The organism is Mesorhizobium sp. M5C.F.Ca.ET.164.01.1.1, from assembly GCF_004792125.1.
In the GTDB taxonomy this organism is placed as follows: Bacteria; Pseudomonadota; Alphaproteobacteria; order Rhizobiales; family Rhizobiaceae; genus Mesorhizobium; species Mesorhizobium wenxiniae.
Genome location: NZ_SRTG01000001.1, coordinates 1,941,927 through 2,172,612 on the forward strand (window position 1 = coordinate 1,941,927; position 230,686 = coordinate 2,172,612).

Consider the following 230,686-nt stretch of genomic DNA (forward strand, 5'->3'; position numbering starts at 1 on the left):
ACTTGTACCTAAGTAAAGCGCTGACTTGCTTGAAAAGTTGACGCGGGGTGGAGCAGCCCGGTAGCTCGTCAGGCTCATAACCTGAAGGTCACAGGTTCAAATCCTGTCCCCGCAACCAAATCCACAAACGGCCCGCCTCAGTGCGGGCCGTTTGCGTTCGGACCTGGCGCAGTCGAGTTTGGCATCTACGGCATCGACGGCGCCCGCTACCGCAGGCTTTCCAGCTCGCGGATGCGTTTGGCGCCGTCGGCCTCGAGCTGCCGGGTGACGGCACCGATCAGCGTTTCGGCAACGACGAAAAGGGCCGCCGAAGAGTCCCAGGCCGAGGGCACGGCGGTGCGCCCGGCGATGACATGGCGGGCGAAGCGAGCGATCGGCGACAGCCACTGGTCGGTGAACAGCACGATCTGCACGCCGCGCTGATGCGCCGTCTCGGCGAAACGGACCAAGCTATCCTGGTAGCGCCTGATATCGAAGATCACCAGCACGTCCCGCTTTCCCATGTCGATCAGCCGGTCGCGCCAGACGCTTTCCTGTCCGGCGAGGTGAAAGACATTGGGCTGGATGATGGCGAGGTGGGCGGCCATGTAGCGCGCCAGTGGATCGGTGAAGCGGCCACCGATCAGGAAGGTCTTGCCGCGCCGGTCGGCAAGCTTTGCGACGATGTCGGCAAGCTGTTTGTCGGACAGGTGCCTGAACGTCTCGCGCATGTTGTCGAGCGTCGCCTCCAGCATCGGCGACACTGCGCCGCCGTTCGGCGATGGCGGGTTGAGCGTCCGTGACGCCGGCGACTGCAGTTGCGCCGCCAGCTCGTCCTGCAGCGCCGACTGAAATTCCGGGTAGTTCTGGAAGCCGAGCCGGGCGACGAAACGCAGGATGGTCGGCGAGGAAACGCCGGCGGCAGCTGAGAACTCGGCGACCGTCTTCAGGCCGATCAGCGGGTAATTGGCGATCAGCGTTTGCGCCGCGCGGCGCTCGCCCGCCGGCATCGTGCCGATGCGGTCCGAGATCAGTTCGGCAATGCTCGAAATCATCTTTTCCCCACCCATGGCCGTTTTGCCGAAATCGCATTTGATCCGAAATCGCGTTTGACAAAGCCGGATAAACTGTATGAAATCATCCACAGGGACGCAATGAGACAAAATACGTAATATACGATACAGCGCTCCCCGGGGACTGAAAACAATGGAGACAGCACGGCCCGCCAGCCTTGCATCGCCTGAAACCGTGAGGGTGACGAACCCCGGCGGTTCGAGCCCTTTCGTGTTGACCTGCGATCACGCCTCCAACTTCCTGCCGCCGGAATTCGGAACGCTCGGCCTTGCTGCCGGAGAGCTTTCCCGCCACATCGCCTGGGACCCCGGCGCGCTCCCGGTCGCCCGCCGCATGGCCGAGGCGCTTGGCGCCACGCTGGTCGAGACCCGCATTTCGCGCCTTGTCATCGACTGCAACCGGCCACTGGACGCGCCCGACCTGGTGCCGCCGGTGAGCGAGACCACGGCCATTCCGGGCAATAACGGCCTGTCGGAAAAGCAGCGCGCCGCGCGCATCGCTCTGTCCTGGCAACCCTTCCATGATGCGGTCGCGAGTATCATCGACAAAAGGCTGGCGCGCGGGTTCGAGACGCGGCTGGTTTCAATCCATTCCTTCACCCCGGTCTACAAAGGTATGAGCCGGCCCTGGCACATCGGCATCATCCATGACGAGGATCGCCGGCTGGCGGCGCCGCTTGTCGCCGCGCTGCAGCGGCTCGCCGGCGTCACGGTCGGCATCAACGAACCCTATTCGCCGGCCGACCGCGTCTATTTCACGCTGGAACGGCACGCGCGTCCGCGGGGGCTACCCTGCGCGATGATCGAAATCCGCAACGACGAACTATCCGACGAAGCCGGGCAGCGAAAATGGGCGGATCTGCTCACGGGGATTTTTTCCGATCTCGAGCCGTCATCTGGATCCCAGGGATCTGGCCGGCACGGGCTCGGCCATCCGGTGGAACCAGTCAACTGACAAGAAGAAGGGGACTTTCAAATGGCAGGCGGTAACACGAAGCAAGTCGGCAGCGTCGCATACGCGAAGCGCGACAAATCTTATTTCGAGGACCGGCAACTGGTGCGTCACGCCAATGTCTGGCATCTGTGGGCGCTCGGCGTCGGTGCCGTCATATCGGGACATTTTTCGGGCTGGAATTTCGGATTCGGGACGGGCGGCTGGGGCGGCATGCTGGTGGCCGGCATCATTATCGCCATCATGTATATCGGCCTCGTCTTCTCGATCGCCGAGATGAGCCCGGCTTTGCCGCACACCGGCGCTGCATACTCCTTTGCCCGGACGGCGATGGGGCCATGGGGCGGCTTCATCACCGGACTTTGCGAAAACGTCGAGTATGTTGTGACGCCCGCCGTCATCGCCTTCTTCATTGGCTCCTATATGGGAGGCATCTGGTCGGTCGCCTTTCCCGACTCCAGCGTCTGGCCACCACTTTGGTGGCTGGTGACTTATACCGTGTTCCTGGCGCTGAATATTTTCGGCGTCGCGCTGTCCTTCCGCGTCACCCTGGTCGTGACGCTGCTGTCGCTCGCCGTGCTGATCGTATTCTGGATCAGCGCCATTCCAAGCATGGACTTTTCGCGCTGGGCGCTGAACATCGGCGTCGGTCCGGACGGAGCCGCGATGGAGCTTCCCGAAGGCAATGGCTCGATGTTCCCGTTCGGCTTCTCGGGCGTGCTGGCGACGCTGCCCTTCGCGGTGTGGCTGTTCCTGGCGATCGAGCAACTTCCGCTGGCGGCGGAAGAATCGGTCGACCCCAAGCGCGATATGCCGCGCGGCATTATCGCCGGCATGCTGACGCTGATCGTCTCGGCCTTCATGATCGTGCTGCTCAACCCGTCGGTCGTCGGAGTCGGTTCCTTCAAGCTCGCCACTTCCGGCGAGCCTTTGCTTGACGGGTTCCGGGCGATTTATGGCGACTCGGGCGCAGTGCTGCTTGGCCTCATCGCGCTGATTGGATTGATCGCAAGCTTCCACACCATCATCTTCGCCATGGGCCGCCAGGTCTATTCGCTGAGCCGCGCGGGCTATTTCCCGTCGGCGCTGTCGGTCACCCACAAATCCTACAAGACTCCCTATGTCGCGATGTTTGCGGGCGCCATCGTCGGCTTTGGCATCATGCTGATCATGTGGTTCGCGCTTGGCGGCGATACTGCCGGTTCGCTCATCGGCTCGGTGTTGCTGAACATGGCGGTGTTCGGCGCCATGTTCTCTTACATCCTGCAGGCGGTGTCCTTCATCTTGCTGCGTCAGAACCAGCCGAACATGGAGCGTCCTTATCGCAGCCCGCTCGGCGTCCCGGGCGCCGTGCTGACGATCGTCATCGGCGTGGTCACCCTGATCTACCAGATTCAGGACGCGAACTTCACCAAGGGCGTGGTGTGGGTTGCGCTGTGGTTCGCCATCGCGATCGTCTATTTCGGGCTGGTCGGCCGTCACAAGCTCATCCTGTCGCCGGAAGAAGAGTTCGCGCTGGAGCACGCGCAGAAAGCCTGACCTGTCTCGAACACGAAAACACCCGGCCGCTTCTCGCGGCCGGGTCCAGATTTGAACTCTCGAAGCGCCATAAAGGCGGCGGAGCTTGCAAGAATGGCCGGAAATTTCTCGTTCGATCAGTTGAAGAAGGTAGTCTCCAGCGGGGAGGTCGACACGGTGCTCGCCTGCATCGTCGACATGCAGGGCCGGCTGGCGGGAAAGCGGTTCCTGGCCCAGTATTTCGTCGATTCCGCCCATGATGAGACGCATGGCTGCAACTATCTCTTGGCCGCCGACATCGATATGGAGCCGGTGCCCGGCTACAAGGCGGCGAGCTGGTCGAAGGGTTACGGCGACTTCGTCATGAAGCCGGATCTGTCGACGCTGCGGCGCATTCCATGGCTGGAAAAGACGGCGCTGGTGATCTGCGACGTGCTCGACCATCACACCCATGATGACCTGCCGCATTCGCCGCGCGCCATCCTGAAGAAGCAGGTCAAACGGCTGAGCGAGCGCGGCTATATCGGCTATTTCGCCTCCGAGCTCGAATTCTATCTGTTCAGCGAAACCTACGATTCCGCTCGCAAGAAGCACTGGCAAGGCCTCGACACAGCCTCGCCCTATATCGGCGACTACCAGATCGGCATCACCACCAAGGAAGAAGGCGTCATGCGCCGGCTGCGCAATGAGATGGAAGCGGCCGGCATACCGATCGAGAATTCCAAGGGCGAGTGGGGTCCGGGCCAGGAAGAAATCAACGTCCGCTATGCCGAGGCGCTCGACATGGCCGACCGCCACGTCATCCTGAAGAACGGCGCCAAGGAGATCGCCGAGTCTGAAGGCAAGGCGATTTCGTTCATGGCCAAGTACAATTACGGGCTGGCCGGCAATTCCAGCCACATCCACAATTCGCTGTGGAGCGCCGACGGCAAGACGCCGCTTTTTTATGACAAGAATGCCGAATGGACGCTGTCTACGCTCGGCCAGCAATGGGCGGCGGGCCAGCTCAAATACGCCAAGGAATTCACCTGGTTCCTGGCGCCCTACATCAACTCCTACAAGCGCTTCCAGGCCGGCACTTTCGCGCCGACCAAGATCATGTGGAGCGAGGACAACCGCACCGCCGGTTTCCGCCTGTGCGGCGAGGGCACCAAGGGCATCCGCATGGAATGCCGCATCGGCGGCGCCGATCTGAACCCCTATCTCGCCTTCGCCGCGCTGATCGCGGCCGGCCTTGCCGGCATCGACGAAAAGCTTGAACTGCAAAAACCCTTCGTCGGCGATGCCTATCAAGCCTCGCAGCTGCCGGAAATTCCGAAGACCCTGCGTGATGCCACCGAGACGCTGGCGAAATCGGAGATGCTGAAGCAGGCGCTCGGCGACGGCGTGCTCGAGCATTATGTCCATACGGCCCACTGGGAGCAGTTCGAATACGACCGCCGCATTACCGATTGGGAACTGCACAGGGGGTTCGAGCGGTACTAAACTACGCCAGTGCTGCCCTTCGGCCTTTGGTGCCGGACGGACGGGCGGCCCAAACCGAGATTGTCATTAACTGTGAGGGCTCAAAGGAATGACCGAAGCGGTCAAGATAAAATCTCCCGTCGATGGTTCGATCTATGCCGAGCGGCCTGTGGCCACCGACCAGGCGATCAATGCGGCAGTCGAGCGTGCCAAGGCGGCGCAGGAGAAATGGGCTCAGACGCCGGTCGTCGAGCGCGGCAAGTACATGCTGGCGATGCTGGAAGCGCTGGTCGCCATGACCGAAGAGATCGTGCCGGAGATCGCCTGGCAGATGGGTCGTCCGGTGCGCTATGGCGGCGAGTTCGGCGGCGTCAGGGAACGTACCAGCTACATGGTCGAGATCGCGGAAGCGGCACTCAAGCCGGTCCTCGCCTCCAATCCGAAGGACGGGTTTCGCCGCTATGTGAAGAAGGTGCCGCTCGGCGTGGTCTTGGTGATTGCGCCCTGGAACTATCCCTATCTTACCGCCGTCAACACTATCGTGCCGGCCCTGATGGCCGGCAGTGCCGTCATCCTTAAGCATGCGGCGCAGACGCTGCTGGTCGGCGAACGTTTTCAACAGGCGTTCGACAAAGCAGGCCTGCCCAAGGGTCTGTTCCAGAACCTCGTCATGAACCATGTGCAGACCGAAAAACTGCTCGGATCGGGCAAGATCGACCATGTCAATTTCACCGGCTCGGTTGCCGGTGGCCGCGCCATCGAAAAGGCCGCGGCAGGCACCTTCATGACCCTCGGCCTCGAACTTGGCGGCAAGGACCCGGCCTATGTCCTGGCCGACGCCAAGATGGATCATGCCGTCGCCAACCTGGTCGACGGGGCCTTCTACAATTCCGGCCAGTGCTGCTGCGGCATCGAGCGCGTCTATGTCCATGAGAAGGTCTATGACGAATTCATCGAAGGCTTTATCGCCGAAACCAAGAACTACGTCGTCGGCAACCCGCTCGACCAGGCGACGACGATGGGGCCGATGGCACAGGCGCGCTTCGCCGACCTGATCCGCGAGCAGAAGGCCGAGGCGCTGCGCAAGGGCGCCAAGGCCCACATCAACATGAAGGTTGCCAATGACGAGCAAGGCTCGCCCTATCTGGCGCCAGAGGTGCTGACCGAGGTCGATCATCAGATGAGTGTCATGCGCGAGGAAAGTTTTGGGCCTATCGTCGGCATCATGAAGGTGCGCAACGACGAAGAGGTGATCGCGCTGATGAACGACAGCCCCTATGGGCTGACAGCCTCGATCTGGACGCGCGATATTGAGCATGCAGTGGCGATCGGCGACCGTGTCGAGACCGGCACCGTGTTCATGAACCGCTGCGACTATCTCGATCCGGCGCTGGTCTGGACCGGTGTCAAGGACACCGGCAGGGGCGCCGCCCTGTCGGCCATAGGCTACGACAATCTGACCAGGCCGAAATCATACCATCTGCGCGAAGCCATCTGATCGTTCTGAAAGATAAAAATGTCAAAACTCATTTCCAAATGGAATTACCCGACAACCGTTCGGTTCGGTGCTGGGCGCATCAAGGAATTGCCTGATGTGCTTGATGCCACGGGCATCAAGCGGCCGCTCTTCGTTACCGATCCGGGGCTAGCCAAGCTGCCGGTGGTCGCCTCGACGCTGAAGGTCCTCGACGACGCCAAGGTACCCTATGGCGTGTTTTCCGAGGTCAAGCCGAACCCGGTCGACTCCAACCTGACCGCCGGCATTGCCGTGTTCCAGAAGGGCAAGCATGACGGCGTCATCGCCTTCGGCGGCGGTTCGGCGCTCGACCTCGGCAAGCTGATCGCCTTCCAGGCCGGCCAGGCGCGGCCGGTCTGGGATTTCGAAGATATCGGCGACTGGTGGACGCGCGCCAACTCCGATGCGATCGCACCGATCATCGCCGTGCCGACCACCGCCGGCACCGGCTCGGAGGTCGGCCGCGCCGGAGTCATCACCAATGAAGCGACCCACACCAAGAAGGTCATCTTCCATCCGAAACTTTTGCCGGCCATCGTCATCGCCGATCCGGAACTGTCGGTCGGCATGCCGGGCTTTATCACAGCCGGCACAGGCATGGACGCGCTTGCTCACTGCCTCGAGGCCTATTGCGCGCCGGGCTATCATCCGATGGCCGACGGCATCGCTGTCGAAGGCGTGCGGCTCGTCTTGGAGAACCTGCCGAAGGCCTATGCCAACGGTAAGGATCTTGTCGCCCGCGCCCACATGATGAGTGCGGCCGCCATGGGCGCCGCCGCTTTCCAGAAGGGGTTGGGCGCGATCCACTCGCTGTCGCATCCGATCGGCGCGCTCTACGACACCCATCACGGCATGACCAACGCCGTGTTCATGCCTTATGTGCTGGCCTTCAACCGCGACGCCATCGAGGTGCGCATCGCCCGGCTCGCGGCTTATTGCGGCATCAAGGGCGGCTTCGACGGCTTCGCCAAGGCCGTCATCAAGCTTCGCAAGGAATTGAAGGTGCCGCACGCGCTGCCGGGCCTGATCAAGGGGCTTGACATGGACAAGAAGCGCAAGGGCCTGATCGCCGACATGGCGGTGGTCGATCCGACCGCCGGCGGCAACCCGGTCAAGCTGACCAGGAAGGCGGCGCTGACGCTGCTCGACAATGCCATTGCCGGCACCGTCTGAGACGGTTTTTCGCGCCGAAAGTTGATCTGGGAAATTGAGGGCAAAGAAAGGGGAAAAGATGGAAGTTAAGACAGAAGTTCGTTAGCCGGAAAAATAATCGCAGAGCGATTGCTACAGCCGGTTAAAAAGAGTTTACTTTTTCGTACTGCAGGGCATCGCTTTCACAAAGCTTTCATCGGGCTGTCACACGAAAACGATACCGCATCGCAGGCGTCCAACGGCGTCAGTTCAACGGAGAGAACACATGTTCAAATTCACGGGAAAAGTGCTTTCCCTTACGGCCGTCGCCCTGATGGCGACCTCTGCCATCTCGTCGGCGCAGTCCATGGATGAACTGGTCGCCGCCGCCAAGGCGGAAGGCCAGCTCACCACCATCGCGCTGCCGCACAGCTGGTGCGGCTATGGCGACGTCATCGCCGGCTTCAAGGCGAAGTATCCGGAAATCACCATCAACGAGCTCAATCCCGATGCCGGCTCCGGCGATGAGATCGAGGCGATCAAGGCCAACAAGGACAATAAGGGCCCGCAGGCGCCTGATGTCATCGACGTCGGCCTGTCTTTTGGCCCGTCCGCCAAGGCAGACGGCCTGATCCAGCCCTACAAGGTGTCGACCTGGGATACGATCCCTGACAGCGCCAAGGATGCCGATGGCTACTGGTACGGCGACTACTACGGCGTGCTCGCCTTCGGCGTGAACAAGGCCGTCGTGCAGAACGCACCACAGGACTGGGCTGACCTGCAGAAGCCGGAATACGCCAACTCGGTGGCGCTCGCCGGTGACCCGCGCACCTCGAACAACGCCGTCATGTCGGTCTACGCCTCGGGCCTCGCGGCTGGCGGTACCGGCGGCCAGGACGCCGCCGCCAAGGGTCTGCAGTTCTTCAAGCAGCTCAACGATGCCGGCAACTTCGTGCCGGTCGACGGTGAAGCGGCAGCTGTCGCCCAGGGCACGACGCCGATCGTGATGAACTGGGACTACAACCTGCTCGCCATGCGCGACAAGATGGCCGGCAATCCGGAAATCGAAATCGTCGTGCCAAAGGGAGCAGTGGTCGCAGGCGTCTACGTACAGGCGATCAGCGCCTATGCGCCGCATCCGAACGCCGCCAAGCTGTGGATGGAGTATCTCTACTCGGACGAAGGCCAGCTCGGCTGGCTGAAGGGCTACTGCCACCCGATCCGCTTCAATGACCTCGCCAAGAAGGGCGTGATCCCGAAGGAGATGCTGGACAAGCTGCCGGCTGCCGAGAACTACGAAAAAGCGATATTCCCAACCTTGGAGGAACAGAACGCCGCCAAGAAGGAAATCAGCACGAACTGGGATGCCGTCGTTGGCGCCGTCGTGAAGTAATTCATAGGGCGCCGGCCGGTTCGCCGGCCGGCGCCCTATGCCAGACTTCGGGAATTCCATGGCAGAGTCCACAATCTCCCAGACAGCCCGCGTCAGTCCTGGCGCGCCGGAGATCAGCCGCCTTCGGCTGCCACTGCATTGGTTAGGCGTAACGCCGTTCTTCGTTTTCGCGCTGGTCTTTCTGATCCTGCCCACTGTAGGGCTGATCGCGGGCGCGTTCAAAAATGCAGCCGGCGACTATACGTTCGACAACATCATAGCGTTGTCGCAACCCAAGCTCGCAGCGGCCTATTGGGTATCCATTCAGATCAGCTTTGTTTCTGCGGTCCTTGGCGCGTTGATCGGCCTGGCCATGGCGGTGGCAGTGGTTCGCGGAGGCTTGCCGCCGTGGTTACGCTCGGCGACCTTGACCTTCTCGGGCGTCGCCTCGAATTTCGCGGGCGTACCGCTGGCATTCTCGTTCATTGCAACGCTAGGTCGGCTCGGAGTGGCGACGATCCTGTTGCGTGACGTTTTCGGCATCAACATCTATTCGCTCGGCTTCAGTATCTTTTCGTTTTGGGGCCTGATTCTCACCTATCTCTATTTCCAGATCCCATTGATGATCGTCATCATCACGCCGGCGGTCGATGGGTTGAAGAAGGAATGGGGCGAAGCTGCCGCGACGCTCGGGGCAACCAATTGGCAATATTGGCGCATGGTGGTCATCCCGGTGTTATGGCCTAGCTTTCTCGGTACGACGGTCCTCCTCTTTGCCAATGCCTTCGGGGCGGTCGCAACGGCCTATGCACTGACGGGGCCGTCACTCAACATCGTGCCCATCCAGCTGTTCGCGCAGATTCGCGGCGACGTGCTGTACAATCCGAATCTAGGCTATGCGCTTGCATTCGGCATGATCGTCATCACCGGCCTGGCCAACCTCTTCTATATCTTGTTTCAACGGAGAGCCGAACGGTGGCTGAAATGAAGCAAGGCAGCCGCTTTTGGGCTTGGCTCGTTTTTGGCGTGGGAACCACTTATTTTGTCCTGCCGCTTTTGGCGACCTTTGAATTCTCGTTGCGTAAGCGGCGAGGGGAATATTCCTTTGACGCCTACCGCTCAGTCTTCGGAGATCCGAATTTCCAGACGACATTTACCTATTCCGTCGTTGTGGCGGTCTTCACCATCCTTCTGGGGGTGCTGCTCGTTGTCCCGACGGCTTACTGGATACGGCTGCGGCTACCGAATCTGCGGCCGGTCGTAGAGTTCATAACCCTGCTGCCGCTGGTTATCCCCGCTATCGTCATCGTCTTCGGCTACATCAGAATGTTCGGTTCGAATTCAACGCTGCCTTTTCTGGCGACAGCGCGCGGCACCGATGCTCTGCTGGTCATCGGCTATGCAGTGCTGGCGCTGCCTTATATGTACCGGGCGGTCGATACCGGTCTCAGGACCATCGACGTCAGAACGCTCACCGAAGCCGCACAAATCCTCGGCGCCGGCTGGACCACCATCATCGCCCGCATCATCCTGCCGAACGTACTGATCGCCGTCTTATCCGGCGCGTTCCTGAGTTTTGCCATCGTCATCGGCGAGTTCACCATGGCCTCGCTGTTGAACCGCCCGGCCTTCGGCCCTTACCTGCAGAATATCGGCGCCAACAGTGCCTATGAGCCGTCGGCACTGGCGCTCATTTCGTTCGCCATCACCTGGGGCTGCATGTCGCTGATCCAGATCCTGTCGCGTTTTGCGCCGCGATCGGCGAACCGGCCAAACTGATCGAAAAGTACTGACCGAAAGAAAAGCCATGGCCGAGCCATTCCTCTCCATCCAGCAGGTGCGAAAAGCCTTCGGCGCCACCACCGTCGTCCAGGACTTCAATCTCGACGTCGAGCCGGGCGAATTCGTCTCCTTCCTCGGGCCATCGGGCTGCGGCAAGACGACGGTGCTGCGCATGGTCGCCGGCTTCGAGGAGCCGAGCGCCGGCAGGATCGTGGTGGCCGGCAAGGACATCACCCGGCTCAAGCCCAACCAGCGCAACGTCGGCATGGTGTTCCAGGCCTATGCGCTGTTTCCGAACCTGACCGTGGCGCAGAACATCGGCTTCGGGCTGAAGGTCGCGGGCATGCCAAAGGCCGATGCCGACAGGCGCGTTGCCGAGATGCTCGACCTCATCAAGCTGCCGCAGATGGGCGACCGCTATCCCTATCAGCTCTCCGGCGGCCAGCAGCAGCGCATCGCGCTGGCGCGGGCCATTGCGCCGAAGCCGAAGCTCCTGCTGCTCGACGAGCCGCTGTCGGCGCTCGACGCCAAGGTCCGCGTGTCGCTGCGCGAGGAAATCCGCTCGATCCAGAAGAAGCTCGGCATCACCACCGTCTTCGTCACCCACGACCAGGAAGAGGCGCTGTCGATCTCCGACCGCATCGCCGTCATGTATGGCGGCAAGGCCGAGCAGGTCGGCACGCCGTTCGAGATCTACAACCGGCCGGCGACCAAATTCGTCGCCAATTTCGTCGGCACGCTGAACGTGCTCGAAGGCACCGTCACCGACGCGGCGTCGGGCAAGGTGCGCGTCAACGCGCAAGAGATCTCGCTGCAGGGAAAGCTCAACGGCTCCAAGTCCGGCGACACGCTGTCGCTGGCGCTGCGGCCCGAGGCGATTTCGCTCGGTCGCCATCCCGGCCGTGACGCCAGTCTTTCGGGCGAGATTACCGAAGTGCATTTCCTCGGCTCGGTCATCCGGGTTCGGGTCGGCATCGGCGGCAGCACGGTGTCGCTCGACACGTTCAACAGCCCGGCCACCCCGCCGCCCGCCGTCGGCGAAAAGGCCGAGATTTCCTTCTCGTCGGGCGACATGCTGGTGCTGCATTAGGGGAAGAGTGAATGGTGAATGGTGAATAGTGAATAGCAAGAAGGCACTTTACGCGCCGAAACTTCTCTGCATGCCATTCACCATTCACATCAGCCAAAGCCGGTCGCCTTTTTTTTGCGGTGCCAATCGCCCGGCTTCACCGGTACGGTAGGGGATGGCGCTTTTCGAGCTGACCCTTGTTCTTCTGCTGATCGCCGTCGCGCTGACGGCGCTGTCGCGGCGTCTCCAGGTTCCCTATCCTTCGTTGCTGGCATTGGCGGGCGCCGGTATCGCCTTCCTGCCGTTTGCGCCGACTATCGAGATCGATCCCGAACTGGCGCTCGCCTTGTTCATCGCGCCGGTGCTTCTCGATGCTGCCTACGACACGTCGCTGCGCGATCTCAATCGCTACAGACTGCCACTTGCCTTGCTGGCGCTTGGCGCCGTCGTTTTCACCACTGCTGCCGTGGCGCTTGTCGGATGGACAATGGCAGGCTTGCCGATCGCCGCGGCAATCGCCTTCGGCGCGATCGTGGCGCCGCCCGATGCCGTCGCAGCGTCGGCCGTGCTTGGACAGTTCAAGGTGCCGCATCGCGTCACCGCGATCCTGCAAGGAGAAAGCCTGCTCAACGACGCCACGGCACTCCTGATCTACCGCATGGCGGTTTCCGCTGCTGCCGGCTCCATCCTGCCGAGCAGCGCGGTTCCGATGATCTTGCTGTCGACGGTCGGCAGCCTTGCCGCTGGTTATGTGCTCGGCCGGCTGTCTCTCGTCACCCTCAGTCGCATCAGCGATCCGGCAAGTGGCACGGTGGTGCAATTTGCCGGGACTTTCGGCGTCTGGATCCTGGCCGACAAGATCGGGCTCTCCGCCATCATTACGATCGTCGTCTATGCCATGACCATCGCGCGCACCGCGCCGCGCCGCATGCCGGCCAGAAATCGCGTCAGCTCCTACTCGGTCTGGGAGACGGCGGTCTTCGTGCTGAACGTTCTGGCCTTCGTCCTGATGGGACTTCAGGCACGATTGATCGTCGGCCGGCTGGCCGAGCAGGGGCAGGTCGAAGCGTTCGTCTTCGCCGCAGCCGTGCTGGCTGTCGTCATCGTCTCGCGCCTTGTCTGGGTTCTGGGATGCGGCGCGATCATCAGGTGGCTTGCCGCCTTCGGTGACGCGGAACGGCAAGCTGAAGCCCCGTCGTTCCGCGGCGGCGTGCTGATCGGCTGGTGTGGCATGCGTGGTCTGGTCACCCTTGCGGCAGCGTTTGCCTTGCCGGCCGACTTTCCGGGGCGCGACCCGATCGTGCTCGCCGCCTTCTCGGTCGTTCTCGGCACATTGGTGCTGCAAGGCATGAGCCTAAAGCCGCTGCTGCGCTTGCTGCGTCTCGATCCGGACGGAACTGTCGACCACGAGGTCGCGCAGGCACGCGTCGCCATCATGCAGGCAGCGCTGGACGTGTTGAGCGGCAAGACATCGAATGCCGCGGCCGTGGTCCGCGAGCAATTTACCGCGCAGCGTACGATCGCTGAAAACCCGGAGGACGCCCAGGCAGCGACCGAGTACGACAGATTGCGTCTCTATGCGATAAAGAGCCAGCGTGACGCGCTGGAACAGCTGCGTATCGACGGCACGATCGGCGATGAAGCGTATCACCGCCTGGAGGAGGAAATCGACTGGTCGGAATTGGCCGCCTCTCCGCCGGGGCGATTCCAGCCGCTGACGACTTAGCCGCGCGCTGTCTGGCCCAAGCTCTCTCCATCCAGCTGCACATTGCAACCAATCCGCCAAACCGCTACTGCCATCACGAAATTGAGCCGGTTAAGCAATGAAGCTGGTCAGCTACAACATCCAGTACGGTTTCGGCAGCGACGGCCGCTACGATCTCGCGCGCTCCGCCGAGGTTGTCGCTGGCGCAGACATCATCGCGTTGCAGGAAGTGGAACGGCACTGGCTGCGAAGCAACGAAGATGACCAGCCGGAAATCCTTTCCCGGCTACTGCCGGAATACCATTGCGTTTATGGCCCGGCCTTCGACATGGACGCCAGCGAGCGACATGACGGTCGCATCGTCAACCGGCGGCGGCAATTCGGCACCATGATCCTGTCCAAGCTGCCGATCGTCTGGTCGCGCCTGCACACGTTGCCACTGCGCCGCACGGTGCGTCCCCTCAACACCCGCAACGCGGCGCTTGAATGCATGATCCGCGCCCCTGCCGGACCAATGCGGGTGCTGTCGCTGCATCTCGCGCATATCGCGGCCGAGGAGCGGCTGGAGCAGATCGATTACCTGCTCGCCGAGCATCGCCGTGCACCGTCCGACGGCGGCCCGTGGAGCGGCGCTGATGACGAAGCCGAGCGCAATTGGAGCAATGGCGAGCCGGAGCCGGAAAACCCGCTGGCGGCGATCTGGATGGGCGATTTCAACATGGAGCCGGGCAGCGCCGAGTACCGGCGCATCGTCGGCAGCATGCCCTATCATCGCGGTGCTGCCTATCTCGACGGTTTTGTCGATGCCGCCGCTGTCGCCAGCGAACCGACGGCGGATTTCCATACCCATGTGAAGACCATCGACGGCAGGCTGGCAAAGCGCCGGCTCGACCATTGCTTCGTCGGCGGGATGTTGGCGGGCCGCGTGCGCTCGGTCAGTGCCGATATCGACGAAATCGCCTCGGACCATTTTCCGCTGCGCGTTGACATCGACCTGGAAACGCCATTCACAACGGGGGCCGGCGGCGGGATGACCCGCCGATGAGCTTGTTCGTCTTCTTCGCGGTGCTTGCCGCCGCCGCCATGCACGCGATCTGGAACGCGCTGGTCAAGGTCCATCTCGACCGCTTCCTGTCGATCACGCTGATGACGCTCGGCATGGGCGCCGTTGCGCTTCTGGCTCTGCCATTTGTCGAGGTGCCGAAGTCGGAAGTGTGGCCCTATATCATCGCCTCGGTGGTCTTCCACATGGGTTACAGGACGTTTCTGATCGGCGCCTATAAGGCCGGTGATTTCGCGCAGACCTATCCGCTGGCGCGCGGCACCGCACCGCTGCTTGCAGCACTTGGCGGCATGGTGGTTGTCGCTGAAGTTCCGACACCGCTGGCCATCGTCGGGATCGTGCTTTTGTCGGCCGGGACGCTGGTGCTGTCGTTTCGCGGCGGCGCGCATCTGGAAAGGCTGAACCCGCGTGCCGTCGGCTTTGCGCTGGGTACATCGATCTTCATCGCCAGCTATACGCTTTCAGACGGCAGCGGCGCGCGGCTGGCCGCAACTGCATCGAGCTATGCGGCATGGCTGTTCGTCTGTGATGCGGCATGGGCGCTGGTGCTGTGCCTGATCTTTCGCGGACCAAAGGCGCTGCCGGTGCTGGGGCGCGACTGGAAGGCGGGCGTGTACACCGGCGTGCTCAGCGGCGCCGCCTACTGGATCGTGATGTGGGCGATGACCAAGGCGCCGATCGCCTCGGTCGCCGCGCTGCGCGAAACCTCGATCCTGTTCGCCATGATGATTTCGGTGTTTGCGCTCGGCGAGAAGATGACGGGATGGCGCGGTGCCGCCGTGCTCAGCATTGTTGCCGGGGTGGTCGCGCTGAGGCTCGGGTAAGCTAAGCGCTTATATCCAGATCGAACACCATCAGCCCATCCATGCCGCCTTCAAGCGCCGCGACCAGCCGGGCGCCGGCTCGGCTGTGAGCCTCATGCATCAGATAGGCGTCGCGTGCTGCGGCATCGCGGAAGTCGATGGTGAAGCCGTGCGTGAAGCCGCGCGCGAACGGTTCTGGGCTGGTGTTGGCGTTGAATTCGACCTTGCCCATGCGTCGATGAGCCGTCGCAATGCTTCGAGAGCGGCATGGATTGCCGCTCGCTCGTCGTCGGTGACGTCATTGCGGAATCGAGCGAAGACACGGTGCCGGATCATTCTTGGGATCTTATGCCGCTTGGTTGGTGGAAAACACAGCCGGCGGCAGCGGCTCGCGGCCAAGTATAAGATCGGCGCCCTTTTCGCCGACCATGATGGTCGGCGCATTGGTGTTGGATGAGGGGATGCGCGGCATCACCGAGGCGTCGCAGACGCGCAGACCCTCGATGCCGCGCAGCCTGAGGTCGGGCGTTACCACGCTCATCGCGTCATGGCCCATGCGGCAGGTGCCGACAGGGTGGTGGTCGGTCTTGGAACTGCGGCAGGCATAGTCGAACAGCTCGTTGTCGCTGGTGAGTGTCGATCCCGGCAGCACCTCGCGCAGCACGTAAGGGGCAAGCGCCTTCTGCCGCATGATCTCGCGCGCCAGCCTGAGCCCCTTGATCGACATGTCGCGATCGTGGGGATCAGCCCAGTAATTTGGATCGATCAGCGGGCTGTCGGCCGGGTTGGCACTGTTCAGCCGTATCGTGCCGCGTGAACGCGGGCGCAGGAAGGCCGAGTTCAGCGTCACGCCCGGATTTTTCAGTTTCTCGACGCCGGCCTCGATGCCGGAGCCGAGGCCGAGATGGAGCTGGATATCGGGCGAGGCGGCGGTCGGATCGGCGTACCAGAAGCCGCCGGTCTCGAACAGGCTGGAGGCAACCGGGCCCTTCTTGAGCAACAGATATTGCAGGCCGGCCCACACCGTCCGGTGCAGCTTGGCGTAGTTGTCGTAGGTGTGCTCGCCGGTGCATTCGGCAATGACGAACAGGTCGAGATGGTCCTGCAGGTTGGAGCCGACGCCGGGCAGGTCATGCACCGGCGTCACGCCGACCGACTTCAGATGGTCGGCCGGGCCGATGCCCGACTGCATCAGCAGCTTCGGCGAGCCGATGGCGCCGGACGAGACGATCACTTCGCGCTCGGCGCGCAGGATCGTCGGTTGGCCGCCCGGCCTGTCGACGATCTCGACACCGACGGCGCGGCCTTTCTCGACGACGATGCGCGTCACCAGCACGCCGGTCCTGACGGTCAGGTTCTTGCGCTCGCGGATCGGCCTGAGATAGGCGACCGAGGCAGAGGACCGTCTTGCGTCCTTCTGCGTCAATTGATAGTAGCCGACGCCTTCTTGGGCTACGCCGTTGAAGTCCGGATTGAAGGGAATGCCCATCTCCTGCCCGGCGCGGAAATAGGCTTCGCAGATCGGCAGCGGCGCAATCGGGTTCGAGACGCCGAGCGGGCCCTGATCGCCGTGATAATCATTGGCGTAGCGCTGGTTGTTCTCGGCCCGCTTGAAATAGGGCAGCACGTCGCGATAGCCCCAGCCGGCAAGGCCCTCTTCCTTTTCCCAGGCGTCGTAATCGCGGGCATTGCCGCGTGTATAGATCTGGGCGTTGATGGAGGAGCCGCCGCCGATCACCTTGGCCTGCGTGTACCGGAAGACGCGGTCCTTCATGTGCTTTTGCGGCACGGTCGACCAGCCCCAGGCGGCGATGCCCTTGGTCATCTTGGCGAAACCGGCCGGCATGTGGATCAGCGGGTGCCAGTCCTTGCCGCCGGCCTCGAGCAGCAGCACCTGATGCGACGGATCTTCGCTCAGACGGTTGGCGAGGACGCAACCGGCCGGGCCGGCGCCGACGATGATGTAGTCGGTCATGGCGTCACCTGTTCACAGCCTCGGCACCGACAGTGCGCCGTCGACATTGATGATCGAGCCGGTCGAAAAACCGAGCTTGCCGCCGGCGAGTGCCGCGACCGCGGCGCCGACATCGGCGGCTTCGCCCCAGCGCTTCGCCGGCACCAGCCCGCCGTCGATCAGCGCGTCGTATTTGGCGGTGACGCCTGATGTCATGTCGGTGCGGATGATGCCCGGCCGCACCTCGAACACGCCGATATTTTCGGGAGCAAGCCGCAGCGCCAGGGTCTTCACCCACATCGAAAGCCCGGCCTTGGAGATGCAATAGTCGGCACGTTCGGGCGAGGCCATTTCGGCGCTGACCGAGGTGATGGTGATGATCGATCGGGGGTAATCACCCGGCGTTGCAAGCATCGCCCTGGCAACGGCCTGGCTGAGGAAGACGGTGCCGCGCAGATTGATGCCCAGGATCCGGTCGAAGTTCTCCGGGTTCAATTCCAGCAGGTCGCCGCGTATGACGGCGCCGATGCCGGCATTGTTGATCAGGCAGTCGATGCGGCCGAAGGCGCTTGTCGCGGCATCGATCAGCGCTGCATGGCTGTCGAGATCGGCGATGTCGCCGCGATGATAGGCGAATTTCGCGCCGCGGGCGGCAATGTCAGCGGCAAGCCCGTCACAGGCTTTTTCGGCAAGGTCCACGACAAGGATGTCGAAGCCCGCATCGGCCAGCGCCTCGGCGCAAGCAAGGCCGATGCCGCGCGCGCCGCCGGTGACGATGGCTGCCGGGCGGGTCATGCGACAAGCTCCGTCTTGCGGATGTGGTCGGCGACGCGCAGTGCTTGTGCTGCGATCGACAGCGCCGGATTGACCGCCGCCGAGTTCGGCAGGAAGCTAGCGTCGACGACAAACAGGTTCCGGTGGTCGAACGAGCGGCAGAACGGGTCGAGCGGCGAGGTCGCCGGATCGTCGCCCATCTTGACCGTTCCGCACTGATGCGACGGCGTGCGCTTGTCGAAAGGCCGCGACAGGACGATCGGATAGCCGCAGGCACGGAAATTCTCGCGCATCACCTTGGTCAGCCCGTCGAGCGACTGCATGTTGGAACGCCGCCACTGCATGACGATATCCTTGCCGTCGACCATGATGCGGCTTTCGGGATCGGGCAGGTCCTCGCACATCAGGTACCAGTCGACGGCGTGGCCGGCCATGAAGTCCAGCGCGAATTTGGGTGCAAGCTTGACGTTGGCGCTCAGGATATAGCCGTCGATCTTGCCGAGAAGCTGGACGTTGCCGAGCGGCTTGCCGCCCTTGCCGTCGGACAGATAGTAGTCGTTGAGCATCAGCGTCTTCTGGTAGACGGACGTGTTCCTGCGGCGCGGATCGATCGCCAGCATGGCGCTCGAATTGTGGTTCATGAAGTTGCGGCCGACCTGGTCGGAACGGTTGGCGAGGCCGTTGCCCCCACCCTTGCTGCTGGGAGAGGGCGAGCGCAGCAGGATGACCGCCGAATTGACCGCGCCGGCCGAGAGGATGACCAGCTTCGGCGTCACTTTCTTGAGCGTGCCATTCTGGCGATAGTGAACGGCGGCAATCGTCCTGGCATCCGACGACGCTTCGAGATATTCGACATGGGCGCCGGTCTCGAGCCTGATGTTCCGGTCGGTAAGTGCCTCCGTCAGCGGCCCTGTTTGGGCATCGACCTTGCCGGTCCCGGTGTTGGGAAACGCGTCCCAGCCTGTCTGGCCGTCCTTTAGCCAGGCATCGATATCGACGCCGAGCGGCAGCGATGCCGGATGCAGGCCGAGGCCCTTGAGTTCGGCGCGGGCGCGGGCGATGGGCGGCTCATCCGGCACCGGCCCGAACGCATAGGGGATGGAGTGGAACGGCTCGGTCGGGTCTTCGCCGAGTGCGCCGCGCACGCGAAAAAGCTGCTCGGCCCTGGAATACCACGGCTCGAAGTGCTCATAGGAGAACGGCCAGGCCGGCGAGATGCCGCCATAGTGCTCCATGGCGGAAAAATCTTGCCTGCGGTAGCGGATCAGCACCGCGCCATAGAATTTCGAATTGCCGCCGACATAGTAGTAGTTGCCGGGGTTGAACGCAGCACCCCCGGCCTCGCGCCACATTTCCTTCGGCCGGTAGTGGCCGTCGACGAAGATGGCGCGTGTGTTGCGCGTGTGCGGGGTCGTCTGCAGCTTCTCGCCGCGCTCCAGCATCAGGATCGAGGCGCCGCTGCCGGCAAGGCCGGAAGCGGTCGTGGCGCCGCCGATGCCGGAGCCGATGATGACGATGTCCGGGTTTGTCATGGCTGTCAGAGGATACGGTTCTCGGTCGCCGGATCGAAGAACACCGCCTTGGTCAGGTTGAAGGCGAGCGGCGTGCTGGTGCCCGGCTGGATGTTGGCGTCGGCGCGCAGACGCGCCACCACAGCCTTGCCTCCCAGGTTGGTGACGGCGAAAGTGTCGGAGCCGGCCGGTTCCACGACCTCGATGTGACAGTCGGCGGTGGCGATGTTCGATGCGTTGCGTTCGGCCCCTTCGGGATCGGTCAGCGCCTCGGGGCGAACGCCGAAGATGATCGGCCTGTCGTGGAATGCCGACAGACCCGTCGGCGCATCGGCCAGCGGCAGCGAGATCGGCTCGCGCGCCTCGCGCTGCAGCACCACGGACAACGCATTGCCATTGCCGCCGATCGTCGCCGGGATCAGGTTCATGGCCGGTGAGCCCATGAAGTCGGCAACGAACAGATTGGTCGGGTTGTTGTAGATTTCGGCAGGCGTGCCGAACTGCTGCACCTCGCCGTCGCGCATCACCGCGATCTTGGTGGCCAGCGTCATCGCCTCGATCTGGTCGTGAGTGACGTAGACGATCGTGGTGCCGGTGGTTGCATGCAGGCGCTTGATTTCGATGCGCATATCGACGCGCAGCTTGGCGTCGAGGTTGGAGAGCGGCTCGTCGAAGAGAAAGAGCTTGGGGTCGCGCACCAGCGCCCGGCCCATGGCTACGCGCTGGCGCTGGCCGCCGGAAAGCTGGCTCGGCTTGCGCTGCAAGAGGTGGCCGATCTGCAGCACTTTCGCCACCTTGTCGATCGCCTTCTGGCGCTCCTGAGCCGGCACGCCGCGCATCTCCATGCCGAAGGCAATGTTTCCCGCGACCGTCATGTTTGGATAGAGCGCGTAGCTCTGGAACACCATGGCGATGTCGCGCTTCGAGGGGTGGAGATCGTTGATCGCCCGTCCGTCGACACGGATTTCGCCTTCGGTGATGGTTTCCAGGCCGGCGATGGTGTTGAGCAGGGTCGACTTGCCGCAGCCGGACGGGCCGACCAGCACGAGGAAGCCGCCCTTTTCGAGATCGAGGTCGATGCCCTTCAGGATCTCGACCGATCCGAACCGCTTCCTCAGCCCATCAATTTCGAGAAATGCCATTCGATTATCCTTTAACGGCGCCGGCCATCAGGCCGCGCACGAAATAGCGGCCAGCGACCACATAGACGAGCAGGGTCGGCAGTGCGGCGATCATCGCCGCCGCCATGTTGACGTTGTATTCGACGACGCCGGTCGAGGTGTTGACGACGTTGTTCAGCGCCACAGTCATCGGCATCGCGTCGCCTGTGCCGGCATAGGCCGAGGCGAACAGGAAGTCGTTCCAGATATTGGTGAATTGATAGATGACGGTGACGACGAAGATCGGCATCGAATTCGGCAGCATGATGCGCCGGAAAATCTGGAAGAAGCTGGCGCCGTCGACCTGTGCCGCCTTGACCAGTTCGGTCGGGAAGGCCTCGTAATAATTGCGGAAAAACAAAGTGGTGAAGCCAAGCCCGTAGACGACGTGGACAAAGACCAGGTTGACCGTCGGATTGCCCAAGCCGAATGAAAATCCCGTGGCGTTTCGCAGCGTCACGCCGAAACGGCCGAGGCTGCCGAGGATCGTCGCCATCGGCAACAGCACCGACTGGAACGGAATGAAGCAGGCAAACAACATCAGCCCGAAGACCAGTGTGTGGCCGCGGAAGCGCCATTTGGTCAGGACATAGCCGTTGAGCGCGCCGAGCAGCGTCGAGATCAGCACCGCCGGAACCACCATCTTGATGGAATTCCAGAAATAGCCCTTGATACCGGCGCAGGTCAGGCCGACGCAGGTTTCGCCCCACGCCTTCAGCCATGGCTCGAAGGTCGGCGCCTGCGGCAGCGCCAGCATGTTGCCGTTCTGGATCTCGTCCATGGTCTTGAACGAGGTCACCAGCATGACGAACAGCGGCATCAGGTAAAACAGCGCGAACAGCGCCAGGAGCCCGTAGATGACGATGCGGTTAATGGTCCTGGCGCTGATGCCGCCAGTGCTCTGGCGAGCGGGAGTGGCAATGACGCTCATCGCGGCCGCTCCCTGAGTTCGGAATAAAGATAAGGCACGATGATCGCGGTGATGGTCATCAGCATGATCACGGCGCTGGCCGAGCCGACCGCCATTTCGTTGCGCTTGAACGTGTACTCGTACATGAAGTTCGAGGGCAGCCAGGCCGAGCCGCCGGGTCCGCCGCTGGTCAGCGCGACCACCAGATCGTAGGACTTGATGGCGAGGTGGGCGAGCACGATGAAGGCCGAAAGGAACACCGGCCGCAGCAGCGGGATGACGATGCGGCGATGGAGCTGGAAGGTCGTGGCGCCGTCGATCTGCGCCGCCTTCATGATCTCGCCGTCGATGCCGCGCAGGCCGGCCAGGAACATCGCCATAACGAAGCCCGAGGCCTGCCAGACGCCGGCGATCACCACGGTGTAGATGACGAAATCCTTGTTCTTGATCCAGTCGAAATGGAAGCTCGTCCAGCCCCATTGATGCAGCGTCTGCTCAAGCCCGAGGCCGGGATCGAGGAACCATTTCCAGGCGACGCCGGTGACGATGAAGGACAGCGCCATCGGGTAGAGATAGATCGGTCGCAACACGCCTTCGCCGCGGATCTTCTGGTCGAGCAGGATCGCCAGGAACAGGCCGAGCGCCAGGCAGATGAAGATGTAGAGAAAGCCGAAAATGCCCATATTGATGATCGACGTGTACCAACTCGACGGCGGGTCGCTCTCGAAGGTCCAGCGCCACAGCCTCTGATAGGCCCGCGGCCCTGATATGGCATAGGACGGGAAGGTCTTGGAGTTGGTGAAGGACAGATAGACCGTCCACAGGATGAAGCCGTAGACGAAGACGATGGTGATCGCAAAGCTTGGCGCCAGTACGATCTTCGGCAGCGCGTCCTGCAGGCGCGAACGCATGGAGGCACCCGGACGCGCATTGTGCTCCGGCGTCAGCTTGATCTGGGTCGCGACCGTAGTCATGGGCTCCTCCCTCTCGGGTCCCTTCACCGCCAGGCGGGGAAGGATAGCCCCGTCCAGGCGGGGCGTGTTGGTTGATCGCCGGCGCCAGGTGATAAGCATTCCGACGCGAGGCCGATCATCCTGGCTTGGTTGAACCTTCCCCACCGGGAGCGGGGAAGGTTCTTCCACGCCTGGTTCCTACTTGGCGTCTTCGATCGCACTGACCAGTTGGGTCACGGCCTCGTCCGAGGTCTTGATCTGGCCGTGGACGAACTTCGAGACGACGTCCTTGTAGGCATTGGCGACCGCCGGCGGCGCGCCGTAGCCTTGCGCCAGCGAACCGAACAGCGTGCCGCCTTCGTTGGCGGCCTTCAGGTCGGCCATGCCCTTCTTACCGCAAGCGTCGAAGTCGGTGTCAGGCACGTCGGTGCGGGCCGGGACCGAGCCTTTGACGACGTTGAAGGCCGACTGGAAGCTCTTCGACAAAGTGGCGGTGGCCAAGGCGGCCTGGGCGGCCTTACGGTCCTCCGGAACGTCGAACATGCCGAACATGTCGGAGTTGTAGACCACGCTGCCGTCGGTGCCCGGGAAGCGGTAGCACAGGAAGTCGGTGCCCGGGGTCTTCTTGGCGGCGTTGAATTCGCCCTTGGCCCAGTCGCCCATGACCTGCACCAACGCATCGCCCTTGATGACCATGGCGGTGGCGAGATTCCAGTCGCGGCCGGAGAAGTTCGGGTCTACATAGGTGACGAGCTTGGCGAGGTTGTCGAACGATTTCTTCATCGTGTCGGACTTCAGCTGCTCCTCGTCGAGGTCGTTGAAGGCCTTCTTGTAGAACTCAGGTCCGCCGGTCGACAACACCACCGAGTCGAACATGGTGGCTTCCTGCCAGTTCTGGCCGCCGAGCGCGAGCGGAATGACGCCCGCCGCCTTGGCCTTGTCGAGCAGCGCGATGAAGTCGTCGAAGGTCTTGGGCTCGGTGCCGCCGATCTTGTCCATCACCGCCTTGTTGATCCACAGCCAGTTGACCGAGTGGACGTTGACCGGAGCCGCGACCCATTTGCCGTCATAGACCGAGAATTTCTGCAGGGCGGCCGGAACGGACTTGTCCCAGCCTTCCTTTACCGCCGTCTCGGTCAGGTCGCCCATCACGCCGGCCGCGGCATAATCGAGCACGGTATAGCCGAGCATCTGGGAGGCGGTCGGGTAGTTGCCGGCTGCGACCATCGCCTTCAGCGCGGTCATGGCGGCGTCGCCGCCGCCGCCGGCCACGGGCACGTCCTTCCAGGCAAAACCTTGCTTGGCCAGATCCTCCTTGAGCACGTTCAAAGCAGCCGCTTCGCCGCCAGACGTCCACCAATGCAGCATCTCGACTTCCTTGACGTCCTGAGCATGAGCCGCGAACGCAAGACCCGACCCGAGAGCCGTTCCGATAAGCAATTTGCGCAACATGTACTTCCTCCCTTGTTGCAGCTACACGACCGGCGATTGTCCGCCGGGTTCTTCCCAACTCAGCCGACCCACCATCCGGTGCGCTGACCGCGATGAAACTGGATCGTCTTTTCCTCGGTATAATCCTCGACGGCGCGCTTGCCGAGTTCGCGTCCGAGACCGGACTGCTTATAGCCTCCGAAAGGCAGCTCGGGATAACCTTCCATGAAAGTGTTCACCCAAACGGTTCCCGAACGCACATTCCGCGCCACCGACATGCAGGTGTCGATGCTGGCGCTCCACACGCCCGCCGATAGACCATAGGGCGTGTTGTTGGCGATGCGCAACGCCTCTTCAATCGATTCAAACGTCAGCACCGACAGCACCGGTCCGAACACTTCTTCACGCGCAATGGCCATGTCTTCGGTGACGCCGCGGATGATGGTCGGGTCGAGATACTGACCTGCACTGGAGGCGATCTGCTTGCCGCCGCTATAGACGCTGCTGCCGTCGTTTGTCGCCGCCGCCACGTAGCCGGTGACCTTGGAAAGGTGCTCGGAAGAGATCATCGCGCCGACCCTGGTGCTGTCGTCGAGCGGATCGCCGACGATGACCCGTGCCGTGAGCGCCTTGACCGAGCCGAGGAAGTCGTCGGCGATCGCCACATGGACGATCAGCCGGCTGCCGGCGTTGCAGCATTCGCCGGCGTTGAAAAATCCGCCGAACACCGCCGCGTCGGCCGCCGCTTCGAGGTCGGCATCTGGAAAGACGATCTGGCCGTTCTTGCCGCCGAGCTCCATCGAGACCTTCTTCAGCGAGTTCGCAGCCGACGCCATGGTCATCTTGCCGACCCGGGTGGAGCCGGTGAACGACACCATCTCGACCAGCGGATGGCTGACCATCGGCGCGCCGACAGCGGCGCCCAGCCCAGCGAGGATGTTGACAACGCCATCCGGCAAGCCGGCCTGCATCAGGATCTCGCCGAGCACGAATGTGGAGGCCGAGGTCATCTCGCTCGGCTTGACCACCGCCGTGCAGCCGGCGGCGAGCGCGAACGGCAGTTTCTGGCTGACGATGAGGAAGGGAAAATTCCACGGCGTGATGATCGAGACGACGCCGATCGGTTCGCGCAGCACGACGCCCAGCATGGCGTCGCCGAGATTGGCGTAGGTTTCGCCATGGAGCGTGCGGGCAAGCGCCGCGGCATAGCGCCAGATGTCGACGGCGCCGCCGATCTCGCCGCGCGCCTGGGCGATCGGCTTGCCGGATTCCAGCGCGTCGAGCCGGGCGATGTCCTCGAGCCGCGCCTCGATCAGGTCCGCTGCCTTGAGCAGGATCGCGGCGCGTTCGCCGGCCTTCATGCGCGGCCAGGGGCCGGTCTCGAAAGCCTTGTGCGCGGCCTGTACCGCCGCCTCGACTTCCGCTTCGCCGGCCTGCGCATAGCGCGAAACGGTGAAGCCGTGGCCGGGGCTATTGCGCTCCAGCGTCCGGCCGTCGCGGGCATCGACAAACTTGCCGTCGATCAGCAGCCGGTAGGTCTTGGGCGCCGCGGACGCCTCGGCGGGCATGGCAATGGTGAGGGGCAATTTCATATGAGTTCCAGGTTCCGCATGCATTTAGGATCTTGAAAACGCTGGATTCTGTTTGGTCTTGAAAGCGTCGACACCAGCCTTGAGATCGCTGGTCAGCGCGATGAAGCCGCTGGCCAGCGCCTCTGTCGCGGCAGCACTTTCCTCGCCCTCGGCGACCGCGATCATCAGCTTGGCGGCCTCGGTTGCCAACGGGCCGCGCTCGGCGATCTTGCCGGCCCAGGCCCTGGCCTCGGTGAATGCGTTGCCTGATTCGGCCACCCGGTCGACGATTCCCAGAGCGAGTGCTTCGGCCGCCACGAACAACTCGCCGCCGATTGCCATGCGCCGCACCGTCTGCGCACCGAAACGGCGCACCGCGCGCTGCGTGCCGGACCAGCCGGGCACCACGCCGATCGAGGTTTCCGGGAAGCCTAATTTGATGTGCGCCTCGGCGACGCGGAAGTCGCAGGCGACCGCCAATTCCAGCCCGCCACCAAGCGCATGGCCGGACAGAACGGCCATCGTCGGTTGCCGCAGCCGCGCCAGCCGGTCAAAGACGCGGTGGCCGTAGCGCACCCATTGCACCTGGAAATCGGCGGCACTCATTTGCGACCACGCTTCGACATCGCCACCCGAACAAAAGCCCTTGCCTTCGCCGCACAGCAGCACGACGCGGACACCGTCCGCGGCCTCGGCCGCGTCGAGCGCGGCATCCAGCGCGCGCAGCATCGGGATGTCGAGCGCATTGAATTTCGCCGGCCGGCGCAGTGTGACGATGCCGATGGCGCCGTCTGTTTCAAAGGTGACGAGACGCTCAGCCATGCGTGCCTCCAAGCGAGGCTCCGCCACTGAGCGACAGTCCGATCGGCCGGTCACGATAGAGCGCGACCGGCGTCACTTTCAGGTCATTGGCGACACCGAGCGGGATCTCGGCCTGCGCCAGCACGTCGCGCTGAAGGTCGATGCCGGGTGCCAGCTCGGTCACCATCAGCCCATCCGGCGTCAGCTTCATGACGCAGCGTTCGGTGACATAGGTGATGTCCTGCCCTTGCGCGACGGCGCGCTTGCCCGAGAAGGAGATATGCTCAACCTCGCCGACCACCTTCTTGACCTTGCCTTCCCCGTCGATGCGGATGCCGCCATCGGCCAGCGACAGCTTGGCCCCGGCATTGAAGAAGCCGGAAAACACGATCTTCTTCGCCCGAGCGGTGATGTCGACGAAGCCGCCGGCGCCGGCGGTGACGTGCGGCCTCGCTGAAAGCTTCGACACGTTAACCGAGCCGTGGCGGTCGATCTGCAGGAAGGACAGCAGCGACGCGTCGAAACCGCCGGCCTGGAAGTAGATGAACTGGTGTGGCGAAGGCATGAAGGCGTCGGCGTTCGACGAGCAGCCGAACTTGAAGTCGAGCAGCGGCACGCCACCGACCGCGCCCTGTTCAATCACCCAGGTGACCTTGCCGTGCTGGCCTTCCTCGAGAAGGATGCGCGGCACATTGGCCGAGATGCCGAAGCCGATGTTGACCGCCATGCCGTCGGCAAGCTCCATGGCGACGCGGCGGGCAATGACCTTCTGAACATTCATTTCGGCGTTGCGGAAGCTTGACAGCGGTCGGAAGATCTCGCCCGAGATGGCCGGGTCGTAGGGTGTCAATGTCGTCTGCAACTGATCGGCCGCGACCACGATGTGGTCGACCAGCACACCGGGAACCCGCACGTCATGCGGCTTCAGCGTGCCGTTCTCGACGACACGCTTGACCTGCGCGATGACGATGCCGCCATTGTTGCGGGCGGCGAGCGCCTGTTCCAGCCCGCCGAGATAGGCGCCCTCATGCTCATAGGTGAGGTTGCCGCGCTCATCGGCCGTCGTCGCCCGGATGATTGAGACGTCAGGCACGATCGAACGGAAATAGAGCCATTCCTCGCCGTCGAACTGCTGCACCGAAACGATCGGCTCGCTGGCGGCCGCATTCATGGCGCAGCCCTGGTGACGCGGGTCAGCGAACGTGTCGAGGCCGACCTTGGTCAGCACGCCGGGGCGCTTGGCGGCGGCCTCGCGATGCATGTCGAACAATATGCCGGATGGCACGTTATAGGCGGCGACCGAATTGTCGCCGATCATCTTCCAGATCTGCGGCGGCTCCGAAGATGACGGGCCGGACGGATAGGAGCCGCACAGCGTGCGCTTCAACAGGCCGGGCTTGGCCAGATGGTCGATACCCCTAATGCCGTACATGTCGCCGGCCGCGATCGGATGCAGTGTCGTGATGTTCTTCGGATGGCCTTCCGCGTCGAAGCGCTCGCCGATTGCGGCGAGGACCGCATCCGGGCAGCCGAGACCGCTCGACGACGACACGGAAACGACCATGCTGTCCCTGATCAGGCTGGCGGCTTGCGCTGCGGAAACGAGCTTGCTCACCCTGCTCCCCCGAGTTTCGGATCGATCGCGACTGCTTTGCCGGACTTGGCGGATTGCAACGCCGCTTCGGCTGATGTCAGCGACCAGACGCCGTCCTCGCCAGTGGCCGACGGCTGGCCTTCGCCACGGAACGCCGCATGGAACTGGCGCAAAGACCTGACATAGAGATCTTCGCGGTCGAAGCTCAATTCTTCCTCGCCCTGTGAAGTGCGCAGCAGCACAGAGCCGATCGGCTTCTGCGTCATCACATTTTTCGCGATCAGGGAGCCTTCGCTGCCATGAACCTCGAAGCCGGTGCCGGCGAATTTGGTAGTGAAACCCTCATGCGACTGGGCGATGACGCCCGACCTGAGGCGCCAGATGCACATGGCGCCATCTTCCAGGCCGCCGCCGGCCATGCCCGCGGCCTGCGTGAACGCCGAAACCTCGAGCGGATCGTCGCCGAGCACGAAGCGCAGCGTATCGGCATCGTGCACGGTGATGTCGAGCACCACACCGCCGCCGGCTTCCGGCCTGGCGATACGCCAGCCCTGCAGATTCTCGGGCAGATAGACGGAGTGAAAGACACGCGCGGCAATCGGTCTGCCGATGCGGCCCGCGGCGATGGCTTCGCGCATCGCCCGGTGCGAGCCGGCATTGCGCAGATGATGGTTGGTGCCGAGCACGATGCCGGCCGCCTTGGCGGCGGCGACCATTGTGCGCGCATCGGCGCTGGTCAGCGCCAGCGGCTTCTCGCACAACACATGTTTTCCCGCCCTGATGGCGGCTAGGGCCTGTTCGAGATGCAATTCGTTGGTGGTCGAGATGTAGACGGCGTCGATGTCGGAGCCGAGCAATTCATCGAGCGTCGAGACGGCGAGCGGAATGCCGTTCTCCTTGGCATAGGCCGTAGCTCGCTCCGGGCTGGAACTCATCACCGCCGCGATCTCGCTGTTCTGTTGCGCGCGGATGGCGTTGATAACGAATTGCCGAGCGATCGTGCTCGCGCCGATCAGTCCCCATTTGACCGTCATGCCGCGTCTCCCATTCCGGTACGACGATCGGGACCGCAACTGTCCCTGACGACGAGGTTGACGGCGCCGATATGATCCTCGGCGCGCGTGGTGCGCGACTGGATCATCTTCAGCATGACATGGGCGGCGCGCTCGCCGAGGCCTGCCGAATCCACCGCGACGCTGGTCAGCGCCGGCATGTAATGCTGAGCTTCGATGACGTCGTCGAAGCCGACGACGGCGAAATCCGCGCCGGGCTCGAGGCCGCGCTTGCGCAGCGCCAGCATGACGCCGAAGGCGACCGCATCGTTGAAGCACAGCGCCGCGGTCGGCGGATCGGCCATGGCGAGGGCTGTTTCCAGGCAGGCAATGCCGCCCTTGCGGCTGGTTTCGCCTTCAACGACCAGTGTATCGCGCTTGGCGATGCCGAGCGCCTCGCAGGCCTCGCGAAATCCGCCCAGCCGCTCATGATAGACCACCAGGTCCGATGAGCCGCCAAAGAACGCCAGCCGGCGATGCCCTTTGCCGATCAGATGGGCGGTGGCGAGCCAGGCGCCGCGATGATTGTCGGGCGCGATCACCGGGATGCGGCTTTCGGGAAGGCGGCGCATGGTGAAGACGATCGGAAGGCCCGCCATTTCGATGCGACGGAACGCACCGGGCGCCGTGCCGCGCGCCGGCGACACGATCAGCCCGGCGACACCTTGCTCCATCAGCGATTTCAGCACTTCTTCCTGGCGCACCGGGTTCTCCGCCGTGTTGGCGATGAACGGCACGATGCCCGCCGACTGGAAGACGCGCTCCATGCCGACCGCCATTTCAGCGAAAAACGGGTTGGTGAGATCGTTGATGACCATGCCGATGACATTGGAATGGGCCTTGCGCAGATTGGCGGCACCGCGGTTGTAGACATAGCCGACATCTTCGATCGCCTTACGGACCCTCAGCGCGGTTTCAGGCCGGATAAGATCGCTGCCCTGCAGCACCAGCGACACCGTCGATTTGGACACGCCCGCCTCACGGGCAATGTCGAGTATCGTCGCCTTGGGCCTGCTGGCCATCCAGATCCGTCCTCCCGGTAATTCTGGTCAGATTATTGGAACGTTCTAATTCTTGGTTGGATTTGAGTCAATCAGGATTTTTCCCCAATCTAGAAAACGGGTACTGAGCGGCTGAACGTGGTGCGCTTAAAGGAGTTTGTCGCGGCGATGCAGCATTTCGGCGGCATGGGCTGAGAAATCACAAAGGTTCTTGATTTATTGGAACGTTCCATTTATAGCGCGACCAAGGGAGAGATCGATGGACATCACCTTGCCCGGGGAGGGCGGTCGCAGCACTCGCTACCGCCTTGTCGGCCAGCCGGCACAGCCGGTGATCGGCGCGCGGTTTTCGCGCATCGCCTATGCCGCCGCCCATGTCGTCGCCGACCCCCTCGCAATGACCGATCCGTGGTCTCATCCAGCGGTCGACTGGGAGCGCACGATGGCGTTCCGCCGTCATCTCTGGCGGCTCGGCTTTCGTATCGCCGAGGCGATGGATACTTCGCAGCGCGGCATGGGTTTCGACTGGACAAACGCCAGGGAATTGATCCGCCGCTCGATCGCCGAGGCGCGAACCATCGAGGGCGCCGATCTCGCCTCAGGTGCCGGAACAGACCATCTGGCGGCAGGCGCCGCCAGGACGCTCGACGATGTCATCGCGGCCTATCAAGAGCAGTTCGGTTTCATCGAAGGCCTGGGCGGCAAGGCGATCATGATGGCCAGCCGCGCGCTGGCGGCTGTCGCCAAGGGTCCCGACGATTATATCAGCGTCTATGACCGCATCCTGTCTCAGGCATCCGGCAAGGTCATCCTGCACTGGCTGGGCGACATGTTCGATCCGGCGCTGAAGGGTTATTGGGGCAGCCCTGATTTCGACACCGCGCTCGACACGGTGATCGCCGTCATCGAAAGCCACGCCGGCAGGGTCGAGGGGATCAAGATATCGCTGCTCGATGCCGGCAAAGAGGTTGCCCTGCGCAACCGGCTGCCTGAAGGGGTCGTCATGTTCACCGGCGACGATTTGAACTACCCCGAACTGATCGCCGGCGATGGCGAAAGACATTCGCACGCGCTGCTCGGGATTTTCGACGCCATCGCGCCGGTCGCCAATGCCGCGCTGGCGAGGCTGGCCGACGGCGACCGCGCCGGCTATGACGCGCTGATGGCGCCGACGGTATCTTTGTCGCGGAAAATCTTCGAGGCGCCGACCGAGTACTACAAGGCCGGTATCGTCTTTATGGCGTGGCTGAACGGCCACCAGGACCATTTTTCGATGGTCGGCGGCATGCAATCGGCGCGCGGCATTTGCCATTACGCCGATGTGTTCCGCCTTGCCGACCAGGCCGGGTTGCTGGCCGACCCGGAGCTTGCCGTCGCAAGAATGGAGAGCCTGTGCGCCGTGGCGGGTGTCTGACCGCCATACCACAAGAAGAGTTCGTCCAACTCTCCGATTTGCCTTGTCCGGGCAAATCTGTATGCGGTATGCGTCCGAGGGCAGGACCATCCGGCGCGCCGACGCCGTTGGTCACAGCAGCCGTTCTGCATAGGGATACGCCAATGGATTTCGACCTTCAGGGCAAGCGCATTTTCGTGGCCGGGCATCGCGGCATGGTCGGCTCGGCCATCCTGCGCAGGCTGGCGGACGAGGACTGCGAGGTCCTGATCGCATCCCGCGATGAACTCGATCTCATGGACCAGGTCGGCGTGCGGCGCTGGATGGCTGGCCACAGGCCGGATGCGGTGGTGATGGCAGCGGCCAAGGTCGGCGGTATCCTGGCAAACAACAGGTTGCCGGTCGATTTTCTGCAGGACAATCTCATCATGCAGACCAATGTCATCGAGAGCGCCTTTCGCAACGAGGTGCAGAAATTACTGTTCCTCGGTTCGTCCTGCATCTATCCGAAATTTGCGGCGCAGCCGATCTCCGAGGACGCCTTGCTGACCGGTCCGCTGGAACCCACCAACGAATGGTATGCGATCGCCAAAATCGCCGGGCTGAAGCTGTGCCAGGCCTATCGGCGCCAATATGGTGTCGAGTACATCTCGGCGATGCCAACCAACCTCTATGGCCCCGGCGACAATTTCGATCTGTCCACCAGCCATGTCGTACCAGCCCTGATGCGCAAGGCGCACAAGGCCAAGCGCGCCGGCGACAAAACCCTGGAGGTCTGGGGATCGGGCACGCCGATGCGCGAGTTCCTGCATGTCGACGACGCCGCCGACGCTCTGGTCTGGCTGCTGAAAAACTATTCCGGCGACAGCCACGTCAATGTCGGCTCGGGCGAAGACATCACCATCGCCGAGCTGGCCCGCACCATGCTGTCCGTCGTCGGCGCCGAGGCGGTGCTCACATTCGATGCGACGAAGCCGGACGGCACACCGCGCAAGCTGATGGACGTGTCGCGCCTGTTTGCCACGGGCTGGCGCCCGCGATACTCGCTTCAGAGCGGATTGGAGCAGACCTATGCCTGGTTTCTCCGGCATATTGAGACGGGCGATCTCCGCCTCGGCGCGGCCTGATCTCAATCGACGCTGGTTGCTGCTACCAGACATGACGGTTTGGGCGGCCGTCTCTTGGCCATGGCCAATGCAAAATCGCTCGCCGAAGCATTGGCTGGGCTACAAAATCAAGGCGTCCGATTTTGGCATCCTCGAAAATGCGGCATTCACGCCGCCCAGCCTGAAAGCGCCCGCAAGACGAGGAAATCTACGGGGCACGAGAGACGGTGGATTGTCTGGATGGTGGGCGTGACAGGGATTGAACCTGTGACCCCTGCAATGTCAATGCAGTGCTCTCCCGCTGAGCTACACGCCCATCCGAAGCCGCGCATACACCATTTTTGCCACGGCGCGTCAATAGGAGGAAAAGGGAAAGAACGGTTCGCCTTGCCGCGCCGCTGGAGACGCGCCGAAAGCCGGCAGCCGAAAGTGCGTCAGGCCGCCTGCAGCATCTTTTCGACCTCGTTGACGAGGTCGCGCAGATGGAATGGCTTCGACAGCACCTTGGCGTCTTTCGGCGCCTTGGAATCAGGATTGAGCGCAACGGCGGCGAAGCCGGTGATAAACATGACCTTGAGGTCGGGATCGATCTCGGTGGCGCGGCGGGCGAGTTCTATGCCGTCCATCTCCGGCATGACGATATCGGTCAAGAGCAGCGAAAAAGGCTCTTCGCGCAACCGCTCATAGGCGCTGGCGCCATTGTCGAAATCGCTGACCTGATAGCCGGCACGCTCCAGCGCCTTGACGAGGAACCGGCGCATGTCATCATCGTCTTCCGCCAGTAGAATGCGTGCCATCTTATCCCGTCCGAATCACCCGTCCGAGACTGCCGTGGGGCAGCCCGTTAACCATCCTGTATATGAGGAGGTGACGGTAAACATCAAGTGAACGTTAAAGGGCCCGATCCGCATTTAACAAAGCGGTCCGGACGCCGAAACGCTGGACATGCGCGCGGCGAGGTGGCACCTTCCAACCATGATGCATTGGTGTTTCCGGGTTCGTTCAAATTGAAAACGGCAGCCGAGGATTTTTCGGTCGTTCCCCCTTTCGAAATCCGGTCGGGCGCCGAACAGCGCGTCCCCTTCCTCTTCAACTCGCCGCATAGCGGCCGTCACTATCCGGACCGGTTCCTGGCCATGGCAAGGCTGGACCGAAACGCCATCCGCCGCTCCGAAGATTGCTATGTCGACGAATTGTTCGGTGGCGCCGTCGCGCTCGGCGCGCCGATGCTGGCGGCAAACTTCCCGCGCGCCTATCTTGACGTCAACCGGGAACCCTGGGAACTCGATCCGCGCATGTTCGCCGAACCCGTGCCGTCCTTCTGCAACATCCGCTCGGCGCGCGTGGCCGGCGGGCTTGGCACTGTGCCCAAGCTGGTGGGAGAAGGGCTCGACATCTATGCCGGCCGCTTGCCGCTGGCGGAAGCCGTCGCGCGTATCGAGGCCGTCTACAAGCCTTATCACGAGACGCTGAAACGGCTTTTGACCAGGACCCATGCGCGGTTCGGCTTTGCCGTGCTGATCGATTGCCACTCGATGCCGGCGAGCATCAGGGTCGGCGACAGCGGTGTCAGGCCCGACTTCATCGTCGGCGACCGTTTCGGCATGTCCGCCTCGGCAGCGTTGACCGAGACGGCGATCGGCCTGCTGATCGGCATGGGCTACACCGTCGCCCATAACAAGCCCTACGCCGGAGGCTTCATCACCGAGCACTATGGCCGCCCCGTCCGCCATCTCCATGCACTGCAGATCGAGGTCAATCGCGGGCTTTACATGAACGAGCGGACGTTCCAGAAATCCGCCGGCTTCGATGCACTCGCCGACGATCTGGCACAATTCTCGGCCGACCTGATGGCGATGCCCGATCACGATTTTATCGATCTGCCGCTTGCCGCCGAATGATGCCAAAAAAATGAATCGATTTTTACATGGGAATTCTGGGCCAAAGAACAGGTCCTGCGCCATATAAAGGCGTCGGCGTGCGGGTCGGAATGGCGCGCGATCCGCTGGATGCCGCGCCGAAAAAAAGACCGCGTCGTTCGCACGACACGGTCGAAGTCTAGGGAGGAAACGCCCAAGGAGGGCATGGACAGGAAAGCCTGTCCGAGAACAAATCTATTGTGCGATGCACAAATGTCAAGCCGTCGACCGGTTTTTTTAATTCACTGTGATGTGGAAACTGGATTTCGAGGGCGCCAGCGTTGCATTCGAGCAACAGTTGACGATGCGCAAAAGTTCCGCACGCCCTTGTTTTGGCGGAAAACCACAGGCAAACGACGGTTCCAGCACGCTATAACGCGGGAGAATCAGTTGGACATCAGCATCGATTTCATGCGGCGCATTGCGCATGCCGCCGCAGCCGAAACCTTGCCGCGCTTCCGCAGCCAAGGCGCGGTCGCCAACAAGGAGCAAAGCAGCTTCGACCCGGTCACCGAGGCCGACCGCGAGGCCGAGCGGGTCATCCGGGCTCTTATATCAGGGGAATATCCCGATCACGGCATCCTCGGCGAGGAGCATGGCAGCGAGAACATTTCCAGCAGGCATGTCTGGGTGATCGATCCGATCGACGGCACGCGCGCCTTCATTTCCGGCCTGCCGGTGTGGGGAACATTGGTTGGGCTGACGGTCGACGGCGATGCCGTCGCCGGCATGATGTCGCAGCCCTTCACCGGCGAGCTTTTCTACGCCAACGCTTCCGGTGCCCATTATGAAGGCCCGGGCGGGCCACGAAGGCTGACGACGCGCAAGACGACAAGCCTTGCCGACGCGACGCTGTTCACCACCACGCCGGCACTGTTCAAGGGAGACGCGCGTCTGCGCTACGACCTGTTCGAGCGGCAGGTCCAGCTCGCCCGCTACGGCACCGACTGCTATGCCTTCGCCATGGTCGCGGCAGGAAGCGTCGACATCGTCGCCGACCCCGGCTTGAAACCCTATGATATCGTCGCGCTGATCCCGATCATCGAGAAGGCCGGTGGCGTCGTCACCACCTTCGAAGGCGGACCGGCGGAAAGGGGCGGCGACATCCTGGCTGCGGCAACGCCGGAGCTTCATGCCGCCGCGATGGCGGCACTGCGTGGCTGAGCGTGGAAAAGCGTTCGGGCGGTGATTCCCCGACCCTCCTGACAGGAGGATGTCAGCAGCTCTCTGCTATGGAAGTGATGTCACGGAGGGATTCACATGCCGACACTGTCAACAGCCAGCCGCTCCGAAGCTGCGTCGGCAGAAAATGCTCCAGCAGACGGGCGGGCCGATTTCGATTTCTTCTTCGGCCGCTGGAACGTCAGCCATCGAAGGTTGCAGAAGCGCCTGCAAGACGACACGAACTGGGACGTGTTTGGCGGGACATGCGAAGTGCGCGCGATCCTTGGCGGCCTCGGCAATGTCGATGACAATGTGATTGAATTGCCCGTCGAGGCCTATCGCGCCGCCACGTTGCGGACGTTCGATCCGGCGACGAGACAATGGTCGATCTGGTGGATCGACGGCCGCAACCCGGCGACCATCGATATTCCGATGCGCGGCACCTTCGAAGCAGGCGTCGGCACGTTCCTGTGCGAAGACGTCTTCGACGGACGCGATATCCACGTTCGCTTCCTGTGGTCGCGGATCACTGAAAAATCGGCGCGCTGGGAGCAGGCTTTTTCACCGGATGGCGGCAAGACCTGGGAGACCAACTGGATCATGGATTTCGCCCGGCAAGTGTAGGCGGCCGATCGACCTGGAAGGCATTTTTTCAAGCCGAGGCAAGGATTTCAATGATTTGAAGCGCTCTTTGCGCGTCCGGAGGAGTGCGGTACTCATCAGCCCGTGTCGTCGCTTCCCGGGATGAAGGCATCGAAGGCGGCAAAGAACTGCTCGCGATAGAAGTCGGCTTCCTGCAATATTTCATGGCGTGCACCATCGATCACCAGCAGCGAACCGAGGCGCAGACGTCTGGTGTAGGTTTCCACCGCCTTGGTCGAGACGACCTGGTCGGCGCCGGCGGCGATCACCAGCAAGGGTACCTGGATCCTGGCCATGAAGTCGGGGTCGCTGATGGTCTCGGAAGCCTGCGCCGCCGCTTTCAGCCAGCGTATCGTCGGACCGCCGAGCGCCAGTTGCGGGTAGGTTTCGTAGATCAGCGTGTTGCGCCGATACCGCTCCGGATCCGATGTCACCATGTTGGCGGCAAAGGGTATGGTTCTTCTGGGCCGGGGACCCCAGGCGGCATAAAGCTTGCCAAGACCCAGCAGACAGAACAGCGAGCAGAGGCGGCGAACGGTGGTTGTCGAGACCGGCAGGTCAGGCACGGCCAGGAATGGCGCGATCAGCACCATGCGCCGTACGCGGTTCACCATCGACGGCGCAGCAAGCAGCGTAATCACCGCCCCAGCCGAATGGGCCAATATGTAATATGGCCCCCGGCAGTCGGGCAGCACGATCTCCTCGAAGAACTGTTCCAGGTCGGCGGTATAGTCGAAGAAGCTCCGGACATAGCCGCGCTCGCGGTCGCTGATCAGCCGATCGGAACCGCCCTGGCCGCGCCAGTCGAGGGTCGCAACGCCAAAGCCGCGGTCGGCAAGGTTGCGGATGGTCTCGAAATACTTTTCGATGCACTCGTTGCGGCCGGTCAGCACGACCACGGTGCCCTTCATCGGGCGGGCAACGGCGGGAAAGAGGCCATAACGGATCTTCTTGCCGTCGCGCGTGGTGAAGAAACCACCGGCCGCAGTTTCCGGTAGCGGATTGCCGGGAATTTCGCGGAAGAGGGGAATTTCGTTAAGAAGGTCCGTCATTCGGCGCTGCGTTTGTGTGTCGCTGCCTGCATGGCGCAAGCTTTGGTAGGCATAGACGCCCATGCAGCAAAAGCAAAGGAATTCCGGACGCGTTGGAGAGGCTGAACGAGGCAGCCAGCAAGTGAGGCCGAAAGCAGCTTGCGGCATGCTTCCGGCCCCCGTCGATCCGGGAGGAAGGGACGTTACACCCGGTCGGCCTCGTTGCGGTATCTCGCGCATAACCCGGAAAATCGCACCCGATTTTCGCTGTGAATCATGCGCAATCAAAGTGTTACAGCGTCGTTTGCGTGTCCGAGAGGACGCGCGACGCCGTAACCGCCGCCTGTTCCTTGATCCTGGAACCAGTCTAGCGCGACTTAGCTGAACGCCCGCCGAAGCCGCGGTTCATCTGCCGTTCATCGAGAAATCTTGAAATGCTTTCACGTGTTCCCCAAATGTCTGTTGCGGCCGCCAATGTCGGGGCCGCTGGCCTATCCGGAACGCCGTCACGGGTTTCGCACCGGCCATACGCAAACCTTGTTGCTCAACAGGAGAACACACTATGCGTCACGTTGATTTTTCCCCGCTCTATCGTTCGACCGTCGGTTTCGACCGGCTGTTCACCATGCTCGATTCGCTTGCGCAGCCTGAAAGTGCGCAGACCTATCCGCCCTACAACATCGAGCGCACCGGCGAGGATTCCTATCGCATCTCGATGGCGGTCGCCGGCTTCTCGGACGACGAGCTCTCGATCGAGGCTCACCGCAACGTCCTGACTGTCAAGGGTGAGCGCAAGGAAGAGGGCAATGGCGAAGGCTCCGAACTGCTCTATCGCGGTATCGCCGGCAGGGCCTTTGAGCGCCGCTTCCAGCTTGCCGACCACGTTGACGTCGTCGGCGCCTCGCTGAAGAACGGCCTGCTCTTCGTCGACCTCAAGCGCAATATTCCCGAGGAGCTGAAGCCCCGCAAGATCGCCATCACCGCGTCTTCGGCAAAGGCCAAGCAGATCGAGGCTAACACCGCCGCATAAGCCGCGTCGCAAGACGACCTCAGGGACGAAGGGCGGCGCCTGGCGCCGCCCTTTTTGGTGTATAAGTGCCGCTATCCAGCAATTAGCTGGCCAAAGCGGTCGACCTCTTCGGCCGTGGTCGCAAAGCTGGTGACGAAACGGTAGAGCGCCTCGTCCTCGCCGATATGGCCGTCGAAGCCATGCGGCCTGTGCCAGTCGTAGAAGGCGGCACCGGCTAATTGCACCCGTTCAGCCTCGGCCTTTTTCATCACCGCGAACACTTCGTTCGCTTGCGGCAGCCAGGCCAGGCGTGCCGACGGGAAATCCTCGATCAGTGCTGCAAGGCGCGCTGCCATGGCGTTGGCGTGCCGGGCCGTGTCGAGCCACAGGTCGTCCTTGAGATAGGCTTCGAACTGCGCGGCGACGAAGCGCGATTTCGAGAACAATTGCGCCGCGCGCTTGCGCAGGAAGGCTAGTTCCCTGGCGCGGTCGAGATCGAATAGCACGATAGCCTCGGCGCACCAGCAGCCGTTCTTGGTGCCGCCGAAAGAAAGGATGTCGACGCCGCGCTTCCAGGTCATCTCCGCCGGCGTCGTGTCGAGCGCGACCAGCGCATTGGCGAAGCGGGCGCCATCCATGTGCAGCGGCAGTTTGTGATGCTTGGCGATCGCCGAAATCCGGGCAATTTCGTTCAGTGTGTAGATGGTGCCGACTTCGGTCGACTGGGTGATCGACACAGCCATCGGGCGCCCGGAATGGACGATTTCAGGCGCGAACCGGCCCACCGCCCTGTCCAGGTTGTTCGGATCGATCTTGCCCAGCGCACCGTCGACGGGATAGAGCCGGGAGCCGCCGGTAAAGTATTCCGGCGCCCCGCATTCATCCTCGATGACATGCGACTCTCGATGGCAGAAGGAAATGCCGCCTGATTTGTTATAGGTGGTCAGCGACAGCGAATTGGCGGCGGTGCCGGTCGCCACGAAAAACACCGCGACCTCGCGCTCGAAAATTTCGTTGAAGCGCTGATAGACAGCCTGGTCGAGGGCGCCGTCGCCATAGGCGGTGGAGAAGCCGCCGGCGTGGGCGGACAGGCCCGCGGCGATGCTGGGATGGGCGCCTGCCCAATTGTCGGAAGCGAAATTCATGCGTTTGCCTGCGCTGGAAAAATCGATGCAACCTTGGCCGCTTTCGCATGCCGCTCGCAAGTGCCAAGCCCCGGATAAGCAGTAAAGCCAGCGAGAGCGGAAAACAGGACATACGGTGGAAGGTTGCGTTTTGGCGTGGCCGCGCGTAATTTTCTGTCGCGAACAGCCCGAGATTGTTGTGAATCGGTCTTGTGCGCATCCGCGATTTCTGTCATAAAAATTTAGGACAGTAGTGCTGTCTTATTTTGTCGCGCAAAACAGGCTGGATTGGCGTATCTTTAGGTCACTCCTGCCGTTGCCGCGAGCGACAGGTAGACAGTCTGGCTCTGGCCTGTACGATTCCCGGATGCGAACCAGGCCTGCCTGGTTCGGCAAGGATTTCGCAAGACGTGCCGCAAGGATGAGAGGGAAGCTCATGCGCTTCCCGACGGAAACCAGCGCCCTAAGGGCGCGGAATGGAGGACAGGACGATGACGGAAGTGACGCCATCTGCGATGAACGGCCCGGCCGCGCAGACGAAAGCGCCAGCCGTCAAAAATCCGTCCCTGACCAAGATTGGGCGAACCCATACCGGCTTCGCCGCCCACGGCCTTTACGATCCGCGCAACGAGCACGATGCCTGCGGCGTCGGCTTCATCGCCAACATGAAGGGCGTGAAGTCGCATCAGATCGTCAAGGACGGCCTTGCGGTGCTCGAAAATCTGACGCATCGCGGCGCCGTCGGCGCTGATCCGCTGATGGGCGACGGCGCCGGCGTGCTGGTGCAGCTTCCCGACCGCTTCTTCCGCGAGGAAATGGCCAGCCAGGGCGTCGAATTGCCCAAGCCCGGCCACTATGCCGTCGGCCATGTGTTCATGCCGCGCGATCCGGAGCTTCAGGCGCATATCGAAGGCATCATCGCCGAGGTGGCGCACCTCGAAGGCCAGCCGCTGCTCGGCTTTCGCGATGTGCCGGTCGACAATTCATCGCTGTCAAAGGCGCCTGATATCGCTGCTTCCGAACCGGTCCAGCGGCAGGTGTTCCTGGGTCGTGGCGCCGAGATAGAGAGCGACGACGATTACGAGCGGCGGCTCTACATCCTGCGCAAGGTCATTTCCGGTCGTATCCACGAGGAGACCAAGGGCGTCGACAATGGCTTCTACGTCGTGTCGATGTCATCGCGGACCATCGTTTACAAGGGCATGTTCCTGGCCTATCAGGTCGGCGCCTATTACAAGGATCTGACCGATCCGCGTTTCGAGACGGCGCTGATCCTGGTCCACCAGCGTTTCTCGACCAACACCTTCCCGTCTTGGAAGCTAGCGCATCCCTATCGCATGGTCGCCCACAATGGCGAAATCAACACGCTGCGCGGCAACGTCAACTGGATGGCGGCGCGGCAGGCTTCGGTCGATTCCGAACTGTTCGGCAACGACATCTCCAAGCTGTGGCCGATCTCCTATGAGGGGCAGTCGGACACCGCATGTTTCGACAATGCGCTCGAGTTCCTGACGCAGGGCGGCTACTCGCTAGCTCACGCGATGATGATGCTGATCCCGGAGGCCTGGGCCGGCAACAAGTTGATGGATCAGGATCGCAAGGCCTTTTACGAATATCACGCGGCCCTGATGGAGCCGTGGGATGGGCCGGCGGCGGTGGCCTTCACCGACGGCCGCCAGATCGGCGCCACGCTCGACCGCAATGGGCTGCGCCCGGCGCGCTACATCGTCACCGACGACGATCGCGTCATCATGGCCTCGGAAGCCGGCGTGCTGCCGGTGCCGGAGGAAAGGATCGTCAAGAAGTGGCGGCTGCAGCCCGGCCGCATGCTTTTGATCGACCTGGAGAAGGGCCGCATCGTTTCCGACGAGGAGATCAAGTCGGAGATCGCGACCAGGCATCCCTACAAGAGCTGGCTCGCCAACACCCAGCTCATCCTGGAAGACCTGAAGCCGGTCGAGCCGCGCGCATTGCGCAGGGACGTCAGCCTGCTCGATCGCCAGCAGGCGTTCGGCTACAGCCAGGAAGACACCAAGCTGTTGATGTCGCCGATGGCGACCACCGGCCAGGAAGCGGTCGGCTCAATGGGCACCGACACGCCGATTTCGGCGATGTCGGACAGATCGAAGCTGCTCTACACCTATTTCAAGCAGAACTTCGCCCAAGTCACCAACCCGCCGATCGACCCGATCCGCGAGGAACTGGTGATGAGCCTGGTGTCCTTCATCGGGCCGAGGCCGAACATCTTCGACCTCGTCGGCAATTCGCGTCGCAAGCGGCTCGAAGTGCGCCAGCCGATCCTGACCAATGGGGATCTCGAAAAGATCCGCTCCATCGGTCATACCGAAGACCGTTTCGACACCAAGACGATCGACATCACCTATGCTTCGAACGAAGGCGCAGCCGGCATGCAGGGCGCCATCGACCGGCTGTGCGAGCGCGCCGAGGCGGCGGTCGCCGGCGGCTACAACATCATCATCCTGTCCGACCGTCAGCTCGGGCCGGACCGCATCGCCATCCCGGCATTGCTGGCGACGGCGGCGGTTCACCATCATCTGATCCGCAAGGGCTTGCGCACCTCGGTGGGGCTCGTTGTCGAGTCCGGCGAACCACGCGAGGTGCATCATTTCTGCTGCCTTGCCGGCTATGGCGCCGAGGCGATCAATCCCTATCTCGCCTTCGACACGCTGCTCGACATGCATAAGCGCGGCGAGCTCCCGGCCGAGGTCGACGCCTATGAGGTTGTGTCCCGCTACATCAAGTCGATCGGCAAGGGCATTCTCAAGGTGATGTCGAAGATGGGCATCTCGACCTACCAGTCCTATTGCGGCGCGCAGATCTTCGACGCCATCGGGCTGAAGGCCGATTTCGTGCAGAAGTATTTCACCGGCACCGCGACGCTGATCGAAGGCGTCGGGCTGGAAGAGATCGCGGCCGAGACGGTCAGCCGCCACGCCGACGGCTTCGGGAACGACCCGGTGCTGCGCAACAGCCTGGAGGTCGGCGGCGAATACATGTTCCGCATGCGCGGCGAAGCGCATATCTGGTCGCCCGATGCGGTGGCCACCCTGCAGCACGCTGTGCGCCAGGGGTCGTGGGAGACCTTCAAGGACTATTCCGCTCAAATCGACAGCGAGACGGCGCGGGCGCAGAGCATTCGCGGCCTGTTCAAGATCAGGCTCGCCGAAGAAACCGGGCGCAAGAAGGTCGCGCTCGACGAGGTCATGTCGGCGGCCGATATCGTCAAGCGGTTCTCGACCGGAGCGATGTCCTTCGGCTCGATCTCCAGGGAAGCGCACACCACGCTGGCGCGCGCCATGAACACCATCGGCGGCAAGTCGAACACCGGCGAGGGCGGCGAAGAGGCCGACCGCTACCTGCCGCTGCCGGGCGGCGGCAAGAACCCCGAGCGTTCGGCGATCAAGCAGGTCGCCTCCGGGCGGTTCGGCGTGACGGCGGAATATCTGGTGAATTCCGATGTGATGCAGATCAAAGTCGCGCAAGGCGCAAAGCCGGGCGAGGGCGGTCAGCTGCCCGGCCACAAGGTCGATGCCACCATTGCCAAGGTCAGGCATTCGACGCCCGGCGTCGGCCTGATCTCGCCGCCGCCGCATCACGACATCTACTCGATCGAGGATCTGGCGCAGCTCATCTACGATCTCAAGAACGTCAATCCGGCGGCTGATGTCTCGGTCAAGCTGGTGTCCGAAGTCGGTGTCGGCACGGTTGCGGCCGGCGTCGCCAAGGCGCGCGCCGATCACATCACCATTTCCGGCTATGACGGCGGCACCGGTGCATCGCCGCTGACCTCGCTCAAGCACGCCGGCAGCCCGTGGGAAATGGGCCTTGCCGAGACGCACCAGACGCTGGTACTCAACGGCCTCAGGTCGCGCGTCGCGCTGCAGGTCGATGGCGGCCTGCGCACCGGCCGCGACGTCGTCATTGGCGCGCTGCTTGGCGCCGACGAATTCGGCTTCTCGACCGCGCCGCTGATCGCGGCCGGCTGCATCATGATGCGCAAGTGCCATCTCAACACCTGCCCGGTCGGCGTCGCGACGCAGGATCCGGTCTTGCGCAAGCGCTTCAAGGGTACGCCGGAACATGTCATCAACTTCTTCTTCTATGTGGCTGAAGAGGTCCGGGCGTTGCTCGCCGAGATGGGTTACACCCATCTCGACCAGATCATCGGCGACACCGATCTCTTGGAAAAGCGGGCGCTGATCCAGCACTGGAAGGCGCGCGGGCTCGATTTCAGCAAGATGTTCTTCAAGCCGGATGCCCCGCATGAGGCGGTGCACTGGACTGAGCGGCAGAAGCATCCGATCGACGACGTGCTCGACCGCAAGCTGATCGAGTTGGCCAAGCCGGCGCTGGAAGCCAGGCAGCCGGTCAGCATCGAGCTGCCGATCCGCAATGTCGACCGTTCGACCGGCGCCATGCTGTCTGGTGAAGTGGCAAAGCGCTTCAAGCACAAGGGCCTGCGCGAGGATACGATCTCGGTGAAACTCACCGGTACCGCCGGCCAGTCGTTCGGCGCCTTCCTGGCGCGTGGGGTTTCGTTCGAGCTGGTCGGTGCGGCCAATGACTATGTCGGCAAAGGCCTGTCGGGCGGCCGCATCGTCATCCGCCCGCCGGAGAACACGAACATCGTCGCAGCGGAGTCGATCATCGTCGGCAACACGGTGCTCTACGGCGCGACCGAGGGCGAGGCCTATTTCTCCGGCGTCGCCGGCGAGCGTTTTGCGGTTCGCAATTCGGGCGTGGCCGCCGTCGTCGAAGGCGTTGGCGACCATGGCTGCGAGTACATGACCGGCGGCATTGTCGTCGTCATCGGCCAGACCGGCCGCAACTTCGCCGCCGGTATGTCGGGCGGCGTCGCCTATGTGCTCGACGAGGAGGGTGATTTCGCCGAGCGCTGCAACATGGCGATGGTCGAACTGGAACCCGTTCCCGAAGAAGACGACCTGATGGAGAAACTGCTCCATCATGGCGGCGACCTCGACCACAAAGGCCGCGTCGACGTGTCCGGCGACATGACCAGCCATGACGAGGAGCGGCTCTATCAGCTGATCTCGAACCACGTCCATTATACGGGTTCGGTGCGCGGCCGCGAGATCCTCGACAACTGGGCGACTTTCCGGCCGAAATTCCGGAAGATCATGCCGGTCGAATACCGCCGCGCGCTGATCGAAATGGAACGCATGCGCATGGGCGTGGCGGCGGAATAGGCTTTGGGAGTTGCCGGGAAGCCAGGCTTCCCTGTCGACGCCTTCATCAACAATCCTGGCCTCGGACTGAAGGTTGCCATGGCTGCCTTATGAGGTTAACGGGTGCGTCGTCGAGCGCGCCATCTGGACAGCAGGGACTGGACTATGGGCAAGGTAACAGGATTTCTCGAGATCGACCGGCAGGTGCACAAGTACCAGCCGGCTTCCGACCGCATCCGGCATTTTCGCGAGTTCACGCTGCCGATGTCGGACAAGGAGGTCGAGAAACAGGCCGCGCGCTGTATGGATTGCGGCATCCCGTACTGCCACGGGCCGACCGGCTGCCCGGTCCACAACCAGATCCCGGATTGGAACGACCTCGTCTACAATGGCGACTGGGACAATGCGATCCGCAACCTGCACTCGACCAACAATTTCCCGGAATTCACCGGCCGCATCTGTCCGGCGCCTTGCGAGGAAGCCTGCACGCTCAACCTCGAGGACATTCCGGTCGCCATCAAGACGATTGAGCAGGCGATCGCCGACAAGGCCTATGAAACCGGTCATATCCGGCCCTATCCGCCGGAAAAGAAGACCGGCAAGCGCGTCGCCGTCATTGGCTCGGGGCCGGCCGGCATGGCGGCCGCCCAGCAGCTTGGCCGCGCCGGCCACGACGTTCACGTCTATGAGCGCGAGAGCCGGCCGGGTGGGCTGATGCGCTACGGCATCCCCGACTTCAAGATTGAGAAACACTATATCGACCGGCGCATCGAGCAGATGCAGGGCGAGGGTGTCAGCTTCCATTGTGGTATCAATGTCGGCGTCGACAAGCCGGTGGCGGAGCTACTCGCTGAATATGATGCGGTGCTCTATTGCGGCGGATCAGAAACACCGCGTCCGGCCAACATTCCCGGCGACGATCTCGACGGCGTGCATGACGCGATGCCTTATCTGGTGCAGCAGAACAAGCGCGTCGGCGGCGAGCCGATCCAGTCGGTGGCGTGGCCATCGCGCCCGATCGTCGCCGGCGGGCAGCATGTCGTCGTCGTCGGCGGCGGCGACACCGCCTCCGACTGCGTAGGCACCGCCTTCCGCCAGGGCGCCGTACGCGTCACCCAGCTCGACATCCGGCCGCAACCGCCGGAAAAGGAAGACAAGCTCTCGGTCTGGCCCTACTGGGCGACGAAGATGCGCACCTCGTCCTCGCAGGCCGAAGGCGCCGAGCGCGAGTTCCAGGTGGCGACGCTCGAATTCATCGGTGAGGACGGCGCGTTGACCGGTGTCAAATGCTGCGAGGTCGATGAAAAGCGCAAGCCGATCGCCGGCACGGAATTCGTCATCCGCGCGGATCTCGCCTTCATCGCCATCGGCTTTGCCGGGCCGGCCACCGTCGGACCGGTGTCGGAGCTGGATGGTCAGATGAAGATCGCCACCGACAGTCGCCGCTCGAAGAACGTCGAGGCCAATGACCGCGACTACAAGACCAGCGTCGAAAAGCTCTATGCGGCGGGCGATGTCCGCCGCGGTCAGTCGCTGGTCGTCTGGGCGATCCGCGAGGGCCGGCAAGCGGCGCGCTCGATCGACGAGGCGCTGATGGGATCGAGCGTGCTGCCGCGCTGAGGCTTTCTCGAGACCCTACTTGCGCGGCCCTCTGAAGACGCTTTCTGCTCTTCCGGTGCCCCGGGGCAGGTTTACGGAGTGATCGCCGTGGTCGTTTCGGTTGCGGCCGCCGCAGGCTGTCCCCTGGGCGGCCAGGAAAAATCGTCGGCGCGGCCGGGCGAAGCAGCGGGCGCCTTACCCTCGACGACGAGTTTTTCGCCGGACCCGTCCGCCTTTGCCGGCGCTGCGGCGCCGAGAAGTTCCGAACCGCCGTCGAGTGCCGGATCGCTGAGCAGCATCGGCACGGTGCGATCGACGGCCATCGGTGCAGGTGCCGGCGCCTCGACCGGGGCGCCCGCTGGCGCATAAGTTGCCGGTGTGCCCGTGGGCGCGGTCATTCCAAGGATCTTCATCAAGGGCTTTTCGGCATAGAAGGCGAGTTTGCGTTTGCCGGCTTTCGACACATAGATGCCGTCGTCGGTGCGCAGGCGCACCGGCTGGCCGTTGATATCAGGCCCGCTGGTGACAAAGGCGCCGTCCTCGTCGACGAAACCGTCCCAGATGTCGATGAATTCGCCGCCATGACTTTCGGCCGTCGTGCGATAGATGTCGTTGAAAGCCAGCATGTCTGAGGTCATCTTCGGCGCCTTGAATGCCGGCATGCCGACCCACAGATACGGCACCTCGGCCGATGCAATCGCCTTGCCGAACGCTTCGGTCCGGCGTTCGTATTCGTTGGTCCAGGCCTCGGACCGCGGCTGTTCGCGTTCCCCGTTCACGCGCATTTGCTGCCGATCGTTGGAGCCCAGCATGACGATTACGGCCGCGGGCTTTTCGGTCTCGATCAGCGACTTGATCTGTTCGGGCCAGTTGTAGAAATCGTCACGCACGAAACCGGACGAACCGTTGCTGCGAACGACGATCCTGACCTTGGTGTTTTCGGCAAAGGCGGTGTCGAGACCTTCGGCGAGGCCGCTCGCCATGAAATCGCCGACCACCAGAACGGTGCGGGCATCCGGCGCTTTCTCGACAATCTGGGTTGCCGGCTCAGCCGGCCGGCGCGGCGCCGCGCGGGGCTTTCTTGCTTTTGACTTCCGTGGCCCGGCCCTCTGAATTTGTCGCGGCGGTTCCACCCGCTCGCTTCGGCGCAGAAACAATAAGTCCCGCAGCGACCAGCCACGCCTTTGTTCCTCCTGCGCCATGGCCGGCGAGTGAAAGACGGCGGCAGTGCTGACGGCCAGGACGGCAATAGCCAGAATCAGGATCGGCACGCGACTGAGGATTACCCAAATACGCGCTGCCGAAACCAATTACCCTCTCCATCCCTTAAGAGCGCCGGATTCTCGAATAAAACCGTGCCGCCGCTGTCTCTTAGTTGAGCATCGGATTTCCCCAAAAACCGGTTTGGGTCCGATGCTCCAGGTCGTCTCCCGAGGCGAGGCTAGTTCTGCCTGAGCCATTTGAGCACTTCCATGCTCGGATGTCCGTCCTGGGTCAAGCCAGCCTTCGCCTGGAAGGCCATGATGGCGGCTTTCGATCCCTCGCCGATCTTGCCGTCGAACTTGCCGTCGTAATAGCCGTACTGGGAAAGCCGCTGCTGAAGCTCCTGCCTCTCCTCGAAGGAGAGCTTCGTGAAAGGCCGCTTCCAGTCCCGCACAAGCCCACCATGGCCGGCGATTTCATCGGCAAGAAGGCCAACGGCAACTGCGTATTTGTCGGCATTGTTGTAGCGCTTGATGACCGAAAAATTCTTGATCATCAGGAAAGCCGGGCCGCCGCGGCCGCCTGGCACCTTCAGCGTGGCCTTCTCCGCACTGTTCTTGAACGGCTTGCCGTTGACACGCGTGACACCCAGCGCTTGCCATTGCGACAGTGATTTCGATCCGGCCGGGAACTTTTTCCCCTCGGGAAGGGCGACTTCATAGCCCCAGGTCTTGCCGGCCTGCCAGCCGTTTTTCTTGAGCAGATTGGCGGCTGTTGCCAATGCATCGGGAATCGAATTCCAGATGTCGCGCTTGCCGTCGCCATCCATGTCGACCGCATAGGCCTGATAGCTGGTAGGAATGAACTGGGTATGGCCCATTGCGCCGGCCCATGAGCCGCTGAGGTGGCTTTTGTCGATATCGCCCCTTTGCAGGATTTTCAGCGCCGCGATCAACTGGGTGCGGGCAAATTTCGATCGTCTCGAGTCGGCATAGCCAAGCGTTGCCAGCGAACGCACGACATTGCGCATGACATCGTCGCGCTTGAGGATTTCGCCGTAGTTCGATTCCATAGACCAAATAGCCAGTAGGATATGACGGTCGACGCCGTATTTTGCCTCGATCCTGTCCAGCCACGGCTTCCACTTCCTGGCCATCTGCTGGCCGACAGCGACCGACTGGTCATGGACGCGGTTGTCGAAATAGTCCCATGCGGGCGCGGTGAATTCGGGTTGATAACGCGCTTTTTCCAGCACGACCGGGTCGGCATCGCTGATGCCCTCGAATGCCCGGTCGTAAACGGCGCCGGAAACACCGCTCCGCACCGCGGTTGCGCGGAAGCTGGCCACCCATTGCCGGAAACCGGCGTCGGCAAAAGCCGATCCGGTGGGCATCAGCAAGGCAAGCGACAGGCTGGCGGCCGCAAAGATGCTTGTGAAGCGCTTTGCGGCGTTGCGAACAGACATCTTTTCCTCCTTCTTCATCACAGGAAGATTATTCATTGCCGAACCGGGTTAGCATTTAGTTTACCATAGGTGCCGTTGGGAACGAAAAGGCGGGTTGGTGCTTTGCAGAATACAAATTTCTTCTGACCAGCCGTTCCATAATCCTCGATTCCGGCACGAAAATGTCTTGAAGCGGGATTGCCGAACAGGCTTAGAAGCGGATAATTGACAGCATGAAGAGAGTTCGCAAGGCAGTTTTCCCGGTCGCCGGTCTCGGCACGCGTTTTCTCCCGGCCACCAAGGCTATACCCAAGGAAATGCTGACCGTCGTCGACAGGCCAGTCATCCAGTATGTGGTCGACGAGGCACGCGAAGCCGGCATCGAGCATTTCATCTTCGTGACCGGCCGCAACAAGGCGGTCATCGAGGACCATTTCGACGTCCAGTTCGAACTCTATGACACGCTCGCCCAGCGCGGCAAGGACGACGAGCTCGCCCGCCTGCAGCGGCTGCAACCCTCGCCGGGCCAGACCAGCTTCACGCGCCAGCAGGTGCCGCTCGGCCTTGGCCATGCCGTCTGGTGTGCCCGCGAACTGGTCGGCGACGAGCCCTTCGCGCTGCTTTTGCCCGATATGATCATGCAGTCGGAAAAAAGCTGCATGAAGGAGATGGTCGAGCTTTATGCCGAGACCGGCAACAATATCGTCGCGGTTCAGGAATGCGACCCCGCCGAGGCTCATAAATACGGCATCGTCGGCCGCGGCGAGGATGCGCATCACGGTTTCCGTATCACCGGCATGGTGGAGAAGCCGAAGACCGGCACGGCACCCTCCAATCTATACATCAACGGGCGCTACATCCTGCAACCGGAGATATTCACAATACTCGAGGGCCAGGAGAAGGGCGCCGGCAACGAGATCCAGCTCACCGATGCGATGCTGAAGCTGGAAAAGCAGCAGCCCTTTTATGGCTGCCACTACCAGGGGCGCACCTTCGATTGCGGATCGCCGGAAGGCTTTGTCGAGGCCAATGTCGCCTTCGCGCTGTGGCGCAGCGACATAAACGGACGCATGGCGGGCGTTATCCGCAAGCTTCTCGACGAGATGAAGCCGTCAGAGCAGCGGGGCGCGGCGTTTTAGGAAACCGCCCAAAGTAGGCCGCGTTCAGGGTCTCGAAACCACCGTGCTCGCCACCGCCTGACCCGAATCTTGGCATTCCTCCAACGGCTGTGGTTTACGGCTGCAGTGTCACCCCGACGAAGATACTATGGGCGGTGTAGTCGCGGCCCTCCAGATTGCTGGTCTGTTTTTCAGTTCTGGCGCGGGTGGTCAGTCCGGCATACCGGTTCAGCCACCATGTCAGTCCGGCCTCGGCGCTCAGCGTCAGATCATGGCCGTCCGACCCGATGTAGTCGCGCCAGGCCACGCCGAGAGCTGCGTTCCCGATCAGGTTGGCACGGATTTCCCGCTCGCCGGTGAGGCGGCCGGAGTAAAGGATGTCGCCGCTTTCGTTGGCGGCGGTCGTGCCCTCGACGATCGTCTGCCCGGTGAGGCCGATCGTGGTGCCGCGTTCCGGCGACCATCTGAGGTCGGCATTCACCGTGGCACCCGAAATTGCCGGCAGGCGGTCGTCGTCGATCGCCTCCCGCAGCCAGCCGGCCGAGAATTCGCCGGCAAGCTTCTCGCCAAGATCGAGCTCGGCGCCGGCCCGAACGCCAAGCCGCGTCGAGGATCGTTCGAAACCATTGGTGTCGACGCGCAAATCATAGACCCGGCGGCCGATTTCGACCTCGGTGAAGGGAGTGATAGCGGGGGAAATCTCGTAGCCGGTGCGCAAAGTGGCGGTATAGAGCGTCGAGTCGCGGTCTTTCTGCGACAGCGTGCCGCCCGTCGAAAGCTTGGCGTCGCCGTAAATGTCGTGTTCGACAGCGCCGGTCAGGGCGAAGCGCATCTTGCCGGCATCCTTCTCGAGCGCAAGGCTGCCGTCAATGGTCTGGCGCACCGGCTGCTCGACGGTGCCTTCGATGACGACTGGCGACGAAGCCGATTCCGGCGCCGCCTCGTAACCGAGCTTGGCGATAGCGCGCAGATCGTTGTCGAGGTCGACATTGAGCGTGCCATCGACACGGCCCCGTGCCTCCTGAACCTCGTCGCCCGATATAGTCTTGAGAAAGGTGCCGTAGCCGTCGATGACAGCCGAATTCTCCCGCCAGTGGGAGATGGCATTGAAGCGCAGCGTCGTTTCCGACAGCAGGGCCGGCTTGCCTTCGCTGCTTGAATCGGCATTCGACGACGCCGTCAGGCCTTGCTCGAGCGTTGGCCTGATCACGAAGGAGCCGAGTTTGATGCCGGTGGCGGCGAACGGGTCGTCCTCGGCCCTCTTGTCCCGGCCTTCGATGGCTTCGGCGCGCTCAGCGCCCGGATCGAGCTGCTGCCTGTCGGCGGAATCAATGGTCACGGCACGGCGATTGGTGGCGTCCTGGTCAGTTTCGCCGGTTTCCGTGTCATTCGTCGTGACTGCAGTCGCTGCGGTGGCTTGTGTCTCGGCGGCTTCGTCTTGATCGGCCGCGCCTTGCGTTGCGCTCGATGGCCGGCGCGTCGGGACGGGAGCGGGGGTGTCCGCAAACGGATCGTCGGTCGCCTCCGGCGGATCAAAAATGCTGCCAGTCGCGGGTGCCGTCTCGTCGTCCTGTACGGCGCCCGGGCTGGTCGGCTGATAGGTGGGCGCCGGCGCAGTGCTCTGGGTGGTTGCGTCGGCCTGCGCCGTCTGATCCTCGGCGCTGGCCAGGCTCAATTGCCTGGTTTTGCGCTGCTGGTCGTCCAGAATCGCCGATTCCGAAACCTCGCCGCGCAGCTCGGTTACCTGGGCATAGGGCTGCGCAGGCCGCAGCAAGGCGAAGACGCTGGTCGCCAGCAGCAAGGCGCAGACCGCCTTGCCGTTTCGTCTTCTTTTCTTTTCAGGCTGGGCCCCGGACATTGCCACCACTGCTTGCGCGGCGCACGCGCGCCATACTTACCGAACCGTAAATGGGGATGGTTAACGGAGGGTTGAGGCAGCGGTGGATCAGGCCTCGCTGGATGGCAATTCCGTTGGACAGGCGCGCGGCAAAGCGCTAATCGCATCAGCCATGCATGCGAGATCCCCAGACAAGAAGCGGCTCGATGGGCAAGCTTCGATCGCCTCGGCGCTTAGAACGGTAGCGACCGAGCAGGCCGGTGTCGCGGCGCTGGCGGCCGCGCTCGAAAACGGATTGACCGAACCGTTCGCGCACGCCGTCGACATGGTGTCGCAAATCGAGGGCCGCGTCATCGTCACCGGCGTCGGCAAGAGCGGCCACATCGGCTCAAAGATCGCCGCAACGCTCGCCTCGACCGGCACGCCGGCTTTCTTCGTCCATCCTGCCGAAGCCAATCATGGCGACCTCGGCATGATCGCCAAGGACGATGCCATCATCGCCATGTCGTGGTCGGGCGAGAGCCGCGAGCTCAAGGGCATCATCGCCTATTCCAGGCGCTTCTCGATTCCGCTGATCGCGGTCACCGCCGGAGAGCGATCGGCGCTGGCGCGCGCGGCCGATGTGGTGCTCCTGCTGCCGCGTGCGCCAGAAGCCTGCCCGCACGGCCTGGCACCGACGACATCGACGCTGCTGCAACTGGTGATCGGCGATGCGCTGGCCATCGCGTTGCTCGAAGCGCGCGGCTTCACGCCGGATCATTTCCGCACCTTCCATCCCGGCGGGCAACTTGGCGCCAATCTGACGCAGATCCGCGACATCATGCATGTCGGCGACAGGCTGCCGCTGGTGCCTTCCGGCACCGGAATGCGCGAAGCAATCCTCGAATTGTCTCGCAAGGGGTTTGGCTGCGTGGCGATAACCGCCGCGGATGGTGCGCTGATCGGCATCGTCACCGATGGCGATATCAGGCGCCACATCGGCAATAATCTTTTGACGATGAGCGTCGATGAGGTCATGACCAAGGAGCCGAAGACAGCCGGGCCGGATACGCTGGTGGCGACGGCGCTGCAGACGATCAACAATTCGGCCATTTCCAGCCTGATGGTTGTCGAGAGCGGACGGCCGGTCGGACTTGTCCATCTGCACGACCTGCTGCGCATCGGTGCGGCCTGACAGACCTCAGGCCTGTTTGAAAAGTCGCCCGCCGAGATGGGTGGGATCGGTCCTAGACCGCCTCGACCGTCAGCTCCAGATCGGTGTCGGCCGCGCCCGTCACGCGCACCTGCGTGCCGGCAGGCAGATCGGGGCCTGAGACGCGCCATAGCGTGTCGCCCAGCTTTATGCGGCCGCGCCCGTCCTTGATCGGCTCGGCAAGTGTCGCCATCCTGCCAATCATTTGTTCCCCGCGGCGATTGAGCAGCGGCTGGTCGGTCGGGTCATGGCGTCCGCCCACCAGTCTCTTGCCGACATAGGCTGAGATCAGCGACAAAGCGAGGAAGGCGAGAACCTGGATCTGCCAGGTCCAGAATCCTGCGTCCCAGATGAGCAGGGAGACTGCACCGATCAGCAGCGCGGCGATGCCGATCCATAGCATGAAGATGCCCGGTGCGATGACCTCCATCACGAGGAGGACAAAGCCGAGAACCATCCAATTCCAGGGACCGAGTTCCGAAATGATGCGGTCGAACATCGGATCGGCCTCAGCTTTCGCTCGGGCGAACTGCCGGCGGGCGTGAAGCTTGCCGCGGCGTGCCGGCAGTGCCCTCGCTGCCGAAGACTTCCTTGGCGATCGCGCCGATCCCGCCGAGCGTGCCGATCAATGATGAAGCCTCCATCGGCATCAGCACGACCTTGCTGTTTGTGGCGGAGCCGATCCTGGTCAGCGCTTCGGTGTATTTCAGCGCAACGAAGTAGTTGAGCGCCTGCACGTCGCCCTTCGCGATCGCTTCCGACACCACCTGCGTGGCGCGGGCCTCGGCCTCGGCCGAGCGTTCGCGCGCCTCGGCATCGCGGAAGGCGGCTTCCTTGCGGCCCTCGGCTTCCAGGATCTGCGACTGCTTGAGGCCTTCGGCGTCGAGGATCTGCGCGCGCTTGTTGCGTTCGGCCATCATCTGGCGACCCATCGATTCGACGAGGTTGGCCGGTGGGTTGATGTCCTTGATCTCGACGCGGGTGATCTTGATGCCCCAGGGATGCGCCGCCTCGTCGACGACGCGCAGCAGGCGTTCGTTGATGGCGTCGCGGTTCGACAAAAGCTCGTCGAGGTCCATCGAGCCCATCACGGTACGGATGTTGGTCATCGTCAGGTTGAGGATGGCGTTCTCCAGCCCGGCGACCTGATAGGCGGCCTGTGCGGCGTTGAGCACCTGGTAGAAGGCGACGCCGTCGACGGCGACGGTGGCGTTGTCGCGGGTGATGATCTCCTGGGTCGGGACGTCGAGCACCTGCTCCATCATGTTCAACTTGGCGCCGATGCGATCGACGAACGGCACGATGATGTTGAGGCCGGGGCTCAATGTCTTGGTATAGCGGCCAAAGCGTTCGACGGTATAATTGTAGCCTTGCGGAATTGTACGGATGCCCTTGAAAAGCACGAGCACGACAAGAGCAACAAGAACAAGAAGCGCGATATCGAAACCACTGAAATCCATTTGGCTCTCCCTCAGATGCCGGCCACGGAAATGTTTCCGGCGGCCGACTTCACCAAACACTTAAGTGTGTTTCAGGAACGTTACAATCAGGTGATAGTGGATTACCGGTGCATAGAAAGCCGGCTAGCGGCGCTCGATTGTATCCGCTTCAGATCCAGCCCGACAGTTCGCGCCGCACCATCGCCTCGATCACCGCCATGCCCTCGGCACTGTCATTGAGGCAGGGGATGTGCGCGAACTTCTCGCCGCCGGCATGATGGTAGGTCTCGGCCGCCTCCCTGCCGATCTCGTCCAGCGTCTCGATGCAGTCGACGGAAAAGCCCGGATTGACGATGGCGATCGATTTCACGCCTTCTCCGGGCAATTCCTCGACCGTCTTGTCGGTGTAAGGCTGCAGCCACTCCTGCGCACCGAAGCGCGACTGAAACGTGGTGATCAGCTTCTTGTCATCCCAGCCGAGCTTTTCCCGCAGCAGCCGGGTCGTCTCCAGGCAATGGGCCTGATAGGGGTCACCCTTGTCGGAATAGGGTTTCGGAATGCCGTGATAGGAGGCGATGACCACTTCCGGCTCGAAATCAAGGCTCGCAAGATGGCGCTCGATCGAACGGGCAAGCGCCTCGATATAAACCGGTTCGGCATAGTAGGGCGGCACGCTGCGGATCGCCGGGGCGCGGCGCATCTTCATCAGCGCGCGAAACAGCTGGTCGTTGGCGGTCGCGGTCGTGGTCGCGGAATATTGCGGATAGAGCGGAAAAGAGAGAATGCGGTCGCAGCCCTGCGCGACCAGCCCCTTGGCGACGCTCTCGGTGGAAGGATTGCCGTAACGCATCGCCCAGTCGACGGTGACGCCGGGCAGGTCGCGCAGCGCCTCGGTCAGCTTTTCGCTCTGGGCGCGGGTGTAGGTGCGCAGCGGCGACTCGTTACGCTGCCGGTTCCATATCCTGGCATAGTTGGCGCCCGACTTCTTCGGCCGCGTGGTGAGAACCAGCCCGTAGAGGATCGGGTACCAGATCGCCTTGTTGAGCTCGATGACGCGCGGATCGGACAGGAATTCCCTGAGATAGCGCCACATCGGCTTGAATTCCGTGCCGTCGGGCGTGCCGAGATTAACCAGCATGACGCCGATCCTGCCCGCCCCGACCGGCGGCTGTCCTGCCGGCGGCGGGCCGAGGACCTTCGCAGCCTTGGGATCGACAGGGTTGGAAAGCGTCATAAGGGATCTCCGGACACTGCGCGAAACTAGCGATGCCGCGCCGGTTTTCAATGCAGCGTCTGGCCGCACCTTATCTTACCTCAGGCGGAAAGCAGAAAACCCGCCCGGTTACCCGGACGGGTTTTCCAACAATGACGGAAGAATTTAGTTTGCGGCCGGGATGGTCAAGGTCACGCCGACGGGAAGGCGGCGCGGCTCATAGTCCTTGTTGGCGTCGGAGATCGTTTTCCACCTGGCGCCATCGCCATAGGCTTTTTCCGCCAGATCCCAATAGGTGTCGCCGGCAACGATCACATGGCTGCTTTCGGCCGGCTTTGCCGGCTCGGCAGGCGCAGCTTCGGCTGGCTTGGCTGGTTCCTGGGCTGGTTCCGCCGCAGGAGCGGGTGCCGCAGGCACCGTCTCGGCTGGCTTTGCCGGCTCGGCAGGTGCCGGCGTTGCCGGGGCGGGTTCCGCCGGCACGGCTGGCGGCGTCGTGGCGATATCGTCCGAACCAGCCGGCGGTTCGGGCATCGCCGGCTCCGCAGTCGCGGCTGGAGCCGTTTCTGCTGGTTTTGCGGGCTCGGCCGGAGCGGGCGCAGCCTCGGCCGGCTTCGCCGGTTCCTGGGCCGGTTCCGCCGCGGCGGCGGCGGTGATCTCGGTAATGCGGCCATCGAGCTTCGGCGTATAGGGCCGATGTGCACTGAGATAATCGGCGACCACCTGTTCGAGGCCCGGTCCGTAATCATAGGCGTTCTTGGCCTTGTCGGCGAACACCTTGTAGCCGTCGCCGCCCTGGCGCACATAGTTGTTGGTGGCGACCAAGTAATCCTTGTCCGGATTGATCGGGGTCCACGCGCCGCCTTGCATGACTTCGACTGACTTGACGCGCCCGGCATTCGGGGCAGCCGATTTGTCGAATGAATACTTCAGGCCGGCAACCTGCGGGAAGCGTCCGGCGCCGTCCTCGATCTGGCTGAGACCGTTCTCGAGTCCGGCAATCAGATCCTTGCCGGAAATCTGGAAGGTCGCCACTGTGTTCTGGAACGGCAGCACGTTCAGCACTTCGCCCATGGTGACGGTGCCCTGGTCGATCGAAGCGCGCAGACCGCCGCCATTCGTGATGACGATCTCCACACCCTGGTCCTTGACGCGGTCAAGGACGGCATCGGAGACGAGATTGCCCATCTCGCACTCGCGGGTGCGGCAGTTCTCACGGCTGCCGTCGATCGCCTTGGTGGTTTCGGCGACCTCCTGGTTCTTCAACGCCTCGATTGGCGCGCCGAGCTCCTTGATGCGGGCAAGCACCGCGGGATCTGGCGTGATCGACTTGTCGAGGTAGATCGGGTCGCCGCTGGCTTGCTTGACGACGCCGTTGTCATCAAACACGACCTTGAACTCACCGAGATATTTCGAATAGGACGCCGCCTGGACGACTGGCACTTTGTAGCCGTCCGGATTGTCGACCATCGTCGGGTAGGGGCCTTCAGCCTTGGGGTCGGTGTTGGACAGCAGCGAATGGCTGTGGCCGCCGACCACCACGTCGACACCCGGGATCTTGGCGATGACGTCGCGCTCGCGCTTGTAACCTATATGGGTGACCGCGATGATCTTGTTGACGCCTTCTCCCTTCAGCTTCTCGACCTCCGATGTGATCGACTTGACGTCGTCCTCGATCGTGACGTTAGGGCCTGGCGAAGCGAGTTCGGGCGTGGCGTTGGTGACCGCGCCGACGACGCCGATCTTCTGGCCGCCGACCTCGATCACGATCGACGGTTTCACGCGGTCACCGAGCTTAGATTGCGCGTTGGCCGTCACATTGGCGCCGAGCACCGGAAATTTTATCATATCCAGGAACGGCGCCAGCGCCGACTCGCCGTCGTCGAACTCGTGATTGCCGACCGCCATGGCGTCGAATTTCATCTGGTTGAGGAATTCGCCTTCGGTCTTGCCCTTGTAGGTGGTGTAGAAGAGCGAACCCTGGAAATTGTCGCCGGCGCTGAGCAGCAGCACGTTCTGGCCTTCCAGCTTCTTGCGCTCCTGGGCGATCGCGGTGATCAGCCGCGCCGCGCCGCCGGTGCACTCGCCCTTGGTCTCCTCGTCGGCCGAGCAGGTCGATTCATATTTGTTGTTGCTTTCGATGCGGCTATGCCAGTCGTTGATGTGCAGGATGTTCAGCGTGTAGTCGGCAAAGGACACGCCGGCTGACAGGCCAAGGGTAGACGCCGACAGGGCGGCAATGGCGGCGATCTTCTTCATCTTCGTCTCCCGGATGACCTGTCTAACGCCCTTGCTTGACTGGAACATTACAGCCAGCTTTTCGTCCATGTTCACATCGCGTTTTAGGTGATGCAAGCGGAATCGGGGCCAGCTTTGCCGGCACAAAAAGGACGGCGGCCTCAAGCCGCCGTCCTTTGCAAAAGCAGTTCAGTATGGGCTCAGGTGCGTCGCGTCAGCACAAAGTTCTGCCCGCTCGCGCTGGTGCAATTAAGCTGCGAGGTGGAGATCAACAAGCAGTTGAAGCTGATCGGCGTCTGGCGGATCAGCGAAGTGCCCTGGATTTCGACCGAGGTACCGCCGGTCATGGTGTAGCTGCCGTCGGCAAGTTTCTGGCCGGTGTCGGTCGCGACGGTATTGAAGCTGCCGCCGGCGAAGGTCGATAGGCCCGTGCCTTGCGCGTCGATCCATGAGCCTTCGACCGCGCTCCGCGCGGCCAATGGCGGCCCGCCCGGGCCGGCGGTGGTGCACGCCGCCGAGGCGGCAGCGGCCGCGACAATGCCGGCCGAAAGCAATTTGCGCGCAATCGTCATCATCAAAATCCTCTCCTCTCGCATCGGCCGGAAAATCGATCCGATTTTTCGGAAAGCACGATGCGCACATTCAAAGCGCTATACTTTGTGCGTCCAAATGGACGCACGTCGCTCCAGGCCGCCACCTTTCCTTCAATCGCCCGATTTCCAGGCGATTGCAAGGCAGTGAAACATTGCTATCGAACGAGGATGTTGCGGAATTGCCATGGGTCGTTTTTGTCGAGGTCTTCCGGGAACAGACCAGGGCGGTTATCGAGCGGCGTCCAATCGGTGTAGTAGCCCTTGATCGGCCCCAGATAGGGGGACTGCACTTCCAGGCAGCGCCTGTAGTCCATCTCGTCGGCCTCGACGATGCCGGCCTCGGGATTTTCCAGCGCCCAGACCATGCCCGCCAGCACTGCCGACGTGACCTGCATGCCCGTGGCGTTCTGATACGGCGCCAGCTTGCGCGCTTCCGCCAGCGACAGTTGCGAACCATACCAATAGGCGTTCTTGTCGTGGCCGTAGAGCAGCACGCCGAGCTCGTCGACACCGTCGACCAGTTCGTTTTCATCGAGCACGTGATGCACGGGTTGTGCCTTGCCAGCGGCACCGAACATCTCGTGCAGCGACAGCACGGCGTCGTTGCAGGGATGGTAGGCATAGTGACAGGTCGGGCGATATTGGACTTTGCCCTTCTTGCCGCGCAGGGTGAAGAAGTCGGCGATCGAAATCGACTCGTTGTGCGTCACCAGGAAGCCGTATTGCGGGCCGGGCGTCGGGCACCAGCTGCGCACACGCGTGTTGGCGCCCGGCTGCTCCAGATAGATTGCGGCCCTCGAGCCATTCTTGTGCTCCTTGCCGTTCTTCGGCATCCACGTCTCATGCGTGCCCCAACCTAGTTCGGCCGGTTGAAGCCCTTCCGAGATGAAGCCTTCGACCGACCAGGTGTTCCAGAACACGTTCATCGGCTTCGGCTTCTTGGTGCGCTGTGTGTCGCGCTCGGCGATGTGGATACCCTTGACGCCGGCCTTCTTCATCAGCCTGGCCCAACTTTCGCGATCGTGCTGCGCGGGCTCCGAGAACTCGAGGCCAAGATCGGTGGCGAGGTTGACCAGAGCCTGCTTGACGAACCACGAGACCATGCCTGGATTGGCGCCACAGGTGGAGATTGCGGTCGCCCCGCCGGGATGCGCGTGCTTTTCTTCGATCATGGATTCACGCAGCGCGTAGTTGCTGCGGCTGGCATTGTCGGCCTTGGTGTCGAAATAGAAGCCGAGCCACGGCTCTACGACGGTGTCGATGTAAAGCACACCCAGCTTGCGACAGAGCCGCATCAAATCCACTGAGCCGGTGTCGACCGAGAGGTTGACGCAAAAGCCCTGGCCACCGCCTTTGGTCAGCAGCGGCGTCAGCAGCGTCTTGTAGTTCTTCTTGGTCACCGCATCCTGCATGAAGGTGATGTCGCGCTCGTCGAGCAGCTTGCGATCGGTATCGCGTGGGTCGATGACCGTCATGCGCGACTTGTCGAACTTGAAATGGCGCTCGATCAGCGGCAGCGTTCCCCGTCCGATCGAGCCGAAGCCGATCATCACGACAGGGCCGGTAATCTCGCCGTAAACGGGCCAGTTTTCATTCGCCATTTTATCGATTACTCCCTCAGATAGGCTGAAAAACCGGGCAAACAGACGCAAAGCGGAGCATTTTTCTGCCCGACCGCCACGCGCTACAACCACAGATCATTGTCATAAACCAGCGAAAAGCCGCGAGCTACGCTGCATTCGTCATGTGGTTAAGGAGGACGACCAGCCGATCGTGGCCGTCAGAACCTTGTAGTCGCGTTGGGCAAAGTCGAGCACCGGCGTGCGCGGCCAAAGATGCACCGAGCGTTGCCCGGCCGGGGTGATGCGCCAACCCGTTCAGCGGGTTTTCGCCCTCGGTGCAACTGTGGACGACCGCGATCCTGCTGCCAGGCCTGGCTCGATTTTAGACAGGGCCAGCGCTCTGAGCCGTGCGACACTTTTCGATTGACGAACGTAATAACATAACATACGGCTCGTCAAGAGCGGGGCTGACTTTGGTGGCTGCCGCGGAGACGGATCGAATGGCCACCTGTGTGATCTTTCAAGACCTGACGCTGGGCCACAACAGCCACCCCGCCGTGCATCACCTCGATGGGATCGTCCGGCCCGGCAATCATCTGTCGGCGTGCACGATCTACGTTCTTTCCATCTCTGCCGGGACGCGCGGCTGCTCGCCACGTGTCCGGCACATCTCCCATAGAACCGCTTGAACAGAAGGAGTTGATCGAATGTCCAGGACGCTGAAGCTTGCCGCCGTGGTGGGCGTCATAACATCGTTGCCCATCATCCCGTCGGTGGCCGCGGCAGAGAACCTCAAGGTTGTCGCCAGTTTCTCGATCATTGCCGATTTCGCCAAGAATGTCGGCGGTGACCGTGTCGACATCATCACGCTGGTCGGCCCGAATGGTGACGCCCATGTCTACGAACCGAAGCCGGCCGACGCGGCCACCGTCGGTTCTGCCGACGTGGTGCTGGTCAACGGCCTTCAGTTCGAGGGCTTCCTTCAGCGTCTCGTCGAGGCGAGCGCGACGAAGGCGCCGGTCGTGGAGTTGACCAAAGGCGGCGAGGTGTTGCGCAACACCGAGGAAGAAGGTCACCACGATCAGGATAAGGCCGCCAAGGGCGGGCAAGGGCACGCCGCGGAGGCGGAAGAGGGCCATGAGGAAGGGCACCATCATCACGGCGAGTCCGATCCTCATGCATGGCAGTCCGTGCACAATGCCGAACTCTATGTGAAGAACATCGCCGACGCCTTCTGTGCCGACGATGCCGCCGGCTGCGACATTTATCGGGCCAATGCCGAATCGTACGGCAGGCAGCTCGACGCACTGGAAGAGGAGATCAAGGCTGCTGTGGCGGAGGTCCCCGAGGGCAAGCGCACGATCATCACCTCCCACGATGCCTTTGGGTATTTCGAGCACGAATACGGCATAAAATTCCTCGCACCGGAAGGCGTCTCCACCGAATCTGAAGCTTCAGCCGCCGATGTCGCGGCCCTCATCAAACAGATCAGGCAAGACAAGGCTTCGGCGATCTTCGTGGAAAACGTCACCAATCCCCGCCTGATCGAGCAGATCGCCAGCGAGACGGGCCTGAAAGTCGGCGGTGAACTCTATTCCGACGCCCTGTCGGACGAGAACGGCCCGGCCGCGACCTATCTCGAGATGATGCGGCACAACATCACGACGATCAAAGGCGCGATCCTCGGAAGCTGATCGCCACCTCAACGATGAAAGGCGGAGCAATCAGTCTTTTCATCGGCCAATCAGTTATGTAATAACATTTAAGGAGAATACCGTGAGGACAAATTGGGCGTCAGCCACGGCCATCGCGCTGCTTCTGTCTCTATCAACGAGTGCTGCCCATGCCGAGGAGGTGACCGCGTGGCGCCTCTTCATCTCGGATCACGCGGACCCGAAGGTGACCGTAATCGATGCTGTCGATGGCGGAAAGCTCGACACGTTCCAGATTAAAGGGCCGGCGTCGCTCCATCGCAGCGAAAGCGGCCGGACCGTGTTCGCCGTGCAGGGCTCGGCCGGCGTAGTTACCGGGATCGCGAGCGGCATCTCCTTCGAGGACCACGGTGAACACGGCGACATCGATGTCGAAGCGCCAAAGCTTGCCGGCGTCGAGATCACAGCAAAGAAGCCGTCGCATTTCGTCGAGCATGACGGAGACTTCGCGGCTTTTTTCGACGGCGAAGGTGTCGCCCGCATCATCTCCGAGAAGGCGGTCCTGGAAGGCAAATCGGATTTCAGGGAAGTGAAGACGGACGCGCCGCAGCACGGCGTCGCAGTCGCCTATGGCTCCCACGTCCTCCTGTCAGAGCCGAACAGGGAAAAACCGGACGAACTCCCGGTCGGCATCAGGGTCGCTGACGAAGCCGGAGCGCCGATCGGCGGCATCCACGCCTGCCACGACCTCCACGGCGAGGCGTCTTCCGGCAATATCAGGGCTTTCGCCTGCGCGACCGGCCTGCTTGTCGTCAGCCATGGCGACGGCACCCCGGCGATCCGTCATCTGCCCTATGCCGACAGCCTGCCGGACGGCAAAACGACGACGCTGATCGGCGGCAGGGGCCCGCAATATTTCCTCGGCAACTACGGCGCCGACAAGGTGGTGCTGATCGATCCGACGGTCGAGAGCGACGCATTCCGGCTAATCAGCCTTCCGACGCGCCGCGTGCATTTTGCGGTCGATCCGGTCCGTGCCAAGTTCGCCTACGTCTTCACCGAGGACGGCCAGCTTCACCAGCTCGACGTCGTTGCCGGCAAGACCGCCAATTCGCTCAAGCTGACCGATCCGTATTCGATGGACGGTCACTGGAACGATCCGCGCCCGCGCATCGCGGTCGCCGGTGACCAGGTCGTCGTGACCGATCCTCTTCAGGGCAAGCTGCATCTCGTCGACGCGGCGTCTTTCGCCAAGGCCGGTGAAATCGCCATCGAGGGCAAGCCCTTCAACATCGTCGCGGTCGGCGGCTCTGGCCAGGTCCACGATACTGACGGCAAGGAGGCACACAGCCACAGCCACGGTGATGACCAGATCTACAAAGGCCACTTTAAAGACAGCCAGATCAAGGAGCGTGTTCTTTCCGACTGGGCCGGCGATTGGCAGTCGGTCTATCCCCATCTGCAGGACGGGACGCTCGATCCGGTCATGGCGCACAAGGCGGAGAGCGGCGACCAGACCGCCGACGAGTACAAGGCCTATTACGAGATCGGCTACAAGACCGACGTCGAGCGCATCACGATCGATGGCGACACCGTGACCTTCTTCAAGGACGGGCAGCCGCTTAAGGCTCGCTATGCCAGCGACGGCTATGAGGTCCTGACCTACAAGAAGGGCAACCGTGGCGTCCGCTTCATCTTCAAGAAGACCGAAGGAGATGCCGCCGCCCCGCAGTACATTCAGTTCAGCGACCACAGAATAGCGCCTGAGGCAGCCGACCATTATCACCTCTACTGGGGTAATGATCGCGCCGCTCTGCTGGAGGAGGTGACGAACTGGCCGACCTACTATCCGTCCTCCCTGAGCGCGAAGGAAATCGTGAGCGAGATGATGGCGCACTGACCGCGGCGCCCGTCGCTCTCGCCTGCGCGTCCGGCCCATTCTTTCCCGGGCCGGACGCATCTTCAGCAACTCGCAAGGTAAACCTTGGCTTCTGAGGCACAGCCATCGGCGCGTGGGTCGGCTGTCGCCACTCCAGCGGCTATCGTCCGGCGCCTTTTCGGTTGCGTATCAGCCCAGCCGCGCCGGGATCAATCCGCGCAGGGAATTGCCGACGAACAGCGCTTTGGCCGACTTCAAATCATCCAAGGTGTAGATTGCCTCGTGGGCGCGGCCTTCGTCCAGCAATTCGCCGCGCAATACGCCAGGCAGCAGGCCGCAATCGAGCCGCGGCGTTGCCAGCGCGCCCTCGCCGAAATCGGCAAAGAGATTGGTGATCGTGCCCTCACAGATTTCGCCACGCTCATTAGCCAGCAGAACCTCGTCGGCCCGGCTGATCAGATATTCAGCTCGCGCCCGCTGATAGGTGTCCCGGCGGCTCGTCTTGTGGCGCAGCAGCGTGTCGCTTGAATCGAGCCGCACCCGCGCCAGTTGCAGCCTCCACGCCTTGTCGGCTGCGTGCGGCTCATAAGGCAGCGCCGAGACGGTCACCTTGCCGCTGCGCGACAGGACGAGGCGTGTGCGCAAGACTATGTCCGGCCGGTCGACGGCGTTCCTGAGCACCTCGCCGACCTTCTGCGGATCACAGGCAAAACCCAGTTCGGCTGCCGAGCGGTAAAGGCGGGCCAAATGGCGGTCGAACCGGAGGAAGCCTTGGCCCGGCTGCCAGCGCATGGTTTCGATCAGCTCGAAATCGGCGGTGTTCCCGTCGCGTAGCGCGCTTTCAGCAGGCACTCCTGATACTCCTCCTCGGCCGTCGAATCGAAGACGACGCCACCACCGATATTGTAGACGGCTTCGCCACTGGAAAAGAGCGATATGGTGCGGATCGCCACCGAAAAGCGCATCGTGCCGCCGGGCGCGATCCAGCCGATGGCGCCGCAATAGACATCGCGCGGCGTGGCTTCCAGATCGTGCAGGATTTCCATGGCGCGGATTTTTGGGGCGCCGGTGATCGATCCGCATGGAAACAGCGCAGCGAAGATCTGGCGGATGGTGAGGTCGGGCAAGAGCTTGGCCCGCACGCGGCTTACCATTTGGTGGACGGTCGGGTAGCTCTCGATGCGGAAGAGCTCCGGCACCTCCAGCGTGCCGACCTCGCTGATCAGCGAGATGTCGTTGCGCAGGAGATCGACGATCATCCGGTTCTCAGCCTGGTTCTTCTCGTCATTGAGCAAGAACGCCTTCAGCCGCTTGTCCTCCGCCTTGGTCGCGCCGCGCGGGGCGGTGCCCTTCATCGGATGGGTCTCGATCATGCCTTCGGCGTCAACCTCGAAGAACAGTTCCGGCGAACGCGACAAGACGACCGGATCGCCGAGCGCGATCAGCGCGCCGTATTTCACCGGCTGGCGCTCCGTCAGCGCGTCGAAGGCGGCCAGCGGATCGCCCGACCACTGCGCATGAACCGGAAAGGTCAGATTGCCCTGATAGCAATCGCCCTTGCGAATGTGATTGTGGAGCCGCGCAAAGCGTTTTGCATAGTCTTCTGAAGACCAGGCAGCCCTTGCGTCGAAGATCGGGCCGTTGGTCGCCGGCGCATTGCTTGGCACGACCGCCTGTTCGACAGGCGCGTCGAAGATCCCCAGGCAGACAAGCGGGGCGCGGCGTCCGCCCGGCAGCAGCGGAACGAGCTTCGGCTCGAGCAGGTAGCCGGCCTCGTAGGAGAAATATCCGGCCAGCCATTTGCCGGCGTCATGCGCGGCCTGCGCAATTTCCAGCGCCGGCAGGAAATCCTCCGCCTCATGCGCCACGATGATGCCGGCCGGGCGGTCGAAAACGAGCTGATGCGCGCGCTCGTCATTCCGGAAAATTGCAGAGGGCAGGGACATAGGACTCGGATGCTGCGGTCGATGACGCCAGCTATCGCTCTATATGGGGGCTCGATCGCGCGCAATCGAGAGAGCGGCGTCTCAAGACGCAAAGGCAGCCGTGGTGAAAAGCAAACCGGCGGCACCTCGAAGGCACCGCCGGTCTGTCATGTGCTCGATACCGGCAGGCAATTCAGGTGTTGCTCGCGGTTCCCCCGGTCGGGAAGCGACGCGCGAATTCCTCCTCATCGCCGGCGGCAAGCAGTTTCGCCTGTTCGATCCAGCGCTCACGCTCGATGCGGCCGTCGAAGTTCAACGTCTCCTCGATTCGCTTGACGTCGGCGGCCGTCCAGGCGGCGATTTGCGCAAAGGTTGTGACCCCGAGCTCGTTGAGCAGTCGCTCGTTGGCCGGGCCGATGCCGATCAGGCGGCGCAGATTGCTGGCTTTGCCAGCCGCCGCCTTTGTTGTCGCGGCTTTCTTTGCCGCTGGCGCAGCGCTCTTTGGTGCAGCCCCCGTTTTCGATGCGGGAGGTTTTGGCGCACTTGCCTGCGACGCGCCCGCTTTCGACGCACCGGCCTTCGGCGCGGCTGCGGCCTTCGCGGCAGCCGGTTTCTTGGACGTGATCTTGGCTGGCGCGGTCTTTGCTGACCCGTTCTTGGCCGGCGTCGTCTTGGCCGGCGTCGTCTTGGCGGGCGTCGACTTGGCCGGCGCGGATGTCGCCATCAATGCCGACGGTGCCGGGATTGCTGCCTTTGTCGCACCGGTCTTGGTGCCTTGTACCTCGCTCAACTGGCGCTCCAGGTCGGCGCGGGCGCCGCGGCATACTTCCAGCTCACCGGTCAGGCGGTCGGCGTCGGCGCGCAGCCTGTCGCGCTCGCTGCGTGTGCGGTCCATGTCACCGCGCAGGCTGTCGAACTCGCCACGCAGGCGTCCCCAGATGAACCAGCCAACCAACACACCTACCAGGAACGCCAGGAGCATGTAGAAAAAAGTGCCCATTGTCTTTCTCTCCAGTCCGATCCATCTGCCGTGGCCTGGAGTGGTGACCTTGGCACAAGGACCATTCAATGGTGGCTCCGCTGTTCGCGGAACAGCCGGCTTAGATCGAGCTGTCGGCGACCGGCTTTTCCTGCCGTGGCCAACGGCCGCTGTCGCATTTGCCGAAGCGCCGTGACCGGACCGAAGATTTTTTCCTGGCCTGAGCCCCGCGCCCGACTGAGCTTGAGGCGGGACGCTATCATACAGCTTCCGGAAAGCTAACGGAAAAATTCCACGGAGAGTTATTTAAGAACAGATATTTAGGCCAAGAATAAATGGTCTCAATATGCATTGCGGCTAAAACTGTTCTGTCAGCCCCGGATGTTCAGCGCAGTGCGTCAATTGTCCAAAGCTTCGAGCTCGTCGATCAGCCCGCCGATCACGCCAAGTCCGATCTGCCAGAAGGCAGGGTCTGTGGCGTCAAGGCCGAAGGGTGCCAGGAGCTCGGAATGATGCTTGGTGCCGCCGGCGCGCAGCATGGCAAAATATTTCTCCTGAAAGCCACGCTCCGCATTCTGATAGACCGCATAGAGAGAATTCACCAGGCAGTCGCCGAAAGCATAGGCGTAGACGTAGAAGGGCGAATGGATGAAGTGTGGAATATAGGTCCAGAAGACCTCGTAACCGTCGCGCAGCTTGATCGCCGGCCCGAGGCTTTGCGCCTGCACTTCCAGCCAGAACTGGCCGAGCCTGTCGGATGTCAGTTCGCCGTTCTTGCGCTCGGCATGCACCTTGCGTTCGAATTCATAGAAAGCGATCTGCCGCACGACCGTGTTGATCATGTCCTCGACCTTCTGGGCGAGCATGGCCTTTCGCTCGCGCTTGTCCGTGGTCTGGTCCAGCAGCGAGCGGAAGGTCAGCATCTCGCCGAAGACGGATGCCGTCTCGGCCAGAGTCAGCGGCGTCGAAGCCATCAGCGCGCCCTGGCCTGCAGCCAGCACCTGATGCACGCCGTGACCAAGCTCATGCGCCAGCGTCATCACGTCGCGCGGCTTGCCCATGTAGTTGAGCAGAACATAGGGATGCGCCGACGGCACGGTCGGATGCGCGAAGGCGCCCGGCGACTTGCCAGGCCTTACCGGCGCGTCGATCCAGTTGCGCTCGAAGAAAACCCGGGCGATCTCCGCCATGTCAGGTGAAAAGCGCTGATAGGCGGAAAGCACCGTGTTCTTGGCCTCGTCCCAGCCGATGATCGTTTGCGGGGTCTCTGGCAACGGCGCGTTGCGGTCCCAGTGGTTCATCACCTCCATGCCCAGCCAGCGCGCCTTCATCTGGTAGTAGCGGTGCGACAGACGCGGATAGGCGTCGCGAACGGCTGAGGCCAGCGCATCCACCACGCTGCGCTCGACGCGGTTGGCGAGATGGCGAGAATCGGCGATGTCCTCGAAGCCGCGCCAGCGGTCGGAAATCTCCTTGTCCTTGGCCAGCGTGTTGGTGACCAGCGTGAACGTGCGCAGGTTCTTGCGGAAGGTTGCGGCCAGCGCTTCAGAAGCCCGGCGGCGCACCTCGCCATCGGCGTGCTGGAGGCGGTTCAGCGCCGGCTCCAGGGTAAGCTCCTCGCCATCGATGTCGAAGCGCAGATCGGTCATCGTTTCGTCGAACAAGCGGTTCCAGGCGCCGCGTCCGGTAATCGACTTCTCATGGAAAAGCTGCTCGACGCGATCTTCCAGCTGGTAGGGTTTGTCCATGCGCAGATCGAGCACCCACGGCCGGTAGTGAGCGAAGGCGGGATCGGCAGCAAGCGCGGTTTCGATCGCGGCGTCGTCGATGAGATTCAGTTCGAGCGCGAAAAACAGAAGATGCGCGCTGGCGTCGGTCATCTTCTCCTGAATGTCGCCATAGAGCTTGGCGCGCAGCGGATCCGCGGTGTTGCCGGCATAGATCAGTCCGGCATAGGAGACGATCCGGCCGATCAGTTCCTCCAGCGCCTCATAGGCGGCAAGCGCCTCGCCCAGCCTGCCGCTGTCGGCACGCTCCGCCTCGGCGGCGAGCGTGCCTTTCCAGCGGCTCTCGAAGCTGATGGCATCGGCCGCCGCCCTGGCGATGTCGCGCTTCAGCTCGGGGGCGTCCATCCCCGAATAGAGATCGGCGAGATCCCATTCCGGCAGGTCGCCAAGCTCCGCCGCGCCCTGACCGGACGCCGCCGCCGCAAGCTGCCGACCAAAAACCATGCGCATTGCCGATACTTTCCAGATTGCAGGACCCAAGCGGTCAGACTCAAAGATTCAAAAGGGGATGAGAAAGCCGGTCAAATCCTAAGGAATTCGTTCACCGGGTTTTTTGAAACCTTATTTAGAACCCTGTGCCAAGATGATCCATAGGGTGGATTGCCTTGGGTGGGCATATTGGGCGAGCATCGTTGAACCAGTCATGACAGGTTCCATACTCATAGTCGATGACGATCCCGTGCAGCGCAGGCTGCTCGAGGCGGCCGTGACGAAATTCGGCCACAGCGCTATCATCACGGATGGCGGCGAGGCCGGTCTCGACGCGCTCGACGGGCCCGATGCGCGCGACGTGTCGGTGGTCATCCTCGACCTCGTCATGCCGGGCCTCGACGGCATCGGCGTGCTGAAGGCGATGCGTGAGCGCGGCATCCAAGTTCCGGTCATCGTACAAACCGCCCAGGGGGGCATCGAGACCGTCGTTTCGGCCATGCGTCACGGCGCTTTCGATTTCGTCGTCAAGCCGGCATCTCCCGACAGGCTGCAGGCATCGATCGGCAATGCGCTCAAGGTCGAGGCGGTCGAGGGCGAAGTGAAGCGCTCGTCGCGGCGGCGCGGCGGCCATCTGACCTTCAAGGACATGATCACGCACAGCCCGGCGATGGATCGGGTGATCCGTCTCGGCCAGAAGGCGGCCGCGTCCAACATCCCGATCCTTATCGAGGGCGAATCCGGTGTCGGCAAGGAGCTGGTGGCGCGCGCCATCCAGGGCAGCGGCGATCGCCGCTCAAAACCCTTCGTTACCGTCAATTGCGGCGCCATCCCCGACAATCTGGTCGAATCGATCCTGTTCGGCCACGAGAAGGGCTCGTTCACCGGCGCCACCGAAAAACACACCGGGAAGTTCGTCGAAGCGCATTCGGGCACGCTCTTTCTCGACGAGATCGGCGACCTGCCGCTCGACGTGCAGGTCAAGCTCCTGCGCGCCGTGCAGGACGGTGAGGTCGATCCGGTCGGCGGGCGTTCGACCGTCAGGGTCGATATCAGGCTGATCTCGGCGACACACCGCAATCTTCTGCAGCAGGTCAAAGACGGCAAATTCCGCGAGGATCTGTTCTATCGCCTGAACGTCTATCCGATCTTCGTGCCGCCGCTGCGCGATCGTCGCGACGACATCCCGTATCTGGTCGAGCACTTCCTGGAGAAGGTTGCGCCCACCGATCCACGTCACCGCCTGCACGGCATTTCGGCTGCGGCGCTCGCCATGCTGCAGGCCTACGACTGGCCGGGAAACATCCGGCAGCTGGAAAACGCCGTCTTCCGGGCCTCGGTGCTTTGCGAAGGCGATGTGCTGACCGAAGAGGAGTTTCCGCAGATCCGGGCGCAGGTCGAGGGCACCGTCAACCTCGATGCGGATGGCGCGTTGCACGCGTCGCCTTTGGTCATCGAGCCTCCTGGCGAGGACGTGCCGGCCGATAACGGCATTGCTGCAACCGAGCTCGATCCGCCGGCCAGGCCGCAGCCCCGCTTCGGCACGCTGCGGGCACTCGACGAACGCGGCAATGTGCGCGCGCTGGCCGACGTCGAATTCGAAATGATCAAGCTCGCGATCGACCATTACAACGGCCAGATGAGCGAAGTTGCCCGCCGCCTCGGCATCGGCCGCTCCACGCTCTACAGGAAGCTCAAGGAGTACGGCATCGATCCGGAAACAGGCCGTATCGACCGGCTTGCTTCCTGACTAAGCAAGTCCGGTCCAGCTTGTCAGCCTGGCACCAGACAATCGACAGTCATCGACCGGGCGTGACGCACGTCGGGGCGACGCGCTAGCCGGCAGTGTTCACGCATTGAGGCGGCCGGTAACAGATCGTGTTCAGGCAAAGGCCGAAACATGATCTAAACCAGCAGTTTACCACGAAACCCTGCGCAATATTTTTGACGGGATATTGCCACGGTGTTACCGCATTTCGGCTTCAATAAGCGATGATTAACCATTAGGATCGATATTCGGATACGAACACCACCGCATCCGTTGGTCAAATCCGGGGACAAACGGCAGCCTGCAAGGCCTTTTGATTTGAACAAAGTCGAACGACACACAAACGGGCGGCATTATCACATGAGCGTCTGGCCGAGATGGCTGGCAGCAGTGATTCTCGCCTTTGGCTTCCTTACAGCGGCTGCGACCGGCGCCAGCGCCCAGACACGTTCGCTGAAACTCTATAACCTCCACACCAAAGAGAAGGCGGAGATCGTCTTCAAGCGCGGCGGCCGCTACGACCAAACGGGTCTGAAAAAGATCAACGTCATCCTGCGCGACTGGCGCCGCAACGAGCCGACCAAGATGGATCCGCGCCTGCTGGACCTGGTCTGGGAGGCTTACCGGCAGAGCGGTGCCACCGACTATATCCAGGTCGTGTGCGGTTATCGCTCGTCGTCAACCAACTCGATGCTGCGCAGCCGCAGCAGGGGCGTCGCCAAGAAAAGCCAGCATATGCTCGGCAAGGCCATGGACTTCTACATTCCCGGCGTGCCGCTGAAGAAACTGCGCGACATCGGTCTGCGGATGCAGGGCGGCGGCGTCGGCTATTATCCGAGGTCCGGCTCGCCCTTTGTCCACATGGATGTCGGCAATGTGCGCCACTGGCCGGGCATCAGCCGCCAGGAACTGGCGCGTGTGTTCCCCAATGGCAAGACGCTGCATGTGCCGAGCGACGGCAAGCCGCTGCCCGGCTATTCACAGGCGCTCGCCTCCTACAAGGCGCGCAAGGGCGCCGGCGCTCCCGCCATCGAACTGGCCAGCGCAGGTGGCGGTTTCAAGAAGTCCGGTGGTCTGCTGGCGGCTTTCTTCGGCGGCGGTGAAGACGAGGCCGATGACAGCGCCGATGTGGCAGCCGCGCCAGCGCCGAAGTCAACCAACGTGAAGCCGCCGGCGAGCGTGAAGCTGGCGACCGCGAAGCCGGCGCCGGCCGCCAAGAACAGCAAGCTTCCGGGCATTGCCATCGTGTCGCCTCAGGATGCGAAGCGCGCCGAGATTCCGCAAATCGCCGATGCGCCTGCTCCGGAACCGGAGGAGGACACGCCGGAAACGATCATCGCGGCGCTGCCGGCGCGCAGTGTGCCGCTGCCTGATTTCGCCCCGCGTCCGAAGACCGATGTCGGCGCTCAGCCCCCCGAAAACGTTCCGTTCGGCGTGGCGGATGCCACTGCCACCACTGAACAGGCGGTGGCGACCGCGCAAGCGCCGGCAAGCGCTCCCTTCGGCATGGCCGAGCCGTCCGCTGTCGCCGATGCGGCGCAGGTTGCGGCCAACAACATTCCGTTGCCGACCTGGCGTCCCGATCACTCGCTGCCGGCCGACCTTGCAGCGGCCGACCTTGCGCCTCAGGACAAGGAGGTGCTTTTGGCGCTGGCGGATACGGCCGGGCACGGCAAGACCGCTACCGATGCGTTCTCGGTGCTGCCGTCGGCTCGGCCCGATCTGGCGCAGCCTGACTTGGCCCGGCCTGACTTGGCCCAGCCCGACTTGGAGCGGCCCGATTTGGCCCAGACGGACCAGGTTCAATCCGATGCGGTCAAGGCCGTCCTCGAGCGGGTCAGCGCAACCGACGAATACCAGGTCGCTTCGCTCTCCCAGCCGAGCTCGATTCTCAGCGGTCCGGCGAACGGCAATGCCGCATCGCCGCGCGAGGCTGTCTTTGCCCGTCCGGCCGGCTCGGATCCGGCCGCGGCGATCGGTGCGGGTGTGAAGACCACCCGCAAGGCAGCCAGGGCAACCGCCCGTGACCTGAAGCCTGGTCCCAAGTCCGTGGTGGTCGCCGCCGAGCCGAAGGCCGCGCGCTGGGCATTGAACAGCGGCGAGAATGTCGCCACCGTCTCCAGCGCGACGACGGCGCCGCGCTATGCCTACAATATCGTGCACACGCCGCCGACCGAGGTCTACACCGCGGGCTTCCAGCCGAACGATCAGTTGGCCGACGCCAACCGGTTCACCGGCAATGCCGTCAAGTTCATGTCGGTAGCCCGCTTCCAGACCAAGTAGCGGATCGACCAAGCAAAACAAAGCCGCGTCGGACAACCCGCGCGGCTTTTTGCTGTTCGAAAAACAAAAACGCCGCGATGCAGCCAGTCCGCTTGGGGATAAGAGTTTCTCTACCGCCCGAGCTTGCTCGCCGCGCGCGCCAACGCCTCGATTTCGTCCCACCGGCCGGCCTTGACCAAATCGTCCGGCGCCACCCAGGAGCCGCCGACGCAGATGACGTTGGGCAAGGTCAGATAGTCGGCGGCGTTCTTGCCGGTGATGCCGCCGGTCGGGCAGAATTGCACATCGGCCAGCGGCGAGGCGAATGCCTTGAGCGACGCGATGCCGCCGGATTGTTCCGCCGGGAAGAATTTCAGGAAACGCAAGCCTGCCTCGCGGGCGGCCATGATCTCACCCGGCGTGATGGCGCCGGGTAGCAACGGAACGTCGCTGTCCTTCGCCGCCGCCAGAAGCTCGCGGGTGATGCCGGGGCTGACGATGAACTTGGAGCCGACTGCTGCCGCCTCGCCGAACTGGCGGGCGTCCAGAATGGTGCCGGCGCCGACGATGGCGTCCTCGACTTCGCTTGCCACAAGCCGGATCGCCTCCAGCGCGTCAGCTGTCCGCAGCGTGATCTCGATCGCCGGCAGGCCGCCGCGCGCCAGGGCACGCGTCAGCGGCACGGCATCGGCGACGTTGGCGATCTTCAGCACCGGGATAACCGGTTGGCCGTTGAGGAGCGACAGGAGTTTTTCGGTCTTGCTGGGCATTGTCGTCTCTCCGGTATTGATCCGTTCAACCGGTTAGCAGAAGGCCGTTTTTCTGTCCACGAAACGAAGCGTGTCGCGACGTCACGCACTGCCGGCAATGCCGTCGGCACCGGCCGTCAAAAGCCACCAGGGAGAGGCTGATCCACGCGTCAGCCTTGAATCGGCTTTCATGAGCGTTTAGTGGCTTCGGCGATGACACTGCCCAATCAACCTTTCCGCGTTGCCGCGCTCTACAGGTTTGCCCGGCTCGACGGCTTCGAGGCGTTGCGCGCACCGCTCGCCGCCTTTTGCTGCGGACGCAGTATCAAGGGCACGCTGCTTCTGGCGCATGAGGGTATCAACGGCACGGTCGCCGGCAGCGAAGCTGACATCGCCGCGCTCATCGATCATCTCCAATCCATCGAAGGTCTCGCCGGTCTCGAGGTCAAGTACAGCAGCGCCGCGCAGACGCCGTTCCACCGCATGAAGGTGCGGCTGAAGCGCGAGATCGTCACCATGGGCGTTAGCGATATCGATCCGGCGGCAAGCGCCGGCACCTATGTGGCACCGGCCGATTGGAACGCACTGATCTCGGATGCGGGCACGATCGTCATCGACACGCGCAATGCCTACGAGGTATCGATCGGCACCTTCAAGGGCGCGGTCGATCCCGCCACGACGAGCTTTCGCGAATTCCCGGCCTGGGTCGAGCAGCACCGGGCCGAGCTCGTCGGCCGGACGGTGGCCATGTTCTGCACCGGCGGCATACGCTGCGAGAAGGCAACGGCCTATGTGAAGTCGCTCGGCTTCGAGGATGTATTCCATCTCAAGGGCGGCATCCTGAAATATCTCGAAGAGGTGCCCGCCGAACAGAGCCTCTGGCAGGGCGAGTGCTTCGTCTTCGACGAGCGCGTCTCGGTGTCGCACGGGCTGGTCGAGGGTGAAGCGGAACTGTGTCGCGCCTGCCGGCATCCGCTGATCGGGCAGGATCTGTTATCGCCGAAATACGCCGCCGGCATCTCATGCCCGCATTGCTTCGATGCCCGTTCCGACGAGGATCGCGCGCGCTACGCCGAGCGTCAGCGCCAGGTCGAGCTTGCAGAAGCGCAAGGCAGGGCTCCGCACATCGGACGTTAGAGCGACATGCGTCCGCTGGACGCACAAAATTCATTTTCGGGCCGATGGGTTAGGACACGGCAGATCCTGACATCATCTCGTTTCCGCCATCATTGGCAAAGCGCTCATCGGTCATTGTAATGTCAATATGCGGGGCCTACCTCTTCAACGTCCGAAAACCCGCCCGTCCACGTTCGGCCGGGCCAATTCTGGAGGCATTGATGTTCGATCCCAAGAAGCTCCTCGACGATCTGCTCGGCTCGCAAATTCCCGGAACGGGGTCGACCGTCCGCGACAAAGGGGGGCAGGCGGTGCAGATGGCCAAGGACAATCCGCTGGCGGCGGGCGCACTGGCCGCAGTGCTGCTCGGAACCGGCGCTGGCCGTCAGGTCACCGGCACTGCGGTGAAGCTCGGCGGCCTGGCCATGATCGGCGGTCTCGCCTACAAGGCCTACCAGAACTACAAGAACGGCAAGGCGCCTGCGGAAACGGCCGCAGCCGGCTCGCCGGAATTGCTGCCGCCGCCCGCCGACACCAGCTTCCATCCCTCGCAAGCGCCGCAAGGCGAGGACGAATTCACGCTGACGCTGGTGCGGGCGATGATTTCGGCGGCGAAGGCCGACGGCCATATCGACGACGACGAACGGCAAAAGATCGCCGGCAAGCTCAGCCTCTCGGGCATCGGCTCCGACGCGGAGAAATTCCTGATGTCGGAGCTGGAAACGCCGCTCGACCTGGATACGCTGGTCGCCGGCGCCCAAACCGACGCGCAGAAGCTCGAACTCTACACCGCCTCGCGCCTCACCATCGATCCGGATACGCGTGCCGAACGCGGCTATCTCGATCTGCTCGCCGGCCGCCTCGGGCTGCCGGACGCATTGGTCGACCATGTCGAGGCGACGGTGTCAGCGGCAAAGGTGCCGGAGTCAAAGGTGCCGGAGTCAGGGGTGCCAGAGTCGGACAAGACAACCGCCAGCTCGCGCTGGTAGGCTTCAGGGGCCGCGGAGGGCGGCGATCCGGGCGCCGCTCTCGCGTTAATGCCTCGTTTACCTAGGAAGCGCATAACTTTAGGTAGTCGGATCGGCTTTCCTCCTCCCAAGTCCGGTTCAGATCAGGGCGGCCGCCAATGGCCGCCCTTCTGTTGAAGCCGGCTGGCGCATAACCCGAAATCGGAATCGATTTTTGGAAGCGATCATGCGCAAAATCAACTTGCTCGAAATCAAGCTGCTATAGCGTCCTTGCGGACACGCGGCGCTGTAGGAGGACAGTTATGACAGACTACAAAACGGCCATCGTCACCGGCGCCGGCACGGGCATCGGCAAAGCCGTCGCTACGGCGCTGCTCAGGTCCGGCTGGAACACGGTGTTCTGCGGACGCCGCAAGCCGGTGCTGGACGAGGCGATCGCCGACGCCGGATCGACACAAGCCAAGGCGCTGGCGGTCGCCTGCGACATCAGCAAGGCCGACCAGGTCGACGAGATGTTCGAAACCGTGGCGGCGGCTTTCGGTCGTGTCGACCTGCTCTTCAACAATGCCGGCACAAGCTACAAGTCGACATTGATCGACGAGATCCCCGTCGAGGTGTGGAACGAAGTCGTCGGGGTCAATCTCACCGGCTCGTTCCTGTGCGCCCGCGCCGCCTTCGGCGCCATGCGCAGGCAGCAGCCGATAGGCGGCCGCATCATCAACAACGGCTCGGTGTCGGCTTACGCACCGCGGCCGGGCTCAGTGCCCTATACCGCGACCAAGCACGCCATTACCGGGCTGACCAGGACGCTGGCGCTGGACGGCCGGCCTTACGACATCGCCTGCGGCCAGATCGACATCGGCAACGCCTTGACCGACATGGCGCAGGCGATGACGGTCGGGGTGCCGCAAGCCAATGGCTCCATCGCCGCCGAAGCGGTGATGGATGTACAGCAGGTCGCCAATGCCGTCGTCCATATGGCCAGCCTGCCGCTCGACGCCAATGTGCTGTTCATGACCGTGATGGCGACGAAGATGCCGTATGTCGGGCGAGGGTAGTCGCTCGAAGGCTCGACGAGCGCTCTAAGACTGCGTGGCCGAAAGCGGCACGCCGGGAAGATACAGCGAAATGGGGCGGATTTCGTAGACGGCGGTTGGATTGACGCGGCGTAGGTCGCGTGCAATCGCGATCGCGGCATCACGCGTGGCGCAATCGACGACGTAAAGTCCCAACAATTGCTCCTTGGTCTCGGCGAAGGGGCCGTCAATGACCATTCCGGCGCCCGGCCCGCGCAAGGTACACGCGTCTTGTGTCGCCCCGAGCCGCGCCGCCGGGCCAAGGGTGCCTTCGCGGTATAGCCGTTCGTTGATCTGGAGCAGGTCGGTCATCAGCGCCGCATCCTCCTCCGGCGTCAGCGCCGTGATCGCTTCCTCAACGTGATAGGCGAGGATGGCATAAAACATCTGACGTCACCTTTCTTCGGTCGTGAATTCTTTCGCCGGACGCGCAATGAGCGCTGTAGCACTTTGATTTGCGCATGATCCCCAGCGAAAATCGATTCCGATTTTCGCGGTCATACGTTTTGTCCTCACTTGCCCAGAAACGCCTCGATCCGCTCCAGCGCGCGCAGGATGTTCTCTTCGGAATTGGCATAGGACAGCCTGATATAGCCTTCGCCGAGAATGCCGAAATCAGGTCCGCCAATCAGCGCCACGCCGGCATCCTCAAGCAAGGCAGACGCCAGCTTCTTGGCCTTCCAGCCAGTTTTTGAGACATTGGGGAAGGCATAGAACGCGCCCTTCGGTGTGATGCAGGAAACGCCTGATAAGGCGTTCAGCCCTTCGACCACGACCTTCCTGCGGCGGTCGAAGGCGCGCATCATCTTGTCGACGTCGTCCTGCGGACCGTCGATGGCGGCGATGCCGGCATATTGGCTCGGGGCATTTACGCAGGACCAGCAATTGACTGCCAGCTTGCGCACCTTGTCGTAGAGGTGGGCGCCCTTGTCGCCGTTTGGCCAGATCGACCAGCCCAAGCGCCAGCCGGTCATCGCCCATGTCTTCGACCAGCCGTTGAGCACGATCAGCCGGTCGCGGATTTCAGGGAAATTCAGCAGGGAGCAATGCGTCTCGCCGTCATAGGTCATTACGTCGTAGATCTCGTCTGAGAGGATGGCGACGTCCGGGTGCGCTTCCAGCCCTTTGACCAGCTTCTCGATCTCCGCGCGGGGGGTAACCCCGCCAGTCGGGTTGGCCGGCGAGTTTAGGATCAGCAGCCTGGTCTTCGGCGTGATCAGCGCCAGCGTCTCCTGCGCCGAGAAGGCAAAGCCGTTCTCCTCGCGCATCGGCACCGGCACCGGAGCAGCACCGGTGAACTCGATCATCGAGCGATAGATGGGAAAGCCGGGATCGGGATAGAGAATCTCGGCGCCCGGTTCACCGAACATCAGTATCGCGGCGAACATGGTCGGCTTGCCGCCGGGCAGGATCATCACCGCCTCGGGCGAAACTTCGACCCCGGTGGTGGTCAGCGTGCGCCGCACCACCGCTTCGCGTGTCGCCAGCAGGCCGTTGGCCGGCGTATAGCCGTGGTGGCCGTCGCGCAGCGCCTTGATCGCCGCCTCGACGATGTGCTGCGGCGTCTTGAAGTCGGGCTGACCGATGCCAAGATTGACGATATCGCGGCCCTGATGGGCGAGCGCGGTGGCACGAGCCAGCACCGCGAAGGCGTTTTCCTCGCCGAGACGATCGAAGGCCGAAATCGTGTGGAGCATTTTTCCCGTCCCTGTGGTTCTTTCACCGAGCGAGCGTTTTTGTGAGCGTCCGCTCACAAAAGTCAAACGGATTGGAGCTTTGGGTGTCGGAAAATCTCAAGAATTGGCAACCGCGCCCGCGGCCCCAACGCAAAGTCCTGGAGGGGCGCACTGTCAGGCTGGAACCGCTCAACGCCGAACAGCACGGCGACGGCCTGTTCGATGCCTCGTCGGTGCCCGATATCAATGGCCGCTTCGCCTGGCTGTTCGACTATCCGCCGGAGAGCCGCGCCGCTTTCCAGCCGTGGCTGGACAAGGCGGAAGCCAGCGAGGATCCGCTGTTCTTTGCCGTCATCGACAAGGCCAGCGGCAAGGTCGCCGGGCGCCAGACTCTGATGCGCATCGACACGGCCTACGGCGTGATCGAGATCGGCAACATCTATTGGGGTCCGCTGATCTCGCGAAAACCGGCGGCCACGGAAGCGCAGTTCCTGTTCATGAAATTCATCTTCGACGAGCTTGGCTATCGCCGCTACGAATGGAAATGCAACAACCGCAACGAGCCGTCGAAGCGCGCGGCGGAACGTTTCGGCTTCAAGTTCGAGGGCATTTTCCGCCAGCATCTTGTGGTCAAGGGCGAAAACCGCGATACCGCGTGGTACTCGATCATCGACAAGGAGTGGCCGGCTTTGCGCAGAGCCTATGAGGCATGGCTCGATCCGGCCAATTTCGATGGCGACGGCCGCCAGAAGCGACGGCTCGAGGATTTCCGCGCCGAGTTCGGCGCCTGACCATGATCCCGAAAAGTGGAAGTCGGTTTTCGGGCAAGATCATGGTCAAACAAGAAGGACCATGATCCCGAAAAGTGGAAGCCGGTTTTCGGGCAAGATCATGGTCAAACAGGAAGGACCATGATCCCGAAAAGTGGAAGCCGGTTTTTGCTGCGCTGACCTTCGGTTCGGGCAGGATCATGGTCAAACAGGAAGATAAAGCCTCCACCCCGATTCTGCCGGGATGGATCAGGCTCTAACAGGAGTTCGCAGATGGCGCACACCCATGACCACGGTTCGCAAGGGCACGACCACAGCCATGGCGCCGGTCATGTGCACGGCTCGACCGACAAGAAACGGGTGCTGATCGCAGCCTGCCTGACCGCCGGCTTCATGGTCGTGGAAGCGCTCGGCGGTCTCTTCACCGGATCGCTGGCGCTGCTGGCGGATGCCGGCCACATGCTCGCCGACTGTATCGCGCTCGGCCTTGCCTGGTATGCTTTTCATCTGGCCGGCCGGCCAGCCACCGTTCGCCTCACCTATGGCTTCGGCCGGATCAAAACCCTGGTCGCCTATACCAATGGCATCGCAATCTTCGCCATTGCGCTGTGGATCATCTATGAGGCTTGGGAACGCCTGCTGACGCCTGCGCCCGTGCTCGGCGGGCCGATGCTGGTCGTTGCGATCGCCGGTCTGCTGGTCAATATCGGCTCCTTCTTCGTGCTGCATGGCGGCGACCGCGACAGCCTGAACATGCGCGGCGCCATCCTGCACGTGCTCGGCGACCTGCTTGGCTCGGCGGCGGCGATCATAGCTGCGCTGATTATCCTGGCAACGGGCTGGACGCCTATCGATCCGATCCTGTCCGTCCTTGTCTCGCTGCTGATTCTGTCCACGGCCTGGTCGCTGATGCGCGAAGCAGCCCATGTCCTGCTCGAGGGCGTGCCGGCGAGCCTCGATCGCGACCTGATCGCGAAGGACATAGAGGGGACGGTCAAGGGCGTGCGCGAGGTGCATCACATGCATGTCTGGTCGCTTGACGGGTCAAGCAACATGGCGACCTTGCATGCCTGCCTCAACGATGGCGTCGATGCTCACAAAGCGGTCAGCGCCATCAAGAAGCGGCTTGCCGCCGAGCATGGCATCGCCCACGCCACCGTAGAACCGGAATTCGGCCATTGCGCCGACAGCCATGATGGGCACGATGGCGAGCACGACCCTGCGCACGATGCGGCTCCGCATCATGGCCACTATCACTGACCCCGGGAGTTCCATGGCATTGGTAACGAACTTGATGAATTCCCGCCGCGTCAGGGCCGCGTGATGGATCGCGACACGCGCAACGCGGCGATAGGCGCCCTCTGGGTGCTGCTGCTGTTCGGCATCGCCGCTTACTATTTGCCAACCGTGATGCTGGCGGTCGGCCGCGTCTCGACCATTCTTGCCGCTGTTATTGCCGCTGTCTTCATGGTGGCCATTTTCGTCGTGTTTTGGCTGCGTGGCCGCAGCCAGCGCAAAAAGGATCATTGATATGCGTGTTTTGATTACCGGCGCGGCAGGCATGGTCGGCCGTAAGCTCATCGCCCGGCTGGCGAAGGACGGAACGCTCAGCGGCCGGAAGATCGCAGCGCTCGACCTTCACGATATCGTGCCGCCGCAGGCGCCGGCACTGGAAGGCGTCGGCGTCACCATCCACACAGGCGATCTCGCCGCGGCGAGCGCGATGGAACGGCTGGTCGCGCCGCGCCCCGACGTGATCTTCCATCTCGCCGGCGTCGTGTCGGGCGAGGCGGAAGCCAATTTCGATCTCGGCTATCGCGTCAATCTCGACGGCACAAGGGCGCTGTTCGATGCCATAAGGCTGGCGGGGTTTGCGCCACGCGTCGTCTTCACCTCATCGATCGCCGTGTTCGGCGCACCGTTCCCCGACATCATCCCCGACGAATTCCACCCGACGCCATTGACCTCCTACGGCACGCAGAAGCTGATGGGCGAAGCATTGCTCGCCGATTATACGCGGCGCGGCTTCTTCGACGGCATCGGCATCAGGCTGCCGACCATCTGCGTCAGGCCCGGCAAGCCCAACAAGGCCGCGTCAGGCTTCTTCTCCGGCATCATCCGCGAGCCGTTGAGCGGCCAGGAAGCGATATTGCCGGTGCCGCGCTCTGTCGTGCACACCCACGCCAGCCCGCGCTCCGCGGTGAATTTTTTGATCCACGCAGCAGGGATCGACGGCAGCGCCGTCGGGCCACGCCGCAATCTGACGATGCCCGGTGTCGCCGTCACGGTCGGCGAGCAGATCGAGGCCTTGGAACGCATTGCCGGCGCCGAGGCGGTGAAACTGATCCGCGAGGAGCCCGACGATACGATCTGGGCGATCGTCAAGGGCTGGCCGACACGGTTCGAAGCGCGGCGGTCGAGGGAGCTTGGCTTTGCCGCCGAAACCAGCTTCGACGATATCATCCGCGTCCATATCGAGGACGAGCTGGACGGCAAAATTGCCGGTTAGCTAACGCGCGTTCGATCGGACGGGTGAAGGCGTCATCCGCCAGCGGTCAGGCTGGCCGAAAGCAGCAGCAGCCCGAACAGGAAGACGAAGGCTGCGCCGCCGATCTCGACGATCGAATGTATGCGGTTGCCCATGCGGCCGTCACCGGCGAAATAGACCGCCCAGTTCTTGGCGGTCACCGCCAGCGTCGCCAAGATCGAGACCGTGATCGCGGTGCCGAGTGCCATCGCCAGCACCGACAGGATGCCGCCGAACCACAACCCGTTGAGCATCGCAAAGCTCAGCACGATCAGCGCGCCCGAGCAGGGCCGGATACCGACCGCAGCCACCGCCGACCAGGCGGTGCGCCAGTCGAAGCGGTCGCCGGAAAGCAGCGTCGGGTCGGGCGCGTGTGAATGTCCGCACGTCTCGCAGACTTCGCCCGCCGCATGGTGATGGTGATCGTGCCCGCCATGGTCATGGTGATGGTCGCGTGCGCCGTGATCATGGTCGTGACCGTCATGGCCATGTTTGTGAAGCGCATGCACTGAATGCGTATGTGAGTGGCCTGCATGTGAGTGGCCGGCATGGGCCGCCGACAGGCTGTAGGGAGGGTTGGCGCCGAACAGGCGAAGGATAGCGGGGCCGGCCTTGCGCCACAAAAGCCAGGCGCCGAACAGGGTGACGAAGACAAAGCTCGTGACTTCGAGGAACCATGCCGCATCGGTCATCGATATGGTGGTGCCGCGCAGGACGAAGTAGGCGAGCATCATCACGAGGATCGCCGTCAGCGCCTGCAGCAGGGCCGAGACAAAGGACAGCATGATGCCGCGCTTGAGCGCGACTTCGTTCGCGACCATGTAGGACGAGATCACCGCCTTGCCGTGCCCGGGGCCGGCAGCATGGAAAATGCCATAGGCGAAGGACAGGCCGATAAGCAGCCACAGCTTGTTGCCGTCCTCGCGCATCGCCTTCATTGCGCCGGCAAGCGCGCGGTAGAATTCCTGCTGGCGCAGGTTGATCCACATCAGGATGTGGGCGAATGGGCCGGTGGTGGGAGCCATCCCGTCATTGGTGCCGATGCCGAGCGAGCTCTGGGCGTGGGCGGCGCCGAGGAAGTGCGTCGTCACAAGGGCGACGGCCAAAAGGCCGAAGGCCAAACGCAGGGACGGTTTCGTCACCGGATTATCCTTCTGGCTGACAGTTCAGTTCAAGCTTGGTCGCGAAGATCTTGCTCATATCGGTGCCTGTCGGATCGTTGAAGAAGGCGTCCGTCAGGGTCTTCTGGTTCTCGGCGAGCGCCTCATCGGGGTTCGGACGAACGACTTTGCTCGTGCATGTCGACGGCATGCCATCGACCTGCAGATTGGCATCCTCGGTGAAATCGATTGCCGTGTAGAAGGTCGGGTCGTAGACGCCGATATCGATCTTGCCGGCCAACTTCATCGGCGCCTTCGGTTCGGATTCGAACAGGATGATGAGCTGATCATTCTCGAAATTGGCCATCAGCTGCGGCGGCGGGTTCATCGCCTCGTCCTTGCCGTCGACGGTGACGAGCTGGAAGTAATTGAACTCCGCCAGCGAAGCATGGACGGTGTCGGCGACTTCCTTCAACTCCTTGTCGTCGAGCTTCAGGTCGGAATTCTTGTCGAATTCCATCATCACCGTACTCGAGAACAAATCGTCGAAGCGCCAGAGATGGCGCAAAGCCTTCACAGTCTGGTGATCCGGACTGAAGACCACTTCGAGGCGAGCCTCGGCGAAGACGTGCGGATGCACCTCGGCTGGCCCGACCGAGGCAAATGTCGCCGCCATGGCCGAAGCCATCATGATTGCTTGCCGTTTCAGGTGCATTCTCGGTCGCGATTCCATCAGCTTGGGTTAAATATCGAGAGTTACCAGAAAGGGGGCGAAAATGGGACCGCAAGGCGGCTGAAAGCTCATGCGTTGTCAATCGTCTTGAACCACTGCACCAGGAAATCGACAAAGACGCGAACCTTCGCAGGCAAATAGCGCCGGTGCGGATAGACGGCGAAGATGCCGCCACCCGGTAGGATGCGGTCATCCAGCGCGGCCAGCAGCCGGCCACTTTCGATGTCGGGCGCGGCGATGAAATCCGGCAGGATGGAAAATCCCAATCCCGCCACGGCGGCGGCCCTTGCCGCCATCGGACTGTTGACCTCGATCGGACCGGAGACCGAAACAGTTACCGTGTCGCCGCTGTCGCCCTTGAACGGCCAGTTGGTCAGCCAGCGGCCATTGGTGTCGATGATGCAGGGCACGCGGCCAAGGTCCTGCGGCCGCACCGGCATGCCATGCTTGGCGATCAGTTCGGGAGATGCGCAGAGCCGCACCGAAAACGGCGCCAGGCGCCTCGCGATCAGCGAGGAGTTTTCCAGCCGCGAAATGCGCACGGCGAGATCGAAACCTTCCTCGACCAGATCGACGAAGCGGTCGTCGAGATGAATGTCGAGCACGATGTCGGGATGCTGCTTGGCGAAGTCGATCAGCGACTGGCCGATCGGTGCGTCAGCAAAAGTGCGCGGCGCCGACAGCTTGATCCTGCCGCGAACGTCGCCGGAGGATTCACGCACCGCATCGGCCAGGCTGTCGACCTCGCGGACGATTTCCGAGGCGCGGCGGTAATAGGTGTGGCCGGCCTCGGTCAGCGAGAACTGCCTGGTGGTGCGGTTGAGCAGCAACGCGCCGAGCTCGTCCTCCAGCTCGCGCACATATTTCGACAGCAGCGCCTTGGAGCGGCCGATCTTGCGCGCCGCTGCCGAAAAACCTTCGGCCTCGACCACGTCGATAAAGGCGCGCATGCGGGTCAGCGTGTCCATGTCATGCGCTCCCTTGGTGGGCTGAAAGGATACGCGCGGCAAGCGTCAGCAGCTGCCGGTCGCTGTTCTCAGGTCCGAGCAGCGAGAGGCCGAATGGCGCACCGTCGGCCTTGCCCAGCGGCAGGGTGATCTGCGGAAAGCCGGACAAGCCGGAAAGGCACAGCAGCCTTAGCGCGCGCTCGCGATAGGCCTGCAAATCGTCGAATGAGGCGGCCTTGAGCGGGGCGGCACCTGGAGCGGTCGGCAGCACAAGAACACCGTCCTCGCCAAGCAGGTCGGCAAGTTCAAGACGAAACGAAACGCGACGTTCCGTTTCGCGTTGTGCGGTTGTGAGGTCGATGGTCGCGCCATGCTCGAAACGCTCCTTGACGCCGGGGCCGAGCATCCGGTCACCCTGCGAGATCCAGGCACCATGATTTTGCCAAGCCTCGTACCCCTGCAACTTGCGGAAGCACCAATAGAGATCATCGGTGGAATGCGAGAGCGGGGCAACGGTGCGCGGCGCGCCCAGCACCGAAGCGACAGTGTGGACCATGGCGCGATATTCGTCGGCCTGCTGCGGGCCGAGCACGAGGCCGTCCAGCGCGTCGAGGGCGAGGGCGCGTGCCAAGTCGTTGCGTCGCCGATCGTCGTCGAGCAGCACCGTGCCGACCTTTTCGTAGGTGGCCATGTCCCTGGCGAACCAGCCGAACGTGTCCAGTGAAGGGGCCAGCGGCATGGCGCCTTCCAGCGAAATGCGGCCATGCGTGGTCCTCAGTCCGATCAAGCCGCAAAAGCTTGCCGGTGCGCGGATTGAGCCGCCGGTGTCGGATCCGATGGCGATATCGGCCAGCCCGCCGGCAACCGCGGCGGCGGAACCGGAGGATGAGCCGCCGGTGACGCGGTCCGGAGCTGCCGGATTGACCGGCGACGGAAAATGCGCGTTCAGCCCCATCAGGGAGAAGGCCAGCTCGTCCGTCTGCGTCTTGCCGACAAAGCGCGCGCCCGAATCAAGCACCGCCTGGACGGCCGGCGCTGTCGCCGAGGCGGGTGAAGCCTCCCGGTGTTTCTGCGGATTGCCGCAGCCGGTGCGGTAGCCAGCGACGTCGTAAATATCCTTAACGGCCAGCCGCAGACCGGCAAGCGGGCCGGATTGCGCATTCGACACAGGGATATCGCCAAGGTCGAGAAAAGCGTTCAGAGGGCCACGAGTGCCTGTCATTCGTTCGATATCCGGATACAGTCTGTCCAACATTGTGCGACGCCAGGAATTTTACAACCTGGCGTACGATTTTTATTGATTGTGAAATCCTTCGACCTTATATCGCGCTTGCCCAAAGTCGCACGTGCCTGTGGGTGTCCGCCGATCCTCGAATGGTGAGGGATATCGGTAAGGTAACTGGAGCTAACCCCTCCAGTCGGTTTAGCGGCCAACCGCCAGACCGAGGACACCTTGAAGCAACGACGGTGCGGGCCTTTCTGGTGTTCTGCCGGTCGTCCAAAGACCGGGGTTACTGAAGAGGCACACCTTCATTGCCGGCAGTGCGGAACGGGTTCTCCCAATCCAAGCCAAGGCAGACAAAGCGAACCGAGGCCGGGCAAGGCCAAGGTTCACCGCCGCGAGACGGCGCTTCATGGTTCCGGGGTCTCCACCGGCTGGTTCCATGATTTGACGTCCCGCCTTTGTCCACCGCGTGTTCGCGAGGTCGATGACCCGCGTCCCGCAGCCTTTGTGCGCGCCGAAAGGCGCTGATGGAGAGACCCCGATGGCTACCCAGCGCATCCTTGACTTCCTCGCCACCCGGCGTCCGAACGGCCCTTGCCTCGTCGTCGATCTCGATGTCGTGCGCGACAATTTCCGTGCTTTCGAGAAGGCGCTTCCCGATTCGAAAATCTACTATGCGGTGAAAGCAAATCCGGCGCCGGAAATCCTGCGCCTCCTTGCTGCGATAGGCTCGTCCTTCGACACCGCTTCCGTTGCCGAAGTCGAGATGGCGATGGACGCCGGTGCGCCGGCGGACCGCATCTCCTTCGGCAACACCATCAAGAAGGAGCGCGACATCCTGCGCGCCTATCAACTCGGCATCCGGCTGTTCGCGGTGGACTGCGTCGAGGAGGTCGAGAAGATCGCCCGCGTTGCACCCGGCGCCCGTGTGTTCTGCCGCGTGCTGACCGACGGTGAAGGCGCCGAATGGCCGCTGTCGCGCAAGTTCGGCTGCGTGCCGGCGATGGCGGTCGACGTGCTGCGCCATGCCAGGACGCTCGGCCTCGACGCCTATGGCGTGTCGTTCCATGTCGGCTCGCAGCAGACCGATCTGACCGCTTGGGACCGCGCGCTCGGCGACGCTAAAAAGGTGTTCGTCACGCTCGCTGAGGAAGGCATCGTCCTGAAGATGGTCAATATGGGCGGCGGTTTTCCGACCCGTTATCTCAGGGATGTGCCGGTGGCGCAGGCCTATGGCCAGGCGATCTTCTCAGCGTTGCGCAAGCATTTCGGCAACGCGATTCCCGAGACGATCATCGAACCGGGCCGCGGCATGGTCGGCAATGCCGGCGTTATCAAGTCGGAAGTCGTGCTGATCTCGAAGAAGGCCGACAACGACAATGTGCGCTGGGTGTTCCTCGACATCGGCAAGTTCGGCGGTCTCGCCGAGACGATGGACGAGGCAATCCGCTACCCGATCATGACCGCGCATGACGGCACCGAGACCGCACCCTGCGTGCTCGCCGGCCCGACCTGCGATTCGGCCGACGTGATGTACGAGAAGACGCCGTATCCGCTGCCCTTGTCGCTGACCATCGGCGACGAGGTGCTGATCGAGGGCACCGGCGCCTACACGACGACCTACGCCTCGGTCGCCTTCAACGGCTTCGAGCCTCTCCGATCCTACGTGATCTGACGGCTTCGGCCCTCAGATCACCCGGTGCGGGCGACGAGATCGCCCGCTTCGGTTCGCCTGTGGAACAATCCGCTCGTGAAGGATCGCGGAAATGGAAATTGTGGATTTCATTGTTGAAGGCGCTGTCGGCCGGCAAATCTCCCCCCTTCAGGGGGAGATGGCTGCAAAGCGGCCAGAGCGGGTCGGCTCAGCTGTCGCGACCTCTCTTGGACTGCGTGGGGCCGGCACTTCAGGCGCGGCGACCCCCTCTGTCGCGTTCGGCGACGTCTCCCCCTCGAGGGGGGAGATTGCTGGCGCTTTCGTCATCACCGCCGAAACCGCTGCCGACGTCCCGGCGCGCGAGGCTTTGCTCGATCGCGCCATGGGGCCGAAGCGCCGTAAAAAATCATCGGAAAAGCTGCGGCGCGGCCGCCGGCCCTCGGAAGGCCTGGCCTTTGTCGCACGCGACGCGTTGGGCGCTGTCACAGGCACCGTGCGGCTGTGGGATGTGGTGCTGGGCGAGGGCGGTCCGGCAGCGCTTCTGCTAGGTCCGCTCGCTGTCGATCCGACAATCAAGAATGCCGGTATCGGCTCGGCGCTGATGCGCCATGCAATCGCTGAAGCCGCGCGCCTCGGCCATGCGGCGATCCTGCTGGTCGGCGATGCGCCCTATTACGAGCGCTTCGGGTTTTCGGCCGAAAAAACCGGCTCGCTGGCCATGCCCGGACCTTATGAGCGGCACCGCCTGCTGGCGCTGGAACTGGTGGAAGGCGCGCTCGCCGAGGCGCGGGGCACGCTGAGGGCGGCTGGGCGCAAGCTGAAGGCACAACGGCTGCCGCTCGCTGCCTGACGGATCGGAAACAAGCCGCCGTCCATCGGGCGGCGGCTTGTTTTCATCCCGAATTGGTTGGATCAGCCGATCAGCTGGCTCAGTGCCATGGCGACGCTCATGTCGCCTTCGACCTTTATCTTGCCGGACATGAACGCCATGGTCGGGTTGAGATCGCCTGATATCAGCGACTCCAGATCGTCGACCGAAAGCTTTATGGTGCAGTCGGCTGGCGCGTCGGTGGTCGAGACATCAGCGCCGTCGATGACGATGACACCGTCGCCGCCGGTATCAAATTTCACGGAACGATCGAACCCGGCACTCGCCACGCGCGCGCTGATCTTGTCGGCAATTTCCTGAACGCCCATGGCCGTTCTCCTCGTCTCGTTGCGTTTGTCGCAGAATGGCACTTCGATCTGGCCGAAGTCGCCGTCTTGCGCATTTCGCGATCACGATCGCTGGCGCATATAGCTTTGGGTTGACGTTTACGTCAACGCGGTTCGCCGAGATGAAGATGGGTTTAATCGCCGCAGTGAAGCTGCTCCGCGAGATCTCGGGCGAAGGTCAGGGCGCGCCCAGCCGCCCGCCTGTCACGTCGTGCCTGCAACTCTGGCGGACGTTCCTCCGGTGGGTTGCTTCCAAAGCCGGCGGCAATCGGGGCAGTTACACAGTTTACGTCATTCAAACAGACGAGGACAGTGGCCAAGCCTGTCCCTAGCGTGGACTCGGCTTCATGCGCTCAGGGTGGTGTAAACGGGGCCATGACAGCAGATTCAAAAGCGGTCATCTCACGCGGCGACTGCGTCAGGGGAGGTAGGATGAACCCGTATCCGGCAGGCGAGGATCACGACCCCATGATGGCGCTACAGGAGGATGTTCAGTCATGAGAATCAAAAGTCTGATCAAGCGTGCCGAGAAGGTGGACAGAGCATTCAAGGAGCTCGAAGCCGATTTGGCGGATGCGTTCGATGAGTGTCTCAAGCTGGACGACCAATCGCAGTTGAATGACGTCCCGGATGAGAATCTCGCGGCAAAGAATGACAACTCTCAGCCTGAGGACGATGCGGACACTCCCGAGATCGCATTACGGCTGACTTCCCACGCACAAACCCGACTGGCTGCGTTAAATGCCGTTGATGGGCTCTTTGACGATGCGCGGGAGTATCTGGAGGAGATCAACGCGAAACTGTCGGAGATCGCGACCTCGCATCGTCTGACAGGCGAATTCCTGAAGCTGCTTCACGGGGACATTCTTCGCGCCAACGAACTGGAACTGGCAAATGTCAGCCTGACCACGCAGCAAAGAGCGTTGTCGGAGCAGCTCCACGACGCGACCAAAAAGCAGCGCGAGCGTCAAAGTGCTGTCGAGGCCCTGCAGCAGCGCGAGACAAGCCTGGTCGAGGACAAGGAGGCACTTCGCGGTGCGCTGGCTGCAGCAAGGCTGGAACTCGTTGTGGCAGGCAATGCGAGCGCAGAACGCGAAGCGGAGTTCGGCGATCTCGTCAAAACGCTTTCGGCCAGGACGGCCGAGGCCAACAGATGCGCACGCGAGAACGACATACTAAGGGAAAAGCATGTCAGCCTGTCGATCGATCTCGACAAGGCGCTGAAACGGGAAGCTGAGGCGCGGCACAGGCTGGATGAACTCTCGACAATTCATGCCAGTGATGCGACGCGACTTTCGGAACTGCTGGCTGCGCTTGGCAAGAGCGAGAAAGAGGAGATGCGGCTGCAGAAATCGCTCGATATCGCGCAAGCGAAGCTGTCGGAAATGACGGAAGCGGCCCGTATCATGGAAAGTGACAGGGAAGCTGAGCGGGCGCGTAGTTTCACGGAGATCGGCGGCCTGCGTTCTGAAATTCGCAACCTCCAATCACGATTGGAAATTGCCTCGAACGAGAACAGTCAAGCCGCCAGCGAGATCGCCAATCTCAAGGCTCAATGGAGCGACGCTGTGGCCGAAAAGCAAATTGCGGAGGAAAGATTGTCCGCTCTCAGACTGGAGAACGAAAACGACAAGATGCACCTTTCGACGGTGAGCGCGAATTTTTCGCAGCTTTCCCTGCAGCAGGCATCCGAACAGATACAGCTCGATGTCCAGAGGCAGGAATGTGAGGATCTGCGAGCCGAAGTCGCGTTGCTCGATGCTCGGGTCAAGGAACTGTTGCCCTATGAGCGTCTCCACAAGGTCACAAACGCCAGACCGCATGAGAACGGTGTGGTCGAGATCACCGGTGTCGTGGCGGAGAAGGCCCGCGCCACAAGCAGGCGGCGCGTCCGTACGAGCCTGCGCGCTGCATCCTAAGTCGCGGGTGGGCTGCGCCGATTAGTACGTGTGACCCATCAGCTTAGAGCGTCATGTGCTCATCCAACTGGACACACCGGCACGGCCTAATGCTCGATCGGTCCTTTCGGCATGACGATCGCCGTGCCGGCGGTTGTCGGACGCTCGATCATGCGGCGGACGCGCGGCGGCTCGGCGCCGCTGTGCAGTGCCCGTACGCGCTCGCCGACAACGGCGTCGGCATGGGTGGCCCGCTTGTTGTGGCGGATGTATTCGAGCCATGTCGGCGTGTGATAGTGCTCGATCCATATTGCGGGATTTTCGAGATCGCGCGCCAGCGTCCAGTTGCGGGCGCCGTCACGGCGGCGGATGCGGCCGCGTTCGGCCATGGTGGCCAGGAATTCCGGCACGTCCTCCTCGCGGATGATGTACTCGATCATGATGGCGATGGGGCCGCTACGCAGTTTTAGGTCGAGCGCAAGATGCGGCTCCTTGAAACGGTTCAGCGGATCGAGGTTGAGAACTGCCTGCTGCGGCAAAGGCAGCAAGAGGCCAATCGCGCCACCCGCCAGCATCGCGACGGCAGCCGCGATCAGCGCGAATTCGGCGCCATGCGCATCGGCGACGACACCCCAAATCCAGCTGCCGAGCGCGATGCCGCCGAAGGTCGCCGTCTGATAGACCGAGAGCACCCGGCCGACCACCCAGCGCGGCGTCGACATTTGCACCGTGACGTTGAAATGCGACAGCGCGATCACCCAGCAGGCGCCGCCAATGAGCAGCCCGAGCGACGTCTGCCAGGCGTGGTCGCTGACGGCGGCGTTGAATGCGCAAAGCGCGAAGCCGGCGAATGCCATGCGCACCATCGTCTCGCTGGACAGGATCTGCCTCAGCCGGACGCTGATCAGCGCGCCGCCGACGGCACCGATACCGAACGCACCGAGCATGATGCCGTAGGTCAAGGCATCGCCCTTGACGACATCGCGCGCCACCAGCGGCAGCAGCGCCAGAACCGCGCCGGCGCTGAAGCCGAAAGCCGCACCCCTGGCCAGCACCTTGCCGATATTGGGCGACATGGCGACGTAGCGCAGGCCGGCGCCCATCGCCGCCCCCAACGTCTCGCGCGGCAGTGTCGAGGCTGGCAGGTCCGGCTTCCAGCGGGCAAGCACGATGAGGAGCCCGAGATAGCTCAAAGCGTTGGCGGCAAAAGCCGCTGCAGCACCTGCGGCGGCAACGATGATGCCGCCGATCGCTGGGCCGACGCTGCGCGTCAAGTTGAAGCCCAAGGAGTTGAGGGCGACGGCAGCCGGCAGCTTGGCGCGCGGCACCATATCGCCGACAGAAGCCTGCCATGATGGGTTGTAAAGCGCCGTGCCGCTATTGATCAGGAAGGCGAAGGCGAGCAGCGTCCACGGCGTTATCAAGCCAAGATAGGTGAACACGGTCAGCAGAACCGAGACGACCAGCATGAAGATCTGGGCAATCAGCATGACCTTGCGCCGGTTAAAGCTGTCGGCGATGGCACCGGCAACGAGCGCAAACAGCATGATCGGCAAGGTGGTCGAGGCCTGTACCAGCGCCACCTGATAGGACGAGGTGGCGATCGTGGTCATCATCCAGGCGGCGCCGACGCCCTGGATCAAGCCACCGAAATTCGAAACCAGACTGGCGGACCATACGGCGCGGAAAATGCCGTGCCGGAACGGCGCCAGCGCCGAGACGCGTTCGCTGTCCGGCTCGTCGTCGATCATCGATGCTTCCCCGACTTCAAATGCTGCCTTCTTCCAGAATCGATGCCCTCATACCGTTCCTTCAAGGTAGAGCATGACTTCGCAAAGGGCGAAGGCCTTTTCAAAGGAGATCATGGTCCAACAACAGGATAGCGGACGCTGGAACAAGTCAGCGGCCACCCTTGCAGGCGGCGTGAAGCGCTTCGGTGAGGGCGGAGTTTGGGCCAGCCGATGCGACTGCTGCCTACTAAATTTTTACGAATGTCGTTATCTCAAAACCGCCGCGCACCCTCGGATCAAAACGCCAGAGGGCAGGCTATGGGCGACATGCATTACCGATCTTCGAATCCGGTGAGCACGCCGACGGCGTTGATGCCGATTTCCTCGACGGCATAGCCGCCTTCCATGACGAACAGCGTCGGCAGGCCGAGCTTGGCGATGCGACGGCCAATCTTGGGATAGTCGGCGCTTTTCAGTTTGAACTTGCTGATCGGGTCCTTCTCGAACGTGTCGACGCCAAGCGAGACGACAACGACATCGGGCGCGTAAGCCGCAAGTTTCGCGCAGGCGTCCTCCAGCGAAGCATTCCAGGCGTCCCATGCGGTGCCGAACGGCATGGGGTAGTTGACATTGAAGCCTTCGCCGGGCCCTGAGCCGCGCTCGTCGGCATGGCCAAGGAAGAACGGATATTCGGTCATCGGGTCGCCATGCAGGTTCAGCACCTGCACGTCGCCGCGGCCATAGAAGATCTCCTGCGTGCCGTTGCCGTGATGGTAGTCGACATCGAGGATCGAGACGCGCTTGGCGCCCTGGTCGCGGAACCATTGCGCGGCAACCGCGGCGTTGTTGATGTAGCAATAGCCGCCCATGAAGGCAGCACCGGCATGATGGCCGGGCGGGCGGCAGAGCGCGAAGGCTGATATCTCGCCGTCCTTGACCAGGGCGCCCGCAGTCAGCGCCACGTCATAGGACGACCTGATCGCTTCCCAGGTGCCTTTGACGAAAGTGGCGCCGCCGTCGAAGGAGTAAAAGCCAAGCAGCCCATCTATGGTGCTGGGTGGTACATCGCCGCGCAAGCCGCGCGTCGGCCAGGTGAAGGGGATGGCCGAACCTGTCCGGCCCGACGCTTCCCAGAGCGGCCATACGGTCGGCAGGAAATCGATGTAGTCGTTGGTATGCACTCTTTTGGCGGCGGCGAGGTCGTGGGTCTCGGGTGGCAGGATCGGGCCGAGCTTTTCGCTCTCCACCCTCGCCTTGATGAACTCGGCGCGCGAGGGCTTTTCGAAGGCCGGCACGATGGCGCCTGAAATGAGTTCGAAATTGCCGGCATGGCCGGCGTGGAGAGGGGAGAAAACAGTCTTCATTTTGGCGGCCGGTTCGCTCTTCGAGTTGCGTATCTGTCGTTGACGGACTGCCTTGTGGCAGAGAGTTTCAGCGCCGCCAAGAGGCATTCCGGACCGCTGTTGCGAGTGGCAGCGGACGGCTTGCCAGGCGCCAATACTCTGCTAGCCTAAGCTCAAACGGGAGAAAATTATGCCGCAATCGGCCGATCTGATCGTCGAGAATGCCAGCATATTGACGATGGATCCCGATACTCCCCGCGCTGAAGCCATAGCTATCAGGGACGGCGAAATCATTGCGATCGCAGATCGCGCGACCGTACTGGAGCACAAAGGACCCGGCACGCGCGTTATCGACGCCGAGCGCGGCTCGGCCGTCCCCGGCTTCATCGAATCGCATATGCATCTTTTCGCCGGCGCGGCCGAGCTCGATCACCTCCAGCTGGTGGGCATCCACGGTTTCGATGCGCTTTGCGATGCTGTTCGCCATTATGCAGCAAAGCGGCCGGATCTATCCGTCCTGCAGGCGCAAGGCGCCGACTATACCATCCTGTCGGCGACTGAGCGGGTCAGCCGCCATCACCTCGACCGCATCCTGCCGGACCGGCCCTTCGTCATGGCGGCGCCCGACCACCACACAATGTGGGCGAACACCAAGGCGCTGGAATCGGCCGGCCTGCTTAGAGGCAAGCGGCTTGGTCCCGGCAATGAGATCGTCATGGGCGACGACGGGCTGGCCAGTGGCGAATTGCGTGAGGGCGAGGCCTTCGGGCCGCTGATCGCGCTGGCCGGCGAGAATCGCGTACGGCTCGGCCTGGCCACAGGCGGCGAGCCGGACCCGAAGCCGACGCCGGCGGAGCAGGCCTCCGACCGGGCGATCATGCGCCGCGGTTTGGAATGGTGTGCCAGGCACGGCATCACGTCGATCCAGAACATGGACGGCAATATGCACCAGCTCGAACTCCTGTCCGAGATCGAGGCCGAAGGCGGCTTGCTGTGCCGCGTGCAGGTGCCGTTCCACTATAAGAATTTCATGACGCTCGACATGCTCGACAAAGCCTCAGTGATGGCTGAGCGCTACCATGGCGAATGGCTGTCGTCGGGCATGGTCAAGGTGTTCTACGACGGCGTGCTCGATTCATGGACGGCGGTGATGGTCGAGCCCTATGCGGATCGTCCGGATTGGGTAGGCGAGCCGCTTTTCACGCCGCAGCAATTCATCGACCTTGCCGTGGCCGTCGACAGGCGCGGGCTGCAGATGGCGGTGCACTCGATTGGCGACGGCGCCGTGCGCGCCGTGCTCGACGGCTACGAGGCAGCGCAAAGGGCGAATGGCAGGCGCGACAGCCGGCATCGGGTCGAGCATATCGAGGTGATCACCGCCGCCGATGTGCCGCGTTTCGCAAAGCTTGGCGTCATTGCCTCGATGCAGCCGCCGCATCCGCCGGGCAGCATGGGCTTGCCGCTGGAACCAACGGTGTCGCGCATCGGGCCTGCCCGCTGGCCGCTGAGCTATGCATGGCGGACGCTGAAGAATGCCGGCGCGCGCGTCGTCTTCGCCTCCGATTGGCCGGTCTCGCCGATCGATCCGATCCTGGGGATTCAGGCGGCAGTGCTGCGCAAACCATGGGCAGACAGCGATCCCGACCAGAGTTTCTCGCTGCATGAATCGATTGCGGGCTATACAGTGGAAGGCGCCTATGCCGAGTTCATGGAGCATCGCAAGGGCCGCCTGAAATCAGGCTTTCTGGCTGATCTCGTGGTGCTCTCAGGCGACATCGAGGCGTCCGCGCAGGAAGCGCTGCATACAGTGCGGCCGATGACGACGATCTGCGGCGGCAAGGTCACTTACCAGGCCTGACGGTGGCACGGGAATTGCGTTCTGAATCGACATTCAGATGTATGCTTGCCAAGCCATGCGCCGTGTGCTGACAATCGAGTGGGAACTGGATCCGCCCTGAAGAGCGGACACAACAATGGGGTAATCGTGCCGGAACAACCGGGTAAAAGTGCAATTGAAGTTCGTGGCGTCCGCAAGGTATTCGGTACCGGGGAGTCACAGGTCGCCGCCCTCGACACGGTTTCGGTGTCGATCCGCGAGAATGAGTTCTTCACGCTGCTTGGTCCATCCGGCTGCGGGAAGACAACGCTTCTGCGGCTGATCGCCGGCTTCGATTTCCCGAGCGCCGGCGAGATCCTGCTGCATGGCCAGGACATTGCACCGCTGCCGCCGTTCAAGCGGCCGGTCAACACCGTATTCCAGAACTATGCGCTGTTCCCGCATATGACGGTGGCCGAGAACATCGGCTTCGGCCTCGAAATGCTCGGCAAGCCCAAAGCCGAAGTGAAGGCGCGGGTTGCCGAGATGCTGAAGCTGGTCAAAATGGAAGCGCTCAGCGGCCGCCGCACCAGCCAGATATCGGGCGGCCAGCAGCAGCGCGTGGCACTGGCGCGGGCGCTGGCGCCGCAGCCGAAAGTGCTGCTGCTCGACGAGCCGCTGTCGGCGCTCGACTTCAAGCTGCGCAAGGACATGCAGATCGAGCTGAAGCGGCTGCAGCACGAGACCGGCATCACCTTCATCTTCGTCACCCACGACCAGGAAGAAGCACTGACCATGTCGGACCGCATCGCGGTGATGTCGTCGGGCAAGATCCTGCAGGTCGGAACGCCTTGGGATATCTATGACAAGCCGGCGGAGCGCTTCGTCGCCGACTTCATCGGCGAGACCAATTTCCTGACCGCGGCCATATCAGGCATGGCCAACGGCAAGGCACGAGCAACGCTTAAATCCGGCGCGACGATCGACGCGACCGTGGCTGAGGGCTTTCAGCCGAAGGACAATGCCACCGTGGTGGTCAGGCCGGAACATGCCAAGCTGACCAGCGGCAAGGGCGACCTGTCGGGCACGGTCGAAAACATCGTCTATTTCGGCACCGACACGCACATCCATGTTCGCCTGGACAGCAGCGAGGCCTTCACGGTGCGCCAGCAGAACACGCGCAGCGCCGGCTGCGGTTTCGAGCGGGGAGACAAGGTCGGCATTTCGATCGGCAACGACGCCGCACAAGTGCTGAGGGACTGATGGCGAGCGCGGAAGAAGTCGCCGAGGAAGCCGAACGCAGAGATATCCGCGATCGCTGGCTGCTGTCAGCGCCGGCACTGATCATCATCTTTCTGGCGGCGACCGGCCCGCTGCTGATCGTCGTAATCTATTCGTTCCTGACGCCGGGCCCCTATGGCGACGTGGTGTGGAAATTCTCCACGGACGGCTGGCTGTCGGTGCTGATGCAGCGTGACATCTTCGACGACACGCTGGCCTTCGCCGACGCGCATCTGTCGATCTTCTGGCGCTCGGCCAAGCTGTCGTTCCTGACGACGATCCTGACGCTGCTCTTTGGCTTCCCGACCGCCTATTTCATCGCCACCCGGCCCGCGCGGCAGCGCAACGTCTGGCTATTCCTGATCACCATCCCCTTCTGGACCAATCTGCTGATCCGCACCTTCGCCATCCAGGAGGTGATCCGCAACGAGGGCATCGTCAACACGGTGCTGATCAAGCTCGGCATCATCAGCCAGCCGATCCAGATGATGTTCACCGATTTCGCGCTGATGGTCGGCATGACCTATGTCTATCTGCCGCTGATGGTGCTGCCGCTCTATGCCAGCATGGAGAAGATCGACTTCCGGCTGGTCGAGGCGGGTTACGACCTCTATGCCAACCGCTTCCAGGTGCTGAGGCGGGTCATCATCCCGCTGGTCAAGCCGGGCATCATCGCCGGCTCGATCCTTGTCTTCATCCCGGCGCTGGGCGCCTACGTCACCCCGCGCGTGCTCGGGGGGTCGAAGAATATGATGCTCGGCAATCTGATCGAGCTGCAGTTCGGGCAAGGCCGTAACTGGCCGCTCGGCTCGGCGCTGTCGCTCTCGCTGATGGCAATCGTGATGGTCGCGCTGCTCTTCTATGTCCGCTCCGCCGGGCGCCAGGGCGGCGCGCATGGCTAGCCGCTTCGACATTCGCCGGCAGACCGGCTTCACGACAATCGCGATGATTTGCTTTTTCGCGCTGTACCTGCCGATCGTCACGGTTGTCGTCTATGCCTTCAACGCAGGCAGTTCGATCGCGATCTGGGAAGGCGTGTCGCTGCGCTGGTTCTATCAGGCCTGGAACAACGACCAGGTCGTCGATGCCTCGATCCGGTCGCTGCAGATCGCTTCGGTCGCCGCGACTATTGCCACGATCGTCGCCACCATGGCTGCACTCGCTACGACCCGAACGAAACCCTATCCCGGCCTCGGCTTCAAATACGCCTTCATCAACCAGCCGCTGATGGTGCCGGAAATCGTCACCGCGGTGGCGTTGCTGATCTTCTTTTCGCGTATCAAGATCTGGACCGGCTATTCGGGGCTGGGCTACCTGATGGCTGCGCATACTGCCTTTTGCATTCCCTTTGCCTATCTGCCGATCCGGGCGCGGCTCGAGAACATGGATCTGTCGTTGGAGATCGCTGCGGCCGACCTCTACGCGACACCCTGGAAGGCTTTTCGGCGCGTCACCTTTCCGCTGCTCTGGCCAGGCATCCTTGCCGGGCTGATGCTGGCCTTCGTCATCTCGCTGGATGATGTCGTCATCACCGAGTTCGTCAAGTCCGGCGGCCAGGATACGTTGCCGACCTACATGCTCGGCCAGTTCCGGCGCATTATCACGCCGGAAATCAACGCGATTTCGACGGTGTTCCTGCTGATCTCGATATTGATCGTCACCGTCTTCTTTTTCATCAGCAGGAAAAAGGATCAGGAGTGACAGGAGAGAAACGATGAATTGGAAACTGACTGCGACGGCGCTCAGCGCCGCGCTGTTCGCCTCGGCGGGTCTCGCCCGCGCCGATGGCGAACTCAACATCTACAATTGGGGCAACTACACCAGCCCCGACCTCATCAAGAAATTCGAGGAGAAACACAAGGTCAAGGTGACAGTCACCGACTACGATTCCAACGACACCGCGCTGGCCAAAATCCGCCAGGGCGGCAGCGGCTTCGACATCGTGGTGCCCTCGGCGAGCTTCGTGCCGATCTGGATCCAGGAAGGGCTGCTCCTGGAGACAGAGCCGAACAAGATGGAGAACTTCAAGAACATGGACCCGAAATGGGTCGACGTTCCTTTCGACCCGGGCCGCAAATACACCGTGCCGTGGCAGTGGGGCACGACCGGCGTGACGGTCAACACCTCCGTCTACAAGGGCGATCCCAACACTTCCGCCATCTTCCTGGACCCGCCGCAGGAACTGGTCGGCAAGGTCAACGTCGTTCCCGAAATGGCCGATGTCATGCATCTCGCCATCAGATATGTCGGCGGCGAGCCCTGCACCGGCGACAAGGAGGTGCTGAAGAAGGTGCGCGATGCGCTGGTGGCTGCAAAGCCGAAATGGATCTCCATGGACTACGGCACGGTCGAGAAGTTCGCCAAGGGCGACTTCGCAGCCAGCGTCGACTGGAACGGCGCGTCCTTCCGCGCCCGCCTGCAGAACAAGGACATGGTCTATGGCTATCCGAAGGAGGGCTATCCGATCTGGATGGACAATCTCGCGGTGCTGAAGGACGCCAAGAACGTCGAAAACGCCAAGTTGTTCCAGAACTTCATCATGGATCCCGAGAACGCCGCGCTGATCTCGTCTTTCGCGCGCTACGCCAATGGCATCAAGGGATCGGAAGCCTTCATGCCTGAGGACATGAAAACGGCGCCGGAGGTCAACATCCCCGCCGAGTTCGCCGACAAGGGCAAGTTCATGCTGAACTGCGCGCCCGACGTGCAGGCACTCTACACCAGGATATGGACCGAACTGCAGAAGTGATCGCATCGTGACAGACCCGGCGGCGGCGCCGCCGGGTCTGTTTTCATGTTCGCCGGGACGCATCTCATGACATCCTACCGCAACAGCGAACCGGTGCCGCCGATCATGCAGGGCTCGCCGCCGCTGATGGTGCCTCCGAAGCTCGACTGGGACAGGGGACCCTGGAACCGATGGGCGTTCCAGCACATCCGCGAAATTCTGCCGACCGTCGAAGTCTGGCGCGGCAATGGCCATCGCCGCCGGTTCGAGCGAGCCGAAGTCGATCTCGATGCGCTGCCGGTGAGCGACAGCACGGGCGCACCGACGACGCTGGCCGGGCTGCTCGACGAAACCTATACGGACGGGTTGCTCGTGCTCAAGGACGGCAAAATCGCCTATGAGCGCTATTTCAACGGCATGGCCGAGCGCACGCTGCATCTGTCGCAGTCGATGGCGAAGTCGGTCACCGCTTCGGTGTTCGGCATACTGGTCGGGCGCGGCCTGATCGATCCGGCCAGGCCGGTGACGGCCTATCTGCCGGAGCTTGGTGCGACCGGCTGGGCGGGCGCCAGCGTGCAGCACGCGCTCGACATGACGACAGGCGTGCGTTTTTCCGAGGAATACACCGACCGCTATTCCGATATCGGCCAGGTCGATGTCGCCAGCGGCTGGAAACCGGTGCCGCCGGACAGCGATCCGGCCTTCGAGTGGCCGTCGCATATGTTTGAATTGATCCTGCGGCTCAAGGAGACAAGCCGGCCGCATGGCGCTGCCTTCGAATACCGTTCGATCGAGACCGACGTGCTCGCCTTTATCATGGAGCGGGTGACCGGCAAGCGGCTGGCGCAGCTGGTTTCGGAGGAACTCTGGCAAAAGCTCGGGGCGGATGAAAGCGCCTGTTTCACCGTCGACAGCGCCGGCTACGCCGTGGCCGATGGCGGCTTCAACGCCACGCTGCGCGACTATGGCCGCTTCGGCCAGCTGATCCTCGACAATGGCGGCGGCGTGGTGCCGGCCGACTGGATCGAGGCGACGCGCAATGGCAGGCATGGGCCGGATTTCAATCCCAGCCTGCCGGAAGGCAGCTACCGCAACCAGTTCTGGATCGAGGATCCGCGCTCACGCGCGCTGATGTGCCGGGGCGTGTTCGGGCAGCTAATCCATATCGACTGGAACACGAGAATGGTCGTGGTGAAGCTTTCGAGCTACCCGGATTTCACCGACATCGCCTATTCGGTGGCGACGATGAAAGCCGTGCACGCGATCGCCGCCGCGCTGGCCTAAGTTCCAAGAAAAACCGGAAGGAAACGCATGACCGGCAAGACCGCGTTCGAGACCAGATATGGCTTTGGCCGCAACCAAGTGCTGCTCGGCAACTGGCGCGAAAGCCCGTTCAGCCGGTGGTCGTTCCAGAATGTCGGAGAATTGGTGCCGGGCGCACGCGTGGCCGCAGCGTCAGCCAGCGGTGAGGCGGCAGCGCGGGCTCTTGACGGGCTGCTCGGCGAGCGAGTCACTCTGGCCGGAGGACCGGAGACTGTTGCAGCCTTTCTCACGCGTTCCGATACCGACGCGCTGACGATCATGAAAGGTGGCAAATTCGTCGGCGACTGGTTCGCACCGCATATGCAGTTCGGTGCGCGCCACATCATTTTCTCGATTAGCAAGTCGCTGACCGCCATCCTGGCCGGCATACTGGAAGGCGAAGGGATCTTTGATCCGCAGGCGCCGGTGACCCGATATCTGCCGGAAGCTGCCGGCTCGGCCTATGGCGACGCCAGCGTGCGGCATCTGCTCGACATGACCATCAGCCTCGACTTCGAAGAAGCCTATCTCGATCCGGAGAGTGCCTTTGCCCGCTATCGCCGTGCGACGCTGTGGAATCCGGGTGGCGGCACCGAAAGCCTGGTCGATTTCATCCTCACGCTGCAGCGTCTTGCCGAGCCGCATGGCCGGACGTTTCGCTACCGCTCGCCCAATTCCGACCTGCTCGGCATCCTGCTCGAACGCGCATCCGGCCAGCGCTTCGCCGAGCTGATGCACGAGAAATTGTGGCTGCCGCTCGGTGCAACGAGCGAAGCGTCGGTGACGGTAGACAGCGAAGGCACCGCCCGCACGGCCGGCGGCATTTCAGTCACGCCGCGCGATCTGGCGCAGGTCGGCGAGATGATGCGGCAAGGCGGCACGGCCAATGGCCGCCGCATCGTGCCGGAAGCCTGGGTGCGCGACACTGTCAGCACAGGCGGAGACAGCGAGGCCTGGCAGCGTGGCACGATGGCGTTCCTCTTTCCGCAAGGCCGCTACCGCAACAAATGGTACCAGACGGGCGCGGCAAGCGGCGCTTTCTGCGGCATCGGCATCCACGGCCAGTGGCTCTATGTCAATCCGAAGGCCGAGATCGTCATCGCAAAGATGTCGTCGCAGCCGGAGCCGGTCGACGAGCCGCTCGATGTCGATATGGTCGCCTTCTTCGAAGCGCTGAGCCGGATGGTCTGATTCGATCCAGGCCGACCGCCTTCGCAGCTTTCCTGTGGACCTATTGGGCGGTTGAAAACCCCGCGGTTGGCGGAGCGACGCTCTGCGCTTATGGTCGCCGCTCTTTTCGACAAGACAGCAGGAACGACATGGCACCCGACATCAAGCGCATCGCAGCCATCATAGCAGCCGAGATCGCTGCCCGGCCCGAACAGGCCGAGGCGGCGATCGGGTTGCTTGACGAAGGTGCGACGGTGCCGTTCGTGGCGCGCTACCGCAAGGAGGTCACCGGCGGTCTGGACGACACGCAACTGCGCCTGCTTGCCGAGCGGCTCGCCTATCTGCGCGAACTCGATGGGCGCCGCGACACCATTCTCGGTTCGATCCGCGACCAGGGCAAGCTGACCGAAGAGCTTGAAACCAAGATCGCGGCGGCTGCCACCAAGGCGGAACTCGAAGACATCTATCTGCCCTACAAACCGAAGCGCCGGACCAAAGCCGAGATCGCGCGAGAGCGTGGCTTGGGGCCGCTGGCCGAGGCCATCCTTGCCGACCGCGCGGCGGTGCCCGCCGAACTGGCGCTGGCCTACATCGGCGAAGAGGTGGCCGACGCCAAGGCGGCGCTCGAGGGCGCGCGCGATATCCTGTCCGAGCAGTTCGCCGAGAATGCCGATCTGGTCGGCAGACTGCGGACCTATATGAAGGATCGCGCCTTCATGCGGTCGCGCGTCGTCGACGGCAAGCAGGAGGCCGGCGCGAAGTTCTCCGACTATTTCGACCATGTCGAGCGCTGGGCCAACGTGCCGAGCCATCGCGCGCTGGCGATGCTGCGCGGCCGCAACGAAGAGGTGCTGTCGCTCGACATCGAGGTCGATGCCGACGACGCGTCTCCGGCGAAGCCGGTCGAACGGATGATTGCCGACGCCTACGCCATCGGCCGCCAGTTGCCGGGCGATCGCTGGCTGATGGAGGTGGCCGGCTGGACCTGGCGCATAAAGCTGTCGCTGCACCTGACGCTCGATTTGATGCGAGATCTGCGCGAGCGGGCCGAGGAGGAGGCGATCCATGTCTTCGCCCGCAATCTGAAGGATTTGCTGCTCGCTGCCCCGGCCGGCTCGCGCGCCACTATGGGCCTCGATCCGGGCATCCGCACCGGCGTCAAGGTGGCGGTGGTGGACGGCACAGGTAAGCTGTTGGCGACGACGACGGTCTATCCGTTTCCGCCAAGGAATGATGTGCGCGGCACGCAAGCCGAACTCGCAAAGCTCATCCGCCTGCACAAGGTCGAGCTGATTTCCATCGGCAACGGCACCGGCAGCCGCGAGACGGAAAGGCTGGTGGCCGACATGCTGTCCGACATGCCTGCCGAGTCCGGGCCGAAGCCGCTCAAGGTGATCGTCAGCGAGGCGGGCGCCTCGGTCTATTCCGCCTCGGCAACGGCGGCGGCGGAATTTCCCGGCCTCGACGTGTCGCTGCGCGGCGCGGTGTCGATCGCGCGGCGGCTGCAGGATCCGCTCGCCGAACTGGTCAAGATCGAGCCAAAGTCGATAGGCGTCGGCCAGTATCAGCACGATGTCGACCAGTACCGGCTCGGCCGCTCCCTGGAAGCGGTGGTCGAGGACGCGGTCAATGCCGTGGGCGTCGACCTCAACACCGCCTCGGCGCCGCTTCTAGCGCGGGTGTCGGGTCTTGGCACATCGCTGGCCGAGGCCATCATCGCGCATCGTGATGCGGCGGGGCCCTTCGCCAGCCGTCGTGACCTGTTGAAGGTGGCGCGGCTCGGACCCCGCGCGTTCGAGCAATGCGCCGGCTTCCTGCGCATTCCCAACGGCACTGAACCGCTCGATGCCTCGGCCGTGCACCCGGAGGCCTATGGCGTGGCGAAGAAGATCGTTGCTGCCTGTGGGCGCGACGTCCGCTCGCTGATGGGTGACAGTGCGGCCCTCAAGGCGCTCGATCCGCGTGTCTTCGTCGACGAGCGGTTCGGCCTGCCGACAGTGCGTGATATCCTGGCGGAACTGGAAAAGCCCGGCCGCGATCCGCGCCCCGGCTTCAAGACCGCGACCTTTGCCGACGGCGTCGACGACATCAAGGATTTGAAGCCCGGCATGCTGCTGGAAGGCACCGTCACCAATGTCGCGGCGTTCGGCGCTTTCATCGATATCGGCGTGCATCAGGACGGCTTGGTGCATGTCTCGCAACTGGCCGACCGTTTCGTCAAGGACGCGCATGAGGTGGTGAAAGCCGGCGACGTGGTCAAGGTGCGTGTCGTCGAGGTCGACATCAAGCGCAAGCGCATCGGCCTTTCGATGCGTCGGGATGGTGATGGCGGTACACCGAAGCCGCGCGACAATGGCAACAGACCGGTGCCGCGCGCGCCGGCGCCGCAGCGTCAGCCGGAGCGGTCCGCGCAGCAAGGCACGTTCGGCGCCGCATTGGCCGATGCGTTGAAGCGGAAGTAATCACCCTACCACTGGTACGCGACTGAGCAGCCAGTCGCGAAAGCTGGCGACCGGCGGATGGCCGCGCTTGTCGTGCGGCACGACAAGGTAATAGGCGCTGCGGCTTTGCATCGGCCGGCCGGGCGCCGGCACGAGCTGGCCGCGCTGCAATTCGCCGGATATGAGGACCTGCGGAAGCAGCGCCACACCGAGCCCGGCCATGCAGGCTTGGGCGGCGGTGCCGAATTGCTCGAACTGCATGCCCGGTCCGGTCGGCGCGCTTAAACTCTGGTGCTCGAACCACTCGGTCCATGCGCCGGGCCGCGTCGCCATATGCAGCAGCGGCAGGCGACCGATGTCGGCGGGTGTGGCAATATCCCGGCTGGCCAGGAATTCGGGCGAGACGACAGGCGCCACCTCTTCGCGTACCAGCAACGTCGAGTCGGCGTCCGGCCAATCGGGCAGGCCGAAATGGATGGCGGCGTCGAGCCGTTCGCGGGCGAAGTCGAAGCGACCAATGCGGGTGACGAAATTGATGGTGATGTCGGGGTTGTTTTCGACGAAGTCCGGGATGAGCGGCATCAACCACCGCGTGCCGAAAGTCGGCAGGATGGCGAGATTCAAGATGCCACTATGCCGATTGCTTATCAATCCAAGAGCTGCATCGCGCAACTGGCCAAGGGCGGCGCGCACCGCTTCGGCATAAATCTCGCCCGCCGTCGACAGCCTGACATTGCGGCTGTCGCGATCAAACAGTCGGCGGCCGAACTGGTCCTCCAGGAGCTTGATCTGCCGGCTGACGGCGCCCTGGGTCAGATCGAGCTCCTGTGCGGCGGCGGTGAAGCTTCCCAGCCGGGCCACCGCCTCGAAGGCGGCAAGGGCACTGATACCAGGCAAAAGCCGACGCTGGACGTTCATGATCCATTACTAACGCTCATTGATCGGCGATGCAATTTCGTTTGATTTTTTCCAGCCGGAAGCCGATAAGCCGGCATTCAGATTTCTGTCCATGCATGCCCGTTGTCCCAAACCGCCGAACACTTTTGGGCGACATGCAAAAAGTTTGGAGACCGAGAGCCATGGCCGCCGACAAGAACGCATTCGTCTGGGATGATCCTTTCCTGATCGAGCACCAGCTTTCGGAAGACGAGCGGATGGTGCGTGATGGCGCCGCGGCATTTGCCGCCGACAAGCTCGCTCCCAGGATCGAGGAAGCCTACCTCGAGGAAAAGACCGATGCCGGGATCTTTCGCGAGATGGGCGAGGCGGGCCTGCTCGGCATTACCATCCCCGAGGAATATGGCGGGCTCGGTGGCAACTATGTCACCTACGGACTGGTGGCGCGGGAAGTCGAGCGCATCGATTCGGGCTATCGCTCGATGATGAGCGTGCAGTCTTCGCTGGTGATGTATCCGATCCATGCCTATGGCTCGGACGCACAGCGCAAAAAATACCTGCCGAAGCTGGCTTCAGGCGAATGGATCGGCTGCTTCGGCCTGACCGAGCCGGATGCCGGTTCCGACCCCGGCGGCATGAAGACGCGGGCCGAAAAGACGGCGAACGGCTACAAGATCTCCGGCTCGAAAATGTGGATTTCCAACGCGCCGATCGCCGACGTGTTTGTCGTCTGGGCAAAGTCGGCCGCGCATGACAACGAGATTCGCGGCTTCGTGCTGGAAAAAGGCATGAAGGGGCTGTCGGCGCCGAAGATCGGCGGCAAGCTGTCGCTTCGCGCATCGATCACCGGCGAAGTGGTGATGGAAGGCGTCGAGGTCGGCGAAGATGCGCTGCTGCCCAATGTCTCAGGCCTGAAGGGTCCGTTCGGCTGCCTCAACCGGGCGCGCTACGGCATCTCCTGGGGTGCGATGGGCGCGGCGGAAGATTGCTGGCACCGGGCCCGCCAATACGGCCTCGACCGCAAGCAGTTCGGCAAGCCGCTGGCCGGCACGCAGCTTTTCCAGAAGAAGCTCGCCGACATGCAGACCGAGATCGCGCTCGGCCTGCAGGGCAGCTTACGAGTCGGGCGGCTGATGGACGAAGGCAAAATGGCGCCGGAGATGATCTCGATCGTCAAGCGCAACAATTGCGGCAAGGCGCTCGACATTGCCCGCCAGGCCCGCGACATGCATGGCGGCAACGGCATCCAGATCGGCTACCACGTCATGCGCCACGCGCAGAACCTCGAAACCGTCAACACCTATGAGGGCACGCATGACGTGCATGCGCTGATCCTCGGACGGGCGCAGACCGGGTTGCAGGCGTTTTTCTAAACGGCCATGCCCTTCGCTCCGTCATCCTCGGGCTTGACCCGAGGATCCATGCGGTGACGTCAAGGCGCCGCTGCGGTGCAGGATGTTTCAGGGCAGGGGCACGACAGTGGTTCGTGCTGCACGGCTGCATTCTTCGGCTAGCGTCACGGCATGAATCCTGGGGTCTGCGCGGCGTCGCTTCGCTCCAGGACGACGAAGCTGTGAGGGCTTTGCCAATCGCAGACGCTGGAGGCCAGCGGTGGCCAGTCGTATTAAGCGGAGTTGCGTTCAATAGCTGCTTAAATTAGGTGCACCGCAACATCTCTGCTTGGAGAATGGCCAGCATTTGTGTCAGGGTTCGGCGATATCGTTTGAAACGCCGACTTTTGGGGCCCCATGGCAATTCTGGCAGCCGTCTACCACCTGACCCATTACAAATATGACCGGCCGGTCGTTCTCGGCCCTCAGGTCATCAGGCTGCAGCCGGCGCCGCATTCCCGCACCAAGGTGCTCAGCCATTCGCTGAAGGTCGAGCCGGCGAACCACTTCGTCAACCTGCAACAGGATCCTTACGGCAACTTCCTGGCGCGCTTCGTGTTTCCCGAACCGGTGACGGAACTGAAGATCGAGGTCGACCTCGTCGCCGACATGACGGTCTACAATCCGTTCGATTTCTTCGTCGAGCCGTCGGCCGAGATCTTTCCGTTCGAATACCTGGAAGAGATCAGCGACGATCTCGCCATCTACCGGACGCCGGAACCGGCCGGGCCGCTGCTGTCGGCGTTCCTGCAGACCATCGATCGCAGTCCTACCAACACCGTCAATTTTCTCGTCGACCTCAATGCGCGCCTGCAGCGCGAGATCGCCTATATCGTGCGCATGGAAACCGGCGTCTTCTCACCCGAGGAAACGCTGGCCGCCAAGAAAGGCTCGTGCCGCGACACGAGCTGGCTGCTGGTGCAGATCCTGAGGAACCTCGGCATCGCCGCGCGCTTCGTCTCCGGCTATCTGATCCAGCTGAAACCCGACCTCGTCGCGCTTGACGGGCCGCCCGGCACCGCCGTCGATTTCACCGATCTCCATGCCTGGTGCGAAGTCTATCTTCCAGGGGCCGGCTGGATCGGCTTCGACCCGACCTCCGGCCTGCTCACCGGCGAAAGCCATGTGCCGCTCGCCGCGACGCCGCATTTCCGCAACGCCGCGCCTATTTCCGGCATGGCCAGCTTCGCCAATGTCGAGTTCGGCTTCGACATGCGGGTCGACCGCATCGCCGAGCATCCACGCATCACCAAGCCGTTCTCCGACGAAAGCTGGCAGGCGCTCGATGCGCTGGGCAACCGGGTCGACGCCGCGCTCGAGGCCGGGGACGTGCGGCTGACCATGGGTGGCGAGCCGACCTTTGTGTCGATCGACGATTTCGAGGCGGAAGAGTGGAACACCGCTGCCGTCGGCCCGACAAAACGTGAAAAGGCCGATGCGCTGATCCGCCGGCTGCGTGAGCGTTTCGCGCCCGGCGGCTTCCTGCACTACGGGCAGGGCAAGTGGTATCCGGGCGAAAGCCTGCCGCGCTGGACCTTCTCGCTGTACTGGCGCGCCGACGGCGAGCCGGTGTGGAGTGATCCATCGCTGATCGCACGGGAAAACAGCGAAGCAGTTGTCGGACCGAAGCAGGCTGAAGGCCTGCTGACGGCGATTGCCGATGAACTGGGCGTTGACAAGACCATGGTCAGCGAAGCCTATGAGGACCCGGCCGAGTGGCTGCTCAAGGAAGGCAAGCTGCCGGAGAATGTCGATCCGTCCAATTCGAAGCTGGACGATCCCGAGGAGCGCAGCCGCATGGCGCGGGTGTTCGAACGCGGCCTGACCAAGCCGTCGGGCTACGTGCTGCCTGTGCAGCGCTGGAACAGCCAGGCGTCCGGACCGCGCTGGCGTTCGGAGAAATGGAAGACGCGGCGCGGCAAGCTGTTTCTGGTGCCGGGCGATTCACCGATCGGCTACCGCCTGCCGCTTGGCACGCTGCCCCATGTGCCGCCGGCGCAGTTCCCGTATATCGTGCCGGTCGATCCTTCCCTGCCGCGCGGACCATTGCCGGCGCGCGGGACTATTTTGCCTGAGGCCACTCCCTTGCCGGAGGCTGCGCCTTTGCCCGAGCCCACTTTGGCCGAATTGGAAGGCGCAGACGAAATGGCGCGACGCCAGCAGGCGGCGTCCTTCACCGCCGCGACCGGCCAGCAGAACCGTGTCGAACAGGAGATCACCGAGATTGGCGGCGCGGTGCGCACCGCACTGTCGGTCGAGCCGCGCGACGGGCGGCTTTGTGTGTTCATGCCGCCGGTCGAGGCGCTGGAAGATTATCTCGAACTGGTCGCGGCGGCCGAGAACGCGGCAAAGGCTATCGGCCTGCCGGTGCATATCGAGGGCTACGGCCCGCCGCACGATCCGCGCCTCAACGTCATCCGCGTGGCTCCGGATCCCGGGGTCATCGAAGTGAACATCCATCCGGCTGCGAACTGGCAGGACTGCGTGGCGACGACCACAGCGATCTACGAGGAGGCGCGGCAGACGCGGCTTGGCGCCGACAAGTTCATGATCGACGGTCGCCATACCGGCACGGGCGGCGGCAACCATGTCGTCGTCGGCGGCGCGACACCCAATGACAGTCCGTTTCTGCGCCGCCCGGATCTATTGAAAAGCCTGGTGCTGCAATGGCAGCGGCACCCCTCGCTGTCCTATCTGTTCTCCGGTCTCTTCATCGGTCCGACCAGCCAGGCGCCGCGCTTCGACGAAGCGCGCCATGAATCGCTCTACGAACTCGAGATAGCGATGGCGCAGGTGCCGCATCCGGACAGCGGCAGCGCGCCGCTGCCATGGCTGGTCGACCGGCTGTTTCGCAATCTTCTGACCGACGTGACCGGCAACACCCACCGTTCGGAAATCTGCATCGACAAGCTGTTTTCGCCCGACGGCCCTACCGGCCGCCTGGGTCTGGTCGAGTTCCGCGGCTTCGAGATGCCGCCCAGTGCCCGCATGAACCTCGCGCAGCAATTGCTGGTGCGCGCCATCATCGCCCGCGCCTGGAAGAATCCGCTCGATGGCCGCTTCGTGCGCTGGGGCACGTCGCTGCATGACCGTTTCATGCTGCCGCACTATGTCTGGGCCGACTTTCTCGACGTGCTGGATGATCTCAAGCTGAACGGCTTCGAGTTTCGCCCCGAATGGTTCGACGCGCAGCTCGAATTCCGCTTTCCGTTCTGCGGCGAGGTCCAGCATGCCGGCATCAAGCTGGAGTTGCGGCAAGCGCTGGAGCCGTGGCATGTCATGGGCGAGCAGGGCGCCATCGGCGGCACGGTGCGCTTCGTCGATTCCTCGGTCGAGCGGCTGCAGGTGAAGACCGAAGGGCTTAACCCGGAGCGTCACGCGGTCGTCTGCAACGGCCGCATCGTGCCGATGAAGGTGACCGACACCAGAGAGATCGCGGTGGCGGGCGTCCGCTTCAAGGCCTGGCAGCCGGCATCGGGCCTGCATCCCGCGCTGCCGGTCAATACGCCGCTGGTCTTCGACATCTATGATCGGTGGTCGGGCCGGGCGATCGGCGGTTGCGTCTACCATGTCGCGCATCCCGGCGGGCGCAGCTACGACACTTTCCCGGTCAACGGCAACGAAGCGGAGGCACGGCGGCTCGCCCGCTTCGAGCCGCGCGGCCATACGCCGTCCGGCTACGTGCTGCGCCATGAAGAAGCCTCTGAAGATTTTCCGATGACCCTTGACCTTAGACGGCCACCAAGATTCTGATCGATGATGGCAAAGGGGAATCACAAGAAAATACGCGGCAGACCGCATAACCTGCTGGAGCATTACCAGCCGATCGACGGTGTCGTCGACGAGATGGTCGATGTATCAGGCAATCCCCGCCCGGTCTGGAAGGACTTCATCGAGGCACTGGAGGAACTGGGCCCCGAAAAGCTCGCCCAGCGCTTCGCCCGTGCCGACCAGTATCTGCGCGACGCCGGCGTCTATTACCGCGTCTACGACAAGGCCGGCGCCAATGAGCGCGAATGGCCGCTGGCGCATGTGCCCCTGCTGATCGAGGAGCAGGAATGGGCCGCGATCAGTGCCGGCCTCGTTCAGCGGGCCGAACTGTTCGAGGAAACGATCGCCGATATCTACGGGCCGAACCGCCTGGTCGAGAATGGCATCCTGCCGCCGGGGCTGATCGCGGCCAGCCCCGAATATTTGCGTCCCGTCGTCGGCACCAGACCGGCCAGCGGCCATTTCCTGCATTTCTGCGCCTTCGAGCTTGGCCGGGGACCGGACGGCCGCTGGTGGGTGCTGGGCGACCGCACGCAGGCGCCGTCGGGTGCCGGCTTTGCGCTGGAAAACCGCGTCGCCACAACGCGTGCGCTGTCCGACATCTATGGCGAGATGCATGTGCATCGCCTTGCCGGCTTCTTCCGTCGCTTTCGCGACGCGCTGAACGGCATGGCCAAAGACTCCGCCGGCCGTGTCGCCATCCTGACGCCGGGGCCGCTCAATGAAACCTATTACGAACATGCCTATATTGCGCGCTATCTCGGCATCATGCTGCTTGAAGGCGAGGATCTGACCGTCTCCGGCGGCCGCTTGATGGTACGCACGGTTTCGGGGCTGATGCCAGTCAGCGTGCTCTGGCGACGGCTCGACGCCGCCTTCGCCGATCCGCTGGAGTTGCGGCCGGATTCGCAGATCGGCACGCCAGGGCTGGTCGAGGCGATCCGCCGGGGAGCCGTTTCAACCGTCAACGCGCTCGGCTCCGGTCTGATGGAAACGCGGGCGCTGCTCGCCTTCTTGCCGAAGATTTCGCGCGAATTGCGCAACGAGGAGCTTCTGCTGCCGAGCGTCGCGACATGGTGGTGCGGGCGGGACGCGGAACGTGACCATGTGCTGGCTAACCTGGACCGCATGGTGATCGGTCCGGCGCTGTCGACGCGGCTTGCCTTCGAGGATGACGATTGCACCAGGCTGGGCTCGGCACTGGTTGCCGGAGAGCGGGCCGAACTGATAGCCCGGATCGAACGGCACGGCGGCGACTTCGTCGGACAGGAAGCGGTGACGCTTTCGACCACGCCGGTCTATGTCGGCGGCTGGCTGGAGCCGCGACCGGCAAGCCTGCGCGTCTATCTGGCGCGAACGCCTGAAGGCTGGACGGTGATGCCCGGCGGTTTTGCCCGCGTCGGCTTTTCGCTCGACCCGACGGCAATCGCCATGCAGCGCGGCGGCCAGGCGGCGGATGTGTGGGTGGTCAGCGACAGACCGGTGGAGCGCGAGACGCTGCTGCCGCAGGAGCACGACAGCTTCACCCGCACCTTGCCGGGCAGCCTGCCGAGCCGCGCGGCGGAAAACCTGACATGGCTCGGCCGCTATATCGAGCGATCGGAAGACACGGTGCGCATCCTGCGCGCCTATCACGTGCGGCTGGCCGAGGCCTCCGACCCGGATATGCCGCTGCTTGCCGATATCAGAGACTATCTCGAACCGTTCAGCATCGACGTCGAAACCGCGATCCCGCCGGGGCTGATCGGCACGCTAGACAGCGCCGTCTACAGCGCCGGACAGATCCGCGACCGCTTCTCGCCTGACGGCTGGCTGGCGCTGAAGGATCTGTCGAAGACCATTCATCAATTCGCGACAACTGTCGCGCCGGGCGATGACGCGACGCGGGCGATGACGGTGATCTTGCGCAAGCTCGCCGGGTTTTCCGGCCTGCTGCATGAGAATATGTACCGCTTCACCGGCTGGCGCTTCCTGGAGATCGGCCGGCGACTGGAACGCGGCATCCAGATCGCCCGCACCCTCGCCCGATTGACCAGGGCTGCGGCGCCGGACGGCGCGCTCGACATGATGCTGGAGATCGGCGACAGCGTCATGACCCACCGGCGGCAGTATCCGGTGCAGGCCGGCCGGCGCACGGTGATCGACCTCCTGGTGCTCGATCCGCTCAACCCGCGCTCCATCCTGTTCCAACTCGAGCGGCTGAAGGCCGAAATCGCGCTGTTGCCTGCTGTCGGCGGCGAGGGGCACATGTCGCCGGCGGCGAAAGAGATCCTGCAGCTCAACACGGCAATCGCCATCAAGGAGCCATCGGACATGACGGCGCAGGCCCTGGCCGATCTCGCCAATGAGATCGGCGGCCTCTACAACAGCCTCGCCAAAGCCTATTTCGGGTAGGGACGGGTTCAGATAAAGGCGGGCATGCTCTACGACATCAGGCTCAATCTGCGTTACGATTACGATGCTGCAGCCGGCGGCGGCCGCCATCAGGTGCGCGTGCTGCCGCCGACGATATCGGGCGTGCAGCGCGTGATCGCCGCTTCGCTGTCCTTCGCGCCGGCGCCGAGCGAACGCTCGGATTTTTCCGATTTCTTTGGCAACAATGTCACGTCGATCGCCTTTCGCGACGTTCACGATGCGCTCGACATCAGGATGAGCGCGCGCGTCGCGGTTTCGCGGCCGGAACCTGGGCTTGACGTGTCGCCCGACATTCGCCGGCTGAGGGAGGAACTCGACGCGGTGCGGTCGCTGTCGCCTGATACACCGCATCACTTTCTGGCCGCCAGCGACCATGCCGGCATCGATGCGGCAATCACGGCCTACGCGCGGAGCAGTGCCGGCAACTCCGCTGTCAGCACGGCCATGGACCTGTGCAGCCGTATCTACCGCGATTTCACCTACGATAGCGAGGCGACTACGGTGCAGACCCGGGCAAGCGATGCCTTCGACCTGAAGCGGGGCGTCTGCCAGGACTTTTCGCATATCATGATCGCCGGCCTGCGCGGCCTGGGTGTTCCCGCCGGCTATGTCAGCGGGTTCCTGCGCACCATTCCGCCGCGCGGAAAGCCGCGGCTGGAAGGGGCCGACGCCATGCATGCCTGGGTCAAGGTGTGGTGCGGGCGCGACACCGGATGGCAGGAGTTCGATCCGACCAATGGCATGCGGGCAAGCAACGACCACATCACCGTCGGCCATGGCCGGGACTATTCGGATGTAGCGCCGATCGTCGGCGTCCTGAAAACAACCGGAGGGCAGGTCGGCGAGCAAGCAGTCGACGTCATTCCAGTCGTGCTGGAAAAGGCATAACGGCAAGCGAGGCCGCACTCGATTTGTAGGCGCCGAACGTAGACAGAGGACGGCTCCTCGAACGCACACGCGGTGAGCCTGACATCATTCTGAAAGCCATTCGCGGAACCAGCGGCGGGTCCGGCGCTTATCTACGGGAAAATTTCTCGCGGAGAGGACATGTTGGACAAATCCGGGTCGCCATCCGGCCGATCGGCTGGCAAGGAGGTTGCACCAAAAGACGGGGCGCCGACAAATGGGTCGCAAGCCTCTGCCGATCGAGCCTCGCTTACCTACCTCACCGACGCCGAGCCCGGTATCCGGCGTCTCAGGGCAGGCAAGGGATTCTCATATAAAGGGCCTGACGGGCAGGGTGTCGACCACGACACTATGGCGCGCATCAGGGCGCTCGCCATTCCACCGGCGTGGACGGATGTGTGGATCTCGCCGGATGCTGACGGTCACATCCAGGCGACAGGCCGTGATCAGCGCGGACGCAAGCAATATCGGTATCATGCGCTATGGGCGGAGGAGCGTGACGGCGTCAAATATTCGAGCCTGGTTGCCTTTGCAGAAAGCCTACCTGAGCTGCGACGCCAGATCGATGCCGATCTGCGCCGTCACGGCCTGCCGCTGGAACGCGTTGTCGCCGCTGTGGTCTGGCTGCTCGACAACACGATGATCCGCGTCGGCAATGCCGCCTACGCTCGCGACAACAACAGCTTTGGGCTGACCACGCTGCGCGACCGCCATGTCGACATCAATGGCTCGAGCCTGCGTTTCGCTTTCAAAGGCAAGTCCGGCAAGGAATGGAAGCTGAAGCTCGTCGATCGCCGGATCGCCAGGATCGTGCGCGGGGCGCAGGATCTGCCGGGCCAGAAGCTGTTCCAGTATCTCGACGACGACGGAAGCAGGCGACCGATCCGATCCGACGACGTCAACCGCTACATCAGGGAGACGGCAGGGGCGGATTTCAGCTCCAAGCACTTCCGAACCTGGGGCGGCACTATCCATGCTGCGTCACTGTTTGCGCAAACCGAACGACCCGAAAGCCAGGCACAACAGAAGCGGGTGATGAACGGCCTCATCGACAAGGTCGCCGAGCGGCTGGGCAACACCCGCGCCATCTGCCGCAGATGTTACATCCACCCGCAAGTTTTCGATGCCTGGTCCGAAGGACGGCTGCTCAGCGAAATAGCGGATGCGAACAAGCGGAAACGATCGATACACGGACTTGATGACGAAGAGGCTCTCGTACTGAGATGGCTGAAGGCGCAGGAGAGCTGAACCGAACGGAGCCGAGGCTTTCGTGATCCGTACAGGACGTAATTTTTTGTCGACGTCATGTCGGGATAGGCCCTAGTGTTTCGTCCTTTGACAGAGAAAAGGACGACCTATGCTTTACGCGATCCTCTGCTATGCCTCCGAAGACGTCGTCTGCTCCTGGAGCAAGGAGCAAGATGACGCTGTGATGGAAAAACTCCTGGGCGTGCAGGAAAAATACGCTCAGGCGGGCCGGCTCGGCCCGGTCGCGCGGCTACTGCCGACAACCGCTGCGACAACCCTAAGAAAGGTCAAAGGCGAAGCGGTCGTCATCGACGGACCATTTGCCGAAACCAAGGAACAGTTCCTCGGCTTCTACACGCTCGAATGCGCCGATCTCGAGGAGGCCGTCGACTTTGCGCGTGAACTTTCCGAGGTCAACCCGAGCGGCGGCTCCTACGAGATACGGCCGGTTTCGCTCTTCAATCCCGCCAAGGTTTCCGCATGACCGACCTTACCTGGATCAGCACGGCGATCAGCACTGCCCGCCCCCAGGTGATGGGCGCGCTGCTGCGCTACTTCCGCGATCTCGATGCGGCGGAGGAAGCCTTCCAGGACGCTTGCCTGCGAGCTCTGAAGAACTGGCCGACAAACGGCCCGCCGCGCGATCCGGCAGCCTGGCTGATCTTCGTCGGCCGCAACAGCGGCATCGACGCGGTGCGCAAACGTGCCAAGCAGGCGCCGCTGCCGGAAGAGGACCAGATCTCCGACCTGGAAGATGCCGAGACCGACATCGCCGAACGGTTGGACGGCGCGCATTACCGCGATGACATATTGCGGCTGCTGTTCATCTGCTGCCATCCCGACCTGCCGGCGACGCAGCAGATCGCCGTGGCATTGCGCATTGTTTCAGGCCTGAGCGTCAGGCAGATCGCCCGCGCCTTTCTCGTCGGTGAAAGCGCCATGGAGCAGCGCATCACCCGTGCCAAGGCGCGCATCGCCGATGCCGGCGTGCCGTTCGAGACGCCCGGTGCGGTCGAGCGCTCCGAACGGCTCGCCGCCGTCGCCGCCATGGTCTACCTGATCTTCAACGAAGGCTATTCGACCAACAGCGGCGAGGCCCCGGCCCGCGCGCCGCTCTGCGAAGAAGCAATCCGGCTGGCCAGACTGCTGCTTAGGCTGTTCCAGACCGAGCCGGAGATCATGGGCCTGACGGCGCTTTTGCTTCTCCAGCATGCGCGTGCGCCGGCGCGTTTCGACGAGAATGGCGAGATCGTGCTGCTCGAAGATCAGGATCGCAGCCTGTGGAGCCGCAAGATGATCGACGAGGGGCTGGCGCTGGTCGACAAGGCGCTCCGCCACCAGAAGCCCGGTCCCTACCAGGTGCAGGCCGCGATCGCCGCCCTGCATGCGCGGGCGGCGAAGCCCGAGGATACGGACTGGAACGAGATCGACCTGCTCTACGGCTTGCTCGAGCAGATGCAGCCGTCGCCGGTGGTGACGCTCAATCGCGCCGTCGCGGTCGCCAAGGTGCGCGGGCCGGAAGCGGCACTTGCCATGATCGAGCCGTTGGAACAAAGGCTTTCCGGCTATTTCCACTTCTTCGGCCTCAAGGGTGGCCTGTTGATGCAGCTCGGCCGTGGCGAGGAGGCACGTATCGCCTTCGACCGTGCCATCGCTCTTGCCAACACGGCAGCCGAGGCCGCCCATATCCGCATGCATATCGACCGCCTGATGAAGGAAGGCGCCGCGCGGGGAACCGCGCAGACAGCGCGCTGAACGAGTCGCTGGTTCAACGGTCTGACCTTGGCTTAGACCATGCCGGGGTGGCGATTTTTCCCTGAAACGAGTAATGCCACGCCATGACAGCGCCTGATGTGCCGATCGGCGCAGGAGACGGCATGGCACAAGGCTTCGACCGACGTGCTTTTAAGTTTGTTTTATGCATGTCGTTGTCCCAAAACCGCTGCGCACTTTTGGGCGACATGCATGAGCGATGGGATCTGAAAGGAAAAGAAAATGACGATTGCGAAGGAAACAGCCGGGCTACTGGCGAAACTGGGCGTCGCCGAGGACGCGCTTTCGGGCGGCGATCTTATCGTGCGCAGCCCGGTGACTGGGGAGCAGATTGCCGCGCTGAAGACGATCTCGCCGGCCGATGCGGCGGTGACCATCGACAAGGCCCACAAGGCCTTCCAGGCGTGGCGTCTGGTCCCGGCGCCGAAGCGTGGCGAACTGGTGCGGCTGCTCGGCGAAGAGCTGCGCGCGCGCAAGGCCGAGCTCGGCCGGCTGGTGTCGATCGAAGTCGGCAAGATCCCGTCCGAAGGGCTCGGTGAAGTGCAGGAGATGATCGACATCTGCGATTTCGCCGTCGGCCTCTCCCGGCAATTGTACGGCTTGACCATCGCCACCGAGCGCCCTGGTCATCGCATGATGGAAACCTGGCATCCGCTGGGTGTGGTCGGCGTCATCTCCGCTTTCAACTTCCCGGTTGCGGTGTGGTCGTGGAATGCCGCGCTCGCGCTTGTCTGCGGCGACGCGGTGGTTTGGAAGCCGTCGGAAAAGACACCGCTGACGGCGCTCGCCTGCGAGGCGATCTTCGAGCGGGCGGCAGAGCGTTTCGGCGATGCTCCGGAAGGCTTGACGTCGGTGCTGATCGGCGACCGCGCCGTCGGCGAAATCCTGGTCGACCATCCCAGGGTTCCGCTGGTCTCGGCCACCGGCTCGACCCGCATGGGCAGGGATGTCGGTCCGCGGCTGGCGAAACGCTTTGCCCGCGCTGTACTGGAGCTCGGCGGCAATAATGCCGGCATCGTCTGCCAGACCGCCGATCTCGACATGGCCTTGCGCGCCGTTGCGTTCGGCGCCATGGGCACGGCCGGGCAGCGCTGCACGACGCTGCGGCGCCTGTTTGTGCATGAGAGCATCTATGATGCCTTGGTTCCGCGCCTGAAGAAGGCCTATGAAAGCGTCTCGGTCGGCAATCCGCTGGAGACATCAGCGCTGGTCGGACCGTTGATCGACAAGGCAGCCTTCGACGGCATGCAGAACGCGTTGAAGGAAGCCGCCGCTCACGGCGGCAAGGTGACCGGTGGCACGCGGGTCGACAATGGCCATCCCGACGCCTATTACGTTCGTCCGGCGCTGGTCGAGATGCCCAAGCAAGTGTCGCCGGTGACGGAAGAGACCTTCGCGCCGATCCTCTATGTGATGAAGTACTCTAACTTCGACGCCGTGCTCGACGAGCACAACGCGGTCGGAGCGGGGCTGTCATCGTCGATCTTCACACGCGACCTGCAGGAATCCGAGCGGTTCCTCGGTGTGGACGGGTCTGACTGCGGCATCGCTAACGTCAACATAGGCACATCGGGGGCGGAGATCGGTGGTGCCTTCGGTGGCGAGAAGGAGACCGGCGGCGGCCGCGAGTCGGGCTCCGACGCCTGGAAGGCCTATATGCGGCGAGCCACCAACACGGTGAATTATTCGAAGGCGCTGCCGCTGGCCCAGGGCGTATCCTTCGACATCGACTAGGCTGGTGAGACCCTTGTCGTGGCGGCTACGCCGATAGCTGCCACAATTTATCTCGGTCGCAGTCAGCGGCGCCCGGGAGATCCGGAACAGTCTGCGAAAGCTGCATCGGTGATCGCGAGCTACGCCGGCCTATCCCGTGCCCTCGCCATCTGGCGGAATCTGTAGAGCGCCGGTAGCGAGATCGCGCGGCATGCGCGCCTGTTCGTCAGCGGCAATCGAAGCTGCCGCGGACCGTGACGATGACTCTTCGGATGTGGCTCTATGGAGCGGCAGATGTGGCCCACCACATCTCGTTGAAACGTCACCCGAGCCGACCCATATACGCATCGCGTCGGATGTTTTCCTCCCATTGCGTCCGGCGCGTTCCCCTCTGGAGGTTTTGAACCTTCATGCCTGGCCGGACTTTAACAGTCCGGCCTTTTTTTATTGGTCCTGTGAAGCTGCGAGTCCGCGAGCGAGCTGTAGAACCGCCGTAGGTCAGAGCATCCACGACCGGGCAGGCCGCGGTGCGGCAGCGGGCACGGGCGCCCAGTCAGCATCACCAGCCCAATGAGCGAGAATGTCCGTGCCATTTTCTTCATTTTCCACAGCGGCGTAGCCGTAGGGGTGCGGCAACGGAAGCTGCCATTTTGTCGGGAAATCCACTAGGCTCGCTTGGTTTGCGAGACGGCGAGAGGTGCTCGACCTGAAACAGATGCCCGATATGAAACAAATGAGATTGCTCGGCATCGTGGCCGCGACGGCGATCGGTCTGTATGTCTGCTATCTCTTGGCGCTGCCTTTTTTGCCCGCATTGACGTGGGCGCTGGTGTTGGCAATCGTCCTGTACCCGGCTCATCGACGGGTCGAGGAAAGGCTCAGGAACCAAAACCTGGCTGCACTGACGTCGGTCAGCATCGCGGCGGTTGCAGTCGGCCTGCCGCTCATCTTCGTGGCACAGCAGCTTGTTCGCGAGGCGGTAAACGGCGCCACCTATCTGGAGGAGGTCATCCGGGGTTGGAACACAGGTACATTCGTGTCGGGCTACCCCGGGCTTTCGGCGGTTGCCCAGTGGATTGAGAACCAACTCGATCCGGCCGGCACGGTCGCCGCATTTGTACAATGGCTGACGGGACAAAGCACATCGCTGTTGCGCGGCTCGATCAATCAGGCCGTGATGTTCGTGCTGACATTCTATCTGCTGTTCTATTTTCTGCGGGACCGCGAATCCGCCCTGCGGGGGATCGAGCGTCTTTCGCCACTGCGTGCACCGGAGACGGCCTACATGCTGTCCCGCCTTGCCGAGACGGTACATGCGATCCTGATAGGCACCGTTTTTGTCGCCGCTGTGCAGGGAACGCTGGGCGGCCTGATGTTCTGGTGGCTCGGCCTGCCCACGCCGGTCTTCTGGGGCCTGGTAATGGGACTTCTTGCCATCGTGCCAGTGCTCGGCGCATTCGTGGTCTGGGTGCCGGCAGCGATCTATCTCGCTCTGGAAGGATCTTGGGCAAGCGCAGCGATCCTGACCATCTGGGGCGGCGGCGTCGTCGCCGGCATCGACAATCTGCTCTATCCGATGCTTGTCGGGAGCCGGCTGCGGCTCCACACAGTGATGGCCTTTATCGGTGCGGTCGGTGGCATCCTCCTCTTTGGAGCATCCGGGCTCGTCCTCGGCCCTGCGGTGATCGCGGTCACCATCAGCCTCATTGACATCCTCAAGAAACGATTGAACGGCCAACCCGGGGCGGAACTGACGCCAAAGCAAGACACGAAGCCATCACGTCAGTCGAGAGCCGCGCCCGGTCGTGAATAAGCACCGCCACGCGCCCCTGTTCGATTCTAGACCTAAAGACTTGGCAGGCCGTATCGCTCGCGAAGGATGCGCTCACCCCCAGCGTCGAAAGCTTCCGAACGCTCCAGCAAAGGCATCACGTCGTCGATGAAGCTTTGCTGATCGACCCAATAGTCGAGGCTAGTCGAGGCAAGCGGGTCGCTTTTCGGGAGCGCCAACCGGCCTCGTAACTGCCGAGGCCAAAGATCACGGCATTGAGGTATATGCACAGCGGCGGGCTCATTTTTCGCCGGCTATATAGGCGTTGCTGTAATAGGCCGCGAAATCGGGGCGTTCGCCGATCAGGTTCCCATCGCTGTCGCGCAGGGCGCCGGCCTCGAACAGGTAGTCGCCGATCGCCTCCATCTTTGCTGGATCGATTATGCCGATCGCGCCGGTGGGGCTTTGCAGATAGTGGCCGTCGACCAGCGCCTTCAGGGAAGCTTCGATCAGCGGACGGTCGGTCAGCACGTCGCTGTTTGCTGCGATCAGGATATCAGCCGCTTCTTGCGGATGTTCGACGGCGAAGGCATAGCCGCGCCTGGTCGCGGCGATGAACCCGGTTGCCGTGTCCTTGTTCTTTTCGAGGTAGGGCCGGCTCGAGCCAATGAAATTGGTGTGTTGGTCGGGCACGCCGAAATCGGCGTAGCGGAAGGCGCGCTGGGCCTTGCCGTCAAGTTCCGCTTTGATCCCCTCCCAAGTGTAGACTTCGAGCGTAAAATCGACTGCGCCATTGGCCAAGGCCTCATAGGCGGAGGTGCCCAGCGTCACCGTTTCGAATTTGCCCTCGCCGCCATCATGGCGGATGATGGTGCCGATCAGCGCATTCTCCCAGGCGCTGCCGAAACCGCCATAGGTCAGGCCGTCCAGGTCCCTTGGGGACTGTATATCGGCGCGGTCGGCATTGAACACCAGCCTGCCGGTTTCTGTCTGCATGATTGCGTAGGTGGCGACGAGGTCGGCCCCGGCGGTGCGTTGGGTGAACAATCCTATGGATCCCAATATACCGAAATCGGCCACGCGGTTGGCGATCAGCGTACCGGCCGCAGTGTCGCTGTAGGGCAGGATCTGCACGTCGAGCCCGGCCTCGGCGTAGAAGCCTTTCGCCTGGGCGACATAGAGCCCGACATGGTTTGTGTTCGGTGTCCAGTCTAGTGCGACGGTGACAGTCTGCTGGGCGCGGACGGACTTGACGGGTCCGAGCCCGGTGATCAATGCGGCAGCGATGAAGAGGCGTCTGGAAAGCATGGTCAAGTCCTTTGGGCGGGCTGTGGATCGAGCAGGGTATCGAGGATGTCGGCTTCGATGGCGCTGGCTTCCGGCGAGGCAAGATCCGTGCGCGGGCGCGGAAGAGGTATGGCGATTTCGCGCAGCACGCGGGCGGGGCGGCCGCTCAGCACATAGATGCGGTCGGACAGGAAGACTGCCTCGCGCACGTCGTGGGTGATCAGCAAGACGGTCCAGCGGTGTCGGTCCCACATCATCTGAAGCCAGCGCTGCATGCCGGTGCGCGTGAGGGCGTCGAGTGCGCCGAACGGTTCGTCGAGCAACAGCATGGCGCGGTCCTGCACGACGGTACGCAACAGCGCGGCGCGCTGGCGCATTCCGCCCGAGAGCTGCGCCGGATACTTTTGCTCGAAGCCCGCAAGGCCGAATTCGCCGAAGAGCGGCGCCACCTTGTCGCCCGCCGCCTTGCGGGACATGCCTTGCATTTCCAAGCCCAGCGCGGTGTTGTCGATAACCGTGCGCCAAGGCATCAGGGCACCGTGTTGTGGCATGAAGGCAAACGGTCGGCGCGCGTCGGCCAATGGCCGCCCGTCGAAGTCGACGCCGCCGCCGTGGCCTTCGAGACCACCCGTCAGCAATTTGAAGATCGTGGATTTGCCGGCTCCGGAGGGGCCGAGGATTGAAACGAATTCGCCCGGCTCGACATGCAGGGTGATGCCGGCAAGCACGTCAATGCCGCCAAAACGCTTGCTGACCTGGCGCAGCTCCAGCCGCCTGCTCATGACTTTCGTGCGGCATCGAGCCGCTCCCATGGCATGGCGGCGCGCTGGATCAGCACCGTGGCGGCAAACAGGGCCAGCGTGAGCAAGGCGCTGATCAGCACGGCTGCGAGCACGAGATCGGGCCGGAAATTGTTCTTGGCGTTGAGCATGTAGATGCCGAGCCCTTTGGCCGCGCCGGCATATTCCGCGAAGATGGCGCCCACCACGGCATAGGTGATCGAGATGCGCAGCCCGGCGAAGAAATATGGCAGCGAGGAGGGCAGGCGGGCCAGCAGGAAAATGCGCATGCGGGAAGCGCCCATCGAACTCAGAAGCGCCGAGATGTCCCGATCCGTCGATTCATAACCCTGCACCAGCGCGACCAGCATGGGAAAGAAAGTCACGAGGGCGACCAGCATGATCTTCGGCGTCAGCCCGAAGCCGAACCAGAGAACGATCAGCGGGGCGATCGCCACCAGCGGCAGGGTCTGGCTGATGATGAAGACCGGGAATAGGGCGCGGCGCAGCGGCTTGAAGAAATCGATCAGCACCGAAAGAAGGAAGGCAACGGCCAGCGAGCAGGCGAAGCCCACCAATGTGGCGCTGATCGTCGGCACGGTGTTCTCGAACAGCGCCTGACGCTGGTGGATGGCCTGGGCGAGGACTCGTGACGGAGCGGGCAGCGTCGTGGGTGAGATGCCCGAGATGCGCGCATAGAGCTCCCAAGCCAAAACCAGCGTGCCGACCGATAGCAGGGCCGGTCCGATCTTGGCGAACAAGGCTGCGATTCGCGGCGCGGCGGAGAAAGATTGGGACATGCGAGACCTGCCTGGCGCGAAAAGATCAGCGCGGGGCCGGGCTGTTGGCCGAAACCGTAAGCTCGATCGTGACATGGCCCTGGAGCCGGCCGACCGGCAGCGTCGAAATATCGCCTGTGCCTATGCGCAACCGATTGCGACAAAGGTCGAGCGCATCGAGCGTCGCGGAGATGACGACACCGCCGAAATCGCCGGTCGTCGGATAAAGAGAAATCTGTACGTCAGAAAACATCGCCCGCCTCGCTCCGCTGGTATTATCCAGATCAGCTCTAGGGTTTACGGGCTTGCAGCCCATCTCTCAGCCCCGACGATACGGAGCACCCCTGTGGATGGCGGCAATTAAACAGATATGGGGCGGAGCTGCAAGTCCGCGCCCGACCCGTGAAACCTCAGGTCAGAGGAGGTGCGGCTACCCGAACAACCAACTCGAGAGGTCGCGCTCGATATCCTGAGAGGCTGAATGACTGAAGGTACAGGAAAGGCGTCGATCGAGTGGACAATTTCCCGTTCGTCGTCTCCATTGTCGATGCCAGGCGTTTGGTGAATTGTCTTTTCGGCAATTGCGACCCGCGCTTTGTTGGAGAGCCAAATGCAAGAGTTCATTCTTTTTGCGCTCGTAGGGTTTGTAGCTCAAGCCGTGGACGGGGCTCTCGGCATGGCCTACGGCGTGGTTTGCTCGACAACACTGCTGGGGTTTGGCGTGTCTCCTGCACACGCTTCGGCTTCAGTTCACGCGGCTGAGCTGTTTACCACAGCGGCCTCGGGTTCGGCTCACCTCTATCACCGCAACATCGACTGGAAGCTTTTCTGGCGGCTGATGCCGTTTGGCGTTCTCGGCGGCGTTCTCGGCGCTTTTGTGCTCACCTCGTTTGAGGGAGCGATCATGAAGCCATATGTGACCACATACCTTGCGCTCGTCGGAGCTTGGCTCCTGTTCCGTTCCTTCCGGCGTATCCCAAGCAATCCGGTCCCTGCAAGCGCGGTACCTCCCCTTGGACTTGGTGGTGGATTTCTCGATGCGGCAGGGGGTGGCGGATGGGGACCCATCGTAACAACGGGCCTTCTCGGTTTTGGCGGGACGCCCCGCTACGTTATTGGTACGGTAAATGCCAGCGAGTTCCTCATCACGCTCTCGGTGTCTCTGACCTTCTTGTTTGCGGTGCTAACCGGCCACTGGGAGGAGGCAGGAGAGCTAACGGAAAATCTACTCTCTGTCGCCGGCTTGATCCTTGGCGGCGTAGTCGCAGCGCCGATGGCCGGATGGGTAGTGAAGTCAATCGCAGAAAAGACGCTACTCAGGCTCGTTGGTATCCTCATCATACTGCTGGCTGGCTGGCAAACCGCGCAACTCTTCGAATGGGTGTAAACTGAGGCACATCGAAAAAGTTGTCGGCGTCGCTTCCCTGGCGGCCGTGCCGGAGACAAAAACTCAATTCCCAAATGGAACGAAGAGACCCCCTTGATGTTTGGCTTCCTTGGACAACCGGAGGACGAGTAATGAAAAAATTGGTTGCAACAGCAGGGTTGGCGCTGGCGGTCGCGATGCCTGCAGCGGCTCAGGACACCGCGACCGCGAAAGCCGAATTCGTCAACATGGCTGGCGAGAAGAACGGAACGGCCACGCTGACCGAGACGGCGCACGGCGTGCTGATAGCGTTGGAGATAACAGGACTGCCGGCGGGTGAATGGGTTGCATTCCATGTTCACGAAACCGGAAAGTGCGACCATCAGACCGGCCATGCCTCGGCCGGTGGGCATTTCAATCCGACGAATGCCGAACATGGATACCTCACCGGGAAAGGCCCGCACGCGGGCGATATGCCAAATCAGCGGGTCGGCCCCGACGGCGTTTTGCGTGCCCAGGCTTTCAACAGCGTGGTCAAGCTGGATGGTGGAGATACGGCCATACGAGGCAAGGTATTGATGATCCACGGCGGACAGGACGACTACAAAAGCCAGCCTGCAGGTGATGCCGGAAATCGTCAGGCCTGCGCCGTGATCGAGTGAAAACCGAAATGAGTAGATACCTGTCCGACATATGATCTGACCGGCTCTTCAGCCTCGGCGGCCAGGCGGATGGTCGGAACCTCTAGCGTGATGATTGCATGAACGATACTTCTCCTATGGGTGTGCCTTCTATGGGCCTTGCCCAGTCAGCCATTTCCGCCCGCGGCCTGGTCAAGACATTCGGCAAACTGCGCGCGGTCGATGGTATCAATCTCGATGTGCCGCGCGGCATGATTTTCGCCATCCTGGGCCCGAACGGCGCCGGCAAGACAACGCTGATGCGGATGCTCGCGACGCTGTCGCGCCCCGACGCCGGCTCCGCGACCGTGATGGGGCACGATCTCGTGCAGGCCCCGCATGAGGTCCGTGCGGCAATCGCGATGACCGGGCAGTTCGCTTCGCTCGACGAGGACTTGACGGGCCGGGAGAACCTCGTCCTGCTCGCCCGACTCTGGGGTTTTCGCCGTCGCGCCGCGAAAGCCCGTGCGGACGATTTGCTCGCGGCTTTCGGCTTGTCCGAAGCGGCGACGAAGCAGGTGAGGGACTATTCAGGTGGCATGCGAAGGCGGCTCGACATAGCCGCCTCGCTGGTCGTCACGCCGGGCGTGCTGTTCCTCGACGAGCCGACTACAGGCCTCGACCCGAACGCCCGCAAGGATGTCTGGGGCATGATCCGCGGCCTCGCCGAGGCCGGCGTCACCATCCTGCTCACCACCCAATATCTCGAAGAGGCCGATCAACTTGCAGCGCGCATCGCCGTCATCGACCACGGCAGGAAGATCGCCGAAGGTACCAGCCGCGAACTGAAGGCGGCCACCGGCTCCGGCTTTCTCCATGTCGCGCTCGCCGATGTGGCACGGCTGGACCAAGCGGCGACCATTCTCGAACGCCGGCTGGAACATCCTGTCCAACGCAGTGCCGAAGGCGCGGAGCTCTCCGTCCTTGCCGGCACAGCGAAGACCGCCAACGAGGCGCTGGCCGATCTGGTCGCCGCCGGCATCGAGCTGTCGGATTTCTCCATGGGCCAACCCAGCCTCGAGGAGGTCTTCTTCGCGCTGACGGGCCAGCCGGGCGTGGGTGAAAGCCGCAAGGAAGGCGACAAGCCATGATCGACACGACATCCCTGCAGCGGCTGCAAAGCGTCGCCCGACCTAGAACCCCATCAGCCGTTTCCAACGCGCTCGTCTTCGGATGGCGCGCTGTGCTGAAATTCAAGCATGTGCCAGAGCAGCTCTTCGATCTGGTGATGACTCCGATCATGTTCACGCTGCTCTTCACCTTCGTCTTCGGCGGTGCGCTTGCCGGTTCGCCTGGGGAATACCTGCAGTTCTTCCTACCCCGCATCCTGGTTCAGACCGTGGTGTTCAACGCAGTCTATTCGGGCATGGGATTGTCGACCGATCTCGGCAAGGGCTTATTTGACCGCTTCCGATCGCTGCCGATCTGGTCGCTGTCTCCGTTCGCCGGCCTGATGGTGGGCGACATCCTGCGCCATTTGATTGCCGCCTCGATCATTCTCACCATCGGGCTGATCCTAGGCTACCGGCCTGAGGCAGGCATCCCCGGCGTGCTTGCCGCCTTCGCCATGCTGATTGCCATCGGGTTCGGCATGGGCTGGGTATTCATCGTGCTCGGCCTGCTGATCCGCACGCCAACCACGGTGATGACGCTCGGCTTTACTTTCCTGTTCCCTCTCGTCTTCGCCTCCAACATCATGGTTGACCCCGGCACCATGCCGAACTGGCTGCGGGCCTTCGTCGAAGTCAACCCGGTGTCGCTGATGACGACGGCGCTGCGCGGGCTGATGGGTGGCGGGGCGACACTCAGTCAGGTCGTCCTCGCCCTGATCACGCCGGTGGCGCTGACCGCGGTCCTGGCGCCGACGACCCTATGGCTGTATCTCAGAAGGTGAGGACCTAAACGGTCGCGATCCTGATTGCCTGAGCGACAATACGCCCCGGATGGACCTGCGCATCTTAGATCTAAAAGCCGACGCGGCTGCATCTGGCGCTCGAACAGATGCCAGAACGGCGCTCCAAGATCAGCGGCAGCTGGACCGTTCGAAGCACTGTCCGGCTGTCGGCGCCCATGATCGAGGCCGCTTCCACCAGAGATCGGTCGATAGTGGAGAAGCCGAGCGACAGCGTAACCAGGGGCAGCGTCACAAAGAAGATCGCGTGGCTGATGACTGCCGTCCATGGCGCGCCGTAGGAGCCGGCCATCGCCCAGAAGGTCAACAGGCCGAGCGCGGTGATAACAGGCGGCAGGATGAAAGGCGCCACGCCGAGCAGGCGGAAGATATTCGCCCACGGCACCACGTGCCGCCAGAGAAACCAGGCGAGCGGCAGGGCAACGAGCACGGCGAGCGCGGCGGAAAGCCCTGCCAGCACGAGCGAAGCGACGAGAGCTGCCCGCCAGCCCGGATGCATGCCGCAGACGGACCGCCGATCCAAGCGAAACCGTCGAACGTTATCTGGCGTGATGTGCGCCTCGGCTCTTAATCGCTAGCGCCGTCTTCGGTTCGGCTGTGCGGATGTTCCTTACGCGACATGCACCGTGCGCTGCCTCGGCTTGATCGCGGTGGCGAGCAGCAGGCCGGCGACGATAAAGGCAGCGCCGGCGAGGTCGTAGTCGTGCAAGCTTTCCCCAAGGAAAAGATAAGCGAGCACGGCGACGAAGACAGTCTGCAGATAGAGCAGCATGCTGGCGCGCCCGGCACCAAGCGTCTCGACGCTGCGGTTGTAGAGGTAATACATCAGAGCGCCGCCCGGACCAGCGACATAGGCGAGTGCCAGAAGGCCGCTCGCATGCAGCGCCGAACGTTCGCCGGAAAACAGCTCCCAGAGATAAAGGGGCAGTGCGGCCAGCGCGCCGGCTCCTAGCAGCAGGACCACCATCGGCAGAAGCTCGATGGCGAATTTGGAGCGACGCAGCAGCACGGTGTAGAGGCCCCAGCAAAACGCGCTGCCGACGATCCACAACTCGCCGGGATTGAACTGGAGCCGCATCAGCGCGGTAAGGTCGCCGCGCGCTACGATCACCACCATCCCGACCAAAGCGAGCAGCGCGCCAAGAGCCTTCCAGACGCCGAGGGGCTCGCCGAGCACGTAGCGGGCAAGCACCATGGTCATGATCGGCGACAGCGCCATGATGATGCCGGCGGTCGTCGCGTCGGTGTAACTGAGGCCCGTGTAGATCATGCCCTGACAGAGGGTCAGCCCGATCGCGCCGATGGCCAGCACCTCGATCGTCCGGGACTGGATCAGCATGAGCATCGCCCCGTGATGACGATGGACGATAGGCAGCAGGATCGCGCAGGCGAGCGCCAGCCGCCAGAAGCAGAGCGCCCAAGGCGGCATTTCGGGGGCAACCCACTTGGCTGCGATGTAGACGCCGGCGGACAGGAGCCAGCAGAGCGTCGCGGTGGAATAGGCGAGAGGAAGCGATACGCCGGCAGTCGCCTTGGCTACGCTTGGATGGGCTATCGGCAGCGATTGCACGTCCGTCTCCTCCCACTGCCGATCTTAGCAAGATTGCTGCGTCTTGCCGAGCAGCAACGCCACCTATTTCACCGATCCTTGTGCGGCGGTTTTTTGTTTTCCGCGTGGAACACAGGCCAGCGACGAAAGTTCGGCTTCTGCAGCCGCAGACAAAATGCTGCCAGATCGGATCCTCCCGCCGATCACAGCCCGCGTCCTCTGCCGGAGGCGCGGGCTTTTCAATCGCGTCCGCCTCGCCGGCAGATCGCGCGAAAGCGCAAGCAGACGAATGCTGCTTTAGAGGGAGTGGAACCGGAATCCAACCTTCTCCACGGATCCGCGATTACCCTTCGTAGTCGGGTGTTCGGCTGATGCTGTTCAGTCGACCTGTTCAATCTGCGGGCCTGGGTCAACCGGCGGAGCCGGCGAGCAATTTTGCCCCTTGCATTCCTCGACAGGGTGATCGGCTGGTGGTAGGCAGTTTTGGCCCTCGCAATGAACTGCCGGCTGTGGCGCTTCTACGTGGTTAGGCGGAACAAGCTGATCCTCAGCGCGAACGGCCGGCATTGCTACGCTGATCGTGCCCGTGCACAAGAGCGCAATCCGAAGCAATTTCATTTCCGCCTCCGTGCCTGGCAGCGAGCTGTACCCTACACTCTCAAGCTGCGGGCCGCATCCTCTCACCCGCCAACAACGTTAACACTGGATTTCAGTGCTGGCCCGGAAGGGCGACTTCGTGCTCACGGCAAGCGAGGTAAATCCTGTGGTGCGCGCCTTGCGCTCGCACGACATCGAAATCACTGCCCTACACAACGAGGAGCCGCGGCTATTCTTCATGCACTTCTGGGCCAATGACGAAGTCAGTAAGCTTGCAAGGGGACTCGAAGAGGCGCTCCGGCATGTGAATCGCAAGAGAGAATAATGAACGCATCGCTGCAGGAGGCGCGACAACGCAAAGTTCACCGGCCCGGCCAAGCGCCGACTATTTGACAAGCGCGCAAATGGCGTATGCGGTCAGCGTCCAAGCTGTTGGGGGCGTAGCGGCTACATGCGCTTGTGCTACCCACCCTGGAGCTGGGGAAGTAACCGGCAAGCTCCTAGAAATCAGAGCATTTGAATTTGACGCGCTGGCACCGCCACCTATGACGACTTTTGGCTTGGGACACCAAGCCTGTGCGGATTTGTCTGGGCTAGTATCATTCGCACTTGCATACTGGGTGATTTCCCAACCGCTGACGCCGTCCTTCCCCGATGGACCCGCAGCTCCCATTGCACCTTTAGGTCCCTGCTTGCCGGGCAGACCTTGTGGACCGACAGGCCCTTGGGGCCCTGGGGGGCCCGCCGTTGCGCAACCTGCAATCAAGGCGACACATGCTAGAGCGGTAATAACTCTCATGACCACCTCCCCGGTTTCCCGGTGAGTCCCAAAGCCTAGCAGCACGGCGCCCGCCATCGGGAGCGGCCAATGAGGCGGAGGAAGGACCCGCGCTCCTGAGAGCGCGGCCGACCGGCTGCTCCCGATCTGCAGTGGGCTGGGCGGGGCAGGGGTTGACCCACTGGTTCCCCGATAACAGTTAGTGGCTGCTAATGTTCCAGGCTCGGCGTAGGCCGACTTGGCCATGACCGGAAATGAGGCCGGTCGGAGAGATCGACCGAACCGCCGCTGTGATCCCGCCTCTACCAAACATGTGAGCATCCCCCAATTTACCCTCATGAGTCTCCTCTGGTTCTCCCCCGGTCTACTTGAAAGCGAACCGTTCGGGCATTCGCCATGGGGGCAGCCACGTCGAGGGAGCCGCCGAGGAACTGATGGTGTGGGACACAAAGGGGCCGAAGTGGACGAAAGCGGTCCAATCATGCGTTGACGCGTTCGAGGGCAGAGTGTCCCCCAAGAGATCCGTGAAGCCTTTGAGGCGGCGGCCAAGGAGGCGAGCGTGTATCTCTCGCCTGAGTAGGAGGTATCATGGCAAGTCTTTGGTTCGTCCCTCCGGTGTTCGTGAAGACTGAAACGGACGGTGTCAGGCATGGCTGCAACAATACGAGGGCAGCCCTTGAGCAGCTCAAGAGGTGGACCCGGAGAGGACCTCGCTGGTACAAGGCGTGGACCCTCTGCCTGTCAGCACTGGAGGGCGATCCGATTGACCCTCATGTGATACGAAAGGCTTTCGTGGCTGCCGCTAAGGAGGCGGAGATGTATCTCTCGCCCGAGTAGGAGGTGCTATCCATTGGTTTCACCCTCCGGTCCAAACCGACAACCTGGGCTCACCTACGTCTGCACCGAGGGTGCGACTGCGGAACTCATGAAGTGGACGAAGCGGGGACTTAAGTGGAAGGAGGCCGTCGAGGTCTGCATGGCTCTCATTGAAGGCGAGCGCACGCCCGACGACGTTAGGAAGGCCTTCGAGGCTGCTGCCGAGGAGGAGGGGTTGCTACGCTCCTCTAACTAGCGCTCGATCCCTCCAACCGCCGGTTGGTAGACGCGACGCAGCCGGCGTGCGTAAGGTTCCTACGATCGGGCACACCCGCCCCCGCCCACCCTGTGCCTGGTGAACGACTGATCGCCCGCCGTGCCGAAAGGTGCGGCGGGCTTTTTTTGACGTCCGTACGGAACACCAGCTCCGGGAGGGGGTTCGGCTCCTGCAGCATCTTCTCCTATGAACCAATGCTGCGAGATCGGTGTCCCTCCCGATCAGCCCGCGTCCTTCCCTCCGTGGGGCGCAGGCAACTTCAGATGGACTCTCTCCCTGATCGGAGTAGTCACGTCATGCCGTCCACCTCGATACAAAAAACGGAATACGATCCGGAGCGCAAAGTCCTCTCGGTGTGGTTCGTGGCCAGCGGTAAATGCTACCAGTTTGAGGACGTGCCGCCGGAGACCTTCGCCGAGTTCCGAGCCGCCTTCGCCAAGGGCCGCTTCTTCAACGAACAGATCCGCAATCACTTCCGCTACCGTCTGGTTGGACCCGCGGTCGACTGAGCAGCATCAGCGGACGATCTCACTTTTGGCAGGGATGCGGCTGTTTCGTCGCGGCCGTCAGGCCAGCCTTTGCGAGGGTAAGGTCGGACATCGGAACGAAAGGCGGATTCGCGAATTCTACTGCTAGATAATCGGAATCGTCGCCCATGAGGCTCGCGACCCTCCACCTTGAAACTGCGAGATACGGCGATGTATATCGCGCCGAAAGGCTCGCGCGGCTGAGGCAGCAAATGATCCGGCACATCAAGCGCACTGACGCCTCGGCTCAAAAAGTCGAGCAAGCGCTGGCTAGTTTGGCCGAAGCAAACGCACCCATGCACCGGCTCGCGCGGCATCAGTAGGGCCGCGCTCCTGCGCGCCTCCGCACCGGCACGATGTGCGGCGGGTTGTTCGGTTGCTGCATGTGGCGTTCTCTCCACATCCGTTTCGCGATGCTGTCCTTACCCCCGTGGGGGCGCGGGCTTCATTCGACCAGGGTGGCTAAGACCAGAACGGCCCGAGGACGAACACGGCCTTTAGCGCAACAAAAAGCAAAGCGGCGATCACGGCGCCCACATGAGGACCCTTCCGGTGCCGCGTTTCTCTTCCTCGCGAGATCGCCGCAAGTGCGGTCACGCCCTGTTTCAATTGGTTGGTCGGTCGGTTCTTCCCGCTCGGAAGTTCCTGCCTATCGCTGTGTTGCGCCCCAGCACCGCACCCAATTCGGTACGTTTTCGCGCATTTCCAGAATCAGACGTTAAAAAGCGGCGGGCTTGCTTCGCATGGTTAAGGCCAGGAGCGCCTCCGAAAGTCGTTTCTTCGCCCGCTCGACCCCGTTCTCGTCGATTGCCTCAACATCGAGGAACAAGTCGAGCGACGTTGTAGGATAACATCACACGACGTCCCTGCTGCCAAAGACATCCAACACAGTTTATGACTAAGTAGAACTAATTAGAGCATCGCTCGAAAAAGAGGTCACCGGTTTTTCGAACAAAGCGATCGCAAACTAGAGATTACAGCGGTGCGCGCGCCCCTGTAGGCGCCGGATCAGATCACGAAAAAATCGTCGGCCAGCAGCGTCGGCCTGTTCGTCAGCGTCGCGAGCTGTGTCACGCCGCCTGCGACGTTTCCGTTGGAATCGTAAAACAACGCACCCGTAACCTTGTCATAGACGATGTGGTCGTCGGCGTCGTGCGCGCTAGTCCCAGCGAAGAAGTACCTTGGCTCGAGGGCTCCGGTGGCTCCAAGCCCCTGCATTACCGAATTCTGGAGCCTGAATGTATCGGCCGTATGGTTGAAATCCGTGATGATGTCGCGGTTGGCCACTGAGAGCGGCGCGCTGAAAACGAAGGAATCGTTGCCGGCTCCGCCAGTAAGCCGGTCAATGCCAAGGCCGCCCGTTAGTGCATCGTTGCCACCGTGCCCAAGCACGGTATCATTGCCTCGGCCGCCGTCCAGTTTGTTGTCGCTGTCGTTGCCGTCGAGCACGTTGTCGAGGGAATTTCCCGTGGCTCCGACGTTGGCGTTTCCGGTCAGACGCAGATTTTCTACCAGCCTGCGATCGACCGCCAGTGAGTACGTGACCAAGCTGAAAATCTGGTCGAGGCCCGCTTCGTCGATGACGTTGTCCAGTACATTGTCCACATAATAGGTGTCGTTGCCGGCACCGCCATTCATCAGGTCGGCCCCGGTCCCGCCATCGAGAAGGTCGGTGCCATCATAGCCCGCCAACCGGTCGCTACCCGCCCCGCCCCTTATGGTGTCGTTGCCGGCAAGGCCGTCCAGCGTGTTGTTCCCATTGTTCCCGGTCAGCTCATTGTCGGAAGAATTGCCGCGACCATTGATAGCGCCAAGGCCGATGAGGGTCAGATTTTCGACATAGGATGGCAGTGAATAGGTGCTCGAGCTGAACACCCAATCGTTGCCCGCCGCACCGCCCTCGACCACGCGGTCGAGCGCATTGTCGACATAGTAGGTATCGTCGCCCGCGCCGCCCTCCATCTTGTCGATTCCGACCCCGCCGTCGAGCAGGTTGCTGCCAGCGTTGCCGACCAGCGTGTTGTCGAGTTCGTTACCCATCGCGTCGATGTCGGCAACGCCGGTGAGTGTGAGCTGCTCTATTTGCTGGCCGGACAGCGAATAAGTCATCGAGGTGATGACCACATCGATGCCGGCGCCCTCAGCCTCGATGACTACGTCGAATGCGTTGTCGACGCGGTAGGTGTCGTTGCCCAAACCGCCGGACATTTTGTCAGCACCGGCTCCGCCGTCCAGAACGTCATCAAAGCTGCCGCCGTTCAGGATATCCGCCGCATCCGTCCCGGTCAGGTGCTGCTCCATCACGTCCGGCGCGGCATAGGCGCGCACGTAGTCGATGACCATCTTGTAGGTGCCGGACGCCCGCTCGACTTCAAGGGGATTCATGGCAAGCGAGGCCAGCATATAGAGCGGCGTGCGGAAGGACTCGCTCATTGGAAAGCGGCTCAGCTCCTTGCCGTCATAGTACACGGTGATCCAGTCCGTCGTGATCCTCGCGCCGTAGGTGTGAAACGTCCCGTCGAACATCGAACCGGCGAGGCCAGTATAGTTGCCTTTCCAAGCGTGGCTTTCCTTATTGCTCAAGTGCACCGCCTGGTGATGACCATCGGGATCGCCCCCATACGCTTCAACGATGTCGACCTCGACGCGTGGCACAGTCTGATCGGGCGACAGCATCCAGAAAGCCGGCCAGGCTCCCGCCCCGCCGTGAAAGGCCGCGCGCATCTCGAAGTACCCGTACTCTTGCGCGAAACCCCGGCCGGTGCTGTTAACCGTTTGCATCGTTCCCGACTGCCAGACGCCGTCCACCTGCTTCATGGTAATGGTCAGCTGCCCGTCAGAGACGGAGAACGGATTCGTTGCCCCCACCGGCGACATGAACGTGGCGGCCCCATAGGGGGCGTGTACCGGCGCGAACCACTTGCCGGTGCCGTTGTTCGGCACGACATCAAGCGTGTTGAACTCGTCGGAAAAGGAGAGCTTGAAACCTGAGAGGTTCAGCTCCGATCCTTTGTACTGTCCGGTCCAATCGCCAGGAAGAGCAATCGCAGCCATTGATGGGCTCCTCGTTCTCGCAACATTTTCGCGGTTGATCCCCCACCAAGATCTAATCATCCATTTGTTAACGGAACGGTAATGGATACCGATTCCGCCGGAAATGGGCTCAGTGCGGTTATCCCCAACGCTTCACGAGAAATTTGGGAGAAGTCGCAAATCGGTTGATGTAGCCGGCACACGAAACTGCGAATCCTCCATGGCGCATGATCCGATCGACACGCTGGGCAAGGCGACCCGGCACAACATGCTCGTCCGCGTGAAGCATCTGCGTGGCGAGGAAGACTTGCGGCACGCATCGTTGCAGGATTTCTGGGAGGATATCCAAGATAACTGAGGACAGACTGGGCGATCAACCATAACCAGAAGCTGGATCTGGCGATGCTCCGCGACGGCTACGGCCCGGACGCGGCGGCGTGGCCGACGACATCATTCCGAAGCTGAAGTGCGCCAAGTGCGGCAGCAAGCGCGTGGGCGTGATCTACACGCCACACACGACACCGACAGGCTATGCGAAGGCAAAGGGGCAATGACCGACAAGCCTAGTCCACCATGTCACGCAGCGGCTTCTTGCGTTTCGGCGGCCGGTATTTCCCCAACAGCCTGACCTTATCAATGTCGACCGTCACCAGCGGTCCCAGATCAACGGTCACTCTGCCGTCTTCTTCATCTATGCGCGTGATCTCTCCGGTGAGCTCGCTCTGTTGCCCCTTCTTCACCTTAGTATGATCGATGATCGAATGCGGGAAGTTGTAAGAGGGGATTGATACGCTGACGCGGTCCTCTGTGACCCGTCTGCGGACGGTTTAATCGCCACCAGATCCCCAATCCCAATTCCCCGCGCCATTCCATGAGTCTGGGGCGGTCGGCGTCTTAGTCAAGAGATTGCTAATATAGGTGGCCGCTTCATCCAATCGATGGACGAGACCCATCAAGGGCCGGTGCTAATTTGATGCATGTCGCGACCTTACTTGCGCCCGAGCCACCTTGCTATCGCTATCCTCGCGATCAGCGTCAGCAATGCCGAAGCTGCGGACCGTAAGATCGAAACCGCGACGCTCGGTACGTACGCCAATTCGAAGAACCTGCCGGTTTGCACCGCGTCAAGCTCACTCTTTGAAGTCCTCGGTGACAAGTGTTTTCTCGTCAAAGGCTCGATGATCTATGGTGACATCGCCGAGTTGTCCCAGATAATCACTTTGGCATGGTAGCCGGAGCAATAACGGCGCTAGACGCCAATCTTCCTCAGCCTCACGCCGGCACCGCCGCCTCAGATAAAAGAACTTTCAGCAGAGCGTCTCGCACGCTCGCCCGTCGCCGTCGCGATCCAGTTTGCGGCCCCAAGAGCAGTTGTGCAGATACCATTGAGCCTCCTCGCACGACCCGGTCTGCGAGCAGTACCGCCGCGGCTGGCACGAATAGCTTTGCACCACCTGCCGGCTGATAATACCAAGTGATTGGCTGATCGCCGGCCCCTTATTATCGGCATGCTGCGCCCGCCACTCCCAGGGCGCCTGAAACGTTCCGACCCACAGGCCAATTCTCGCCGCTTTTGCCTTCGCCTGCTGCTGTGCATAGGCGCCATGGCTGTAGCGCGGCCAATCCAGCGCCTGCCCGTGCTCGACCATCCAAGCTGCGACGCCGGCGCGTCAGCGCGCCGGCAGTCGCCGACAAAGCGGCCGTAGCGGTCCCAATCTACGAATGTGCATCGGACAGGCCTCAAGGCTGATAGGAACGCGTCCAGCGCTTCGGCCGAACGGCGCCCGCACGGATAGTCAAAGCCTTTCGCGTCGCTGCAATACTGCCGGCTCTTGGGCGCGTCGACGGCGTTGAAGCGGACGCGCTGTCCGTGCACTTCGATCGTGTCGCCGTCGATGACCGATGCGACACCGCGATCGGCGCCGGAGTTGGCCCGATCAAGTCCGATAGGTGGAGATCGGGGAGGCTATCGCCGCGGTGGCCAAGGCCGCGTCGACCGTGACGAATACGAGCCGCTTCGGCACGCTGGCCAATAGGAGTGCGCGACGGCGCCTGGCGCCAGTGCGCTTTCGCCACTGATCAGAGCGATTGTCCTGACGTGATCTGTCCAAGCCCTCTCTCCCCGCGGGGAGAATGCGTCCGTTGCGGCGGAGAGTCCAGAGGGCAGTCAGATCGGCTCGTCGATCAGCGGCGTTGTGCCTCGCGGCCGGCGGTATTTCTTAACCAGCTTGACGGTTCCGACGTCGACCGTGATCCGTCCACAACCTCACGCCAGGACCGCCCCCGTTCTCGGGGATGAACTCGACGCCGGCCGCAAGGATTGGACGCCTTGCCCGTGAAACCCTGCACATGTGGAGCTTTCTCAAGTCCGGTCGTTAGTCCTGCCAAGCGCGGCGGCCAGTTGGGACGCGCGCGCAAGGATTCCACGGGTCAGCCGGCGGTTCTGCTCGATGAGTTCCTGAGTTTCTTTGATGCGGATGAGGCTTTGCCGCTCCCTCTCATCGAGCTGCTTAAGCAGCTTTTTGGTGTCGTTGACATGTTGCATGGTGATGCCGCCTTCAAACGCGTTCGCCCACGATTCAAACCCGCGAGGCTGGAAACCGTTCCCTAGGCATCGCGTATGCGTCTAGCGGGCATAGTTCGGCGTAACAAATTGCCTTCTACCAAAGCCAGGCAGGCAGAGTTGCGAGTGACCAATGTCGCGGTGACGCAGTCAGCAGTGGATACTTCACAAGTGCCCGCCAGGCCCAATCCACCGCCCCCGCTAGACGCCAGCGCCAAGCAACAGCTGGAGAGCGCTGCAGTGGTCTTCATGAAGCGGCTCATCGAGCAGCATGGGGACAATGCCGATTTAGCGCTTGTCAAGTTCAGACGTCCTACGCGCACACCGTTGACTACTTCACGATGCCGTGTCTGTCCGAGCTGTTGTGAATGATTGAATATAATAAACACGTTGACGCCACTTGCCCGTCCACCCTTATTCCGCCGGCACGTCCGCATGGTCGCCCTCGACGGACGCTCGATAGGGGAACAGCCGCCTGAGCGCCACATAAAAGACCGGAGTCAGGAACAGGCCAACGATGGTGACACCGAGCATGCCCGAGAACACGGCCGTGCCGAGCGATTGGCGCATCTCGGCGCCGGGGCCGGTTGCGATCATCAACGGCACGACGCCCAGAATGAAGGCAAAGGCCGTCATCAGGATCGGCCTGAGCCGCAGCCGCGCGGCTTCCACGGCCGCCTCCACCGCATTGGCGCCGCGCTCCTGTGCCTGCCTGGCGAACTCGACGATCAGGATGGCGTTTTTGGCCGCTAGGCCGACAAGGACGACGAGGCCGATCTGCACCAGCACATTGTTGTCGAGGCCGCGGAAGGCCACGCCGATGAGCGCCGCCAGGATGCCGAGAGGCACGATCAGCACGATGGCGAAAGGCATGATCCAGCTTTCATACTGGGCCGCCAGCGCCAGAAAGACGAACAGCACCGACAGGCCGAAGATGAGGATGGCGGTGTTGCCGGTCTGGCTTTCCTGCAGCGCGAGTTCGGTCCATTCGAAGGACGTCCCTTGCGGCAGCGTCTCGTCGGCGACCTTCGCCATGGCATTGAGCGCGTCGCCCGTCGAGACGCCGGGCGCCGCATTGCCCTGCAGCGGCACCGACACATACATGTTGTAGCGCTGTACCAGCGAGGGCCCGGTCACGTCGCGGATCTCGATCAGCGTGCCGAGCGGAACCAGAGCGCCGGCGGCCGAGCGAACCTTGAGCTGCAATATGTCGTCCCGCTCCAGGCGGAAGGCCTGGTCGGCCTGCGCCCGCACCTGATAGACGCGGCCGAAGGCATTGAAGTCGTTGACATAGGCGGTGCCGAGATTGATCGACAGCGTGTCGAAAATGTTGGCGATCGGCACATTGAGGATGCGTGCCTTGTCGCGGTCGATCTCCAGGAAGAATTGTGGGCTGGAGGCAGAGAAGGTGGTGAACACGCCGGCCAGACCCTGCGTTTGATTTGCCTTGCCGGCGATCTCCTGGGCAAGCGCCAGGACGGGCCGCATGTCGGCGCTGTTGCGCTCCTGCAGCATCATTTTGAAGCCGCCGGAATTGCCGATGCCGCGCACTGGCGGAGGCGGCAGCGCGATGATGAACGCTTCTTCGATGCTTTGCAGGCTTCCGAACAGCGTACCGATGATCTGGCCGGCCGACTGGCCATTCTCCAGACGGTGCTCGAACGTGTCGAAGGCAGCGAAGATCACGCCGGCATTGCTGGCATTGGTGAAGGTGGCGCCCGAGAATCCGGCGAAGGCCACGGCGTTGGCCACGCCGGGCGTGTTGCGGATGATCTCCGACGCTTTCTGCACCACCGCGTCGGTTCGGCTCAGCGAGGCGCCTTCCGGCAGTTGCACCACGACGATGGCATAACCCTGATCCATGGTCGGAATGAAGCCGCGCGGCACGGTCTGCAGCATGTGATAGGTGGCATAGATCAGGGCGGCAAAGACCAGCAGCATGGCGATCAGCGCGAGCGCAGAGCCGACGAGCTTCTTCACCAGCCAGGCATAGCCGTTGGCCATTCTGTCGAAGCCTCGGTTGAAGCCGTCAGCCAGCGATCGTCCGAAACGCACTAAGGCGTTGCCTGCCGGCTGGCCGTCGTGATGCGGCTTGAACAGCACGCCCGCCAGCGCCGGCGACAGCGTCAGCGAGTTGAAGGCCGAAATCGCCGTCGACACGGCGATTGTGATCGCGAACTGAAGGTAGAACTGGCCGGAAATGCCCGGAATGAAGGCAGTCGGCACAAACACCGAGATCAGCACCAGCGAGATGGCGAGCACCGCCGTGCCCACCTCGTCCATGGTGCGGTGCGCTGCTCGCTTGGGTCGCATGCCAGCCGCTATGTTGCGCTCGACATTCTCCACGACGACGATGGCGTCGTCGACGACGATACCGACGGCCAGCACCAAGCCGAACAGCGTCAGCATGTTGAGAGAAAAGCCGAAGGCGTATAGCACGGCCAGCGTGCCGATCAGCGACACGGGAATGGCGACGATGGGCACGATCGCCATACGCCAGGATTGCAGGAAGACGATGATGACGAGGACGACCAGGAGGATCGCCTCGCCGATCGTCTTGTAGACCTCGATGATGGATTCGGCGATGAATTCGGTCGGGTTGTAAACGATCTCGTAGGCCAGTCCCTTCGGAAAGTCGGCTGAAAGGTCCCGGATCGTGCTCTGGATCTCCTCCGCCGCGGCGAGGGCGTTGGTGCCCGGCCGCTGGAATATGCCAAGCGCCACCGCCTGCTTGCCGTTGAGGTAAGAATTGGTGACATAGTCTTTGGCGCCGAGTTCGATGCGCGCCACGTCTTCCAGTGAGATCAGACGGCCATCCTCGGTGTTCTTGACGATGACATATCTGAAGTCGCGCGCGTCGTCGAAGCGCCCTTGAGTGGTAACCGTGTACTGGAAGGCAGAACTGCCGGAGACTGGCGGGGCGCCGATCGAGCCGCCCGAGACCTGCACGTTCTGTTCGCGCAACGCCTCCACCACGTCGCTGGCCGTCATCGCGTAGGCTGACAATTTTTCGGGATCGAGCCAGATGCGCAGCGCATATTCGCGCTCGCCGAAGATGATCACGTCACCGACGCCGTCGAGCCGCAGCAGGAGGTCGCGCACGCGGGTGCGGGCATAGTTGGACACGTAGAGCTGGTCGTAGCTGTCGTCCGGCGACAGCATATGCACGACCATCATCAGGTCGGGCGAACTCTTCGCGGTGGTGACGCCGAGACGGCGCACTTCTTCCGGCAGGCGCGGCTCCGCGATGGCGACGCGGTTCTGCACCAGCACCTGCGCGGCGTCGAGGTCAGTGCCGAGTTCGAAAGTGATGGTCAGCGCCATGGCGCCGTCGCCCGATGAATAGGACGACATATAGAGCATGTTCTCGACGCCATTGATCTCCTGCTCGATCGGCGTCGCTACGGTTGCCGCGACGGTCTCGGCATCGGCGCCCGGATAGGAAGCTCGCACCACGATGGTCGGCGGCGCGATTTCCGGATATTGCGCCACCGGCAGTTGCGTGTAGGCGATGCCGCCGACGATCAGCAGCACGATCGAAAGCACCGCCGCGAAGATCGGGCGGTCTACGAAAAAATGCGCGAACCTCATTGGGTCTGACCTTCGGCCTTGGGCGGCAGGGTGATCATTTGGGGCTTCACGGTGACGCCCGGACGCACGCGAACGATGCCGTTCACGACGACGGTCTCGTCGCCAGTCATGCCCTCGCGGATGACGCGGTAGCCGTCGATCCGGGGGCCAGTGCGCACCGGCTTGGCCGAAACGAGACCGGCATCGTCGACGACGAAGATGATGCGGCGGTTCTGATCGGCGCCGATCGCTTCGTCGGGCAGCAATATGCCGGGGTGGGGCAGCGAACCGGGCACATTTATGCGGCCGAACATGCCGGGCTGCAGCACGCCGTCCGTATTGTCGAAGCGGGCGCGCACGCGCATCGTGCCGGTCCCTTCGTCGAGCCGGTTCTCCGAAAAGTCGAGCTTGCCCTTGAACGGTTTCGCGGTGTTGTCCGCCAGCCGCACGGAAACGTCGAGACCACCGCTGCCTTCCTGCAGCGAGCCGCCGCGTTGGCGCGCATCGCGCGCATAGGCGAAATAGCTGCGCTCGTCGATGTCGAAGTAGAAGTCGATGGGATCGATCGCCACGATCGTCGTGAGCAGCGTCGAGTCCGGCTGGATAAGGTTGCCGGGAGAAACAAGCCGGCGGCCGATGCGGCCGGTCAGAGGCGACCGTATCTCGGTGAACTCCAGGTCGAGGCTCGAAGTGCGCAACGCTGCCTCCACTCCCTGGTGCTGGGCCTGCGCGGAGAGGAATTCGCGGCGTCGGTCGTCCAGCGTCGACACCGCCAGATTGCCTGACTGCGCCAGTTGCTCGGCGCGATCGAGTTGCGTCTTGGCGAATTCGAGCAGGCTGGTCACCACATCCACCTGCGACTTCGCCGCGTCATAGGCGGCCTGATAAGGCCGCCGGTCGATCGTAAAGAGCAGATCGCCCTTGTTGACCATGGCGCCGTCGCGGAAATGAACCTCGTCGAGATAGCCTGCAACGCGCGAGCGGACCGAGACGTCGTCGACAGCCTCGAAGCGCCCGACGAATTCGTCGTCCTCGACAATGTCGCGCACGACGGGCTTAGCGACCGTCACCAAGGGTGGTTCAGGCTGCTGAGCGACGGCCAGCCCGGGCGCTCTGGTCAAACCGGCGGCCAACAGACCTGCGACAAAAGAGTAGCGGAGCAAGGTCCTGCGGCCGAACCTGAGGTGTGCGGACGATCTATTGGCTATGCTTACCATGACGCCCTCTCTCTTCGGGAGCGACAAAACTAGGATGCCGCATGCTGCACTGCAAGGCTCGTTCGCACGGTCTGGTATGAAGGCGTCATCACGCTCCTGACACAAACCGACATGAGGGAAGGCCGAAACGGCTCGTTGGCCGGGACTCGGACCGGGCTGATGCTGTCAAAATCGTGTTCCAGCCATGGCGGACAGGCATAGAAGCATACTTGTGCGGCGCACATCCGGAACAAAGTGTGCCAGCATTGCCAGTCTGAAGGGGAACGGCGACATAATTTATTTTCTCGCACTCCTGATCGGAGTGGTGGCCGGCCTTCGCGCCATGACAGCGCCGGCCGCGGTGAGCTGGGCGGCGGCGCTCGGCTAGCGCTGGTCGAATATGTGACCGACCAATTGCATTCGACGCCCAGCCGCAAGGTGCCGCAGCAATTCGGTGCGCGGCTGATCAGCGGCGCTTTTTGCGGCGCGGTGATCGCCACAGCGGCGACTGCGGCCAAAACTTAGTCAAGAGGTGCTGATATGCGAGACAGCGCTCTTCGCTCTGGGTCTGTTGAGTATCAACGCCGGGAATGAGCTGCATTGCGTTCTGCAACCGCTCGCTGAATAGTCCTGGCGATGTTGCAGACCTTAATGACTCATTGGCCCCAGATCCTCGCGATCATTCCGGTGGTGATGGCGGCCATCGGCATCGTCCACGCCATAATGACGAAGGAAGACGTCCGCGCCGCAACAGGTTGGGTCGGCGTGATGTTCCTGTCGCCATTCCTTGGCGCGATAATCTACGCCGTTGCCGGCATAAACCGCATCCGTCGTGCAACGATCAGCGCCATGCGGCCCCTTTCAAGCGAGGCGGCTTCCGCAAAACATGAGCGCAACATTGCCGCCGAGGAATTGATTGCCGAGCGGTACGGCCAACGCTTCACCGGCCTGAAGACATTGGGCGACAGGGTGGCCCGGCGTGCCCTGACCTCGGGAAACGCGATTGCGATATTGGAGACAGGTGACGAGGCCTATGCCGCAATGTGCCGAGCGATTGATGGCGCTCAACGCACTATCCTTCTCGAGACCTACATCTTCGACAATGACGATGTCGGGCGGCTTTTCGTGGAATCTCTCGCCGGAGCCGTCCAGCGGGGTGTCAGCGTTCGCGTGCTGATCGATGCCGTCGGGGCGCGTTACTCCGTCCCCAGCATTCTTGGGCGTCTGCGAGAGGCAGGAATCACAGCAGACCTCTTCAACGGCAACATTGTCATGGGCCTGCGTCTTCCCTACGCCAACCTCAGAACGCACCGGAAGATCCTGGTCGTCGACGGCACGATTGCGTTCACCGGAGGGATGAACATCCGAAAGGGATTCTCAGCCGAGTTCGCCGGCTCCTCCAGCGCGAGGGACACGCATTTTCAGGTCACCGGGCCGGTCGTGGCCGACCTCTTTTTGGTTGCCGCCGAAGATTGGCGCTTCGTGAGCGGCGAGCTCCTGAAAGGCGACACCTGGCAAGTGGCCACGCTTCCCGAGGCTCCCGGTCAACCGATGCTGGCGCGGGCGGTTGCATCCGGGCCGGATGCCAGCATCGAAACGAACCACAACTTGCTGATCGGGGCATTTTCCGTCGCCCGCAAATCGATCCGCATCATGTCGCCCTATTTCCTGCCGGATCGGGAACTGATCAGCGCACTGACGACCGCGGCCAGGCGAGGCGTCGAGATCGACATTGTGGTACCGGCGGTGAACAATCTCTTCCTTGTCGACCGGGCGATGACGGCGCAATTCGATCAGGTCCTCAAGCACTATTGCCGCGTATGGCGCACGGAGGGCTCGTTCGATCATTCGAAGCTGCTGTCGGTCGATGGAGTTTGGGCTTATATAGGATCCTCCAATCTTGATGCCCGGTCCCTGCGGCTGAATTTTGAGATTGATGTAGAGGTTCTTGATGCAGGCTTTGCCGCGGAGATTGAAGCGCGGATCGGATCGGCAATCGCCTCCGCCGCGTCTGTAACGATCGAAACCTTGAGAGCCCGGCCATTCATCGTCCGCCTGTTCGACCGAGTGTTGTGGCTGGGATCGCCCTACCTTTAGAGGCTTTCTCGTTCTGCCGGGGGGAATTCGGGTGACGCAGCCGTCGCTCCTTTTGGGCGCCGCATCTCGTCAGGGCAGGGAAGCAGCGATTGCAGATCCTATTTGAGTGAGACAAAGCTAAGTCTTGAAGGTAGTGAGGACGAGCAGCAGACTCATGCAAAGAACACGACATAGCTTTCCTGCAAGTGTGCTCAAATCCATTCGCGACAGAAAAAAGCAGAAGGCGAAGGCTGCGCCGTCCGAAGGGACACGCCCCGCGGGGACTCTGGTCGCATCTTACAACGTTCACAAATGCGTGGGCGTCGACAGAAAGTTCGATCCCGAACGAATCGGTCGCGTCATCCGGGAAATCGGCCCGGATGTCATTGCGTTGCAGGAAGCGGACAATCGCTTTGGAGATCGTGCCGGCCTTCTGGATCTGCTGCGTCTCGAATTGGAAACAGGCCTGGTGCCGGTGCCGGTGTCCGGAAACGGCAAAGGGCACGGCTGGCACGGCAACGTTCTGCTTTTCAAACGGGGCATCGTTCGCAATGTCCATCAGATAAAGCTCCCGGGGCTGGAGCCGCGCGGAGCCCTGGTTGCCGAAATCGATCTGGACGAGAAACGAACTCTGCGCATTATCGCAGCCCATCTCGGCTTGCTGCGCCGATCACGCTCCGAACAGGCCCGCGTCGTGCTCGAAATCATGAACAGTCCGGACGAAAAACCAACACTGCTGCTCGGCGATTTGAACGAATGGCGACTCGGAAACCGTTCCGCACTGAATACGCTGCACACGACTTTCGGTCCCGCGCCGCCAGCGGTCCCCACCTTTCCATCGAGTCTGCCGCTGCTGTCGCTCGACCGGATCATGGCAAATCGACACGGAATGATCTCAACCGTCGAAGCTCATGACACGCCGCTTTCGCGGGTCGCCTCCGATCATCTACCGCTTACAGCATTCGTTCGCCTGTGATGTAGGGGCGGAGGCCCGTCGCTTCGTAAATGTAGCGGCGGGTCTTCTGCATAGAGGTCGCGTCCCAGCCTACGCGCTGCCGTCCGTCTCGCTTTCCTCATCTATCGCCCGGAGCGGCAGATAGGCGTTGGTTTCCAGCCATTCGCGCAACACGATCTGGATGAGGTCGGATCGGCGATTCCCATCTCGGCAGCGATGGAATCGAGCGTGTCTGCGGTGGCTGGCTCCAGCGGCACGCCGGAGACGCCTCTAAGATCGGCCCTGTGATCCACCTGCACCGCGTCCTTCGCTCAAGGTTTTCGGGAATACGAGGCAGGCGATCGAGACGAAGCTTGTTCGCGACGCCTTAAACGCCAGCATGCCCGTCATTAAGCTGCTCCAACTTCATCAAAGAGGAGAAACCGTACTTCCGCGATGTCATCGACCCGCAAGACATAGCGCGCGTCCTTGTATCCGCAGGCGGCACACCGCCCACCGAGGAAGGCATCGGCGACTTTGCCATGCCATGCTCCACTAACCGGAAGGGCAGCTCACCCTCTCGGCAGGTTTGACTGCGGCCGGTCCGCCGCCGGCCCCGTTCCCGCCGTTTATAATCCACACACCCAGGGCTTGGTTCGTTCTCAGTTGGCTGGCGAGCGACACACAAAACTGTCGACAATCTGCGCTGCGACATGTCGTTGAAAGTGTTGATATCACTAGCTGAGGGTTGAACCGGCTACTCCCCAGCTTGGAGAATGTCGGCCAATTCGGAGAACAATTTGCACTCCACCGACGAGCAACGATCCCCAGCTTTAGGCTGCAATCGGCGCGAGCGCTGGGCAGCAGCGACGCGGTATCTGCGACAGAGAATTGTTCGTTTGTGAAGACTGGTAGCGGGAGAGGGACTTGAACCCCCGACCCCAGGATTATGATGCTCGATTCGGCAATTGATTTTGCTTCGGAAATTGGCCCTATGTCGCGCCCATGTCGCGTTCAGCCAAGTAGCGAGCGCTCAGCCGCAGCCATTTCGTCGGCGTCGTCACCGCGAGGAAAGAGGTGCCCGTAGGTGTCCATTGTCATCGTGATCGAACTATGGCCCAAGCGCTCTTGGACAACTTTCGCCGGCAAGCCGAGGCCGCCGTCTTGCGGGCGATTGATTGACCACGACGCGTAGAAGTGGCGCAGCGCGTGCAGGCCGCCATACTTCGCCGCAACGATCGGCTTCCCCTCGTCGTCCTTCTCTTCCATCGGCACCGTCACGCCGGCGGCGATCTGAGAGGGCAGGAAGCCGCGCTTGATGATGTTCGATCGGCTCTCGATATTTCCGCTGCCGTTTGGGAACACGTAGTGAAGCTCGGTGATGATCTCGCCGCCGGCGTCTTTGATACGGCGTCGAGGGCAAGCGAGCTTCCATTCCCGGAGCACGTTCACCGCGATCGGCGGGATAGGTATGGTCCTCTCCCCAGCCTCCGATTTCGGCGGGCCGATTTGGCCGTAGTCGTCGGCGCGTTGCCGGATGCTGATTTCCGCTTTCTCGAAATCGACGTCAGGCCAGCGCAGGCCGCGTAGCTCCGAGGATCTCATTCCCGAGAAGATGGCGGTGATCAGCAGTGGCCGCCACCGACCACTTAGAGCGCCGACGATCGACCTGATCTCGTCTCGACTCGGGATGTCGATCCCAATCTTCAACTTACCCTTCTGGCGTTTGTCGGCCTGGCGCTCCTTGCCTCGCCGGCGCCGGACGCGCATGTCTTTGACGGGATTGCGAGTGGCGAGGTCACGCTCTTGGGCGTCGGAGAGCAATGAACCCAGTGACCCGATCACTTTGCGTGTCATCACCTGGGATCGACCATTTTTGCGCAGCCTGTCCTGGAATTCTCGGACTGCGGGAACCGTGAGCTGCGACAACAGAGTCGAGCTGAGAAACGGCTCGATGTGGAGCTTCAGGTGGCGTTTTCGCTGGTCGATCGAGGAACGTTCGAGCCCTTCTTGCTCGCCCGTCGCAATCCAGAAAGCTCCCGCCGTCTTTACGGTAACGCTTGCGCTGTCGGCGACGTGCGAACCTTCTCTGACCTCGACCTTGGCTGTCGCTTCGAAGGTGTCGGCATCCTTTTTCTTCACGAAAGTCTTCAGCCGGCGAACGCCCTTGCCATCGGCATAGTCGACTACCCAGGCGGTTCTTTCCTCTCCCTTGCCGTTGGTCCATGTGCGCTTACGGATCGACATTGCTTTTACTCACCGCTAAAGGAATTTCGCTTGCGCATGGCCGCGACCCGGCAGCGATCGGAACAGAACTTGGCATGCGATCGACGGCCGGTCAGGGGGCCAGTCAGGAAGTATTTGCCACAATGCTCGCAGGTGGTGGCCACTGCTCCGGCCTCGTGCGCCAGTGCTATTTCCATCACCATGAAGCTGGTCAGAGAATCGGGATGCATAACAAGGCGGAGCGCTCCGCCTTCGCTGGATATTTCAAACGACGGCTTCAGCGAAACACGCTTTGCAACTTCGTTCATCCACATATTTGCTTCCTGCCGCGCCGGCGCCGCATGAACGAGCCCGATCATCATCCGCTCCTGTAAATGCTCCATCCACGGCATGAACCCGAGCCAGCCATCATCCTGCTGAAGAAATCCAAACCGGGCGACAAACGCCAGCCGGTCTTTGTCGTCGCGGCAATTGATCAGATGGACGACCACAGGATTTTCAAGGTCTGTGACCTCATAGGTGACGGGGATTGTCCGCTCTGATCGAGCCCTGACTGCCCGACCATCTCCACCAAAGTGTTTCTCGGCGAATTCCTCATCGTTGACCAGGTCAACACCATCGGCTGGCCGCTGCCATTCAAGACGGATTGGAAACACAGTTTTTTCCTTGTTACGGACTTTTTGCTGAAAACGATATGTGGAGGCTTACCAGCGTTTTCGCTATGGCGCAAGCAGGTTCACTTTATTACGGTCTTTTTCTTAAGCCCGCTACATTTAGCAGAAAGGATATCGAAACGTGACCGCGAACCCCGAGAATTCCATGGAACTTGTGTGGGGAGCTGAGGCCATCGCTCTTCTCATCGGAGCGAAGCCACGCCAGACGTTCCACCTTTTGGAAACTGGACAGATCCCCGCAAAGAAAGTTGGGGGCAGATGGGTTGCCGAGCGCGGCAAAATCATCCGGTTCTTTTTGGACGATGCGGCCTGATTGGCATGGCCGGCACCGGTCCCCGCTACTGTATTTTCCCAAGTGATGCGCTTGCCGACGAGCGCATCAGCGATCGGCATCTGCGGGCGCTCGCCGTGGCCGGCACCTACGCGGACAAAAATGGCTGGTTTATCGTGAGCCAGTCGACGTTCGCAAAACGTGTGAGATGCGCGCGCGAGACAGTCAACAGGATACTTCGGGACCTGGTAGAATTCGGCTATCTGCGCAAGCGTGGTCGCCTTGGAGATGATGGCCGGCGCCTGGTCAGCCAGTATCAAGTTTTGATGGACCGCGAGCCTGCCAAACTGGCTCGCGATGACGCTCCCCATGTGACGGCCACATCACAGGGGGTATGTGACGCCACCGTCACACCCCCTGTGACGCAGCTTGATCACACCCCCTGTGATGCAGCTACGTCACAACAAGGAAACGACCCTCTAATAGAACGACCCTTTTCTCCTAACGGAGATGCGCGCGCGGCGCGGCTCACGTTGACAATGGCGGCAATGCCAATCCGCTCGACGACTGATGCGTTCGAAGCCTGGTGGTCACATTACCCCGAGAAGATCAGCAAGGGAGCAGCTCGCAAAGCATTCGACCAGGCGCTGGGCAAGACCACCCTCGACGCGTTGTTCGCTGGCGTCGATCGCTACAAAGTCACCAAGCCGGCAGATCGGGCATGGTGTCATCCATCCACATGGCTGCATGGCGAGCGGTGGCTCGACGAGCCAGCGGCCAAGCCGTCGCGAAGCCTTGGAGAATGGTCTCTCGATCGGCTGAGAGAGATGGGAGACGAGCATGTCGTCGAGCATCAGCGCTGACGTTGCGCGCACCGCGACCGAACGCGACCTGCTTGTCGCCCTGGGCGCGCTAAATCCGCTGCCACGGCGAGTGAGCATCAATCCAGAACTTGAGTTCGCAGCCTTCAAGACCGGACTGGAAGGCAAGCAAGTTGGCCAGATCGTGGTTGCCTACGTCGACCTGATGTCGGCCGTCAGGAGCATTATTCAAGGGGCGCTCAGGCATGGCTATCACCCTTCACCAGCCGAGCTTCGGATGCACTGCGATGCCAAGCGTGCAGAGCGATACGAGGAAGGCGCGGCCGAACGCCGACGCAAGGCCATAGCCGAAGAGGCCGCAGCCTTCGCACCCACCATCGAACGCAGCGAGGAATCTAAGGCACGGGTCAAGGCCCTGCACGAAGACTTCTTGCGGTCTCACGCCGAAGCGAAGTTGAACGGTATCGGCAGCGCTCGGTTCACCAGCGGGGTGCGGCGATGACGATCGGGGCCGCCCAGCCGGAAATCGACGGGTCCTCCCGGCCGCAAAAACGTATGCGGGGCGGCGAAGCCCGATCCACCTCCAGTCTGATGCGTTTTCGGAGCCTAAAAACTCGCTAAAAAGAAAGCCTAAAGAAGCGGCTCAACCTGCTAAAGTTCGCGCGCCGGTTGTGACGTTTCGCTGCATCACCTGAAAGAAATTCTCGGCCGGGACGGCAGCGCGGAAGCAGATGCGCTGCTGGCGATCATCGAATCGGTTCGCGCCGGCTGTGTCGACAGTCTCGAGGCCGGCGCTGGGGCTGAAGCCGATGCCAGGTGCTCGCAACTGGCGGACGATCGCCGCGCTCGAGGTCGCGCGATGCGCACCTGCGTGCAGCTGCAAGCACGTTCAATCTTGCCGCTCCAGATCTCGCCACCAGGCTCGCCCGTTACGCCAGCACTGCTTGGCCGCGCGACCGTGCCGTTTCGACATGTCCATCGCGATTGGAGGGCAAGCCGGAGGCCGATTTCTGGCGCGCTTTGCAGGCGTGGCCGCGACCTGTTGGCCTGCGCCAGATCCAGAAAACGCCGCGAACTGAGCTCGGCCTATTCAGTTCGCGCGACGTCGCCGGTCAGACCATGCGCCTTGAACAGCCGGCGCCATCAAGGTCTTCACCGATGTCAAATCGGGCAAGAGCATGGACCGGCCGGGCCTCACCGAATTGCTGGCCTATGCCCGGGCGGGCGACACGCTGGCCGTCGTGCGGCTCGATTGCTGCTGCATGAGTGCGAGAATGCTCATTGCAACAAGCATAGCTGTCCGTCTCATGGGATGCTTCTCCTTCCATTCGATGTGGTCGTGGATTGTGTCGCTCAGTTGATCGGAGCTTGCCACTAGCGCGTGCTTCGCCGCCGCAATCGGACATGCAGGTACCCTGCCCGCCGGCGGTGGGAAGGCGTCCATCGCGTTGCGCCATCATTAGTCGTGCTGGACTATCTGTCGGTGCGCGACATGCCCGTATTCCTCATTGCTCGGTCGACCAGCGTGCAGACCCAGAGACATGGGGAGAACACTATGTTGAGGGCGCGCGTGCAGTCGACCGCATCAAGGCTGTGGATGACTGAGACCGCGGTATAGGATTGATCCTGATCCTACGCACTGGGTGTACTGCCAACAGCCAAGAGGCACAGCCGTTGCTCGCTGCTCAAAGCGGCGTCTTCCGACTTTCGCGGGATATCACCCATGCTCGCAACGGGTCTGTCATAGACTTTCGCATCGGCTGACCGGTGCTTCCGTCCGATGGTGGCGCAGGCCGAGGCGGCGCAACTTTCCTCCGTAGACGCCAGGTGGCGGTCCATGGAGGCTTATGCCAAATCCACGGGCGCCAGCGGCGGAGGTGGCCGATACGGCCGTGGTCAGCAGGAGACAAACATGAACCTGGACACCATTTCACACCCCTCGATCCAGCACTGCGCCGACAGCCTGAAGGCAAAGCGCGGCAACGGCAGACCGGAGCCCGAGCTGGTTCCGTCGCGCTACGCGCTGCAGGTCGGCGACATCGACGTGCTGATCGTCAGCGATGGAGTGCTGCCGATACCAGCCCCGGTCATGGCATACAACGTTGACCCGGCCGTCCGGGCGGCCTGGCTGGACGAGATGTTCCTGCCGCCGGACGTGCTCGAGTGGCCGCTGAACGTGGTCGTCGTGCGCAGCGGCGGCCGGACCATACTCGTGGACGCCGGGCTGGGCATGGACCCGGACTTGCACTTGCCGAGGGCCGGGCGGTTGGTCTCGCGACTGGAGGCCGCCGGCATCGATCTCGCATCCGTCACCGACGTGGTGCTCACCCATATGCACATGGACCATATCGGCGGGCTGCTCATCGACGGGGTGAAGGACCGGCTGCGTCCGGATCTGCGGATTCACGTGGCGGCCGCCGAGCTCAAGTTCTGGGAGGCGCCCGATTTCTCCCGCGCCTCCATGCCAACGGGGTTCCCGGATGCGCTTCGGCGGGCGGCCAAGCGGTTCGTGAACGAGTACCGCAGCCAGTTGCGGCCGTTTGAGACGGAGCACGAGGTGGCGCCGGGAGTGGTCGTCACGCTCACTGGCGGCCACACCCCCGGGCACAGCGTGGTTCGCCTGGCGTCCGGGGGCGACCGGCTGACCTTCGCCGGCGACGCCGTGTTCCAGGTCGGATTCGACCAACCCGACTGGCACAACGGCTTCGAACACGACCCCGACGAGGCGGCCCGCGTCCGTATAAATCTTTTGCGGGAGCTGGCGGCGACTCGCGAGCCGCTGGTGGCCACTCACCTGCCATTTCCGTCTATCTGCCATGTAGCGGTGGACGGCGATGTCTTTCGTTGCGTGCCGGCTGTCTGGGACTACTGATCCGCTTGTCGGGTCAGAGCTGTACCAGTCGCGGTCGAGACCAGTGCGCCATGATCGTCTGTTCATGCAATGTGTTGAGCGATCAGGATGTGCGCTCCGCCGTCGAGGCGGAGCGAACGCGCTCGATCAGCCAGGTCTATGGCTGTCTCGGCGGCAGCGTCCAGTGCGGCCGCTGCGCGCGCACCATCCGCCGCATCATTGACGAGGCGCTCGCCAGCGCCCGTCCGGCATCCTGCAACGGCCGCGCGCAGTCCTCGTAATCCTGACTCGGCCGCCGGCTTCCTGGAAATACCGACCGCCGGCCGTCCTTCATAGGTTCATCAACCAACTTGTCGATGTCGGAGTACTGCGCCGGCGGCGGTCCCCGCCGCTTGCGGCAAATGGCTTCGACAACCGCGAACCGCGGGCGCTGAAGGGTATCGCACCCACACTCATCGTGGCCTCGGGCGATTGCTCGTGGCCAACGAAGGCACGGTCGATGTTCATGGAAGAGGCGCGCGAAGAGCGGTCGCGCCGCCCGGGGGCCGGATGCCGATCGGTCCACCCCACCCGCATGAGCGCTTCGCGAATTGTGATCGCGTGGTCGCGCCTCTACCGTCCGGCGCAGCCTTTCAATCAGGAGCTCATAGACCAACGTATCAGGCGCACGCATCCTCGGCACGATAGTTCGCACACTAGAAGGGCTGGCATGCTTGGGTTCCTCAACAACCCGACCGAGGAGCATCTGAAATGACCCTGGAATTCGTTCTTTCGAAGATGCTGCAGATCCTCAAGAGGTTCTGGACCGTCGACACGGCGGCGCAGTCGGTTAGGCGCGGCGGCGGCGACGGGTTTGTTCGCGCGACGGGCCGGCCGCTCTACTCACGCAACGGCGTCAGAGTCTCCATCTGCCCGAGAAGCGCTCGGAATCGCGAGTGAACGCGCTCGTCTGTGACGGGAGACAGCCGGTCAAACGGTCCTGACCAAGTCGATACTGAGAACTCGAGGTAACGCAATGAGCGGTGGACACTCGACCTATACGCCCAAGACGAGGATCGGACGCTGGTTCGACGCCCGGCTGCCACTGCCGCGGATGGTGCATGATCAGTTCATCGCCTATCCAGTCCCGCGCAACCTGAACTACGCCTACTCGTTCGGGGGCATCCTGTCGATGATGCTGGCGGCTCAGATCGTGACCGGAGTGGTGCTTGCCATGCACTACGCGGCCGACACGACGTCGGCCTTCAACTCCGTCTACAAGATCATGCGCGACGTGAATTCGGGCTGGCTGCTGCGATACCTGCATTCGAACGGCGCATCATTTTTCTTCATCGCAGTCTACATCCATATGTCGCGCGGCCTCTATTACGGCTCCTACAAGGCGCCGCGCGAGCTGCTGTGGGTTCTCGGCTGCACCAACCTTCTGTTGATGATGGCGACGGCGTTCATGGGCTATGTGCTGCCCTGGGGACAGATGTCGTTCTGGGGCGCGACCGTCATCACTGGCTTTTTCAGCGCCATCCCGCTGGTGGGCGACTGGGTGCAGCAACTCCTGCTCGGCGGCTTCGCGGTCGACAACCCGACGCTCAACCGCTTCTTCGCTCTGCACTACCTGCTGCCATTCATGCTGACCGGTGTGGTGATCTTGCACATCTGGGCCCTTCACATCGCCGGCCAGACCAATCCGGCAGGCATCGATGTGAAATCGAAAACCGACGTCGTGGATTTCACGCCGCACGCCACCATCAAGGACATATTCGGAGCCGTGGTATTCGTGACCGTCTTCGCCTATTTCGTCTTCTACGTGCCTAACTATCTCGGGCACCCCGACAATTACACCGCTGCCGACCCGCTGAAGACGCCGGCTCATATCGTTCCCGAATGGTACTTCCTGCCGTTCTACGCAATTCTCCGAGCCGTCACCTTCAACATCGGACCGATCGACTCGAAGCTCGGCGGCGTGCTTGCCATGTTCGGCGCCATCGCCGTGCTGTTCTTCGTGCCCTGGCTGGATACATCGAAGGTGCGCTCGGCCGTCTACCGGCCCTGGTACAAGCGGTTCTTCTGGCTGTTTGTCGCCAACGCGCTGTTCCTCGGATGGCTGGGATCCAAGCCGGCCGAAGGCTGGTACATCCCCGCCATGCAGGTATCGACCCTTTACTACTTCGCGTTCTTTCTCGTCGTCATGCCGCTGCTGGGCGTAGTCGAGACGCCGCGCCGGCTGCCGAACTCGATAAGCGAAGCGATCCTGGAAAAAGGCAAGGAATAACAACGATCACTTGCCCGGTTGCCATGCTTCGAGGCGAGGATTTTGTGGATGCGGGTCCGGTCATGAACTGGTGGAATTCTCCCCATCTTTATATGGTTCTGGTCGGTCTCGCCGGCATAGTCGTTTGGCGTCATTCCGCAGCGGCTCTCCACCACGAGACTGATCGTCCAGATCGCATTCTTTCTTACTATGTCGGTCCGCTACTTAACGGAGCTGTGGTCCCCTACGAACCGACACGGGGCAACGAGACAGCCGCTGGCGCAATCCTCGTCGGTTCGGCCAAGGTGCTGTGGTGGGCTCACCTCGCCTGGGCGCTGATCGGGTTTGTCCGCATGTATCTCGTGTTCGAACGAAAGCCGCGCGAGGCTCGCCTCCTGCAGGATCTCGTCGTAGGCATGGTCTATGTTGCGATGCTGCTGTCGATCCTCGCCTTCGTCTTCGATGCGCCGATCGGAGCGCTGAACGCCACCTCCGGCGTCTTCGCCATCACACTCGGACTGGCGTTCCAGAACACGCTAAGCGACGTCTTCTCGGGCATCGCGCTCAACCTGGGCGCAAAAGAAGGAAGAAGGCCATGACCATCCGACACGCCGGCGTCTTGGACATCGACACCGTCGTCCTGCCGGTGTCCAGTGAATCCGGGAGCGGTTTCGAGGTACGGCGCGCATTGCCCTCCAAGCATCGGCGAATGGTCGGCCCTTTTGTCCTCCTCGAACAGATGGGCCCCGCGGTGTTCAGTACGGGCCAGGGTTTTGACGCTGGACCGCATCCCCATATCGGTCTCGCGGCCGTGACCTACCTGATCGACGGGGAGATCGTTCACCGGGACAATCTCGGTAAGGTGCAGGCTCTCCGCCCCGGTGAAGTCAGCTGGATGACGGCCGGTTCCGGGATCGTCCATTCGGAGCGGACGCCGGTGGAGGCTCGATCGTCCAGCAGCAACTTTTTCGGCATCCAGGCCTGGGTCGCCCTTCCTTGCCGGCATGAGGAAGTCGCCGCCGATTTTGCCCATTATACTGAACTGGAGATACCGAGAACGTGTGCCAGGGGCGTGGAGTTCACCTTGATAGCAGGAACCTCGGACGGTCTGGTCTCGCCGGTCAAAACATTCTCCGACTTGGTGTTCGCCGAAATCGTGCTCACCAGCGGTGCACGATACCAGGTCAGGTCCGAACATCATGAGCGTGCCATCTATGTCGTCGCCGGCGAGGTCGAGATCGTCGGCCGGCCGGGCTCGTTTCGTGAGGCCGAATTGATATTGCTGGAACCCGGCGCCGAGATCGTGCTCAAGGCGCCGGCCTTTCATTCAGCACGACTGATGCTGATGGGAGGCGAGCCCTTTTCCGAACCCAGGCACGTCTACTGGAACTTCGTATCCTCCTCGGCCGAGCGGATCGAGCAGGCGAAGACCGATTGGCGTGAACGCCGTTTCCCTGGAGTGCCGGGGGAGGAAGAATTCGCTTCCCTGCCGGCGGATCTGGATCAGGACGCAAATCGCTCGTTCTGATCTGCCAATGGGCCTGCCGCAATGCGCGGGTTCGAGGATGTGCGGCGGCAGGCGATGCCGCACTACCGCTGCATCGAGCGGATCCTGGTCATGGTGTCCTCGTCGAGCAAGCCGTCGAACCAGACGTCGAACATGGTTTCGAGCAGGAATTCTCGTAGCTGGCTTCGGAGAACAGCGTCAACGACGCGTGCAGTTTGCAGGCGTCGCTATCGCCGAAGACGGTGCCGGCGCTGAAGTTGACCAGCCGCTGCAACGTGGCGACGCATTCGCGATAGCGACCGCCGAGCAGCGGAGACGAAATATAGACGTTGGCCTCGTCGAGCGATCTTATCGCGTAGGGCTCAAGCGCACCGTCGCTTGCGCTGGAGGCCAGCCTGGGAAAGATGAATTCCATGTAGGGCGTGCACATCATTCCCCGACGCAGAATGCCGATGGCATCTTCGTAAACCGGCTCCTGCGCGTGGACGAATCTCTGCAGATTGTACTCGTCATTCATTGCGGCTCACCCGATCTTCCGGAAGCAAGTATTCGGCCGCGATCATCCAGCGACGATGTCGGAATATTGCGGGTTCCTGACGAGGAATCGGCCCATGAACGGGCATCTCGGGATCGCCTTGCGGCCGGTCTCGCGCAGCAGCTCAAAAGTGCCATGCGCCAACTGCGATGCGATCCCCTGTCCGGAATATTCCGACGGAACCTCGGTATGGATCAGAATAACCCGGCCATTCTCGAGACGGTAGTAGGCGGCAGCGACCGTTCCGTCTGCAATCGGCAGCTCGAAGCGATGTCGTTGCGTATTTTCCGTTACCTTCGCGTTCATTTTGGGAGTCCTCCGTTGTGCGCCCGGCCTGTGTTCAGATGTCGGTTGCAGGCATAAATGACCGGGCGCTCTGAGCCCGAGTCCGATTGGCTTGCGGTCAATCCTGCCGGGCCTCCATGGCGGGCAGTCGCAATATCACTGTCGTGCCCGACCCGAAGGCGCTTTCGATGTGGACCCGCCCTCCGTGGCTCTCGGCAAAATGCTTCACCATCGGCAAGCCGACGCCGCCGAGGCCCGTGCCCTTGGTGGTGAAAAAGAGATCGAAGGCGCGAAGCACGGTTTCAGGCGTCATCCCGACGCCGCCGTCTTCGACCCGGAGTTCGACGACGGTTCCAGGGTCCTGAACGACCGCGGTGGCGCTTAGCGAGATCAACCCGCCGTCCGGCATCGCATCGTGCGCGTTGAACACGAGATTCAAAATCGCGTTTTGCAAACCCAGGGGATCACATATCGCAGCAGGCAGATCTCGCTCAACGCGAACCTCGAGACGGAAGTTGGTCCCCGATGTGCTTTGGACGAAGCTTTCGACCTCGGCCAGACAGGCGCCTACGCTTGCATGTCCTGGCGTCCGATGACTAGCTGCTGCCCGGCCTACCGTCTCACGGACGAGCGCGCCGGCTCGCTGCAGGGCAGTCCTGGCGCTGGCGATGACGGGTTCGAGCGCGGGAGCCGTCGAGACGCTCGGGTCGCGGGCGACCAGGTTCAGCGCGGATGAGGCGACCTGAATAAGATTGCCCAGGTCATGAACAATGCCGGCTGGCGGCTGCTCCACCGGTAGGCCGGACAGGGAAACATCGGTGGTCCGGTCAAAGGCATGATTGCCGGCCGTGCCTGATCTTGCTTCCGCGCCTGACATTTTCACGCCCTTTTTGTTGCGTCGACACTTGGCGACTTGGTCGTGCAAAAACGCTATATTGAGGAGTATTTGCGGGTCGACTGGATCAAGGACGAGGTGGGGCCATACGGCGGTATATGTCTTGTTGCGATTGCGCCGGATTTCTCGTTTGCCAAAGCGGCTTCGATCGACCGACGCGATCCTGCTCCGCCGACTGCCGGCAACGGCCAGTTCCCGGGTGCAATCGGCCCTAGACTTTAGGATCGCCTGACCGAGCTGTCCGTCGAATATTTTCGCGCGCCATGTGGGCGCATTCTCCTGGGCATCGAACGACCGCCGCACAGGAGAAGAGACGTGCAGAAGATCATCAGAGCGCTAGCCCTTGTCTACGCATGCTGCGTGTCGGACAGCGCGACGGGGCAGGCCGCGGATCAACAGGTCAAGCCGACGATCGTGCTGGTGCACGGGGCCTTTGCGGAATCGTCGAGCTGGAACGGAGTCATTGCCGAGCTCGAGAGAGACGGTTTCCGGACCATCGCCGCGGCCAATCCACTTCGCGGCGTTGCAAGCGACGCGGCGGCAGTATCGGCTCTAATCGGATCGATCCACGGACCGGTCGTCCTGGTAGGCCATTCTTATGGCGGCCCGGTCATTACCGAGGCAGCCAAGGGAAAGGGCGATGTGAAAGCGTTGGTCTTTGTGGCCGGGTTCGCGCCGGACAAAGGCGAGTCCAGTCTAACACTTTCCGGACAGTTCCCGGGCAGCACGCTTGGCGAGGCGCTTCTGCCAGTGAAGCGGCCAGATGGAGGACAGGACCTCTACATCCAGCCGGAAAAGTTTCACGAGCAATTCGCGGCCGACATACCGGCAGCGCAGGCCAGCCTGATGGCGGCGACACAACGCCCCGTGGCTGAGGCAGCTCTGGCAGAGCCCTCCGGTGCCGCCGCCTGGAAGATAATTCCGTCCTATTCGATCTACGGCTCGGCTGATCGAAACATCCCGCCGGCGGTCATGAAGTTCATGGCCGAGCGCGCGGATTCGGTGAAGACCATCGTCGTCGAGGGCGCATCGCACGCCTTAATGGTTTCGCACCCGGCTGAGGTGACCTCGCTGATCGAGGAAGCCGCATCGGCAGAGTGACGAAACCGACCGCCTCGCGCCGGCTGCGTTCGACAAGTGCAGGCCTCAGGAGACATCGACATGAAAATCGTGGTCATTGGCGGCACTCGGTACATCCAGTTGGCGACCGTCGAGAGGCTGCGTCAACAGGGGCACGACGTCGTGGCGGCGTCGCGGCAGTGTCGTGCCCTCACAACAACGGCACCTCGTGATCCCGGCCACGCTGGCAGACCTCTTCGGGAATTCCTCGAGAACACCGCCTCTATCCTGCGCCACTTCTGGCACGGCCGACATCTTCGGCTCGGGTCACTACGGCAGCGCCTCGGAGGTCATGGGGTCCGGGGTCAAGCGAAGGGAGGCTGCGAAGACAGTATCGCCTGAGCCTACCCCGTTTGGCGAGCGAGCCGCCGAGTCGCCTCGCTCTCATTGAGGGATGCAGGACCCCGCTAGGGTGAGGAGCCGCCGGCATTTTATCGCAATCAGATCTTTTCGAAGTCAGAACAGGAGAATGACATGAAAATCGTAATCATCGGCGGCACCGGTCTCATCGGCTCCAAGACCGCTGACAGGCTGAGCGTAAAGGGTCACGACGTATTGGCAGCAGCGCCAAGTAGCGGCGTGAACACATTCACCGGCGAAGGCTTGGACAAGGCTCTTGCGGGAGCGCAGGTCGTCATCGACCTCGCCAATTCGCCCTCGTTCGAGGACAAGGCCGTTCTCGAATTCTTCGAAACCGCTGGAAAGAACCTGCTTGCGGCGGAGAAGACCGCCGGCGTGAAGCATCACATCGCGCTTTCGATCGTCGGCGCGGAGCGGCTGCCCGGCAGCGGCTATATGCGCGCCAAGATGGCCCAGGAGAAGCTGATCAGGGGGTCCGGAATCCCCTACACGATCGTTCACTCGACGCAGTTCCTCGAGTTCCTCGGCAGCATCGCACACTCGGGAACCGTCGGCGACGCCGTCACGGTATCATCGGCCTATTTCCAGCCCATCGCCTCCGACGACGTCGCAGACGCGATGGCCGACGTGGCGCTCTCCCAGCCGATAAACGGTGTGATGGAGATTGCCGGGCCCGAGGCCTACCGCATGAACGAACTCGTCGCGCGTTTTCTGCAACTCGCCAATGATCCCAGGAAGGTGATCGGGGATCCCCATGCGCTCTATTTCGGCACAGAGCTCGACGATCGCTCGCTCGTCCCCGATGCAGGCGCCCGCCTCGGTTCGAAATCGTTCGAAGACTGGTTCGAACACGCTCCGCCCCGGCGAAGCGGCGTTGCGGCGTAACGGCATCGTCCGAAGAGAACTCGATAGGGATCGAACGATGGACCGCAAGCTGCCCTTCGCACCGCAGGCAAGTCGCCGAGCCGTTCTCTTCGGCGCCGCTGCTGCCGGCGTTGCAACTGGCCTGCCCAAATTCGCGCTCGCGCAAGAGACAGCCGGCCAGGAGTCGAACTTCCCTAGCTCACAGCAAGGATCAAGGAACATGAGTACCATCACCACAAATGACGGCACCGAGATCTATTACAAGGACTGGGGCCCGAAGGATGCCCAACCGATCGTCTTCCATCACGGCTGGCCGCTTAGCGCCGACGACTGGGACACGCAGATGCTTTTCTTCGTCGGCCAGGGATATCGCACCATCGCTCATGACCGGCGTGGCCACGGCCGCTCCGCGCAGGTGAGCGAAGGTCACGACATGGATCACTATGCCGCCGACGCGGCCGCTGTGGTCGAGCATCTTGACCTCAGGAACGCAGTCCATATCGGTCACTCCACCGGCGGCGGAGAAGCGGCTCGGTATGTCGCCCGCCACGGCAGGGAGCGCACCGCCAAGTTCGTCCTCATCGGGGCAGTGCCGCCGATCATGGTGAAGACGCCGGCCAACCCTGGGGGCCTTCCGATCGAGGTGTTCGACGGATTGCGCAAGGCACTCGCCGACAATCGCGCGCAGTTCTATATCGATTTTCCCTCCGGTCCTTTCTACGGCTTCAACCGGCCGGGCGCGAAATCCGTTCAGGGCGTCATCCATAACTGGTGGCGGCAGGGTATGGTGGGCAGCGCCAAGGCGCATTACGACGGCATCAAGGCTTTCTCGGAGACCGACTTCACCGGGGATCTCAAGATCATCGAGGTGCCGACGCTCGTCATGCACGGCACAGACGACCAGATCGTTCCGATTGCCGATTCTGCGCCGCTTTCCGCGAAGCTTCTGAAGAATGGCAAGCTCAAAGTCTACGAAGGCTTCCCGCACGGCATGTGCACCACGCACGCCGACGCCGTGAACGCTGACCTGCTAGCCTTCATCAAGTCATAGGCTCACGCCGCGCCCTCAGGCGAGAGCCCGATCGCCGGCCGTCCTCCCCCTCCGGCCGGCGATCACCCCATCCGCCAATAAAACGCAACAGGAGATATGACCATGCAAAGGACCATTTTTAGCGTAGCTGCTCTGGCCACGCTCGTCGCAACCGGAGCGTTGGCCGACGACCAGAAACATGCCTCTACCGAGCAACCTTTCAAGAACGTGAGGCTGGTCTACGACCAGCCGCTTCCGAACGTGCCGGGCAAGAGCATGAGAGGCGTGCTGGTTGACTACGAGCCTGGCGGCAATTCGCCCGCGCATCTCCATCCCAAGTCCGCCTTCATCTACGCGACGGTCCTTGAAGGGGCGATCAAGAGCAAGGTGAACGATGGACCTGAAGTCACCTATCGCGCCGGCGAAAGCTGGTCCGAGTTTCCCGGCGACCGTCATGCTGTCAGCGCCAATGCCAGCGCGACCGAACCCGCCCGGCTGCTGGCCGTGTTCGTCGTCGATACCGACGAGACGGAACTGGTGATCCCGTTCGACGAGTGAAACGAGCGCCTGCTCCGGCGCCGGTTCTTTTCGAAGCACACCGGCGTCGATGCAAGGTCAGGAGGTATGAGCGATGTTCATTGAGAAGCTGCACGCCTTGACGTCGTCACGCCTGGCCGTGGTCACTCGGGATGCCACCGTGCACGACGCGGCACTGTCGCTTTCCAAGCCAGGCATCGGGCTGGTCGTGGTGTGCGACACGACCGGAGGCCTGGAGGGCGTTCTCAGCAAGTCCGACCTGATCCGCCATCTCAGCAACCCCGCCGCCGCGCCGCCGCCGGCATCGGCATTGATGAGCAAGCCCGTCGTCATATGCGGTCCAAACGACGACGTTCACGACGTCTGGCAGACCATGGTGACGCGGAACCTGCAGAATGTCCCTGTCATTGGTGACGCCGCCAAGCCCCTCGGCATCCTGGATATACGCGACGCGATGAAGGCGCTGTTCGAGGAAGAAGAGCTCCAGGAGCGGATGCTGTTCAACTACGTCACGGGCGTTGGCTATCGCTAGCCGAGCCCCCAAGCAAACCGACCAAGGTAATGGATATGAAACTGTACTATAGCCCTCTCGCCTGCAGCCTCGCGGACCATATCGCCCTATTCGAAGTGGGGGCGACGTTCGAGCGTGAGAGCGTGGATCTCAAGACGAAGCGGACAGCTTCCGGAGCCGACTTCAACGACGTCACGCCAAAGGGCTATGTCCCGGCCCTGGTGCTCGACGACGGCGAGGTTCTCACCGAGAACATCGCCATTCTCGACTGGCTCGCCACGAAATATCCGACGCTTGGTGTTTCGGGAGAGCTGGGACGCACACGGCTTCTCGAAGCGCTGGCCTTCATCTCAACCGAGGTGCATCGCGCCTTCAAGCCGATGTGGCACACAGGAAACGATATCCAGAAGGCGCAAGCCAGGGAGACCATTTCCCGGCTGCTCGACAATCTGGCGGAAAGCCGAGATGGCGACTTCCTGTTCGGCGCAACACCCAGCGTCGCCGACTTCTATCTGTTCGTAATGCTCCTATGGGCTGAACGGTTCGACGTGCGCACTCCCGAAGCTTTCGTCGCATTGCGCCAACGGATGGTGAGTCGGCCCGCGGCGCAAGCCGCCTTGCGCGAAGAGGGGCTCCTCAAACTGGTCGAAACAGACGTTTCGTACGCATAGGGACAAGAACGATGATGTTAAGCGCCAAGGTCGCCATCGTAACCGGCGGAAGCTCGGGCATAGGTCGAGCCGCGGCGCTCGCGCTCGCAAGACAAGGCGCAAAAGTCCTGATCACAGGGCGCCGCCCGAAGAGCCTGAAGGAGACGGCCACCCTGCACAAGGACATCACAGGCGTCGTCGCCGATGTCGCGGTCTCGGGCGATGCGCCTGATACGATCGCGAAGGCAATCGATAGCTGGGGCCGCCTGGACATCCTTATCAACAATGCGGGCGCCGGCGCGCTTCTGCCGCTGCGTGACGCAACTGCCGAACGCATCAACAGCATCCTTGCGGTCAACGTGGTCGGTCCAAGCCTGCTTGCGGCCGCAGCGCTCCCGCATCTCGAAGCCACAAAAGGTTCAATTGTGAACATATCCAGCACGTTCGGTCATAAGCCGGGCGCTGGCCTCTCGCACTATGCGGCCAGCAAGGCGGCGCTGGAGCACCTGACGCGCTGCTGGGCGCTGGAACTCGCGCCGCAGGGCATAAGGGTCAACGCCGTCGCGGCCGGCCCGACTGAATCGGGTGCGCTCACCGGCATGATGGGCCTCTCTCCGGAACATGCTGCGGTGATCGAGGAGGCGGAGCGCGAACAGATACCGCTCAAGCGACGCGGCACTCCGGATGACGTTGCCCGATGGATCGTGCAGCTCGCGAATCCGGCTTCGGATTGGGTGACCGGACAGGTCATTACCGTCGATGGAGGCCTAGCACTCACCTGAAGCGAACGGCCTCCTCAATCACAAGGAACTCTGCCCATGCACGGAATTTTCAGTCGAATGTTGGCAGGGGTCCTCGTCCCCGACACGGCGCTCGTGCGCCAAGCTCTCGATCACGCTCGCAACAGTTGCGAGCCGTATCTGTTCAACCATGTGGTTCGTTCATGGCTCTTTGCCGTGCGGATCGGACAGATCCGAAATATCAGTCACGATCCCGAAGTGGTCGCAGTGGGCACCCTGCTGCACGACATCACGCTCAACGAGCGCTTCAATGGCCCTCGCCGCTTCGAGGTCGAAGGAGCCGATCTGGCCAGGACCTTTGCGCGGCAGGGCGGAGTCGACGAGCGCCGGGCTCAGTTGATCTGGGACAGCATCGCGCTCAATTCGACGCCGTCGATCGGGCTCTACAAGGAGGCGGAGGTTGCCCTTTGCACGGCCGGCATTTGCCTGGACGTGGTCGGTCTTCAGTACGACACTATTCCACCCAGCGAGATCGCGCGGATCGTCAACGAATTTCCCCGGCTCGACATGAAGCGGCGCATGACACGATGCTTCTGCCATATTGCCGAGAATGTACCCGAGACGACCTACGACAACTTTATCCGCGACTTCGGCAATCGTTTTGTCTTCGGATATCGGGCTAAGGTTCCATCCTCAGACGATCTGGTTGCAAACGCGCCCTTCGACGAGTGAAAGCCGGCGGCCAAGCGCCCCCCTCGGGGCGCTGCCGCACCCAGCCGTTATCGACTATGCTTGGCCCAACTCGCGCATCGAAGCCGGCAGCGTGTCCCATGCCCGGATCAGTTCGCCGATGGAAGCGGCCCCCATCTTGCGCATGACGTTGCCGCGGTGCAGCTTCACCGTCACCTCGCTTATGCCGAGATCGAAAGCGATCTGCTTGTTGAGGCGTCCCCGCGCAACCTGACAAAGAACCTCCCGCTCGCGTGGCGTCAGCGTCTCAAGGCGTCCGATGTTACGCTTCACGACCGCTGATGCAGCCCGGCGCGCGGCATCCATTGCGACACCCTCAATTACGGCGTCAAGCAGCGTCTGGTCCCGCACCGGCTTCGTGAGGAAGTCCACTGCACCGGCCTTCATCGCCTGCACGGTCATTGCAATGTCGCCATGCCCAGTCAGGAAGATGACTGGCTTGGGGTTGCCCGTTTGGGCCAGATGACGTTGCAGGTCGAGGCCGCTCGCTCCCGGCATGCGAACATCGAGAATCAGACAGCCGACGCTATCCAATACGTCGGTATCGAGCAATTCGCGCGTCGAGCTGAAACAGACAGGCTGGAATCCGGCGGAAAGTATCAATTCGGACAGCGCCTCCCGAACAGACGCATCGTCATCCACGATGATGACGAGTGGCTGCTCCGCTTCGCTCTTGCGCTGTGCTGACAACGGCGCCGATCTCCGTAAGGGCGGCGGTTGCTCAACTCTCATGCTCACCTCCATTTTTCGATTTGTGTAACGCGTTGCCGATGGCTGCCAGCATGACCTGCGCATCGAAGGGCTTACGGAAGCACCCGCTGACGCCCTGGGTTCTGTCCGCATCGGCAATTTCGTGGCGCCCGGTGATCAGGAACATCGGCAAGTCGGGACGTACCTTCTTCACCAGATCACAAAGTTCGAAGCCGTCCATGCCGGGCATCCCGATGTCGGTGATGAGCACGTCCAGGCCGGCCAGACCGCTGACGAGCAACGATCGTGCTGACGAGAAGCTGCGGGCCACATAGCCGGCGGACTCCAGAAGGTCCTCCATCGACTCGAGCAGCCTTGGATCGTCATCGACAACCGCCACGACAGGTCCTCCCTGGGTCACGCCCGGTTCCCTCCCGCTCGGCGCGAGTGGGTGATCGGTATTTCCAGTCGCTCAGCGATTCGTACGAGATCGGCGAGCGACGTCGCTGCCATTTTCTGCATCACATTCCTTCTGTGAATTTCCAGTGTGACTTCGCTGATCCCCAGTTCGGCGGCGGCCTGCTTGTTGAGCAGACCGCTCACCACGAGCGGCAGCACCTCACGTTCGCGCGGCGTCAGGTCAAGATAGCGTTCCCTCAACACACCAAGGTCAGCGCGCTCTGATCTCTTTTGCCGATCCTGGGCGATCGCCGCGTCGATTGCAGCCATCAGGTCGGCATCACTGAAAGGCTTCGTCAGGAAGTCCACAGCGCCATGCTTGATCGCCCGGACGGAAGACGGGATGTCGCCGTGCCCTGTTATGAAAACGATCGGCGGATGATCTCCCATTGAGATCTGCCTCTGCAGATCGAGGCCGTTGATGTCGGGCAGCTCGACGTCGAGGATAAGGCATGCTGGGACGTCCGGTTTGTCCGCACTGATGTATTCGCTGGCCGATCCGAACGCAGCAGCGCGAATACCGTGCGAGGCCAGCAGTTCGCTCAACGCCTCCCGCAGGCGCGCATCGTCGTCGACGATGAAGACGATATGCTCATCTACGGTCATGGCGCCGCTTCCGCTTCAATCGGCAAGGTGAAGACGAACGTCGCCCCCTGCGGTTCGTTCTTCTCCGCCCATAGGCGTCCGCCGTGCGATTCGACGATCGAACGGCAGATCGCGAGCCCCATGCCCATTCCGTCCCCCTTCGTCGTGAAGAACGGTTCGAATATCTTGTCGGGAAATTCGATTCCCGCGCCACGATCGCTGATCTCCGTTTGGGCCACATCGCCCATGCGGCACACACGGATCCCAAGAACCCGGTCGCCCGCAACGGCGTCCATGGCATCCATGCCGTTGCGAATGAGGTTCACTAGCACCTGCTGGATGTGCACGCGGTCCAGCGCGACGAGCGGCAGGCCGCTCTCGACATCGACATCCATGCGGACGCGCCGCCGCGTCGCTTCGTCGGCCATGAGGTCGCGCGCCTCGGCGATAACGCCACTGAGCGCCGTAGAGCTCCTTGCCTCGCCAGATTGCTTGAACAAAGCGCGGATCCGACGCACAACATCGGCGGCTGCATTTGCGTCACGAATGATGCGCTCCACCGTCTTCTGCGCACGTTCGAGATTCGGCGGTTCAGCAGAGAGCCAGCGCTGGCATGCGTGCGAATTCGCGACGACGGCTGCTAGCGGTTGGTTTACCTCGTGCGCGATCGAGGCAGAGAGCTCAGCCAAGCTTGCAGCTTGCGTCGCCTGCGCTAACTTGTGGGAGGCCTGACTTAGTGCCTCCTGTGCACGCACCTCGTCATCGACGTCCAGGTTGACACCGTACCATCGCACGATTTCTCCTATCTCGTTTCGTAGGGGTTCGGCTCTCCCCTCGATCCAGCGGTACACCCCATCGTGCCGACGCTGCCGGTACCGCATCGCGAACGGTTCACCCCGGCTGAAGCTCCGCTTCAACGCTTGATGGACAGTGGGCATTTCGTCTGGATGGACGAGCATGCGGACAGCCCGGTCCATCCGCGTCTCCCCCGGTGCGTCGAACTCCTCCTGCTGGAATCCATGAAAGTCTGCCAGGCGCTTGTTGACGTAGATGGGATCGCCGGCGGGTGTCGCGAGGAAGATCAATACGGGCACGGTGTCGATGACCTGTTGGAGGTCCCGTTCACTTTGTCGAAGCGCCTCCTGCGCGCGCACCTCGTCGTCGATGTCGAGCGAAATCACGTACCATTGCACGATCGCTCCGTCCTGATCGCGCAATGGTTCCCCGCGGCCATCAACCCAGCGATACGCTCCGTCCGCTCGACGCATGCGGTATTTTATGGAGAAAGGCTCGCCGGTGACGAAGGAATGCCGGGCCGTCTCTAGCAGGCTGGCTGCATCATCGGGATGGACGAGGGTCTGTATGGCTGCCGCCAGCCGGCTCATGTCCGGCTTGTCCAATTGCGCCACATCGTTCAAGCCGAAGAAGTCAAGCAAGCGCTTGTTGAAGAAGGTCGGCTCGCCTTCAGGCGTCAGACGTCTGATCTGGACGGGGACCATGTCGACGAGCTGCGAGAGCTCCCGCTCCCGGTCGCGCAGCGCCTCCTGCGTGCGCACCTCGTCGTCGATGTCGATAGAAACGCCATACCATTCCGCAATCGCTCCGTCTTGATCGCGCCGGGGCTCCACTCTGCACTCCGCCCACCGATAGGCCCCGCCCTTCTCACGCCAACGAAACCGTATTACGGAGCCATCGCCGGTTTCGAAACAGTTCCCTAACGTGCGCAGCAAATCGGGAGCGTCTTCGGGATAAGTCAGCTCTTGCACCAATTTCTCGAAGCGCGGCTCCTCGAGTGCTTCGAAGTTCGGGATAACGGCGCGGAAATGATCCTGGTATCGCTTATTGAAGTACAATGGCCCGCCCGTAGGCGTCGCGCTCCAGATGCGGACCGGGAGTGCGTCGATCATCTGCTGAAGCTGCCGCTCGCTCCGCCGCAGCGCCTCTTCGGCGTGCATCTGATCGTCTATGTCGTGACAGAGGCCGAACCACCGGACGATGCCTCCGTCCAGATCCCGCATTGGGTCCGCCCGGCTCGACATCCAGCGATAGACGCCATCGGCGCGGCGCAGGCGATAGCGCATGGCGAAGTGCTCGCCTGTGGCGAGGCAGCGACGGAGCGCAACGCCGAACCCCGCTGCGTCGTCCGGATGGACGGTCTCCATGACCGCCTCCAGCCGGCTCATGCCCGGTTTGTCCGTATCCGCTACGTCCAGGCCGAGGAAATCGACCATGCGCTTGTTGAAGAAAGTCGGCTCGCCGTCGGGTGTCAGACGCCAAACGTGGCTCGGAACCATGTTCACGAGCTGCGAGAGTTCCCGCTCCCGGTCGCGCGATGTGACCAGCGCCAGCTGGCGCTGCCGGGATATGGCCGCCACGATGAGCGCCGAAAATGCCGAGATGGCCAGGAAAAGCTGCAGCATGACTTGCCTTTCCCTCTGAGACTCGGGATCGCCGACAAACTGGCTGTCTCCGGATACCGTAAGCGCCATCGTCACTAGGGCGAGTAGCGTCAGAGCGACGGCGGCGCCGCTGAATTCAAAGCGCGCCGCGGCCCAAAGAAGGGGCGGCAGGATGATGTAGGGGGTGGGGAGGTAGACGTCGCTCAGAGAAAGCGCGGCGACCCCTAGAAAGATCAGACCCAGGATGCCGGCTTCCACTAGCTGCGCGGGAGAGAGTTGGGTCTTCCTGCGCCAATACTGGATCACGACCAGTGCCGGTGGCGCTACGAGCAGGATTCCTGTCGCGTCTCCAATCCAAAACAGCGGCCATACCGCCGTGAAGGTTTGCGATTCAACTCCAAACCACGCAAGCGTCGCGCTTCCCACCGTCGCGCTGACGAGCGGCGCAGCTCCAGCGCCTAGTACGACGAATGCGAGGACTTCCTGTAAAGTTTCCAGCCGAACCGGGCGCCCGCATGCCCGGTTTACCAGCGTTGCGCCAACAGCCGCGCCAAGGGCGTTGCCGACATAAATCAGGAAGCCCGCGGGCAGCGGACTGTGGAACCACACGAGCTGCGCGAACATCTCCGCCAGGCAGCCCGCCAATATCCACCACGGCCAACTGTAAGGAGAGGTGAGGACGAGCGTCGCAATGAAAACGCCGCCCGGAGGCCAAATGGAAACCGTTATCCCGGGGACGATTGCGAGCGCCTGGGCGAACCCACAGCCCAAGACATATGCCGCAAAAAATAACCCCAGGTGAAGCAATTGCGGGCGGTGCGACCAGACGGACATCATCGGCTTCTCCTGCCGGGCAAAGAAGGGCTGGGGACTGTCAGTGCTTGATGTAGCACTTCTCCTCGATGTCTGGGCCGGCAAACTCATACCCGCACCCTAGTCCCGTCACGCCGCCGCCGCACCCTATGGAAATCCATGAGGCGCTGGTCCGAGGCGTACCTAGCCTAGCCTTCAGGATGATGCTGCCTAGACCAGCCGAGCGGCGACATGGCCCCTCGCATGATGGCTCGAACCGGCGCGCCCGAGCATGATTTGCACGCGATAAACCGCCTTCAAGGAGACACTTATGAACATCGCCGCCAAGCCGCAGGCGCAGGCCGGGACTCTGAATGGGCCTCGCATCAACTGGGCCGAGCAATCTCCGGAACTCGTGAAGAAGTTCACCGGGGTTGTCATGGCACTCCGTGCAAGCTCGATCGAGGAATCCATCCTCAATCTTGTCGATATTCGTGCTTCGCAGCTCAACGGCTGCTCCTTCTGCCTCGACATGCATGTCAAGCAGGCCAAGATCCACGGTGAGCGCGAACTGCGCCTCTACCACTTGGCGGCGTGGAGGGACTCGACCCTATTCACCCCGCGCGAGCGCGCCGCACTCGCATGGACAGAGGTCCTGACCAAGCTGCCGGAACAGGGCGTTCCGGACGAGATCTATGAGCGCGTCCGCACGCAGCTGTCGGAGAAGGAGATCTCCGACCTCAGCTTCGCTGTCATGGTGATTAACGCGTGGAACCGCCTCAACGTCGGTTTCAAGGCCGTGCCGGGTTCCGCCGACGCAATGTATGGCCTGGACAAGGCGGGGCTCAATTAACCTCCTATCGATCGGCGGCGCGGCTCTCGCCGTGTCACCACGCCTCCCTGGCGGCTCCCCTGCGACCCGCCGGGGAGGGCTTTCGGGAAGCAGGCGTATCCTTCAGTCGCTTCGGCCGGCTTCCGCCGCCGCCCGCTCCCATACCCATCTCAGTAATCCGGGAACTCACCCTTGGCCGACAGGCATCCGCGGCATGGCGGCGACACACTCCCAGCACGTTGTCAGGCTGGCAACCGTGTGTCTTCCACTTGCCTCTGGCTCCCGTCGGGGAGGACATTCGAGGACAGGATTGGAGACGGCCAAATAGGGGATTTGTCGGGCGTCGATGTGATCGGCATCGGGACCGCAGCCAGGTTCGGGGACGACTGTTCCGCGCGTTTTCCCATGAATCGGGATAGGCCGATCTTGATCGCGATCAGCGCGGGCGCGGCGATCACAAATAGCAGCGCGACTGCGTTGAACGCCGTGTCGAAGGCGATCACTGTGGACTGACCCGTGACGGCTCTGCCCAGCAGGCTGATCGCTGCGCGGCCGGCTGCAAGGGAATCCATTCCTCTTGCCGTGAGCATGGCTGTCGTCGTCGCCAGGCGCTCGTTGACCGCCGGAATGCCCGCGGTGACGTTTGCGCCGAGCACGGCCGCATTGGCGGTGATGTTGTGCTCGATGAAAGTCTGCAGCCAGGCGACTCCCATAAGACCGCCGAGCTGACGGCCCGCGTTGAAGAGGCCTATGCCCGATGCCAGGTTTTGGTCGTTGAGCTTGCCGAAGGCGATGAGGGTGATCGATAGGAAGAGCAAGCCAAGGCCGAGACCACGCAACAGGATCGCCGGCATCATGTCGTCCGCGCCGCTCTCGATCGTCGAGCCGGACAGCATCCACATCGCAACCATGATCATCAGGATTCCGAATGGCACTGTGGCGATCGGAGGAACGCGACGGACCTGCATAAGGAAAGCAGCGATGAGAAGCGCGCCGATGAAAAGCGCGCCACTCGGCAACAGCAGCAGCCCGGCGTCGGTTGGCGTGAATGCAAGGACGGACACGGCGAACGACGGAATCAGGAACGCGCTGCCAAACAAGGCGGCTCCGGCGACGAAACTGACGGTGAACGCGAACGAGAAATCCTCTGACCGGAACACAGTGATGTCCAGCAGGCCCTGGCCTTTGGCCATCGCCTGCTGGCCAAGAAACGCCAGCAGCGCGGCCGTACCGATTACCGTCAGCCACAGGATGCGGGATTCCTCGAACCAGTCCCACCGACTGCCCTGGCCGAACACATAGGTGAAGCAGAAGAGTGTTGTGGCAACGAGCGAGAAGCCGATCCAGTCGAATGGGCGGCGTCCGACATTTACGGGCGCCGAGCAGTCGGCGTGCAGCAGGAGTCCGCCGGCCGCCAGCGACACCGGGACGACACTGAAGAAGATCCACGTCCACGACTGGCTGTCGAGCAAGGAGCCCTGAAGGGCCGGGGCAATCGTCGCGGGAGCAACGACCGAGCCCATTGCGAACAGGGCCTGGAGGATCGGTTGGTGGCGCCGCGGAAAGGCGAGAAAGATGATCCCCTGCCCCGCCACGAGCAGGACGCCTCCGGAGAAGCCTTGCATCACCCGAAGCGCGACGAGCAGTTCCAATCGGGTCGTGATGGCGGCAACGGCACAGGCCGCGCCCATGACCAGGGTCGAGCCGACGATCAGGTTCCGGGGGTTAATACGGCTCATCAGCCAAGCCGCGGCAATAAACCCGATCAGTTTCGGAGCGGTATATCCGACATCCAGCCAGGCGAACTCATCGGGAGTCGCATAGGTGTCGCCGATGATGTCGCCGCGCCCGAGCGACAGGACCGTACTGGCGATCGCCTCCGTCAGGGTGGCGAGCACTATGCCGGCGACGAGCAGAACACCTGGTCTCTTGTAAGTCGGCATTGCGGCTGTCATGACCCGCTCCCTCTATCATTCTCGACATCCATGTCCGCAACGTGGAATCCGCAGTTCTTATGTCCTATGTGGAGGACGCCGTTGAGCAGGCTGTTGGCGACCGAATAAAGTTCCGCTGGCTCGGAAAATCCCGTGAGCTTATGCCGACCGATCGTTATCGCCGTTCCGGGACCGAGAAGCTTTGCAAATCGCTCCGACATCAGGAGTGAACGCCCTGTCGCACTGCACACAGCCTGAATCCGGCTAACCAGATTGACGTCAGGCCCTATCATCGTGAAATCGAGCCGCTGGCCAGAACCGATGTTGCCGTAGCCGACTTCTCCGTAGTGCAGCGCGATGCCGGCATGCAATTCAGCGTCGGGTGGCTTGAATCGGCCCAATCCGTCCCGGGCACTCAGCGCGCCCTGTAAAGCGGCCGCGCAAGATGCAGCGGGGCTGCCGTGATGGAAAAAGGCTAGCACCGCATCGCCCATGAATTTGATCACTTCACCGCCTGCCTGGGTGATTGCTGGCACGACCAGGTCGAAATAGGCGTTTAGCAGTTCGAGGACACGCCCTCCGGGTAGTCTGTTGGACAGCTCGGTGAAGCCGCGCAGATCACAGAGCATCAGCCCGGCCTCGATCGTTTCGAAGTCGCCGCGGCGAATGTGGCCCGCCATGACGCGCCGCGCAGTTGTCGCGCCGACATAGGTATTGAGCAGTGTCAGCTCGACTCTCCTGAGAGTCAGGATCTCGCAGGCGTTGCGCAAAGCTGGAACGATCCGGCTCAGGACTGCCTGCTCAGATGCGCTGAAACCGGTTTGTCGCGTGGTTGAGAACGATGCGGCGCTGACCAAGCCGTCGGCATTGCGCAAAGGAACGATGGCGAATTCCACGAGATCGCGCCCTTGGAAAAGATCGGTATGGACCCACGGCGGGTCGGCGGAACCGTCGAGCCGCACGACCAACGGCTCCCGCGACTCCATGACATGCCGCAACGGGCTCCCAGCGAATCCTGGCGAAACCTCGATGCCGTGTTCCCTGCTGCGGACTTCCACGGCTTCGTCGGGTGCCCACAATACGCTGCGGCCAAATATTTCCGGGTGAAGGGTTCTTAGGTGGAGCGTCAGCCGGTCGATCGGCAAGCCGGCCGCGCGGAGGCGCTGTCCGAGTCCCGCAGCGAGACCGGCCTCATCGAGATCGTGGCATTCGTCTCCCACCAGCCATTCGATCAGTTCGACCGCGGCAGCCGAATGGCCGGGGCCGTCTCCGGTCGCAACGCGTGCTCCAGGTTTGCCGGATCCTGCAATCATGTTCCGTCCCTTTGCCTCGGCACATCCATGGCGCTGACCGTGATGCTAGCGAGCTAATTCCGTTGAGCCGCCGCTCCCGTCATCGATATCGACGCGCGCGGACAAGCCTGGGACGAGGCCGTATAGTGGATTGCCGACAAGCCGGATCTTCACCGGAACGCGCTGGACGACGCGAACGAAGTTCCCTGTCGCATTGTCCGCGGGAAGCAGACTGAAGGCGGACCCGCTGCCTGGCGAAAAGCTGTCCACAACGCCCTCCACGGTCTCTTCCGGGAAGCCGTCGATGGTAACACGCGCACGCTGACCGGCCCGGATATGTTCGATCTGGGTTTCCTTGAAGTTCGCCACGACCCACAGGTCGTTGACCGGAACGATATCGAGCAAGGAGGCGCCCGGCGCCACAAGTCGGCCGATGCGGACCTGGCGGTTGCCGACGACGCCACCGATTGGTGCACGTACCACGGTATTGTCGAGGTCGATTTGAGCGAGCTCCTCTGCCGCCCGGGCTTGCGCTACCGCGGCTACGGCGGCTTCGCGCTGGGCGTCGAGAACGGCGATGCGCTGTCGCTGTGCCTCCAGCGCTGCCGATGCCGCTGCCACAGCTGCTTCGGCTCTCGACCGCACGGCGTCGCTTTCATCGACCTGGGCTTGGCTTACCGCGCTGGTGCGAATGAGTTCGCGGCGGCGGTCGGACGCCTTTATCGCGAAGTTCAGCTCGGCCTCGGCCGAACGTCTCTGGGCTTCGGCCTGCCTGATGAGGGCATATTGAAGCTGGACTTCGGCATCGACATTGCCGAGGCGCGCCTGGGCGGCTTCGACATTGGCTACGGCTTGCGCGAGCCGTGCCCGATAGTCTCGATCGTCGATCCGGAACAGGACGTCACCGGCCTGAACGGCTTGGTTGTCCTGAACCTCAACCGCAGTGACATAGCCCGCAATCTTCGGCGCGAGGCCAGTCACGTCCCCGCGGACGTACGCGTTGTCGGTCGACGTCTCGTCCGAACTGGCCCACGCCCATCCCGCACCGAGGGCGACCACGGCTGACAAGCACAGCAGCAAGCCGACCGTCTTTTTCCTGCTACGTTGCGGCATGACGGCCTCCGGTAATTGGCGTTACCATTGACGTTTATGGTAATGGTTGTTACCAGTCAAGAGATGCATTGGAGTGGATGAATGGCTGCGGCTGCAAAGACCACGCGACGCAAGGGCCGCCGAGAGGCCCTCCTTCAAGCGGCCGCCGAGGTCTTTTTCGAACAGGGCTACGCTTCGACAAGCATCGACGCGATAATCGAACGTGCCGGCGGATCGAAACGCAACATCTACAATGAGTTCGGCAACAAGGAGGGCCTGTTCTCCGCCATCGTCAAGGAAAGCGCAGACAAGGTGCTGTCGCCCCTGTTGATCGAGGAAATAGAAGGCCACGATTTGCGGGCAACGCTGACGGCGTTCGGTCGGCATTCCATGGGCGTCTACATGTCGCCCACCTTGATCGGCATCTATCGAATTGCCGTCACCGAGGCCAACCGCTTCCCCGATCTCGTGAAGTCGTTCTACGAACAGGGGCCGGGTCGGACCACGATCCGGCTTGCCGAAGTCCTCGAAGCCGCCAGGGAACGAGGGGAAATCCAGGCGGATGATTGCTTGCGCCTGGCCGGGCACTTTGTAGGCATGATCCGCGACAACCTTCATCTGCAGGTCGTTCTCGGCCTCCGGCCACCGCTGTCGGAAAAAGAAGCGCAGGAGGCGGTCGCTTCCGCCGTGGAAATCTTTTTGAACGGCGTTCGACGCGGCCCGAAGTAGAAGGGCAATCGTCGTCGTCAGCACCCAGCTGTTTGCCGGGAGATCGGGCGGTGTGCCGCGTTCGACCAACAAGCCTCGATGTCGGCATGCCACGCGGCGCTCGTGAACGATCCGCCTCACATCGTCGGCGCAAACGTTGTCGCGCCGCATCCGCGGTTGGACGACGGGATCGTCCGGCATTTCTTCGAGTGTTGGTTCGGAATTCACGAGGTCCATGATCTGTCCCCTTGCCGGCTTGCGGTGTGGGTTTCACTTCGCGACCACCCGGAGCATCCAGGGGACGCTGGCAGAAACCACGCGCGTCCTCTGGTGCCGGCCCTGATGACATTACCTTCCGCCGGACTTGGTGCTCGAAGCCATCTGCGCCTTGCTGCCGCTCGAAAGCTGGATGATGGCGATCGTCGCGACGCAAAGCCCAACCAGGACGTGCGTCCACATCGCCGCCTGCGCCGATCCGAAGCCGAGCAGGAACGGGGCGAATACTGCCCAGCACCCCAAGGTGAGATTGGTCCACTCGGCCCAGGCTCCATAACGGTAGAGCGCCACTGCAGAGCAGCAGGCAATCAGTACGCCGACGATCCCCGCATTCCAGGCGGCGGGCAGCTCGGCGAATGCGAAGGCAGCGCAGGCCAGACATGCGCCCAGAACGAGGTTCGTCCATTCCAGCCCCTTGCTCGGTACTTCACTTGTCATCTTCATCTCCTTCTCCAGTCCGGCTTCGTGCCCACGCCATCGATGTCGGGGCGGCCGGGTACGAGGAGAATGAGAAGATCCCGCGCAACAGCCTATTCTACGCAGGCATCTGTCGGGCGATGCTAAGGTGTAGTGCGGCCGACCGCGGTGTTGGCCTGGATTATCGAAGCGCTTGGGGTCACAATGTTCTTTGGCGTAGGGATGCCGTCATTCTTACTGTCGAACACGCTCCTGCTGAGCAGCGCCTGATGTTCAGGATGCCGATCACAGCCGTCTGTCGGCGAATACAGGTCGGTCTTTCCACAGGTTTCCAGCCATGAAACCGGCGTAGCCGAGGTCATAGACAGCTTGCATATAGTTGGCGTTGAAAGGATCGAGCATCGAATAGGGTACCTGAGCGTCAATGGTCGCCAGGTGGAACCGTGCCCCGGTCAGCTTGGCGTAATTGTAGAGGATAGCCAGTTCGCTCTGTGTCTGGGACTTGAGGAGGACGAAGTACGCCCTTGCGATAACAGACAACGTTCTGTTCCGCGTGGTGGCGAACTCCGGTATGAGTGCGTTGTTTACGATCACATGAAAATCGACACTCTGGCGGTCGCTCGGCACGAGAGGATTCGTGCTTGCCAGAATTGCCTGTGGAAGAATCAAGACTTGCGACGTCGACCCTCCATCGGAATGCATTTCCTGGAAGCGACGTCCTCCTGACTCGGCCTCGATCATGACCGCCGGATAAACGCCCGGAATGCTCGCCGACGCGACCATAACGTCCTGGAACAACTTCAGGGCGTCTGGTTGGCCGCTATTGGCGATGGCGCCCATGTTCCACACGACGGCACGTTGGGTGTCGAGGTTGGTCGTGAGGACCAGGAGGCGACGCCCCTTCCGATGTAGGGCGGCAACCTGCTGCAGGACCGCTTGTGTGATGAGGTCCTCGACCATCCGCCTCATTGGCGTTGATCTCAGCAAGCTCGATCCAAGCAACCCGACGGGAAATTTGGTTGCGACAAGGTCGTCGGCGACGCCGCTCGTAAAGAGATGGACCAGCGTATCGTCATGAGCCGATCCGAGGAACGCGAACGGCGCGATCAGGGCGCCAGTGCTTACGCCGGTGACCACATCGAATTGCGGGCGGGTTCCGGCAGCGCTCCACGCCGAAAGCACGCCGACGCCGAAGGCGCCTCCCGCACCACCGCCGGAGATCATGAGGACATTGAGGCCATCCGGCTCGGTTGCCGGCGTCCAGTCGCGAACGTCTCCCGCTGCGATCCGAGCGTCGCGATATATCCGGATCTCGCCATAGCCGGGGATAGAAGCCTTCTCTGCTTCTGCAGCGTCAAGCGGTATGTCCGTGGCGGCGATCCGACCGTCGCAACCCCGGAACCAAACGAATATCGCAACCAGTGCCGCCAGCCCAACGAGCACCAATACTTTCAACGGACGCAAACTGAATCTCCAACGTGCTTGGCTTCGTGAACGCCGGAGCAAGTTCGCTCTGCCTGATGGCCGCGGATCTCCGACAACTCGGTCGAACGCCTGGCTTCCCGTGATGAGACTCGATCTTCATCAGGCAAGCCATGACGCCGGCAGCACGACACGCCCAACGTATCACGCGTATGGCGTGCTCATCGCTCGGTGATCAGCCGCATGGAGCAGGCTATCTGGAAAGCGCGGTTGTAGTCGATCAATTCAAGGATGATGGCGTGTCATACCGCGGTATAGGTAGTCTGCTGCAGTGAGTCGTGAGACCGCGGTTCTATCCGCTGTAATGATGGCTCCGTGCGCGTTTCCATCGTCTGAAGGGCACGCCTGACCCCCGACAATTCCAACCCGCCAGACTGCACCACGAAGCAGGCGCCGAGCGCGAGGAGATGGAGTGCCAACGCCGCTTTCATGGCTAGTTCAATCGCGAAGGCCCGCAGCCTAGTAGCCCTTCGGGGGAACGAAGAGGCAGATGGTCCTGCTGTCGTCGGCCCCGGCCACCGAGCACCAGTGATAGACACCGTCTGGGGAATTCTTCACCCGGCCGTCTCTATAGGCGACGACCTCGCCGGTCCCGTTGATGACGTAGCCTTCCGGTCGCTCGCTGATGGCCTTGTCGCTGACCTGGCGGCAGTCGATGCCGGAGCAGCACGAGTGCGGGTAGCTCCAGCCCAGCGGCTTGGCGGTTGTGGGCAGCGCCTCATGTGCACTGACGGGGCGCGAGAGCAGAATCAGCGCGAAGGACATGCCGGCAAGGGAAGCGCGGTGGAACGGCATTCCGGTCGAATTGCGCATTGTTTCCTCCATGGAGGCCTTTAGCCAGTACAGAGGAGAATGCGCCAGGCCGCGGCGCCAACCTATTCTACAGGGGTCTTTATGTTGCTCTGCATAAGTACAGGACACTTGCGCTTGGCGCTTGTGAAACCAGTCAGGATAGGCACTGTACAGCGGCTTCCGGCGCAGTAGCCGATTGCTGTGATGGCGGTGCGCCACTTTGAAAGCGGCGGAGTCCGGGGAGATTGGAACCCGCGGTCCGCACACCTATACCGAGGTCCAGGTCAGCCATTCAAATCGCTAGGTCCGATCACCCTTTGTAGTGTTGCGTTGCCAGCAGCCATACAGGTACGCAAGACCGGACGTACAGACTACGAAGTGACGGGCATAACCGGCCATCGACAAGTTCCGGCAACCTCGCGTGAGGCGCGGGCCTGGTTGACGTGTGACAGAAGCGCGGCTGATACTGACTGCGTGAGCGCGGCCAGTTCGTGTCAGCTTATCTCCCCGAGGCGAGAGTCATGGGCGTGGCAACTTCAGGAATGGCAGACAGTCCCATAACAATTTTGGTCGACGATGATGCAACGGTCCGTGACGCTCTGGAGGAGTTGCTGAATTCGGTCGGCATTGAGACGATGTCGTTTTCTTCGGGCCAGGAACTATTGGACGCCAAACTGCCGGACCGCCCAGGCTGCCTCGTTCTCGATGTGCGAATGCCGGGTTTGAGCGGCCTCGATCTTCAGAATCTCCTTGCAACCAAAGGCATACTGACGCCGATCGTATTCTTGACGGGTCATGGCGACATCGCCATGAGCGTCCAGGCGATGAAGGCGGGGGCAGTGGATTTCCTGACCAAGCCGGTGCGCGACCAGACGTTCCTTGATGCGGTGTCAACCGCTATCGCCAACGACGTCGCGCGAAGAGCGGCATCAACCGTATCGCGCAAGAACCTGGCCCTTTATGAGACCCTTACACCCCGCGAGCGGGAAGTGCTGAGGCTTGTCGTCTCCGGTGCGATGAACAAGCAGATTGCATTGGATCTCGGCATCAGTGAGATCACCGTAAAGCTCCATCGGAGCAACATGATGAAGAAGATGAACGCAAGGTCCATCACCCATCTCTTCAACGTGTGGCAGTCGCTTCCAGTCGAGAGCCGCTGAGCGCGTTCGGTTGCGGGAGAGGACAGGTGGACAATCAGACGCAGGGCTTCGTAGCTGACGTGGGTAACGGCCGCGACAGGGAGTGGGGCGTAGAGGCCGTCTCGAGAGGTCTGAAATGAATCTGGTGTCGACGAAACAACGCCGCGCCGTGGCATTGGCGGTCGGCGCTTCGAGCGTCTTGCTGGCACTATTCGTCAATGAGCCGTCCGGTCTACTGGTCGCGGTGGCGGTCATATGTATCTGCATCGGCTGGGAGGCCGGCTTGGTGGCCGTTGCCGCGGCCGGTCTGCTTTCATCAGTGATCCTGCTTCCGCAGGAGTCAGGGGCGACGAGCGGGGCGGTCCGGTTGGCCGTATTTGTCGTCGCGGCATTGGCCCTGTGGTTCGTGATAAAGATTTTCAGGACCATGAGCTTCTATAGCCGGGTCTACCGTGATGCCGGACCCAGTATTGCCGATATTCCAGGCCTCGGATGGTCGGCCTTACCGGATGGCCGCCTTCGCGCACTCAATCCCGCGGCGCTCGAATATGTAGGTGTCACGGCCGACGAGATGCGCCGGATCATGGATGGCGGTGATTATCATTGGACGCAGTTTATCCATCCTGACGATGTCGAGGCGAGCATGGCGCGATGGCGTCACAGCCTGCAGACGGGCGAGCCTGTAATCGACGAGCATCGTGTGCGAAGATTCGACGGAACGTATCGATGGTGTCGCGACACCGGGATTGCCTCGCGCGATGAGCACGGAAGGATAACCGGTTGGTATGGACATACGGCGGATATCGACGATCAGAAGAAGGCCGAAGCTGCGTTGCGTGAGCGTGAGCGCGAGCTGCGTTTGCTGGTCGATACAGTTCCCACCATGATCTGGCTGATGACGCCGGCGGGACTGCCGTACTATTTCAACAAACGGTTTGTCGACTGGGCGGGCATCGACTCGGCTAAGGAACAACCGCGAGGCACGCGGCAATTTGCCTCGCATGTGGAATTGTTCCATCCCGATGACCGGGCAGCCGTCAAGGCTGTGTTCGAGAAGTCCTTTGCCCGTGGAGAGCCACTCCAGCACAAGGGTCGACTGTGCCGGAAGGATGGCGAATATCGGTGGATTGATTCGCGCTTCGAACCGCTACGCGACGAAGACGGTACCATCCTTCGCTGGTACGTCGTCAACTTCGACATCGACGACGAGGTCCGCGCCCAAGAATCCCTGCGCCTCGCGGACGAACGGCTCGCGCGCGCCTTGCGCGCCGCCAGCCTCTCCGAATTGTCGGTGTCCATTGCGCATGAGCTCAACCAGCCGCTTCAGGCGGTGGTGGCCAACGCCGGCGCCTTCCAGAGATGGCTGAACGCCGATCCGCCAAACTTCAATCACGCCAACCGTGTCGCCCAGAAAATCATCAGAAACGCCGACGCGGCGGCACAGGTGATAACCCGCATCCGTGCGCTGTTCAGCAAGACCGAAGGCCAACCGCACGCGATCGATTTGAACGCGGTGATCCACGACGTGTGTGATCTCCTGGCCGACAGGCTCGCATCGAGCAGCGTCAAGCTTAACCTTCAACTCGATCCCGGCCTTCCTGCCACGGCTGCCGATCACGTTCAGATGGAGCAGGTCGTCCTCAACCTCGTCCGCAACGGCATCGAAGCGATGCAGGACGTCAGCATCGATGCGCGAAGCCTGCGGATCGTGTCGCGTCAAAATGACGGTACAGTCGAGGTCGAAGTGCGAGACAGCGGCCGTGGGTTCAGCGATCCGGAACGGATTTTCGAGGCGTTCTACACAACCAAGCCGGATGGAATGGGAATGGGTCTGGCAATCTGCCACTCGATTATCGAGGCACACCGCGGACGGCTTTGGGCGGAAAATGTCGGGACAGGGGGGGCATCCATAACCTTCAGGCTGCCCATCCGCGCTGCCGATTCGACCAAGACATCCACCGGCGCGACAATAAGCGCCTGAATGAGCGCTTTCAGAGTTTGATCCGGGAATCGGCCATCGACTGCGCGATCTCGATGAGTGTGTTGACCAGGATGTACAGGGTTCCGAAAACGATGGCGACGCCTAGCACTGCCGGTAGATCGGCGCTGGCAAAGGCCTGGACCGTATAAAGACCCAGACCAGGCCACCCGAAAACGCGCTCGACAACAAGCAAATTGCCGAAGAGAAGGCGCACCTGCAGGCTAAGCATCGACAGTGGGGCCGTGGCCGCGTTGCGCAAACCGTGGCGCAATAGCACCTTGGTCTCGCTGAGACCTTTGCCACGAGCGGTCCGGATGTATGTCTGCCTCATCACCTCGTGAAGCGCACCGTTCAGGCTTCGCCCGACAGCGATGCCGATTGGCAACGCCAGCGCAAGCGCCGGCAAGATCATGTGCAGCAGGGCGTCGACGCTGACTTCGGGCCGGCCGACCAGCATTCCGTCGATGACGTTGAGTCCCGTAGGGCCCGCGAAGTCGCGGTAGGCAAGTCGACCCGCTCCGGGAAGCCAATCGAGCCGGAACCAGAAAAAGTAGGCGAGAAGCAAGGCCGAGAGAAAGATCGGCGTGGAGCCCACTCCCACTATTGCGAGCCTTATGCCGCCCGATCCTGGAATCAGGAACTGAAGCGCCGCCATGACGCCGGCGAGCGCCACCCCCAAAGCGATCGCCGCCAATCCGAGCTCAAGCGTAGCGGGAAGGTACTGCCGGATGTCGTCGGACACCGGCTGCCGGGTCCTTACCGACGTCCCTAGATCCGCATGCGCGAGGCGCAATAAAAAGCGCCCATACTGAACGACAGCCGGATCCTCCAATCCGAGCTGCTCGCGCATCGCTTCGACCGTGTCCAGTGGAGCGTTCGGCCCGGCAATGGCCCGGGCTGGATCGGCGGGGATAATGCTTTGGAGACCGAAAACGATGAAGCTCATCATGAGAAGAACGACGACGGCGCCGACGATGCTTTTGGCGAGATATGCCAGCATCTACGCTCCCCTCAGCGCGGCACGAATGCCGTCACCCGCAAGGTTGGCGAGGAGGCAGAGGAGAAAGATGATCGCGGCCGGCAGGATCGGCAGCCACCAGTGGACGGTGAGACTGTCGAGGGTACGCGCCGTCATCGCTCCGAGTTCAGGCGCCGGCGCAGGCAGTCCAAGGCCAAGGAACGACATCAGCGACATCGTCATGATGACGTTGGCAACATCCAGCGACGCCCCGATGAGCAGGGCCGGGACCACACCCGGCAACAGATAGCGCAGCAGCAGGCGCGGACCGCGGATGCCGGCGATACGCGCCGCCTCGACATGAGGACGAGCCTTGAGCCGGCGAATTTCATCACGGGATATACGCGCGTACCACATCCACCAGACAACGGCGAGCGCGATCATCGTGTTGACGAGCCCCGGGCCAAGCGAAGCCACGACAGCGAGCGCGATAAGCGTTCCTGGAAGGACCAGGAACAAGTCGACGATCCGCTCAATGACCAAGTCGACCTTGCCGCCCGCGAGGCCAGAAACCAGTCCTACCAGAGAGCCCACAATGAGACTGAAACCGATAACGGCAAGCCCCGGCAGCCACGTATATTGAACGCCGAGGATGACGCGCGAGAACAGGTCGCGGCCGATCTCGTCGGTGCCGAACCAATGTCCGGCCGAAGGCGGCAGGTAGGCCCTGCCGACGCGCAGTTGTGGGTCGAACGGCGTGACCCAGGGCGCCAGCACCGCCACGACGGTGACAACAAGCACGCCGACAATGCCGGCGCTACCAAGCCAGCCGGCACGCCGGAAGAAATCGCGCCAGTTGAACCGGGGTCGCGCAGGCACAGTGTTCGGCCTGCCTGTCATGGTCCGCCTCCCGCCTGCAGGCTCGGCATCGCCGCGATGAGAGACCGCGTGTAGGCGGATTGTGGCGCGGCAATGATGGCATCTGGATCGGCAATCTCGACCAGCTCGCCGTCCTTCAGCACCGCGACACGGTCGGCGATGATCCTGGCGGCCGCCAGGTCGTGCGTGACGAACAGCATCGCCATGTCGAGCCGCCGCCGAAGGTCGCTAAGAAGGTTCAAGGTGGTGGCCGCCAACGACACGTCCATGGCGCTGATCGGCTCATCGCAGAGCAGCAGCCCTGGGGGGACGATTACCGCGCGTGCCAAAACGGCGCGCTGGCACTGCCCGACCGACATCTCGGCCGGCAGCGCGTCCATCAGGACCGGATCGAGGCCGACCAATTTCATTGCCTCTCCGACGCGACGGCGGCCGTAGTCACTGTCCGGCGAAACGGCCCGCAGGCGCTCGCCGATCTGCTCGCCGATCGTGAGCCACGGCGTCAGCGCCGCCACGGGGTCTTGAAACACGACTTGCGGAGGAAGCCTGTCGAACCGGGTGACAGTGCCGCTCTCGGGCACCACGAGCCCGGCAGCAATCCTCAGAAGGGTAGACTTGCCGGCGCCACTCTCGCCCACCAGGGCTACGCACTCGCCAAGCTTGATCGAGAGGTTCACCGACCTGAGAACGGCCTGCGGTTGACGCCGTCCCCAAAACGATCGGGTGCCTGTCGGATATGTTTTTCCGATGTTGGAGAGCCTCAAGGCGGCGGTCTCCTGAATCGCCTGGGCCGGCCATGGCTTCGCATCGGCGCGCTGCGCCGAGAGAGACGGGGTCTGTTCGTGGTGAAAGCAGGCGACTGCGCCATCATGGACGGAGGCAGGCGCCAGCGGTGGGCGGATCGCCATGCAATCCGGCTGGGCGATCGGGCAACGCGTCGCATAGGCGCAGGCGTTCTCAACCTTTATGGAGGGCGTGTGTTCGGACGGGAGAGTGGGAAGCGGGCGCCGTCGATCAGAGTCCAAATCGAATCGAGCGGCGAGCAGGCCGGCGGAATAGGGGTGCGCGGCATTGCGGGCCACATCCTGCATGCTGCCCATTTCAACGATGCGTCCGGCGTAGAGGACCAGGACGCGCTCGGCCAGCGAGGCCGCCACACTCAGATCGTGCGTGACGAACAGGATTGCCGTCTGCTGATCGCGGGCGAGATCGCGCAACAGGTCGAGGATCTGCGCCTGCATGGTGACGTCGAGCGCGGTGGTCGGTTCATCGGCGATGAGCAGCTTCGGTCTTGCCATCATCGCCATGGCGATCAGCACTCGCTGACGCTGCCCTCCCGACAGGCGATGGGGAAGCGCATCGGCGATGCGGTCCGGGTCGGGCAGGCCGGTTCGGCTGAGCCATTCTTCGATCGATCCCCCATTGGATTCCCGCATCTGGCGGCGGATTGTCATCGTGGGGTTGAGCGCGCCCATCGGATCTTGCGGGATGGCGCGGACGAGGTCGCGGCGGGCCGACTGCAAGGTGCGCCTTCGCGCGCCGACGAGCTCGATCCCCGCCAGCCGTATCGAGCCTGCAATCTGCGGCAGGTGTTCGCGCGGCAGGAGCCCCTGGAGCGTCAGCCCGATGCTCGTCTTGCCGGAACCGCTTTCCCCGACCAGTGCGATGATCTCGCCCCGAAACATGTCGAAACTGATGCCATCGAGGACGCGGGAAGGACGGCCTTCGCGACTGAGAACAACCGAGAGGTCTTTGACGGCGAGGACGGGCTCGGACATTCGGTGCGAAAGCTTGATCATCTGCGATACGAACCTGACCTGCTTCCAGCGATGGAACCGGATGGCCGGAGTTCAGGGTCCCCGGCGAACGGTGGCGAAGTCGATGTTGCCGGGCGGGTTCACGGGACGGAGTCCGAGGTCCGTCAGACCCTTGGCGTGGACGACCACATCGTTGACGTCGACAAGCGGGATGATGATGCCGGCATCGAAATACATCTGTCCCGCTCTCTCGTAGAGAGCGTCGCGTTCTTTGACGTCGGTCAACTGCCCGGCCTGGTCCACGATGGCGTCGGCCTCCGGCAGCGCCCGCCCAAAAAAATTGAGGGGAGCGTCTTTTGTGAAGAACGCCTTGGCCTGGCTATCCGGGTGAGCGGCGTCCGGGCCCGCGATCGTGAGTAGCAAGTCGGGAGGGTTCGGGTCATCCTTCAACGTGTAGGCAGCGCCGGAGGGCAGCACGTAAGCCGTCGCCTTTACGCCGATCGACGCCAGTTGCGCGATCATCAGGTCGGCGATACGGGCGTAGCTCGGGGCCGCGCTATGCAGGCCAATCACCAGATTGACCGGGCCATGTCTGGCGATCGCGGCTTTCGCTGCCTCGAAGTCGGTCGGGAACCGGATCGGATTGACCGGATCGAGCATCACGTTCGGATAAACCGACTTCGACAGGCTTGCGAACTCTCCAAAGGCGTCCTTGACCCACAGCGCCGGGTTGATCGCCGTCAAAACGGCCTTGCGGACCTCCGCGTCGTCGAGTGGCGAGTTCGGCTTAACGAAGAGATCGTATGGTATCATGCTCGGGGCGGTGGTGATCTCGAGACCACCCGGCAGGCTGGTGAGTTGCGAGAATGGATAGTTGAGCGGCACGGCATCGATCACACCCGCTTGCAATTGAAGTATCTGCTGGCTGATGTCGGGCACGACCGAAATTAGGATCTGCCGGAAGAACGGTCTGTCGCCCCAATAGTCGTCGTTGCGTTCGAGCACATAGCGCTGACCGCGTTTGAATTCAGCCAGTTTGAATGGACCCGTGCCGACCGCATGCTCGTTGAGCCAGGTCGTTGCGAAGTCCCCGTTGTCATGCTCGGCGAGCGCTGCCGGACTGATGATCTTGGGCCCCCATGGACTGGAAAGGGCATGGAGCAGCGAAGGCTGAGGATGGCCCAGCGTGAGCACGACCGTTGAATCGTCGGGCGCCCTCATATCCCTCACGTTGGCCAGCGTGTAGCTCTGGTTCAGTCCACGATCGCGGCGGCGTTCGAACGAACTCATGACCGCCGCCGCATTGAATGGCGTGCCATCATGGAACTTGACACCGTCGACCAGGTGGAAGGTGTAAGTCAGCCCGTCGTCCGAGATCTCCCAACTCCTGGCAAGCCGACCAACGATCCTGGTCGAACCCGGCTCGTATTCGACGAGACCCTCGTAGACGTTGTTGATTGCGCTTATCGCGCCGGTCTCGAACCCGTTGTCCGGATCGAAGGTGCCGATATCGGCCACGTAAGGTATGCGCAACACCTCTTGCGCGTTGACCGGCGCAATCCAGACCAGCAAACCGAGAGCGAGTCCCAGCATGCGCAGCCCGAAGCTGCGCTTGTAAGATCGTTCGGTCCGGTACGCGCAAATCTGCATGAAGGATTTCCCGCTGGCCTGGTACTTCACTAGGGACTGCAGGAAGGCCCGCAGTCAATTCTTGGCCAACGAGGCATTCCACGCTCTTGTCCAACCCAGCGTCCCCACCGATGCCATCAAGATCTTTTTGCGGCGCTCGGCATCGATGCGAATACCCAGACATTTTCGCACGATACGTCAGCCCGTCGATCTCGGTCTATGAGTATCAAGCAGAGGTTACCCTATCCCCAGGGTATAGTTCGCGACCCCGCCGGACAGGCATGTGGACCTTGCATGCGCGGATTCACTACAGAACGCGTTTGCAACTCCACATAGCGCAGATCGCCGACGTCGAGGTGGCGAAGGACGACCCGGTTCGGGTTCGCCGCGTCGTCACGGGCCCATCCATAGCGAATCGATTCGTTATCCAGCGAGGCATATCACCTCCAGGTTCTCGCGCCGAATGTCCGGCGCCTCGTCAATATCGTGAACGGCGCGGGCGTCAGTCCTATCGTTGCGTGGGCCGCTTTCCGTGATCGGTGCAGATGCGTTGCAAAAGCAGTCGTCCATTTTGAAGTAGGGCGCCTTTGGGTCAAATCACGTCGATGCCCTCGCCGGTCCGCTTCTGACGATCCAAGCATCAAAGCTGCCAGTCCGGCCCAATTTCGGTTGTTCAATGATAGGGTCGCGATGGGTGGTTATGGCGCTACTTACTCGTTCAGGTGGCCGCTACCGTTGATTGCAAGCGACCCCGGGGCAGCCTTGCGAACGAGCCGCCCGTCAGAATTTTCTGCGGCTATCGACGAGGCGACGGGAAAGCTGCTCGACAGGCTCGCGGTGCCTGATCCTGCAGGTAACGCGTTACGTCGCGACGTCCTGCTCGGTGCTACCAAGGAAGCATGACGACTGAAGACGAACCGGGTTTGACTTGGACCACAGCGGCGACGGTGAAGTACGTTCGCGTCAAGTTCCTCGACACAGAACAGCGCATCATTGAGGGCACGGCAAGCACCCCGGTAACCGATTGGCAGGGCGATATCATAGAGCCCCTGGGTGCAACGTGGCATCTGCCGATACCTCTGCTGCTAGACCATCGGACCGATCAGGCCGTCGGAGAGGTTTTCGAGGCCCACGCAACGGCGAAGGGAATTCGCTTCAAAGCTCAGATCATCAAGATCGAGCAGCCAGGCGCGGCGCAGGATTTGGTGAATTATGCCTGGGATTTGATCAAAAGCGGCCTGCGAAAGACTGTCTCTATCGGCTTTCGCGGCATAGAAGCCGAACAGCTTCCCGGCGGAGGAATTAGGTTCAAGACATGGTCTTGGCTAGAGCTTTCGATGGTCTCGATTCCATCCAACCCACAGGCGCTGATCGAGAGCATCAAAGGCGTGCCGGATGAGCGCCCGGCGATGTTTTCACCGACCGTCGTCTCGACGGATATCGAAGTCCAGCGCATCCGCTACCGCGTGCGCGAGATTGACAAGGCGCCGAAGCGAATCAAAGCCGACGAATATTACCGATTCCGGGATCTCGATTTCGTCAACGCGGCGAACGACGCCAAAAGCAAATTCGCCGTAGAGCGCCGGCAGCTCGTCGAGCGAGAAGTAGGCGTAAAGAGCACGTCGACTTGCTTCAGGAAGTCAACGCGGCGATAGCCAAGCCGCAGCATTCGGTGGCAACCTGGCCGGTGCGGAATTTGCCACGGCCAGAATATCCTGCCGGCATCCGCGTCGCCAACCCTAATGACGATCGCCTGCATGAGGCGCGAGCGGCGCTGATCGATTATTTCATAGACGTTGCGTACAAGGCCGCCGGCGAAAGCGGAGACGGCCCAATGCAAAACGTCGCCCTGCTCGATCTGATGTCGTTGCATGGGGAGGTGCTGGCCACGACGGAATGGAGCGGCCTTCGCATGCGCGAGCTCGAGTCGCGTGTTGCCGCGATCGAGGCTGATGCGACGGTCTTCCGCGGCGTCTTCCAAAGGAGCTTGCCCTACAGAAAGGGCAGCCTGGTCGTCTGCGGCGGCTCGCTTTGGTGTGCTCTCCGAAGCGTTGAAGAGGGCATCGTTCCAGACGGATCAACCCCGGACCATTGGCAACTTTGCGTCAAGAAGGGCGACCTCGGATGATCTCAAAAACGTCGAAAGGCCTCAGGACGATGCTGACAAAAACAGAGTTCCCTGACGTCGCATTTTCGGCAAACCTTGCAGGTGCCCGAGCCCAGCGCGGAATTGCGTGCAGCCGAGGCACGGCATCAGGAGGCAGCGGCCGAGATGGCAAGCGCTTCTGTCCGGATGAGGGCGGCTGAAAAGAAAGACGCGGATGCGAAGAATCTCGGTCGACCAAGCGAGGTCTCGGCGAAAGAAATGTCGGAGGTCATCGCCGACATGGAGCGCTGTTCCAAAACTGAAGCCGAAGCGCAGGAGTCTTTGGGCCGCATCCTCGAACACCGCAGAAAGGCGGTGCAAATCGAGATGGCCGACGTCGTTGGCGAGTTCGCCGAGACGATCAAGCGCAAGGTTGCTGAACTCGACGCGCTGTTGGCGCTCGGAACGAGCGTTGGCGATTCTTATCATCGAGGGGGCCATCTGAAGACCCCGGAGATCTTCACGGCATGCCCGCTGCTTAAAAACTACCTGCGCCCGATGCGAGCAGCGATGCAGCGTAGCGGGCTCGCCAAATGACGCCAGTAGAGAAAATATGGCTCTTGGCTGAAGCCAACGGGCGCCTCATCGCCGCCGGCCGTGAGGCGTGTCGAGATGCAAGTGAACTCGCGGCCGAAGGGAAGACTGAAGACGAGGTCATCGCCGCTATCAAGCGCTATGCCTACGAACAACTAGAGCCTTGGCGGGTGCGAGCGTATCGCGAAATCCGGCGTCTGATCGAAGAGGCGTCCGCCGCGACCATCGGCCGCAATAGGGGCGGTAAATGTCGGATCGTCTGCCGCTGGCCGTTGCCACCCAGCGGCAATCTAAGATTTCCACGGGTGGCAGTATCACCATCATCGCCGATTGGTCCGCTGCGCATTCCCGCTCTGTCATCGATGTTTATACGATCACCGGCTATACATCGAACACCCATGACGACATCAAGACTGCGACCGGTAACAATCCGACGATCAGCACTTTTGACGGTAGCATCTGCAGGCTGCGTCATCGCGGCGGCAAGCGGATTCGAGCCTTCTACGGGCGCGATGTCTTTCACTGGTGTGACGTTGGACGCTGAAGGCCAGTCAAGCGGCACTTTGGCCAACATGCGCAATGGTTGCGGCAAGATATCAGGCGTCGGACCCACAAGCACCTACAACGTGCAAGCAACCTCAACGGCAGGCTTCGAAGTCGTAGCGGCAATATCGTTTCATTAGGAAGGGTCGGCCTCCGGTTGCCTTTTTGCAGTCTTCCGCTTCAGGAGCGTTACCAGCACGGTCCGCATTGACGAGTGCTCTGCGCTATCAAGCTCAACAATCCAATCATCGTTATGCTTATGCCAAGGGAAATTCGCGTTTCGCAGCGCCTGTCGAAACGCTTTCGGATCAACGCCGACGGCTCGAGCCATGTCGGCGGCGCTTGTCAGCTTTGCCATCACCCCTCCTAAGCTTTCCGTCCAAGCATAGGCGCTTTCGGCTACTCGTTCAAACGGGGTAGGCGAACACCCAGGGCCGCGGCCGATTGCGGGGCCGGTGACGAGTAGGATAGCGTCTATTTCGAATGGGAGGCATGGCCAATGGCAGACGACGATTTTGTACAGGCTTATCGCTCCGGCGGAATCGGAGCCGTGAACGACCTGGTGACAGCGAAATTCGGCACCGGCGACAGCCTGATCGATGCGCTCGAAACGATGGAGGATACTGGCCTCTGGCGGATCCTATGGCATGAGGCCGACGGCAAGCCGGATTTCGGCGCCGTGATGGAATATCTTGGGGACGATTAACCGAACTGCGGACGCGAGAGTTCAGCTTGCGAGACAGCGAACTCACCGAGCGCCCCGGCCGCGGCTGGACGCCTTGGAAGGATGGCGTCATGTCGCGGCCTGAAGTGTTGCAAACGATCGTGCGAGATTGGTTGGTCATTGCCGGCCGGCTGGGTGCCGATACCTTTGATGAGGAGAGCGAGACTGAGGGAATGGCCTAGGCTCGGAACGCGCGACGCTCGCTGACTCTATCGCCACTCTTCGAGCCCCGGCAACTTCGCGCGCTTCGATCAGCCGGCGGGACCGGCAAACGCGCCGCGGTCGCCAGGACGCGCCAAGCGCTTCGCCGGTGTAGGGAGAAATCTGCCAGCCGAAACACACGCTCAGCGCGCGCTCACGCGCCGCGCGGAGGCCGGCCCCGGGCCGCGCATATAGTAGAGCTCTGGCCGGTAACGCGGTGCAACGAATTCGCGAAAGGCTGATGCCAACCGCGTGATCAAAGCCCAATGTTCCATGACCCAATCTTTCCCTTTCAGGAATGCTATGCGCGACCACATCCAGAGTCTCGCGTCCATCGAGGCGCTCCCTATGACCTTGTGCCGGCCGGCCGACATGATGGCAAAGTCCGCGACGCCGACGCCGATACGGTCTCGGGTGATGGACCGCTTGAACAAAAGACCGAGTCGGATTGGGTAGCAGCCAGAGATCCCCATGAGGTCTCGGACGACAAGAGGGCCAGCCCTAGGGCCGCGGCCAAGAACACTGCGGGAAGGCCGAACAGAAGCTTGCGCGACATCATTGTCCCAACCTCACACGCCGGTGTTGATGTGGAACAGGTCTTTGCGCCCGGCATGCCTGACGCTATGGAAGCAAGAACCGTGCCACGCTTGCCCCGGCGCACGATTTCCCGCCGGACTGATCTTTGCCGATGTCGCCTAAGCCGGGGCACGTAGGCGTCCTGTAATGGGTCAATACGCCTTGGCACCGCGATTGCATGGTCAGCTACGCCGGGTGTTGGGACCGGCATTGGGGCGATGGGGGCCTCGCCGCTTCGCGAATGGAGCGGCGAGGTTTTTCATTCAGCCATCAGCCTCTAAGGCGGCTCGACAGCCGATCCGGAGTGACGAGAGGCCGCCAAGATAATCCTGCACATCGATCCTGAGAAAGACCCCGAGCGGGGGCGGCTGTCTTCCCCGAGTTCTCCCGCTACCGGTTGACCAGCCACAGAATAATCGAGAGCACGATGCTGATCAGGATCCCGGTGGCGATCGGAACATAGAACGTGAAGTTCTCACGCTCGATCACGATGTCACCAGGCAGTCGGCCAAGGCCGATCCGTGACAACCACGGCCACAATAGGCCCACCGCAACTATGATGAGACCAACGACAATCAGGGTCCGCGACATGGGGCTGCGTCATGCCAGAAACAATTAGCGCGGGGACAGAGCACTAGCAGAATCCCGTTATGTTCACTGAAACAAAAGCCGGATCGGGCCGTGTGCAATCTGACGTCCCACACTCTGGCGACTCCAGTAGACCCTCCCGCTGGCTTCGGCCGGCGGGCTTTTTGTTCCGCCTCGGCTCCTCGATGAGGGACATTTCTGCCGCCGCGCTGTGGCCAGCGCGGCGGCAGAGTGAAGGTCTTCGAAAAGAGCACGGGCGAGCCGCCCTTCAGTGGTGATGGGCGGAAACCTTCTTGACGTATTCGGACACCAGTTCCGTCGGTGCCGACTGACTGACGTCGCCGACGCTAAGGATGCCGACCATCCGCATATTCTTGTTGATCACCGGCAACCTGCGGATTTTCAGTTCTTCCATGTGCCGTACGGCCTTGGCCAGATCGTCGTCTTCGCGGCAGCAGTGAATGCCGGCCGTCATGACATCGCGCGCCGTTGCGGTGCGGCTGTCGAAACCATCCTCCGCCAGTCCTTTGCAGACAATATCGCGGTCGGTCACCATTCCGATCAGTCGGTCGTTCTCTCCGATGGGAATCGACCCGATATCTTGGGCTCGCATCATTTTCGCCAGTTCGGTTACAGCGATTTCGGGGCTGACCCAGTCGACACCCTTATGCATTGCGTCTTTGACTTTCATGGCGGACCTCCCTTGCTGGGGTTGGAGAATGTCCCTCTGTCCCATGCTACCGCGGACGGGGCTTGGCTGCCAGAGTTCGTTCCTCCTGCCGAAACAGAACAGCGGGCGCGAGCGAATGTTCCGGTCGGCCCTTTAAGCAAGAGCTAAACGGAACGGAAACGGCTCTCCGCTATTGAATCAAATTCGAGTTTTGCGTGGGGCGTTCCGATGAGTAAGCGCGCCGCGGGGACCGGTGGAGTTTATCGAGCCGTTCGTGCCGACCCTGGTCGAGAAGCCGCCCGAGGGGGACGGCTGGATTCACGAGGTGAAGTTCGACGGCTACCGCTCTCAGATCGTCAGGGATGCCGAGGGCGTGCGCATCTTCACCCTGCGCGGTCTCGACTGGACATCGAAGTATCGCGACTCGCTAAAGCAGCAGCCGAGCTTGAGGTCGAGAGCGCCATCATCGACGGCGAGGTGATCGTCACCAACGAGGCTGGGTTGTCCGACTTCAAGGCGCTGCGCAAGGCCATCACCAGTCGGCAGCATGCCCTCTATATCCAGTTCAGCCAGGCTCTACCTGGCGACGCCAAGGCGATCTTTCACCTGGTCGACCAGGCCGGACTTGAGGGCATGGTGTCGAAACGTCGGGACAGCAAATATCGCAGCGGCCCGTCGACCAATTGGCTGAAGGCGAAATGCTTCGCGGTTGGCGAGTTCGAACTGCTGGGCGTCGAGCGCGAGGCCGGCAAGCCGGCATTCGCCCTTATGGGCGAGATCGGCACGCGCAAATATGTTGGGTCGGCCTTCATCAATTCGAGCCGGGCGATCCGCGAGCGCCTATGGAAGCGGGTCCAGGAGCACGCCGGGCCGGCGCCGAAGGGGATGAAGCGGCCGGCGACGCAATGGGTCAAGCCGGGGCTGATAGGCCGCGTCAAGCACCTGCGCGGCGAGGAAGACCTGCGGCATGCCTCGCTGCAGGACTTCCGGGAAGAGGATTGACCACCATGAAACGCAAGCCCAGCAAATCCGGGTTCAACAAACTGCTCGCGGCCGACACGACACTGCTGTCGGCCGAACCGCTGATCGGATTGCTCGAACTGGAGACCGACACCGGCACGATCGAGCTGGCCATGAATAGGATCCTGGCCGAGCAACTTCTGTTTGCCATCGTTGAATTTCTCCAGGCAGGCAAGGGAGATGACGCGCCAACATTTGCGGTCGAGCGTTCGAATTAGGGTCGCGGAGCAAAGCACCTCGCAGCGCTTGCACAAGCGCTCGCCAGGACGCGCGGGGCTCTTCTCCGCTGGGGTAGACAGCGGCCAGCCGAAACGCTCATTCATCGGCTACGCGGCGCACGCGATGCGCCCCAGCTCAAGGGGCGGAAGCTTTGGGCGATTAAAAGCGGCTGGGAAAAGTCCGCAACTTCAGGGTTTTGGCGAGTGGCTCCCAGCTAAAGCCCCACCCGCCGTTACCACCGCCCATTCGCTGCGTTCCGGCTGCCTCCGACCTTAATTGCAATCCGTAAGGAACATTGCCTATTCGCTGCCGTTAAGAGCGAGGACCGACTGTACTGGGCCCGGAACGGTGTAGGCAACACTGCAGCGCTCGTTCTTTAGGAACTCGCTGCGAATTCAGGGATGAGAATGATGAGCGACGCAATTTCCAACTCCGGCCAGGAAGAAAATTTGGCTTACTCGACCGCCAGTGACGACGCTCACACGATCTTGCTGAACAAAGTCAGTTGGGGCGCCATTTTCGCGGGAGTGGTCGTCGCGCTCGTAACGCAAGTCCTGCTGACCATGCTGGGTGCGGGTATCGGCATCGCCACACTCGATCCCGGGACCGGGGACAATCCGGAGGCATCGACCTTTTCGATTGTAGCCGGAATCTGGTACGTCCTGTCCGGCATTGTTGCTGCGTTCGTCGGCGGCTACATCGCTGCTCGGATGTCGGGCAAGACACTCCCGACCACGGGCGCGTTTCATGGCCTGACAACATGGGCACTCACAACCTTGCTGGTCTTATACTTTCTCACCAGCACCGTCGGCATGATTGTTGGAGGCGCTTTCAGTGGCATCGCAAGTGCCGTTGGCGGCTTGGGTGAGTCTGTAGCGCAGACCGCGGCACCGATTGTCGCCGAGGCCAATCCTCTCCAAGCGATTGAAGCCCAGGTGCGCGCGACCGGAACAAATCCGGAAGCGCTAAACAATGCGGCCATTAACGGAATGCGTGCGCTCGTCCTGGGCAGCGAGGCGGATGCGGCCGAGGCGCGTCAAAACGCGGCACAAGCACTGGCGACGGCGCGCGGCATTCCGCTCGAACAAGCCACGCAACAGGTAACGCAGATGGAACAGCAATATCGCCAAGCCGTCGAGCAGGCGCAGCAACAAGCGGCGGAAGCTGCAGATGCCGCTGCTTCGGTCGTATCGACCGGCGCGCTTCTGGCATTCGTTTCCCTTGTCCTTGGCGCGATTGCGGGCTGGTTTGGTGGCCGTTCTGGGGTGGTCCACCCAGTCTTTGCCGACCGCCTTATACCTACTCGCCGAGGTTTGTAAATTGACGAGAGCCTCACTCTCAACTGCCTGAAATCAATCCGCCGGACGGACCAGCTATGGCCGGATGGTGGTACGTCTACCCGTGTTGTTTGGTTGGCAATGAAGCAAATTTGGTCTCAACGAAAAGTACCCGTACGGCCTCGGCCCTATAATCGTGCGCCGGCCCATGGAGTCGAGCTGATCAGCCAGTCCGCTAGTCCATCGGCCTGCTACAGCGTGGCCTATATCCAATACGGCCGGATTCCATAGTAGTCGTAAACGCGGCGGCCACTCTCGGCATTCCAGTCGAAATCCTGGTCGCGACCATAGCGCGGAGCGCCTTCGACTTGCTCCTTCGTGATGTCAATGCGGAAGCCTGCAAGGCTCTCGTCATAGTCGAGCTTCTGCCACGGCAGCGGATAGTAGTCGTCGCCAATTCCAAGAAAACCACCAAAGCTGAGAACGGCATAGGATACCCTGCCGCCCCTCTTCTCGAGGATCAGCCTTTCGACCTGCCCGATGTGATTTCCCTGGATGTCATAGACGTTGGTGCCGACGACCATGTCGCTGGCGATAAGATCGTGGGTCTCGCGAATGTCGGGGTCCTGGTTTGTCATGATTTGCTCCTTCCCGTCGGTATGGAGCAAAAACGGGCCCGTGCCCGCGAGGTTCCAGGGAACTTGTGCAGATCAGCGAGCGCGCTTATCGCCCAGCGACTTTGTTTAGCCCTCTGATAGCGACGAACTTTTTCCAGATAAGAAAGATTCTCCTGCAGCGACACAGGGAAAACAATTATGGCTAATCTCGCATTGGCGATGCTGGGCATCTGGCATACCAAAACAGGGACAAACTTGGCGCGCTGCGTAATGAACGTCTTCGCTGAAGGACCGGCTGTGGAGCCGTGTTAGGGAACGCGCCGGGCCACCGCCAAAGGGCATGAAGCGACCGGCCACGCAATGGGTCCAGCCGGGGCCGAAGCTGCGGATCAAGCATCTGCGCGGCGACCACAGCCATATACGCCATGCGTCGTTGCTGGGTTTCGGGGAGGAGGAGTGACGGACCGCCAGTCATTCTTGCCGCCCCCCATCTAACCTGATCTACTCTCATCTTATTTGGTGGAGGCAGGGGCAGGCATGGCGATCTCAGAGTGGACACCACCTGCGCGCGCGCGGCCGTCTGCAGCTTACCTCGGGGAGACAAGCCCGGAACCGATTTACGCCGCAATCGGAAAAGCAACCACGCAGTGGGAACACAACGAAGTGGTGCTATGTCGGCTGTTCCAATTTTTCTGCGAGACGCCTTCTTTCGCAGCATCACAGGTCTATGGAGAACCAACCGGTTTTGCTGGCCGGCTCGCATTGGTGCAGGTCGCATCCGATGAATTCTTTTTGCGCCGGCCGGAGAGCATCGAAAATTTGGAGCAACAGGCCCGAGCCGATGCTCTTGTGCGCGCTTTTGCGCAGGCCAGCTTCGAGCGCAATAAGATCGTACATGCTATGGTTTCGAGGCCACAACCTGATACCGTCGAGCTAGGCTATTATCTGACGCCGTCTTACTACTCTACGAAGAAGCGGAAGTTCGATCTGGAAGAAGGCTGGCCAATGGGGGGCAACTACTTCTACCGGAGCGCAGAGATCCTGCGCTGCTTTGAGCGATTCGAGGACCTTTTAAACGAAGGCATGCACCTCTGGCTGCTTTTACAGGAGACGCACGGGGTTCCCGAGGGCGTTCAATATGTACCGAGAGTAGCTGCACCGCAGAGACTAAATCACCAAGGTGCGATACCGCCACACCGAAGGGCGGGCGAAAAATAGGCCTTACTCGCCGGCCCCGCGTCCGTCGGGGCAACGGCTTAGCCGTTCCCACCGTCTCGATGATTGCCTTGGCCAGCGGCACTACCGAGGGGGATGAAGAGCCAGCGACACAGGGGTCAAGCCGGGGATGATCGGCCGTGTGATGCACCTGCACGGCAAGGAGACCTGCCGCGTGCTTCGCCACAAGATTTTCGAGAGGGGAACACTAAAAGTGGGCCTTGCGTTGTTTCCCGCCGACGTCCTATCTAGCCCGAACTACTTTCAATCTCAGGGGGGCGGTATGAAACAGAATCAGGAAGGCAATCGGCGGTCATCCGTAGGCGGCGCATTGGCCATCGGGCTTTTGATGTCGAGCATATCTCTGGCAGGGTGAACTACAGGCTCAACTAGCGGTGCGCATGGATGGCTTAGGAAGGGAGATTTTGACGGGGTTACCGAAGCAATGTTTAAGAAAGGCATGATGCCCGTAGCGATCGACTGCCGGTTCGATAGCACAGCTCCGGGCAAAGCGGCCTATGGATCAAAAGTTACGTGGAAACCTGCCGCCCCCAGAGACATTCGCTGGGTAATGCATGTCGGCACTCCCGATTACGTTGCGAGCAGTGAAGCTAAATCACGCGCAATCGGCCTTCATCGCGTGTTTTCAAAAAGGGTTCGTGACAAAGCAACGGGTCAAGTAGTTCAGTGTACGATCTCGACGGATTGATCCTCTCAGCGGTGTTTCGCAAGCCTCACTTCAGGAGCCCTGGCAATCGATCTCGCGATCGGCGTATTCGCCCTGTCGTCTTGGCGGTCTGATCATCCGGGCATCCTCAGAGGTATCGCTCGCCTTCGGCGCGGTGCTCGAAACAGGACCAGTGCGGAGTCTGCCTTGGCTTGGCGAAGCCCCAGCCCGCATTCTTGCCACAGCCGGGATGCTCGCACTTGTGGTGCTGAATGCCTGGCGCGGTCACCTCTGGCCTCGGCAGGCGAATTTCATCGCTCAAAGCGCATGCTCCGCAGGTTTCACTTTGATGGAAAGATTCCACAGGGCGTCTTGACGATCAAGGAAAATGTTCCTTATTCGTTCTCATGGCGCACGATCCGATCGACACCCTGGGAAAGGCGACCCGGCACAACATGCTCGTCAAGGCGGAATGCAGCTGCGGCAACGTGCGCTACTGCCGCTCCGCCGATCTCATGATGGTCTATGGCGGCGGCATCGACCCGCTGAAGCTTAAATTCGACTGCAGCCGGTGCAAACCCGAGATCAAGATCACGCTGCTCGAAGTGCATCCCGAGCACCTTCCCAAGCGATTGATGATCCACAAGCCGATGAAGGGTCCGGACGGCAAAATCCATTGGACCACCGAGCGGTTCCGTGGATGAGCGAGCGCCTCAAGGTCCGTTTCGCCTATCAGCGCGGCTGGCAAGTCGTGGATGGCAGCACGGTCGTGCGGACCTTCGAAAAGAAGGAGGACGCGTTCCAGTTCTTGGTGGACCGAGGCGCCCGCGTCCGGTTGGAATGGAGCAGGACCGTCATCGGCGGGAAAGCACCGCCATATGACTTCGCGGCTAGTTTCATGCAGGATACAGTCGGCCGCATCCTGAAGACGCTCCACGGCAAAGAAGCCGGGACATGGTTCTGGACATGTTATGAAGGTGGCGCGAACGGGAAGGTGCCCACGAAGGACGAAGCGGTCGTCGGCGTCGAGCGAGCCTATACCCGCCGCGTCGTCAAAGCGGACTGGCGGGCCATGTGACATAAAGAGTGTCGCCGGCTAGTGTCCCATCAAAAAGTCGTGCAATTCACGGTGTTGCCGAAGCGGTTGCAAGTCGTTGTTCTTGGCTGACTGTTCTGCATGTTGGCAAAGGCCGCATTCGCTCGGGCGGAAGCCCTGCCGCGAGACGAAATCGACTCGTTTTGGATGCATTGGGCCATGGCTGGGGTTCCTGGCTCGAAGCCGTAGGAAACGCAAGCCGAGTGGATCGAAGACGATGCGCGGCTGACCAGACTGGCGCAGGATGGGCGATTGGCGAGTCCTACGGCGCGTCAGGACGCGCGGGAGCCGCATCCCGGTCCATAAGACCAGCCAAGGGCGAGATCGCGTCCAGCGGCTCGCCTGCGTTTCAAAATTCAAACCCAGGCGCTTGCCAAACGGCCAGTTTCCGGCCACGGCCCGCCTAAGAACGACATGGCAGGGAACCGATTTAACAAAATCTGAGTTTCAATTGTTAACCCAAGGTGAAAGTCTTAGGGAGCAACACAATGAAAACCATCCATCATCTCCTCGCCGGCACCGGTATGGTGCTGATTTCAAGTGCATTTTTCGGCTCAACGGCGACCGTTCCAGCATTTGCGCAGGCGATTGAGCGCCAGATCTCGGCGGGGAAGCAATGTCGCTTGTGCCCGCCGCTCACCAATGGCGAGGGCCATCCGACAGGCACAGCTAGTAGGGACACCATCGCCGGCAGCGGCAGCGTCGGCGACCACGGCACCGGCAGCGTCGGCGACCACGGCACCGGCAGCGTCGGCGGCACCGGCAGCATCAGCGGCAGCGGCAGCATTGACGGCAGCGGCACCGGCAGCATCGGTGGCAGCGGCAGCATTGACGGCAGCGGCACCGGCAGCATCGGCGGCAGCGGCAGCATTGACGGCAGCGGCAGCATTGACGGCAGCGGCAGCATTGACGGCAGCGGCACCGGCAGCATCAGCGGCAGCGGCAGCATTGACGGCAGCGGCACCGGCAGCATCAGCGGCAGCGGCAGCATTGACGGCAGCGGCACCGGCAGCATCAGCGGCACCGGCAGCATCAGCGGCAGCGGCAGCATTGACGGCAGCGGCACCGGCAGCATCGGCGGCACCGGCAGCATCGGCGGCAGCGGCAGCATCGGCGGCAGCGCCACCGGCAGCATCGGTGGCAGCGGCAGCATTGACGGCAGCGGCAGCGTCGGAGGCAGCGGCAGCGTCGCGCGCTGACAACGGCGTGCAATAGCGGCAATGTTAACGCCGGATTCGGCAACGGTGGCGAAGGTCCTGCCGACGAGATCGAGATTGCCTGAGTCATGACCTGACCGCGATCAGCGCCGCGAACGCATCGCGGGCAGCCTGTCGATGCCGAGCCAGCCGCGCTTCGTGCTCAGCGGGCCAGCTTGCCGGGATGTAGCGGTTGATCGCCGCCTCGACCAACGCACGCGAACCACGCAGATCGCGAACCAGCGCATCGGCCTCAACCTTTCGCCGACCTTGACTGGCGATGTAGTTCTGGACGTAGGGCTTGCGGCGATCGGGGTGACCCGGATCGCCGAGGTCCTTGCCGCTGCCGGTCTCCAAGTTCTCGATCCAAGGCAGGCCGAGGTCGCCGATCTGCTCGCGTGTCAGACCGATGCGCTCGACGCGGATCGGCGACGGATCGAAGTCGACGCCCTTGACGTTGGCGCAGTCCATCAGGTTCGACTTGATGACATCGGAGATCAGCAGGCCAGCGGGATCGTGGTCGCCGACGTGGAGCAGGACGCACTTCCGCCCGGCTTCGTGGTGGGTCTTGAACCGCATCAGCATTCGGCGGCGCAGGTTGATGTCGGCGAAGCCCTTGCTGGGGGCAAGGGGTCGTCGGTTCGAATCCGGCCACTCCGACCAAATAAATCAAAGGCCTAGCCGGGAAGTCCCTAGCCGAATAAGCTCAAAATCGGAAAAAAATGGGGTCCTCTCGGGTCCATAAACCGGGGGGAATCGATGCCGCAAGGGGAAACTAAATCGAATATCCAGATTGCAGGCGAACTATTCGGGACTGATTGGATAGCGAAGCAGCGTGAAATTCACGGCGATGCGGCGGATGCTGAAATCGCACGGCAGCTGAAGCAGTTCCAAGACAGGCGCGCGGGCCGCTCCAAGCCCCTCGCCGCACACGAGTCTCTGTCTCCAGTGACAGGCTACGGCGTATATTCCTACGATGAGGAGACCAGCACCCATAAGGTGAGCATCGCGATGCTCAATACCAGTCGACACAACTTTTCGGCGGAATACGAGGCTGGCTATCGGGCGAGACACGCGGGCCAACCTGTTGCGGCAAATCCATATCGAAGCAAGAAGGCCCGTGACAGATGGGAGCGCGGTTGGCTTAAGCGCAACCGCTATGGAGATGACCACTGGTTGGTTGAGCCGATCACCGACAACAAGGCCGTAATCTACGTTCTCGCAATCCTCTTTTTCATCGTCCTACCGATCATACTTGCCTTAACGGCATCTCTCATTAGGTCTCTGGGGGTCCACTTCAACGGAGCACGGTCAAAACGCTGATCGACCGTGGGATTGATGCCGACGCAAGGGCTGGTTTGGTCGAGCAATTCGTCCGGCTCAGCGCTCGCTTGCCCGATCTGAGGCAGGCTGAGAAAACGTCAGGATCGTTGGCTTCGACGCGAGCGCTCAACGTGGCGGTTGCCGAACAGCGGCGGCTGATTGTCGAGGTGTAGCCGCCGGAAGAGGCGCACCGATTGAGGATAGAAATTCTAGCGATCATCGCCGCTGTCAAAGAGATGTGCGCCCGAGGCGAAGATTTCCAAACGATCAGGAATTTTGTCAGAACCCAGTGTCAGCAAAATCACATGGACTGGAAGAGGGCACGGGAAATATGAGCACCGCACCGTTCCCTGGCGTGGAGATTCCCACCGTCGAGCCACTGGCTCTTGTCGACACTTTTGTCACCAGCGCACGCCCGCTACAGGCTATTGGCGACAATATGCGCCTGCTGCTCGTAGTGTCTGGCCGGTCAATCCACGACAAATCTCCGGAGAACTCGCTGGTGGCCAAACTTGTCGGCAGTCGATCGGACATGTTGAAAATCGCAGCGGCGATTGTTCGGGGCTGTGACACAATCCGCACCGACGCGAGCGCCACTGAAGTAGCAAACGCATTCCTTGAATTTCTCGATGCCCCCGCTGGGCGGCACTGATCAATCGGAAAAGCATTTCCACTTGCTAGCCCGCTGCCTCACGGTGGCGGGCTTTTTCATGTAGTCATGTCGCGTTCATGTCGCGTGGACTAGCCGACAACTTCCGGGAACTGTTGGAAATCAACGGAACTGGCTTGCAACATGGCGCGACATGAAATCAGCCCCCTGGATGCATTCTAGTGCACCTAAGTGACTGATTTAATTTGGTGAATTTTGGTAGCGGGAGAGGGACTTGAACCCCCGACCCCAGGATTATGATTCCCGTGCTCTAACCAACTGAGCTACCCCGCCAGGGCGGCGAAAGGTCCGAAATCCGCCTTAAATCAGAAGGCATGTCGAAGCGTTCGCCAAGGTCGGGCGGATATAAGGTTGGGACGCCAAGCCTGTCAAGCATCGATGCAGCCGGCATGCCGCCACTTGTGTCGCATCGTGCTTTTCCGAAATCGGAATCGATCTTCCGTAACGATGCGAAGGTTCACCGTCTTGAGACGTGTACCTTACGCGTTCGAGCGGACGCAGGTCGCTCTAATGGCGAAAAGCTTTGCCGGGCAGATAATTGGGCGCAGAAATGCCGGGGTTGAGTTCGGCGGGGCGCGCCGCTATGTCTCGGCCACGAAATTCTAGAGTTGGAATTGATGAAACCGCGCATTGCAGTCCTCGGTTGCGGATACTGGGGCAGCAACCACATCCGCACCCTCAAGGCGCTCGGCGCGCTACACGCGGTCTCGGACGTCAATCCTGCCCGCGCCGAAGGCTTCGCCAGTGAGCAGGATTGCCTGGCGATCGAGCCGGAGGCGCTCTTTGTCCGCAGCGACGTCGATGCCATCGTCATGGCGCTGCCGCCGCAGTTCCACGCCGATATGGCGGTGCGCGCCGTCCAGGGCGGCAAGGACGTGCTGGTGGAAAAGCCAATCGCGCTGACGGTGGCGGATGCCGAGCGCTCCGTGAAGGCGGCGGCCGACAATGGCCGCGTCTTCATGGTCGGCCATGTGCTGCGCTTTCATCCAGCCTTCGAGACGTTGAAGGCGCTGATCGACAATGGCGAGCTCGGCGAGGTCCGCTATATCCATTCGCACCGCCTCGGGCTCGGCAAGTTCCATACCGAAAACGATGCGCTGTGGGACCTTGCGCCGCACGATCTGTCGATGATCCTGGCCATCACCGGCACGGAACCGATCGAGGTGCGTGGCGAGGGGGCAGCGCTCCTCGACAATCTCAGCGATTTCGCGCATTTGCACATGCGCTTTCCCAATGGTCTGCGCAGCCATCTCTTCGCGTCGCGGCTCAACCCTTACCGCGAACGGCGGCTGACCGTGGTCGGCACCAAGGCGATGGCGGTGTTCGACGATGTCGAGCCGTGGGAGCGCAAGCTCGCCGTTTACCGCCACGCGGTGTGGCAAGACAGCGGCCAATGGGCCTTCACCACCAACGAGCCGTCCTATGTGGCGGTGGGCGAGGGCATGCCGCTGACGCGAGAGCTCGAGCATTTCCTCCAGTGCATCGAGACGCGGGCAGAACCGCGTACCAGCGGCGAGGAAGCCATCAGGGTGCTGCGTATCCTGACCGCTGGCACGGTTATCCACACCGGTTCGTCTTCCTGAGAGAAAAATGCGGCTGTATCAGAGCCTGATCCATCCCGATAAAATCGGGATCATCGTCTATTCGGCGGGAATCTGCGCCGGGCGGGCTGCCAGCCGCGTCAGCATCGCCTCGGCCTCGGGGCCACGCTCGGAACGCTCGATGAAGCCGCCGCCGAACACGCGGGCTTCGTTGCCGTCGTCGGAATAGAGCACGCAGGCCTGGCCGGGCGCGATGCCGGACTCGCCGTCGACCAGTTCAACCGAAGTGATCCCGGCGTTGTGATGCAGCACGGCCGGGCGCGGCGGGCGTGTCGAGCGGACCTTGGCGAAAAGCTCCAGCCCGGCCGCCGGGATATCTGACAGTGCAGCGTCGCCCAGCCAGTTCATGTCGCGCAAATAGATCTTATGCGTCTCCAGCGCTTCGCGCGGGCCAACGACGACGCGGGCCCGATCGGCGTCGAGATGGACGACGTAGAGCGGCTCGCCCGAGGCGATGCCGATGCCGCGGCGCTGACCGATCGTGTAGCGCAAAATGCCTTCATGGCGGCCGAGCACGCGGCCGTCGATATGGACGATGTCGCCCGGATTGGCAGCAGCCGGCTTCAGCTTGGCGATGATGTCGGAATATTTGCCCTGCGGGACGAAGCAGATGTCCTGGCTATCCTGCTTGGCGGCGACCGTCAGCCCCATTTCCTCGGCGATGGCGCGAACCTGCGGCTTCGACAGGCCGCCGAGCGGAAAACGCAGATAGTCGATCTGCGCCTGCGTGGTGGCGAACAGGAAATAGCTCTGGTCGCGGTCCGCGTCGACCGGCCGGTACAGTGCGCGATGGGCGCCGTTGGCGCTGGAGCGGATGTAATGGCCGGTGGCCAGCGCGTCGGCACCGAGCTCCTTGGCGGTCGCCAGAAGGTCGGCGAATTTCACCGTTTGGTTGCAGGAAACGCAAGGGATCGGCGTTTCGCCGGCGACATAACTCTCGGCGAAGGGGTCGATCACCGCCTTGCGGAAGCGCTCCTCGTAATTGAGCACATAGTGCGGAATGCCGAGCGTCTCGGAAACGCGGCGGGCATCGTCGATATCCTGGCCGGCGCAGCATGAGCCGGCCCGGTGCGTTGCCGCGCCGTGGTCGTAGAGCTGCAGCGTGACGCCGACGACGTCATAGCCTTCATGCTTCAAAAGGCCGGCAACGACCGACGAATCGACGCCGCCCGACATGGCAACAACGATGCGGGTATCTTCGGGGCGTCCGGGAAGGTCGAGGCTGTTCATGGTTCTTTCGTTCTGCACGGCGCCTTGGATGACGGCGCTTGAATGCCAATGGCCGGAATATAGGTCAAGCTTTCCGGGTGCGCCAGCTTCGCGAGCCGGCGGATTTTTCGAATGGATACGGCGCTTGCGGGCAGATGCCTCAAATGCCGACGAAAAGACTAACGCGCCGTTCATGATCCTTACCTAGCTATTAGGGTTCGCTTAGGCAATTTTTAAAGCTGTGGCGGTAATGTGGTGGGGATTGGGTCTTTGAGTTTTTAGTAGAGAGTACGATGACCGATCTTGTTAGACCGCGCGTCAAATATGTTATCGGGCCTGACGGCAGCCCCCTTACGATTGCCGATCTGCCGCCGACGAACACACGTCGCTGGGTTATCCGGCGCAAGGCCGAAGTTGTGGCGGCGGTGCGCGGCGGGCTTCTGAGCCTCGAAGAGGCATGCCAGCGTTATAAGCTGACCACCGAGGAATTCCTGTCCTGGCAAGCGTCGATAGACGAATATGGCCTTGCCGGGCTGCGCACGACGCGCATCCAGCAATATCGGCATTAGGGCTGGTTCAAGGAACTCAAAAAGGCGCGACAATCCGCGCCCTTTTCGCTTTGCCGCAACGGTTCTCTCTGCTTCAGACCGTCAGCACCGTGTTGCCGATCGGCTTGGCGGCGGGAAAGGCTTGGATAGCGCCCGCATCTTCGAGCGGGTCTTTGCCACATTAGGCGGCAAGCTCTTTCGCATCGACCTAGCCAAGTTCCACAAGGCCTGCGCGGTCGGGCCCGCTGGACATCCGCTCGACGCGCCGAACTCGGCCAGAACCCGATGGGCTACTCAATCAGAAGGTCCTGGTCGGAACCGCATACGCCCGACATTAGGGATGCCCGGATGCGGCCGGTCGCGGAATATGAAGGGGATTTGGTAGCATAGGCCTTAAACTGGCGGCTGCTCGACCAATGGGCGGCGACGTTCCAGATGAGCAACGCCCTGATCGCTGGGTGTTGACTGGCCTTAAAGCCTTGTTTTCAGCCGATCATGGCGCTGCGGCCGCCGGTCTCGGCGTCGCGAATCTTGGTGTCGCGTGATTCGAGCATTTCCGCTTTGGAAAGCTCCGCTTCGGCTTCGCCGAGCAGTGATTCGGCAACGCTTCGCTGCTGGGCGAGATCGCTTTGCGAATTTCTGAGATTGTCGCGGCGCAGGCGCGCTGCCTTGGCGAAGGTCGGATAGGCAAAATGGTTGATGTCGGTAATGCCGGCTTTCTTTTCTTCGGCCGTGATCTGAAGCTCCAGTTCGACAGCCATGCGCTCGAATTCGGCGATCATCATGTCGAGTTGCAGCAATTGCCGCCGCTTCTCGTTCACCTGAAACTGCTTCAGCCGAACGAGGTTTTCACGTGACTTCATGATTCGGTACTCCTGGAAACGCACACCTGCACATATCGTCCAATCCACCTGGCAAACTCAGGCTTCACCCGTCTCCACCGACTTTACCGGAACTATGGGAAACAAATTCCTAAAGTTTTTTGCCGGCGGTAACCATTCGTTTACGGGCATTGTTAATCATACGGCTCAGGACTTAAGGCCGGGTAAAAATTCCGGCTCTCGATGCGGAAGCACGGCCAGCGAGTCTCTGGAGTCACTTAGTCGGAGTCATTAATGTTTTGCATTAGCGTTTTCGTTCTGTGATTCACTATTAGATTCAACAAGGTGTAGAAAGGGGTTAAAAAATCTGATACCGTCAGCGGCACGGAATTAGGTTTTGTTAACCATTCGATGGCAGCCTCTGCTCAGGCAATCACTGCTCCGGTCCTGGACGGGTCGTGAAATGGTCCGGCAGCAGAAAAGGGGAATGAAATGCGTGTTCTGCTGATAGAAGATGACAGTGCGACCGCACAAAGCATCGAGCTGATGTTGAAATCGGAAAGTTTCAACGTCTATACGACCGATCTTGGCGAAGAAGGTGTCGATCTAGGCAAGCTCTACGACTACGACATCATCCTTCTCGATCTCAATCTGCCCGACATGTCGGGTTACGAGGTCTTGAGAACACTTCGCCTTTCCAAGGTGAAGACCCCGATCCTTATCCTCTCCGGCATGGCCGGCATCGAGGACAAGGTACGTGGCCTCGGCTTCGGCGCGGACGACTATATGACCAAGCCGTTCCACAAGGACGAACTGGTCGCCCGCATCCACGCTATCGTGCGGCGTTCCAAGGGCCATGCCCAGTCGGTCATCACCACCGGCGACCTGGTGGTCAATCTCGACGCCAAGACCGTTGAGGTCGGTGGCCAGCGCGTGCATCTGACCGGCAAGGAATACCAGATGCTGGAGCTGCTCTCGCTGCGCAAGGGCACTACGCTCACGAAGGAAATGTTCCTCAACCACCTTTACGGCGGCATGGACGAACCGGAACTGAAGATCATCGACGTCTTCATCTGCAAGCTGCGCAAGAAGCTCGACGCCGCTTCCGGCGGCCAGAACTACATCGAGACGGTTTGGGGTCGCGGCTATGTGCTGCGCGAGCCGGAAGATATCCGCGTCAGCGCCTGAGCTGACGACGCCGATCCGATTGATTTTCCGACAAAATCCGGCTTCGGCCGGACTTTTGCGTTATAGCGCAGACATTAGAGCGCCGATTTTCAGGGCCATGCGCCAGGGGTGGCGAATCAGGCTGCAATTCTCAGGGTGCGGAAGCACTCGAGAAGTTGCGGCCGATTGAACGGCTTCAGCAGATAGCCTTGAGCGCCGGCGCGCTTTGCCCGCATGATCGAAGCGACGTCGACCTCAACCAGCGAAATGAGGATCTGGGGCCGTATCGGACCCTCCATGGCGCGTACGCGGCGGATGACGTCCTCCGCCTGCATGTCCGGCAAGGCGCCGTCGACAACGATGATATCCGGCATGTCAGCAGTGCACATCTCGACCGCGTCAAAACCGCGCGCAGCTTCGATGACCAGCATGTCGGAACCACCCAGGATGCGCTTTGCGACCTTCCTGATGACGCTCGAATCATCGATGAACATGCAGCGTTTCATTTCCGGGCCCTCTGTTCCATGCGGCAATCCGGCAGCGTCGCGGTACTGAAAGGCACGGTAGGATCAATCCGGTAAAGAAGCTGAAAAGCCGATAGATAAAATTTTTGCAAGAGCAGCTTTTACGGAAACTTCTTGACGATGCGTCGGTCGAACTAGCCTGGAAGGTTCATTTCATTCGACCGTGAAGGCGTAGTAAACATTGTCTAAAAATACTTATCTGTTCTTGTCACTCACCTTAGTAACTTTAAGCGGCCGATAGCACGATTTCTTCTGCGGTTGCGTGTATCGATATCGTCATGTTCGCCTCGCGCGCCAGAAGCAGCGTGTAGTAGGGCTGCACCGAATGCGCGTCGATCGGTTCCTCAGGCTTGTTGCCGGAATGGAGTTCCAGAAATTTGGGCGGCACGCGCAGCATCGGACCGCTCGCGGCGAGCGCAAAGCGTGGTTCTGTGTCGAGGCTTTCAAGCGTAACCGTAAGCTTACCGCCACGCGGAATGGCGGCGTTGGCGACGAGAATGAGGTTGAGTAGCAGCTTTACCTTGTTCTTGGGCAGCAGCGCACGGGTTCCGTTCCAGACCAGTTCCGGCTTTTCGTTCTTCAAAAAGGCGATCGCAACGGCCTCGGCGTCCCCCGTGTCGATCATCATGCCGGCAGAACCGGCTGCGCCGAAGGCGATGCGGGCGAATTGCAGGCGGGCCGAAGCGTTTTTGGCGCTCTGGCGAATCAATTTCATGGCATCTTCGTCGGCGCCGCCTTCGTCGAGCAGCTCAAGCCCGTTGTTTATGGCGCCGACCGGCGAAATGATGTCGTGGCAGACCCGGCTGCACAAAAGCGCCGCGAGATCGGGTGCGGAAAGGGTGAAAAGCTCGGCCATTGGCGAAAGTCCCTGCAAAATTTCACTAAAAATGGCCGGGCGATCGATGATCACGCCTGTCCACACGAATCACGCTCTCTCCCAAGGCCTACTGAATACACAGCGGCTGAGCGTGCAGCAACAAATCCGGAATTGCCGTTATCGAAAATGGTGTGTTCACGCAGGGTGCGGATACTGCGGGGCGACGCGAAACCACCTCGAAACCAGCCTTCTAACCGCCATCTTCATGTGAAAGCTTAATGGTTGAAAAAGGATTACGGCATAGTTTGCCCATAACAGTCATCCTTAACGGCCGCCAAAGAGCCGCACGGATGCGAGGCGTCGGCGAAAGTGCTCCCTGACGGAGATTGGAAGCATGTTTTCCCGATACTACGACCGGAGTTCTTTCCGTGTCATCTCAATGGCGATCGCTCTCATGGGCCTTGTCGTCGTCTTTTCAACCTCGCCTTCGCGGGCCCAGGAATACACCGCTCAGGAGATCGTCGATTCCGGTCATAAATTCTTCGGCGCGACGTCGGGCGGTCTCGCCACCGTCGTCGAGAAGATTTTCGCCTCCTACGGCCTGCCTAATGGCTATTTGCTTGGCGAGGAGGGCTCGGGCGCGCTGATCGGTGGCCTGACCTATGGCGAAGGCACGCTCTACACCAAGAATGCCGGCGATCACAAAGTGTTCTGGCAGGGCCCGTCGCTCGGCTGGGATTTTGGCGGCGAGGGCTCGCGGGTGATGATGCTGGTCTACAATCTCGACGATGTGAACAGTCTCTACAATCGTTTCGGCGGCGTTGCCGGCTCCGCCTATCTCGTGGCTGGCGTCGGCTTCAACGTGATGAAGAACAACAATGTGCTGCTGGTGCCGATCCGTACCGGCGTAGGCGCCCGGCTTGGCGTCAATCTCGGTTATCTCAAGCTTACCCAGCGTGCCACCTGGAATCCGTTCTGAGCAGGCGGTTGCCTCGTCATCCCGATTGGTTCCAGGGTCGACGACTTGAACATTGCTGCGGCAAATCCTTGCCGCAGCACTGGAATTCCGTCATGCGAACGTGGCACAGTCCCTAACGGTCCATAACGGATAGTCACCTTGGTTCAGTCGGTCCTGTTCTTTGTCCTCGGCTTTCTCTGCGCCGGCTTTGTGGCGCTGATGATTGCCCCGGCCATCTGGCGGCGGGCCGTGATGCTGACGCGCAAACGCGTCGAGGGCTCGATGCCGCTGACGCTGGCCGAGATTCAGGCGGAGAAGGATCGCATCCGCGCCGAGTTCGCCATGTCCACGCGCCGGCTCGAAATGAGCGTCAAGTCGTTGCGCGAGAAAGCGGCCGAACAGCTTGTCGAGATCAGCCGCGGCCGCGAGGCCCTGAAGGAGCTGGCGCTCGAGCGGAAGGACAAGAAACAGGCCCTTTCCGAACTCGAGGCCAAGGGCGAAGACCTTCGACAGCGCGAAGACCAGCTGCAGCTTTTGTCGGATCGGCTTGCTCAAACCGAACATGCCCTGGAAAAACGTGTGCTCGAGCTGAAAAAACTGGAGCATATGTATGACGACGCCAGCTTTTCTTCCAGCAGCCGTCAGATCGAACTTGTGGCGCGCGAGTCCGAACTGCAAAAGCTGGCCGACGACATTTCGGTGCTGCGTGGCCAGCGCAAGGAGGCGGATAGGCGCCAACAGGAGAGCGCGGCCGAGAACAAGGCCGCACGAGACGCGTTGAAGGCCGAGAAGAAAAGGACCGGCGAACTGGACAAGAAGGTCGAGCGCCTGCTCGCCACGCTTGCCGATCGCGAAGACAAGCTTGACCGCCGCGAAAAGGAAATCGCGCGGCTTCGCCAAAAGTCGAAAAGCGAAAGCGTGGAAAACGCCTCGGCGGTGCGTCTCGTCGGCGTGCAAGGTAGTCAGGGCGATGCGGCCGTCAAGGGCGACGACGACATCCAAAAAACCATCGCCAAGCTCGACAGCGACCGAGAGCGGTTGGAGGCGAGGCTGACGGAACTGGCCCGCGAGAACAAGAAACTGAAAACGGAGCTTGCCGCCTTCGGGGCATCCAAATCCGAAGACGGCGACGATGCGCGCCGCGCCAGCGCTGCATTGCGTGAGCAGATGAGTGACCTGGCGGCGCAAGTCGTCGCCCTGACGGCGAAGCTCGACGGGCCGGAGTCGCCGATCGCAAAGGTTCTTGCGGCACCCGACCAACCGGGAAGCGGCGAACGCAGCCTTGCCGATCGCGTGCGGGCGCTGCAGAAGGCCGAATCGACGCATTGAACCCAGGCAGTGATGCTGTCTTCTGCGGCTCAGGTCCTGCTTGCCGAAAAATGATGTAAGGCGATGGCTGACGCGGCGGCGACATTCAGGCTGTCGAAGCCTTCTGCCATATCGATCCGCACCGTCCGCAGGCGGGCGAGCAGGCTTTCGGGCAGGCCTTCGCCTTCGGTGCCGAGATAGAGCGCCAGCCGTTCAGTCCTTTTCGTATCGCGGATGCCGGTTCGCCCGCGCGGCGACAAAGCGAACTGGCCGAAGCCCAGCCGGTCGAGCGCTGTGGTGAAGCCGATGGTCTCAGTGAAGGAGGCGAAGGGAACTTTCAGCGCGGCGCCGACCGAAACGCGGATCGCCTTGCGGTACAGAGGATCGCAGCAGGTCGAGTCTAGAAACACGGCATCGGCGCGGAAGGCGGCGGCGTTGCGAAAGATCGAGCCCATATTGTCATGGTTGGCGATGCCGACCAGCACGACGATCAACGCCCGGGCGGGCAGGGTATCCAGCAAGGCCTCTGCAGGCTGCGCCGCGCCTTTGCGGCCAATCGCCAATATGCCGCGATGCATGTGAAAGCCGGCAATCCTGTCCATGACCTCGCTGGCCGCCACGTAGACCGGAAGGTCCACGGGTGCTTTGCGCAGGGTTCCGTCGAGACCTGCCAGCCGATTTTCGAGGACCAGCACCGATTCGGCCGCAAAGCGTTTGGCCCCGAGCAGCATTTCGAGCACCACCTTTCCTTCAGCGACGAAACGGCCCTGCCGGCCGGCAAGATCGCGCTCGCGGATGTCGAGATAAGCGGCGACGCGCGGGTCTTGCGGGTCGTCGATACGAATGGGGCGCATGCTTGCCTCAGCTGACTCGCATCGGCCCGATCGTGGTGGGCTTTCCGACAGCACGACGCGTGGATCCAAAGTGTTAGAGCGTACTTTCTGCGTCCAACTCGACGCAAGTCGCTCTAGAATCGTTAGCGAGGTAAGGGTGCCCGGGCCAGTTCTTGCATTTATGGATGTCGTTATCCCAAAACCGCTTCGCACCCTCGGTCAAGCCCAAGGGCAGGCTTTTGGGCGACATGCATTGGCCGGTTACGTCCCGGAGCGACGCGGGCGGTATGCCATCTGCGATAGCTCACCCTCGCCGAAAATCCCGTCCAGCGTGCTGAGAAGTTCGCGCACGGCATCGGATTTACAGGAATAGTAGATCATTTGCCGGTCGCGACGGGTCTCGACGAGATCGAGCGCCCGCAGTTTGGCCAGATGCTGTGACAGGGCGGATTGGCTGAGCAGAACCTTCTCGGCGATAGCACCGACCGACATTTCACCGTCGGCCAGATAGTTCATGATCAACAGCCGTTTCTCGTTGCCCATCAGCGTCAGAAACGCAGCCGCTGATTCGGCATTGGCGATTAGCTTTTTCGAGACCATCGATCCCCCATGCCTTCCTGCTCATCCGGCGCTATGGGGGCAATAGCGTCTGATTCCATAGGCTCACTCGCGAATGTGCGCTGGCGATTCAACGCTACGGGGAAAGCGTAGAACATCTCGCTCAAACCTCAAGACTTGCTTTCGATCCGACGCGATTAACTGTCGGACTGTGTTTAATCCGCCACTCGGCCGGTTTTTGCCATGTCGACCAGAACATGCCTGAGCTCACGCGCCGTCCTCAATGGCTCGGGAAAGAACACCCGGCAGACATCGTCGCCCAGCGCCAGGTCCATGCCGTCGGCGTCGAAGCCGGTGACGACCCAGCCGTCGCCCACCGCCTTGGCGAAGTGGCGCGCGTAGACGGCAATTGCGTCGCTATGGTTCGCATTCATGTGGTCGAGGGCAGATTGTTCACCAGCGGCAAGCTCTTCGACGATCGGTGCGGTCGTGACCAGATCGGCGCGTTCGAGCAAGTAGGCCTTGCCAAAGCCGCCGTTGAGACTGGCGCGCTCCGGCTCGAGGCGGAAGATCGAGAAGTCGCCAAGACCGGCATAGAGCTTCGCCTTGGGGTTGCGGTTGAGATAGCGCCGGTCGGCGCGGGCGTGCTCGCCGGATCCGCGCGCAAGCCGCGCTGCCCGACAGACGAGCGTCAACCGCGGGTGCGCCAGCGGGTCGCCCTTGCCGGGCTCGCCGACAAGCAGCGAACAGCGAGGATCGGCAAGGATCGCGCCGGTATGGGCGGACAGCATCGATACAAGGATCAGCGGCGCGCCGTCGAGATCGGTGGCGACGCCAACCCTGCTGGCCAGCGGCGAACCGGTCCCGGGTTCGATCACCGCCAGCGCTCCGAAACGGGCACTGCGGATCAGCGTCTTTGCCAGCCTGATCGCTTCGGCATCGGTCTCGCGGATCACGTCCTTCTTTCGGTCGGCCAAAATCCACACCGTCTTAAGCTGATTGTTATTCTCTGGTTATCAACCTATCACACCGGATTTGACAAGGGCCTCAGTTTCGATTTCGGGAAGGCCGAAGCGTGCCAGCACGGTCGCCGCCTGACGATCGTGATCGGCCGGCATAGCGGCAAGCGTCGGCCGGGAGCGCGAAAAACGCGGCGCCGGGGCGGGGCGCTCAAGCGCACCCGACGTCACAAAGGCGTTGCGAGCACGATTGTGGGGATGATCCCTGGCTTCCCGCAGCGACAGAACCGGTGCAACACAAGCATCGGTCGCAGCAAAGAGACGGTCCCAGTCGTCCCGTGTCTTCTGCCCGACTCGATCGACAATGGCGGCGCGCATCTGCGCCCACAATGTCCTGTCGTATTGGCCGCGTACAAAACGTTCGTCGAGCGGCAGCAGTCTTGCGAATTCGGCGAAGAACCGGGGTTCAAGGCAGCCGACGGCGACGTGGCGTGCGTCCGCCGTCTCATAGGTATCGTAGAAGGGTGCGCCGGAATCGAGCAGGTTCGCGCCGCGCATGTCACGCCACAGGCCCGCTGCCATCAAGGCGTGCACAGGTGTCGTCAGCATCGAAGCGCCCTCGGTCATCGCGGCGTCGATCACCTGGCCCCTGCCGGAGCGCGAACGCTCAAACAGGGCGGCCAGTGCGCCGGCAACCAGCATCACGGCGCCGCCGCCATAGTCGGCGACGAGGTTGAGCGGTGGGACTGGCCGGCCTCCTTCCTGGCCGATGGCATGCAGCACACCCGAATAGGCGAGGTAGGTGATGTCGTGGCCGGCACGATCCGATAGCGGTCCGTCCTGGCCGAATCCGGTCGTGCGGCCGTAGATCAGCGCCGAGTTGCGTGCCAGTACCGCGTCCGGCCCTAGACCAAGCCGCTCCATGACATCGGGACGAAACCCTTCGATCAGCATGTCGGCCTTTTCGACAAGGCGCAGCACCAGTTCGGCGCCTTCCCAGCGCTTCAGGTCAATCCGCAGGATGGAGCGGCCGTGACGGTCGATGTCGTATTCATCCGGTAGCGTCAGAAACGGCCGGGTCGACCCAGCCCGCTCGATGCGCAGCACCTCGGCTCCCATCTCCGACAGCATCAGGCCGGCTAGCGGCACCGGTCCAATCCCGGCCATCTCGATCACCGTCAGGCCGGCGAGCGGGCCGGTCTTCGCCTGCGGGGCGACTTCGGCATTCATGGTCGGCTACTTCGGCGCCATGCGGATGGCGCCATCGAGGCGGATGGTCTCGCCGTTGAGCATCTGGTTTTCGACGATGTGCAGCACAAGCGCTGCATATTCGGAAGGCTCGCCTAGACGGGACGGGAAGGGTACCGCAGCGCCAAGCGAATCCTGCACCTCTTGCGGCATGCCGGCCATCATCGGCGTCTTAAAGATGCCGGGCGCGATGGTGCAGACGCGAATGCCCGACCGGGCAAGGTCGCGCGCCACCGGCAGCGTCATGCCGACGACGCCGCCCTTGGAGGCTGAGTAGGCCGCCTGGCCGATTTGACCGTCATAGGCTGAGACCGATGCCGTGTTGACGATGACGCCGCGCTCGCCGCCCTCCAGCGGCTCAAGCTTCGCGGCCCGGTCGGCGACGAGGCGGATCATGTTGAAGGTGCCGATCAAATTGACCTCGATCACTTTGCGGTACTGATCGAGCGGGTGCGGGCCGTCCTTGCCGATCGTCTTCATGCCGATGGCGATGCCGGCGCAATTGACCAGGATACGGGGTTCGCCGAACTTTTTTACCACTTCCGCCACTGAAGCAGCACCGCCGTCGGCGCTGCTTACGTCGCATTGGATGGCGATGCCGCCGATATCGGCCGCAATTTTCGCCGCACGCTCGATGCCGAGGTCGAGGATGGCAACGTCCGCGCCCTTCGCGGCCAGTGCACGTGCCGTCGCTTCGCCGAGGCCGGAGCCGCCGCCGGTGACGATCGCAATCTGGCCGTTCGGGTTCATGTCGGCGTCCTCCACCTAAAGCGCGCGTTATCTAAAGCGCGTCGCGTTGAAACGGATTCAATCGACGCGCTTCAAATCTCTGTTTTTATGCATGTCGTTACCCCAAAAACCGCTGCGCTCTTTTGGGCGACATGCACCATCGGCCACATGCTACGAAGCCCGACAGGACGGCGCAACAGCATCCGGACCGTCACGCCATCGCGGCGACGTTCGCGGCAATCCTTGCCTGATCGGCGTGGCAAACCTCCCCCACCAGCCTTGCCACCGCGCCCGGCACGATCTCGTGCGACAAAAGCCGGTCGAGATCGACCGGGCGCGGCATGGAGATTTGCCCACGCGGGATTCTCTTGAAGCCGAGCGGGCCGTAATAGGGCTCGTCGCCGACAAGCATCACGGCCGGCGTGCCGGCCTTGGCGGCGGCCTCCAGCGCGATTGCCACCAGCCGGCGGCCGATACCGAGATTCTTGAAGGCCGGCCGCACGGCAAGCGGTCCGAGCATCAGCGCGCGACCGGCGCCGGCCGCGATGCGCGTCATGCGCACCGAGGCGACAACGATATCGCCATCGACGGCCACGAAGGACAGGGCGCGTTCGTGCGGGCCGCCCTCACGGATCTTGTAGGCGCCCAGCACGAAACGGCCCGGCCCGAAGGCTTCATCGTTTATGGCTTCGATTTCGGGGTCATGCGCCGGATTTTCCGGCAGGTATTTCACGTCGGCAAGGCTCATGGTCTTTGCGTTCCGGTATACGGGAAAAGGTTTGCTGCAAACGGCAGCGTTCGCCAGTCAGCGCTTCATCAAGCGCGGGCGCCCTTTCGTCGTCGGTCGAACCGGATCAAAGCGAAGTCGAACATGCGGATTTTCCGCTAGCACCAATCTTCAGCCACTGCAATCGGCCGTTTGCTTGCCGCCCTTCGGTTGCCGCCCTGGCGATTGACGAACTGTTCAACGCCTGGCGATTTCCGCATCTTCGGTTTGTGCCTACATCCCTACGAAGACGAAAGGACATCGCATGGGATTGCTGGTCGGCGGCAAATGGCAGGACAGCGGGTACGACACCAAGGGCAGCGACGGCGAGTTCGTGCGGGCGCAGTCGCAATGGCGCGACTGGGTCACGGTTGACGGTACGCCGGCCGCAGGCCGCAAGCGCGGCTTCAAGGCCGAGCCGGGCCGCTACCATCTCTATGTCTCGCTTGCCTGTCCCTGGGCGCACCGGACACTGATCTTTCGAGCACTGAAGAAACTCGAGGACGTGATTTCCGTCTCGGTCGTCCATCATTTCATGGGCGCCAACGGCTGGACCTTCCTGGCCGAGGATGGCGCCACCGGCGACACGCTCTACGGTTTCGATTTCCTGCATCAGATCTACACCAAGGCCGATCACGCCTATTCCGGCCGCGTGACCGTCCCGGTTCTGTGGGACAGGCGAGAACAAACAATCGTCTCCAATGAGTCCTCCGAGATCATCCGGATGCTCAATTCAGTCTTCGACAAATGGGGCGATGCCAGCCTCGATTTCTATCCGAAAGCACTGCGCGGCGAAATCGACGCGGTCAATGCGCTGGTCTATCCCTCAGTCAACAACGGCGTCTATCGCGCCGGCTTCGCCACTACGCAAACGGCCTATGAAAAAGCGTTTGGCGAACTGTTCTCGGCGCTCGATCAACTCGAGGATCGTCTATCTCGCCAGCGTTATCTCGTGGGTGACCGCATCACCGAGGCCGATTGGCGGCTGTTCACGACACTGATCCGCTTCGATCCGGTCTATGTCGGCCATTTCAAGTGCAACCTGCGCCGCATCGCCGACTATCCGAACCTGTCGAACTATCTGCGCGACCTCTATCAGGTTCCGGGCGTCGCAGGCACGGTGAGCCTGCACCACATCAAGGCGCACTATTATGGCAGCCACGAAACGATCAACCCGACGCACATCGTGCCGGTCGGACCGGAACTGGACTACGCGGCGCCGCATGATCGCAAACGGTTCAGGAAGGCGGCGTGACCTACCAGTAGGGCGACGCCGCTGCGCCGCCAAAAATCTCGGCAATCCGTCGCAGTGTGGCCGGCGTCGTTGCTTCCGGCAGGCGGTCGAGCGGAAAAAAACCGGCTGCGGCGATCTCGTGGTCCGGCAGCTTCGGCGCCGTCTGATTGAACTGCTCGACCAAGTAGAGGCCGACATGGTCGCGGCGGCTGGCCCGACGGTTGAAATGCATCGATTTCAGCACCGGCGGCGCGGTCAATGCGATATTGCCCTCCTCGGAGAGCTCGCGTGCCAGCGCTTCGATCATCGTCTCGCCCAACTCGACGCCACCGCCGGGAAGCTGCCAGCCCGGTACATAGGTGTGGCGAATGAGGAAGACGGAATTGGACGAGCGGTCGTGGATCAAGCCGCGTACCCCGAGCGTCATCGGCCGCCGCAGCACGAAATACAGATGAAACAGCCTTGCCCTGAGACCCGGCCAGCCGGCCTGGCGAAAAACTTGCTCCAGATCGGGCTGCGTCATCACCCAAGAAACCGAGGGTGGAAAGCAGCGCGCGCGTCGCTTATGAAGAGAGGATGTTCAGGCTCGCGCATATTTCCGATATCCATCTGGGACCGCTTCCCGGTGTAACCTATCGCGATCTCGCCTCCAAGCGCGTGGTCGGTTACGTCAATTGGCAGCGCAACCGCCGCCGCCACATGCGCGATGCCGTCATCGACACGATCCTCGCCGATATCAAGGCGAGCGCACCGGATCACCTTGCTGTCACCGGCGATCTGGTCAATCTGGCGCTCGACGGCGAGATCGAAATGGGCAAGCACTGGCTGGAGACGCTGGGTTCTCCCGATGATGTGTCGGTCGTTCCAGGAAACCACGACGCCTATGTGCCTGGCGCCTTCGACAAGGCCTGCCGGTCGTGGACGCCATGGATGACCGGCGACGGCGTCAATACGCCAATCGACCGCGACGCTTTTCCGTATCTGCGCGTGCGTCGCAACGTCGCGCTGATCGGTGTGACGACCGCGCGGGCCACGGCTCCGTTCATGGCCAACGGCTTCTTTCTGGAAGACCAGGCGGAAAGATTGCGCGAAGTGCTCGATGCTACGGCCAAGCGCGGACTGTTCCGGGTGATCATGATCCACCATCCGCCAGTGCGCGGCGCCGTTTCGCAGCCCAAGCGGCTGTTCGGCATTGCCCGCTTTCACAAGGTCCTTCAGCGGCACGGGGCCGAGCTTGTGCTGCACGGCCATTCGCACGAGCCGACGCTGTTCTCCGTCAATGGGCGCGGCGCCAAAATTCCAGTCGTCGGCGTCGCCGCCGCAGGGCAGGCGCCAGGCGGCAGGCGTCCGGCGGCGCAATATAATCTGTTGGAGATCGATGGCGATAAGGACAATTGGCGGATCAGGCTGACGCGACGTGGCCTGACCGGCCCGGCCATCCCGCCTTCCGATCTGGAGATTCTGGAGCTTGGCGCGGACGCTATGGCCTAGAGCCTATTCCATCCCGATGGAATAGGGATGGGGCTCTATCTTCTTGTTTGACATGATCTTTTCCGAAACCGGATTCCACTTTTCGCTACGCGGACCTTCGGTTCAGGATCATGGTCTAAAAACCAGTCCCATCGCAACAAGGCGGTCCCAGAACAACACGATCGATACAGCCAGCCCGACCAGGGCGCCGGCGGCGATCAGGCCAAGACCGGAGAGAAAGGCCGACCAACCCTTGCCGCGCGGCACGGATCGCAGTGGCGGCTCGGCTTCCGGGACCAAGGCACGTTTCAGGCCGGCGACAGCCTGCTCGATCCCCCCTTCCATCATTCGCTGGCGTTCGACGACGCGTTCCGCGACGTAGCGCGTCACCTGATCGGCAACCGGTTTCATCTCGGTTGATTCGGCGAGCACCACCCGGCCGATGCGTGTGTCCTTGAGGAAGCGATAGGTGCGGCGGTCGCGCCCCATGGCGACATGGCTGACGGCGTCGATCCATAGGCGCGGCTGCAGCCCGGACGAGACGGCGAAGTCGAAATTGTCCATGTCGGCGGGCACGTCGGCGAAGATGGGCGCGAGTTCGGCGGCAAGCAAATCGAGCCGCATGCGATGCGCCTCGCGCATATCGACTACGACGTCGTCGCGGTCGGCGAAGGCGTTTTTCACGTCACGTATGGCGTCGGACAGTTTTCGCGACTGATCGATCTGGGTGATGTTCTCGCCTGCATCCTTCATCGGCGTTGCCTCGCGGGTTTGGTTAACACCGAATTAACACAGCCGTTGGTAAAATGCACTTGCGAGATCGATAAGCCTTTAAGCGGCTTACCAGACAATAAGCCAGCCCGAAGCCGCGCCATCAGTCTTTGGCAGGCAGGGATCGATTCGCCGCGGCGGCGGATTTTGGACGAAGCGGCCTGCTGCGGCGTTTCATGTTGCGGCGGACGATCTCGGCGACAAGGCCGGGCGCTTCCTCGACCAGCATATGGCCGGCCTCCAACACGTGGTGCAGGTGGAAATGCGCCGGCAGACCATCGGCCTGTGTGAAGGGCAGCACAGCGTCATCTATCCCCCAAACCACCATCACCGGCATATCAAGTGTTTCGAGCCGTTCGCGCGGGATGACGCCCTGCCGATCACCCCTGGTCATAGAGGCCGCGATCTCGACAAGTTTCTGCAACTGGCCGGGACGCGCACGCATTTCGCCAAGCATATCCACGATGCGGTCCGAGGGCAGGCTTTGCGGTCCGGACATGGCGGCGAGGCAGGCGCGAATTTCACTCTTGCCGGCAGCGGCCGCGTAACGGCGCAACAGCGGCCCGTCGATCTCAGTCCCAAAACCGCCCGGCGCCAGAAGCGTCAGCGAGGCTATCCTTTCGGGCTCGGCCAATGCCATCAGCACTGCCGCCGCCCCGCCCATCGAATGGCCGACGAGATGCACCCTCCTAATTCTGCGTGCGGCGAGGTCTGCAAGAACGGCTCGAGCGGCCGCCTTGGCCGGACCGCCACCCGGGAAGTCGAGGGATAGCCCATGGCCCGGAAGATCATAGGCCAGCGTCCGTGAACCAAGTGCCAGTGTCGAAATCACCTCCTGCCAGTCGCCGTGACAACCGCCGAAGCCATGCAGGAAGACAACCGTCTTCGGGCCGGCGCCCCGTTCGGCAGCGTAAAGGGATGAAATCATGAATTTATGGTTTTATTGAAAAATCAAACAGGACGCGAGATTCCAGATTGTGGCTCGACTGCGCCTTGTCCAAACCGATGGCCAGTAAAATTCCGCGATCAGCCGTGCGTTAGAAGCGCTAGCTGGCATTGCCGAGCCCGGCGGCACGCAAGGCCTCGACCAGCCGGTCGATCAGATCGGCGGGGTATCTCCGCTCGACAAAGGTTGCGCGCGGATCTGCAGTGAATTTCGGAAATTTGACAGTCATCTCGTCCGCGAGTTCGTTCGCCAGTTGATTGCGGCCGGTTGCCTTCGCGCCGATCAGCCGCGCAGCCAGATAGTGCGATTTGGTCGGCGTCGCTTGCAACGCATCACTGGCAAGCGCGGCCTTATTCATATCGCCCGCCATGAACTGCCCGACGAAAAGCCCGTAGTCCCACCAGGTCGGATGGGCGCTGGAAGTTTCGGCGGCGTGAGCTAGGATCGGTGTACCCTCCCTATACCTGCCGGCAAAAATCAGCCCATAGGCGTAAGCTGCCGCCATGCTGAGGTCGTAAGGGTTGAGTTCGTAGGCCTTGTGCATCCAGCGGATCGATTCCTCCGAATTGCCGAGGCGGGAATTGAGATAGCCATAGGCACGGTGGGCATAGGGACTGGTCGGCCCCATCTGCACGGCGCGACGGGCAAGCGACATCGCCTGTTCGATCGTTGCGCCGGCCGGATAGGCGTAGTGATCTGTGGCCGCCTCGAGATGCAGGGTCGTAAGCTCCGAATAGACGAGTGACGATTTCGCATCCCGGTTGATCAGGTTTTCGAGACAGCGATAGGCAGCCTCATGGGTTTTGGCGCCCTGGTCGAGATAGTACTTGTCGTTGAGCAGCAGACATTCCGTCAGGCCGGTCTGAAGGCCGCTCTGTTCGATGTAGTTGTAGATCGTGCCAGAGGCGGGAACGGCCGAACTCAAAATGCCGGCGACACTATCCTCGACGGTGGAGGGTGTGCTGTCGGCGGCAGTCAAGTTGCGTGACAGCAGGACCCGTCCGGTCGCCACGCTTTGAAGCTCCAGAGTGACATCGCCCGCCGTTGGTCCCGGCAAGACATCGAATACGAAGCTGATTGCATCGGTGACCGGATCGGGCGGGCCGTCGGCGTCCCGACCGATGAAGTTGACCGTATCGAAGCCGCTGAGGCCGGCGCGCAGCGATGCCGCGACGCGGGCAGCCTCGGCGCTGTTGGTTTTCACCGCAATGTAGACGAGCGGAAGAGTTTCAATCGGAGCCCATGGCGCAATGCTGCCGGTTGCCACCGCGTTTTCGATCGTCGGCGCGGCATCGCTTCCCGCCAGCAATGCGCCGCTTCCTTGGCGAAGGATCAGCACGCCCAGCATGGCGATGACCAGAGCGATCGCCAACCAGAAGAACTGGAGATGGCGCAGCAGCGACGGCGCCGGCTCGCGAACGACAGGGGACATCAACGATACGGCAGGTGCGGCCATGCGGGGTTCTTCGAGCGACCCCGACAAGGTGGCAGCCGCCTCGGTGTGTTCCTTCGGCGCCGGCTCGGCCGGCAGGCGGATCGCGTTGAGTTCATAGGATGGAACATAGCCGCCACGCGGAATGGCGATGCGGATCGGCTCGGCAACGCCCTCATTGGCGAAGTAATGCTGCAGAAGCTCGCGCAGCCTGCCCGCCTGCACCCGGACCACGGCGTCGGTCGACGGATCGAAATCGCCGTCCTTGCCGAAAACATCCATCGCGATGGAAAAGCCCTTGAGCTTGTCGGCTTCGCCTGCCTGCTCGCGCTCGACCAGATAGCGAAGCAGCTTACGCGCTCGTTCGGATCTCCCGAACGTTTCGCTGGCTAGCAATCGCTCCAACGTCTCGCGCACTGCGGGGGCGGCAGGCGTGGCATGCTGCAAGTGTCGATCCTTTCGAAGTCGGCACAGGTTGAGACGCAATCATATAGAGCCTGCACTGCCACACAAGCATGCATCCATTATGCGATCGCGTACCCCACCGGATAATTTTCCGGTGGTTAATGGCGCGAAAGGCCAGAGCAAGAAGATACCATGTGGGTTCATCTTGCTCCAGCGCTGTTAGCTTTCGACGGCTTGTCTAGTCGACCTTTCGGCCGACAATGCGATTGGCGGCGGAAACCACGGCTTCCAGCGAAGCGGCCACGATGTTGGTGTTGATGCCGGCGCCGAACAGCTTGCCGCCGGGATGCTCCATCTCGACATAGGAGATGGCCGAGGCATTCGAGCCGCGCTGCAGGGAGTGCTCCGAATAGTCGAGCACCGACATCGGCACGCCGACATGGCGCGACAACGCGTCGACAAAGCCGTCGATCGGGCCGGTTCCGGAGCCGGATATCGTCACCTCCTTGCCCCTGTCGAGGATGACCGCCTCCACCGCACGGCGGCCCTTGGTCTCAATGTCCGGATAGGTATGGTGGTCGAGGAACTTCAGCCGCGCGCCGGGCTGATCGACATAGGTGTCGAGAAAGCGCTCGTAGATGCGCTTGGCCGGCACCTCCTTGCCTTCGGCGTCGGTGATCGCCTGAATCGCTTGACTGAACTCGATCTGCAGGTTGCGTGGCAGGTTGAGGCCGTAGTCCGCCTGCAGCACATAGGCGATGCCGCCCTTGCCGGACTGCGAGTTGATGCGGATGATCGCCTCGTAATTGCGCCCGACATCGGCGGGATCGATCGGCAGATAAGGCACTTCCCAGTACGGCGTGTTGGCCTTGCGCAACGCCTTCATGCCCTTGTTGATGGCATCCTGGTGCGAGCCGGAAAAGGCCGTATAGACGAGCTCGCCGACATAGGGATGACGTTCGGGGATCTTCAACTGGTTCGAATATTCATAGACGTCCTTCATCCGATTGATGTCGGAGCAGTCGAGCTCGGGATCGACGCCTTGCGTGTACATGTTGAGCGCCAGCGTGACGATGTCGACATTGCCGGTGCGCTCGCCATTGCCGAACAGCGTGCCTTCGACGCGGTCCGCGCCCGCCATCAGACCGAGTTCGGTGGTGGCAACGCCGGTGCCGCGGTCGTTGTGCGGATGCAACGAAATGAGCAGGTTCTCGCGGCTGTCGAGATTGCGGCACATCCATTCGATGCGATCGGCATAGATGTTGGGTGTCGACATCTCGACCGTGGACGGCAGGTTGATGATCAGCTTGTTTTCCGCCGTCGGCTTCACGATTTCGGTGACGGCGTTGCAGATTTCCAGCGCCACTTCGAGCTCGGTGCCGGTAAAGCTCTCCGGCGAATATTCAAAACGATAACCGCCGCCGGCCTTCGCCGCCATGTCGGTGATCATCTTGGCCGCATCGGTGGCGATCCGCCTGATGCCGGCAACGTCCTTCTCGAAGACGACGCGGCGCTGCAATTCGCTGGTCGAATTATAGAAATGCACGATCGGGTTGGTGGCGCCCTGCAGCGCCTCGAAGGTGCGGGTGATCAGTTCCGGCCGGCACTGCACCAGTACCTGCAGCGAGACATCGGCTGAGACATTGCCCTCTTCGATACACCAGCGGGCGAAATCGAAATCGGTCTGCGAGGCCGACGGGAAGCCGATCTCGATCTCTTTGAAGCCCATGTCGAGGAGCAGGGCGAACATGCGCGCCTTGCGCTCGTGGCCCATCGGGTCGATCAGCGCCTGGTTGCCGTCGCGCAGGTCGACCGAGCACCAGATCGGCGCCTTGTCGATGACCTTCGAAGGCCAAATGCGGTCGGTGAGACCGACCGTCGGGTAAGGTTGGTATTTCCGGGCTGCCTCCGGCATGCCCCGGGCTGCCTCCGGCATGCCCCGGGCATCCTTGGCCATCTCCCCGCTGTCTGCGCGGACCTCTTCTCGTGCGTTCATTGTCGTCTCTCCCGGCGGCTCGCGGGATCCGCCTTCAGGCGGATTTGGTGCCGAGCAGCGCCTTTACCAGATGTTCATTCGCTTGATGTGACTTGCCAATTTTGAGACTGGCCAAGGAGCATGCGCGTGAGCGGCGGATCGACCGCCGGGCGCTCCTTCAGCGAACCCGGCGATCGCCGATAAGGCCGAGAAGCAGCAGAGCGGAAGCAAGCGCGCGCACGGTCTCGCCAGCGAAGCCGGTCTGACGGGAGGCGACGGAGGTGGCGCGGTTGGTCATGGCGGTTTTCATACAGGAGCAGCCAAAGAGAGGCAAGTGGGGCGGAACGACTGGCGTTTCCTATACCTACCCGACGCATTCCTGAGCGACTTGGGCTGGTCCTTCAGCGGCCGCGAGCAGATTGCGTGGCGCCTGATCCATTTTGGTGACAGCGCCGCAGGACTTTCTGGAGCCGCAGAGTACCCTCTACTCCCTCAGACTTCGCGCCACCAGCCGCGCCACGCTCGGTCCGACCAGCAGCACGACGAGGAAGCGGGCCGATTGCAGCGCCATGACGAAAGAGATGTCGACGTGCTGTGCGGCGGCGGCGATGATGGCGACGCTGTCCATGCCGCCGGGGCTGGTCGCCAGATAGGCGGTCAGCGGATCGATGCCGAGCACATGACTGATCATGAAGCCGAGACCGCCGCAGAAGGCGATGAGGATGATGATCGAACCGACGATCTGCGGCAGCGCCCGCGTCGCGTGCTGCAGAATTGCCCTGGTGAAATTCAGGCCGATGGTCCAGCCGATCATCGTATAGCCGAGGGCAAGCAGCCAAGGCGGCAACTGCATCGGCACGCCTAGTCCGAGATGCACAGCAGTGCCGAAAATGAAGGTGCCGAGGAAGAAGGGTGACGGCAACCTGAGCAGCTTTCCGATGAGGCTGCCGACGAGCGCCACGCCAAGTGTCCCGGCAACGGCTGTTGGATCGATCGGCGGGAACCAGATGACGGCCGGGACCTCGATGCCTGATGTGTCGACCCACATCTTTGCAACAAGTGCGGCAGTCACCGAGACGAAGATGACGCGCAGATATTGCATGAAGGCGACGAGGCGCTGGTCGGCGCCGAAGGCGCCTGCCATCAGCACCATGGCGGTGGCCGCGCCCGGCGATGAGCCCCAGACGGCGGTGGTGCCGGGCAGGATGCGCCAGCGGCTGATCAGCCAGCCGAGCAGGCTGGACGCCGCAACGGTCGCCACCACGGTGCCGAGGAACAGCGGCCATTCCTTGTGGAAGACCGGAAAGATGTCAGGGGAGATCGAAGCGGCGACAAGGCAGCCAACGATCGCCTGGGCGGCGCCGAACAAAGGGCGCGGCACGCGCACCGTGGCGCCGTTGGTGCCGGCCAGGATCGCCGCCAGCATCGGTCCGATCAGCAGTGCTGCCGGCAAGGCGCCGAATTCAAGCGCGCCGGCAAACAGGATCGAGAAGATCAGCAGTGCCAGCCACTGCCAGACTTTGGGCACCCGCGCCATGCGTTCGACGGTCGGCTGGTCTGGCAGGGAATCCATTTTTCGGTCTTAGCCCCGAAGCGGGGAGATGCGAACCCCCGCGGCGGTGAAAAATGCGTCAGCCCAGGCGTCAGCCGGTTTTGACCGCCGGCAGGCCGAAGCCGCCTACGGGCCGGGTCTCGACCTGGAATTCGAAGCCGGCGATGATCGGCCGCGCCCTGGCAATCGCCGCCTGGACTTCCGGCAATTGCAGCGAAGCCTTGTGGCTTGCCTGGTCGGTCCACACCTCGGTCACCCAGATCGCGTCGGCATCGGCCGGATCGGTGGCGATGATGTAGCTCAGGCAGCCAGGCATGGCGCCGGTGCTGGCAAGCAGGACATCCATCATTGCGTCGCGCTGGCCGCGCGTCGCCCGCATCTTGCCGATCAGACCGTACATTGCCGTTTTCTCCGTTGGCTTCCGCGGCAAGTATGCAGGTCGCCGCTCACGGCATCAACTGGCCACCATTCACCTCGATCACCTGGCCGGTGATGTAACCGCTTAACAGAGCGGACGAGAGGAACAGATAGGCGCCGACGCAGTCCTCGGGCGTGCCGGCGCGGCCCTGAGGAATGGTGGCCACCATGCCCTTCATCTGCTCCTCGGTGGAATAGCGCTCGTGGAAAGGCGTCGCGATGGTGCCCGGCGCCACCGCGTTGACGCGGATGTTGAAGCCGATCAGTTCCTTGGCCATGCCGCGGGTCACATTGGAGACAAAGGCCTTGGCCGAGCCATAAAGGCCGGCGCCGCCGCCGGCGCCATTGCGCGCCGCGATCGACGAGGTGTTGACGATGAAGCCGCCCTGGCGCTTCAGCCATGGCATCGCTTTGCGCGAGGCAGTCAGCACGGAGCGGGCATTGAGGTCCATCACCGCGTCGTAATGCGCCTCGGTCTGCTCGGCATAGGGTACGCGCCCAAGCATGCCGCCGGCATTGTTGACCAGGCCATCGAGCCGGCCGAAGTGTTGCGCGCTGTCCTCGACGACGCGCTCGACATCGGCGGAGATCGAGAAATCGCCCTGGATCAGGAATATCTCGCCGCCGCCGTTGCGGATGGTCCCGGCCAGGTTTTCGGCAGCCGCGCGACTGGAATGGTAATGCAGCGCGACGCGGCATTTCTGCGCGGCGTAGGCCAGTGCAAGTGCCGCCCCGATGCCGGTCGAAGCGCCGGTGACCAGCACTGCCCTGCCGGCGAGATCGGGGATGACCAGGGTGGGGGTGACAAGGGTGGTTGTGGTTGCTGGCACGTCTATTCCTCCGGGACTCTCCCACCCTTCGTAGGGCCTCGCCGCCCTCATGTTCAAGTCAGTAGAGGTTCAGGGCCGCAAATAGGCGTAGCCCTGGCGCTGCAATTCGGCGAGCTTGACGACGCCGCCGGTCTCGGCGGCATGGAAGCCATCGAGCAAATCGGTGAGCGCAATATCCATGGCGTGCATGGTGTTGGCGCAAGCATGCGGGGTCAGCCCGTCGCGGACCAGGCCGGAAAAACGGCTGGAAATGGCAGCTGACGCGCTCTTCGACTTGAAAGCGGCGAGTGCCGGGCCATGCACGACCAGCACGATGTCGACCTTGCCGCCAGTGCCCTCATAATGGTTTTTGATATTGCCCAAAATGAACCCGACCTTGTCGAGGTCGCTGAGGTGATAGGCGACCTTCTGCCTTTCCTCTTCCACGGCCGCCGCCTTGACCGGGCGCAGCCCGAAAAGACCGGCGGCTCCGGCAAGGCTTAAGCGGAAAATATCGCGGCGTCGCATCATGTCGTTCTCCAGAATGCCGTCCTCGCAAATTGCGTGGCTTCGGCCTCGATCCTAGCATAAGTTGAAGTCACGTCCTGTCGGGCGAGGAGGGGCAGATGACATCGAATACCATTGTGGGCGCCGGACTTGGTGTCGCCTTGCTTGCCGCTGTTACCGGCACCGCCCTTGCCGAGGATACGCCTAAGCTCACCGAACTCAGCCCGGACGGCAAGGATGCCTGTTTCGGGCGTATCTATGATGCCGCGCATCTCAAGCTACGTCCGAACCAGAAGGTGGGACGGATTTTCTTCTACTACGGCAGCGATCCGGTCAGCCATCCGAACGAGGAGCCGAGCAGCGGTCCGTCCGGCTACAACGGCTTCATGGCGACGAGGGTGCGCGGCGCCAAGAAACCCGAGTGGGTTGGCGGTTGGTGCGGCCAGGATGATCCGCAGTCGAGCGAGATTCATTGCGGCATGGAATGCGACCGCACCATGGCCTTACTGAACGTCGATGAAAAAGGCCGGTTGATCGTCTCCGGCGTGCATCGCGACCTTTATCTCGATGCCGGCGCCGAGGATGAACTGGGTGAAAAGGAATACGCCAAGCAGGCACTCGGCACAGAAGACGACGGCTTTCGGCTCGACCGTATGCCGGCGCAGACCTGCAAGGCCGAATTCGCGCGCATCGATCCGGTCGATCCGGCGCTGGGAGCACCGCTGCGTGAGCGGCTGAAACCGGACCAGCCGTTCTGCTACGGGCGCGACTACGATGCCGCGCATCTCGGCTCGCATCCCGATCAGGCTACCCACACCATCCGGGTTTTCCGGGGCCCGATCGAGCTGGCCTCCTTCGCCAAGGACGGCGATCCGGCAAGCTGGCCAAGCGGCGCCGACATAGTTGTTTCCGTCACCACGCGTCGGAACGCCGCCGAGGTCACGCAGAGCTACAGTTGTGACGGCGAAGCGGACCAGTGGCGCTGTGTGGCGAGCGGAAAGACGAGCGACTTTTCCTGCGACATCGCAGCCAAGGAGATTTATCTGCGTCGCGGCGCCAACGGCACGATGATGCTGGCCAATCCCAACAGCAGCCTGCCGATCATCGACCTATGCTCGAAGGCGGCCGAAGGCGAGACAGCATCCGACGACAGGGTCTATCGGCTGGAGCCAATGCCGCAGGCTGCCTGCGCGCCTTGAGAAGTTTTGAGGGCCTACAGAACCGCCTCACGCGAACGGCACGGCCGTCGTGCCCTTGGGCAGCTTTGCCTCGTCGTCGGGCTCGACATGAATGGTGACGCGCACCGAGGGGATCTCGGCCTTCAGCGCATCCTCGATGCGGTCGCAAATGACGTGGCTGGCGCCCACCGACATATCGGCATCGACGACCAGGTGGAACTCGATGAAGGTGGCGCGGCCGGCAATGCGCGTCTTGAGATCGTGGACTTCCATTGCGCCCTTGCAATTGGCCGAAATGACGTCGCGGATGTGCATGTGCTCCTGCGTGTCGACGGCGCGATCCATCAGCCCGTCCATCGAAGAGCCGATGACGTGCCAGCCCTGCCACAGGATGTTCAGCGCGACGATAACGGCAAGAGCGGGATCAAGGACTTGCCAGCCGGTGAGCACGGCGCCGACCAGACCAATGAACACGCCGACCGAGGTCGCCACGTCGGTCATGATGTGCCTGCCGTCGGCGACCAGTGCCGGCGACTTCTCGGCACGGCCGGCACGGATCAGCGTCAAGGCCCAGAAGGCGTTGATCACCGTCGCGACGCCGTTGATGGCAAGGCCGGCCCAGGGCTGTTCGAGCGGAACGGGATGCCGCAAGGACCACCACACTTCGTTGAGGATCAGAAGGGCTGCCAGCACGATCAGCACGCCTTCCAGAACAGCCGAGAAATACTCGGCCTTGTGATGACCGAAAGGATGATCCAGGTCGGCCGGCTTGTAGCTGACCTGGATCGCCCAATAGGCGGCGGCCGAGGCAATGACGTTGACGATCGATTCCAGTGCGTCCGAATACAGCGCCACGGAACCGGTGACGTGCCAGGCCGCCAGCTTCAGGCCGAGCACGACGAAAGCGACGATGATCGACCAGAACGCGAGGCTGGCGACCTTGCGCCTGGCGGCGGTTTTCGGATCGATTGCGGTCATTGATTGCTTCCGGCCGCCGAAACCGGAGCTAAGCCGCCTTTTCCTTGGCCTTGCGCGGCAGATGCGCAACGATGTTCTCGATGATGCGCATGCCGGCATTGTGGCCGAGCGTCATGATCGATTCCGGGTGGAACTGCACCGCAGCGATCGGCTCCTTGCTGTGCTCGAAGGCCATGATGACGCCTTCTTCCGTCTCGGCCGTGACGACGAAACCATCGGGCAACCGCACCGGATCGGCGAAGATCGAGTGATAGCGGCCGACCGTCACCTCCTTGGGCAGGCCGGAAAAGATGATGCCCGGCTTCGACACGCGGATGCGTGACGGTTTGCCATGCATTGGCACGTGCAACTGCCGCAGCTCTCCGCCATAGGCCTCGGCCAGCGCCTGTAGGCCGAGGCAGACGCCGAAGATCGGCAGGTCGCGCGCGCGGGCCCGTTTGATGGTGGCGGCGCAGTCGAAGTCCTTCGGTGTGCCGGGACCGGGCGACAGCACGACCAGATTTGGCTTTAGCCGGTCGAAGACCTCGTCCGGCACAGGTGTGCGCACGGTCGAGACATTGGCGCCGGTCTGGCGAAAATAGTTGGCCAAGGTGTGGACGAAGGAGTCCTCGTGGTCGACCAGCAGGATGTTGACGCCGTCGCCGACGCGCGCAGTGGCGCGTTCGGTGTCGGCGGCATTGCCTGATTTGGCGTCGCGGATGGCGGAGATCATGGCGGATGCCTTCAGTTCGGTTTCGGCTTCTTCTTCCTCGGGAATGCTGTCGAAGAGCAGCGTGGCGCCGGCGCGCACCTCGGCGATGCCGTCCTTGATGCGGATGGTGCGAAGCGTCATGCCGGTGTTCATGTCACCGTTGAAATTGACCATGCCGATCGCCCCGCCATACCAGGCGCGCGGGCTCTTCTCGTTCTGCTCGATGAAGCGCATCGCCCATAATTTCGGCGCGCCGGTGACGGTGACCGCCCAGGCATGCGACAAGAACGCGTCGAAGGCGTCCATGCCTTCGCGCAGCCGCCCCTCTATGTGGTCGACGGTGTGGATCAGCCGCGAATACATCTCGATCTGGCGGCGGCCAATGACGCGCACGGAGCCCGGGTCGCAGACCCTCGACTTGTCGTTGCGATCGACGTCCGAGCACATGGTCAACTCGGATTCGTCCTTCTTCGAATTGAGCAGCTTCAGAATCTGCTCCGAGTCGGAAATGGCGTCGCCGCCGCGCTTGATCGTGCCCGAGATCGGGCAGGTCTCGACGCGGCGGCCGTTGACGCGCACGAACATTTCGGGAGAGGCGCCGATCAGATATTCGCCTTCGCCGAGATTGATGAAGAAGGAATAGGGCGAGGGGTTGATGGTCTTCAGCTTGCGGGAAATGTCGGAGGGCGGCGTTTCGCAGCGCTCGTAGAACATCTGGCCCGGCACCACCTCGAACAGGTCGCCGCGTTTGAAGCTTTCCATCGCCTTGCGCACCAGATTGGCATATTCGCCGGGCTCATGGTCGCCGCGAGGCGGAATGCGGTCGGCGGTCTTGAACGGCTCGACGATTTCGTCGCGGGGCAATCCCTCCGTCGAAAACTCGTCGCTGGAATAGTCGTAGCGGTCGGTCCAGGCCTTGGTCGAATAGTGGTCGACGACCAGGATCTCGTCGGGCAGGAACAGCACAAGGTCGCGCTGGCTTTGCTGGCGCTCAAGCTTGTAGTCGACCGGATCAAACTGGAAGGCGAGGTCGTAGCCGAAGGCACCGTAGAGGCCGAGATTGGCGTCTTCCTCCGTCTTGAACAGAGCGGTGATGGCGCGCAGCAC

201 protein-coding genes, 3 tRNA genes, 8 pseudogenes and 1 riboswitch (1 of these 213 running past the window's edge) are annotated in these 230,686 nt (G+C 62.2%); of the genes and pseudogenes, 112 read left to right on the plus strand and 100 right to left on the minus strand.

Annotation, left to right across the window (positions count from 1 at the left end; all coding sequences use genetic code 11):
• Positions 1-41: 41 nt before the first annotated feature.
• Positions 42-118: transfer RNA gene (locus EN807_RS09665), tRNA-Met, on the plus strand.
• An 88-nt stretch (positions 119-206) separates the two neighbouring features.
• On the opposite strand, the gene EN807_RS09670 is transcribed toward EN807_RS09665, so the two are convergent.
• Positions 207-1,034 carry a MurR/RpiR family transcriptional regulator gene (locus EN807_RS09670; protein WP_127316294.1) on the minus strand — a complete coding sequence of 276 codons (828 nt, stop codon included), beginning with the start codon at positions 1,032-1,034 and terminating at the stop codon, positions 207-209.
• A gap of 151 nt (positions 1,035-1,185) precedes the next feature.
• Between EN807_RS09670 and EN807_RS09675 the strand changes: the two genes are divergently transcribed.
• The 12 genes from EN807_RS09675 to EN807_RS09730 all read left to right on the plus strand — a co-directional run bounded on the left by EN807_RS09675 (position 1,186) and on the right by EN807_RS09730 (position 15,448).
• Complete coding sequence (locus tag EN807_RS09675; RefSeq protein ID WP_135934749.1) at positions 1,186-2,007, plus strand: N-formylglutamate amidohydrolase; 822 nt, start codon at positions 1,186-1,188, stop codon at positions 2,005-2,007.
• A 21-nt stretch (positions 2,008-2,028) separates the two neighbouring features.
• Complete coding sequence (locus tag EN807_RS09680; protein ID WP_135934750.1) at positions 2,029-3,543, plus strand: amino acid permease; 1,515 nt, start codon at positions 2,029-2,031, stop codon at positions 3,541-3,543.
• A gap of 93 nt (positions 3,544-3,636) precedes the next feature.
• Positions 3,637-5,007, plus strand: a complete 1,371-nt coding sequence (locus tag EN807_RS09685; protein WP_135934751.1) for a glutamine synthetase family protein — start codon at positions 3,637-3,639, stop codon at positions 5,005-5,007.
• Between the two features lie 88 nt (positions 5,008-5,095).
• Positions 5,096-6,484: an aldehyde dehydrogenase family protein gene (locus EN807_RS09690; protein WP_135934752.1), complete on the plus strand. Its 1,389-nt coding sequence runs from the start codon at positions 5,096-5,098 to the stop codon at positions 6,482-6,484.
• Between the two features lie 18 nt (positions 6,485-6,502).
• Positions 6,503-7,675, plus strand: a complete 1,173-nt coding sequence (locus EN807_RS09695; protein ID WP_135934753.1) for an iron-containing alcohol dehydrogenase — start codon at positions 6,503-6,505, stop codon at positions 7,673-7,675.
• Between the two features lie 244 nt (positions 7,676-7,919).
• Positions 7,920-9,026 (plus strand): ABC transporter substrate-binding protein, encoded by a 1,107-nt coding sequence (locus EN807_RS09700; protein WP_135934754.1) that lies wholly within the window; start codon positions 7,920-7,922, stop codon positions 9,024-9,026.
• Between the two features lie 58 nt (positions 9,027-9,084).
• A complete protein-coding gene (locus EN807_RS09705; protein WP_065007619.1) occupies positions 9,085-9,993 on the plus strand; it encodes an ABC transporter permease subunit in 909 nt (302 codons plus the stop codon).
• Positions 9,990-10,784, plus strand: coding sequence for an ABC transporter permease (locus tag EN807_RS09710; protein WP_065007618.1), 795 nt, complete (start codon positions 9,990-9,992; stop codon positions 10,782-10,784). The genes EN807_RS09705 and EN807_RS09710 overlap by 4 nt, the downstream gene beginning before the upstream one ends.
• Positions 10,785-10,812: 28 nt before the next feature.
• Entirely contained in the window at positions 10,813-11,877 is a 1,065-nt protein-coding gene (locus EN807_RS09715) for an ABC transporter ATP-binding protein (protein WP_127316303.1), read from the plus strand.
• Positions 11,878-12,031: 154 nt separating this feature from the next.
• The gene (locus EN807_RS09720; RefSeq protein WP_135934755.1) at positions 12,032-13,582 is read left to right on the plus strand and encodes a sodium:proton antiporter; all 1,551 of its coding nucleotides are present in this window, start codon (positions 12,032-12,034) and stop codon (positions 13,580-13,582) included.
• A 97-nt stretch (positions 13,583-13,679) separates the two neighbouring features.
• Positions 13,680-14,606 (plus strand): endonuclease/exonuclease/phosphatase family protein, encoded by a 927-nt coding sequence (locus EN807_RS09725; protein WP_135934756.1) that lies wholly within the window; start codon positions 13,680-13,682, stop codon positions 14,604-14,606.
• Positions 14,603-15,448 (plus strand): EamA family transporter, encoded by an 846-nt coding sequence (locus EN807_RS09730; RefSeq protein ID WP_135934757.1) that lies wholly within the window; start codon positions 14,603-14,605, stop codon positions 15,446-15,448. Before EN807_RS09725 ends, EN807_RS09730 begins: the two co-directional genes overlap by 4 nt.
• 1 nt (position 15,449) lies before the next feature.
• Here EN807_RS09730 and EN807_RS09735 read toward each other — a convergent pair whose 3' ends face one another.
• The 13 genes from EN807_RS09735 to EN807_RS09795 all read right to left on the minus strand — a co-directional run bounded on the left by EN807_RS09735 (position 15,450) and on the right by EN807_RS09795 (position 30,160).
• The gene (locus tag EN807_RS09735) at positions 15,450-15,659 is read right to left on the minus strand and encodes a Dabb family protein (protein WP_246684046.1); all 210 of its coding nucleotides are present in this window, start codon (positions 15,657-15,659) and stop codon (positions 15,450-15,452) included.
• 114 nt (positions 15,660-15,773) lie between these two features.
• Positions 15,774-17,402: a GMC family oxidoreductase N-terminal domain-containing protein gene (locus EN807_RS09740; protein WP_135934758.1), complete on the minus strand. Its 1,629-nt coding sequence runs from the start codon at positions 17,400-17,402 to the stop codon at positions 15,774-15,776.
• Positions 17,403-17,414: 12 nt separating this feature from the next.
• Entirely contained in the window at positions 17,415-18,176 is a 762-nt protein-coding gene (locus EN807_RS09745; protein ID WP_135934759.1) for a 3-ketoacyl-ACP reductase, read from the minus strand.
• Entirely contained in the window at positions 18,173-19,687 is a 1,515-nt protein-coding gene (locus EN807_RS09750) for a GMC family oxidoreductase (RefSeq protein ID WP_135934760.1), read from the minus strand. Before EN807_RS09750 ends, EN807_RS09745 begins: the two co-directional genes overlap by 4 nt.
• Positions 19,688-19,692: 5 nt before the next feature.
• A complete protein-coding gene (locus EN807_RS09755) occupies positions 19,693-20,808 on the minus strand; it encodes an ABC transporter ATP-binding protein (RefSeq protein ID WP_135934761.1) in 1,116 nt (371 codons plus the stop codon).
• A 4-nt stretch (positions 20,809-20,812) separates the two neighbouring features.
• A complete protein-coding gene (locus tag EN807_RS09760; protein WP_065007609.1) occupies positions 20,813-21,757 on the minus strand; it encodes a carbohydrate ABC transporter permease in 945 nt (314 codons plus the stop codon).
• Positions 21,754-22,710, minus strand: coding sequence for a sugar ABC transporter permease (locus EN807_RS09765; protein WP_135934762.1), 957 nt, complete (start codon positions 22,708-22,710; stop codon positions 21,754-21,756). The genes EN807_RS09760 and EN807_RS09765 overlap by 4 nt, the downstream gene beginning before the upstream one ends.
• Positions 22,711-22,887: 177 nt before the next feature.
• Positions 22,888-24,141: an ABC transporter substrate-binding protein gene (locus EN807_RS09770; protein ID WP_135934763.1), complete on the minus strand. Its 1,254-nt coding sequence runs from the start codon at positions 24,139-24,141 to the stop codon at positions 22,888-22,890.
• A 59-nt stretch (positions 24,142-24,200) separates the two neighbouring features.
• The gene (locus EN807_RS09775; protein WP_135934764.1) at positions 24,201-25,712 is read right to left on the minus strand and encodes an aldehyde dehydrogenase family protein; all 1,512 of its coding nucleotides are present in this window, start codon (positions 25,710-25,712) and stop codon (positions 24,201-24,203) included.
• A gap of 24 nt (positions 25,713-25,736) precedes the next feature.
• Entirely contained in the window at positions 25,737-26,513 is a 777-nt protein-coding gene (locus tag EN807_RS09780; RefSeq protein ID WP_135934765.1) for an enoyl-CoA hydratase/isomerase family protein, read from the minus strand.
• Positions 26,506-28,107: an acyl CoA:acetate/3-ketoacid CoA transferase gene (locus tag EN807_RS09785; protein ID WP_135934766.1), complete on the minus strand. Its 1,602-nt coding sequence runs from the start codon at positions 28,105-28,107 to the stop codon at positions 26,506-26,508. The genes EN807_RS09780 and EN807_RS09785 overlap by 8 nt, the downstream gene beginning before the upstream one ends.
• Positions 28,104-29,120: a Gfo/Idh/MocA family oxidoreductase gene (locus EN807_RS09790; RefSeq protein ID WP_135934767.1), complete on the minus strand. Its 1,017-nt coding sequence runs from the start codon at positions 29,118-29,120 to the stop codon at positions 28,104-28,106. The genes EN807_RS09785 and EN807_RS09790 overlap by 4 nt, the downstream gene beginning before the upstream one ends.
• A complete protein-coding gene (locus EN807_RS09795) occupies positions 29,117-30,160 on the minus strand; it encodes a LacI family DNA-binding transcriptional regulator (protein ID WP_135934768.1) in 1,044 nt (347 codons plus the stop codon). Before EN807_RS09795 ends, EN807_RS09790 begins: the two co-directional genes overlap by 4 nt.
• Before the next feature lie 238 nt (positions 30,161-30,398).
• Between EN807_RS09795 and EN807_RS09800 the strand changes: the two genes are divergently transcribed.
• Positions 30,399-31,553, plus strand: a complete 1,155-nt coding sequence (locus EN807_RS09800; RefSeq protein ID WP_135934769.1) for a dihydrodipicolinate synthase family protein — start codon at positions 30,399-30,401, stop codon at positions 31,551-31,553.
• Between the two features lie 143 nt (positions 31,554-31,696).
• Complete coding sequence (locus tag EN807_RS09805) at positions 31,697-32,659, plus strand: GDP-L-fucose synthase (RefSeq protein WP_135934770.1); 963 nt, start codon at positions 31,697-31,699, stop codon at positions 32,657-32,659.
• A 220-nt stretch (positions 32,660-32,879) separates the two neighbouring features.
• Here EN807_RS09805 and EN807_RS09810 read toward each other — a convergent pair.
• Together EN807_RS09810 and EN807_RS09815 are read right to left on the minus strand one after the other, a co-directional pair.
• Positions 32,880-32,954, minus strand: a tRNA-Val gene (locus tag EN807_RS09810).
• Positions 32,955-33,072: 118 nt separating this feature from the next.
• Entirely contained in the window at positions 33,073-33,435 is a 363-nt protein-coding gene (locus EN807_RS09815; RefSeq protein WP_006199474.1) for a response regulator, read from the minus strand.
• 162 nt (positions 33,436-33,597) lie between these two features.
• Here EN807_RS09815 and EN807_RS09820 point away from each other — a divergent pair, with 162 nt between their 5' ends.
• The 3 genes from EN807_RS09820 to EN807_RS09830 all read left to right on the plus strand — a co-directional run bounded on the left by EN807_RS09820 (position 33,598) and on the right by EN807_RS09830 (position 36,345).
• Positions 33,598-34,539 (plus strand): N-formylglutamate amidohydrolase, encoded by a 942-nt coding sequence (locus EN807_RS09820; RefSeq protein WP_135934771.1) that lies wholly within the window; start codon positions 33,598-33,600, stop codon positions 34,537-34,539.
• A gap of 408 nt (positions 34,540-34,947) precedes the next feature.
• On the plus strand, positions 34,948-35,721 hold the full coding sequence (hisN, locus tag EN807_RS09825) for a histidinol-phosphatase (protein WP_135934772.1): 774 nt from the start codon (positions 34,948-34,950) through the stop codon (positions 35,719-35,721).
• A gap of 96 nt (positions 35,722-35,817) precedes the next feature.
• A complete protein-coding gene (locus EN807_RS09830; protein WP_135934773.1) occupies positions 35,818-36,345 on the plus strand; it encodes a DUF1579 domain-containing protein in 528 nt (175 codons plus the stop codon).
• Between the two features lie 95 nt (positions 36,346-36,440).
• On the opposite strand, the gene EN807_RS09835 is transcribed toward EN807_RS09830, so the two are convergent.
• Positions 36,441-37,415: an alpha/beta hydrolase gene (locus EN807_RS09835; protein ID WP_135934774.1), complete on the minus strand. Its 975-nt coding sequence runs from the start codon at positions 37,413-37,415 to the stop codon at positions 36,441-36,443.
• A gap of 541 nt (positions 37,416-37,956) precedes the next feature.
• Between EN807_RS09835 and EN807_RS09840 the strand changes: the two genes are divergently transcribed.
• The gene (locus EN807_RS09840) at positions 37,957-38,424 is read left to right on the plus strand and encodes an Hsp20 family protein (RefSeq protein ID WP_127316325.1); all 468 of its coding nucleotides are present in this window, start codon (positions 37,957-37,959) and stop codon (positions 38,422-38,424) included.
• 71 nt (positions 38,425-38,495) lie between these two features.
• Here the strand turns inward: EN807_RS09840 and EN807_RS09845 are convergent, their stop codons facing one another.
• A complete protein-coding gene (locus EN807_RS09845; RefSeq protein ID WP_135934775.1) occupies positions 38,496-39,548 on the minus strand; it encodes a low specificity L-threonine aldolase in 1,053 nt (350 codons plus the stop codon).
• 470 nt (positions 39,549-40,018) lie between these two features.
• On the opposite strand from EN807_RS09845, the gene gltB reads away from it, so the two are divergent.
• Positions 40,019-44,755: a glutamate synthase large subunit gene (gene gltB, locus EN807_RS09850; protein WP_135934776.1), complete on the plus strand. Its 4,737-nt coding sequence runs from the start codon at positions 40,019-40,021 to the stop codon at positions 44,753-44,755.
• 144 nt (positions 44,756-44,899) lie between these two features.
• Positions 44,900-46,354 (plus strand): glutamate synthase subunit beta, encoded by a 1,455-nt coding sequence (locus tag EN807_RS09855; RefSeq protein WP_135934777.1) that lies wholly within the window; start codon positions 44,900-44,902, stop codon positions 46,352-46,354.
• 71 nt (positions 46,355-46,425) lie between these two features.
• Here the strand turns inward: EN807_RS09855 and EN807_RS09860 are convergent, their stop codons facing one another.
• Complete coding sequence (locus tag EN807_RS09860) at positions 46,426-47,643, minus strand: DUF459 domain-containing protein (protein ID WP_135934778.1); 1,218 nt, start codon at positions 47,641-47,643, stop codon at positions 46,426-46,428.
• Positions 47,644-47,774: 131 nt separating this feature from the next.
• The gene (locus tag EN807_RS09865; RefSeq protein WP_135934779.1) at positions 47,775-49,001 is read right to left on the minus strand and encodes a lytic murein transglycosylase; all 1,227 of its coding nucleotides are present in this window, start codon (positions 48,999-49,001) and stop codon (positions 47,775-47,777) included.
• Between the two features lie 203 nt (positions 49,002-49,204).
• Here EN807_RS09865 and galU point away from each other — a divergent pair, with 203 nt between their 5' ends.
• Positions 49,205-50,119 carry a UTP--glucose-1-phosphate uridylyltransferase GalU gene (gene galU / locus EN807_RS09870; RefSeq protein ID WP_189522456.1) on the plus strand — a complete coding sequence of 305 codons (915 nt, stop codon included), beginning with the start codon at positions 49,205-49,207 and terminating at the stop codon, positions 50,117-50,119.
• A gap of 94 nt (positions 50,120-50,213) precedes the next feature.
• Here the strand turns inward: galU and EN807_RS09875 are convergent, their stop codons facing one another.
• The gene (locus EN807_RS09875) at positions 50,214-51,956 is read right to left on the minus strand and encodes an outer membrane beta-barrel protein (protein ID WP_135934781.1); all 1,743 of its coding nucleotides are present in this window, start codon (positions 51,954-51,956) and stop codon (positions 50,214-50,216) included.
• Between the two features lie 151 nt (positions 51,957-52,107).
• Between EN807_RS09875 and EN807_RS09880 the strand changes: the two genes are divergently transcribed.
• Positions 52,108-53,109, plus strand: a complete 1,002-nt coding sequence (locus EN807_RS09880) for a KpsF/GutQ family sugar-phosphate isomerase (protein WP_127316837.1) — start codon at positions 52,108-52,110, stop codon at positions 53,107-53,109.
• 52 nt (positions 53,110-53,161) lie between these two features.
• Here the strand turns inward: EN807_RS09880 and EN807_RS09885 are convergent, their stop codons facing one another.
• The 6 genes from EN807_RS09885 to EN807_RS09910 form a co-directional block, all read right to left on the minus strand.
• The gene (locus EN807_RS09885; protein WP_135934782.1) at positions 53,162-53,626 is read right to left on the minus strand and encodes an NfeD family protein; all 465 of its coding nucleotides are present in this window, start codon (positions 53,624-53,626) and stop codon (positions 53,162-53,164) included.
• 10 nt (positions 53,627-53,636) lie between these two features.
• A complete protein-coding gene (locus tag EN807_RS09890; RefSeq protein WP_135934783.1) occupies positions 53,637-54,587 on the minus strand; it encodes an SPFH domain-containing protein in 951 nt (316 codons plus the stop codon).
• 148 nt (positions 54,588-54,735) lie between these two features.
• Positions 54,736-55,800, minus strand: coding sequence for a ferrochelatase (gene hemH / locus EN807_RS09895; protein WP_135934784.1), 1,065 nt, complete (start codon positions 55,798-55,800; stop codon positions 54,736-54,738).
• 144 nt (positions 55,801-55,944) lie between these two features.
• A complete protein-coding gene (locus EN807_RS09900; protein WP_135934785.1) occupies positions 55,945-58,035 on the minus strand; it encodes a bifunctional UDP-sugar hydrolase/5'-nucleotidase in 2,091 nt (696 codons plus the stop codon).
• A gap of 179 nt (positions 58,036-58,214) precedes the next feature.
• A complete protein-coding gene (locus tag EN807_RS09905; protein WP_127316868.1) occupies positions 58,215-58,586 on the minus strand; it encodes a hypothetical protein in 372 nt (123 codons plus the stop codon).
• Positions 58,587-58,762: 176 nt separating this feature from the next.
• Entirely contained in the window at positions 58,763-60,208 is a 1,446-nt protein-coding gene (locus tag EN807_RS09910) for a homospermidine synthase (protein ID WP_135934786.1), read from the minus strand.
• A 668-nt stretch (positions 60,209-60,876) separates the two neighbouring features.
• Here EN807_RS09910 and aztC point away from each other — a divergent pair.
• The 3 genes and pseudogenes from aztC to EN807_RS37620 all read left to right on the plus strand — a co-directional run.
• Positions 60,877-61,863, plus strand: a complete 987-nt coding sequence (gene aztC / locus EN807_RS09915) for a zinc ABC transporter substrate-binding protein AztC (protein ID WP_135934787.1) — start codon at positions 60,877-60,879, stop codon at positions 61,861-61,863.
• Between the two features lie 160 nt (positions 61,864-62,023).
• Positions 62,024-63,118: pseudogene (aztD, locus tag EN807_RS37615) on the plus strand (zinc metallochaperone AztD); the annotation flags it as partial.
• A 72-nt stretch (positions 63,119-63,190) separates the two neighbouring features.
• Positions 63,191-63,721 (plus strand): annotated as a pseudogene (locus EN807_RS37620) (metal-binding protein ZinT); the annotation flags it as partial.
• Between the two features lie 168 nt (positions 63,722-63,889).
• Here EN807_RS37620 and EN807_RS09925 read toward each other — a convergent pair.
• The 4 genes from EN807_RS09925 to EN807_RS09940 form a co-directional block, all read right to left on the minus strand.
• Positions 63,890-64,552 (minus strand): aminotransferase class IV family protein, encoded by a 663-nt coding sequence (locus EN807_RS09925; RefSeq protein ID WP_135934788.1) that lies wholly within the window; start codon positions 64,550-64,552, stop codon positions 63,890-63,892.
• A complete protein-coding gene (locus tag EN807_RS09930) occupies positions 64,501-65,646 on the minus strand; it encodes an aminodeoxychorismate synthase component I (RefSeq protein ID WP_127316844.1) in 1,146 nt (381 codons plus the stop codon). The genes EN807_RS09925 and EN807_RS09930 overlap by 52 nt, the downstream gene beginning before the upstream one ends.
• A 172-nt stretch (positions 65,647-65,818) precedes the next feature.
• Positions 65,819-66,625 carry a proton-conducting membrane transporter gene (locus EN807_RS09935; RefSeq protein ID WP_135934789.1) on the minus strand — a complete coding sequence of 269 codons (807 nt, stop codon included), beginning with the start codon at positions 66,623-66,625 and terminating at the stop codon, positions 65,819-65,821.
• A gap of 377 nt (positions 66,626-67,002) precedes the next feature.
• Positions 67,003-68,841 (minus strand): M3 family oligoendopeptidase, encoded by a 1,839-nt coding sequence (locus tag EN807_RS09940; RefSeq protein WP_189522380.1) that lies wholly within the window; start codon positions 68,839-68,841, stop codon positions 67,003-67,005.
• Positions 68,842-69,034: 193 nt separating this feature from the next.
• Between EN807_RS09940 and EN807_RS09945 the strand changes: the two genes are divergently transcribed.
• Complete coding sequence (locus tag EN807_RS09945; RefSeq protein ID WP_135934790.1) at positions 69,035-70,570, plus strand: sigma-54 dependent transcriptional regulator; 1,536 nt, start codon at positions 69,035-69,037, stop codon at positions 70,568-70,570.
• Between the two features lie 378 nt (positions 70,571-70,948).
• A complete protein-coding gene (locus tag EN807_RS09950) occupies positions 70,949-72,871 on the plus strand; it encodes a DUF882 domain-containing protein (protein ID WP_135934791.1) in 1,923 nt (640 codons plus the stop codon).
• Positions 72,872-72,981: 110 nt separating this feature from the next.
• Here the strand turns inward: EN807_RS09950 and EN807_RS09955 are convergent, their stop codons facing one another.
• Positions 72,982-73,620: a 2-dehydro-3-deoxy-phosphogluconate aldolase gene (locus EN807_RS09955; RefSeq protein ID WP_135934792.1), complete on the minus strand. Its 639-nt coding sequence runs from the start codon at positions 73,618-73,620 to the stop codon at positions 72,982-72,984.
• Positions 73,621-73,812: 192 nt separating this feature from the next.
• On the opposite strand from EN807_RS09955, the gene EN807_RS09960 reads away from it, so the two are divergent.
• The 3 genes from EN807_RS09960 (at position 73,813) to EN807_RS09970 (ending at position 76,741) form a co-directional block, all read left to right on the plus strand.
• Complete coding sequence (locus EN807_RS09960) at positions 73,813-74,736, plus strand: rhodanese-related sulfurtransferase (RefSeq protein ID WP_127316849.1); 924 nt, start codon at positions 73,813-73,815, stop codon at positions 74,734-74,736.
• Positions 74,737-74,936: 200 nt separating this feature from the next.
• Positions 74,937-75,704: a tellurite resistance TerB family protein gene (locus EN807_RS09965; RefSeq protein ID WP_127316850.1), complete on the plus strand. Its 768-nt coding sequence runs from the start codon at positions 74,937-74,939 to the stop codon at positions 75,702-75,704.
• Between the two features lie 281 nt (positions 75,705-75,985).
• On the plus strand, positions 75,986-76,741 hold the full coding sequence (locus EN807_RS09970) for an SDR family oxidoreductase (protein WP_135934793.1): 756 nt from the start codon (positions 75,986-75,988) through the stop codon (positions 76,739-76,741).
• Between the two features lie 24 nt (positions 76,742-76,765).
• On the opposite strand, the gene EN807_RS09975 is transcribed toward EN807_RS09970, so the two are convergent.
• Positions 76,766-77,146 carry a YciI family protein gene (locus EN807_RS09975; protein WP_135934794.1) on the minus strand — a complete coding sequence of 127 codons (381 nt, stop codon included), beginning with the start codon at positions 77,144-77,146 and terminating at the stop codon, positions 76,766-76,768.
• A gap of 125 nt (positions 77,147-77,271) precedes the next feature.
• Positions 77,272-78,456, minus strand: coding sequence for a pyridoxal phosphate-dependent aminotransferase (locus tag EN807_RS09980; RefSeq protein WP_135934795.1), 1,185 nt, complete (start codon positions 78,454-78,456; stop codon positions 77,272-77,274).
• An 83-nt stretch (positions 78,457-78,539) separates the two neighbouring features.
• Here EN807_RS09980 and EN807_RS09985 point away from each other — a divergent pair, with 83 nt between their 5' ends.
• The 4 genes from EN807_RS09985 (at position 78,540) to denD (ending at position 81,714) form a co-directional block, all read left to right on the plus strand.
• Positions 78,540-79,226, plus strand: a complete 687-nt coding sequence (locus EN807_RS09985) for a GNAT family protein (RefSeq protein WP_135934796.1) — start codon at positions 78,540-78,542, stop codon at positions 79,224-79,226.
• Between the two features lie 252 nt (positions 79,227-79,478).
• The gene (locus EN807_RS09990) at positions 79,479-80,465 is read left to right on the plus strand and encodes a cation diffusion facilitator family transporter (RefSeq protein ID WP_135934797.1); all 987 of its coding nucleotides are present in this window, start codon (positions 79,479-79,481) and stop codon (positions 80,463-80,465) included.
• A gap of 63 nt (positions 80,466-80,528) precedes the next feature.
• Positions 80,529-80,735 (plus strand): hypothetical protein, encoded by a 207-nt coding sequence (locus tag EN807_RS09995; RefSeq protein ID WP_029349698.1) that lies wholly within the window; start codon positions 80,529-80,531, stop codon positions 80,733-80,735.
• Between the two features lies 1 nt (position 80,736).
• Entirely contained in the window at positions 80,737-81,714 is a 978-nt protein-coding gene (denD, locus tag EN807_RS10000) for a D-erythronate dehydrogenase (protein WP_135934798.1), read from the plus strand.
• Positions 81,715-81,746: 32 nt separating this feature from the next.
• On the opposite strand, the gene EN807_RS10005 is transcribed toward denD, so the two are convergent.
• The 4 genes from EN807_RS10005 to EN807_RS10020 all read right to left on the minus strand — a co-directional run bounded on the left by EN807_RS10005 (position 81,747) and on the right by EN807_RS10020 (position 85,734).
• A complete protein-coding gene (locus EN807_RS10005) occupies positions 81,747-82,874 on the minus strand; it encodes a nickel/cobalt transporter (protein WP_135934799.1) in 1,128 nt (375 codons plus the stop codon).
• A gap of 4 nt (positions 82,875-82,878) precedes the next feature.
• A complete protein-coding gene (locus tag EN807_RS10010) occupies positions 82,879-83,547 on the minus strand; it encodes a DUF1007 family protein (protein WP_127316858.1) in 669 nt (222 codons plus the stop codon).
• Between the two features lie 86 nt (positions 83,548-83,633).
• Entirely contained in the window at positions 83,634-84,533 is a 900-nt protein-coding gene (locus EN807_RS10015) for a LysR family transcriptional regulator (RefSeq protein WP_135934800.1), read from the minus strand.
• Position 84,534: 1 nt separating this feature from the next.
• Positions 84,535-85,734: an amidase gene (locus tag EN807_RS10020; RefSeq protein WP_135934801.1), complete on the minus strand. Its 1,200-nt coding sequence runs from the start codon at positions 85,732-85,734 to the stop codon at positions 84,535-84,537.
• A 544-nt stretch (positions 85,735-86,278) separates the two neighbouring features.
• On the opposite strand from EN807_RS10020, the gene odc2 reads away from it, so the two are divergent.
• Both odc2 and EN807_RS10030 read left to right on the plus strand, forming a co-directional pair.
• Complete coding sequence (gene odc2, locus EN807_RS10025; protein ID WP_135934802.1) at positions 86,279-87,412, plus strand: ornithine/lysine decarboxylase; 1,134 nt, start codon at positions 86,279-86,281, stop codon at positions 87,410-87,412.
• A 286-nt stretch (positions 87,413-87,698) separates the two neighbouring features.
• Positions 87,699-88,241: an N-acetyltransferase gene (locus EN807_RS10030; protein WP_246684142.1), complete on the plus strand. Its 543-nt coding sequence runs from the start codon at positions 87,699-87,701 to the stop codon at positions 88,239-88,241.
• A 62-nt stretch (positions 88,242-88,303) separates the two neighbouring features.
• Here EN807_RS10030 and EN807_RS10035 read toward each other — a convergent pair whose 3' ends face one another.
• Positions 88,304-88,588 (minus strand): SCP2 sterol-binding domain-containing protein, encoded by a 285-nt coding sequence (locus tag EN807_RS10035; protein WP_135934803.1) that lies wholly within the window; start codon positions 88,586-88,588, stop codon positions 88,304-88,306.
• Positions 88,589-89,103: 515 nt separating this feature from the next.
• On the opposite strand from EN807_RS10035, the gene EN807_RS10040 reads away from it, so the two are divergent.
• Positions 89,104-90,525: a hypothetical protein gene (locus EN807_RS10040; protein ID WP_135934804.1), complete on the plus strand. Its 1,422-nt coding sequence runs from the start codon at positions 89,104-89,106 to the stop codon at positions 90,523-90,525.
• Between the two features lie 86 nt (positions 90,526-90,611).
• Here EN807_RS10040 and EN807_RS10045 read toward each other — a convergent pair whose 3' ends face one another.
• Together EN807_RS10045 and EN807_RS10050 are read right to left on the minus strand one after the other, a co-directional pair.
• A complete protein-coding gene (locus tag EN807_RS10045; protein ID WP_135934805.1) occupies positions 90,612-92,255 on the minus strand; it encodes an MFS transporter in 1,644 nt (547 codons plus the stop codon).
• A gap of 311 nt (positions 92,256-92,566) precedes the next feature.
• Positions 92,567-93,598, minus strand: coding sequence for a histone deacetylase family protein (locus tag EN807_RS10050; RefSeq protein ID WP_135934806.1), 1,032 nt, complete (start codon positions 93,596-93,598; stop codon positions 92,567-92,569).
• 169 nt (positions 93,599-93,767) lie between these two features.
• On the opposite strand from EN807_RS10050, the gene EN807_RS10055 reads away from it, so the two are divergent.
• The 8 genes from EN807_RS10055 (at position 93,768) to EN807_RS10090 (ending at position 104,336) form a co-directional block, all read left to right on the plus strand.
• Positions 93,768-95,435, plus strand: coding sequence for an amidohydrolase (locus EN807_RS10055; protein ID WP_135934807.1), 1,668 nt, complete (start codon positions 93,768-93,770; stop codon positions 95,433-95,435).
• A 126-nt stretch (positions 95,436-95,561) separates the two neighbouring features.
• The gene (locus EN807_RS10060) at positions 95,562-96,656 is read left to right on the plus strand and encodes an ABC transporter ATP-binding protein (RefSeq protein WP_127210980.1); all 1,095 of its coding nucleotides are present in this window, start codon (positions 95,562-95,564) and stop codon (positions 96,654-96,656) included.
• Positions 96,656-97,576: an ABC transporter permease gene (locus tag EN807_RS10065; protein WP_135934808.1), complete on the plus strand. Its 921-nt coding sequence runs from the start codon at positions 96,656-96,658 to the stop codon at positions 97,574-97,576. The genes EN807_RS10060 and EN807_RS10065 overlap by 1 nt, the downstream gene beginning before the upstream one ends.
• Positions 97,569-98,375, plus strand: coding sequence for an ABC transporter permease (locus EN807_RS10070; RefSeq protein ID WP_127210978.1), 807 nt, complete (start codon positions 97,569-97,571; stop codon positions 98,373-98,375). The genes EN807_RS10065 and EN807_RS10070 overlap by 8 nt, the downstream gene beginning before the upstream one ends.
• Positions 98,376-98,388: 13 nt before the next feature.
• The gene (locus tag EN807_RS10075) at positions 98,389-99,423 is read left to right on the plus strand and encodes an extracellular solute-binding protein (RefSeq protein ID WP_135934809.1); all 1,035 of its coding nucleotides are present in this window, start codon (positions 98,389-98,391) and stop codon (positions 99,421-99,423) included.
• 66 nt (positions 99,424-99,489) lie between these two features.
• Positions 99,490-100,686, plus strand: coding sequence for a serine hydrolase (locus EN807_RS10080; RefSeq protein WP_135934810.1), 1,197 nt, complete (start codon positions 99,490-99,492; stop codon positions 100,684-100,686).
• Positions 100,687-100,713: 27 nt separating this feature from the next.
• Positions 100,714-101,895, plus strand: a complete 1,182-nt coding sequence (locus EN807_RS10085) for a serine hydrolase (RefSeq protein ID WP_135934811.1) — start codon at positions 100,714-100,716, stop codon at positions 101,893-101,895.
• 128 nt (positions 101,896-102,023) lie between these two features.
• Positions 102,024-104,336 (plus strand): Tex family protein, encoded by a 2,313-nt coding sequence (locus tag EN807_RS10090; RefSeq protein ID WP_135934812.1) that lies wholly within the window; start codon positions 102,024-102,026, stop codon positions 104,334-104,336.
• Here the strand turns inward: EN807_RS10090 and EN807_RS10095 are convergent, their stop codons facing one another.
• The gene (locus EN807_RS10095; RefSeq protein WP_135934813.1) at positions 104,337-105,233 is read right to left on the minus strand and encodes a LysR family transcriptional regulator; all 897 of its coding nucleotides are present in this window, start codon (positions 105,231-105,233) and stop codon (positions 104,337-104,339) included.
• Positions 105,234-105,394: 161 nt separating this feature from the next.
• On the opposite strand from EN807_RS10095, the gene EN807_RS10100 reads away from it, so the two are divergent.
• The 9 genes from EN807_RS10100 to EN807_RS10145 all read left to right on the plus strand — a co-directional run bounded on the left by EN807_RS10100 (position 105,395) and on the right by EN807_RS10145 (position 120,242).
• Positions 105,395-106,585: an acyl-CoA dehydrogenase gene (locus tag EN807_RS10100; protein ID WP_135934814.1), complete on the plus strand. Its 1,191-nt coding sequence runs from the start codon at positions 105,395-105,397 to the stop codon at positions 106,583-106,585.
• Positions 106,586-106,960: 375 nt separating this feature from the next.
• Complete coding sequence (locus EN807_RS10105) at positions 106,961-110,356, plus strand: transglutaminase family protein (protein WP_135934815.1); 3,396 nt, start codon at positions 106,961-106,963, stop codon at positions 110,354-110,356.
• 6 nt (positions 110,357-110,362) lie between these two features.
• Entirely contained in the window at positions 110,363-112,768 is a 2,406-nt protein-coding gene (locus EN807_RS10110) for a circularly permuted type 2 ATP-grasp protein (RefSeq protein ID WP_135935827.1), read from the plus strand.
• A 24-nt stretch (positions 112,769-112,792) separates the two neighbouring features.
• Complete coding sequence (locus EN807_RS10115; RefSeq protein ID WP_135934816.1) at positions 112,793-113,677, plus strand: transglutaminase family protein; 885 nt, start codon at positions 112,793-112,795, stop codon at positions 113,675-113,677.
• A 159-nt stretch (positions 113,678-113,836) separates the two neighbouring features.
• The gene (locus tag EN807_RS10120; RefSeq protein ID WP_135934817.1) at positions 113,837-114,943 is read left to right on the plus strand and encodes a DNA topoisomerase IB; all 1,107 of its coding nucleotides are present in this window, start codon (positions 113,837-113,839) and stop codon (positions 114,941-114,943) included.
• Between the two features lie 109 nt (positions 114,944-115,052).
• Positions 115,053-115,427: a YciI family protein gene (locus EN807_RS10125; RefSeq protein ID WP_127317226.1), complete on the plus strand. Its 375-nt coding sequence runs from the start codon at positions 115,053-115,055 to the stop codon at positions 115,425-115,427.
• Positions 115,424-116,698 carry an RNA polymerase sigma factor gene (locus tag EN807_RS10130; protein ID WP_127317225.1) on the plus strand — a complete coding sequence of 425 codons (1,275 nt, stop codon included), beginning with the start codon at positions 115,424-115,426 and terminating at the stop codon, positions 116,696-116,698. The genes EN807_RS10125 and EN807_RS10130 overlap by 4 nt, the downstream gene beginning before the upstream one ends.
• 240 nt (positions 116,699-116,938) lie before the next feature.
• Complete coding sequence (locus EN807_RS10140) at positions 116,939-118,450, plus strand: aldehyde dehydrogenase family protein (RefSeq protein ID WP_127317223.1); 1,512 nt, start codon at positions 116,939-116,941, stop codon at positions 118,448-118,450.
• 676 nt (positions 118,451-119,126) lie between these two features.
• Entirely contained in the window at positions 119,127-120,242 is a 1,116-nt protein-coding gene (locus EN807_RS10145; protein WP_348640234.1) for an AI-2E family transporter, read from the plus strand.
• Positions 120,243-120,274: 32 nt separating this feature from the next.
• On the opposite strand, the gene EN807_RS35465 is transcribed toward EN807_RS10145, so the two are convergent.
• The 5 genes from EN807_RS35465 to EN807_RS10165 form a co-directional block, all read right to left on the minus strand.
• Positions 120,275-120,439: a hypothetical protein gene (locus tag EN807_RS35465; RefSeq protein WP_189522381.1), complete on the minus strand. Its 165-nt coding sequence runs from the start codon at positions 120,437-120,439 to the stop codon at positions 120,275-120,277.
• Positions 120,440-120,500: 61 nt separating this feature from the next.
• On the minus strand, positions 120,501-121,508 hold the full coding sequence (locus tag EN807_RS10150; protein WP_135934819.1) for an ABC transporter substrate-binding protein: 1,008 nt from the start codon (positions 121,506-121,508) through the stop codon (positions 120,501-120,503).
• A gap of 2 nt (positions 121,509-121,510) precedes the next feature.
• Positions 121,511-122,269: an ABC transporter ATP-binding protein gene (locus EN807_RS10155; protein ID WP_135934820.1), complete on the minus strand. Its 759-nt coding sequence runs from the start codon at positions 122,267-122,269 to the stop codon at positions 121,511-121,513.
• Entirely contained in the window at positions 122,266-123,066 is an 801-nt protein-coding gene (locus EN807_RS10160) for an ABC transporter permease (protein WP_164783901.1), read from the minus strand. Before EN807_RS10160 ends, EN807_RS10155 begins: the two co-directional genes overlap by 4 nt.
• Positions 123,067-123,091: 25 nt before the next feature.
• A complete protein-coding gene (locus tag EN807_RS10165) occupies positions 123,092-123,298 on the minus strand; it encodes a hypothetical protein (protein WP_127317220.1) in 207 nt (68 codons plus the stop codon).
• Positions 123,289-123,401: riboswitch (TPP riboswitch) on the minus strand. Its footprint overlaps the gene before it by 10 nt.
• A gap of 254 nt (positions 123,402-123,655) precedes the next feature.
• On the opposite strand from EN807_RS10165, the gene EN807_RS10170 reads away from it, so the two are divergent.
• The 4 genes from EN807_RS10170 (at position 123,656) to EN807_RS10185 (ending at position 126,985) form a co-directional block, all read left to right on the plus strand.
• Complete coding sequence (locus EN807_RS10170) at positions 123,656-124,432, plus strand: sulfite exporter TauE/SafE family protein (protein WP_135934821.1); 777 nt, start codon at positions 123,656-123,658, stop codon at positions 124,430-124,432.
• 131 nt (positions 124,433-124,563) lie between these two features.
• Positions 124,564-125,073 (plus strand): superoxide dismutase family protein, encoded by a 510-nt coding sequence (locus tag EN807_RS10175; protein ID WP_135934822.1) that lies wholly within the window; start codon positions 124,564-124,566, stop codon positions 125,071-125,073.
• A gap of 98 nt (positions 125,074-125,171) precedes the next feature.
• Positions 125,172-126,182: an ATP-binding cassette domain-containing protein gene (locus EN807_RS10180; protein ID WP_135934823.1), complete on the plus strand. Its 1,011-nt coding sequence runs from the start codon at positions 125,172-125,174 to the stop codon at positions 126,180-126,182.
• The gene (locus tag EN807_RS10185; protein ID WP_135934824.1) at positions 126,179-126,985 is read left to right on the plus strand and encodes an ABC transporter permease; all 807 of its coding nucleotides are present in this window, start codon (positions 126,179-126,181) and stop codon (positions 126,983-126,985) included. The genes EN807_RS10180 and EN807_RS10185 overlap by 4 nt, the downstream gene beginning before the upstream one ends.
• Positions 126,986-127,109: 124 nt before the next feature.
• Here the strand turns inward: EN807_RS10185 and EN807_RS10190 are convergent.
• Positions 127,110-127,502: pseudogene (locus EN807_RS10190) on the minus strand (ABC transporter permease); the annotation flags it as partial.
• Positions 127,503-127,613: 111 nt separating this feature from the next.
• Complete coding sequence (locus EN807_RS10195) at positions 127,614-128,573, minus strand: DMT family transporter (RefSeq protein ID WP_135934825.1); 960 nt, start codon at positions 128,571-128,573, stop codon at positions 127,614-127,616.
• Between the two features lie 706 nt (positions 128,574-129,279).
• Here EN807_RS10195 and EN807_RS10200 point away from each other — a divergent pair.
• From EN807_RS10200 to EN807_RS10220, 3 genes and pseudogenes are all read left to right on the plus strand, one after another.
• Positions 129,280-129,474 (plus strand): annotated as a pseudogene (locus tag EN807_RS10200) (DUF1259 domain-containing protein); the annotation flags it as partial.
• A 1,378-nt stretch (positions 129,475-130,852) separates the two neighbouring features.
• A complete protein-coding gene (locus EN807_RS10215) occupies positions 130,853-130,999 on the plus strand; it encodes a DUF982 domain-containing protein (RefSeq protein ID WP_135934826.1) in 147 nt (48 codons plus the stop codon).
• Positions 131,000-131,316: 317 nt separating this feature from the next.
• On the plus strand, positions 131,317-131,529 hold the full coding sequence (locus EN807_RS10220; RefSeq protein ID WP_135934827.1) for a KTSC domain-containing protein: 213 nt from the start codon (positions 131,317-131,319) through the stop codon (positions 131,527-131,529).
• Between the two features lie 1,026 nt (positions 131,530-132,555).
• Here EN807_RS10220 and EN807_RS10230 read toward each other — a convergent pair.
• Positions 132,556-134,601, minus strand: a complete 2,046-nt coding sequence (locus EN807_RS10230; protein WP_189522382.1) for a family 16 glycosylhydrolase — start codon at positions 134,599-134,601, stop codon at positions 132,556-132,558.
• 199 nt (positions 134,602-134,800) lie between these two features.
• On the opposite strand from EN807_RS10230, the gene EN807_RS35475 reads away from it, so the two are divergent.
• Both EN807_RS35475 and EN807_RS10240 read left to right on the plus strand, forming a co-directional pair.
• Positions 134,801-134,938, plus strand: a complete 138-nt coding sequence (locus EN807_RS35475; protein ID WP_189522383.1) for a hypothetical protein — start codon at positions 134,801-134,803, stop codon at positions 134,936-134,938.
• 634 nt (positions 134,939-135,572) lie between these two features.
• Positions 135,573-135,812 (plus strand): hypothetical protein, encoded by a 240-nt coding sequence (locus EN807_RS10240; protein ID WP_246684048.1) that lies wholly within the window; start codon positions 135,573-135,575, stop codon positions 135,810-135,812.
• Positions 135,813-135,887: 75 nt separating this feature from the next.
• Here the strand turns inward: EN807_RS10240 and EN807_RS36415 are convergent, their stop codons facing one another.
• The 4 genes from EN807_RS36415 to EN807_RS10260 form a co-directional block, all read right to left on the minus strand.
• On the minus strand, positions 135,888-136,229 hold the full coding sequence (locus tag EN807_RS36415) for an excalibur calcium-binding domain-containing protein (RefSeq protein ID WP_065008685.1): 342 nt from the start codon (positions 136,227-136,229) through the stop codon (positions 135,888-135,890).
• A gap of 713 nt (positions 136,230-136,942) precedes the next feature.
• Positions 136,943-137,125 (minus strand): hypothetical protein, encoded by a 183-nt coding sequence (locus tag EN807_RS10250; RefSeq protein ID WP_065008684.1) that lies wholly within the window; start codon positions 137,123-137,125, stop codon positions 136,943-136,945.
• 432 nt (positions 137,126-137,557) lie between these two features.
• The gene (locus tag EN807_RS10255) at positions 137,558-140,734 is read right to left on the minus strand and encodes a multidrug efflux RND transporter permease subunit (RefSeq protein WP_135934830.1); all 3,177 of its coding nucleotides are present in this window, start codon (positions 140,732-140,734) and stop codon (positions 137,558-137,560) included.
• Complete coding sequence (locus EN807_RS10260; RefSeq protein WP_348640235.1) at positions 140,731-141,834, minus strand: efflux RND transporter periplasmic adaptor subunit; 1,104 nt, start codon at positions 141,832-141,834, stop codon at positions 140,731-140,733. Before EN807_RS10260 ends, EN807_RS10255 begins: the two co-directional genes overlap by 4 nt.
• Before the next feature lie 367 nt (positions 141,835-142,201).
• Between EN807_RS10260 and EN807_RS36425 the strand changes: the two are divergent.
• The 3 genes and pseudogenes from EN807_RS36425 to EN807_RS10275 form a co-directional block, all read left to right on the plus strand.
• Positions 142,202-142,416 (plus strand): annotated as a pseudogene (locus EN807_RS36425) (DUF4126 domain-containing protein); the annotation flags it as partial.
• Between the two features lie 129 nt (positions 142,417-142,545).
• Entirely contained in the window at positions 142,546-144,006 is a 1,461-nt protein-coding gene (locus EN807_RS10270) for a phospholipase D-like domain-containing protein (RefSeq protein ID WP_135934832.1), read from the plus strand.
• A 154-nt stretch (positions 144,007-144,160) separates the two neighbouring features.
• Complete coding sequence (locus EN807_RS10275) at positions 144,161-144,961, plus strand: endonuclease/exonuclease/phosphatase family protein (protein ID WP_135934833.1); 801 nt, start codon at positions 144,161-144,163, stop codon at positions 144,959-144,961.
• 972 nt (positions 144,962-145,933) lie between these two features.
• Here the strand turns inward: EN807_RS10275 and EN807_RS10285 are convergent.
• Complete coding sequence (locus EN807_RS10285) at positions 145,934-147,166, minus strand: tyrosine-type recombinase/integrase (RefSeq protein ID WP_135934834.1); 1,233 nt, start codon at positions 147,164-147,166, stop codon at positions 145,934-145,936.
• Between the two features lie 5 nt (positions 147,167-147,171).
• Entirely contained in the window at positions 147,172-147,801 is a 630-nt protein-coding gene (locus tag EN807_RS10290) for a DUF6076 domain-containing protein (protein ID WP_065006618.1), read from the minus strand.
• Positions 147,802-147,940: 139 nt separating this feature from the next.
• Between EN807_RS10290 and EN807_RS10295 the strand changes: the two genes are divergently transcribed.
• From EN807_RS10295 to EN807_RS10340, 10 genes and pseudogenes are all read left to right on the plus strand, one after another.
• Positions 147,941-148,132 (plus strand): DNA-binding protein, encoded by a 192-nt coding sequence (locus tag EN807_RS10295; protein ID WP_246684049.1) that lies wholly within the window; start codon positions 147,941-147,943, stop codon positions 148,130-148,132.
• 5 nt (positions 148,133-148,137) lie between these two features.
• Entirely contained in the window at positions 148,138-148,953 is an 816-nt protein-coding gene (locus EN807_RS10300) for a helix-turn-helix domain-containing protein (RefSeq protein ID WP_189522384.1), read from the plus strand.
• Complete coding sequence (locus tag EN807_RS10305) at positions 148,931-149,413, plus strand: hypothetical protein (RefSeq protein WP_135934835.1); 483 nt, start codon at positions 148,931-148,933, stop codon at positions 149,411-149,413. The genes EN807_RS10300 and EN807_RS10305 overlap by 23 nt, the downstream gene beginning before the upstream one ends.
• 617 nt (positions 149,414-150,030) lie before the next feature.
• Positions 150,031-150,164 (plus strand): annotated as a pseudogene (locus tag EN807_RS10310) (recombinase family protein); the annotation flags it as partial.
• Positions 150,165-150,823: 659 nt separating this feature from the next.
• Positions 150,824-151,783: an MBL fold metallo-hydrolase gene (locus tag EN807_RS10315; protein WP_082982172.1), complete on the plus strand. Its 960-nt coding sequence runs from the start codon at positions 150,824-150,826 to the stop codon at positions 151,781-151,783.
• A gap of 50 nt (positions 151,784-151,833) precedes the next feature.
• Positions 151,834-152,043 (plus strand): (2Fe-2S)-binding protein, encoded by a 210-nt coding sequence (locus EN807_RS10320; protein WP_065006624.1) that lies wholly within the window; start codon positions 151,834-151,836, stop codon positions 152,041-152,043.
• A gap of 469 nt (positions 152,044-152,512) precedes the next feature.
• Positions 152,513-152,701 carry a hypothetical protein gene (locus EN807_RS10325; RefSeq protein WP_065006625.1) on the plus strand — a complete coding sequence of 63 codons (189 nt, stop codon included), beginning with the start codon at positions 152,513-152,515 and terminating at the stop codon, positions 152,699-152,701.
• 76 nt (positions 152,702-152,777) lie between these two features.
• Positions 152,778-154,031 (plus strand): cytochrome b N-terminal domain-containing protein, encoded by a 1,254-nt coding sequence (locus EN807_RS10330; protein WP_135934837.1) that lies wholly within the window; start codon positions 152,778-152,780, stop codon positions 154,029-154,031.
• A 44-nt stretch (positions 154,032-154,075) separates the two neighbouring features.
• Complete coding sequence (locus EN807_RS10335) at positions 154,076-154,609, plus strand: mechanosensitive ion channel family protein (protein ID WP_135934838.1); 534 nt, start codon at positions 154,076-154,078, stop codon at positions 154,607-154,609.
• A complete protein-coding gene (locus EN807_RS10340) occupies positions 154,606-155,538 on the plus strand; it encodes a pirin family protein (RefSeq protein ID WP_135934839.1) in 933 nt (310 codons plus the stop codon). Before EN807_RS10335 ends, EN807_RS10340 begins: the two co-directional genes overlap by 4 nt.
• Before the next feature lie 88 nt (positions 155,539-155,626).
• Here the strand turns inward: EN807_RS10340 and EN807_RS10345 are convergent, their stop codons facing one another.
• The 3 genes from EN807_RS10345 to EN807_RS10355 form a co-directional block, all read right to left on the minus strand.
• On the minus strand, positions 155,627-156,034 hold the full coding sequence (locus EN807_RS10345) for a DUF1810 family protein (protein WP_246684050.1): 408 nt from the start codon (positions 156,032-156,034) through the stop codon (positions 155,627-155,629).
• A gap of 42 nt (positions 156,035-156,076) precedes the next feature.
• Positions 156,077-156,358 carry a GNAT family N-acetyltransferase gene (locus tag EN807_RS10350; protein WP_135934840.1) on the minus strand — a complete coding sequence of 94 codons (282 nt, stop codon included), beginning with the start codon at positions 156,356-156,358 and terminating at the stop codon, positions 156,077-156,079.
• A 97-nt stretch (positions 156,359-156,455) separates the two neighbouring features.
• The gene (locus EN807_RS10355; protein ID WP_135934841.1) at positions 156,456-157,214 is read right to left on the minus strand and encodes an ATP-binding protein; all 759 of its coding nucleotides are present in this window, start codon (positions 157,212-157,214) and stop codon (positions 156,456-156,458) included.
• A gap of 378 nt (positions 157,215-157,592) precedes the next feature.
• Here EN807_RS10355 and EN807_RS10360 point away from each other — a divergent pair, with 378 nt between their 5' ends.
• The 9 genes and pseudogenes from EN807_RS10360 to EN807_RS10400 all read left to right on the plus strand — a co-directional run bounded on the left by EN807_RS10360 (position 157,593) and on the right by EN807_RS10400 (position 163,775).
• Positions 157,593-158,333 carry an alpha/beta hydrolase gene (locus EN807_RS10360; RefSeq protein ID WP_135935831.1) on the plus strand — a complete coding sequence of 247 codons (741 nt, stop codon included), beginning with the start codon at positions 157,593-157,595 and terminating at the stop codon, positions 158,331-158,333.
• A gap of 60 nt (positions 158,334-158,393) precedes the next feature.
• Positions 158,394-158,486, plus strand: a pseudogene (locus EN807_RS36430) (NmrA family transcriptional regulator); the annotation flags it as partial.
• A 339-nt stretch (positions 158,487-158,825) separates the two neighbouring features.
• Positions 158,826-159,596, plus strand: a complete 771-nt coding sequence (locus tag EN807_RS10370; RefSeq protein WP_135934842.1) for an SDR family oxidoreductase — start codon at positions 158,826-158,828, stop codon at positions 159,594-159,596.
• Positions 159,597-159,795: 199 nt separating this feature from the next.
• The gene (locus tag EN807_RS10375) at positions 159,796-160,626 is read left to right on the plus strand and encodes an alpha/beta hydrolase (protein WP_135934843.1); all 831 of its coding nucleotides are present in this window, start codon (positions 159,796-159,798) and stop codon (positions 160,624-160,626) included.
• A 102-nt stretch (positions 160,627-160,728) separates the two neighbouring features.
• Complete coding sequence (locus EN807_RS10380) at positions 160,729-161,163, plus strand: cupin domain-containing protein (protein WP_135934844.1); 435 nt, start codon at positions 160,729-160,731, stop codon at positions 161,161-161,163.
• A 73-nt stretch (positions 161,164-161,236) separates the two neighbouring features.
• Positions 161,237-161,674, plus strand: a complete 438-nt coding sequence (locus tag EN807_RS10385) for a CBS domain-containing protein (protein WP_135934845.1) — start codon at positions 161,237-161,239, stop codon at positions 161,672-161,674.
• Positions 161,675-161,709: 35 nt separating this feature from the next.
• Positions 161,710-162,324 carry a glutathione S-transferase C-terminal domain-containing protein gene (locus EN807_RS10390; RefSeq protein ID WP_135934846.1) on the plus strand — a complete coding sequence of 205 codons (615 nt, stop codon included), beginning with the start codon at positions 161,710-161,712 and terminating at the stop codon, positions 162,322-162,324.
• Between the two features lie 11 nt (positions 162,325-162,335).
• Positions 162,336-163,085 (plus strand): SDR family oxidoreductase, encoded by a 750-nt coding sequence (locus tag EN807_RS10395; RefSeq protein WP_246684051.1) that lies wholly within the window; start codon positions 162,336-162,338, stop codon positions 163,083-163,085.
• 36 nt (positions 163,086-163,121) lie between these two features.
• Positions 163,122-163,775, plus strand: a complete 654-nt coding sequence (locus tag EN807_RS10400) for an HD domain-containing protein (RefSeq protein ID WP_135934847.1) — start codon at positions 163,122-163,124, stop codon at positions 163,773-163,775.
• Positions 163,776-163,829: 54 nt separating this feature from the next.
• Here the strand turns inward: EN807_RS10400 and EN807_RS10405 are convergent, their stop codons facing one another.
• From EN807_RS10405 to EN807_RS10420, 4 genes are read right to left on the minus strand one after another with little or no spacing between them, the layout of a single operon-like run.
• A complete protein-coding gene (locus EN807_RS10405) occupies positions 163,830-164,525 on the minus strand; it encodes a response regulator transcription factor (protein WP_135934848.1) in 696 nt (231 codons plus the stop codon).
• Positions 164,515-164,904: a response regulator gene (locus tag EN807_RS10410; RefSeq protein WP_082982594.1), complete on the minus strand. Its 390-nt coding sequence runs from the start codon at positions 164,902-164,904 to the stop codon at positions 164,515-164,517. Before EN807_RS10410 ends, EN807_RS10405 begins: the two co-directional genes overlap by 11 nt.
• Positions 164,901-165,548: a response regulator gene (locus EN807_RS10415; protein ID WP_065010559.1), complete on the minus strand. Its 648-nt coding sequence runs from the start codon at positions 165,546-165,548 to the stop codon at positions 164,901-164,903. Before EN807_RS10415 ends, EN807_RS10410 begins: the two co-directional genes overlap by 4 nt.
• The gene (locus EN807_RS10420) at positions 165,545-168,763 is read right to left on the minus strand and encodes an MASE1 domain-containing protein (RefSeq protein WP_135934849.1); all 3,219 of its coding nucleotides are present in this window, start codon (positions 168,761-168,763) and stop codon (positions 165,545-165,547) included. Before EN807_RS10420 ends, EN807_RS10415 begins: the two co-directional genes overlap by 4 nt.
• Before the next feature lie 286 nt (positions 168,764-169,049).
• Between EN807_RS10420 and EN807_RS10425 the strand changes: the two genes are divergently transcribed.
• Complete coding sequence (locus EN807_RS10425) at positions 169,050-169,571, plus strand: carboxymuconolactone decarboxylase family protein (RefSeq protein ID WP_065010561.1); 522 nt, start codon at positions 169,050-169,052, stop codon at positions 169,569-169,571.
• 221 nt (positions 169,572-169,792) lie between these two features.
• Here EN807_RS10425 and EN807_RS10430 read toward each other — a convergent pair whose 3' ends face one another.
• The 3 genes from EN807_RS10430 to EN807_RS10440 form a co-directional block, all read right to left on the minus strand.
• Entirely contained in the window at positions 169,793-171,505 is a 1,713-nt protein-coding gene (locus EN807_RS10430; protein ID WP_135934850.1) for an MFS transporter, read from the minus strand.
• Positions 171,502-172,629, minus strand: coding sequence for an adenylate/guanylate cyclase domain-containing protein (locus tag EN807_RS10435; protein WP_246684052.1), 1,128 nt, complete (start codon positions 172,627-172,629; stop codon positions 171,502-171,504). Before EN807_RS10435 ends, EN807_RS10430 begins: the two co-directional genes overlap by 4 nt.
• A gap of 213 nt (positions 172,630-172,842) precedes the next feature.
• Positions 172,843-173,889 carry an HlyD family secretion protein gene (locus EN807_RS10440; RefSeq protein ID WP_135934852.1) on the minus strand — a complete coding sequence of 349 codons (1,047 nt, stop codon included), beginning with the start codon at positions 173,887-173,889 and terminating at the stop codon, positions 172,843-172,845.
• Positions 173,890-173,970: 81 nt separating this feature from the next.
• On the opposite strand from EN807_RS10440, the gene EN807_RS10445 reads away from it, so the two are divergent.
• On the plus strand, positions 173,971-174,597 hold the full coding sequence (locus tag EN807_RS10445; RefSeq protein WP_065010566.1) for a TetR/AcrR family transcriptional regulator: 627 nt from the start codon (positions 173,971-173,973) through the stop codon (positions 174,595-174,597).
• A gap of 327 nt (positions 174,598-174,924) precedes the next feature.
• Here the strand turns inward: EN807_RS10445 and EN807_RS10450 are convergent, their stop codons facing one another.
• From EN807_RS10450 to EN807_RS10460, 3 genes are all read right to left on the minus strand, one after another.
• Positions 174,925-175,290 carry an SPW repeat protein gene (locus EN807_RS10450; protein WP_135934853.1) on the minus strand — a complete coding sequence of 122 codons (366 nt, stop codon included), beginning with the start codon at positions 175,288-175,290 and terminating at the stop codon, positions 174,925-174,927.
• A gap of 264 nt (positions 175,291-175,554) precedes the next feature.
• Complete coding sequence (locus tag EN807_RS10455; protein WP_065010585.1) at positions 175,555-176,682, minus strand: patatin-like phospholipase family protein; 1,128 nt, start codon at positions 176,680-176,682, stop codon at positions 175,555-175,557.
• A gap of 528 nt (positions 176,683-177,210) precedes the next feature.
• Complete coding sequence (locus EN807_RS10460; protein WP_246684053.1) at positions 177,211-177,564, minus strand: hypothetical protein; 354 nt, start codon at positions 177,562-177,564, stop codon at positions 177,211-177,213.
• A 500-nt stretch (positions 177,565-178,064) separates the two neighbouring features.
• Between EN807_RS10460 and EN807_RS10465 the strand changes: the two genes are divergently transcribed.
• Both EN807_RS10465 and EN807_RS10470 read left to right on the plus strand, forming a co-directional pair.
• Complete coding sequence (locus EN807_RS10465; RefSeq protein ID WP_065010568.1) at positions 178,065-178,703, plus strand: response regulator transcription factor; 639 nt, start codon at positions 178,065-178,067, stop codon at positions 178,701-178,703.
• 115 nt (positions 178,704-178,818) lie between these two features.
• Positions 178,819-180,663: a PAS domain-containing sensor histidine kinase gene (locus tag EN807_RS10470; protein WP_135934855.1), complete on the plus strand. Its 1,845-nt coding sequence runs from the start codon at positions 178,819-178,821 to the stop codon at positions 180,661-180,663.
• Positions 180,664-180,673: 10 nt separating this feature from the next.
• On the opposite strand, the gene EN807_RS10475 is transcribed toward EN807_RS10470, so the two are convergent.
• From EN807_RS10475 to EN807_RS10490, 4 genes are all read right to left on the minus strand, one after another.
• Complete coding sequence (locus tag EN807_RS10475) at positions 180,674-181,663, minus strand: ABC transporter permease (protein ID WP_135934856.1); 990 nt, start codon at positions 181,661-181,663, stop codon at positions 180,674-180,676.
• Positions 181,664-182,521 carry an ABC transporter permease gene (locus EN807_RS10480; protein WP_065010571.1) on the minus strand — a complete coding sequence of 286 codons (858 nt, stop codon included), beginning with the start codon at positions 182,519-182,521 and terminating at the stop codon, positions 181,664-181,666. It abuts the gene before it with no gap.
• Positions 182,518-184,278, minus strand: coding sequence for an ABC transporter ATP-binding protein (locus EN807_RS10485; protein WP_246684054.1), 1,761 nt, complete (start codon positions 184,276-184,278; stop codon positions 182,518-182,520). Before EN807_RS10485 ends, EN807_RS10480 begins: the two co-directional genes overlap by 4 nt.
• Before the next feature lie 72 nt (positions 184,279-184,350).
• Positions 184,351-185,907, minus strand: coding sequence for an ABC transporter substrate-binding protein (locus EN807_RS10490; protein WP_135934857.1), 1,557 nt, complete (start codon positions 185,905-185,907; stop codon positions 184,351-184,353).
• An 878-nt stretch (positions 185,908-186,785) separates the two neighbouring features.
• Between EN807_RS10490 and EN807_RS10495 the strand changes: the two genes are divergently transcribed.
• The 4 genes from EN807_RS10495 to EN807_RS10510 all read left to right on the plus strand — a co-directional run bounded on the left by EN807_RS10495 (position 186,786) and on the right by EN807_RS10510 (position 189,110).
• The gene (locus tag EN807_RS10495) at positions 186,786-187,541 is read left to right on the plus strand and encodes a hypothetical protein (protein ID WP_135934858.1); all 756 of its coding nucleotides are present in this window, start codon (positions 186,786-186,788) and stop codon (positions 187,539-187,541) included.
• Positions 187,514-188,014: a hypothetical protein gene (locus EN807_RS10500; RefSeq protein WP_135934859.1), complete on the plus strand. Its 501-nt coding sequence runs from the start codon at positions 187,514-187,516 to the stop codon at positions 188,012-188,014. The genes EN807_RS10495 and EN807_RS10500 overlap by 28 nt, the downstream gene beginning before the upstream one ends.
• Positions 188,015-188,158: 144 nt before the next feature.
• Complete coding sequence (locus EN807_RS10505; RefSeq protein WP_135934860.1) at positions 188,159-188,569, plus strand: hypothetical protein; 411 nt, start codon at positions 188,159-188,161, stop codon at positions 188,567-188,569.
• Between the two features lie 244 nt (positions 188,570-188,813).
• A complete protein-coding gene (locus tag EN807_RS10510) occupies positions 188,814-189,110 on the plus strand; it encodes a hypothetical protein (RefSeq protein WP_135934861.1) in 297 nt (98 codons plus the stop codon).
• A 135-nt stretch (positions 189,111-189,245) separates the two neighbouring features.
• Here EN807_RS10510 and EN807_RS10515 read toward each other — a convergent pair whose 3' ends face one another.
• The gene (locus EN807_RS10515; protein ID WP_135934862.1) at positions 189,246-189,467 is read right to left on the minus strand and encodes a hypothetical protein; all 222 of its coding nucleotides are present in this window, start codon (positions 189,465-189,467) and stop codon (positions 189,246-189,248) included.
• 141 nt (positions 189,468-189,608) lie between these two features.
• On the opposite strand from EN807_RS10515, the gene EN807_RS10520 reads away from it, so the two are divergent.
• On the plus strand, positions 189,609-189,815 hold the full coding sequence (locus EN807_RS10520) for a hypothetical protein (protein WP_135934863.1): 207 nt from the start codon (positions 189,609-189,611) through the stop codon (positions 189,813-189,815).
• 1,185 nt (positions 189,816-191,000) lie between these two features.
• Here EN807_RS10520 and EN807_RS10530 read toward each other — a convergent pair.
• Positions 191,001-191,201 carry a DUF2905 domain-containing protein gene (locus EN807_RS10530; RefSeq protein ID WP_135934865.1) on the minus strand — a complete coding sequence of 67 codons (201 nt, stop codon included), beginning with the start codon at positions 191,199-191,201 and terminating at the stop codon, positions 191,001-191,003.
• A 265-nt stretch (positions 191,202-191,466) separates the two neighbouring features.
• Positions 191,467-191,889, minus strand: a complete 423-nt coding sequence (locus tag EN807_RS10535; RefSeq protein ID WP_135934866.1) for a CBS domain-containing protein — start codon at positions 191,887-191,889, stop codon at positions 191,467-191,469.
• A gap of 253 nt (positions 191,890-192,142) precedes the next feature.
• Between EN807_RS10535 and EN807_RS10540 the strand changes: the two are divergent.
• The 3 genes and pseudogenes from EN807_RS10540 to EN807_RS10550 all read left to right on the plus strand — a co-directional run bounded on the left by EN807_RS10540 (position 192,143) and on the right by EN807_RS10550 (position 194,426).
• Positions 192,143-192,870 (plus strand): annotated as a pseudogene (locus tag EN807_RS10540) (ATP-dependent DNA ligase).
• A gap of 5 nt (positions 192,871-192,875) precedes the next feature.
• Complete coding sequence (locus tag EN807_RS10545) at positions 192,876-193,106, plus strand: hypothetical protein (protein WP_135934867.1); 231 nt, start codon at positions 192,876-192,878, stop codon at positions 193,104-193,106.
• A 411-nt stretch (positions 193,107-193,517) separates the two neighbouring features.
• Positions 193,518-194,426, plus strand: coding sequence for a PhnA-like protein (locus tag EN807_RS10550; RefSeq protein ID WP_135934868.1), 909 nt, complete (start codon positions 193,518-193,520; stop codon positions 194,424-194,426).
• A gap of 221 nt (positions 194,427-194,647) precedes the next feature.
• Here the strand turns inward: EN807_RS10550 and EN807_RS10555 are convergent, their stop codons facing one another.
• The gene (locus EN807_RS10555; protein ID WP_135934869.1) at positions 194,648-195,022 is read right to left on the minus strand and encodes a PRC-barrel domain-containing protein; all 375 of its coding nucleotides are present in this window, start codon (positions 195,020-195,022) and stop codon (positions 194,648-194,650) included.
• Positions 195,023-195,538: 516 nt separating this feature from the next.
• On the opposite strand from EN807_RS10555, the gene EN807_RS10560 reads away from it, so the two are divergent.
• From EN807_RS10560 to EN807_RS10575, 4 genes are all read left to right on the plus strand, one after another.
• On the plus strand, positions 195,539-196,219 hold the full coding sequence (locus EN807_RS10560; protein ID WP_135934870.1) for a hypothetical protein: 681 nt from the start codon (positions 195,539-195,541) through the stop codon (positions 196,217-196,219).
• Between the two features lie 1,119 nt (positions 196,220-197,338).
• A complete protein-coding gene (locus EN807_RS10565; protein WP_246684055.1) occupies positions 197,339-197,587 on the plus strand; it encodes a hypothetical protein in 249 nt (82 codons plus the stop codon).
• Positions 197,584-197,961: a hypothetical protein gene (locus tag EN807_RS10570; RefSeq protein WP_135934872.1), complete on the plus strand. Its 378-nt coding sequence runs from the start codon at positions 197,584-197,586 to the stop codon at positions 197,959-197,961. The genes EN807_RS10565 and EN807_RS10570 overlap by 4 nt, the downstream gene beginning before the upstream one ends.
• 542 nt (positions 197,962-198,503) lie before the next feature.
• A complete protein-coding gene (locus tag EN807_RS10575) occupies positions 198,504-199,178 on the plus strand; it encodes a hypothetical protein (protein WP_135934873.1) in 675 nt (224 codons plus the stop codon).
• Positions 199,179-199,262: 84 nt separating this feature from the next.
• On the opposite strand, the gene EN807_RS10580 is transcribed toward EN807_RS10575, so the two are convergent.
• Entirely contained in the window at positions 199,263-199,754 is a 492-nt protein-coding gene (locus tag EN807_RS10580; protein WP_135934874.1) for a hypothetical protein, read from the minus strand.
• Positions 199,755-199,934: 180 nt separating this feature from the next.
• Between EN807_RS10580 and EN807_RS10585 the strand changes: the two genes are divergently transcribed.
• Together EN807_RS10585 and EN807_RS10590 are read left to right on the plus strand one after the other, a co-directional pair.
• Positions 199,935-200,498 carry a hypothetical protein gene (locus tag EN807_RS10585; RefSeq protein WP_135934875.1) on the plus strand — a complete coding sequence of 188 codons (564 nt, stop codon included), beginning with the start codon at positions 199,935-199,937 and terminating at the stop codon, positions 200,496-200,498.
• 331 nt (positions 200,499-200,829) lie between these two features.
• A complete protein-coding gene (locus EN807_RS10590; RefSeq protein ID WP_135934876.1) occupies positions 200,830-201,150 on the plus strand; it encodes a hypothetical protein in 321 nt (106 codons plus the stop codon).
• A gap of 214 nt (positions 201,151-201,364) precedes the next feature.
• On the opposite strand, the gene EN807_RS10595 is transcribed toward EN807_RS10590, so the two are convergent.
• Positions 201,365-201,441, minus strand: a tRNA-Met gene (locus EN807_RS10595).
• A 344-nt stretch (positions 201,442-201,785) separates the two neighbouring features.
• On the opposite strand from EN807_RS10595, the gene EN807_RS10600 reads away from it, so the two are divergent.
• The gene (locus EN807_RS10600; RefSeq protein WP_095519248.1) at positions 201,786-202,751 is read left to right on the plus strand and encodes a Gfo/Idh/MocA family oxidoreductase; all 966 of its coding nucleotides are present in this window, start codon (positions 201,786-201,788) and stop codon (positions 202,749-202,751) included.
• A gap of 57 nt (positions 202,752-202,808) precedes the next feature.
• Here EN807_RS10600 and mnmA read toward each other — a convergent pair whose 3' ends face one another.
• The gene (gene mnmA, locus EN807_RS10605) at positions 202,809-203,999 is read right to left on the minus strand and encodes a tRNA 2-thiouridine(34) synthase MnmA (RefSeq protein WP_135934877.1); all 1,191 of its coding nucleotides are present in this window, start codon (positions 203,997-203,999) and stop codon (positions 202,809-202,811) included.
• A gap of 272 nt (positions 204,000-204,271) precedes the next feature.
• On the opposite strand from mnmA, the gene EN807_RS10610 reads away from it, so the two are divergent.
• On the plus strand, positions 204,272-204,547 hold the full coding sequence (locus tag EN807_RS10610; protein ID WP_006203587.1) for a DUF1153 domain-containing protein: 276 nt from the start codon (positions 204,272-204,274) through the stop codon (positions 204,545-204,547).
• 464 nt (positions 204,548-205,011) lie between these two features.
• Here the strand turns inward: EN807_RS10610 and EN807_RS10615 are convergent, their stop codons facing one another.
• Complete coding sequence (locus EN807_RS10615; protein ID WP_029349790.1) at positions 205,012-205,389, minus strand: flagellar export protein FliJ; 378 nt, start codon at positions 205,387-205,389, stop codon at positions 205,012-205,014.
• 450 nt (positions 205,390-205,839) lie between these two features.
• On the opposite strand from EN807_RS10615, the gene ctrA reads away from it, so the two are divergent.
• Positions 205,840-206,535, plus strand: coding sequence for a cell cycle two-component system response regulator CtrA (gene ctrA / locus EN807_RS10620; protein WP_006203583.1), 696 nt, complete (start codon positions 205,840-205,842; stop codon positions 206,533-206,535).
• A 116-nt stretch (positions 206,536-206,651) separates the two neighbouring features.
• Here ctrA and EN807_RS10625 read toward each other — a convergent pair whose 3' ends face one another.
• Both EN807_RS10625 and EN807_RS10630 read right to left on the minus strand, forming a co-directional pair.
• Positions 206,652-207,020, minus strand: coding sequence for a response regulator (locus EN807_RS10625; RefSeq protein ID WP_135934878.1), 369 nt, complete (start codon positions 207,018-207,020; stop codon positions 206,652-206,654).
• A 244-nt stretch (positions 207,021-207,264) separates the two neighbouring features.
• Positions 207,265-207,894 (minus strand): histidine phosphotransferase family protein, encoded by a 630-nt coding sequence (locus EN807_RS10630; RefSeq protein ID WP_135934879.1) that lies wholly within the window; start codon positions 207,892-207,894, stop codon positions 207,265-207,267.
• Positions 207,895-208,294: 400 nt separating this feature from the next.
• Here EN807_RS10630 and EN807_RS10635 point away from each other — a divergent pair, with 400 nt between their 5' ends.
• A complete protein-coding gene (locus tag EN807_RS10635; RefSeq protein ID WP_051694969.1) occupies positions 208,295-208,834 on the plus strand; it encodes an EipA family protein in 540 nt (179 codons plus the stop codon).
• 138 nt (positions 208,835-208,972) lie between these two features.
• On the plus strand, positions 208,973-210,142 hold the full coding sequence (locus EN807_RS10640; protein ID WP_135934881.1) for a hypothetical protein: 1,170 nt from the start codon (positions 208,973-208,975) through the stop codon (positions 210,140-210,142).
• 29 nt (positions 210,143-210,171) lie between these two features.
• Here the strand turns inward: EN807_RS10640 and EN807_RS10645 are convergent, their stop codons facing one another.
• The 6 genes from EN807_RS10645 to EN807_RS10670 form a co-directional block, all read right to left on the minus strand.
• Complete coding sequence (locus EN807_RS10645) at positions 210,172-210,975, minus strand: RNA methyltransferase (RefSeq protein WP_135934882.1); 804 nt, start codon at positions 210,973-210,975, stop codon at positions 210,172-210,174.
• A gap of 240 nt (positions 210,976-211,215) precedes the next feature.
• On the minus strand, positions 211,216-211,554 hold the full coding sequence (locus EN807_RS10650; RefSeq protein ID WP_127210857.1) for a metalloregulator ArsR/SmtB family transcription factor: 339 nt from the start codon (positions 211,552-211,554) through the stop codon (positions 211,216-211,218).
• 173 nt (positions 211,555-211,727) lie between these two features.
• Entirely contained in the window at positions 211,728-212,489 is a 762-nt protein-coding gene (locus EN807_RS10655; protein WP_135934883.1) for a HugZ family protein, read from the minus strand.
• A 39-nt stretch (positions 212,490-212,528) separates the two neighbouring features.
• The gene (locus tag EN807_RS10660) at positions 212,529-213,701 is read right to left on the minus strand and encodes a CaiB/BaiF CoA-transferase family protein (protein ID WP_135934884.1); all 1,173 of its coding nucleotides are present in this window, start codon (positions 213,699-213,701) and stop codon (positions 212,529-212,531) included.
• A gap of 6 nt (positions 213,702-213,707) precedes the next feature.
• Entirely contained in the window at positions 213,708-214,469 is a 762-nt protein-coding gene (locus tag EN807_RS10665; RefSeq protein ID WP_135934885.1) for a 3-hydroxyacyl-CoA dehydrogenase, read from the minus strand.
• Positions 214,470-214,659: 190 nt separating this feature from the next.
• Entirely contained in the window at positions 214,660-215,196 is a 537-nt protein-coding gene (locus EN807_RS10670; protein WP_127316792.1) for an N-acetyltransferase, read from the minus strand.
• 283 nt (positions 215,197-215,479) lie between these two features.
• Between EN807_RS10670 and EN807_RS10675 the strand changes: the two genes are divergently transcribed.
• On the plus strand, positions 215,480-216,469 hold the full coding sequence (locus tag EN807_RS10675) for a glutathione S-transferase family protein (protein WP_135934886.1): 990 nt from the start codon (positions 215,480-215,482) through the stop codon (positions 216,467-216,469).
• A 1-nt stretch (position 216,470) separates the two neighbouring features.
• On the opposite strand, the gene EN807_RS10680 is transcribed toward EN807_RS10675, so the two are convergent.
• On the minus strand, positions 216,471-216,971 hold the full coding sequence (locus EN807_RS10680) for an NUDIX domain-containing protein (RefSeq protein ID WP_135934887.1): 501 nt from the start codon (positions 216,969-216,971) through the stop codon (positions 216,471-216,473).
• A gap of 53 nt (positions 216,972-217,024) precedes the next feature.
• Between EN807_RS10680 and EN807_RS10685 the strand changes: the two genes are divergently transcribed.
• Positions 217,025-217,939: a metallophosphoesterase gene (locus tag EN807_RS10685; RefSeq protein WP_135935834.1), complete on the plus strand. Its 915-nt coding sequence runs from the start codon at positions 217,025-217,027 to the stop codon at positions 217,937-217,939.
• A 108-nt stretch (positions 217,940-218,047) separates the two neighbouring features.
• On the opposite strand, the gene EN807_RS10690 is transcribed toward EN807_RS10685, so the two are convergent.
• From EN807_RS10690 to EN807_RS10730, 8 genes are all read right to left on the minus strand, one after another.
• Complete coding sequence (locus EN807_RS10690; protein ID WP_135934888.1) at positions 218,048-218,671, minus strand: hypothetical protein; 624 nt, start codon at positions 218,669-218,671, stop codon at positions 218,048-218,050.
• 121 nt (positions 218,672-218,792) lie between these two features.
• Positions 218,793-219,617 carry an alpha/beta fold hydrolase gene (locus EN807_RS10695; RefSeq protein WP_135934889.1) on the minus strand — a complete coding sequence of 275 codons (825 nt, stop codon included), beginning with the start codon at positions 219,615-219,617 and terminating at the stop codon, positions 218,793-218,795.
• Between the two features lie 118 nt (positions 219,618-219,735).
• Positions 219,736-221,514 carry a hypothetical protein gene (locus EN807_RS10700; RefSeq protein ID WP_135934890.1) on the minus strand — a complete coding sequence of 593 codons (1,779 nt, stop codon included), beginning with the start codon at positions 221,512-221,514 and terminating at the stop codon, positions 219,736-219,738.
• 196 nt (positions 221,515-221,710) lie between these two features.
• Entirely contained in the window at positions 221,711-223,468 is a 1,758-nt protein-coding gene (gene leuA, locus EN807_RS10705; protein ID WP_135934891.1) for a 2-isopropylmalate synthase, read from the minus strand.
• A gap of 463 nt (positions 223,469-223,931) precedes the next feature.
• Positions 223,932-225,020: an AbrB family transcriptional regulator gene (locus EN807_RS10715; RefSeq protein WP_135934892.1), complete on the minus strand. Its 1,089-nt coding sequence runs from the start codon at positions 225,018-225,020 to the stop codon at positions 223,932-223,934.
• A 70-nt stretch (positions 225,021-225,090) separates the two neighbouring features.
• A complete protein-coding gene (locus tag EN807_RS10720) occupies positions 225,091-225,399 on the minus strand; it encodes a putative quinol monooxygenase (RefSeq protein WP_135934893.1) in 309 nt (102 codons plus the stop codon).
• Between the two features lie 46 nt (positions 225,400-225,445).
• A complete protein-coding gene (locus EN807_RS10725; protein WP_135934894.1) occupies positions 225,446-226,246 on the minus strand; it encodes an SDR family oxidoreductase in 801 nt (266 codons plus the stop codon).
• 69 nt (positions 226,247-226,315) lie between these two features.
• Entirely contained in the window at positions 226,316-226,753 is a 438-nt protein-coding gene (locus EN807_RS10730) for a DsrE family protein (RefSeq protein WP_135935835.1), read from the minus strand.
• 98 nt (positions 226,754-226,851) lie between these two features.
• Here EN807_RS10730 and EN807_RS10735 point away from each other — a divergent pair, with 98 nt between their 5' ends.
• Entirely contained in the window at positions 226,852-227,931 is a 1,080-nt protein-coding gene (locus EN807_RS10735; RefSeq protein WP_135934895.1) for a hypothetical protein, read from the plus strand.
• Positions 227,932-227,958: 27 nt separating this feature from the next.
• On the opposite strand, the gene EN807_RS10740 is transcribed toward EN807_RS10735, so the two are convergent.
• A complete protein-coding gene (locus tag EN807_RS10740) occupies positions 227,959-228,888 on the minus strand; it encodes a cation diffusion facilitator family transporter (RefSeq protein WP_135934896.1) in 930 nt (309 codons plus the stop codon).
• 28 nt (positions 228,889-228,916) lie between these two features.
• Positions 228,917-230,686 carry the 3' portion of an anthranilate synthase gene (locus EN807_RS10745; RefSeq protein ID WP_135934897.1) on the minus strand. Its footprint extends 420 nt past the window's final position, so 1,770 of the gene's 2,190 nt are visible here — the last part of the coding sequence; its start codon lies beyond the right edge, outside the window — the gene reads right to left on this strand; the stop codon is at positions 228,917-228,919.

Coding starts and splice junctions, on each gene's coding strand:
- EN807_RS09670 (WP_127316294.1), bottom strand. CDS start 1,034: ATGATTTCGAGCATTGCCGAACTGATCTCGGACCGCATCGGCACGATG.
- EN807_RS09675 (WP_135934749.1), top strand. CDS start 1,186: ATGGAGACAGCACGGCCCGCCAGCCTTGCATCGCCTGAAACCGTGAGG.
- EN807_RS09680 (WP_135934750.1), top strand. CDS start 2,029: ATGGCAGGCGGTAACACGAAGCAAGTCGGCAGCGTCGCATACGCGAAG.
- EN807_RS09685 (WP_135934751.1), top strand. CDS start 3,637: ATGGCCGGAAATTTCTCGTTCGATCAGTTGAAGAAGGTAGTCTCCAGC.
- EN807_RS09690 (WP_135934752.1), top strand. CDS start 5,096: ATGACCGAAGCGGTCAAGATAAAATCTCCCGTCGATGGTTCGATCTAT.
- EN807_RS09695 (WP_135934753.1), top strand. CDS start 6,503: ATGTCAAAACTCATTTCCAAATGGAATTACCCGACAACCGTTCGGTTC.
- EN807_RS09700 (WP_135934754.1), top strand. CDS start 7,920: ATGTTCAAATTCACGGGAAAAGTGCTTTCCCTTACGGCCGTCGCCCTG.
- EN807_RS09705 (WP_065007619.1), top strand. CDS start 9,085: ATGGCAGAGTCCACAATCTCCCAGACAGCCCGCGTCAGTCCTGGCGCG.
- EN807_RS09710 (WP_065007618.1), top strand. CDS start 9,990: ATGAAGCAAGGCAGCCGCTTTTGGGCTTGGCTCGTTTTTGGCGTGGGA.
- EN807_RS09715 (WP_127316303.1), top strand. CDS start 10,813: ATGGCCGAGCCATTCCTCTCCATCCAGCAGGTGCGAAAAGCCTTCGGC.
- EN807_RS09720 (WP_135934755.1), top strand. CDS start 12,032: ATGGCGCTTTTCGAGCTGACCCTTGTTCTTCTGCTGATCGCCGTCGCG.
- EN807_RS09725 (WP_135934756.1), top strand. CDS start 13,680: ATGAAGCTGGTCAGCTACAACATCCAGTACGGTTTCGGCAGCGACGGC.
- EN807_RS09730 (WP_135934757.1), top strand. CDS start 14,603: ATGAGCTTGTTCGTCTTCTTCGCGGTGCTTGCCGCCGCCGCCATGCAC.
- EN807_RS09735 (WP_246684046.1), bottom strand. CDS start 15,659: ATGGGCAAGGTCGAATTCAACGCCAACACCAGCCCAGAACCGTTCGCG.
- EN807_RS09740 (WP_135934758.1), bottom strand. CDS start 17,402: ATGACCGACTACATCATCGTCGGCGCCGGCCCGGCCGGTTGCGTCCTC.
- EN807_RS09745 (WP_135934759.1), bottom strand. CDS start 18,176: ATGACCCGCCCGGCAGCCATCGTCACCGGCGGCGCGCGCGGCATCGGC.
- EN807_RS09750 (WP_135934760.1), bottom strand. CDS start 19,687: ATGACAAACCCGGACATCGTCATCATCGGCTCCGGCATCGGCGGCGCC.
- EN807_RS09755 (WP_135934761.1), bottom strand. CDS start 20,808: ATGGCATTTCTCGAAATTGATGGGCTGAGGAAGCGGTTCGGATCGGTC.
- EN807_RS09760 (WP_065007609.1), bottom strand. CDS start 21,757: ATGAGCGTCATTGCCACTCCCGCTCGCCAGAGCACTGGCGGCATCAGC.
- EN807_RS09765 (WP_135934762.1), bottom strand. CDS start 22,710: ATGACTACGGTCGCGACCCAGATCAAGCTGACGCCGGAGCACAATGCG.
- EN807_RS09770 (WP_135934763.1), bottom strand. CDS start 24,141: ATGTTGCGCAAATTGCTTATCGGAACGGCTCTCGGGTCGGGTCTTGCG.
- EN807_RS09775 (WP_135934764.1), bottom strand. CDS start 25,712: ATGAAATTGCCCCTCACCATTGCCATGCCCGCCGAGGCGTCCGCGGCG.
- EN807_RS09780 (WP_135934765.1), bottom strand. CDS start 26,513: ATGGCTGAGCGTCTCGTCACCTTTGAAACAGACGGCGCCATCGGCATC.
- EN807_RS09790 (WP_135934767.1), bottom strand. CDS start 29,120: ATGACGGTCAAATGGGGACTGATCGGCGCGAGCACGATCGCTCGGCAA.
- EN807_RS09795 (WP_135934768.1), bottom strand. CDS start 30,160: ATGGCCAGCAGGCCCAAGGCGACGATACTCGACATTGCCCGTGAGGCG.
- EN807_RS09800 (WP_135934769.1), top strand. CDS start 30,399: ATGGACATCACCTTGCCCGGGGAGGGCGGTCGCAGCACTCGCTACCGC.
- EN807_RS09805 (WP_135934770.1), top strand. CDS start 31,697: ATGGATTTCGACCTTCAGGGCAAGCGCATTTTCGTGGCCGGGCATCGC.
- EN807_RS09815 (WP_006199474.1), bottom strand. CDS start 33,435: ATGGCACGCATTCTACTGGCGGAAGACGATGATGACATGCGCCGGTTC.
- EN807_RS09830 (WP_135934773.1), top strand. CDS start 35,818: ATGCCGACACTGTCAACAGCCAGCCGCTCCGAAGCTGCGTCGGCAGAA.
- EN807_RS09835 (WP_135934774.1), bottom strand. CDS start 37,415: ATGACGGACCTTCTTAACGAAATTCCCCTCTTCCGCGAAATTCCCGGC.
- EN807_RS09840 (WP_127316325.1), top strand. CDS start 37,957: ATGCGTCACGTTGATTTTTCCCCGCTCTATCGTTCGACCGTCGGTTTC.
- EN807_RS09845 (WP_135934775.1), bottom strand. CDS start 39,548: ATGAATTTCGCTTCCGACAATTGGGCAGGCGCCCATCCCAGCATCGCC.
- gltB (WP_135934776.1), top strand. CDS start 40,019: ATGACGGAAGTGACGCCATCTGCGATGAACGGCCCGGCCGCGCAGACG.
- EN807_RS09855 (WP_135934777.1), top strand. CDS start 44,900: ATGGGCAAGGTAACAGGATTTCTCGAGATCGACCGGCAGGTGCACAAG.
- EN807_RS09865 (WP_135934779.1), bottom strand. CDS start 49,001: ATGTCTGTTCGCAACGCCGCAAAGCGCTTCACAAGCATCTTTGCGGCC.
- EN807_RS09875 (WP_135934781.1), bottom strand. CDS start 51,956: ATGTCCGGGGCCCAGCCTGAAAAGAAAAGAAGACGAAACGGCAAGGCG.
- EN807_RS09880 (WP_127316837.1), top strand. CDS start 52,108: ATGCATGCGAGATCCCCAGACAAGAAGCGGCTCGATGGGCAAGCTTCG.
- EN807_RS09885 (WP_135934782.1), bottom strand. CDS start 53,626: ATGTTCGACCGCATCATTTCGGAACTCGGTCCCTGGAATTGGATGGTT.
- EN807_RS09890 (WP_135934783.1), bottom strand. CDS start 54,587: ATGGATTTCAGTGGTTTCGATATCGCGCTTCTTGTTCTTGTTGCTCTT.
- hemH (WP_135934784.1), bottom strand. CDS start 55,800: ATGACGCTTTCCAACCCTGTCGATCCCAAGGCTGCGAAGGTCCTCGGC.
- EN807_RS09900 (WP_135934785.1), bottom strand. CDS start 58,035: ATGAAGAAGATCGCCGCCATTGCCGCCCTGTCGGCGTCTACCCTTGGC.
- EN807_RS09905 (WP_127316868.1), bottom strand. CDS start 58,586: ATGACGATTGCGCGCAAATTGCTTTCGGCCGGCATTGTCGCGGCCGCT.
- EN807_RS09910 (WP_135934786.1), bottom strand. CDS start 60,208: ATGGCGAATGAAAACTGGCCCGTTTACGGCGAGATTACCGGCCCTGTC.
- aztC (WP_135934787.1), top strand. CDS start 60,877: ATGTCCAGGACGCTGAAGCTTGCCGCCGTGGTGGGCGTCATAACATCG.
- EN807_RS09930 (WP_127316844.1), bottom strand. CDS start 65,646: ATGTCCCTGCCCTCTGCAATTTTCCGGAATGACGAGCGCGCGCATCAG.
- EN807_RS09935 (WP_135934789.1), bottom strand. CDS start 66,625: ATGGGCACTTTTTTCTACATGCTCCTGGCGTTCCTGGTAGGTGTGTTG.
- EN807_RS09940 (WP_189522380.1), bottom strand. CDS start 68,841: ATGCGCATGGTTTTTGGTCGGCAGCTTGCGGCGGCGGCGTCCGGTCAG.
- EN807_RS09945 (WP_135934790.1), top strand. CDS start 69,035: ATGACAGGTTCCATACTCATAGTCGATGACGATCCCGTGCAGCGCAGG.
- EN807_RS09950 (WP_135934791.1), top strand. CDS start 70,949: ATGAGCGTCTGGCCGAGATGGCTGGCAGCAGTGATTCTCGCCTTTGGC.
- EN807_RS09955 (WP_135934792.1), bottom strand. CDS start 73,620: ATGCCCAGCAAGACCGAAAAACTCCTGTCGCTCCTCAACGGCCAACCG.
- EN807_RS09960 (WP_127316849.1), top strand. CDS start 73,813: ATGACACTGCCCAATCAACCTTTCCGCGTTGCCGCGCTCTACAGGTTT.
- EN807_RS09965 (WP_127316850.1), top strand. CDS start 74,937: ATGTTCGATCCCAAGAAGCTCCTCGACGATCTGCTCGGCTCGCAAATT.
- EN807_RS09970 (WP_135934793.1), top strand. CDS start 75,986: ATGACAGACTACAAAACGGCCATCGTCACCGGCGCCGGCACGGGCATC.
- EN807_RS09975 (WP_135934794.1), bottom strand. CDS start 77,146: ATGTTTTATGCCATCCTCGCCTATCACGTTGAGGAAGCGATCACGGCG.
- EN807_RS09980 (WP_135934795.1), bottom strand. CDS start 78,456: ATGCTCCACACGATTTCGGCCTTCGATCGTCTCGGCGAGGAAAACGCC.
- EN807_RS09990 (WP_135934797.1), top strand. CDS start 79,479: ATGGCGCACACCCATGACCACGGTTCGCAAGGGCACGACCACAGCCAT.
- EN807_RS09995 (WP_029349698.1), top strand. CDS start 80,529: ATGGATCGCGACACGCGCAACGCGGCGATAGGCGCCCTCTGGGTGCTG.
- denD (WP_135934798.1), top strand. CDS start 80,737: ATGCGTGTTTTGATTACCGGCGCGGCAGGCATGGTCGGCCGTAAGCTC.
- EN807_RS10010 (WP_127316858.1), bottom strand. CDS start 83,547: ATGCACCTGAAACGGCAAGCAATCATGATGGCTTCGGCCATGGCGGCG.
- EN807_RS10015 (WP_135934800.1), bottom strand. CDS start 84,533: ATGGACACGCTGACCCGCATGCGCGCCTTTATCGACGTGGTCGAGGCC.
- EN807_RS10020 (WP_135934801.1), bottom strand. CDS start 85,734: ATGACAGGCACTCGTGGCCCTCTGAACGCTTTTCTCGACCTTGGCGAT.
- odc2 (WP_135934802.1), top strand. CDS start 86,279: ATGGCTACCCAGCGCATCCTTGACTTCCTCGCCACCCGGCGTCCGAAC.
- EN807_RS10035 (WP_135934803.1), bottom strand. CDS start 88,588: ATGGGCGTTCAGGAAATTGCCGACAAGATCAGCGCGCGCGTGGCGAGT.
- EN807_RS10040 (WP_135934804.1), top strand. CDS start 89,104: ATGAGAATCAAAAGTCTGATCAAGCGTGCCGAGAAGGTGGACAGAGCA.
- EN807_RS10045 (WP_135934805.1), bottom strand. CDS start 92,255: ATGATCGACGACGAGCCGGACAGCGAACGCGTCTCGGCGCTGGCGCCG.
- EN807_RS10050 (WP_135934806.1), bottom strand. CDS start 93,598: ATGAAGACTGTTTTCTCCCCTCTCCACGCCGGCCATGCCGGCAATTTC.
- EN807_RS10055 (WP_135934807.1), top strand. CDS start 93,768: ATGCCGCAATCGGCCGATCTGATCGTCGAGAATGCCAGCATATTGACG.
- EN807_RS10065 (WP_135934808.1), top strand. CDS start 96,656: ATGGCGAGCGCGGAAGAAGTCGCCGAGGAAGCCGAACGCAGAGATATC.
- EN807_RS10070 (WP_127210978.1), top strand. CDS start 97,569: ATGGCTAGCCGCTTCGACATTCGCCGGCAGACCGGCTTCACGACAATC.
- EN807_RS10075 (WP_135934809.1), top strand. CDS start 98,389: ATGAATTGGAAACTGACTGCGACGGCGCTCAGCGCCGCGCTGTTCGCC.
- EN807_RS10080 (WP_135934810.1), top strand. CDS start 99,490: ATGACATCCTACCGCAACAGCGAACCGGTGCCGCCGATCATGCAGGGC.
- EN807_RS10085 (WP_135934811.1), top strand. CDS start 100,714: ATGACCGGCAAGACCGCGTTCGAGACCAGATATGGCTTTGGCCGCAAC.
- EN807_RS10090 (WP_135934812.1), top strand. CDS start 102,024: ATGGCACCCGACATCAAGCGCATCGCAGCCATCATAGCAGCCGAGATC.
- EN807_RS10095 (WP_135934813.1), bottom strand. CDS start 105,233: ATGAACGTCCAGCGTCGGCTTTTGCCTGGTATCAGTGCCCTTGCCGCC.
- EN807_RS10100 (WP_135934814.1), top strand. CDS start 105,395: ATGGCCGCCGACAAGAACGCATTCGTCTGGGATGATCCTTTCCTGATC.
- EN807_RS10105 (WP_135934815.1), top strand. CDS start 106,961: ATGGCAATTCTGGCAGCCGTCTACCACCTGACCCATTACAAATATGAC.
- EN807_RS10110 (WP_135935827.1), top strand. CDS start 110,363: ATGGCAAAGGGGAATCACAAGAAAATACGCGGCAGACCGCATAACCTG.
- EN807_RS10115 (WP_135934816.1), top strand. CDS start 112,793: ATGCTCTACGACATCAGGCTCAATCTGCGTTACGATTACGATGCTGCA.
- EN807_RS10120 (WP_135934817.1), top strand. CDS start 113,837: ATGTTGGACAAATCCGGGTCGCCATCCGGCCGATCGGCTGGCAAGGAG.
- EN807_RS10125 (WP_127317226.1), top strand. CDS start 115,053: ATGCTTTACGCGATCCTCTGCTATGCCTCCGAAGACGTCGTCTGCTCC.
- EN807_RS10130 (WP_127317225.1), top strand. CDS start 115,424: ATGACCGACCTTACCTGGATCAGCACGGCGATCAGCACTGCCCGCCCC.
- EN807_RS10140 (WP_127317223.1), top strand. CDS start 116,939: ATGACGATTGCGAAGGAAACAGCCGGGCTACTGGCGAAACTGGGCGTC.
- EN807_RS10150 (WP_135934819.1), bottom strand. CDS start 121,508: ATGCTTTCCAGACGCCTCTTCATCGCTGCCGCATTGATCACCGGGCTC.
- EN807_RS10155 (WP_135934820.1), bottom strand. CDS start 122,269: ATGAGCAGGCGGCTGGAGCTGCGCCAGGTCAGCAAGCGTTTTGGCGGC.
- EN807_RS10160 (WP_164783901.1), bottom strand. CDS start 123,066: ATGTCCCAATCTTTCTCCGCCGCGCCGCGAATCGCAGCCTTGTTCGCC.
- EN807_RS10165 (WP_127317220.1), bottom strand. CDS start 123,298: ATGTTTTCTGACGTACAGATTTCTCTTTATCCGACGACCGGCGATTTC.
- EN807_RS10170 (WP_135934821.1), top strand. CDS start 123,656: ATGCAAGAGTTCATTCTTTTTGCGCTCGTAGGGTTTGTAGCTCAAGCC.
- EN807_RS10175 (WP_135934822.1), top strand. CDS start 124,564: ATGAAAAAATTGGTTGCAACAGCAGGGTTGGCGCTGGCGGTCGCGATG.
- EN807_RS10180 (WP_135934823.1), top strand. CDS start 125,172: ATGAACGATACTTCTCCTATGGGTGTGCCTTCTATGGGCCTTGCCCAG.
- EN807_RS10185 (WP_135934824.1), top strand. CDS start 126,179: ATGATCGACACGACATCCCTGCAGCGGCTGCAAAGCGTCGCCCGACCT.
- EN807_RS10215 (WP_135934826.1), top strand. CDS start 130,853: ATGAAGTGGACGAAGCGGGGACTTAAGTGGAAGGAGGCCGTCGAGGTC.
- EN807_RS10220 (WP_135934827.1), top strand. CDS start 131,317: ATGCCGTCCACCTCGATACAAAAAACGGAATACGATCCGGAGCGCAAA.
- EN807_RS10230 (WP_189522382.1), bottom strand. CDS start 134,601: ATGGCTGCGATTGCTCTTCCTGGCGATTGGACCGGACAGTACAAAGGA.
- EN807_RS35475 (WP_189522383.1), top strand. CDS start 134,801: ATGGCGCATGATCCGATCGACACGCTGGGCAAGGCGACCCGGCACAAC.
- EN807_RS36415 (WP_065008685.1), bottom strand. CDS start 136,229: ATGGTCGAGCACGGGCAGGCGCTGGATTGGCCGCGCTACAGCCATGGC.
- EN807_RS10250 (WP_065008684.1), bottom strand. CDS start 137,125: ATGCAACATGTCAACGACACCAAAAAGCTGCTTAAGCAGCTCGATGAG.
- EN807_RS10255 (WP_135934830.1), bottom strand. CDS start 140,734: ATGAGGTTCGCGCATTTTTTCGTAGACCGCCCGATCTTCGCGGCGGTG.
- EN807_RS10270 (WP_135934832.1), top strand. CDS start 142,546: ATGTTGCAGACCTTAATGACTCATTGGCCCCAGATCCTCGCGATCATT.
- EN807_RS10275 (WP_135934833.1), top strand. CDS start 144,161: ATGCAAAGAACACGACATAGCTTTCCTGCAAGTGTGCTCAAATCCATT.
- EN807_RS10285 (WP_135934834.1), bottom strand. CDS start 147,166: ATGTCGATCCGTAAGCGCACATGGACCAACGGCAAGGGAGAGGAAAGA.
- EN807_RS10300 (WP_189522384.1), top strand. CDS start 148,138: ATGGCCGGCACCGGTCCCCGCTACTGTATTTTCCCAAGTGATGCGCTT.
- EN807_RS10305 (WP_135934835.1), top strand. CDS start 148,931: ATGTCGTCGAGCATCAGCGCTGACGTTGCGCGCACCGCGACCGAACGC.
- EN807_RS10315 (WP_082982172.1), top strand. CDS start 150,824: ATGAACCTGGACACCATTTCACACCCCTCGATCCAGCACTGCGCCGAC.
- EN807_RS10320 (WP_065006624.1), top strand. CDS start 151,834: ATGATCGTCTGTTCATGCAATGTGTTGAGCGATCAGGATGTGCGCTCC.
- EN807_RS10325 (WP_065006625.1), top strand. CDS start 152,513: ATGACCCTGGAATTCGTTCTTTCGAAGATGCTGCAGATCCTCAAGAGG.
- EN807_RS10330 (WP_135934837.1), top strand. CDS start 152,778: ATGAGCGGTGGACACTCGACCTATACGCCCAAGACGAGGATCGGACGC.
- EN807_RS10340 (WP_135934839.1), top strand. CDS start 154,606: ATGACCATCCGACACGCCGGCGTCTTGGACATCGACACCGTCGTCCTG.
- EN807_RS10345 (WP_246684050.1), bottom strand. CDS start 156,034: ATGAATGACGAGTACAATCTGCAGAGATTCGTCCACGCGCAGGAGCCG.
- EN807_RS10350 (WP_135934840.1), bottom strand. CDS start 156,358: ATGAACGCGAAGGTAACGGAAAATACGCAACGACATCGCTTCGAGCTG.
- EN807_RS10355 (WP_135934841.1), bottom strand. CDS start 157,214: ATGTCAGGCGCGGAAGCAAGATCAGGCACGGCCGGCAATCATGCCTTT.
- EN807_RS10370 (WP_135934842.1), top strand. CDS start 158,826: ATGAAAATCGTAATCATCGGCGGCACCGGTCTCATCGGCTCCAAGACC.
- EN807_RS10375 (WP_135934843.1), top strand. CDS start 159,796: ATGAGTACCATCACCACAAATGACGGCACCGAGATCTATTACAAGGAC.
- EN807_RS10380 (WP_135934844.1), top strand. CDS start 160,729: ATGCAAAGGACCATTTTTAGCGTAGCTGCTCTGGCCACGCTCGTCGCA.
- EN807_RS10385 (WP_135934845.1), top strand. CDS start 161,237: ATGTTCATTGAGAAGCTGCACGCCTTGACGTCGTCACGCCTGGCCGTG.
- EN807_RS10390 (WP_135934846.1), top strand. CDS start 161,710: ATGAAACTGTACTATAGCCCTCTCGCCTGCAGCCTCGCGGACCATATC.
- EN807_RS10395 (WP_246684051.1), top strand. CDS start 162,336: ATGATGTTAAGCGCCAAGGTCGCCATCGTAACCGGCGGAAGCTCGGGC.
- EN807_RS10400 (WP_135934847.1), top strand. CDS start 163,122: ATGCACGGAATTTTCAGTCGAATGTTGGCAGGGGTCCTCGTCCCCGAC.
- EN807_RS10405 (WP_135934848.1), bottom strand. CDS start 164,525: ATGAGAGTTGAGCAACCGCCGCCCTTACGGAGATCGGCGCCGTTGTCA.
- EN807_RS10415 (WP_065010559.1), bottom strand. CDS start 165,548: ATGACCGTAGATGAGCATATCGTCTTCATCGTCGACGACGATGCGCGC.
- EN807_RS10420 (WP_135934849.1), bottom strand. CDS start 168,763: ATGATGTCCGTCTGGTCGCACCGCCCGCAATTGCTTCACCTGGGGTTA.
- EN807_RS10425 (WP_065010561.1), top strand. CDS start 169,050: ATGAACATCGCCGCCAAGCCGCAGGCGCAGGCCGGGACTCTGAATGGG.
- EN807_RS10430 (WP_135934850.1), bottom strand. CDS start 171,505: ATGACAGCCGCAATGCCGACTTACAAGAGACCAGGTGTTCTGCTCGTC.
- EN807_RS10440 (WP_135934852.1), bottom strand. CDS start 173,889: ATGCCGCAACGTAGCAGGAAAAAGACGGTCGGCTTGCTGCTGTGCTTG.
- EN807_RS10445 (WP_065010566.1), top strand. CDS start 173,971: ATGGCTGCGGCTGCAAAGACCACGCGACGCAAGGGCCGCCGAGAGGCC.
- EN807_RS10450 (WP_135934853.1), bottom strand. CDS start 175,290: ATGACAAGTGAAGTACCGAGCAAGGGGCTGGAATGGACGAACCTCGTT.
- EN807_RS10460 (WP_246684053.1), bottom strand. CDS start 177,564: ATGCGCAATTCGACCGGAATGCCGTTCCACCGCGCTTCCCTTGCCGGC.
- EN807_RS10465 (WP_065010568.1), top strand. CDS start 178,065: ATGGGCGTGGCAACTTCAGGAATGGCAGACAGTCCCATAACAATTTTG.
- EN807_RS10470 (WP_135934855.1), top strand. CDS start 178,819: ATGAATCTGGTGTCGACGAAACAACGCCGCGCCGTGGCATTGGCGGTC.
- EN807_RS10475 (WP_135934856.1), bottom strand. CDS start 181,663: ATGCTGGCATATCTCGCCAAAAGCATCGTCGGCGCCGTCGTCGTTCTT.
- EN807_RS10480 (WP_065010571.1), bottom strand. CDS start 182,521: ATGACAGGCAGGCCGAACACTGTGCCTGCGCGACCCCGGTTCAACTGG.
- EN807_RS10485 (WP_246684054.1), bottom strand. CDS start 184,278: ATGTCCGAGCCCGTCCTCGCCGTCAAAGACCTCTCGGTTGTTCTCAGT.
- EN807_RS10490 (WP_135934857.1), bottom strand. CDS start 185,907: ATGCAGATTTGCGCGTACCGGACCGAACGATCTTACAAGCGCAGCTTC.
- EN807_RS10495 (WP_135934858.1), top strand. CDS start 186,786: ATGACGACTGAAGACGAACCGGGTTTGACTTGGACCACAGCGGCGACG.
- EN807_RS10505 (WP_135934860.1), top strand. CDS start 188,159: ATGGCAAGCGCTTCTGTCCGGATGAGGGCGGCTGAAAAGAAAGACGCG.
- EN807_RS10510 (WP_135934861.1), top strand. CDS start 188,814: ATGTCGGATCGTCTGCCGCTGGCCGTTGCCACCCAGCGGCAATCTAAG.
- EN807_RS10515 (WP_135934862.1), bottom strand. CDS start 189,467: ATGGCAAAGCTGACAAGCGCCGCCGACATGGCTCGAGCCGTCGGCGTT.
- EN807_RS10520 (WP_135934863.1), top strand. CDS start 189,609: ATGGCAGACGACGATTTTGTACAGGCTTATCGCTCCGGCGGAATCGGA.
- EN807_RS10530 (WP_135934865.1), bottom strand. CDS start 191,201: ATGTCGCGGACCCTGATTGTCGTTGGTCTCATCATAGTTGCGGTGGGC.
- EN807_RS10535 (WP_135934866.1), bottom strand. CDS start 191,889: ATGAAAGTCAAAGACGCAATGCATAAGGGTGTCGACTGGGTCAGCCCC.
- EN807_RS10545 (WP_135934867.1), top strand. CDS start 192,876: ATGAAACGCAAGCCCAGCAAATCCGGGTTCAACAAACTGCTCGCGGCC.
- EN807_RS10550 (WP_135934868.1), top strand. CDS start 193,518: ATGAGCGACGCAATTTCCAACTCCGGCCAGGAAGAAAATTTGGCTTAC.
- EN807_RS10555 (WP_135934869.1), bottom strand. CDS start 195,022: ATGACAAACCAGGACCCCGACATTCGCGAGACCCACGATCTTATCGCC.
- EN807_RS10560 (WP_135934870.1), top strand. CDS start 195,539: ATGGCGATCTCAGAGTGGACACCACCTGCGCGCGCGCGGCCGTCTGCA.
- EN807_RS10565 (WP_246684055.1), top strand. CDS start 197,339: ATGCTCGTCAAGGCGGAATGCAGCTGCGGCAACGTGCGCTACTGCCGC.
- EN807_RS10570 (WP_135934872.1), top strand. CDS start 197,584: ATGAGCGAGCGCCTCAAGGTCCGTTTCGCCTATCAGCGCGGCTGGCAA.
- EN807_RS10575 (WP_135934873.1), top strand. CDS start 198,504: ATGGTGCTGATTTCAAGTGCATTTTTCGGCTCAACGGCGACCGTTCCA.
- EN807_RS10580 (WP_135934874.1), bottom strand. CDS start 199,754: ATGCGGTTCAAGACCCACCACGAAGCCGGGCGGAAGTGCGTCCTGCTC.
- EN807_RS10585 (WP_135934875.1), top strand. CDS start 199,935: ATGCCGCAAGGGGAAACTAAATCGAATATCCAGATTGCAGGCGAACTA.
- EN807_RS10590 (WP_135934876.1), top strand. CDS start 200,830: ATGAGCACCGCACCGTTCCCTGGCGTGGAGATTCCCACCGTCGAGCCA.
- EN807_RS10600 (WP_095519248.1), top strand. CDS start 201,786: ATGAAACCGCGCATTGCAGTCCTCGGTTGCGGATACTGGGGCAGCAAC.
- mnmA (WP_135934877.1), bottom strand. CDS start 203,999: ATGAACAGCCTCGACCTTCCCGGACGCCCCGAAGATACCCGCATCGTT.
- EN807_RS10610 (WP_006203587.1), top strand. CDS start 204,272: ATGACCGATCTTGTTAGACCGCGCGTCAAATATGTTATCGGGCCTGAC.
- EN807_RS10615 (WP_029349790.1), bottom strand. CDS start 205,389: ATGAAGTCACGTGAAAACCTCGTTCGGCTGAAGCAGTTTCAGGTGAAC.
- ctrA (WP_006203583.1), top strand. CDS start 205,840: ATGCGTGTTCTGCTGATAGAAGATGACAGTGCGACCGCACAAAGCATC.
- EN807_RS10625 (WP_135934878.1), bottom strand. CDS start 207,020: ATGAAACGCTGCATGTTCATCGATGATTCGAGCGTCATCAGGAAGGTC.
- EN807_RS10630 (WP_135934879.1), bottom strand. CDS start 207,894: ATGGCCGAGCTTTTCACCCTTTCCGCACCCGATCTCGCGGCGCTTTTG.
- EN807_RS10635 (WP_051694969.1), top strand. CDS start 208,295: ATGGCGATCGCTCTCATGGGCCTTGTCGTCGTCTTTTCAACCTCGCCT.
- EN807_RS10645 (WP_135934882.1), bottom strand. CDS start 210,975: ATGCGCCCCATTCGTATCGACGACCCGCAAGACCCGCGCGTCGCCGCT.
- EN807_RS10650 (WP_127210857.1), bottom strand. CDS start 211,554: ATGGTCTCGAAAAAGCTAATCGCCAATGCCGAATCAGCGGCTGCGTTT.
- EN807_RS10660 (WP_135934884.1), bottom strand. CDS start 213,701: ATGAATGCCGAAGTCGCCCCGCAGGCGAAGACCGGCCCGCTCGCCGGC.
- EN807_RS10665 (WP_135934885.1), bottom strand. CDS start 214,469: ATGAACCCGAACGGCCAGATTGCGATCGTCACCGGCGGCGGCTCCGGC.
- EN807_RS10670 (WP_127316792.1), bottom strand. CDS start 215,196: ATGAGCCTTGCCGACGTGAAATACCTGCCGGAAAATCCGGCGCATGAC.
- EN807_RS10675 (WP_135934886.1), top strand. CDS start 215,480: ATGGGATTGCTGGTCGGCGGCAAATGGCAGGACAGCGGGTACGACACC.
- EN807_RS10680 (WP_135934887.1), bottom strand. CDS start 216,971: ATGACGCAGCCCGATCTGGAGCAAGTTTTTCGCCAGGCCGGCTGGCCG.
- EN807_RS10685 (WP_135935834.1), top strand. CDS start 217,025: ATGTTCAGGCTCGCGCATATTTCCGATATCCATCTGGGACCGCTTCCC.
- EN807_RS10690 (WP_135934888.1), bottom strand. CDS start 218,671: ATGAAGGATGCAGGCGAGAACATCACCCAGATCGATCAGTCGCGAAAA.
- EN807_RS10695 (WP_135934889.1), bottom strand. CDS start 219,617: ATGATTTCATCCCTTTACGCTGCCGAACGGGGCGCCGGCCCGAAGACG.
- leuA (WP_135934891.1), bottom strand. CDS start 223,468: ATGAACGCACGAGAAGAGGTCCGCGCAGACAGCGGGGAGATGGCCAAG.
- EN807_RS10715 (WP_135934892.1), bottom strand. CDS start 225,020: ATGGATTCCCTGCCAGACCAGCCGACCGTCGAACGCATGGCGCGGGTG.
- EN807_RS10720 (WP_135934893.1), bottom strand. CDS start 225,399: ATGTACGGTCTGATCGGCAAGATGCGGGCGACGCGCGGCCAGCGCGAC.
- EN807_RS10730 (WP_135935835.1), bottom strand. CDS start 226,753: ATGCGACGCCGCGATATTTTCCGCTTAAGCCTTGCCGGAGCCGCCGGT.
- EN807_RS10735 (WP_135934895.1), top strand. CDS start 226,852: ATGACATCGAATACCATTGTGGGCGCCGGACTTGGTGTCGCCTTGCTT.
- EN807_RS10740 (WP_135934896.1), bottom strand. CDS start 228,888: ATGACCGCAATCGATCCGAAAACCGCCGCCAGGCGCAAGGTCGCCAGC.